A 230,686-nucleotide genomic window follows, 5' to 3' on the forward strand; every position below is an offset into this window, starting at 1 on the left:
TGCGGCAAATCACGGGTGAGCAGCGAGCGATTCTGCACATGAAAGAAGTCGAAGGCCTTGGATACTCAGCGATCGCAGGCGTCCTGGGCATACCCGAAGGTACCGTTGGTTCACGCTTAAACAAGGCTAGAAACGAATTGAGGACTTCTCTGATCCACTTGGGCTGGGAGGCATAAGAATGAATTGCGATATTGTTGCAGAACACTTGTCTGCGTACATCGACCAAGAGCTCGACGCCGCGGCTTGTCTCCAACTGGAGGAGCATGTTGAACAATGCGATGCATGCCGTGGGCTGATATCTGAATACCGCTCGATGGGCGTATTGATGCGACGTTCGGAGCGAATAGTCGATACGGAAGCAGTATGGGAACAAGTTTCTCGCAAACTTGAAACTCCTGTTGTGACACTTGCTTCAACAGAATCCCAATGGAGGGCTTGGACCAAGCGTTATGGCACTTCTATTTTGGCTGCGGCTGCTGGTGTTCTTCTCCTGGTTTCGGCACTGCGCTACGCTGCGCCCGATAATCACGACGCCGCTAATGCGTTGCACGATCATGCTGCCATGGCCGTTGATTTTGCTGAGGTATTCCGCTCAGCCAGAACGGAACCTCAGATCGCCTTGTCCAAACTGAGCGAGAAGTACGACGGCCGTGAACTAGGCACCGAAGAAGCTACGAAATATCTTGGCTATCAGCCGGCGTTATTCAAAGGTGTTCCCGAAGGGTTCACTCGTGTGTCAACACACGTTTTGAACATGCCATGCTGCAAATGCTCGGCAACCATTTGTGAGCGAAGCGACGGCACATCGCTAATCGTCTTTGAACACAGAGATGAGCAACCTATCTGGTTTGGCGACTCCCCGTCAATTGAGACGCAGTGCGCGGGCATGCCTTGCAAGATTATTGAGTCAGCTGGGCAACTAGCCGTTAGCTGGAGAAACCAAGATCGGCAAATGACGATCGTCGGCGCAGATGATCTGACTGAAGTGAATCACTGGGTAGCGTCTCTGAAGTTGTAAGCACCACCTAGACTAATTCGACATCCCTTTCCAACTCCCTTGTTCCATAAAGGACTAAACCATGATCAAGAATAGTATTCTCGCTCTCCTTTTCGTTTTCACTGCGGCAGCGTCAAGTTATTCGCAAACAGCAAAAGACGAAACGTCTGAGCAACGTCGCGAGCGTCTGCGGATAGCTGTGCAAGCGATATGTCCAGTGTCGGGCGAGTCACTCACTGACCATGCCAAGCCGGTTAAGATGACGAACCCAGAAACCAAAGAGGTGCTTTATGTCTGTTGTGAAGCATGTCTAGAGTCGAAGCCGGACGCCAAGCACATTGAAAAGATCCGAACCAACTTCGCCAAAGCCCAAGGACACTGCTTGGTGATGACGGACAATGAAATCTCTTCCGATTCGAAGCACGGTATTGTCGATGGGCACTTTGTATACGTCTGTTGCCCGCCATGTGTAAAGAAGATGAAGGCCGAACCAGACAAGTTCTTGTCCAAGCTTGATGACCTTTACGAAGCGTCGCTCAAGAAGTAACCGTTCGATTCTACTGTTTCAACTGAAGGTGTTTAGAAATGAAAAGATGGAACTTGTGTTGTTTGTTTATTCTTCCCTTAGCGTTGACCACTCTGGTCTTCCTTAGTGGCTGCAATCCGTCGCAATCGGACAAGACCGCAGATCAGACTGCACCACGCGCTGAGGGTGAAAAGGCTGGCGCTGCAAGCGATGAGAGATCTGCAACGAACTCAGTTGCCGGCGACGTTGACAGTGAACATGGTCATATCCCGGGTGCTCACGGCGGCATCATGATTTCACTGGGGAGAGACAGTTATCACGTGGAAGCGGTCATCGATTCAGCAGGTGCTGTTCGGCTTTACACGCTTGGCAAGGATGAGAGTCGAGTTATCGACGTGGAAAGCCAGACGTTGAAAGGGTTTGTCAAAGCTGAAGGGGACGCGGATTCCAAACCAATCTCATTTGAGGCATCTCCACAGGACGGCGACAGCCCTGGGAAGACTTCGCTTTTCATGGGGAAACTTCCACAGGAACTGGTGGGGCGCAAGCTGGATGTAACCATTCCAAACATTCGAATCGATGGCGAGCGATTTCGTCTGGGTTTTGTCTCTGGACAGGAGAGCCATGATGAATCGTCCGACATGCCGGCTAAGGTCGCTAACGAAGCAGAACGAGAATTGTATTTAACAGCGGGCGGTCGGTACACCGCTGCGGACATCGAAGCCAATGGCAATATGACCGCCTCGCAAAAGTTCAAAGGGCTAAAGTCGGAGCATGACATGAAGCCAAAAGTTGGCGACATGCTGTGTCCTATTTCAGGAACAAAAGCGAATTCCAAATTCACGTGGATTATCGATGGTAAGCCTTACGAGTTCTGCTGCCCTCCGTGCGTCGACGAATTTTTGGCTTCCGCGAAAGAGTCAACGGACCCGCTGCCTGACCCAGATAGTTTCATCAAGAAGTAGGTTATGATTCTTCCATCGCAAGCTCGTTTCATCGCAGTATTAATGCTTGCCCTGACTACGTCGCTGGCTAGCGGCCACGAAGGACATCAACCGCTTCCCACCAAGGGTGTCCAAGTTGATACACAGAATGGTCAACTGACCTTGTCAGCGCAAGCGCGGGATGCCATTGGACTTCAATCAGAAGAGCTTGTGGTAGGCACCGTTGCTTCCACCTTGACGGTCTATGCGGAGGCCGTTACGCCGTGGCAAGCAAAGGCGTTCGGCTCGGCGCAGATTTCTGGTCGCATCGCCAAACTACTATCGCGTCCTGGGGACTTTGTGAAAAAGGACCAGATCATTGCGGAGTTGAGTAGTCGCGAATTGGAACTGCTCAAACTGGATTATCAGCAGGCAGTTAATGACCTAAGCCTTAACCAGCGTCTGCTTGACATGACAAGACCATCTGCGTTGGCCGGAGCTGTGCCGATGCAACGATTGCTGGAAATCGAAAACGCAGTTGAGCAGAGCCAGAACCGCGTGGAAGTCGCCCGAATTCGCGCCCGTACTCTTGGCGTTTCTTCCGAAGCCTTTCAAAACAGCGCATCTGGCTCGTTGAACTATCCCATTCGGTCGCCTATCGCTGGCCAGATCCTTCACTCGGACCTTGCAGAGGGCAAGTACGTGGAGGCGTTGGAACACCTATTTGAAGTTGTCAATACCGATGGAGTTTGGGTTCGGCTTCAACTCTTGGAAAAGGATATTTTTAAGGCCAAAGTAGGCAACCGAGTGAGGGTCGAGTTCCCTGCGCCGTCGATCTCGGTAGAAGGCGTTATCGATCGAATGGATGCTGGTTTAGATCCCCAGACTCAAGTCAGTTCAGCGTGGATGACACTTGCAAACCAAACGATCATTCCTGGACTTGTTGGTCGGGGCACGATTTATACATCAGAGCAAGACGAGAAACTCACCGTTCCGCAGCGGGCAGTGTACAGCGACGGGCTGCAGAATTATGTATTTGTTGAAGAGGCATCGACTCGGACGTCCGCAGAGTACCGGAAGAAGACCATCCAGTTAGGTAAGCGTACTCTGGGAGCGCATAAGCAAATTGAGCCGATGGTCGAAGTGCTCCAAGGCGACATTTATCCTGGTGACCGAGTGGTAGTAAAGGGAGGTCACGAGTTATCGAGTTTGTTCTTTCTTGGCGTTCTAAAGCTCTCTAGCAGTGACCAGCAACGTTTAGGGATACGGACCGAGCCAGCGAGTCACCGCGAAGTTGCTTCGACTACGCAGCTCACTGCGTCCGTGACGTTGCCCCCCGAGAACCGAAGCGTACTTTCCTCTCAATTAGACGGAACGGTCTATTCACACAAACTGAATCCGGGGCGATACGTCGAGGCCGGTGAAATATTAATGGAGATCGCGTCGCCTGAATTTCACAAGCTCCAGCTCGATCTGATCAGTACGTCGCTCGCCGCCGAACTCTCGCTTCGTCGCGCTGATCGTCTTGACGGCGTCAAAGGCGATGCGGTTTCACTACGCATCGTTTTGGAAACGCGCTCAGAGGCGGACCAGTTAAAGGCGCGTGCCGAAAGCCTAAGGCGGCAGCTTTCTACGTTGGGATTACTTGAAAGCGAAATAGAATCAATCGTTAAAGAACGACAAATCCTCGACTATCTTCCACTTCGCTCCAACATTGCGGGACGCATTACCTCGTCCGTCGTCACGTTAGGCGAAACAGTTGTCGCGAGCCAGCCTCTTGTCGAAATTCACAATCTCGAATCCGTATGGATTGAAGCGCATGTACGATCGCACGAGACCCATTCTCTAAATGGAGAAGTAAATGGCATCGCAACGATACTTGCCAATCCTGACATTAGCTTTCCAGTCGTCGTTTCACGAATCGGTCCAACAGTAAACGAGTCGACCCGCACACAGAGGATATGGCTTACTCCAATTGCAACCTCGAGTAGCCCGCAACTTCGCTCAGGCGCATTGATTACGGTCGTCTTGCCAATAGGAAGTCCAACATCGACTCTAGCGATCCCTTCTTCCGCAATCCTTCGCGAGGGGATGCACTATTTCAGCTTTGTTCAAAAGGACGATGGATACGTCGATCGACGCCGACTAAAGATTGGTCGCTCTGATGGTGCGTACACGGAGATTGTTGACGGTATCGAAGCGGGTGAGTTGGTCGTAACCGCTGGTGGTCGTGAGTTACAGACGGCCTTTGCATCATTGAGGTAGCATCCTTGCTCGACAGCATCATTCGTTTCTCATTACATAACCGGGCCATCGTTGCGATTGCATCACTGCTCGTAATGCTGGTCGGAGCATCGTTGCTTCGAACCATGCCTGTCGATGTGTTTCCTGACCTTAATCGTCCCACGGTGACGATTATGACCGAAGCACCGGGCCTGGCTCCGGAAGAAGTCGAAGTGCTCGTGACGCGACCGATCGAACTACTCTTAAACGGAGCTACCGGAGTCAAACGCGTTCGATCGTCATCGGCCATTGGTCTTTCGATCATTTGGGTTGAGTTTGACTGGGGAACCGACATCTTCATTGATCGACAGATCGTGAATGAGAAGTTGCAGCTAGCTCAATCAAAACTGCCGGCGGGTACCAACCCGACGCTCGCTCCTATTTCATCCATCATGGGTGAAATCATGTTGCTCGCGCTTCGTAGCGATATTGAACCGAGCTCGAAGTTAGAGGCGGACGCGAAAGCGATGGAGCTGCGCACGCTGGGCGAGTTCACGGTGCGCAATCGACTCCTTGCCGTTGAAGGCGTATCGCAGGTTTCCGTGATGGGCGGAATTCTTAAGCAGTATCAAGTCCTCACCTCCCCGTCGAGGCTGGCGGCTCGCAATGTAACCCTTGCACAGCTAACGGACGCCACCGCAAAAGCCAATGTGCTTGCGGGTGGTGGTGTGATGGATCGCGGCGAGAAAGAATCGCTACTTCGTATCCAAGGCCAGTCGCTAACTCTCGATGAGGTCGCCGCGACTCCGATCCTTTGGCGTGAGCAAGTACCCATACGAATCGGCGATGTGGCCGATGTCAAACTGGGCGGACCGATTAAGCGCGGCGACGCTTCTGCGGTCGTGAAGATTGAGCCAGATGTGAATTTCGCCGTCGATCGAGCTGCGGAGTATGCGCAGATGAAGGATGAAGCACATCTTTCATCTAGCGACCACGTTCTCCCCGGGCAACTACATACCGGACCCTACCGCGAGCTGAGAGGCGGTATGGCGGTAATGCTTACCGTGCAAAAGCAGCCCGACGCGGACACGATTAAGCTTGACCGAAGAATAAACGATGTGTTGGCTTCGGTTCAGCGTGAGTTGCCAGCGGATGTAAAGATTGAATCCGAAATTTTTCGCCAGAGCCACTTCATTGAAGCGGCGGTTGACAACGTCAGTGAAGCAGTACGCGACGGCGCTATCTGGGTAATCGTGATTCTGTTTCTTTTGATGGGCAACTTTCGTACAAGCATCAGCTCATTGTCATCCATGCCGCTGTCAATATTGCTTACCGTCATCGTCTTTTACCTGTTCGGTATCACCATAAACACGATGACACTGGGCGGGATCGCGGTTGCCATCGGCGACTTGGTCGACGATTCGATCGTTGACGTTGAAAACATTTATCGTCGACTTCGCGAAAACAAACAGTTGCCAACTGAGGCTCAGAAGCCGGCCCTGGATGTTATCTTCTCAGCATCGAGCGAGATTCGGAACTCGATTGTCTACGCAACTCTCATCGTCGTGTTGGTTGTGTTGCCGCTATTCATGATGTCCGGAATCGAGGGGCGATTGTTCGCACCGCTGGGTATTGCCTACATCGTCGCATTGCTGTGTTCGTTGGTGGTCGCCTTATCCTTTACACCTGTACTGGCCAGTGTATTGCTGCCTCGCGCGCCATTCTTAGCCGACAGACGCGAACCTTTAATCATGCGTTGGTTGAAGCGCTGGGACGAACGATTGCTGCGATGGACGCTTGGTCGTCCAAGGACCGTCCTCGCTGGGGTGAGCGTATTAGTGCTGCTCAGTTGCAGCACCCTTCCTTGGATGGGCGGTGAGTTCTTGCCTCCATTCAATGAAGGAACAGCGACAATCAATTTACGACTTGAACCAGGAACTTCCCTAGGCGAGAGCCAGAGAATTGCTGGCCGCGTTGAAGATATCCTACTTGAAGTGCCAGAGGTTCTATCGGTTGCCCGCCGCACCGGACGCGCCGAACTGGATGAGCATGCAGAAGGTGTGAACAACACGGAATTCGAAGTGCGATTCGCTCAACATAAGATTGAGAAATTGGGATGGCACAATGCTGTACTACGAGCAATTCCGATCGCGCATCTTTGGAGCTTTGAATACCAGGGGCGAGCGCAGGAGTCGGTGATTGCGGACCTGCGCGATCGGATTTCAAGCATTCCGGGTGCGGCCGTCAACATCGGCCAGCCGATCTCCCATCGTTTAGATCACATGATGTCCGGCATTCGGGCTCAGATCGCAGTAAAGGTGTTTGGCAATGATCTGCGTGAGCTTCGCACAGCGGCATACGATATCCAGGCTCGGATGCAAGAGATTGACGGGGTCGTCGACCTCCAGATTGAGCCACAGATTGAGATTTCGCAACTGCAGATGCGAGTCAAGCGTGACGAGGCCTCACGATACGGTCTTACACCGGGTGACGTGGCGGAAGTGTTGGAGACGGCCTTCAAGGGCAGAATTGTTTCTCAGGTCATCGAAGAGGATAAGTACTTCGGCTTAGTGGTCTGGTATGACGAGGAGGCGCGCAGAGACCCAAACGTCATAGAAGAAACCATTCTTGAGACACCTTCGGGAGCGAAGGTCGCACTTTCACAAGTTGCCGAAATCTTGGATACGACCGGCCCTAATGTGCTCAATCGTGAACACGTTCAACGCCGAGTTGCCGTTTTCTGCAATGTCCAGGGGCGAGACTTGGCAAGTGTCGTACGCGATATCAAACTAGCACTCCAGCCGGTTGAGCAGTCTCTTCATGAGCTGCCAGGTGAGTATTATCTCGACTACAGTGGACAATTTGAAGCACAGCAGCAAGCCACATACAGATTATGGGGATTTGCGTTGCTGAGTATCGTCGGCGTCTACCTGCTGCTGATGAAAGCCCTCGGCTCGCAGCGTTCTGCACTCCAGGTGATTGTAAACGTGCCATTGGCAGCGCTAGGCGCGATCGTTGCGCTCCTGATTGTGAATAGACCTGAAGCTTCTGAGTTTGTGGGCCAAGCTTGGTATCTCTGGCCAGGTATTTGGATTCAGGCGACCCACTTATCTTTGGCGCACTGGGTTGGATTCATCACGCTCATAGGCATTGTTAGTCGCAACGGCATTATGATGATCTCGCATTATCAACACTTGATGGAAGTTGATGGAATGCCATTTGGAAAGGAAATGATCATTCGCGGCAGCCTTGAACGCCTCGCGCCCGTAATGATGACAGCCATGACCAGCTTTGTAGGACTGCTTCCTTTGTTGTTTGGGTACGGCGAACCTGGCAAGGAGATCCTTTATCCGCTTTCCATTGTGTTGTTTGGCGGCATGATTGCATCAACCGTTCTAGACCAAATCGTTACTCCTGCACTTTTTTACCTTTTTGGCTCTGGGCTACCCATGTCGGACCAAGCGAGTTCACCGAATGTTTAAGACTACTTTGGCAGCTTTTCTGATATTGCTTCCCGCGTTCGTCTCTGCTTCCGAACCCTTCACCATCATCTCGGGGAGCGGCGAGAAATCACCGAAACAACCGCAAGCTAGTGTTGATTCGCTGGGTGTCGCCCATGTTACATTCGGCGTTGGAGACGACGTTTATTACTGCCGAGTTGGAGCTGATGAAAAGCCCTCACCACTCGTTGCCTTTCAGGTACCTAACATGTCGCTTGGAATGCGAAGAGGTCCTCGGATTGCTCATGCCGGCGATGCTATTGTCATCACTGCGATTGGAGGTCCGCAGGGCAAAGGTGCTGATGGAGACGTTTTGGCGTACCGCTCACTGGACAGCGGAAAGAGCTGGCTTGGCCCAGTGAAGGTCAACGACATTGAGGCCTCGGCGCGGGAGGGCCTGCACGCAATGACCGCCAGTGACGATGGAACATTGTGGTGCGTTTGGCTTGACCTTCGTGCGAAGCGGACTCAGCTCTTCGCATCTAAATCGATCGATCAAGGGGCCAGTTGGAGCAAGAATCAGTTGGTCTACCAATCTCCCGATGGAAGTATTTGTGAGTGCTGCCATCCATCGGTTGTAGCGGACGAGAGTTCAGTACACGTTCTCTTTCGCAATTCGCTTAAAGGAAAGCGCGACATGTATCTCGCATCTTCAGAAGATCGCGGAGACACCTTCGGTTCCGTAGTGCGCCTTGGTGAAAGTAGTTGGCAACTCAATGCTTGCCCAATGGATGGAGGCATGTTGGCGATGGATAAGAACAATAAAATTACTACAGTGTGGCGACGTGACCGCACGCTTTTACTTGCGAGTCCGAGAAGTGGTCTAGAAACTATTCTCGGCACAGGTGAACAACCGTGGGTCGCGAGCGATGGTGACAGTCTTTTTGAAGTGTGGACCAGCAAGCGTGACGGCGACCTTTTGATGAGGAGCACTGGCAGCACCCGCAGCGAACAAATGGCGACAAATGCCAGCTTTCCGATTGTCGTGGCAAGCAACGCGTCAGAGGCAGTATACGTCTTATGGGAGCAGCGATCTGGTGACACCACCACGCTTCTAGGCCGGAAGATCCAGTAGGTGAGACTTCAGTCTCGCCATGGGAACCTAGCCTTTTGCGAAGAGGACTGTTAATGATATTGCTTGACTTCATTAATTTTTTTGTGCCTATTCTGCTTCGCATTTCAGCACCAAGTTGCGAATATTCTCCCGGGGTAATGAGACGCGCATCGGCTGTTTTGCATAGATAGATCTGGGAGGGACGCTATTTCGGCTCCCTCCAAGGTCTTTCCGTGGAGCACAATCATCGACGCTTACTCTCTCGAATCTCGTCCCTACGAGGACGATCTGCCGTGCGATGCTGCATCAGTTCGTCGCCGGTCCATTGCCGTGATCCTTCTCCGAGGCATTCGTCGTTTCATCGCCGCCGATCGCGAATTGAATGACGATCAGAGCCCGATTTCAGCGCAGTTCGAACCTGTTTTGGGCATTCTCGAAGACTCTTTACCCGAGCCGCTTGATTTCGTTTCCGACACACCCCTCTCTGTGTCCGACGTCTCCGAAACACCGGGTTTTGGAGGCGATCGAAACATTCAAGAAGGAGGTAAATCGTGAGCAACGAAGCGAGAAACCGGGACATCGCGGCTCTGCTGGCCAGAGGTGTCATTCGGGTCAAGAAGCAACCACTAGTGGCGAAGGCGATCAGGTCGCAAATGCCAGCGAAGCATGACGTCAACAACATATCGCGAAATTCAGTAAACAACGATTCGCAGGTTTCACAGAGCCAATCGAGAGACGGAGGTGATCAATGAGCCCACACGTCACCATCGAGATCGCAGAGTTGCAGAACAAAACGGTCAATCAACTGGTCCAACGCTACGAGCAGGTTTTCAACGAAGAATGCCGGAGCCGTAACAAGCAGTACCTGATCCGGCGCATCGCTTGGCGACTGCAAGCCAACGAGGAAGGTGGGCTCTCTCGAGCAGCTCTCAAGAAAGCGGCAGAGCTGGCTGAGGATGCGGAGACGCGAGTGACTGCGCCGCGCAAAACCACCTCCGAAGGCGTGAAGTTGGTCGTGCCAGAACCGACTGCGTTTGTGGACTGGGACCCGCGATTGCCACCACCGGGCAACATCATCGAGCGGCAATACAAAGGCAAGATGATTCGGGTGATCGTCCTACAAGACGGTTTTGAATACGAAGGCCAACGCTACAAATCGCTGACGGCGATCGCGAAAGAAGTCAGTGGTTCTCACTGCAACGGATTTTTGTTCTTTCGACTTGGGAGGAAAGCATGAGTACCAAACCAACACCACGTCCCAGAACGATCCGCTGTGCGATCTACACTCGCAAGTCGACTGAAGAAGGACTCGATCAACAGTACAATTCGCTCGATTCGCAACGCGACGCTGGTGAGGCCTACATTCGAAGCCAAGCCAATGAGGGTTGGGAGCTCGTACCCGATCGCTACGACGACGGAGGCTTCTCCGGTGGCAACATCGAGCGCCCGGCGCTGAAGCGGTTGATGGAAGACATCCAAGCCGGCAAGATCGATTGCGTGGTCGTCTACAAGGTCGATCGACTCAGCCGCTCGCTTCTCGACTTTGCCCGCGTAATGGAGACGTTCGACAAGTTCAGTGTCTCCTTCGTATCGGTAACTCAGCACTTCAACACCACGCATTCGATGGGTCGGCTAACGCTGAACATCCTGCTTTCGTTCGCGCAATTCGAACGCGAGATTATCGGCGAACGCATCCGCGACAAGCTAGCCGCCCAATGCCGGCGCGGACAATGGACTGGTGGTTATCCGGTTCTGGGCTACGACGTCGATCGGAGCGAACGAACACCGAAGCTGGTAATAAATCCTGAGGAAGCCACCAAGGTCCGTCGTATCTTCTCGCTCTACCTCGAAATGAAGAACCTTCTCCCGGTGGTAAACGAACTCGACGAACGTGGTTGGACCAACAAGCTTTGGCACTCAAAGAAAGGACTGCCAAAGGGTGGCCGTGCCTTCGACAAGAGCAGTCTGCATGCGCTTCTGACCAACCCCATCTACTGCGGAAAGATCAAGCACAAGACCGATCTTTACCAGGGACAACACCAAGCAATCGTCGATCAGGAAATCTTCGATCGCGTTCAAGCACAGTTGCGTGAGAATGGCTTCAACCGTGGCAATCGCCTACCAAGCAAACATGGTGGCCTGCTGAAGGGACTGATCCGCTGTCCCAACTGTGATGTTGCGATGGTTCACAACATGACGAAGCGAAACTCGATCGTCTACCGCTATTACACATGCGTCCGAGCGATCAAACGCGGTCGACAATCGTGCAAGCATCCGTCGCTGCCAGCGGGTGAAATCGAAGCTGCGGTCGTTGATCAAGTTCGAGACATTTCCCGAGACGCGGGGCTCCGAGACGAGATTATTCGCCAAGCGATGGTGGCTACACAGCAAGGCAGAAAAGAAATTGAGGCACACCAGATTCAGCTTGGACGGCAGCTCGCGCGGGATCACGGCGAGATCAGGCAACTCGCGCTCGACGAACGACCCGGCGGCCAGGTATCGCATCGCATTGCCGACATTCAAGAGCGAATCGAGAAGGCTGAGCTTGAACTTGCCAAAGTGAATCGACAACTCGTCGACTTGGAAAAGCATGAAATGTCCACTCAGGAAATCGAAGATGCCCTAATTGACTTCGATCGCGTCTGGGACGCACTGACGACTCGCGAGCAATCCCAACTGTTAGCGCTGCTTGTCTCGACGGTCGAGTTCGATCAAAGCGATTGCACGATCGCGATTACATTCCACGCCAGCGGCATCGAGACGCTGGAACAACAATCACAGGAGGTTTGATGGTCACCGTAAAACGCAAACTCAACGTCAGCATCGCTTCGCGAGGCCGCATCGCGATTCGTCCACATGATCCCAACGCGGAAACACCACGACCAAGGCCATCGAGCAAGTTACCTCGTATCACCAGGCTGATGGCCCTGGCTATCCGGTTCAATGAGATGATTCGAACTGGGGAGGCATCGGACATGATCGAGCTAGCTCGGCTTGGACACGTTACCCAGCCGCGTATGAGCCAGATAATGGCCCTCAACCAGCTCGCCCCCGACATCCAGGAAGCCCTACTCAACCTGCCGGCCACCAAAGGCAAGCCCGAGATCCATGAGAAGCGACTGCGTCCGATCGCTGCCATGCTCCGCTGGGAAGACCAACGGGGGGCGTGGAAGCGAATTTGCGACGAAGTTGGGCTCGCAATGGACGCTCTGGCAGAGTCTGCGGATCGATTCTGAAAAATTCTTTAGTCGGTTTTTTCCGGTAAAAAATGCACTTTTCCCAAATTTCGCATCCGGCTGTGACCAAACGTGTCACAGGGGTGCAGTTCAATACTCCCATTACATTAACTAAAGCTAGCAATTTGGAGACGCTGGTCTTTTCGAGCCCCAAGGATGCGTTTCAACATGAGTGGAAGAGTGATCGCCTATGCCTACTTACAACCCCAAGCAACTCGGTGAACCAGAGGTCGTCCGAGAAATCAACCCGACTGTTCTTTGTGCTTTCCTGAAGCCGTTCGAGGGTTACCTTCGAACGCGTGGACTCGAAGTTAAAGAGCCAAGCCGTATCGACAATACCGCCATCGAGAAGCTGGTGGACATCTTGATCAACCCAACGATGAAGACGCCGCAGCGACTGCTCCACGCTGTCTTCTATGTGGAGGAAATGTCTACGCCGCTGGCTGCTGACTCGTTGCTCAAGCTCGCGCTACAAGCGGGCATGCCGTTCGATGAAAACGGCAACCACACACTGGCCGATGTCGTCATGCAGGTCTGGTTGTTCGACTCGAAGATGGTCGAAGCGCAGCATGCATGGCAAACCTGGAAAACGCCAAGACGCATGGAGTGCTTTCAGCCAGTCCAGTCGACGGGAATAGCTCCGATCACGATCACGGAAGATCGATTGAACCTAGCCATCAAGGATGCCGGCAATTGGTTTGCCAAGAACAATCGCGGCCGAAAATTGTTCATGACTCCGCGTATCGTCAACAACGAGATTCAGATCAGCATTCGGCGCGGCGATCCGTTCAGACGCAAGCCAACGATTGATGATGACGGCATGGATACGCTTACTTTTCGCGAGGCTCGTAAGGACTCGATGATCTACGACCTGAGCGAAGAAGTGCTGATGCTCAGTTCGAGCTTGAAGAGCACCTACCCAGTGTACTGTCGCATCTTCGGTAATCTGCTATTCGACGATCCGCAGTACTTTGGAATCTTCTCTCGTTATACGCTCGCGCCGCTTATGGAACTCGGCGAGGACGCCTTATCACCTGGCGAGATCGATGCCATCGAAGAGATCGTCTTGCTCAACTATCGCGTTCTACTGGGTGGACCGTTCAATCGCTACATAATTCATGGTGCCGACGACTTCTTCGCAGATCTCAAGTGGCGTGGCGGGACGTTTCAAGCCGAGGGTCCGTTGGATCGTGCTACCTTTCGGATCAAGTATCGTCACGTCAAAGCACGTCGGACGTTGTCGTTGTATACCGGAAATTCTTCGGCATACACACGCGATGAAAACGCACGCCACGTGGAGCAGTGGCTGCAGTTGCGGAGGTTTGTCATGAAGACGGGTGCAAGGGCAGCTAAAGGAGTGAACACGGATGACCAAGCTGTGGCGAACTATTGAGGAATCGCCATTGCTCATGGAGGTCAAGGATGTTTGGCGTGAGCGGCTCGGGAAGGAGTTCGAGCCGCTAAGCCGCTTTCTCGAGGCCACGAACATCGTTGCATCGCGATTGCCAGGTCTTACGCCGTGGTCGACTTTCAAGGTCATTGAAAGCGATGAGCAGTTCGTGGCGTTCTGTGATAGCACCGGCGATTCCAAAGTTGTCTCGCGCACCGATGTGATTTGTCATCAGCTCAATACGAGGCAACTCGCAGCGGAGTTGAATGCTGCGCTGAGTCTCGGCCGAAAGCCGGAATGGCTGGACACGAGCCGTCGTGTTTGGTTCCTCGGTAACTTGTCACTGGAGCTTCAATCGCGACCTATTTACTTATCGCTTCATGTTGCCAGCGAACTAACCAACGAAGCTCTGCACACCGTCGCTGCCCACGCGAGGTCAACGTTTCTATTGTTGGATCTCAACAGCAAACGACGTGACCAGAAGTTCGAAACCAGTGCCAAGATCGTCGATTGCAAACCAGTAGAGATCGCACAACTCATCAGTGTGACCGCAGATGGTCGCCTGCTGGCCAAGTCGAAATCGCGAGAACTCATCGCATCGATACTTGGTGTGACGCTCGAAAGCCGGCTGTCGGGCTACGTCTTCCAGCGCAAAGGCAAACACCGGATGCTCGCGTTCAACAGCGAGATCGAGATCACGGCAGAAACGAACGGCACTTGGTACATAGAGCAACTGCTCGCCAAGCCGAACAATGCATTTCGTTGTACGCACCTTGAAGCGTTGCAGGCGGGCTTGGCCGAGGAGACTTCCACCGGTTCAATCGGCGAAGTGGTCGACATGGAGACTCTCAAAGGCTACCGCGATCGCTTGCGGGAGATCGACGAGGAGCTTGAGGAAGCGACAAGTTTCAACGATCCGGCGCGGCAGGAGAAGCTTGGCGATGAACGCCAGGCCATTCTAGATCAGATCAAGTCGGCTCAAGGTCTCGGTGGGCGCGTTCGCCAGAACTTCGACGCCGAGCGTTCGCGAAAGACCGTTTGCAAAGCGATCTCACGAGCCATCGAAGCGATTGAGAAGGTGCATCCGGAACTGGGACTTCATCTCCACAAGTCCATCAATCTAGGACTCGAGGTCAGCTACAGCCCCGACGTCGTCATCGACTGGTTGTTCTGAGAACCGGTCGCTCTCTACTCTGCAGCCCCCACCACTGGGCGGCTTTCTGCTGCGCTGGCACCGGCCGCTTCCGTGCCACAAATTTCTGATCGTCCAAAACCCCAGAAAACGCCGGGTTTTCTTCCCTTTGCAAGTTGCGACACGTTCTGTCGCGTTGCGACACGAGTTGTCGCGGCTCGTCCTCGGTTGAGAGGACGTGAATCGCCCGACTGACCGTTACCTGCGTTTTCCGTGAGTCGGTCTCCGGCGCATTTCTGGTAATGGTCTGAGCGGCTGTGGTCATGCCATTCCTCCAACCGGAGGAAGAAAATTGACTGCGTCTGAATATCAAAGCCAGATGGTCCCCTTCGCGATGGAACTGGCAAATCGCATCTCACTGCGTCTCGAGCATCATAACTCGCTCAACTCATTCGAGATCGAGGACATCGAACAAGAGCTCCTCACTTACGTTCTCGAACGCGCCTCACAATTCGATCCGGCCAAAGGAAGCGTCGAAGCCTTTGTGACGCAAATGATGCGGACGGCCGCCGCTCGTCTCATCCGTGGATCGAATCGGCGACGCAGCAACCCGCCGCCGGGGCGCGTCGTCGACTCGCTGTCAAAGATGGTCGAAGGCCCCGATCGAAAGTCCGAGGAACTGAACCGTGGACTCTCTTCCGCTGATGGCACACGCCGTCGCCAGACTGAACCACGCGACCCATTTCGTGACGTCGAGTTGGCCGATGCCGTTGACCATCAGATCAACACTCTGCCTCGCCGCTACCGTCGCATCGCGCGGCTTTTGCGAACTCACAACCAAAACGAGATCGCAAACAAACTCGGTTTATCGAAACGAAAAGTTTCGCAGGTTTTAGCAGGGATTCGTGAGCATTTTGCGAGTGTCGACTGGAGTGAATCCGGATTTTTTTGGGACGTCGTTTCTCCGAATTGCATAGCTAGTTCTGGAGAGGACAACGTTTTTCAAACCAACCAAGAATCCAACATGGAGAAATCAGCATGAGTGCACCCGCCATGAATATCGAACAGCGCGTCACCGTCTCGCTTGCCTTGCAGCGATACCTGCGAGCCGTCGAACGCTTCGAAGCCGCTTCCAACGAGTTCAACGATTCCTGCCAAACGATTCGTGAGGCACTTCCTCGTGAGAGCCGATTCGTCGCCAACATTTCGCACCAGCACTATCTGGTGACCAGCGATCGCGAAGGCAACTTCGAGGTCGAGTCAGTCGACACGGTTTGATTCGCAACCGGGCACCCACCCCTCTTCTACCTCCTCGCTGAAAGATCCGCAGGCGATGTCAACACGACCTTTACCTCATGAACCCGGTGATCGGAAGTGCCTGAAGTGCAACGAAACGTTTCGTTCCAAGAGTGCAGCTAATCGCATTTGCAAAAAGTGCTCGCAGATCAATGCGTCGCTGAAGGTGAGTGAAGCACAGCTCGCTCGAGAACGAGGTGCGAAACGCCTCAACGGCAATCTGATCGAAGAACAAGACACCTCCGAGATGAACTTCTCGTAAGCCGCAACAAAACCAAGAAAACGCACCCAATTTCAGTTCGAAAGTCTTATGTCTCAAGCAACCCTAACCTCTGAAACGAGCGACAAGAACGTGCTGACCTACTCGGCACTCAACACGTTCCGTAATTGTCCTCGCAAATACAAACATCGTTACGTCGATAACCTGCGTCCACGGATGAAGGTTGAATCCCTGTCGTTCGGCAGCGTCATCCACAGTGCCATCGAGATTTGGTATCGCTCGGTTGACGATGCCAATCGCCTGTGGATTGTGCTGGATTTCATCGATCGAAGCTTCCCGGAACGAGCGACCGACGAGAACCAGCAAGCCAGCTGGCACCTGGCTCGTGCCATCATGACTGGTTACGCGTCGCGCTATGCCACCGAGGACTTCACGATCATTGAGATCGAGAAATCATTCACTGGAAACATTCGCAATCCAGACACGGGTCGCTGTAGTCAAACGTTTGTGATGGCCGGCAAAGCCGATGCGATCGTACAGCGATCCGATGGCATGTATCTGCTTGAGCATAAGACCGCCGCTTCGATCGATTCCAACTATCTCGACAAGCTGTGGACCGACACGCAGATCGCGTTGTACTGCTACTACCTGCGTGAACTGGGCTATCCGATCGTCGGCGTGATTTACAACGTGCTGCTCAAGAGCCGCCTCAAGCAAAGCAAAGGCGAGACGCAGGAAGAGTACGAAGCACGCCACGCGGAATTGGCCGCAAAAAACAAGAGTGGCAAGTCAACGGCCAAACGTCAGTTGCCTGAAACCAATGAAGAGTTTCAAGGCCGGCTTGCAGCCTGGTACGCCAAGCCCGAAGCGTTCCATCGCGAGTTCATTTATCTCTCCGAAGACCGTCTTGCCATGCTGCAAGACGAAGTCTGGGAGATCACCCAGCAGTACCTCGACGCACGACGTCGCGGCAAATGGCTGCTCAACACATCGAGTTGCTTCTCCTATCAGCGACCGTGTGAGTATCTGCCTTACTGCCAATCCGGCTTCAATCCAAACGTGGTGGACAACCTCTACGAGATCACTCCACCACATGAGGAACTCAATTCAATCGATTCTGACGCACCCGTTTTTTGAAAGGACTGACAACTAATGTCAATTGCATTACCAACCGAGGCATCCAAGCCCGTGACCGAACTCGGCAAACAAACGATCCTGCTCTACGGCAGCCCCAAACTTGGGAAGAGCTCCTTTGCGAGTAAGGCTCCAGGTTCGCTCTTCTTTGAGTGTGAACCTGGGCTCAATCACTTGGAAGTTTTCAAAGTGCCGACCTATTCGTGGGAGGCATTCCTCGAGGCTTGCAAGCTTGTCGCCAAGGGAGATCACAACTTCAAAACAATTGTGATCGATACCGTCGACAACGCTTTCAAAATGTGCTCGGACTATGTCTGTTCCAAGCATGGGATCGAGTACGAAGGCGACATGGGCCACGGCAAGGGCTGGGCTCTGGTCAAGAACGAGTGGCATCGTGTGCTCACGCGACTGGCCAGCCTTCCATACGGCTTGATCCTCATCTCGCATGCGGTCGACAAGACGATCGAAACGCGAACCGGCGAGTACACCAAGACGCAGCCAAGCCTTCCCGATCGCGCTCGCAACGTGGTCTTGGGTCTGGTTGACATCATTCTCTATGGCGATTCGATCGCCAAGAAGGACGCGGCAGGCAACGTCACCATCGAACGCGTTGTGCGCACCAAACCGCATCCAACCTACGAGGCTGGCGATCGCACTGGTCGTCTGCCTGAGCTGCTCCCTCTCGATTACGAGCAGTTCATGAAAGCTTTCAATTCTCCCGCTCGCGGCTCGGAAACCGGCACCAGCAGCGCAGCGAAGAGTTCCACGCCGGCAAGCACCCTTTCAGGAAAGGCTAAATAGTCATGAGTGATTACGAATCATTCGAACCTATCGATTCGCAAGTCGACCTCACCTCGTTTGATGACGAGTTCGAGACGGCAGACGCGCCGAGTTATGACGAGGTCCCCGACGGCAAGTACCAAGTGAAGATCCAGACCGCGAAGCTTGAATCGAGTCAGAAGGGTGACCCGATGATCAAGTTCGATCTGGTGGTCATCTCTGGTTCGCAGGCTGGTCGGCACATCTTCAAGAACTCGGTGATCACCCAAGCGTCGTTGCCTTATGTCAAAGGCGATCTAAAGACGCTCGGGTTGGAGCTGGCCAAGTTCAGTGAGTTGGCAGGTCGGCTCGAGGAGCTGCTCGACAAGACGCTCGAAGTCACCAAGCGTACGCGAGGCGAGTACACGAACGTGTATTTCAATCGTCGGCTGAATATCGCCGCCGCTCCGAGTGTTGGAGTGGCGGACGAGGACTTGCCGTTCTAAGTCGCTGGTCGGCTACCAGCGTTAGTCGTTCCCTGTGAACGGGTGCGGCCGAGGCGGGATGGCGTGACTTGGAAGCAGTTCCTTGCGATGTGGTTCTTTTGCCGGGTCCACATCGCGTTTCCTTGTCCAGACTCCCCGTGCCTGCCTCGGCTCTTTCTATTTCATCACTCGGATTGGATTGTCAGGAAAACATGGATTTCCGAATCGTTATCGACTCGCGAGAGCAGGAGCCTTACACGTTCGCCTGTGAGGTAGTGAAAGCCAAGCTTGATGCCGGTGATTACTCGGTGGTTGGCTGCGAACATCGAGTGGCCGTTGAGCGCAAGAGCCTGCGAGATTTCGTCGGCACTGTCATTCACGATTTTGATCGCTTCGCTCGCGAGCTTCAAAAACTATCCGCGATGGAAGCGGCATGCATTGTGGTTGAGGCCGATCTGACTGCGGTGCTCTGTGGCCTGCACCACGACGCACTCAGGGAGGTCGCGCCACAGTCATTACTTGGTTCGTCCACCTACATTGGCATCAAGTATCGGGTGCCCGTTTATTGGTGCGGCTCGCGACCAGCGGCCGTTCGATTTACCGATGCCTACCTGCGATCGTTCGTTCGTGTGATCTCCAGCTCAGGAGATCTACACCATGAGTAATCGCATCAGTGGCACGGTCGATCGAGTTTTCTTCACCAGCGCCAAGTTCTCCGCCGGCGCACTTGTTCGCGACGACGGCGATCGTGTGCGTTTTCGTGGGCCATTCTGCGTGAGTGAAGGCGAACTGGTCACGCTGACGGGACAGTGGAAAAGCGATCCCAAGTATGGACCGCAGTTCGACGCCAAGAGCGTGAGCTACGATCTGCCGGAAACGCCTGAAGGTCTGGTGCAATACCTGGCCAAGCATCCGGCCTTCACCGGGATCGGCGAAACCACGGCGCGGAAGATCGTCTCGTACGTCGCCAGCGCAGAGCATCTCGATCGCGTGATTCGCCAGGACGTCGAGGAACTACATCGCGCTTTGCGGATTCCAAAACGAACGCTTAATTCTCTACGCGAGGCATGGATCGCCAATAGCGCCGAGAACGAGGTCCGATCGTACTTGGCCAGCTTCGGCCTGTCCCATCATCAGATGGAAACATTGCTCGAGGAATTTGGATCCTCGGTGGTTGGCGTTCTGCGGGCGAATCCGTACCTCATCATCCGTTACATCAAGGGCTACGGCTTCAAGCGGGTCGACAAGATCGCGCGTTCAATGGGCATTCCCAAAGAGCACCCGGGCCGGCTCGAAGCCGCACTGTGTTACTTGGTTCGCGAAGAGGCGTCCGATGGTCATACATGGATCGCACACGACGAGTTGATTCGCAAAGCGATCGATCTGCTGTTGCTGGATTCGCTCGATAGTAGCTCGATTATCGAGGCTGCCTATCAAAGGGTCTTAGACCAAGGGCAGTTGGTCGTCGATGGCGATGCAGTCGCACTTCCGCACTATGCAGATGCCGAACGCTACATCTTTGAATGCTTCCAAGAGCACGGGATTCTCAAGAGTCCCTTGGGGATTGAGCCTGGCAACACCGTCGGCCTAAAGCGAGCTCAGTTCGCTGCGTATGAAGCGGCGCTGAATCACGCGATTGTGGTGATCTCCGGAGGAGCAGGCACCGGCAAGACCCACACCCTGGCGAGATTGGCTCAGACGTTCGACGAAGCTGGCTTGAAGGTCGCCCTTTGTTCGCCAACCGGGAAAGCAGCAAAGCGAATCGAGGAGTCGTTAGCCTCACAGGGCGTGAAGCTGTCCGCGAAAACCATTCACCGGCTGCTCGAATCGAATGGTGTCGCGTTTCAGCGTGAAAGTCTATCCGCGCCATCGCTAGACCGTGAAGGCAAGGTCCGCGACCCTTCCTATGACATCGTCATCGTCGATGAAGTATCGATGGTCGATGCACCGCTCATGGAAGAGCTGCTACGTCGCATCGATTTCGATAAAACTCGATTGATCCTCGTCGGCGATCATAACCAGCTTCCGCCCGTCGGCGCTGGTAACGTCCTTCGTGATTGTATTGAACACAAGCTGGTTCCAACGTTCATTCTGGATGAGGTTGTACGTCAGGCTGGCGTTCTCAAGACCAACAGTACGGCGATTCTTTCGCAGCGTCTGATGCCAACCGCTGTAGGAGACCCTGCCTGGAGCGTCATCGATTCACTCCAAGATCCAACGCAGATTCAGGTCTACCTGCGCGATCTAGTCCTGAGTCGCATTCCTGATCGGCTCGGTCTCGATCCCGTCAATGACGTTCAAATCATTACGCCAACGCATCTGGGCCAACTCGGCACCAAGGCCATCAACGAAATGATGCAGTATCTGCTGCACGGCGCGGTGGATCGCAAGTTTGCAGTGGGCGACAAGGTCATTCAGACAACGAATGACTACGGCTTGGGAATCATGAATGGCACTATCGGTGTCATTTCCGAAGTCGAAACGAGTGGCGGAATCAGTTACATCGTCGACTTCGATGGCGATGGACACCGGCATATTCAAGATGAACAGTTACTGAATCTTCAGCTTGCTTACGCGCTCACGGCTCATAAAGCACAAGGGAGCGAGTTCCCTTGCGTGGTTGTCCTTTGCCACAAATCCCATTTCTTTGCGGATCGTAACTGGCTCTATACCGCGGTTACTCGCGCCTCGAAGTATTGCATCGTGGTCGGCGATCGCTGGGGGCTTCGTAGTGCACTGAAAAAGAACCGAGTCAATCTACGCCGGACGTTCTTGGATCGCTGGGCGAAAGCGGATCTCGCATCGTGGGAGGTCGAACATTGAGTTCAGCTCCTCAACCACCACTTGAAGCCATCCATCAAAACTGTCCGAGTTGCATTCGCGATCGCAATCAGTGGGTTGCCTGGAAATACGTCGAGCGTGGAGGCAAGCCGACCAAAGCTCCCATCAATCCACACAATGGGTCGCTGGCGTCATCGACTGACGCCTCTACCTGGGGAACCTTTGCTGAGGCGATTGAAGCTTGCCGGCGCAATAGTGCGTTAGCTGGCGTCGGGTTCGTATTCACCGCCGATGATCCGTACTGCGGCGTCGATCTTGATGACTCGGTCGTCGAATCGACCGGGCAATTGAAGCCATGGGCTCAGCAGATCGTTGATCGCCTTGATAGCTACACCGAGATAAGTCCTTCAGGCTCGGGACTGAAGGTCTTCATCAAGGCCAACAAGCCAGGCTCGCGTTGTCGTAAGGCCTACGAAGATGGCGAAGTGGAGATCTACGATCGCGACCGCTTCTTCACCGTTACCGGCAGTCGCTTGCCGACCATTCCCAGTGAAATCAACCTTCGACAGGAATCGCTCGATCTTGTTTACGCACAAGTGTTCGGGAATGACGAACCAGGTGGGAGCGCTACTCCAACTGCCAGCCGAGGTCCGCAGCCAAGCGATAGCGGTTTCGTTTCGCTAAGTGACGACGAGATCATTGATCTCGCATGCAAGAAGCCTCGAACAGGCGATAAGTTTCGATCGCTTTGGGATGGTCATTGGAACGACCATTACAACTCGGCCAGCGAAGCTGATTCGTCGGTCGTTTTTTCGCTTGCGTATTACACCAAGGATGCACAGCAGATCGATCGCATCTTTCGGCGTTCGCAGTTGATGCGAGATAAGTGGGATCAACTGCATGGCGGTGAAACGTACGGCGCAACCACGATTGCAAAAGCGCTCAGCAAGGTCACCAAGCAATACACACCCAAGGCAAAGCGGACGCCCTCTCGCCGGCCGCAGCCACCGCAACCAGCCAACTCCGGCTTGCCGTCAATCATTATTGACGATCGGCAGCTCAGCGATCTCACGGCACAAGCATTGGCCGCTGTCAAACGTGCAAACTCTCCTCCGTCTACATTCGTGCGTTCTGGATGTCTGGTTCGCGTTGTTCATGACGAACAAGACATACCTAAGATTGAACCACTTGATGTTGCTCGCGTTCGCTGTCGTCTCACCGAGGTCGCCAATTTCTTCACGTTGCGTAAGTCGGATGGTGGCTACATCCAAGTGGGCACCAATCCGCCGAAGACGCTCGCCGAGAATATCCTGGCTCAAGAGGATTGGGAGCTGCCACCTTTAGCTGGCGTGGTTCGCGCTCCGATCCTTCGAGGCGATGGCACGATCTGTACAACTCCGGGTTACGATCCCACATCAAGGTTGATGTATTGTCCTGATCCGTCGCTAAATCTAAGACCCGTCCCCGAATATCCGTGCGGAGAAGAGGTCCGCGCGTGCGTGGATATTCTTCTTCAGGTCATCGACGAGTTCCCGTTTGTCGATGATGCAAGCCGCGCAAATGCACTGGCGATCTTGTTCTCAATCCTCATGCGTCCAGTCATCAAGGGGCATGTGCCACTTGCGATCGTGGACGCACCTATGCAAGGGACGGGTAAGTCGTTGCTGATTACCGCGCTGGCGAAGATTGCTGTCGGCAACGTTTCATCCGAGTCGATTCCCACCAAACAGAATGAGGACGAGTGGCGGAAGAAAATTACATCGATATTGATGACCTCCGCATCGTTCGTGTTACTCGATAACATTCCGGACAACACTACGATCGATTCGCCGATGTTGGCTGCGACGCTGACATCGCGTGAGATATCCGATCGCCTACTCGGTGGCAATCGGATCGTAACGCTGTTGTCGCGGGTTGTGTGGGCTGCCAGCGGGAATAACCTTCGCGTCACTGGTGACCTTCCACGACGAAGCTACAGCATCCGCCTCGATGCCAATGCGGAACGGCCATGGGAACGCACTGGCTTTCGCATTCGCGACCTAGAACAGCATATCGATGAGAACCGCGGCAACTTGCTTGCTGCAGCGCTAACGATCATCAGAGCCTGGTACACCAATGGGAAACCGACGATCCCGATTCCTTCGCTCGGTAGCTTTCAAGAGTGGGCTGACACGATCGGTAGCGTTCTGGCGTTCGCTGGCATCCCTGGCTTTCTGACCAACCTTGAGCAGACGCAAGTCGTGCAAGACGAATCGGCTCAGGAATGGACCGCATTCTTCGATGCGTGGTGGGAGAGATTTGGAGACCGATTGCAAACGGCAGACGACATCTGTCGCGTTGTCGTTCCACCTAAAGACTCGCCGGTCGAGTACATCGACGATCCGCTTGTGAGAGCTCTCCCAGAGCCTCTGTCGGCGAATCGAGATCGTGGCGAAGGTTCGTTCAAGCGTTCGCTGGGACGTCATCTATCCAAGCTTCGTGGGCGTGTTTTCAACGGCCGCAAACTGAAAGACGCGGGCGTCAACGCGAAGACCCATGTGCGACTCTGGCAGCTAGTCAACATGAGCGCACCACCAACGACTCTTTTCGACATGGAGGGTGGCGATGATTCTGCAAACGTTTAGCGGCGAGGTTAGCGAGGTTAGCGAGGACATTTTTCAGGTCTGCAATCGTCGTGATGTGTTGAATTACGACACTTGGAGCGGTGCGCTCAGTGCGTTTTGTGTTCGCAATTTGTCTGCGCGCAAGTGTGGTTCGAGCACCTTCCGTGAGCCTCGTAATCTATTCGAAATCCGTTCTAAGTCTTGTGTTTATGGATGCTTAGATGTGTTTCGCAGATGGTTGCCATTGGCGAGGTTAGCGAGGTTAAGCGAGGTTATGGTTTTGGGCATAACCTCGCCCTACAAACCCCTGAAAACATTAGTGTTTTTAGCAAAAGCGAGGTTAGCGAGGTTATTTCCTCCTATGCTCACATGTACGCACGCGTGCGTGCGCATGCGCGTGATAAAAAATCACGCATATAGAAACGGGCTGAAAATAACCTCGCCTAACCTCGCTAACCTCGCCAGCGGGTTTTCGAGCGACTGCGCGCGACTCTCGCCAGCCATCAACCTTCCCGCGACGTTGCCCCACGTCGCGAGTTCTCTACCACGCTGCCCAACGAGCCGCACTTCGCGCCCAACGCGTCAGTGGGCCAACGCGGGCCCCACGGCGCGTCTGCCAGAGTGGCACTCGAACGTTGGGAGCCATCAAAAAACTTTAGGTACTCCCAGCCCAACACCGCAAACATTGGGTCGTGGGAACAGCCTCGCTAGTAGGCACAGTTTCTATGTTTTGTCCGAGTGTAGGAAAGGGAACATGATTTCAAATGAAAAACAAGGATTGGGACGCCTGTTTGGAGAAAGCGATTTCTCATGCAATATCGCGATCGAAGCAGAGGCAGAATCTTGCAGATCCCATGCACCGAGTCCTGACTTGTTGCATTACAGCGCAAGTGATCCGTTGCGATCGATTCCAGAATCGCAAGCCACGGAACACGAAGGTCCTTCAACCTGCACCGTCCAATTGGGATTCCGCTTTGAAGAAAGAGTTGAATCGAGTGATCCTTCTGGAACGCAATCGATTGAAGAAAGACAGCTTGGAGTATGCGTTGAGGCTTCGCTTGACATCCTGGAAAGCAAGGGCCCAGCACTTCCAGCTAGTCTCATCTTCCGACCCTCCAGTCTAGTCCAACTATTGAATTCCACCGGGCTCGGGGAAGTTATCAGCGAACGCCAGCTGTACCGACAACGAAAGCGTGCGCCAAAGATCAATTCAGGTACCAAGCGTATCGACTTGTTGGCTTATTGTGCCTGGCTGCATCTGCAACGTCACAAACCAAAGGCCCAGGTTCGAAGACGTCGAGTTGGCAACCTTGAAGTCATCACCCTTGGTGAGCTTCGTCGAATCCTGAAAGCTCAGAATCATCGTTGCGCTCTAACCAACGAAATACTAACTGCAGAAAACCTATCACTCGATCATATCGTGCCGCTTGCTGCTGGTGGCGACTTCTCTGCATCGAATTGCCAACTCGTTACTGCGGAAGTCAATCGCGCTAAGAACACCATGCTTATGAGCGACTTCATCGAACTTTGCAAAAAGGTAGCTCTACACGCCGAGAGACAAAACGTTCCCAAAAACTCTACCAAAGGAGACCCAAAACATGAGTGACGTAAAGCCTGCTCGCGATCGTTGGAATGATGCAATCGTCCCAGCGGCGCGAGGACTGGAAAGCTTCTTCTGGAAGCTCGCTTGGTTCGTCGTATTTCTGGCACTGCTGTTCGGAGGCGAGTGCCGTCGGATGCTCTTACCAGAAAGGATGCCCAATGATCATGTCCGTCCAGCAGACATCGAGTCGTCGGATCTGCTTGATCTGCGAACGCCGGCCGCGAGCCGGCAATGACGACATCTGCGATGAGTGCACGTCGCTACTCATTCGCGAACACCAGAACCACCGGCGGGAGTATCTGCAGTGGTCAAAGAAGCCGGCGGATCGTCGGCGTCGAATCTACGGTCCACGCGAAGGCGATGAGGCCACACCGTTTCAAGAAAATCTTATTCGAGCCATGGAGGAACGTTCATGCTAACGATTGAACTACGAAGTATCGGAGACATCCGTCCTTACCCCAACAACCCGCGAACGAATGACAACGCAGTCGATGCAGTTGCAGCGTCGATTCGTGAATACGGGTGGCGACAACCCATTGTTGTTGATTCCGATGGAGTCATCATCTGCGGTCACACGCGTTACAAAGCCGCGCAGAAGCTTGGCTTGGATCAAGTGCCAGTGCATGTCGCGACCGATCTATCGCCGGAGAAGATCCGCGCGTATCGCATCGCCGACAACCAGTCGGCAGACCTGGCAGATTGGAATTACGATCTCTTGCCGATCGAGCTGAAGGAGCTGGGCGAGGGCGGATACGACCTCGGTCTACTCGGCTTTGATGCGGACGAACTCGCAAAGCTGCTCGACACCGGCGTCAACGAAGGGCTCACCGATCCAGACGACGTGCCGGAGCCGCCAGACGAAGCGGTTACCCAACCAGGCGATCTTTGGATCCTCGGTAACCATCGGTTGCTCTGTGGGGACTCATCCTCGTTGGCAGACCTGGATCGTCTGCTGGGGGGCGCTGTGATCCATTTGTGCAACACAGATCCGCCTTACAACGTCAAAGTGGAGCCTCGATCGAATAACGCGATCGCTGCGGGTTTGTCTTCGTTCTCGAACGATGCGGCATCGGGCCGGCTGAAGCAAGGACAAGGAAACGCCGCTTCGTTTGGTGTCGATCACGAAACGGGTAAACCCAAACACGCAGCGACTCACAAGAAGCTTCGTCCAAAGGATCGGCCGCTCGCGAATGACTTTGTTAGCGATGAGGCATTCGACAAACTGCTCGATGATTGGTTCGGAAACATCGCTCGTGTGTTGCTTCCGGGGCGTTGCTTCTACATCTGGGGTGGCTACGCAAACTGCGGCAACTATCCACCGGTACTGAAGAAGCATGGGCTGTACTTCTCGCAATCAATCATCTGGGATAAGCAGCATCCCGTTTTGACGCGCAAAGATTTTATGGGTGCGCATGAGTGGGCGTTCTATGGCTGGAAGGAAGGTGCCGGCCATAAGTTCTATGGACCGAAGAACATCACGGACCTTTGGCATGTCAAGAAGATCCCTCCGCAACAGCTTGAACACTTAACGGGCAAGCCGGCCGAACTCGCTGTCCGCGCGATGCAGTATTCCTCGGTTCAAGGCGAGAACGTTCTCGACCTGTTTGGTGGCAGTGGCTCAACGCTGATCGGCGCTGAGCAATGCGGTCGTAACGCGTTCTTGATGGAACTCGACACGCTCTATTGCGATGTCATCGTCGATCGCTTCCAGCGTTTCACAGGTATCCCTGCCGTCTTGGAACGAACGGGCGAATCTCCAATCCCCATGAAGGCGCGAGAGGAGAACATGCGATGACGCAGCGGTCACCAGCCAGAGGTTCAATCACGCCGTTCGGCTATCGACGGATCACGTGCAAGGATCGGAAGCAGAGATTTGAACACGTGATCGTCTGGGAGTCGCATCACGGGCCTATCCCAGAAGGCATGGAGCTACACCATCGCAACGGTGACAAGCTCGATAACCGACTTGAGAACCTCATGCTGGTGACTCGCTTGGAGCACAAGCGGATTCACAGCGGTTGCATCCGAGTTGGCAGCCGCTGGTTGAAACGCTGTCGGCGCTGCCAATGGTATCGGCCCGTCGACACGGAGTTCTACGAATACAAGGGACGCAATGGCGTGATGGGGGCGTGCAGACGCTGTCTCTCGGACCTCGCCGTTATCGCGAAACGCAATCGGAAACTTCGTGCAAAACAACACTCATCGAATCAGTAAAAGCCCATCAAAGCCTATGACAATGCCAAGCGTCGTCCTCGAAAATGTAAACATACTCGGTGCCGCAGTTCCTCGCGAACTCGTGGAGAGCTGCACGCGTCGGCATGACAACCGTGCGATTACCGTCGGTGAATCGTTCGGGCGTTCCGTCGTTAGCGAGCGATCGAATATCGCCGCCTGCGACCAGCGTTCGTGCCGACTCAATCGATGTGTAATGTTCTTTGAGGACTCTTCCGGCGTGGTCTTGGTAGCCATCGAAGTGAAGATAGATCGCTGCGTAACGACCATCTTCTTGCTTGCAGGCAATCGTTGCTCTTGTGGACATAGGTTGATTTCCTTACTTCGATGGTTCGTGGTGGTTGGGTTCGACGATGGCGACACAATCGTCGGGCATCGTCAACATGAGCGAGCGGCCGTTGTCCCAGTCGACATCGACCTGTGTCCAATCGTGATGCTCGTAAACTTCAACAATGGTCCCGAGCGATCCAACGGCGATCGGGTCTGGATCTTGCGGCATCGACACCAAACGGATGCGATCGCCTTTCTTCAATCGTGTTTGCATGGTTATTGGTTCCTTGTCTCATTTGGTGGTTGCGTTGATTTTGTCGAGCAGCTCGCCGGCTTGAGCCAGGCGTGCGTTGACCTGGGCCATCGTGTGAACGTTCCGCCATCGCAGCTTTGGGTCATCGGGTTGTTGCAAAGCGTCGAGCGATTGACGCAGTCGATCGAGGTAGTCGCGGGCAACGAGGTGAAGGTTCTCGTAGGGAGCTGCCGGCTCAAGGGTTGGTTTGGCCATGGTTGGTTCCTGGTTGTTGGAGAAACGAAAGACGATCCTCAACAGTCAGCCAGGAAAGACGAAAAACATCAAGCCAACATGCGAGCATGTTTTGCGAGATTCTTCCAAACATGTGGCTGCGCCGGCGAACCGCGGTTACGCGACGTGTCGCGTTGTGTTGAATGCTGGGCTTATGTTCGCATCAACGAGAAAACGCCCACACGGTGTAAACGTGGGGCGATTGGTGGGAAGCGTTCCGTGCTTCGGGCTTGTCTACAAGTCGTGCGGTACCAAGATGGCAGCGCCGTGGCCGGAGACGGCAATCGAGTCTCCGCTGGTGGTTCGGGCGAACAGCGTGGGACCTTGGCGGATCACATCCACCACTCTGCCTACGTCGAGCTTGCGATTGTTAATCGTTCGCAGGTCGTAGGTGATTCCTGGCTCTGGCGTTGCGATCTCGCCATCGGCCAGGTCATCCACCGTTCGCAAATCGTAAAGGTGTTTCACCGGCTGGGTCTCCTAGCCTCGAACGGTGAAGCGTCCGCGTTCGGTCTTCACGAACTTACTATCGTCGCCCTTGGCCAAGTCACGAAGGATCGCGCTGTACAAGGTCGCGTGGGGAGTCTTGCCACCGGGGCTGGTCCAATAGCCCTTGGCTTCCATCGCGGTGATCAGCTCTTGAGCGTTCATCGGTTCGCTCGATTCGCTGAGAACCTTCAATGCAGCAGCGACGCAGCTCAATCGCTTCTCGCCGGCGTCGGCGTTCTCGGTGGATGCAGCCTTTGCCTTGCGCGGTTTCTTGAGAACCGCAACCGCTGTGGACGATTCGCCTCCGATCGTTTCGACGGTGGCTGGTTCGTTCTCAACCACCGTTACGTTACCTTCGGTGGTGACCTTCGCGCGTCCGCGCTTCGCACCAACTTCTCCCTGCAGTCGTTGGGCGCTCTTGATCAAGATCTTTTTGCCGGTCGCGAGGTTGGTCGCGTCCCAGCCGCCCCGAGGCTTCTCGGCATCGATCCGAATCTCGCATCGATTACCCGAAACGTTCGCGTAGTACTTGCCGCCGATTTTTACTTCTGCCTTCTTCATCTTGGTATCTCCAAATCTGTGTTCGTGGTTGGCTGCCATCGTCAGGCCGATCGAACCACCGATCGACTACGCGCGTCCGTGCTGCGTTTCGGCTTAGTGACCAAAGACCAAGTCCGACAATCCCTCGCAGAGAAAGTCGACTATCACCTGCACCTCTGTATTGCCCGCCGGCACATCCAACCCGCGATCGAAGTTGAACATCACTTTGCGGTCGGCCAGGCGTTGAACCCAAAGCTTCGAAATCTTGCTTTGGTTCAATTCGTACGATTCGTGTTCGGCGTGTTCGGCGAAGACCAAAGCATCGAAGCGGTATTCGTCGTTGATCTTGCCTTGCACCCAAGACCCGCCAGCACCGCGGTTGCGATTGCTGATCTTGGTGATCGTCAGGTCGAGGTCGTGTTGGGTCATCTGCTGGTCTCCGTTGTTTGGTTGGTGAATCGTTTTTGCGTTAACACACATGAGCCATGCGGTTTGAACCGCATCAAGCCGGATTCAAAAGGAATTCGAATTCTTTTCTTCGGTGGATACTTGCGTGCGGAAATGTTGTGCGAGCTTTGCGGCTGTGGCTTGCACATCAGCCAACTCGTCGAAGAACCGTTTCCTGGTCGTTGGGTCTGCAGCGGCGAGGATCGGCATCTCCTCGATCGCTGCGTACAGGTCGCTGATCGTCTCGAGCGCTCGTCGGTGCGCGCCGAGGAATTGGGCCGAGGTCAGGCGTGGTCGGTTGGTCATGGTTGGCATCGTGTTGCTCTCCGTTTGTTTGTGGTGGATGTGTCGTATGCGATGACACACATGAGCCATGCGGTTCAAACCGCATCAAGCCGAAGGGGAAAAGATTCTGAAGGTTTTCCAGAACCTTTCCCCTGGCGCATCGGCGTGTTGCGATCAGCTATCGCGACATGTTTCCCAAGCCCGCTTGCTGCCGTAGCAGATCTGGCCGCCTTCGACGATGTAGACCGTGTGGTCGTCGGCGACGTCTTGGTCATCGTCGTCGGCGTCCGCATCCTCATCGTCCGCTTCGTTCATGTCGCGTCCGCTGGTCACGCCGCAGATGCGGTTCTCGAAAGGCCAGTTCTGCTGGGTCATCAGCCGCACTTCGGCGTCGCCTCCGAACTCTTCGCGGTAGTCGTTGAGGATTTCGATCAGGGTGTCGAGTTGCATGTTTGGTTCTCCGTTTGGGTGAATGAAAATTGGTTATGCGATAACACACATGAGCCATGCGGTTCGGATAACCTCAAGCCGTCCTTTCAATGTTTTCAGCAGGTTTTTTCAGCATTCTTTGGAAGGCAAACATTCGTCGATCGCTTCGGGCAACATACTGCCGGAAAGGACCTCGATAGCTTCTTCAAACATGCGGAGTTCTGCTTCGAGGGCGAGGGCCGAATCACCGCTCGCTACGACGAACGCGCCGGCCAAGTTGTCGGCAAGTCGCTTCAACCGTGTGACCACTTCGCGATAGTCGTCGCAGATGTCCAGCGCGGTAGCGCGAGGCATTTGTTTGAAGGCGGTTCTGATAGCAGTGTGTCTGGCGTTGGTTCGGGACATCGGTTTGTTCTCCTTTTGCGTGGTGAAAGCGGTTGGTCGCTGGGCGATGACACACATGAGCCATGCGGTTCGAACGGCATCAAGCCGATTCCAGCAGCTTTTCCCCATGATCTTCCATGTTTCTCGGGAGGCCTTACGGGCCCCGATGTTGGCCCGTGTTGCGATGTTTTGACTGTTGGGTCCTTGGTCGAAGGTGTTCACAAGAACGCGACTGTGGGCGAGTGTCGCGACCAAGCGGAAGAACGCCGCGCTTCCGTTCGCGGCGTCCGTGGCATTCCGCTGGTCTGTGGTTTAGAGGATCTTTCCGAGGCGGCTGTTCTTCATCGCGTCCAGGGCTTGGACCGCGTTGAAGTGTTCGGTGAGAAGCGGGCCGGCGCTGGGCGTTTGTTGTGCGTCGGCGATCTCGAGGGCTTCCGACAAGGTCATCAAACCCTCGATCGCCTTGTAGTAGGCTTCGCGGATCTCTTGGGCTTGGTGGGCGTCCATCGTTTTGAAGATCTGGCGAAGGGTTGCGTCCGTAGCTGCGTGTGGGTTGTTTGCGTTCGTCATGTTTGTGTCTCCGTTTCGGAAAAAGGTTTGAATCGTTTACGCGATGACACACATGAGCCATGCGGTTTCGATAACCTCAAGCCGAGCATGCGAGAATTCGGGAAAGATTCTGCAGCTTTCTTTTCCGCGTATTGGCTGTCGCGGAAGTTCGCGCATTTGGAGGGCGCATATGTTGGCCCTCTATTAACTATCTATGCAAAAGAGGTGGAACGAGGTCCCAAAGAATCTCGCGAGAACTTCGCCGGCAGCGCTGGGCCGCCGGCGAATCCGCGGCGCTCGCTAGTCCTTTCTCAAGAAGAATTCGAGCATGGTCCGTTGTTGGTAGAGGAACTCGAGTTGGGCCTTCGCCTCTCGCGCGTTTCGCAGATCGCTTTCGGCGAAATCCACCCAGCCGGTCGTGCATGGTTTGTTCTCCATCATCGCCTCCATGTCTCGGACAGCGCGTTCGGCTCGCCTGAGCATGGTCTGTGCGTGTTCGTAGAGGCGGCGCTGCGCGTCGGGGATCATCCATCCGAGGCGTCGCAGTTCGTCCTTGATCGCTTGTTCGGCGCTAGTGGTGGTTGTGTCGTTCATCTGTGTTTCTCCGTTTCGGAAAGGGAATGGAATCGTTTACGTGATGACACACATGAGCCATGCGGTTTGAATAACCTCAAGCCGATTCCAGCAGCTTTTCTGCATGTTTTTCCATGTTTCTGGGAACGCCCCACGGTTCGCAACGTTCGCCCGTGTCGCGTCGTTCTGGATGTTGGTTACATGGTCGAAGATGCTCGTAAGAACGCGACAGTGCGCAACTGTCGCGACCAAACGGACGAACGCCACGATTCCGTTCGCGGCGTTCTATGTGGTTGTGGTTTAGGCCGCGCGGTCGTATTTGCGGGCGAGCTCGAGGAGTTTGGTTTTGATCTTCTTCCATTCCGGTTTGGTTTCGCTGGCGATCTCTCCGTAGACCTTGTCGCGAAGGGCACCCTTGTACCAACCCTTGGTCCATCCGAGTCGGTAGAACAATCGGTTGATTTCGGTTTCGCCCAGGCCGGCACCGGGTCGGTCCCAGCAGCTCTTGGTGCCTTCCTTTTTGATGTAGTCCCATTCGCTGCAGCGTTTGGTATTGAGGGCGAGTTCAACCAAACCCAAAACCATCATCAGGTATCCGACCACCTTGGTCTTGTTGAGCGTTCCGCCGAAGGCCCGAAATTCGATTCGGTTCTTGCCGCGGGTCAGGTGGGTGAGGTTCAGCAGGTGGTAGCGATCCGATTCGCATCGGCTCTTGGCGTTGTCTTTGTTGCCGTATTGTTTGATCCGCTTGGCGTACATCATCTGTTCGCGTTTGCGGGTTCCGGTCGAGGCGTAGATCGCTCGTTCGTGGTTGCCGACCAAGGAAATCAATCTTGCCAAGGCGGCTGCGTCGCCATTCCAGCTAACCGTTATGTGCAGGCCGCAGCTGGAATTCACTCGGCCCCCGCGAGCGTTGATCTGGTCGATCGCGTCTTCGACCTGTCGTACGCCTTCAACCCCTTTGAGTATCGGGCTGACAAACTCGCATCCTTTGCGGCTGGCGTTCTCGGGTCGGATGCTGCCGTCGCGTTCTGCTTTCCATCCGGTTGGCAGCCAGGGTACTTGGTATCCGTTGTGGTAGGGTCCGATCGGTGTGTTGTCGGTACCGGGGAGGGTGGTTTCGAATTCGATTCCGAAGGCGATTTCGTTTGCGTTCATCGTTGCGTTCCTTTGTGGTTCGAGGTGTGTTTTGCGTCGCGTTTTCTGCGTCGCGATGACACACATGAGCCATGCGTTTCGAGGAACCTCAAGCGAAGTCTTGTATGTTTTTCCCAGTAATTTCCATGTTTTTTGAGAGGCTACCGGTGCCCCAACATTACGCCACCGTCGCGTCCAAACATGCTCCGCATAACCAGGCGAACATGCGGCCAAAACGCGACCGTGCGCAAACGGTGGCCCCACGTTTCGAGATGCCAAGTCACGGAGGAATGCGATGAGTGAAGGAACGGGCCAGGTCGATCCGACGAGGCTTCCGATCGAGCGAGCGGCGAAGCTTCTTTCGGCCGCATACCGAGAGCGGATCGATCCAGAGAAGATCCGCCTCGACATACAAAGCGGTGCGCCGGTGAACGCCGATGGCACGATCAACCTCGTGTACTACAGCGCGTGGCAAGCAAAGGAGATGGGACGTGGCGAGTGATCCGAGGAAACTAAAACCCAGTGAGCTATGCCGACTGCTGAACTCGACGCCGCTGGGCGAGGTGATCAGCGAGCGGCAGTTGTATCGGCACCGTCAACGCGCCGGCGCACGCATCGGTGACAACAAGACCGTCGATCTACTTCAATATTGCGCGTGGATGCATCTCGTACGTCATACGCCTCGTACGACGAGCGGTGTCGATCCGTACGATGCGATGAAAGAACGGGCGCGTGCTCGTAACGCCGCGCTTGCACTTGTAGGTCGTGACATTGGTGAACTGCCGGAGGTCGATAACGCAGATCGCAAAGATCGCGCATCTCGCGACTTCCGATACTTTTGTGAAACGTATTTCCCGTTAACGTTTCATCTCGCTTGGTCGCCGGACCATATCAAGGTCATCAACAAGATCGAGCAAGCGGTTGTGCATGGCGGTTTGTTTGCGCTCGCGATGGCGCGAGGCAGCGGTAAGAGTTCGATTGCTGAAGTCGCATGTATCTGGGCAGTGCTTTATGGGCATCGCAACTTCGTATGTCTGATCGGCAGCGATGAAGGGCATGCGTGTGATATGCTCGACTCAATCAAAACCGAACTCGATAGCAACGAACTGCTCTTAGCCGACTTCCCCGAGGTCTGCTTCCCGATCCAAGCCCTCGATGGGATTTCCAATCGAGCCAATGGTCAACTTTACAAAGGCAAACGCACGCAGATCGGATGGACCGCAAAAGAAGTCGTACTGCCAACGATCGAAGGCAGCAGCGCCAGCGGAGCGATTATCAAGGTCGCCGGCCTTACTGGTCGCATCCGAGGTATGAAGTTTAAACGTCCCGATGGCAGAACAGTACGTCCGAGTCTCGTGGTACTCGATGATCCGCAAACGGATGAGAGCGCTCGTTCGCTCTCGCAATGCGCGAATCGCGAAAGCATCCTCGCCGGCGCAGTCCTTGGCTTGGCTGGGCCGGGCAAGAAGATCTCGGGCATCATGCCCTGTACCGTGATTCGTCCGGGTGATATGGCCGACAATATCCTCGATCGCAACCGGCATCCGGAATGGAATGGCGAGCGGACAAAGATGGTTTACGCGTTCCCTAAGAACGAAACGTTATGGGAACGCTACGCCGAAATCCGCGCCGAAGGTATGCGTGGCGGTGATGGTGGTGAAGCGGCCACTGAGTTCTATCGTCAGAACCAAGCCGCGATGGACGAGGGTGCCGTTATCGCATGGCAAGAGCGATTCAACTACGACGAACTCTCTGCAATCCAACACGCGATGAATCTCAAATTGCAAGACGAAACAGCATTCTTCGCTGAGTACCAGAACCAACCTCTGCCAGCGGAGACTGTTGTTGACGGAATACTTAAACCAGAAGAGGTCGCGAGCAAAACCAACCGAATGGATCGCGGCTTGGTCTCGATCGGTGCAAACCATCTCACCGCATTCATCGACGTCCAGCAAAAGCTCCTGTTCTATGTGGTCACCGCTTGGGAGGACGACTTCACCGGTTATGTGATCGACTATGGTTGCTACCCTGACCAACAGCGTCCGTACTTCACGCTGCGCGAGGCTCGCCAGACGCTGAGCTCCGAAGCGACTGGAACCGGACTCGAGGGATCGATCTACGCCGGCCTCGAATCGCTGACGTCGAAGCTACTCGATCGCGAGTGGCAACGAGACGATGGTGCAGCGATGCGCATTGGACGCTGTCTGATCGATGCTAACTGGGGGCAATCGACGGATGTGGTCTACCAGTTCTGCCGGCAGTCCACGCACTCCGCTGTGATCATCCCCAGTCACGGTCGCTTCGTCGGCGCTTCGAGTTTGCCATTCAGCGAGTACCGACGCCGGCCAGGTGATCGCGTAGGGCTCAACTGGCGTATCCCCAACGTCGCCGGTAAGCGGGCCATCCGCCACGTAGTCTACGACACGAACTGGTGGAAGTCGTTCATCAACGCTCGACTTCGTGTTTCCATGGGCGATCGCGGCTGCCTCTCGCTGTTCGGTACCAACGCCGAAACCCACCGCATGCTCGCCGAGCATTTGACCTCGGAGTATTTCGTCAAGACGGAAGCCCGCGGCCGGAGCGTCGACGAGTGGAAGCAGCGACCCGAGCAACCGGACAACCACTGGTTCGACTGTCTCGTCGGTTCCGCTGTCGCGGCCTCGATGCAGGGAGCAATTTTATTTGGAACGGAGTCAACACGCGAAATATCCCCAAAACGCTTGAGTTTTAAGGACATCCAACAGAACCGACGCAAATAATTTTGGGACGTCGTTCGGACAAATTGCATAGTTAGTACTGGAAGAGGCTATCGAGTTTCTTTTTCACTCGAAGAGGGTTTCCAGTATGTCAGACAACTTGCAAGAAACGATTCGCGAGAGTGCCAAGGCACCCGCTAAGGCGTCAGGAGATGCCGGTAGCGTCGAGCAGCATAAGCTCACCGAGCAGATCGCTGCGGACAAGTATCTGGCATCCAAGGCAGCCGCCTCTCAACCGAAGCGTGGTCTTCGTTTCAACAAGCTCGTGCCACCGGGTGCGGACTAATCGGTTCGCAACTGATCGAGCTTGTTTCTATAGGCAGGGGTGTCGGGTTTAACAGTAGGGATTGAGTCACGGATGTTTAAGTTGTTGTCAGGGATTCTGAGCAAGAACGGTGATCGCAAAGATCGATCGCTCGTCCGTGGACGCTCGGCCCGACACCCCTGGTCGTTGGTGAGATTGCTGGGGCGCTACGACGCTGCGACCACCACGGTCGACAACGTTCGCCACTGGGCGGCCGCTGATGGACTATCGGCCAGCGCGGCCAATAGCCCCGAAGTGCGGCGCACGCTACGCAACCGTTCGCGTTACGAGATCGCTAACAATTCCTATGCTCGGGGGATCTCGCTGACTCTAGCCAACGACTGTGTTGGTACCGGACCTCGATTGCAGATGCTGACAGGCGATGCGTTCGCCAACCGATTTGTTGAGCAGGAGTTCTTTGCTTGGGCAGATGCAATTGGCCTGGCAGAAAAGCTACGCACGATGCGGCTCGCCCGCGTTTCTGACGGTGAATCGTTTGGTTTGCTAACCAGTAACCCAAGAATCGATTCGCCCGTTCAACTCGATTTGAAGCTCGTCGAAGCCGAACAGGTTACGTCACCCATCTTAGCTTTCGACAGTTATCGTTACCTCGATGGCATTCGCTTTGATGAGCACGGTAATCCGATCTCATACGATGTTCTTCGAGAGCATCCAGGTGATGACGCGTTCTCTTTGACCGAGAACTATGACACCATAGATGCCAGTTCGATCCTTCACTATTTCCGAAGCGATCGCCCAGGGCAGATTCGTGGTATTCCCGACATCACGCCGGCACTGCCGCTATTTGCACAACTGCGACGATTCACTTTGGCTGTTTTAGCGGCTGCGGAAACGGCAGCTGACTTCGCTGGGATTCTCTACACCGATGCGCCGGCGGGAGGCGAAGCCGATGCGGCTGAACCGTTCGAGCCAATCGAACTGGAGAAGCGAGCGCTCCTAACGATGCCAGGCGGTTGGAAGATGGCTCAGATGCACGCTGAGCAACCAGCAACGACCTACGCCGAGTTCAAACGCGAAATTCTCAACGAAATCGCACGTTGTTTGAACATGCCCTTTAATGTCGCTGCTGGTAATTCGTCGGGTTACAACTACGCCTCCGGGCGACTCGATCACCAAACCTACTTCAAGTCGATCCGTGTCGAGCAGTCCCAAATGGCTCGCACCATTCTGGATCGCATTCTGTACGCATGGCTGCGCGAAGCGATTCTCATCGAAGGCTATCTGCCCAACTCGCTTCGCACTCTCGACTCGACGTTCGAGCATCAATGGTTTTGGGACGGACATGAGCATGTCGACCCAGCCAAAGAAGCCAATGCCCAGAAAATCCGCCTCGCCAATCATACGACAACTCTGGCCCATGAATACGCGCGGCAGGGGCGTGATTGGGAGGCGGAACTTAAACAACGCGCGAAAGAGATCTCGCTCATGCGTGAGCTGGGACTCTCGACCGATTCAACTTCACTTTCTCCAGGAGATGTAACGGATGACGAAGACATTGCAGTCGAACAAGCAGAGTGAGGTAGACGCAGAGTCGGTACCAAGCTCGCTGCGAATCGTTTGTGACGATGCCAGTTCAATCAATTTACAAGCCGCTGAGGCTGCCGAAGAAGGCAAGCCGGCGCTGCGAAAGTTCTCAATGGTCGCTTACACCGGTGGCGCGATGCGTCTTGGTGGCTGGCCTTACCCTGTGGTTGTGGACCTAGCAGGCATGCGAGTGACTCGCAAGTCGCGCCCAATCCTCAAGGACCATGATCGTGCCAGTATCGTTGGTCATACCGATGACATCATGGTCGGCGATTCGCGGCTCGAAGTTGCTGGTGTGATCTCGGGCGTGGGCAACACCGCTCAGGAAGTTATCGCTACCAGCGAGAACGGCTTCCCTTGGCAGGCGTCGCTCGGAGCGAACGCCGACAAGGTTGTATTCATTCCTGAGGGCAAGACTGCAACCGCCAACAGTCGCGAGTTCAAAGGCCCTGTGTACATCGCTCGCAAGTCAACGCTCGGCGAAGTGTCGTTTGTGGCGCTAGGTGCCGACGATGACACCGAGGCTCGGATCGCAGCTGGCCAAGCCGGCGATGACGAGGACCTCGACAACGATGAGCCGGATGACGAGACCACCGAGACCGACGATTCGGAACTCGATCCAGTTAACGCAAGTCTTGAACTGTCTGCAAAGCCCAAGCGGACGACAACCAGTGGAGTCGTTTCCAAGATGCGTATCGAAGCTGCTGCTGAATCCAAACGTATCGCCGGCATTCGCAAAGTGTGTGCTGGCAAGCATCCAGAGATCGAAGCTCGCGCCATTGAAGAAGGCTGGAGCGTTACCAAAACGGAGTTGGCAGTGCTGCGAATCGAACGACCCAAGGCCCCTGACCAACAGGCAAGCCAACCGATGTACCGGCGCGAAGTCCTCGAGGCAGCTTGTTGTCTATCGGTAGGGCTCGACGAAACGAAGCTACTCAAGGCCTACGGAGAGCGAACGCTCAACGCTGCCGATCCGCTTCGCCACATTGGCTTGCGTGAGCTCGTCGCCGAGTGCGCACGGCTCGAAGGGTTCGATGTTCCGCGCGTCTTCGGCGATGGAACGGCCACGATTCGCGCCGGCTTTTCGACGATGTCGCTTCCTGGCATCCTCGAGAATGTCATGAACAAGACGCTCCTGTCTGCCTATGAATCGACTCCGATCGCAGCGTTTGACCTGTGTAGTATCGGTACTGTGAGCGACTTCAAGGAGATCGCTCGCTATCGATTGCTTGGTACCGGCGGGTTTGAAAAAGTTGCGCCGGATGGTGAGCTCAAGCATGGCAAGCTTTCCGACCAAAAGTACAGCAACAAGGCTGATACTTATGGCCAGATCCTTGCGTTGACGCGCCACGACATCATCAATGATGACCTCAACGCGTTCATGGACATCCCGCGCCAAATGGGTCGCAGCGGAGCCGAGTCGATCGACGACCTGTTCTTTACGTTGCTCCTCAAGAACACCGGGTTCTTCTCCTCGGCTAACGCCAACTTGCTGCAAGGCCCCGAAACCAAGTTCGGCCCCGAGTCGTTGACGATTGCCAAGACAACCTTCCGCAAACAGAAGGCTGGACCGAGCAACAAAGCCAAGGACCAAAAGCCGATTAACATTCGGCCCGAATTCCTGGTGGTCCCGGTTGAACTGGAAACCGACGCCGAACTGCTGATGGGCTCTGCGCAATTGATGATCGATGCGCAAGGAACGCCGACAAAAATTCCGGTCGACAACCCTCACCGCAACAAGTATCGCGTCATTTCAACGCCGCATTTGTCGGACAGCTACTACCAGGGAGCCAGCGGCTCGGCCTGGTATCTGTTCGCCAATCCGAATGTGCTGCCCGCGTTTGAGATCGTGTTCCTCAATGGTCGGCGCACGCCGGTCATCGAACGCGTTGAAATGCCTGCCAACACGCTTGGCATGGGCTTCCGTTCTTACATCGACTTCGGTGTGAACTCGCAAGACCCACGCGCCGCTGTGAAGGTCACTGGCGAGTAAGCCTCGTCTCCTGACCGCTCTGAAACCAACCATTCTTTGTCCTCAAGGATTCCATAATCCATGCAAGCTCAATTCGTTCATGACGGTAAGGCCGTCGATTTCACTCCGACCGTAGATGTCGCGGTTGGATCAATCGTGATCCAAGGCGACCTAGTAGGCATTACCAAACGCGACATCAAGGCCGGCTCGCTAGGCTCGATCGCTGTGGAAGGCGTCTTTGACATTCCCAAAGACCCTGCCTTGGCTGTCGAGTTCGAAGCGGGCACCAAGGTCTACGTCGACGAAGACGGAACCGTAGTCGCTGACGATGTTGGCACCACTTATCTCGGCAAAGTCGTTAATGACGCTGCCGCCACTGATTCCTTCGTCCGCGTTCGCCTGAGCCAGTGATGAGACGCCGTGAGCAACAACGCACAAATCATAAATGCAGGAGCCATCTTCGTCGCGGATGGTAACACCTTGCCGATCGTCCCCGAGTCCGACGTGGCCGCTGGCTCAGTGGTTGTCGTCGACCGGCTCGTGGGCATCGCCAAGTTTGGGATTAGTGCGGGCTCACGTGGCAGCATCACGATGCGGGGCGTCTTCGATGTAGTGAAAGATCCAACCACCAACATTCCCGCTGGCACGATCCTTTACTGGTCGGAGATCAGTTGGCATGTGGTCAAGAACGCTTACGCCCACCCCATGATGGGCAAAGCGATCGAATCTGCGCCAGCAGGAACTCGCTGTGTCCGCTTAAGACTGAGTCAATAGCGGCTCAGAACTAACCGTCGCCAAGAAAGTTCATTTCGCGAGCTGAAAATGATTCTTAAGCCATTGATTCCAGCCTTTGTATTGTTGTTGCTCGTACTGGCAGGTTGCGACCCAGGCGTCGTCAACGTTCGTGCATTGCCAACGCCTGAACCGGAGCAACCACCAGCGAACCTGCCAGTGCAATTGCATCAGCGCAATTGGACAGGATCACTTGGTCAGGGAAGCTGCGTTCACGCCTCGCTCGTCAACCATCTCCGTTGGCTCAATAGATTCGAGCTTGGCGAACGCTGGCGAGCGACCTATGCCGATGGCGAGTGGGACTCGCGACTGCGTGATCGCTTGGATGCGGCCGGCATCGACTACAGCTACACGCTCAAGGCTGATCCTCGGTTTCTAGATTGGGCCAGTGCAACCAGGCGAGGTGCGATCCTCTGGTGGAAGCCGGCCCACTGCTGCACGTTCGTCGGTTGGATCGAGCGTGATGGGAAGCAATACGCAGCGATTCTCGACAACAACTATCCAGGGCGCTTCGAACTCACGCCTCGTGAACAGTTCATTCGCTTATGGGCAGGCTACGGAGGCTTTGCCCTGACCGTTCTCAACGATCCCAGTAGTTCACTGCCTTACCAAAGTTATGAGGTCCTGTAATCACCATGATCAACGATACGATTCGAATTCGCTTAAGTCTGGGGCTGATCGTGGTGGCAATCGTCCACGCGATTCTCCTCGGTGTTGTATTCACGGCTTTGCATAACAAGCCGGCACAGCCTCAGCCCGAGCAGAGCTGGACGGTACCCAACTATCGACCCACCGCGCCGAGCGTAGGCACGATCGAGAAGTTGCAAGAGCCGCAGTCGGTGAATTTGCAGGCCCAGGGTGAGATCAAGCAACAGATCCGCAACTGTCCGCCGAATTGCCTACCACAACGCGTCTATCCCGCGCCGGTGGTAGTTCAGCCCACAATTGTGCAACCGACCGTTGTAACGCCAACCGTGATGCCCACAGTGGCCCAACCGGTCCCCGTTACGCCGAACTTCGTGGATATTCCAAAGCCCGCTCAAGAACCGTTGGTCGTAACTCCCGTTTCGAATCCCGCGGCTCCTCCACCGAAGAAGAGTTACCAGATCGCGCTGTTCGTTAACACCGATGCGACAAGTCAGCGACTGCAGGAATGGTTCACGCAGAACAAGCAACTAGCTGCGCTCAAGGAAAGCTGCGAATTCCAGGTCTACACGGCAACCAATGCGATCTACAAGACTCGCTATGCCGACATTGTGCCCGCGGAACAGTTCCCTGTGGTTCTCTTTCAAGACGCAACCGGCGGGCACATCCACGCCGCTGGTCGTTCGATGATTCCGAGCACGCCGGACGAGCTCTACTCGGATTTGCGTCATGGATACACGCTCTACAAGCAGGCCAAGGAGGCACAGAAAACCGGCGCAGTAAAAACCAAAGGTTACTCCTGGGACGATGCGATCACACCGACGCTATATCTGTCGGCCGAGGACTGTCCCGATGGCTATTGCCCAACGCCACCCTCTGAAGACCGTCGGCCTCTGGACCGAGTACGCGATCTGTTTGATGGAGCGAAAGACACTCGCAACGCACTGCTTTGGCTCTCGGCCGGCGAGATCGCCACGGTCGCACTTATCGGAATCGCGGCCGTGCTGCTCGTGTTCATTCTGATCAAACGCGGCATTAGCTGAGCGTTGCATTAACCCAATCCACTCTCCTAGATGAGGTTCAACCAAATAATGTTATTAGCCATCGCCATCATTGTGGTCGTCGTCCTGCTGGCAGTTGCCCTGATTCCTGTGAAGAAACGGGAACCAGAGCAACTCAAGCAAGCGTCGTCCGTTGCTTTCTTAACTCCAGAACCAGCCCAGCCGGTTCGTCAAACAACGCTTCGTCAGCAACAGCTTGACGAAGAGGCCAATGCGGTTGCTTCCGAGTACCAGCGCCGCGCCGATGCGGTTTGGCTCGATGAAGTTCGAACGAAGGCTTCGAAGCTGCTTGGCAACACGAAGGCAAAAGCCGAGTCATGACAGACATGCTTCATAAAGGCCAGGAGTGGCTTGCTTCCAAACTCACGCAGCACGCATCTCGCCAGGTCGTATACCGCCGGGGAGAGCTCGGAGCCACGCTCCAAGCCACGATCGGCAAGTCAATGTACGACCAGGACGATGGCGAGGGCATTGTGACACGTAGCCAGGTCCGCGATTTCCTGATCGATACGCAATCTCTGCTCCAGTCGATCATCGGAACGTTGCCACGCCGCGGGGACACGATCGTTGAGATCGATGGCAACCACACCTTTATCTTTGAAGTGATGGCCCTTGGTGGCGACCCACCTTGGCGCTACAGCGACCCATTCCGTTTGAAACTCCGCATCCACACCAAACAGATCGAATCCCATCCCTCATGACGACCGTTCTACAAGTTGCCGACAGCGTCACCGCCCAGCTCAATGCCGCCGAGTTCGATTTCGAGTTCGTGGCCGAGCGTTTGTACGTTCCCAACTTCGACCTCGAAGACATGAAGGAACTGCGTGTCAGCGTTGTGCCTCGCGACGTCGAGCTTTTGCCTCATGACCGAGCACACAATCGATACCACTGCCGTGTGGATGTCGCTGTGCAGAAGAAGTTTTCGAAGGGAACCAATCAGGAGATCGACCCGCTAGTGGACCTGGTGGAAAAGATCGCCGACGAGTTTCGACTCAAGCGACTTGCCTCGTTTCAAGCGGCTCGCTGTGTGAAGGCCGAACATGCCGTGCTGTACTCCAGTGAACATTGGGAGCAGCTGCGTCAGTTTACAAGCTTGTTGACCCTAACCTTTGAACTGGCGCGATGATCAGGCTCACCGTTCGAACTCAATTCGATAAGCGAACGCTGAAGAAGAAGGTGGAAACTGCCACCTTTACATCGATCAGCGAGGCCGGCGGTACCATCCGTAAAACAGCAAGTCGGAGCATTCGTAAGCGTAAGAATCCGTCCAAGCCTGGAAGCCCACCGAACACCCAGACGGGCATGCTCAGGCGAGTGATTCGCTACGAAGTAACCAATAACAAGACCGAAGTCATCATCGGGCCTGTGAATGAGATCGCGGGCCGCCTTTGGAACCTCCATGAATTCGGAGGCGTGGCAACCAAACGTCGCAAGCTGAAGCCACATCGCTTTCGAGTTGGCGAGCATGGTCCGATCCGAATCAAGCAGCACGGAAACAAAACGAAGTTTGCGCGGATCGAATTGCGAACCGCAGCACAAGCCAATCGAGCGACTCGCTTGGTTGCTGAAGAGAACGAGCGCCGCAGTGACAACAAACCTCGTCATTACCCCAAGCGCCCCTTCATGAAGCCGGCACTGGATGCCAACCGGAGTCGGCTCCCCATGTTTTGGGCCAACTCAGTTCAGTAAACGTTCGCCATAAGGAATCATTCACGATGCCAGAAGTAAGACTTGGTCTCGAAGCCGTCCTCACCATCGACGGAGCCGAGATCACCAATGTCAAGGATCTGACGGTCAGCCTTGAAAAGGCCGAAGCCGATGCCAGTACTCGTGCCAACAACGGCTGGCGCGCAACGGTCGGAACGCTGAAGGATGCGTCCATCGAGTTCACAGTGCTGAACAAAGATGGTGATAGCGCGTTCGGCTTGCTTCAAGGCTTGTGGAGCAGCGGTGATCCATGTGATGTCGGCATCAGCGACGCTGGTGGAACGCTCACGCTGACTTGCGAAGTGATGACGTTCAATGTCAACCAGAACTTGGAGGAGGTCATTTCCGCTGATGTGACTCTCAAACCAACGCAATCGACTGGCGGTGGTGGCATGAATGTTGGACCGGGCTTGGCTGGTCCTTGATCGCTGTCGTTGTCGTTGGTTTAGAGGATTCATAACACTCAGGGAGGCATCATGCAGAAGTTCGTTGACCGCGCCGGTCGCATTTGGATTGTGGATATCGATAACACGACGCTGCGCCGCGTGAAGACTCTCACCGGCGTGCATCTGCTGGAAGCGATTGACGGTGATTTGATCACACGACTCTCGACCGATCCGTTGCTCTTGGGCGATGTACTGTTTGCGATCTGTAAACCACAAGCAGATCAGCAGCAGATTACCGACGAGGCCTTTGGTGAAGGTCTAGCTGGTAACTCGATCGATGATGCAACCGGTGCACTCCTCGAAGCGCTGATCAATTACTTCCCGGAGTCGCGACGCCGTCTTCTGCGGAAGGCGGCCGAGAAACAGAAGCTGATCGAGACTCGGGGGATCAGTGCAATCGAGAAGCGACTGGACGATCCGAACTTGGTCGACAAGCTCGTCGAAGATCTCGAACGCAAGCTCGCTGTGCCGACATTGAGCGACTCATCGTCCGACTCGCCGGCATCGTCGGAGTCGATCCAGGTCCCTTAACCCTTCGCCAACTTGTGCTGATGGCTGAGGCCAAACGCCAACACGATTGGAATGTCGCCAGCACGATCATGGCACTGATGGCCGAGATGAACCGCGATCGCAAGAGACGTCGCAAGCCATTTAGGCCCGATGACTTCAATCCCTACGCAGACCAGAAACCGATCGTTGCTCGCGGAACCGTTGAGCAAGCGGCCGCAATGCTCGGTGCGAGTTTTCAACCCAAAGTATCAGAGTCGCCATGTCTCAAGTCAAAGCCGGAGGAGCCTACGTCGAGCTGACCGCGAGGAGTGCGCAGTTCCTCAAGGGGCTCGAGGCTGCGCAGAAGCGGCTGAAATCATTCGGCGCTTCCACGCGAATGATCGGCACCAAGCTGATGGGACTTGGTGTCGCCGCCGCCGCTCCCGTGGCTGGGAGTGTCGCCGTATATGCAAACTTCGATGATGCCATTCGCGCCGCAGGTGCGGTGGCCGGCGCGACCGGAGCGGCTTTCGATTCCTTGCGTGAGAAAGCCAAGCTTCTCGGTGCAACCACAAGTTTTTCTGCCAGCGAAGTCGCCTCGCTGATGACCGAGCTTGGACGAGCCGGTTTCTCACCGAAGCAGATCGAAGAGATGACTGGCGCGGTGATGAATCTTGCACGCGCCACCGGTACCGATGCAACCCTCAGCTCCGGGATCATGGCCGCCACGATTCGACAGTTTTCAATGGCAGCCACCGATGCGGTCCGCGTCGCTGACGGATTGACGGCCGCTGCGAACAAGTCGTTCAACTCCGTGGAATCGTTGGGCGAAGCATTATCGTATGCAGGTCCTGTGGCGGCCGATGCCAACATGAGTCTCGAAGAGACGCTCGCCATTCTCGGCACGCTTGGCAATCTTGGGATTCAAGGTAGCGAGGCGGGAACCGCACTGCGTCGCTTGCTCACGCTCAGCGCCTCGGAATCCGAGAAGTTTCAAAAGGTCTTTGGCGTTGCTACGAAAGACGCACAAGGCAACGCTCGCAAGCTCGTCGACGTGCTTGGGGAGGTTGCTGCTGCGACAGCCAACATGGGCTCTGGCGATCGCGCGGCCGCGTTCAACGAAGTCTTTGGATTGTTGGGCATCACGAGCGCATCGGCGATCGGCAAGTCGGTCACCGATACTAGGCAATTACTCGGCGAGATTCAGAAAGCCCGTGGAATCTCCGCCAAGACCGCTGCCGACATGGACTCGGGAATCGGCGGTGCCTTCCGAATTCTCAAAAGCTCGATCGAGGGCGTGGCCATTGCGATCGGCGAGTCTCTCGATCTCTCCGTGACCAAGATGATGAATGCGATCTCACGGGCATTGTCTGGACTCACCGAATGGATCGGCAAGAACCAGGAAGTGGTCAAGAAGGTCGCCCTCATCGTTGCTGGCGTGGTTGGTGTCGGCGCAGCATTCATCGGCATCGGTAGCGCCGCGGGTGTCGCTGCATTCGCAGTCGGTGGTCTTGCTTCGATGTTCTCGCTGGTGGGAACCGCGATCGGTGTTCTGGTGACCATGATCGGCGCTCTGTTCACGCCTCTTGGGCTGGTGGTCGCTGCCGTCGCAGCACTGGGTGCTTACTTCATCTATTCCACTGGAATTGCCGGCCAGGCGATCGAGTACTTGAAAGGTGTCTTCGAAACACTGAAGGCCGACACGATCAAGGCATTCGGTGCGATCGCCAGTGCGCTGGCGGCCGGCGATATCACCGCAGCCGCAAATGTGCTGTGGACCTACCTCAAACTGCAGTGGATCAAAGGCACAACCTATCTCAAAGGCGTCTGGGCCGACTTTACTAATTATCTCTCGGATGTTTGGGGTGACACGGCTTATGCGATCGGCGATGTACTGATCAGTGCGTTATCAGGCCTCGCCAGCGTATGGAATGCAACGCTGGGTTTCATGGCCGATGGCTGGACGATCCTTACCACCTCAGTGCAGAAGGGGTGGAACTCCACGATCGGCTTCCTCAAGAAGGGATTCATTCGGCTGCGCGAGTTGGTCGACATTGCCGGCGATGTTTCGGTGCAAATCGGTGGCGTGCTCATCAATGCTCTGGCAGGCGTGGAAACCGCCTGGGTCGAAACCATCGACTATCTCGCTGACACCTGGTCTGTGTTTGTCGCCCAAGTCAAGTCGATGTGGAACTCGACAGTAGGCTTTCTGCGCAAGGCTTGGATCAAACTGAAGTCACTGTTCGATGACGATGTGAATGTCGAAGTCGAAATGGCCAAGATCGACAAGGAGATCCGTACAGCGGACGAAGCTGAAGAAGCCAAGAAGCAGCAAGCCATCGGCGATCGTATGAAGCGGCGCGACGCTCGTAAACAGCAGATCGAAGCTAATCGCGTTCAGATGCAAGAAGGCATCAAGCAGCAACTCGAGGAACGTCGCAAGGCCCGGGCTGGTCGCGACATTGATGCCGAGATGGCGGTCATCGATCAAGAGACCGAAGCCAAGAACCAGGTGGTCGATGCTTCGCGCGATGATCAGTTCAAACAGAACGAAGCCGCGGGACAGTCGCGACAAAAGACGATTGACGACACCACCGCTGGCGTCCAAAAGACTCTCGATCAAATGCGTGAGGAGGCACGCGTCGCTCGTGAAGCTGGCCGTCAGTCGCCCGAGGATCGTACCAAGGAACGAGACGATCAGGTTGCCGCCGCCCAAGCTGAGTTCGACGCTGCTGTGGAAGCAGCCAATGCCGCAAAACCGCAAGAGCCCGAAGCTGCCAAAGAACCAGACGCCGGCACTCCAATTCCACCCATGCCCGCGCCACCGGTGCCTGGTGATCTGAAAGTGCCGAAGGTTGAGATCGATGGCATCAAAGATCCCAAGCTTAAGCCGCCCAAGAAGAAGGACCTTAAGCTTGGGCTCGATCGCTCGGCCAAGGATTCGCTGGATCAATTCTCCAGCGGTCCCGAAACAGCGACCGAGAAGACCGAAGCGGCCGGTAACTTCGATAGCCGTGGTCTGGGACTTGGTAGCGGCGCATCGCTGATTCCAACTTTACAGGTCGCTGACAAACCTGACGTGGCTGAAGATGTTGACGCGGGCGATCTTGACGTTGATCCGCAGGCAGACGCTCAGCCCGAGAACATGGAGGTGCCTGATGTCCTGGTTCCGACAAAGGAGACGCCAACAACGCAGTCTCAAGACATGTCGGACGAAGAACTCGACGAGTTGGCCGATGCGCTGTTTCCTGAGGAGACTGAGCCTTCGCTCAACCTCGAATCGCTCATTGCATCCTTTGCTGCGGTGCGAGTTCGACTCGAGGAGTTCGACGCGGCTCTATCGCAAAGCGTCGCGCGACTGCAGATGCCACAGGTCACTGGCGAAGGCCTGTCGGATGATGTCAAGCGAGCCATCATTCAAACCGCTGAGAACACCGCTCAGCTAGCCGAACGCGCCCACACGGGAGGCTTCGTGTTCAGCTAATGGGATTCTCACACGGTGGATACAATTTTGAATTGGCAGCGCTGTCCAAGAAGGCAACGCGTGGCAAGGCGACGTCGGATACGTTCGTCTATGTGGCGACCAATGGTGGCTCAGTCGATCCGGCAGTCGCTGCGAGTGCGGCGCTGGCCCACTATCGAGCCACCCAGCGAGACCTGATCCCCTATCTACAGATTGATGGCGAGTACATCAACGACAAGCACGCGCTCGTCACGGCGTCAATCAATCGAACCAAGCTTGATCCTGTCTCGTTCAATACGACCGGCGCGTCAACGCATCTCAATCAATCGCTCTTCACTCGTGGAATCTATGCTGCCCCTGGCAAGATCGCTCCCAACTATCGCGGTGCAATTGGCGTGAGCGACTCGGGCGTTGCCGGCGTCGATGTGACCGTTCCCGCTTTCGAGTTCTCTGTCCGCAAGAAGTTTGAATTCGTCTCGACAGCTTATCTGCTCGCCATGGTCGCGATGACTGGCCGCGTCAATTCAAGTCCCTGGTCGATCTTCGCTCCTGGCGAAGCCTTGTTCCTGGGTGGCGAAGGCGGCGAAGATGAACAGAACTGGGTCGATGTGACTTATCACTTCGCGGCGCGTCCCAACGAGATCAACCTCACGGTTGGCAACATCTCTGGCGTCGCGAAGCGAGGCTGGGATTACCTCTGGGTCAAGCACGGCGAAGAGGTGGTTGGTGATCGCGTCTTGCAAGTTCCCGAAGCGGCCTACGTCGAGCAGGTTTACCCCGAAGCGAACTTTAACGCATTGGGGATCGAGTAATGGCGAGGCGCGTTCGACCAGGCGAAAAGCTGAATATCACGGCAGCGGAATACAACCGTCTGCTGGCGGCCGCCGATACAGTTGCCCGTGACCGACTTGCCGGTGGCGCAGGAAACCGCACCCACGTTCGCGACGCTGCCACCGCTCGCGTTCACTATCAAAGTGCGACCACTGTGCCCATCGGTGGAATCGTCGGTTTTAACGCCCCACTGGGCGACCCAGACGTCGACAATACAGCACTCGCTCGTTTCGTACGTGATGCGACGATCCAGTCGGTTCGTCCCATCGTCGACGAGCATATGGGACGATTCGGTGTAGCTATCGAGCCGATCGCCGAGGACAAAGTCGGTCGCGTGGTATTCTCGGGCGTCGTCGCCGCCCGTGTGAATGTTCAAGAGACCTGGCATCAATATGCTGATGTAGCCGACTCGGGAGGTACGACACTCCAGTCAAAACCCAACGGCTCCGCCCAGATCCTATGGCGACGTGATGCGAATCAGACCGGCGTCCAGTGGGCTGTCGTTCGGGTCGGAAAGCCAGCCGATCCTGCGTTCCTTGTGAAGGTTCCCAGCGGTGGTATCCCTGGTCGATCCGGTTTAGCGACGGGTTCTGCCAACTGCGATCTCTTTCAGCTCGATGATTCTGGCACCATTGAGCCGGTCTTGAAACCGAATGGACAAGGCGTTCGCATCATCGCACGCAATGCGAGTGCCCAGCGTATTCGAGGTCCGGTTTCCAACTACGAAGGTGATCAGTATCTCAGCGTCACCTACGATGGCAATCGTTCCTGGATCATCGACCCGCCCAAGCAGACCTTGCTTTGCAAGCCCGTCTCGAGGCTCAAGGCCAAGAGCTGGGGCATGGCTCGTGAACTGCGATATGCCAACGGAGTCTGGTCACCAATCGGCGTGAAGGTCGCGGTCTACAACGTCTGTGACTATGCGCTTCTGACAAGCCAACAGATCGTCTGCCATTTCCACGAGGACACCAGCGCTTACCTAACCATCGGATGCCGCTGCTGCGAGGGAAGTAGTAGTTCAAGTTCCAGCAGTAGCTCGTCTAGCTCTTCGAGTTCATCCTCATCGTCATCGTCGAGCAGCTCCAGCAGCAGCTCCGGCAGTAGTTCATCGAGCCCATCCTCGTCGAGCAGTTCAAGCGTCTCATCAAGTTCATCCAGTTCCATCAGCTCATCGAGTAGCCAATCCTCAATGAGCTCATCGTCGAGCGAGCATTCAAGTTCGTCGCAATCCTACTCGGCACCGTCGGTCTCAAGTTCTGGATCGAGTTCGTCTAGTCTTTCGAGTTCATCCGGCTCGAGTTCGTCGCATTCAAGCTCAAGTCAATCGTCGAGCTCTGGATCATCGGCATCAAGCGGTTCTTCTAGCGACTCAAGCCAATCGATTTCACTGAGTGAGCCCTCTTACTCAAGCAGTCACTCTTCGAGCGGATCAAGCTCTGATTCGAGTCATTCGAGCCAGTCCAGCGGCTCCAGTGGTTCGAGCTCGAGTGAATCCGAGTCGAGTCAGTCCGAATCAAGTGAATCAGAATCCAGCCAGTCTGAATCGAGCGACTCAGATTCATCACGAACAAGCGAATCGTATTCGAGCGACGCCAGTTACAGCCAATCGTACAGCGCAAGCTACTCAGGATCATCCAGTGGTAGCGATTCCAGCAAGAGCGAATCGAGCGGAAGCGACAGCAGTCATTCCGATAGTTTGGAAAGTGAATCGGTTAGCTCGGAAAGCGAGAGCCAGTCGGAAAGTCAATCGGATTCCAACGAAACAAGCAGCGAAAGCAGATCGGTACCAAGTTACTCGCGGCCTAGCTACTCGGAGCCCAGTTACTCCAGTGGCAGCGGGTCTGCCTCGGCGAGTCAATCCAGCCAAAGCGAGAGTGAATCGCAAAGCCAGTCGGAAAGCGAATCAGGTAGCGAATCGCGATCAACGAGCGAGCCATCAAGCAGCGATGGTTCAGAAAGCCGATCCAGCAGCGATCGACCAAGTTACAGCGAAAGTGAAAGCTATAGCGTCCCATGGTCGACCAGCCACTCCACCAGCGGATCTGGCAGCTATTCGCAGAGCGGCTCTGGCAGCGGATCAACGAGCGGTTCTGGCAGTGACTCATCGCCATCGACAAGCGATTCGCATGATCCATCGACAAGTGACTCACACGATCCATCTACCAGCGAGTCGGATCGTCCGAGCGTAAGTCACTCCGATAGCGAACCGCCAAGCGAACCTCCCACTTCCGATAGCAGCACGAGCGAGCCCTGCAATACGACATGGATCTGGTCTTGTGGATGGCAGCTCCTTGAAAGTGATTGTCCGGAAGTCGGCGATCCACCGAGTGGCTCTGGTGGCTACGACGGTGAAGTGGTGGAGGTGGCAGCATGATCCATTGTCCCAATCTGACCAACGACAACCGATGCCAGGTCGCGAGTCACCTAGCCGACTGCGCCGTCATGGCATCATCCAGCGGTTGCCAAGCATGCAGCGAGTGTTCGAACCCACAAGCGGTCAACCTGGTGACGATCGGCATGGCCATCGTCAACCGACGTCGCCGCAATCACAACGTCGACGAACTCAAGACGCTGTTGAAAAGTTACCTACCCAATCAAGAAGAACCCACGACGCTGCGGATCGCGGCCTATAGGCCTGGCCCGGGTAACGAACTTCGCAAGATGCTCGCCTGGTTCGCAAGACCAAGCGACACGTGCAAGTGCGAGACCCGCGCCGAGACGATGAACGATTGGGGCGTAGAAGGATGCCGTACCAATCTCGACACCATTATCGAATGGCTTTTGGAAGAAGCCCAACTCAGAGGATTACCCCATGGAAAGTTTACTAGAACCATCGCCAAGTCACTCGTGCTCACTGCCATCCGCCGGTTTGAACGTAAGTTCCCAGACGGTGCACCCGAGCCCAACGAAGACGATTTCGATGCCGACGAAGAAGATCGTTGAACGTTGCTTCCTCATGAATCTCGACAGACGCGACGATCGTCTGCGCGAGTGGATGCAGCAACTACCCCAGCCATGGCCATTCCCAGATGTGGAGCGATTTGCAGCAATCGATGGTCGCAAGCTTTCGACGCCCGAGCAGTGGCGCGCCGGCAATGGTGCCTGGGGCTGCTACCGTTCGCACTTGCTGATCCTGGAGAAATGTTTGCTGGAAGGGATCGACTCGTATGTGGTCTTTGAAGATGACGCAGGCTTCGTTCCCGATTTTGTGGAACATCTCGAGGCGTACGTTCGTGAGTTACCCGAAGACTGGGGACTAGCTTACCTCGGAGGTCAGCACCTCTACGCCGCTAAGCATCCGCCGAAGAAGATCAGCGACCACGTTTACCGACCTTACAACGTCAATCGCACCCATGCATTTATGGTGCGTGGTCGCGCAACGATGAAGGCACTCTATCGTCACCTCAATTGGAATGACTGGCATCTGAAGCATCACATCGATCATCACCTGGGGCGATTGACTCAGCGGCGATACGAAGCCCTGGTACAAGGAAAGAATGTCGAGAAAGAATCGATTCCGGTTTACACACCCGATCGCTGGCTTGTCGGCCAGTTACCGACGAAATCGAACATCTGCGGTCGCAAGTGGACTCAGACCAGGTTCTTCAACGATGCCAAGAATGCCGACCACAGCGACGCACCGTTTTTCGCCGTCCTCGGGCCCCATCGCAGTGGCACCAGCTGCGTGGCAATGGTCATGCATCATTTGGGCGTTCACATGGGCAACGAACTCGGAGGCTACGAGGCAACTGGGGGAGGCGAAGCGATCGGGCTTGCGAACCTCTGTGAAAAGGCGATGCGATTCCCAGCGATCGATCCCAAGATCCCAGACGGTCAGCTCGCCAAGCAACTCAAGGCCTGGATCGTAACTCGCAAAGCAGAAGCCATTCGCGACCGAACCGTGGCAGGCGGCAAGTATCCGCATCTCTGCCGATTCGCAAGCCACCTCTACGAAGCTCTCGGTAACTCGCTGCGCATTATCGCTGTTGATCGCCCAATCGAAGCGTCGATTCGCTCGCTTCAAGATCGCAGCAAGCGACACCCAGGCCAATGGTTCGCGGCGGGCGATGACGCATGCGACAAACTCCAGCGTTCGCTGCTCGAGCATCGCGAGGCATTCATTCAAACACATCCTGATGTCCCCGTGCATCGGATCAACTTCGCCAAGCTGACAGAAGATCCCGAAACCGCAATCAACGAACTGATTGCATTCCTCGGCATCGAGCCGACCACGGAGGAGATCGATTCAGCGATTGCCCATGTGAACCCGCAGTTGAGGAAGTTTGGATGACACCAGTAGAAGACGTCCTCGCCAAGTTTCGACATCGCTACATCATCATCGGCTCTGGCGCACTGCGGTTGCATGGGGTCGATTGGGAAGAAGGCGATCTCGACATCTGGCTCGATCCCAATCTCTCCGATGACGAGTGGCAAGCCGCGGTCGATGCGGCGGCTGGATCGCTTCGAAAGCCGTGGAAGCGAGGCGACCCTGACGGAGCCGGAGGCTTACGCGCATCAACTCGTATCGCCTGTTCGCCACCGCTGGACGTGATGCGTGAAGTCATGGGCTGTACCGCTGACGATTTCGAGAAGGCCTTCGACAACTCGCTGATCTCGTTTTATGGAAACGTCGCTCCACTGAACTCGATCTTGCATATCAAACGCAGCGCGAAGCGTCTCAAGGACTATCGCCATGCCATCAAACTTGCTCGCAAACTCCTTAACGCGTGGTGAAACATGGAAGCAACAGTACCCATTCAGGACATTACCTTTTGCATTAAGACCATTCATCGGCCTTGGGCCTGCCATCGACTCGTCCAGTCGCTTCGAAAGGAGTTCGGCGAGCCGAAGATTGTGGTCGTCGATGATGGACTGCCCGAACATTGGTTCTCGCGCAAGTACCCCGAGTCCGCCAAGCACTGCAAAGTGATCGATCTCGAGCAGCATGATGTCGGCGTCGGAATCGGGCGCAACACGGCAATCGATGCGGCAGATACTGAGTTCATTTTCTTACTCGATGATGACCAGATCGTAACGCCCGATCTACACCTCGATCGAGTCTACCAGCGGTTCATTGAGTACGAGCTCGACATTCTGGCTGTCCGTCAGGGCGCTGGTGGCCGGCCCATGCTCTTCAGTCCGCTGATGAATGGCAGCCGGATCTGGATGCATCGAGGCGAACACAAACGTATCGGTGAGACCAGTTGGTGCGACATGGTCAGCAACGCTTTCCTGGCGCGACGCGACACGATCGGCCGCGTTCGCTGGGATGACGAGATCAAAACGTACGAGCACTGGGAGTTCTTCTACCGAGCGTCCCATATTGAACATCTGCAAATCGCCGTGGCTCTCGACTGCTCCGTAGTCCACGACCACGTGGCAGCCAAGCCTTACGGAGCTCTGCGAGCCCGACCCAAGTTCCGCCGATTGGGGCTTCGTAAACACGGCTTTGATTCACTGCGTTATCCAGGAGGAGGTATCGTCCATGCGTGATCGTGTCACATTCTGCATCAAGACCATCCATCGTCCTCAATGCTGCGCCACATTAGTCCGTAGCATTTACGAGCACTGTGGCGATGAGCGTCCGCTGATCTACGTCCTCGATGACGGAAAGCCAGAGCTGCGTTTCTCTCAAGTCTGTCCTGATGAAGCAGCGATAGTCGATAGACTCATTGAGACCGAATATGACATCGGATTGTCGGCTGGTCGCAATCGTCTCGTTGAAGCCGCGCAAACTCGGATGGTGATCTTCTCCGATGACGATCACGTCGTTGGTCCGCAGACGCGACTGAATGATCTCGTGCGCAAGTTTGAATCGAGTCGCCTCGACTTACTAGCAACGCTCAGCAAACAACCGCATCGCGCCCATCCCGACGGCGCGCCGCGTCTGCTGAAGTCAGCCGGTGGCATTCTTCACATTCCACGCGGTGAATATCGACGCATCGGCGACATCGCCGAGTGCGCATTCGTTTGTAATTGCTTTGTAGCCTATCGCGACATTCTGCAGGCGATTCGCTGGGATGAAGACCTGAAGGTCGACGAGCACTGGGACTTCTTCTGGCGAGCCAAGGTAGCCGGCGTGAAGGTCGGTGTGGCGATGGACCATGTATTCCCGCACATCCACGTCGATCCGCCCGCCTACAAGCGACATCGCCCCGTCTTCCTGAAACAAGCCTTGCGTAAGCACAACCTGCGCAAAGTTCTTTGGCGTTGATTCCTGTTTCTTCTGTTTCCAACTCTCAAAGGAGTAAAGATGACCACAATTAGTCACGGACCATTTGGCCCCAACGGAGAGCGACCACCAGGTTGGCCTCCACCGCCGTTTGATCCACCGGGCGAACCGCTGCCCTACGTTCCACCGCCAGATCCGCCTGGCCCAACCTCCGAGCCACGCCCTGATTGGTGGCCGGAGGACTGGCCTTGGCCGCCAGTGCCCGAACCTCCGATCGAAGTGTTGGTGCCGCCACCGCTGCCCAACATCATCTGGCCGCGGCTACCTCCACATCATCCGTACCATCTGCCACCTGGCTACCACTGGCCCGACAACTTGCCACCAGGGCATCCAGGCCACGATGTGAAACCACCGAAGCCACCAGGCGGAAGTGGTGATGCTGGCAGTGAAGGCTCGGGCGATGAAGCTGGTTCTGGTGATTCGGAAGGATGTTGATGATCGAGCTACCCAACCTCGAGTTCCATGCAGCACATGCGTGCAATCTCTATTGTGCGCAGTGCTCGCATTATTCGAACTTCCACGCCGGCGGAATCGTCAGTCTCGATGAAGCACGCTCGAACTTCGACGCGTGGAGGGGAAGACTTGCGCCCAAGCGATTCGCCATCCTTGGCGGCGAACCAACTCTCAACCCAGAGTTGATTCCCATCATCGAGCTTGCACGAAAATCGTTCCCAAACGCCGAAGGACTTTTCGTAACAAACGGATTCTTCCTGGATCGTCATCCCGACCTGCCCCGCGTTCTGATTGACAACCGCTTTCGCATGGATGTTTCGCAGCATGGACGTGCGCCGCAGTACATGAGGCGATTTCGCGTCGTCTGCCAGCAGATCCGCGAGTGGCGCGCCAGCTATCCTGATCTGCAAATCAACATCCGCAAATCCCATCGTGGCTGGCGTCAGCAGTACCGCATGGTGGATGGCAAGCCGGTGCCGTTCGGCAGCGACCCGAGAGCCGCCTGGAAAATCTGCCTCCAGCGCACCTGCACCCAGCTCTATAAATCCTGCTTATGGAAATGTCCCGCACTCGCGTACCACGCCATCATGTCTCGCAAGCTAAGGCTCGACGAAGAGCCCGCCTGGCAACTCTTCAGTGACTACCGAGCCTGCCCGCCAACAGCAACGGACCTCCAGGTCCGTGACTTCCTCGCGACCATGGAAATTCCACAGTGCTCGCTTTGTCCAGCCAAAAAGGCGACGTTCCAGCATGGAGATCCAACAACGATCCCTGCTCCTTAACTCCCTGCCCGTCGCGGGACGTCATAATTGAGACCAATTTGCGAACTCTTCCGGCTGGTGTTGCAGAATCGTGGGGATAATCGCGTGATTTGATGGACAAATTGCCGTTTACGGTCTAGGGTTAACAGGATAGGATGTGATGAATGAACCGATTTGTAGCGATTTTGCTGATTCCATTTTTTCTTGTGGGCCATGCTCTTGCCCACTCGCATGGGACCGCTGCGCATCCATCGGCGAACCACGGTAGGGCTCACATTCACGTCGCAAGTGCTCCTCATCACGGGCACCACAGTCATGAATCCGATGATCATCACCAGGGAAGTGACCACGAGAGCGATGAGCAGAAGTCGGCGCCAGTTACGCCTGTAGAGCACGATTCAGACGCCATTTACGTTGCATCAGCCGATGATGCTTACACCTCGACTGATCGTGTCTCCATCGAGTTAGGGTCGTCTGTTTACGTTGATGCACCGCTTTGCATTCTCAATGAATCTCGTCCACCGGCGGTCCACCCTTGCTTACTCACCGCGAGTACTTCTGGGCTACCGCTCTATCTGCTTCATGCTGCGCTAAGGCTTTGATGGGACCCGCCTGAGAGCTCTTTGCTTTCAGCCGATGCGTTTCTTTCCCCAAGCCGTTACCTGCTGCCTAGATCCATCAAGTTTTAACTTGACCAAGTGCAGCTTCATTTCATGAAGATCCGCAAATCATGTGTTCCCATTGTGTATTCGCACGCCTGTGCGTTTTCGCAGCCTTCTTGTTGCTGCCGCTGGTAGGTTGCGCTCCTCGCGAATCTACCACCAGTCCTAAGGCTCAATCTGAACAGACGAGCCCGGAAAAGCCGGAGCTTCAAATCCTTGAGCTTGGGGAGAAGGCCAGAAAAAATCTCAATCTCGTTGTTAAAGCTGTACGGCCCACTGATTATTGGCGAACGATTTCAATCCCAGGTGTCGTCGCCGATCGTCCGGGCATTTCCGATCGAGGCGTGACTTCGCCGGCTGTGGGTGTCGTATCGGAGATCCATGTATTTCCAGGAGATACCGTTCGCCCAGGCCAACGATTGGTCACCGTGCGACTGTTTAGCGAATACCTGCAAGCAACCCAAACACAGCTCTTTAAGGCTTCACACGAGTCGATCTTGGTTCAGAATCAAATCGATCGTCTAGGAGATGCAGCCGCCTCTGGTGCCGTCTCCGGTTCGCGATTGGTCGAACTCAGAAATGAACAGCAACGACAGCAAGCAATGATCCAAGCTGCGAAACAAGAGCTACTCAATCGCGGTTTGACAGTAACGCAAATCGATTCGATTTCTGCCGGCACCTTTGTATCAACCATCGACGTTGTCGCACCTCCTCCGCGAGCCGAGTTGGCTATGCTTCAAGGCTTGGTGAAGGACCCGATCCAGACAGTCAGCTACTCGGACGGAGCTGACGTCACTTACGAAGTTCAGTCGCTGGCCGCTGAGCTTGGACAAACGGTTCAAGCTGGCGAACTGATTGTAAATCTGGCCAATCACCAAGCACTGTACATCATTGGCCACGCTTTCAAACGGGAAGCTGGACTGATCGAACAGGCTACCCAGAGCAGCACACCCGTACAAATCCAGTTTGCGGAAGATTCAGCCGAATTATGGCCTTCGCTTGATCAGCAGTTTCAGATACGGCATTTATCCAACACGATTGATCTTGAAACTCGCACGTTTGACTTTTTCGTGCCAATCCAAAATCAGTCACGCACTTATGAGAAGAACGGTAGCACGTTTCTGGTTTGGCGATTTCGCCCAGGACAACGCACTCGAATCGAAGTGCCGGTAGAGAGATTTGAGAAAGTCTATGTCCTGCCCTCCGAAGCTCTCGTACGTGAAGGCCCTGAAGCATATGTCTATCAGCAAAACGGCGACCTCTTTAATCAACTCTCTGTGTATGTCGTCTATGAAGATCGATTGAACGTCGTTCTTGCTAACGACGGCAGCATCTCTCCGGGATTCTTCTTGGCTCAAAACTCGGCCGCATCGCTGCGACGAGTACTCAAAGCTCAATCGGCAAGCGGACAGCAACCAGGTCTTCACGTTCATGCGGACGGAACCGTCCACGCAGCTCATTAAGGAGAATGACTATGATCGAGCAATTGCAAATAATTGCATATAAGCTGTCTCGCAGATTCTTCACCGTAAATGTCTCTCGTTTTATGACGGTGAACATTGGGCGCATTATCCAACACCAGACAACGCACGAGCTTTCAATCTTCGATTCCACTGAGGCACTTACTGAGCGGTTTCCAAGTATTCTCGATACTCACCCCGAATGGTGTTCTCGTCTAAAACTGGGCAATGTCAAACTTTGCTGCGCAATCGAAAACGGCAAAATCGTTGGACGACTCTGGTCGATCGCGAACCGCGTTCCACCAGAACTTAATCATGATGGCCCCGATGCGACAAGGTTACCACTCGAATTGCCTGATGACATGGTGTTCATCTTTGATGTTTGTGTTGATCCTGACCATCGCGGGAAACGCATCTATCCTGCGATGTTTTATCATGCAAGTAATCATCTTTTTGAAACAGATGCGATTCGCCAATTCCTAATCACTGTGGACTTCGCTAATCGTCCGGCTAAACGGGCGGCGGATCGCAAGGGGTTTAAGGAAGTCGGACGTTCGTCCTTGATACGCTTGGGGCAATTCTCGCTTGCTCGCTATCCAGACGCAAAACTGTCGCCTGTCAAGATTGGCAGGTATTTCGGTGACCTCAATTTGAACCGCCCACAGTTAGTCTGTGAGTCTAGCGATTCTTCCCCGGTGAGTCAGTTCGATTCACAAGAACACACTTCTTCTGAACGACTTAACGGTGCGTAGCAAATGTTAGATCACATAATCAGATTGTCGCTCCGTTATCGTGCGTTGGTGATTATCACCAGCCTGGTGGTGCTCGTGTACGGTTCGTACCTCACAACCACGTTATCGATCGATGTGTTTCCAGATTTAGACCGACCACGCGTGATCATCATCACCGAAGCGCCGGGGCTGGCCACTGAAGAAGTTGAAACGCTCGTTACTCAGCCTATTGAGATTGCGCTGATGGGGGCCAGTGGAGTCCAGGCCGTGCGTAGCCAAACCACTGCGGGTCTCAATGTTGTCTACATCGAGTTCGACTGGTCCACCGATATTCGCGCCGCTCGCCAGACGGTCAGCGAACGGTTAACGACGCTCGAGGGCATTTTGCCGGATGGCGTCTTGCCTCAAATGACTCCACCTTCTTCGATCATGGGACAGATCGTGGTTGCCGGCATCTACAGGCAAACCGGGCCCAATGGCGGACGCTTAGCATCACTGGGACAGACGAAGCTCATGGCAGAGATTCTCTCGAGTGATGACAAGCCATCGCTGAAGCTTTGGCGTGCTACTGAACGTCGCAAAACTGAAATGTGGGAGGCAGTGCCGTTTGAAATAGTAGAACCCTTGCAGCTTTACGGTGAAAATTCGGCCGAGCGATATAAGGCTACTGTCAAACTGGATTCTGGCGTGCACGAGATTCAATTTGAGTCGGAGGCTAAGCAGCTTATGGAGTTGCGAACTATCGCAGATTGGGTAATCAGGCCGCGTCTTCTGAAGGTTAACGGAGTCGCGGAAGTCTTCATGCAAGGAGGAGATCGCAAGCAGTACCAAGTCCTCCTCGATCCAACAGCGCTTCTCGAATATGACGTGACCGTACAGGACGTCGAGCGAGCGCTCAGTGAAAGCAATATCAACACCAGCGGTGGTTTTGCCATCAAAGGCGAATCGGAACGTCCTATTCGAGTTCTCGGAAGGCTCGGCACCGGCGGTCGTAGCGTGATTGATGAGCTGCTCAAGGTACCCGTTGCCAAGTCATCCAAGCGAAGCATTCTTCTTGAACAAGTGGCATCGGTCGTAGAAGGTCCGGAGTTGAAGCGAGGGGACGGCAGCGTCAACGGCCAAAGCGGCATTGTCTTTACCGTGGTGAAGCAGCCTCATATTGATACTCGCAAGTTGACCGATAACGCGGCGGCTGCTTTTGCCGAAGTAGAGGCTTCGTTACCGGCCGATATCATCATCAACTCAGAACTCTTTCGACTAAAGAACTTCATCGATCGCGGTGTATTTAACGTTGCCGAAGCACTGGCCATCGGTGCAGTACTCGTGGTCATCGTGCTGTTCTTGTTCTTGCTTAATTTTCGGACAACATTCATTACGCTCACCGCGATTCCCATGTCGCTGGTGATGACCACGCTTGTCTTTCGCTTCATTGGTTGGATCAGCGGTAGCGAACTCTCAATCAACGTGATGACACTTGGCGGAATCGCCGTCGCGATGGGCGAACTCGTCGATGACGCGATTGTGGATGTCGAGAACATTTTCCGCAGGTTGAAAGAAAACAACCGACTCGCTCAACCTCTACCCGCCATCGATGTCGTTTATCACGCGAGCAAAGAGATTCGCAGCTCGATTCTCTTTGGCACGATCGTGGTGATCCTCGTTTTCCTACCTCTGTTCGCACTTTCGGGCGTTGAAGGCAGGTTGTTCACACCGCTGGGCTTCGCCTACATCGTCTCGATCTTGTCCTCATTCGCGGTTTCGCTAACGGTGACACCAGTACTTTCGTACTACTTGCTTCCGTCGTCGAAAGCGACTCATCTAGAGCAGGACGGCCCTGTATTGCGAGCGCTCAAGTGGATGGTAAGTCCGCTGATACGGATCAGCATGAGAATTCCAAGTTTACTTCTAATCGCCACCTGGGTCATCGTCGCCGTGGCTGGGTGGCAACTCGCACAGCTTGGACGGAATTTCCTCCCTGCTTTCGACGAAGGGAGTGTTCAAGTGAACGTAACACTTCCCCCGGGCTCATCGCTGCAAGCATCGAACCAGGTGTCAACGAGTATCGATGGCGTTTTCAAGTCGATGCAAAAAAGCAAAGCGAATCCAGATGGAGCGATCTTGAACTTCGTGCGCCGGACAGGACGCGCTCAGATGGATGAGCACGCTTCGCCGGTGAACTTCGGCGAGTACATCCTCAGCATGAACCCGGAGGCCGACCACAACCGCGATGTGATGATCGCTCAATTGCGCGAACGAATTAGCAAAGAGGTGCCAGGGGTCGATATCGAAGTAGAACAGCCTCTGGCTCACTTGATCAGTCATATGGTGTCAGGCGTCTATGCACAAATCGCGATCAAGATCCACGGTGATGATCTCGATACGCTTTTGACGTTAGCGGATCAGGTTAAGTCTTCGATTGCTGAGATTCCTGGATTGACTCCACCGATTGTCGAGCCCGTGCAAATGACGCCCGAGCTGCATATCCAGCTTCGAGGCGATGAGCTCGCCATGCATGGACTCACGCGGCAATATGTGGCCACAGTCCTTCAGACGGCGCTGCAAGGTCAAGTCGTCTCTGAGGTGCTTGAGGGACAACGACGCTTTGACCTCCTAGTACGACTCGAAGAAGCCTATCGTGCTGACTATGCGAACTTAGGCCTGCTTCGCATTGATCTCCCGCATCAAGACGGACAACCAGAACGTGGCCAAATTGAACTTCGAGATGTCGCGACAATCTACGAAGGTGTGGGACCCAACTCGGTCAATCGCGAGAACGCGCGCCGGCGGATCGTCATCCGCTGCAACACCGAGGGCCGCGACTTAGCCAGTGCCGTCGCCGAGATCCAGCAACGTGTCAATGCGGATGTGGCGATGCCAGTTGGCTACTATGTCGAGTATGGTGGGCAGTTTGAGAGTCAGCAAAACGCGACGCAGCTAATCATCATCTTGGCAGGCCTTTCGGTGGTTGGCATGTTTGGTGTGCTGATGATTCTATTCCCCTCAGTGCGGATCGTCCTGCAGATTCTGAATGCTCTGCCGACAGCGTTCATAGGAGGTGTATTTGCGTTAGTGATCACCGAGCAAACGCTAACCGTCGCGAGCCTCGTCGGCTTCATATCACTCGGTGGCATTGCCGTACGCAATGGGATTCTACTTGTGACACATTACTTTCACTTGATGAAGGAAGAAGGTGAAGAGTTCTCGCAGTCGATGATTGTGCGAGGCAGCTTAGAACGCTTGGCACCTGTTCTGATGACAGCCCTGACTGCCGGGATCGGATTGATTCCGCTGGTGATCGGCGGTCAAGAGCCTGGCCGCGAAATTCTGTATCCCGTCGCCACGGTGATCCTTGGCGGTTTGTTGACTTCAACGTTTTGTGAATTCCTGATTCACCCTGGTTTGTTTTGGAAATTCAGCGGTCAGGACGCCAAGCGATTGGTGGACGCTGATAAGTCACCTTCAATTTGAGGAAGTTTTTGATGAAGCGTTTTGGTATCTCATTTGTATTGGTAGCGATCTTCGGTTTTGTTGGGTGCAGCAACCCAACCGAACAAACCGCAACGACCTCAACCGAGGCCGCAGACGATCATGGTCACGACCATGGTGCCGAAGGCCACGATCATGGTTCAGAGGGGCATGGGCACGGCGTCGGCCCACACGAAGGTACTGTCGCCGACTGGGGAGGAGGTAAGTATCACGTTGAGTTCACGGTGGACCACGATAAACAACAAGCGACGGTTTATGTTTTCGGCAGCGATGAAAAGACTCCTGCGCCGATCGACGCTGCATCCATTGAATTGAGTATCAGCTCGCCCGAGATGCAGGTCACACTGCAAGCATCACCGCAGGATAGCGATCCCTCAGGTAAAGCTTCGCGATTCATTGGCACGCACGAGAAACTAGGTGTTGTCCAAGAGTACGCCGGGACGATGACGGGCGTTGTCGATGGCACGCCCTATTCAGGCGACTTCAAGGAAGAAGCCCACGGCGACCATGCACACTAAGGTGAGTGATCACTGAGCTAGTCGATTGGTGGGCTACTCCCTCCAGGCGGCGAGGCGTCCGAGGAATGCCAATTTAGTCCGGTATCCTCGGAGGCCATTTTTGATGTTTCCGGCTGCCTGTATCTCGTCAAGAGACTAATGAAAAACAATGGAATCAGAAAGATGTTCAACAAGTTGAAACACCGCTGGCATCTCCTGCCCATCAACAGGCAGCTGATCGCACTCGTCGCCGCAATCTTACTCGGTTTCGTTGTAGCGTTACTGACGGTCGATCACGCAATGCGCACAGACCGTTTCCTGACCGAAAAACAGTCAGTACTTTCAAATGAGGCCAGAACACTCTATGAAGGATTGCGAGTTGTCGAACATCATGGTGACACTGCAATTCAAGCCTTCGTTGATAATGTAGGCGAAGGAATGAACGCGAGCGAATCAGCCCGACATCACGTTGAAGTGAATTGGAACCGAAAGTACTATGCTTCACGCGCGCAGAACTTTTTTGCCGATTCAGTGAACGGGATTGCTCTCCCGGCATCGGACTCAGTTGCTGGCGATTCAATTGCAGAAGCCAAAGATATCATCGGCACTTTCAAAGGGCCTTCCGGCTCGGTGCAGGTTTTAGAGCACCGCGACTCTGTTTTTATGGCTTCACAGTACTCATTGCTCTCCCAAACTCTGGGCCTGCTTACCCTGGGCGTGATCGCTGCATTTGCAACCAGTATTGTGCTCCGCCAGCTAGTCACGAAACCAATCCAACGCCTCGTTTCAACATTGCAATGCGTTGCAACGGGTGATTTGAGCGTCATCGCGCAGACAAGAAGTTGCCAAGAGTTGAGATACCTTGCACAACAGATCAACTGTATGACTCGATCGCTCGAACATGCTCAACGTGACCACCGTCTCCACATGGAGAAGGCACGCCAGATTCAACAAAACCTCCGACCGTCGCTTACAAAACTGGCAGGGGTTGATATCGCTGAGCTTTTTGAGCCTGCTGATGATGTCGGGGGAGACTATTATGACGTCATTCATCTATCTGGTAATCGGATTTTGCTGTGCGTTGCGGATGTTGCGGGGCATGGCGTTCCGGCGGCGATGGCTGCAACGCTCCTGAAAGCCTTCGTCTCGGAAGCTGCCAAGCAGTCGGTCAGTCCAGCCACGATTCTGACCAAAATTAATCAGCTTTACTGCGAATGCGTCATGATGGGGCACTTCGCCACCATGTCGCTCGTGGTGATTGACAACTCCAGTCGAAGTTTGACGTACGCGAGCGCTGGGCACGAGTATCCCATTCTGCAAATGGAGTCGAACAAAATAGTGCGATTGGAGGCTGGCGATTTACCACTCGGTGTCGACGAGGCCACAGTTTACAGTGAAGAAACAATCGAGGTCCGCGGCGATGTGAGGATTGTGATTGTTAGCGATGGCGTTTCGGAATCATTTAACCCATCTGATGAGCAGTTTGGAACGGATCGCATTGAAAAAATCATGTCAGAGCACAGGGAGTTCAGTGCTGTCGAAATGGCCCAAGAACTGAGGGCATCGCTTGAATCGTTCCGAGCTGGTTGTAAGCCGTTTGACGATACAACGTTACTCGTCGCCCAGTTCATTGATTCATATTGGGTGCATGACTATGGCGATTCGATCAGGGAAAATGAACGCACGGAACGAGAGCTCTCGCGTCGTAAAACGCAGTCCGCGATGAGTTAACCCAGATGAAAGCACTAACCCGTTCTTAACTAGGTTCTGTGACAATGCTTTACGCGGTCAAGATTTTCATTTCGGCAGCGGTGATCGTTCTGGTTTCAGAAATTGCGGGTCGGTCACCGCGTCTGGGTGGATTGGTACTTTCGCTCCCCATTGTGAGCATCCTTGCTTTTATGCTGACTTGGTATGCGCAAAGAGATATGGCAGTCATCACGGGACTAGCACGAAAAACACTCATCCTGGTCCCACTTGGCTTGCCATTCTTCGTTCCATTTGCTTTTGCAAATAAAACTGGTTTGACATTCTGGCCATCATTTATTCTTGGTGTTCTGATGGCGGGTGCAACAATCGGCGTCTATTTCCTGCTCGACGGTCGCAACGCAAAGGTGGCTCCCTGAGATGTAGTCGTTGCGAGCTTCCCCCGAAGGTAATGGATGCGAGACTATTTGGAATGCACAAAAACTGGGTTAAAGAGATCGCAGGAAAATTATTCATTCTGCCCACGGAATGGGCTCATTGTCACGATTAATCCGATGAAACCACCCCAAGGAAGCGGCAGGTGTTTCACAAACGGAATGGGCCACAATGTCGTTTGCCAGCTGATCTTTAGCACGCGATCCGTCAACGTTGAGCGAACCAGATTTGACAGTTCGTGTGGAGAGTAGAGCTTGGCCGAAGTCCATGGCGCTCGACCAGATCGAATGCGGCGAAAGCCCAACAGGCTATGCCGATTGATTACCCCCAGCAGCAACCCGAACTTAGCGACGCGTGCTGCTTCTGCAATTGCCAGCATAGGAGCGTCAATAAATTCCAGGGTGGTAATCAACGCCGCGACGTCAAAAACGCGATCTTTGAAAGGAAGCGAAGTCGCGTCGCCAGCAACGTACTCGACTCCGTTGAGGGCTTTTGCCTGTTCGAGCATGGCTGCGGAACTATCCAATCCGGTCACCTGATAACCAAGTTCCCTCATCCAGCGGGTGAAGTGTCCAGAACCACAACCGATCTCCAAGACCGATTTCGTACCATTGATGCTCTGTAGCTGCTTGCCTAGCAGAGCTTTTTCCAATTCGCTAGCGTGCCGGCCCTCACCTGCGTACCAGCCCTCGTAGCGAGCTGCCAAATCGGGATCGTCGAATGGGTTTGTACTCATGCGTTTTCGCCCGTTCCTAGCCATGCCAACTATCAGCGACGAACTCTAACGCTTGGAACCAACGCGTGCAGGTCGGCTACTCCAGTGTCAGTGACAGAAGTGCCCAGAAGCGATAGGAATCTAAGCTCACGCAGATCACCGAACTTCTGCATCGAAGCATCCGTCACTTTCGTGCGATTGAGGTAAAGCCATTCCAGCCGAGTTAGCAAAGCCAAAGTTGCAGTACCACCATCACTTACGTCTGTATCATTGAGCAAAAGAATGGTCAGGTTCTTTAAGCCAAGAAGATGCTTAAGCGACTCGTCTGCGATTCTGGTGCCGTTGAGCGACAGAGACTTCAGCGCCGGCAAGGACTTCAAGACGGCCAATCCATCACCATTGATCTTCGAGCCTTCCAGCGACAGATACTGCAACTGCGTTAAACCTGATAGCCGCTTCAACGAACTATCATCGATATCGCAGTTGCGAAGGTAAATTCGACGAACGCCAGAAGGGAAATCAAGCTGCTCGAAGTCCTGTCGGGTTCCGTCGTTGAGCGTGATCGACCGTGAGCTAACCGCGGCGTCTTCGTCCTTGCTGAAGTCCTGCTCTTGAGCGTTGGCAACCATCCAGCCATGGCTAGGACCTACCATGAGAATTAGAAGCCAAAGAAGATGGAGAGTCCTATTCATCGCCACGCGTTCTCCTAAAATACCAAGACTTTATCGGCCCAGTCGGTAAGCACCGTCAACTCATCGAGACTGCTTCGATGGCACCCTTCCGCAAGTTCTTCAGGCGTAATCCCGCGCGCGTCCATGCAAGAACCACAGACGCTGACTTGCCCCTGGTGCCGAACAACTTTCTCAAGCATATGTTCGATGTTGTAAAATCCTTGCGGAACCTTCTGCCCGCGTTTTGCGCAAGTCACAGCATCTCCCAGTAAGAATATTCTCACTTCAAACTCTGCGGGCCGCGTGATCGCCGTGTGCGTCGCCAAGCCACCAGCTAGGCGAAGAGCGTTAAAGGAGCGTTCGTTCCCATATGCAGCTTCATTCAGAATGAACAGATATTTCGACATACGTATTCCCTTTTGATCATCAAGTTGAATTAACGGTTAATCGTGTACATAAATCCGAAACTACCGTATCGATTTCTTTTTTGGAGCTCGATCGGCCGAGGCTGAAACGCACCGCACCCAAACACCTTTCCAAGTTCAGCCCCATGGCGGTCAGGACTGGGCTCAGATGCTGTTTGCCGGCGTGGCAAGCGGAACCCGTGGATGCTGCCAAGAACGGCAAATGTGTTAGCAGGTCGTACCCAGCCATTCCGTCGAAGCTGACGTTGAGCGTATTGGGCAGCCGTTTGATGGGGTGGCCGTTCAAATGAACTCGCTCACCGACTTCATCCTGTAAAAGCTTCCAAAAGTAATCACGCAGGCTTTCGATGCGACCGTCATCGATCCAATCTGCTGCCTCTTGGCAAGCGGCTCCGAGGGCAGCGATCTCGAGGATGTTTTCAGTTCCCGCGCGTCGGCCGCCTTCGTGCCCCGCGCCATGCATAAAAGGGGCTAATTCAATTCCTTCACGAACGTATAACGCGCCAATGCCTTGTGGTGCATAGAGCTTGTGCCCGGCGATCGACAGCATGTCAACGCCCATCGATTCAACGTCCACAGGTATCTTGCCGACCGCTTGGGCGGCATCGGTGTGGATCAGAATGCCGTGAGTCCGTGCAATGGCAGCGATCTCTTCAATCGGCTGGATTGTTCCGACTTCATTGTTCGCCAGCATAACCGAGATGAGCACCGTCTCATGCTCAATAGCTCGTCGAACATCGTCGGGATCAACCAGGCCATGCTCATCAACAGGCACTCGAGTGACGCGAGCCCCCAGAGTTTCGAGAAACCGCAATGGCTCAGTGACTGCCGGATGCTCGACCGAACTGATAATGAAATGCGGCTGCTTCAATCGTTGGTGGTTTGCGTAGAACACACCCTTGATTGCCTGGTTGTTGGACTCGGTACCGCCCGATGTGAAGATGATCTCGGTGGGATCGCAACCAATAAGCGAAGCGATGCGAATCCTCGATAGCTCGACGATCTCGGCAGCGGGCGCACCTGCCCAGTGACGGCTGGACGGGTTACCGAGATCGAGCTGAAGCAGTCTCACCAACTCGGCTTTGACCACCTGTGAGAGTGGAGTGGTCGCGTTGTAGTCCAGATAGATTGGCTGGTTCATCCGCGCGCTCTCACAGTACGTTTGCTCGCTTGCTTCGGCTTCTTCGGCATCGCGGCTTGCTTGGCCTCGAGGTTGGCCTTCTCGGCTTTGATTTGCTCCGTCGATTTCGACACGGGGACTTCGTTACGTGCGAGTTCCTCGAGCAATAGTCCAGTCAACTTTGGTCTGGCGAGATAGTAGCAACGCGTCTGGGCGTCTTGAGCAAAGTCGACCAACTGCGTGTGCCTCAGCAACGCCAAATGTTGGGATAGGTTCGCTTGACGAACGGGGAGCAAGTCCTCCAGGTCTGTGACGCACTTGGGACCGCCAGAAAGCTCTTGCAAAATGGCCAGGCGCGTGGGGTGCGCAAAGGCTCGCAGCAGTACAGTGGCTGATTTGGTGTCGATCTCCGTCAAGATCTTTCTCCGGGTTGTTGTATTCGCATATCCGAATACAATCTTACTGCCTCTGAAGACTCACACAAGCAGGGATTTTTATGGACAAGATAGCGCACTGGGAAAACGTCTACCAAACGAAGAGCTCGACCGAAGTCAGTTGGTACGAGCCTGACCCGAAACAATCGCTGGACTTGATCCTCGAGGCTACTGGCGAAAAGCGTGGCCGAATCATCGATGTGGGTGGCGGGCAATCGTTTCTCGTCGATCGTCTGCTCGACTCGGGATTCAAGCAAGTGGCTGTGCTGGACATTTCCAGGGCCGCCATCGAAGCGACCAAAGCTCGACTAGGCGCACGAGCGTCGCAAGTGGATTGGATGGTTGCCGACATAACCCAAGCGGAGTCACTGGGCGAGTTCGACATCTGGCACGACCGGGCGGTGTTTCATTTCATCACGGATGCCGGAGATCGGAAGCACTATCTCGATTTGCTCAAGCGAACGTTGCCTATTGGCGGCCAATTTGTCGTGGGGACCTTTGCTATCGGTGGGCCGGAAAAATGCAGTGGACTCCCGATCCAACAATACGATGAGAAGACGATGGAAAATGCACTAGGACCATCGTTCGAAACGGTGAAAAGTGGCCGCTACGAGCACACAACACCCTCTGGCAAACGACAGTTGTTTTACTTTGGCACATATCGACGTCTGGCGTAGACATGCAAAGCTCCATCATTTTCTGTTCGCTTGATGATAAAAGCTTGCATCAGGATCGCGAAGATTGTTAAAGTAATCAACTAGTTTATCGTCCCTAAGCTATGACGACTTACTCTTTGTAGGCCAATAATCGCAATGCGTTGAATACTACAATGAGTGTGCTTCCCTCATGCAAAGCGACAGCGGGGCCAATGTTTAGTCCTAAGATCGTGGCCGGGACTAAGAACGCGACCATGCCAAGACTCATCCAGAGATTTTGGCGAATGATGCGTCTCGTTGCCCGACTGAGACCAATTGCAAGTGGAAGGTGATCAAGGTTGTCTGCCATCAAAGCGACATCGGCTGTTTCCAAAGCAACATCGCTACCAGCGGCTCCCATCGCAATGCCCACAGAAGCGGAGGCCATCGCAGGAGCGTCATTGACTCCGTCACCAACCATGGCGACGCCTCCTTCACTCTGCAGTTTCTTGATCTCAGCGACCTTGTCTTCCGGCATTAGGTCACCGCGGGCTTCATCGAGTCCGACTTCTTTGGCAACCGCGTCGGCAACTTTCTGATTGTCGCCAGAAATCATGATCATGCGCTTGATCCCGAGTTCACGCAGTCGCGAGATCGTTCGCTTGGAAGCTTCGCGTGGGGTATCCATCAAGCCAATCACACCCAGAAAGCGTTCCGCTCGACGGACGATCATTGTCGTGCGACCATTTTGCTCGAGTGATTCAACGATCGCTCGGACAGCATCAGGCAGCGGCGGCCCTTGGACTTCTGCAAACAGATCATCTTTGCCAACGTGAACGAGGTCGCCCTCGACCAACGCTTGAATTCCACGGCCGGTGATACTCTTTAAATCGGTGGCAGATGGGATTTCGCCGCGACTTCCATTACCACCTTCACCCAACTTCTTCTTTCCGTCACGCACAATCGCTCGTGCGAGCGGGTGCTTGCTGAGGGTCTCAACGGCAATGACGATCCGTAGCAGTTCAGTTTCATCGACGCCTTCAATGGTGCGAACGTCGGTGACTTTGGGTTCGCCTTCGGTGAGCGTCCCTGTTTTATCAAATGCGATCGAATCGAGACTTCCGAGACTTTCCAAAGGTCCACCGCCTTTGATCAGGATCCCACCACGTGCCGCGCGCGCGACACCGCTAAGAACTGCACTCGGTGTGGAAATCGCCAAAGCGCATGGACTGGCTGCGACCAACACGGCCATCGCTCGATAGAACGACTTGTTAAACGCCTCGTCCATCACAAGTGGCGCAAACAGCAATAGAACCACACCGCCAATGACCGAAGGCACAAAGTAACGCTCGAACTTCTTCGTGAATTTCTGCGTCGGTGAAACTCGCGTCTCTGCTTCGCTGACCATCGTCACAATGCGAGCCAAAGTATTTTGCGAAGCCAGTTTAGTGACATGGATTTCAAGTGATCCAGATTGATTGATTGTGCCTGCGAAGACGCGATGCTCGGCTGGCAACGTTTCAGGATCGGCGGCTGCAATGCCTACATCGGCAACCGGACGCTTGTCACTCGGAACGCTCTCGCCGGTAATTGGAGCTTGGTTGACGCTGGAGGAACCTGCTATGACAAAACCATCGGCTGGTACACGCTCATCTGGCTTGATCACGACAACGTTTCCAACGACCAACTCTTCGACAGGAACATCCGACTCAAGTCCGTCACGGCGAACTCGAGCCGTGCGTGGAGCCAATTGACCAAGCGCCTCGATCGCCTTTTTAGCTCGGCCCATCGCATAGCCTTCAAGCGAATGGCCGATGCTGAACAAAAACAGCAATAGAGATCCTTCAGCCCACGCTCCAAGAGTCGCTGCGCCTCCAGCGGCCACGATCATTAGAAAGTCGATTTCGAACTTGCCCGAGCGAAGCTTCTCAATCGCTTCGGTGATGGTGTAATAGCCACCAAAGATGTAAGCGGCCAAGTAGCAACCTAGCGATATCCACGCATTCAATTCGGCGAAGGTTTCGACTAGCCATCCAACAAGCAAGAATACACCGCAGAGAATTGCGAAGATCAATTCAGATTTCGCCCCGAAGATGCCACCGTGCGCGTGATCGCCATTCGCGAGTTTGTGACCAGCGTGCCCGTGGTCCTCTTCAGGACCTTCTTCACCATGCAAATGTCCGGCGTGCCCATCGGAGGCTTCTGAAACGCCCCGAGTCCATTTTTTTAACGCATCCGCAATTGCTTTATCGTTCGTCAACTGGCGATCGTACTCGACGCGGACTGCACCTTCAGGAGAAACAGCCGCTTCGATCACGCCCGCGATTCGCTGGAGTCGTGATTCAATCGCACTAGCACGTCGTGCATGCATTGCCGTTGCTTGACTAAGCCAATGCCCATATCGATTGTTGATCTCGACACCCGCACGTTTCGCAAGTTCACGCACCTCGCCAAGCGATACGAATTCGGAATTAAAGTGAATGCAAATCCTCTCTGGATGGCCCTCTTCCGATCCTGAAATATGCGCCGAATTAACTCCTGCCTTTGATTCCAACAGCACTATCAGTCGTCTAAAGCAAGCGTCATTCGGCTCATTAACATTCGGCAACAATTGCCGAAGCTCAATTGTAGTTTTACTCATGTTCTACGTCTGCCTTAGAGCGTCGACGATCGGAACGGTGGCAGCCTGAACCGCCGGCGCGATTCCGGCCGCGATTCCTACAAAAAGGGACACAATCATTCCAGAAATTGCTAAACCAACTGAAGGGCGAAACGCAATCGTGGCACCTTCGGCTCCAATCGCGAATCCACCGATGGCCAAGGCCATAAGAGCCAGAGTCGTGCCAAGAAGACCGCCGAACAGACAGAGGATTGTGCTTTCGGCCAACACCAATCGCATCGCTCGCATTGGACGCACGCCGATTGTTTGCAAGACAGCGTATTCCTTGATTCGATCTTGCACACTCATTACTGTCGTTGTCGCGACGAGCGAAAGGACCAATCCAACGCAGGCGTATCCCAGCCAATGGGCGAATCCAATGAGATCGACGAGATCGGAAAGGGTGCTCGCTTGAAAGGCTCCCTTGCGACGAGTCTTGGTAGCGACAGCCCCGGCTCTCAGCGTTGCATCAATCTCCGTAGCAACGCGGTCCGGGTCAGCGTCGTCGGTCAATAGGACCTCGTGCTGCGTCACCAATCCAGTGGCGTCAAGTCCGCGTGTGTATTGTAGGAAGGCAAGACTCGTGTAGATCAAGTTTTCCTCGGAGGGTACCTTCGATTCAAAAATGCCAGCCACTTTCACGGAGATGTCGCCAATCGAAAACTGATCTCCGGTTTTGAGCCCGCGTCGGCTGGCGACGTTACGGCCGACGATGGCAGCGTCTCGTTGTGAAGCGAATTGCTGCCAGTTGCCACCGGTCAGCTGGATGGGGCGAGATTTTTGAATTTGAGCAGGGTCGGCTCCGTTGAAGACGACAATGTCCAAACTGGCGCGACAGTTGTTCGTCCAGACCTGGATCGGCATGACGTCCCGAACACCCGGAACTTGCCTAATCTTGCGTGAGTAGTCCTCGGGTAAACGGCTGGTCGTAGGACAAAACCGGTTTTCTTGGAAAACGATTAAGGTACGATCCGCATCGCTTCCAGTTGTTAATCGGTTCAATCCTTCCTGGACCGAGCCAACGAAGCAGAAAACAAACATCGCAACAGCCGCACCGGTTACGGTAAGCAGAGTTCGAGTTCGATGACGCCAGAGAGTTTTTAGGACGTAGGTGGTCATGTATGAATCGTTTCCAAAAACTTGCCTCGATCAAGCACCAACTGGCGCGAGGCAGTGCTCGCCACATTGCTGTCGTGCGTGACCATCAACATCGTGATATTGAGTTCTTTGTTTAATCGCTGAAGCAAGACCTGGACCTGCTCGCTGGTTTCAGCATCGAGGCTTCCAGTTGGCTCATCCGCGACAACAACTTTGGGATGGGCTACGATGGCTCGCGCGATGCCCACCCGTTGCTCTTGACCGCCGGACAATTGTCGCGGGTAGTGATCGGATCGGTCACTTAATCCAACCGCCTCTAACGCTAACTCGACTCGCTGCCGTCGCTGCGTTGCTGATAGCTTCAGAAGTAGAGTCGGTAGTTCTATGTTTTCATAAGCAGTAAGAACTGGTATCAAATTGTGTGTTTGAAAAATGTAGCCAAGATTTGCCGCTCGCCAGTCTGCCAGTCTGCTGCGCGAGAGCTTGGTCAGTTCAGTTCCGTCGACGGTGATCGTTCCTGAATCAGGGCGATCGATCCCACTAACAAGATTCAGCAACGTACTCTTGCCCGTGCCACTGGGTCCCATCAACGACACGAACTCTCCTGCGTGGATGTCCAAATCAATAATATCGAGCGGCGTGATTGTCTCATCACCTTTGCGGAAGCTCTTGGAAACACCACGTAGTTCTACTAAGGCCATTTAATTCAATCCTAGCGTTTGATCATCGCCGGTTACATGAACCGGACTACCTTGTTTCAATCCTTCGATACCACCAACGATTAATTTATCTGTCGCATATAACCCTGACTTGATCTCCAATAGCCCGCCGGTTGTCGAGCTTCCAACTTCGACGCTTCGTCGTTGCGCCACATCGTTCGTATCCACGATCCAAACAAATGCACCGGAGTCACCAGATTGGACGAGTTGGCTTGGAGCAAACATTCGTTCCGTTTCGGTGGCCTCTTGCGATCGTTTTTCGACGATAGGAGCTAGAAAGGTTGCTGTGACTAGCATCTCAGGCCCGACTGCCTGTGGCGGGTCAATCAGTTCGACCTTCACTTCCAAGGTATTCTTTTGAATATTGGCTGAGCTTGTCATTTGTAAAACCCGGCCATGAATCACCGCTTTGGTCGACGCCGTTTCGATCTCGACGAGTTGGCCACGTGTCACCAAGGGAACATCTTCTAATCGGACGTCGGCTCGTACTTGAAGCCGATTGGGATCGTACATCTCGATCACAGTGCTCGAACTTTGGCCGGCGTTTGATTCCAGTCCCATCACACGAGTGCCTGGAGCCGCGATCAGACGTAGCACACGACCATCCATCGGTGCACGTATTATATTGCGTTCGAGCGTCAATTCAGCTTGGCGGACTTGCAACTTTGCCTCTTCACGCATCGCAACCGCTGACTGTAGCTTTGCTTTGGCCTCCTCGACTTGTCGCGTTTCTTCGACCAACAATTCGATTTGACTTTCGAACGCTTCAACCTTGTCGGTCAACGCAGCGACCTCACGTTCCAGGTTCGGTTTTCGATTGCGCAATTCTTGCAATTCAGCATGAGCGCTCGCGTGCTCGCTTACGGCTTGGGCGACGACTCGGCCAGAGATCGCTTCCCCGGCCGTGCGTTTTCCTTCCATGCTGCTGCGAGCGTAGTCAACCTTGGCTTCAGTAGCCGTGAGCAGAAACGGTAACTTTGCAAGTTCTGTTTGAGCTTTCGCCAAAGTGCTTTGTGCGTCCGCGAGTTGGACTTGAAGGTGCACCGGCTTCGCGACACGAATCTTGGCGGCGTCGAGTTCGGCGTTCGCGCGGTTGACTTCGCCTTCACGGATCGCGAGCGTGTTCTTAGCGGCCTCGACCATCAATTCGGCGTCGATTGATATCAACCGAGCAATCGCTTCTCCCTTTTTAATCTGCTGTCCTTCGACCACTAACAGCGCCTCGATCACGCCCGGTGCCAGCGCTGCGACACTGATGGCAGTCGGGCGTGGTTCGACCCAGCCCGGGGACTGGAAAAGCGTCGTCCCGGCCTGTTGTAACTCAGACCGCTTCACAATGACCGGAATCACAGTGACTGGTGTTGACGGCAACAATCGTCGACCCGCCGCCACACCCAACAAGGCAACGAAACCCAACAAGATGCCGATCGGCAGAACATACCGGGTCATCCACCGCTTGCCGCGTGGCTTCGTTCGCGTCGTCTCGCCCCGTGGCGAGCGATCGAGTGCAAGTTGGCTCAGGTCGAGTTTGGGTTGGCTAGGATCGAGCGAAGCATTCATTTTCAGTCCTGCTTCACAAAAACTTTGGTGGCCACAACCGTCAAGTTGCCTTGGTCATCACGTTTCGCCTTGCCCTGGACGACTACCGTTGAAAGTTCTTTGACATTCAGCATTTCTTTTGCGTTCCCGGCCACTGGCTTTCCGGCTTCATCCACAACCTTAATCGTGGCGATGTTGTCCTTCACCGCCGCCGTTTCGCAGCAGTAGTCCCACGGAGTGGGGCAACCCTCGTCGGCGGCACAGTAAGGCACTTTCGCATCGACAATCGTGAATGCAGCGAGACCGTCTACAAATGGCTTGCTCGAACCACCTATCAAGCCTACCAATGTGACCTCTTGGCCATCTTCGATTTTTTCGCGAGCTTCGCCGACTGGCATCGCTCCGGCAGGCTCGGTATTCGCGACATACTGCGAGTTCGATTTTGTATCGACCTCGTTGTTTACGGTCGCCACTTCCGACGGTCCACAGCCAACTGCAAGCAATGACAAACTCAACATTCCCAAACTGAAAAGCATTTTCATTTCAAATCTCCCAAAGGTTCAATCAAACAGCCTTCAAACTCGTTGCGACTTCAGCTCGCAACGCTTTTAGCGCCGGGGGCAACGCGCCCAAGACACCTAACAACAATCCAACGCCACAACCGATCAAGATTGCAACGCTGTCGATGCGTAATGTGAACGCCCCCATTGTGAACCGTATCGCCATGCCGTTGAGCATCGTCAACGCGATGACACCCGACAGCAATGATCCTGCGGCTGCCAACAAAGCGCCTTCTTGAACCAAACTGATCAAGATTGCGCGACGGCGGTACCCGATCGCCTGCAACGTCGCTATTTCCCGAATCCGGCCGGCAACGGCTCCATACATCATGTTCAATCCCGCGAAAATTCCCGCACCAGACACCAAGACGACTACGAACCACGCCAAAAGTCGCACTGGCTTGTAGTGTTGCTGAAGCGAAGCGTAGTAATCCGTTTCACGGATCGCCCGTAGTTCCAGGTCGGTGCGTTCTTTGCAAAACAATTCAACTTCTGCCGCAGAACTGCCCGGTGACAGCAGCATTGCAACCAAACTCAGGTCTTGCCGTTTTGTCGTCGTTTGAAAGTCGGTCAGTTTGCACCAAATTTCAGACTCATACGCGGCACCGCCCGCAGCAAACCGCCCACTAATCTTCCAGCTTTGTCCTTCAAAATCGACGCTTTTGCCAACCGTCATGGCGATGTCGGAACTGCCCAGTTTTGCGGCGGCCAACCGTCCAACGATGACCTCGCCATTCCCTGGCCAATCGCCTTCGACCAATTTGACGGATCGACGCACCAGAGGCGCTGCCAAGCTCACTCCGCGTACAAGCCCCAAACCAGCCTCGCCCTCTTCGGTCTTCACCCGCGTTCCTAAATACAACTCTGGCGAAACATGCAGCATGCCGTATCGCTTCACCGCCGAATCCAAACTCGCTGCCAACAGCGAGGGTGTTCGCGCTGCAATCGACGAATTTTCGATGTTCTCTTCCGAGTTGACGGAATAAACGAGCACGACGTTCTCATCACCGCTGACAGCGAGTGACTGTTCCAGTCCCCGAATGAATCCCACGACGACGAACACCAACATCACGACCGTTGCCAAGGCAACGAGCGTCAATGCCGTCCGCACCGGCCGTCGGGCCAGATTGCGAACACCGTATTCCCAGGGGAGAAGCATTGAGTGAATCTTATGTAAGAATGTCGGAATGAGGAGGAAGGAGACGGGTTCCAGACTCCCGACTCCCCCCTCTCACCGTTTCGTATTGAAGTTCTAAGCCCTCGGCTTGGAAATAAACGTGCCGTCAGGAGTGACCATCTTCGTCGGCGTTTTGCCGATGCTCTCCATGATTTCCCAAATCCCCTTAGGACTGAGCCGAACGCGGTCTTTGGGAATCAACGTGACGGATTGCTGTTCGAGGCTGCACGTGACTCTTGCAATGCCTTCGACACCGTCAAATCGCTTCGTAATCTTTTTTACGCAGCCACCGCACATCTCACCGACCGTCATCACAATGTTCATCTTGTCTGCATCGGCCGCCTGCACGGGTGCCGCGGTCAACAAGGAGAAGGCGAACAACATGACACCGGTGACGAAACTAGTTCTTCGGGACAAACTCAACATGCCATAGACTCCATTTGGAAAGGCATCAACAAACAACATCACTCCACCGCGCACGACCACCGCGCGCAGCATCAAAAAATGCAAAACCACTAACTAGAAAGGCAAAGAATCAAGAACATGAAACTAACGAGGCGGACAAAGATTGCCCGTCGGAGCTTCGATTGCCTGCTGGCTCAGATCAGCCAAGATTGGTGCGCAACGCACCTATCGCGACCACATAGAAGTTGCCCCGCGGGAGCAAACGAGCGTCGCGTCGATAAGTCGTAACGTCCAACGACCGGATGCGTCGCGAAAAGAATGGGCTGCACCCAAACGAGGAAATCAGCTTCAGGAAGTCCAACAGCGGTTTCAATGACCGCACCTTTGCAGATGCAATTCTGACAGTTGCAGTCATCCCCGCACGGTTCCGGCGTTTCCGAAACCGGAGCCTCATCGCCATGTGAACAACAAGAACACGCCGCGGGCGCGCATTCCGTCCCCACCGCTGCAGTCGTTTCACACGAAAGGCAGCGCACCGGACACGCCAATAAATTGACGATCAAGAGCAAGATGAGAATTGGAGATTTCATGGCTTTATTGTACTCAAAATTGTGCAATTCTGCAAGTCAAGCTACTTGTCGCAAGATCCCTCGAAGACAATTCATCGCTAGTGGGCATGGTCATGCTCATGAGTGATGGTACCCCGATAAGATTTGCCGCTGATGGTAATCGCCAGCTTGGGAGCAGCCGCTTCATCGTCCAAATGACTGGCCAACTCAGGATCGTTGGCGACAAATCGCGATGATTTACCACTAGGATCACTCTCTTGGGGCGCGGCAGCAAGCTTAAACTGTTCTGGCTTGCCGTCATGCAAGACGTTGATTACGACCTCGCTGACATCGACAGGAACAGGGTTTTTTGCAACGCTGTCCAGAACATAGATCGTGACGGATTTGTCGTCATGGACGAGCTCGGCGTGAAACTCTTCCTTGCCCAATTCAATCAGCGACCCATGATGGGGACCTTCGCTTGGATGCTCATGAATCTCCACTGTCGGCGGAGGAGGCATATCCATGCTAATGGAAGCCTCCGGTTCATTCGATAACTGTGTTGTAGAATCAACTTTATTGCAGCCTACAGCCGACGCGATGGTTAACATGCCAAAGTAAAAAAGTTTGTTGTTCATTTTTTTGTATCCGATACCTTTAGTTCTTGGTTGGGATAGGTGGAATGAATCAATGCTTATGTGGGGCAACTTCGAAACCGTTCTTCTTTAGCCAAGCACCAAGTTCGTCAGCGGTCTTGTGATCTGCGACATGAACATCGCGCCATATGGGAGCACGAAATTTGATGTCGGAATGTCCTGCGTGTGCAGACTCGACCACTTCACATCCAAGCTTGCTCAGCAAGTCGACGAATTTCTGATCATCCGCCGCGCCTTTGCCGTGGATAGATTTCCAACTGACCAATCGGAACTCAACGGTTTCTTTGCCTTCCGCATAAGCCGGGTCTGGATGAGCATGGGAAACGTCGAAGCCAGAGCCTTTCAGCCACCCGCTCCATTGGTCGGCTAGTTGGTGCGTTTCGACTGCCATTGATTTCCACTGAACGCAACGATACGTCAGGTCAATGTGGCCAGCGTGTTGGCCTTGTTTGACTTCGCAACCAAGCTTCTTCACCATGTCCGCGTGCTGCTTGGCTTTTGCCGCATCATCAAAATGCATTGTCTTCCACTGAGGCAATTGAAACGCAATCGTCTCTTTGCCGTGGGCATGTTCATGATCAGGCCCTGCATGGTCGTGGCCTTCATGCCCCGGCTGAACTTGCTTTGTTTGGCTAGCAGGCTGGGCTTGAGTTTGTGCCAGCGCGATATTGGTAGTCATGCAAAGGGCGACAACCGACATCGAACTAACAATCCTAATACGAAAGAAACTCTTCATCTCTGAAATCCTTTTGAGAAAACTGAACTTGCCAGGCTGAAACATTCAGCTGGCATGGTTGGTATCCGCTTCTGATTCTTCATTCAATTCAATCCGCTGTTTTGAACCTTGGACGACCCGCTCAGCCGACCGCATTCCAAACAACCAAAACAATGCTGGATGAACAAAGAAGTCCAGCATGGTTGAACTCACTACGCCTCCCAAAATGACAGTTGCCACTGGGTAGAGGATTTCTTTCCCTGCCTCACCCGCCGCGAGTACCAGCGGCACAAGTGCAATGCCGGCCGTCAGGGCTGTCATAAGTACTGGAGCAAGACGCTCAAGACCGGCGCGCACGATCATCGACTTCGTAAAGCTCTCACCTTCGAATTCGACGAGATGCAAATAGTGTTGAAGCAACAACACGCCATTGCGTGAGGCAATGCCTGCCAAGGAAATGAACCCGACCATGGCCGCAATCGTGACCGTTTGACCTGTCCCTACCAACGCTGCGACCGAGCCGATGAAAGCCATCGGAAGTGCGGCCATGACTTGCAGAGCCAAATTGATTGAGCGAAACAGCGTGTAGAGCACAAGGAACACTCCCAGCAATGCGATCGTAAAAAGTATCGCGATCATCCGGCTGGCTGATTGCTGGCTTTGGAACTGCCCCTCGTAGGTCGGGTAATAGCCAGGTGGAAGCGACGCGATGATAGGCTGAATCGCTTTTTGAATATCCTTCACGACATCAACAACACCCCGGTCTTGGACATTGCACTGGATCACCACGCGTCGCCGAACATTCTCTCGATTAACAGCGTTGGGTCCGCCTGATTCATAGATCTTGGCAATGCTCCCCAGTGGAACCGTGCCCCCTTCGGGCAAGTGGATGGCAAGTCGCTTGAGCCCACCGATGTCTTCGCGATACTCATCTTTCATGCGCACGACCAAGTCAAAGGTACGCATGCCATCAATGACCTCGGAGACGACCGCACCATTCATTGCAGTTTGCACGTAGTTATTGACCTCTTCGGCACTGAGTCCGTATTGGGTCAACGCAGCACGGTCCATCTCGATTCGAAGCTGTGGAATGATGACTTGCGGTTCAATCAGCAAGTCGGTAACACCTGCGACGGTCTGCATCTCCGCTTTGACTGCCTCTGCTTTCTGTCGCAGCAGATCCAGGTCATCACCGTAGATTTTGATGCCGACTTGGGCTTTGACACCGGACAGCATGTGAGAGATTAAGTGTGCAATCGGTTGTTCAACGGCCGTGACGATGCCCGGGATGTTCTCCATGGCTGTGCGAATTTCATTGAGCTGCTCTTCGCGTGATCGCGGCGATGCAGGGTCAAGCTCAATGAGGAATTCACTCATATTGACCCCTTCCGCATGCTCATCAAGCTCCGCACGACCCGTTCGACGAACAAAGCGTTGGACGTCATCGATCTCCTTTAACGACTTCTCGACCGTTCGCGAGATATCGTTGGATGCCGCCAGTGAAGTTCCTGGAGGCAAAACGACGTTGAGCTGAATCGTGCCTTCGTTGAAAGGTGGTAAAAAGTCTCGCTCAAGTCGCGACAAGAACAGCCCGGCGATGGCAACCAGAAGTAAAGTCGCTCCCAAATTGAAGTAGGGAAACGCCAGGCTGAAGCGAATGATCCGCTCGCCCAGCCACTTGAATCCACGCAGCACAAATCCATCGGATTCATGCTCTTTGCTTTTGCTAAAGCCCAGCAGCCAATAAGACAGAACCGGTGTGACCGTCAGCGACACGATCAACGACGACAGAATTGAGACGATGTATGCGACACCGAGCGGGGCAAACAGTTTGCCTTCCATTCCCGAAAGTGCGAACAGTGGCAAGAACACCAAGATCACGATCATTGTGCTGAAGACAATCGAACGACGTACTTCAGCGCTAGCCCGAAAGACGACCAGCAGTGGGTTTACTTTATTGCCAGCGAGTCGATTCTCTTTCAATCGGCGAAAGATGTTTTCGACGTCTACAATCGCATCGTCCACGAGTTCGCCCATGGCAACGGCGATTCCGCCGAGCGTCATGGTGTTGATCGACAGTCCAAAAACAGCGAAGACAATAGCCGTCATGAACAGTGACAGGGGTATGGCTGTGAGTGTGATGAAGGTCGTGCGGATATTCATCAAGAATAGAAATAAGATGATCACGACTAGAATCACGCCGTCGCGTAGCGCTTCCTCGACGTTTTTGATAGCGCGTTCGATGAACGATTTTTGTGAGTATGTCGGTTCAATACGGACACCCGCTGGCAATGACGGCCGGATCTCTTCGATCGCTCGCAGCACATCGTCTGTCACGCGGCGAGTATCCGCGCCCGGCTGCTTATTGACGGTAAGTACAACGGCAGGACCACCGGAGAAATCCGTATTGGGCTTTCCGTCTATTGAATCGCGTCGGACAAATGCTGAGCTGTCACCGCGCTTGATCTGAGCCCCTTCGTGAACTTGAGCAACTTGTGAAAGTAGGACGGGTCGTCCGTCGCGGATCGTGACCGGAAGCGTCTCGAGATCCGTAATAGAACTGATCCGACCCAATGATCGCACCAGCAGCTCGCTTGGACCTTGTCGATCGAGGTAGCCGCCCGTTCCGTTTACATTGCTTTTGGTGACCGCTTGTTCTACTTGCTCCAACGTTACACCAAAGCGTGTCATCGCATCGGGATCGACCAGTACTTGGAATTGTTTTCGCTCGCCGCCCATCGTGAAAACTTGAGAGACACCTGGGATGGTGAGTATTCGTTGCCGCACGACCCAGTCAGCCGCTGTGCGGAGTTCCATTGGATTCACCTTGCCGTCATCGCTCCACATGCCGAGCATGAGAATCTGTCCCATGATGGACGAGATGGGAGCCAGTTGAGGTTGAATCCCTTTGGGCAGACGGTCTTGAACCATCTGCATTCGCTCAGCCACGATTTGACGGTCAGTGTAAATGTCCGTGCCATAGGCGAACTCGACGTAAACGACGGAGATGCCGACACCTGATGAGCTACGGACCGCTTCAACCCCATTGGCACCATTCATGGTGGTTTCAATTGGGAAAGTAATCAGCGATTCAACTTCCTCAGGAGCCATCCCCAGCGCTTCGGTCATGATGACAACGCGAGGACGATTGAGGTCAGGAAATACATCAATCGGCATGCGCATGGTTTGCCATGCGCCAAACGCTACTAGGAATATTGATACAGCGATGACCAGTAAGCGCTGCTGGAGCGCGAACCGAATAACGGCATTTAACATGTGCGGGTGCTCCGTGCTTAGTGGTTGTGGCCTGCATGCGGGTCTGCACCAGCACCGGATTTGTTCTTGATAGCCATCTGCATTTGGTGAGCAGACCGCAGGGCGACAACATCGCCAGGAAAGATTGCCCCATCGTTTTCAATGACGACGTAGCGTTGATCGCGGTGTTTCACATGCACGGCGACGCGGTCAAAGTGATCGCCGTTCTGCTGAAATACAAACCAGTCGGCTCCATCCTTGACCGCCGCATCGACCGGTAAAACAATCTCGTTCTCCCAGGCTTCGACGGGCACTCGCAATTCGAGCCTTTGTCCAACGCGATACTTCCACGTAACAAAACGTTGCCCTTCTGCGGTCTTTTCATCGCGAAGGATGGAGTTGGGGAGATTGACAAAGAACGACAGCGTTCGTGATTGCGGGTCAACAGCGCTGGCAACGAAAACCACCTTCAATTCCGGCACTGTTTCTTGGCCTGCCACGGCGGGCACAATTGCTTCGATGGGCCAACCATTTGCGGCCACCGCTGCAATCGCGGGTGCATCTTGCTCGAACGCTTTGCCTTCGATGTAGAGAGTCGAGTAATCGGATAGTGTGCAGAGCATTTGGCCGGCTTGTACGCCTTGGCCCTTCGCTGCACTTAATTGATCAATGGTCATTGGAATGGGTTGTTCGACAGGAACGCCGTTCTGTTGCACCATCCCATTGAAGGAAACAGGCCCACTGAAAGAAGCCGCCCTGAAACGCCTGTCGCTCAATCGCAAATCGTTCTCGTCATGCGAGTGGGTTTCAATTCCCGGGGCAACAATCGTTAAGTCGCGAAGCAAGCGTCGTTCGCTAATGATCGTGTCAATTTGATCGTCGCTGAGTCCATGAAGTTTAAGAGCAGCACGTTGAGATGCGATGGAACTTTCCAGCTTCTGCAACGCGTATTGACGCTCCAACAGAAGCTTACTGGCCACGGCCCCAGACCGAGTTACCTCTTCAAGCCTCGCGACTTCCCGCTGCTCAATTTCCCGATCTGATAGATTCTTAAGCAATTGGGTTTGCGTATCGACTAGATCCTCATAGGTCAGTCGAACTTCAAAGAGTAAGTCCCCTTGGACCACAGCCTCCCCGCTGACCGCGTGAACATGCTGAACAATACCAATCATTGGCGAAGACACCTGGATATTGGTCCTACCGGGCTTCGCAACAATGATCGATGGAATGGTTACTGTGCGATAAAAATTCGACAGCTTGATGGGCTGAAGGAAGTCGGCCGTTAGCCCAAGATTTTTGAGCGATTGGGGTGATAACTCAAGCGACGCCATCTCGTCGTGCCCAGCATGATCGTGTCCATCGTCTTCCTGAGCGTGGTCATCCTCGCCATGGGCATCTGCGGCTTCGCTATTTGCGCTACTAGACGCTTCACGCCTCGCAGCAACCGTGCTTCCAATCCAACCATCCAGCATCGGCCACCAGGTCGGATATGTGAAAGCGCCAGCAGCAAGCATCAGCAATCCGAAGGTCCATCGTGACCATGGACTACCCAAGACATCTCTAAATGATACTTTCTTCATGACATACTCGAGTGACTCGAACTCCGTTATTGATTGAATGTGAGCGCGCAGTGATCCATGCGCGCCAAACCGGGCACACGAGCGCACGACCAAAGGGTGACTTACGTGAGGACCCAAGGCCGCTGCGAATCTAATATGGAGACGCGCAAGTCCATGAAGTTGGATGCAGAATGGTTGATCTGCGCCGAACTAAGGATGAGCGTGAAAGAAAGCAATCCCGTTACTCAAGTGACTGAGTGGGGACGCGCAGAGGCTATCAGATGAGCCAAACTTGCAAAATCGCTCGATTGCATGACGATCGTGGAAATCGATCGCGGTAGGGATCTCGGCTGGTATGGCATTGACGATTAAGAGACTTGAATCCCTCAAGACTTCCGCACCACAGTACCAAACCATCACTTACGGCGTTCAGTGAGCCGCCAGCCTCTTGGCTTACTCCAAAGACACAATTTGAATCGTCGCAATGACGATGGTGTCCATGATTGACCGGTTGGGACTCAGAACATGAAGCAAACGAATCAGTGCCATCGTGAGCGGTTTTGTCACCCTCGAGCTCATCGTGACCGCCGTGATGCTCGTGCCCACCTTCACAATCGCCGTGCGCCACACTATCGCAGCATGCGTTTGCTAGCGTTCCAGTTTGTTCACGCATACAGTCCCCGTGTGACAAACAACATCCCAGCACTGCGTGAGCAGTGAAGGTGACGAGCGTCAAAATACGGAGGGCTGAAAGCATGAAAGCCTGGAATTTCAGGGCGAAGTGTGAGTTTTTCATTTCTGGCGAATCGTCTTATTGTACGGGGGTAGTCGCTTTGCAGCTAGTTCGATCTCCGAAGTTTCAGTCATTCGATCGGTATTTAACGACTATTGCTGGTCTAGGCTCAACGCTCGAAGGGAGTCATCCCCGCTGTTGTTGATCACGGAGTTCAGCGCCCCACTCAACATGTAACCATCGATCTGAGCCTGAGCGGTTGCCAACTGTGCGCGTGCAGCGATAAATGCGAGGTTCGTATCGAAGTAGGTGCGACGAGTGACCAGAAGTTGGATGAAATCTTGTTCGCCGGCTTGGTACGCCTCCTCTGCGAGATTCAGTGTCTCCTGTGCGGCGGGCAGCAATTCCGAGGTGTACATTTTCACCGCTTCCTCGGCGCGACCGTACTCACCCGAAGCGACCGCCAAACGAGCTCGAATGGCATGGTCGATGCGCTGTGCTTCCTGAACGGCGCGGCAATACTCGGCTCGAGCGGCTGCGATGTTGCCCTGATTCTTGTTAAAGACCGGGATTGGAGCTCCTACTTGGATGTTCATCATTCCCGAATCGGTACTGTTGTCGACTCCGGCCCCAAGCTGGACTGCGAGATTAGGAAGTGTCTGAGACTCGTGTCTTCGAACAGCGGCACTCGCTTGGCGGATGCGTGCTTGAGCGGCGGCATACTCAGGGCTCATTGTGACCAAGCCTTCCTCGATAAATTTCCAATCTTGCGACACAGGTAGATCTGGTAGCTCTCCGGTAACGCTTTGAAGTTGCATGCTAGGTACACCTGCAATCGCTGCGATCTCTCGCAATCGTGCATCAAGAGTCACCGCAAGCTGTCTGCGATCGAGCTCGAGCTGCTTAAGCTGTACTTGCGTTTGCAGTAAATCGATTCTCGATCCTTCTCCGGCCTTCATTCGCTTTTCAGCAGCTGTCACACCTTGCCGAAGCAGAATTGAAAATTGATCGATAGAAGCAAGTTGTTGTTGAATTCGGAGGCAGTCAAAAAATCCGGTTTTGATATCCGTAGCGACTCGCAGCTTTTGTGTTTCAAGCTCTTGGAGTTGTGCTCGAACGGCTTCGTTGAGGACAGCGCGATTAAGTTGTAACTTGTCTCCCGTGATGATCTGCTGCTCGACAAACAACAGGTGCTGGTCTGTGCCAGCATCGGCCAATTGTTGCCCTTGATAGCCGACAAGCGGATTCGCGTAGAGTCCCACTTGCGTGCGATACCCGGCGGCGATCTGAGTGGTTGCGGCGAGTTCTTTGATGGCAGGGTTGTTTGCGAACGCAAGCGAAAGGAGTTCCTCAAGCGTTGCACCATCGGCAATGGCTTCAGTTGAGTTGACAGGGTCAACCACGATCACGTCTACGGATGCAGGTTCGACAACGCCAGAGGGCTGGTAATCTTGGTGTGCATAGGCCGCTTGTGACACCGTTTGGTCTCGAAGTGCCTGGTCGTGATTGGATTGCGAATTGGCATCAGTTGTGGCGCTAGTGATTGCACCACTTGGCGTATCGACCGAACTGTGCTGAAGACTCGATGGAGAAGAAATCGAAGTATTCTCACTTGATCGAATGTGCTGCTCCAGTCCGCTACAGCCAACGGACATACAAATTCCTGAGCACACAATCCATTGTTGTATATTGAATTTCATGGAAATCCCTCCCGAGGCGGATTTGATTTAGTGAGTGGTCGCTGGCGTTGGTGACAAACAATGTTGAACGCCAACATTGATCCGAGATAAAAAGAATGGGCAAAAGTTAGCGCCCGCTTCGGATCAAATGCGCAGCACGTTTGGCAGAGAGGACGACCAGCTCGAAGTCATGACCTTTGGACATTGAACATCGCAAAGCGAACGCTGCCGATACTCAATTCCGAGCCACTTTGTGTTGACGGATGCGGTGTCAACTATGTGTCGCGACACGCTGGTGAGCAGAACATTAATGTCTAGCCCCCAAACGCAGCATGGGCAGTCCTTGTGTGAATGTTGGTCGCCATCCGAGTGCTGGCAATGAGACTCAGAGCACGGGGAATCGCACGAGCCGTCATCATGAGAATGCCCCGAATGCGAGTCAATTTCAACAAATTCAAAGGCGTCATGCAGCAAGCAATGCGTGCAAACCAACGACGAAGGAGGGAGCAGGGTGGTCAGAAGTGCAGCCACAACCACGACGCATTGTGCCAATCGTGCTAGTAGGATGCAAAACATTGAAAGTTCCTGGCCAAGAAGCGATGGTAAGGCCAAATCGGCTGACCTATCAATCTTGCGATCGGACATCGGGGTAGCGCGGCTTTAGCGTAAAGACCGAATTCAGCGATTATGCGGATTCAGTCCGCTGCGGGCGTTCGTTCCCTTTCCGTTCATAATCGGAATTGGTGTTGCACGCCCCATCGACCGCTGATAGCAATAAAGAGTGTTAACTCTCGGTTCGTACCTCTTCGTGAAGAAACAGACCGAACGGGCCTCGAACTTCGCAAGCTCGCTGGTCAATTCCGCATGTGCATCCAGCGTCGTCTTAGTAGGCGATGCCTGTATCGCGTCTGTTGCATCCACAAACTCAGGTACCATTTCGCGACGAACCTCGTATTTTTAAAGGATTTAACTTCGTGGTCATCATCAAGTTTCATCCTCTGGCATTGCGGTATGGCTGTGTTTGGTCGGCCGAGTTTTCAAGCCACCATGCAATGCCATTTGTGTGAGCTCGCAAAATTTCTTCGCGTCGCATTGCGCGAGCAAACGAAACACCTCAGGTTGCTCTCGTATTCGTTCTGCTAGTGATTCCGGTATTCGACCGGCCAGTAGCAAAAGCTCGTCTTCATCTGATTCCAGAACCGTAGCCAAGCGATGGACCAGTGATTCTGAAGCGGTGCCGTCGAAATCTAGGCGACCGCGTTCGACTTTGCTCAGATACGAAAAGCCGACGCCGACTAACGGAGCCAGTTGGCGGAGGGAATAGCCTTTTGCTTTGCGGAGTTCACGAATTCGGTCGCCGAACTTGTCCATCTTCAATCCCTGCTTGTTCCAGTGAGGCTAGCATTGTAGGATTGTAGCAGCTTGCAGGCAACATGTGGCCATGCCAGGAGGACATTTCTCACAGTCACCCAATTGATGGAGCGAACGGTTGAACGCGGTCGAGATCGAAGAAGCAGTCAGTAAGCTGGTCGAAGAGTCGTTTAACGCGGCTGAGTTCGCGTACGCATTCTTGGAGGCGTTCGGCAACAAGACTGCGACTCTTCAGCGGCTGCGCAGCGTCGGCAAGAATTCGACGAACAAGACGGATGTGGCGGGCGAAGGAATTCAAGCCGTACTTCAGCGGAACAACATTCACATTGCCACGCTAGATCCATCTTCGTCTCCCCTCGCCCCTGAGGAACGAAGGGGAGAGGGGTCGGGGGTGAGGGGCAATTCAGACGCAGTTGCAGGCCTTCTGAAACGCCTCGTGGATAGTCCTGCATCAAGCAAACACAAAGCGAAGTTCGCGCTGGCAACGGATGGCAACACGGTTCACGCGGAGTGCCTAAATTCGGAAGAGCCGCCGTTGGTGTGCGAGTTCAAGGAACTGGCTGACCACTTTGGTTACTTCCTGGAGCTTGCTGGGATCTCGACCGTTCGGCAGATCCGTGAGAATGCCTTCGATATCAAGGCGACTGGGCGACTGAATCGCTTGTACGTCGAATTGCTGCGCAGCAATCCGGACTGGGACGGGGACGAGCGGCGGGAAGAGCTCAACCATTTCTTCGCGAGATTGATCTTCTGCTTCTTCGCGGAAGATACGGGGATCTTCAACGGTAACGCGCTCTTCACCGAGACTGTTCGTCAGATGAGCGATCCGAGCGGCGAGAACACGGACTTTGTTCTTTCCGAGATCTTCCGCGCTATGGATGTGCCAATGAAGGCACGCGACGCGGCCAAGCTACGTCCATGGGCGGGCCAGTTCCCGTATGTCAACGGAGGATTGTTTGGAAATGCAAACAAAGAATCTGGCTCCCCTCGTCCCGCTTCGGGGAGAGGGGCTGGGGGTGAGGGGCGAGGCACGGTTCCAAAGTTCACGCAGATCGCACGGTCTTACCTGTTGCACATTGGCTCGCTCGATTGGACACAGATCAATCCCGACATCTTCGGTTCGATGATCCAGGCTGTTGCTGACGACGAGGAGCGTGGCGCATTGGGCATGCACTACACGAGTGTGCCGAACATTTTAAAGGTGCTGAATCCGCTGTTCCTTGATGACTTGCATGCGCAGTTAAGGGAGGCAGGCACGAATCCGCGTAAGCTGCTCAATCTTCGCAAGCGATTGGCTCGCATTCGCGTCTTCGATCCGGCTTGCGGTAGCGGCAACTTCTTGGTCATCGCGTACAAAGAGATGCGCAAGATTGAAGCCGAGATCAATATTCTGCGTGGCGAGCCGGATCGTCCCTCGGAGATTCCGCTCACCAACTTTCGCGGAATCGAGCTGCGACACTTCGCAGTTGAAATTGCTCGCTTGGCACTGATCATCGCCGAGTACCAATGCGACGAACTGTATCGAGGTCAACGCCTAGCGCTTGCAGAATTCCTACCGCTCAACAAAGAGAACTGGATCACCCACGGTAATGCACTCCGTTTGGATTGGTTGAAGGTTTGTCCGCCGACAGGAACAGGCGGCGTCAAGCTAGTTGAGGATGACTTGTTTCAGACGCCGCTCGACCAAATCGAAATCGATTTTCAAAACGAAGGGGGAGAAATTTACATATGTGGCAATCCACCATATAAGGGCAGGAATAAGAAAGGAGATAACGAGAAAGAGGAGACAAAAGACGTCTTCTCAGGGTGCGCTGGCACTTACGCAGCTCTAGATTATGTTGCCAACTGGATCTTTAAAGCAAGTCAGTATTGCCGAGTGACAAAAGCTAGTGCCGGGCTTGTAGCGACAAACTCTGTTTGCCAGGGCGAGCAAGTCGCACTTCTTTGGCCATTAGTATTCAAGCAAGGCATAGTTATCTCATATGCCCACACGTCGTTTCAATGGTCTAATCTAGCAAGTGACAAGGCTGGCGTTACCGTAGTTATCATAGGTCTTGCGTTGAACGGAAGTTTTGATCGCATTCTATTTGCGGATGACGGCATGAGATCCGTCTCTTCCATTGGGCCTTATCTGGTCCCAAATGCAGATGTAATAGTTGAAAAATCACCACGTCCGATTGCTTCTATAGGACGGATGCACCTCGGAAATATGCCGAAGGATGGTGGCAATCTGATAATGAGCCGAGACGCAGCTGAAACACTTTCAAAGGAACACCATGTAAGCCGGCGTTACTTGCGAAAGTTTTTTGGATCACACGAACTTATTCACTCTCATCCGCGGGCCTGTCTTTGGATTGACGATAGTGAACTGAACGAAGCAAAGCAGAATCCAGCGATCATGGTCATACTAGATCGCGTGGCCCGCTTTCGGTCGAGCAGTACGGCAGCATCGACTCGGCAGCATGCCAAAACCCCGCATCGGTTTGTGCAGATGCCGGCCGCCAAAGGCGAGCGAACGATCGTTATACCTCGCGTCTCTTCGCACAACAGACGTTATTTGCCGGTTGATTATCTCGAATCCGGTCCGGTCATCGGCGACAAATGTTACGCGATGTACGATGAACCCCTTTGGAATTTCGCTTTAGTTGCATCTTCGATGCACCTTGTTTGGATCGCAACGGTATGTTCCCGACTGCGAACTGACTTCTCGTATGGAAATAAGTTAGGCTGGAACACTTTTCCGGTACCTGAATTAACCGACGAGGACAAGTCAGCCCTCAATCGCTCAGCTGAAGATATTCTCCTAGTTCGTGAGACCCATTGGCCACTAACGATCGCCGACCTTTACGCCCCGGATGCGATGCCGGACGATCTTCGATCCGCTCACGATCAAAATGATGAAACGCTCGAGCGCATCTACATCGGCCGCCGATTCAAAAATGACACCGAACGGCTTGAAACGCTCTTCCAGCTCTACACGGAAATGACCGGAAAGGAGAAAGGCAAGAAATGAGCGAGCTGATTCTGTTCACCTCGGAGGATGGTGCGACGCAGATGCATCTGCGAGTCGAGCAAGGCACCATCTGGTTGACCCAACTAGAGATCGCCGATCTTTTTCAAACCACCAAGCAAAATGTATCTTTGCACGCCAAGAACATCCTGGAAGAGGGGGAGTTGCGGGAGGTTTCAGTTGTCAAGGAATCCTTGACAACTGCCGCAGACGGCAAGAAATACTCGACAAAACTCTACAATTTGGACCTGATCCTGGCGATTGGCTATCGCGTTCGCTCCCCGCGTGGTACTCAGTTTCGCCAGTGGGCCACGACGCACCTGCGGGAATTCCTGGTCAAGGGATTCGTGATGGATGACCAGCGACTGAAGGACCCGAAGGGCTGGGATTACTTTGACGAGCTGCTGGCACGCATTCGCGAGATTCGAGCCTCCGAGAAGCGTTTCTACCAAAAGGTCCGGGAGCTGTTTGCGCTCAGTAGCGACTACTCCGCCGACGATTCCTCCACACAGCTTTTCTTCGCCGAAGCGCAGAACAAACTGCACTTCGCAGCGACCGGACAGACAGCGGCTGAAATCATCGTCAGCCGCGCCAATCCAAATGAGGCGAACATGTCGCTGACGAATTGGAGTGGCAGCCGAGTTCGCAAGCATGATGTGATCATTGCGAAGAACTATTTGACTGAAGACGAGATCGACACGCTGAATCGCTTGGTCGTCATCTTCCTCGAGCAGGCCGAACTACGGGTCAAGCAGCGCAAGGACTTGACGCTTGAGTTTTGGCGCAAAAACGTGGACGACTTACTTCGCTTTAATGACAAGCCTGTGCTTGATGGCCCTGGGAAAGTCAGCCGCGAGGATATGACTCGGATTGCATACGAACGCTACGAAGCATTCGATGCTCAGCGTCGAATCACCGAGGCCGCGGCAGCCGACGCTGAAGATCTCCGCGAGATTGAAAATATCGAACAAGAGCTGAAACGAAATAAAAAGAACGATCGAGAGAGTTCCTGATGAACCAGCCCAAACCCAAAACAATGCCTGGCGTAAGTGTGAGCTACGCCGGAAATGGCAAGTCGATCATATCGAACGCGATGGGCATGCGTGCCATGCAGCAGCGAGTGTGGCAGTTTCGTGGCGAGCAGTATTTGCTGCTGAAGTCGCCGCCAGCGTCAGGCAAGAGTCGAGCGCTCATGTTCGTGGCTCTCGACAAGTTGCACCGCCAAAACCTGAAGCAGGTGATCGTGGTCGTACCTGAAAAGTCGATTGGTGCGAGCTTTGGCAACACTCAGCTCGCCAAGGATGGTTTCTTCACCGACTGGACTGTCGCTCCACAATGGAACCTTTGCAACGCGCCTGGTACCGACGGTGGGAAGGTTGAAGCTCTGGGGCGTTTTCTGGCTTCTGAGGATCGCTTGTTGGTGTGTACTCATGCCACCTTCCGATTTGCTTTCGAGCGGTTTGGTGTTGAAGCCTTTGATGATCGCCTGATTGCCGTCGACGAGTTCCATCACGTATCGGTGAGTGACGACAATCGGCTCGGTGAGTTCGTGCGACAATTGATCGAACGCGACAAGACCCACTTGATCGCCATGACGGGCAGCTACTTTCGTGGCGACGCTGCAGCCGTGCTGATGCCTGAAGATGAACGCCGCTTCGTAACAGTGACGTACACCTACTACGAACAGCTCAGCGGATACAAGCACCTTAAGCAATTGGATATCGGGTACTACTTCTACTCTGGTAGTTACCTGGACGACTTGCCAAAGGTTCTCGACGAGAATGAGAAGACGATCATCCATATCCCGAACGTCAACAGCCGCGAAAGTACGCAAGACAAGCACAAGGAAGTTGAGCACATCCTGGAGACCTTAGGTGAATGGCTCGGGACTGATGATGCCACCGGGTTCCAGCTTGTGAAAACTTCGACGGGGCGAGTTCTCCGAATCGCGGATTTGGTCGATGACGAACCGATCAAACGCGAGAAGGTGGCGGCCGCACTACGCGATCCAGTAGGCCGCGAAACTCGAGATCATGTCGACATCATTATCGCTCTGGGGATGGCTAAAGAGGGTTTCGATTGGATTTGGTGCGAACATGCTCTGACCATCGGTTACCGCAGTAGCTTGACTGAAATCGTGCAAATCATCGGTCGAGCGACACGTGATGCTGTTGGCAAGACGAGAGCCAGGTTTACCAACTTGATTGCCGAACCTGACGCGGGTGAACAAGCTGTTACCGAAGCAGTCAACGATACGCTCAAGGCGATCGCCGCCAGCTTGCTGATGGAACAAGTGCTTGCACCCCGATTTGAGTTCCGTCCAAAGACGCCAGCAAACGGTCCGAACGGCCCCAACACCCCCAGCGGTCCTCAACCTGGATTGGACTACGGAGCTGACGGGTACGATGCTGGCGGCTGCAATGTTGGCGTGGACCCGGCAACTGGCGGTGTTCAGATCGAGATCAATGGGCTTGTTGAACCCGAGAGTGACGAAGCCACTAGAATCTGTCGCGAGGACCTCAACGAGGTTTTGGCTTCCTTTGTTCAGGACACTCGCACGGTCCAGGATGGCTTGTTCAACGATGAACTTCCACCACAGGAAACAACGCAGCAGCGAATGGGGAAGATCATTCGCGACAAATACCCAGACTTGTCAGAGCAAGATCAAGAGGCGATCCGACAGCGAGCGGTTGCTGCTCTCAATCTGATTCAGATGGGTGGCAAGAAAGCGAGCGGAAGCGGCGCGACATCGAACACGGCGCTGATCGATGGAATTCGCCGCTATGTAACCGATGTGCGAGATTTAAACGTCGATTTAATCGATTCGATCAATCCCTTCGGCGAGGCGTACAACATTCTCGCCAAGACGATGAACGAAGAGCGACTTCGCCAAGTCCAGTCAGCGATCGCTGGCCGGCGAGTTCAGCTGACACCCGAAGAGGCTCGCGATCTGGCGAAGCGGGCCTTGAAGTTCAAGAACGAACGCGGTCGACTGCCTTCGATCACCAGCCAAGATGCGTGGGAGCGACGCATGGCAGAGGGCATCGCATTCCTGGCGCGAATGAAACAGGAGAAGGCAAGTGGCTAAAAAGAAGACGAAGGAAGCAGCATTTACGGATGACGATGATGCGCTTTTGGCTGAGCTTGGTGTTGAGACCGAAATCAAGCAGGATCAGACCTACACAGCCAAGCAAGAGCGGATCATCGCAGGGTTCGAAGACATTCAGCGGTTCTTTCGAGAGCACGAACGGCTTCCTCAGCACGGTGAAGGCCGAGATATATTCGAACGCTTATACGCAGTTCGGCTAGACCGAATTCGCGGCAATGCCGAGTGCTTGGACCTTCTGAGGCCCATGGATGCTGACGGATTACTGACAGATCGCGTCAGTGAGCCATCCGAAGAGTACGAGCTGGACAGCGACGACGAACTCTTGGAAGCACTTGGCGTTAGCCCCGAAGACAATGATATCACGACGATGAAACACGTTCGTTCGGCTGCCGAGCGGAATGCCGAGCGAAATGTTCCAGAAGAGGTTGCCCAGCGCAAGCCGTGCGAAGACTTTGACGCTTTTCGGCTGGACTTCGAAGCCGTTCAGGCAGATCTTGAAACCGGCCGTCAATCGACCGAGTTGTTCAAGACCAGCAGTCGATCTCAAATACGCAAGGGCGACTGGTTTATCGTCGATGGCCAGAAGGCGCTGGTTGCAGAAACAGGCGAATGGTTCACTCCTGAGCACGGCGAACGAGATCGACGCCTGCGAGTCATCTTCGACAATGGTACCGAGTCAGACTTATTACTTCGTTCATTGCGACGAGCGTTGAACAAAGACGAAAACAGCCGGCGAATCGTACCGCAACAACCCGAGACCGAAGAAGACTTTAGCGACCTAGGCCCACTCTTCTCCAATGTCATGGAAGATGGCGACTGCGAGTCTGGTGCGATCTACGTGGCACGAAGTCTCTCCGATAATCCGTTTGTGCAAGAGAACTGCGAACTGCTCCATAAGATCGGACTCACCACCGGCGATCCCGAGAAGCGAGTGTCCAACGCCAGAAAGGAAACGACGTATCTCTTCGCCGCGGTAGAGTTGGTAGCGGTTTATCGGTTAGCGAACATCAACTGCAAAGCGTTCGAATCGCTGCTCCACAAGTTCCTCGCACGCGCTCGTATTGACCTAGCGTTGGCCGATCGATTCGGCGGCAAAGTGCAGCCAAGGGAATGGTTCCTCGTTCCACTGCCGGTGATCGAAGAAGTTGTCGAGCGGATCAAGGATGGCTCGATCAGTAACTATGTGTTTGATGTCGAAACAGCCAGCATGAAGCGACGGGGAAAGTAGATGCAGAACGGTACCTTCAGATAATCGAATAACCCCGAGGCTCTCTGACGACTCTCCGACGCCCTCGGGCCAGGTTATTCGCCAGAACCGCCAAAGAGCCATAACCCAGCCGAGTGACAAAAGGCGAGTTTCGCGAGGTGTCGGTTCCACTCAACTCTACCAACCCCGTCAAACTTTGTTTGACCACCGGGTTAAGTACTTAAGCCGGCGATGGTGTAATGCACTTTCGCCGGCTTTTTTTGTTTTTCCGCCAGGTATTTACAAGGGCAATCGCACTTTGCCCTTACCTCAGGCAGATCTCTGGAGCTCCAAGTAGAGACTCTCTATCCGACAGCCCCGGCCACCTCGGAGAGAGCCCGATCCCCCCCAATCTCACGCTCTCAAGTCTCTCTGACCTTCAGCTTATGTGATTTTTCCGCTCCGAGAGACTCCCTAAATTGGCTCCTAAAAAACCACTTTTGCCATCGGAAAATGCAATTGCTGTCCCAAGTCGATCACTGGTTCGCGGATGATCTGGAGATTTGGTTTGGTCCGGTTCGGTAGGTTGCATGCATCGGAAGTGGTCCGTCAGGTTATCTGCTACGGAGATTCGCTAGTTCGTTGTTTCGAGACCGGGATTTCCGTCATCCGTTTGAGTCTCATTTGGCTTAAACTCGGCAACAGCTTCTGGTTTGATCTCGATCGTCACTTGGCCGGTGCTGTGAGTGTATACAACCCTCAGAATGGTCTGCGGTAATCGCTTTTGGCGTTGACGCTCATTCAATTGGCACCATTTTTCGCGCATCGCAATCGGAATTTCGGATTTCGGGTCATCCCTATTTACGATAGCACTAGCGATAAACTGTTCTAGCCAATACGCCCCCACATTGACTCCCGGACAGCGCGGCTTACCACCGCTATCGGAACGACAACGATAGTAGATGTAACGAATCGGACCGTGGTGCGAGATACTGGTACTCATCGGTCGATTGCACTGACCACAGATGAGCTTGCCAGAAAGGTATGAGGAAACACGGGAACTTGGATCAGTCTTCTTGCGCGGTTTGGTTGCGATTCTCCTTCTACTAGCCAACATGTTTTGGACTTCATTGAACACCGGGACGCTTATGATCGCTTGATGTGCTCCCGGCAAAGTAGAACTGCCATTGCGAATCTCACCGATGTAGACTCGATTGTTGAGAAGCTTCAGGATTCGCCGAGCCGTCCATTTTCCTGTCTCACCTTTCTGATCTGGCCAGCATTGCAAGTTAGCCAATCCGGCTAAGTCGCTAGGGCGACTTCCGCCTGCGGCCAACGCGAAGAAATCGTGTACCCTGCGAGCTTGCTCTTCGTCTACAACTAACTGTTTGGTCGCAGGATCTGTTCGATAACCAAACGGAACGCGACCCGCGACGCGTTTCCCATCACGTTTGTAAGCAGCCCGCATGTCCGCCATTCGCTCTTTCGTCAGGTCAAGCTGAAACTCATTGGCAGCCGCTATGATGTTGGCCATCAACCGCCCCGTAGCGCTGTCGTTGAAGCTTGAATCATTCACTACGGCTAGCGACACACTATGCCTTTCGAAAAGATTCAGCAGGTGTTGGAAGTGAGCCATCCTTCTGGTAAGTCTATCAAGGCTGTAGACAACCAATCGTCGGACTTCTCCCATTTCTATGGCAGCTATCAATTGAGACAACTGCGGGCGATCGAGGGTTTCGCTGGAGTACCCCTCATCGGAATAAACCTGAGTAATATTCCAGTTTCTGCTGGCAGCGAGTTCCCGACACATGTCGATCTGGCTTTCGCAAGAACTATAAACAATACCTCGCACGCGTGACTGACGCGCGTAAATCGCCGCCGCGAGCTTATGAACCGAGCATTCTGTCTCAGACGCATCGCTGTTTTCGTTGGAGTCTCGCTCTTCCACAAGTGCTTACCAATTGGATCAATTCTCGAAGAAATCGAACAAAGGCAAACATTATAGCCATAAAGCAGGTTTAGAACTTGCGTGGTAGCAGGTGACCGAGTGATTAAAAATGATGGGAGGACCATGGGCCTCCCGAAGCCCATCTTGACGTGAAGTTTTGCTTACAAGAAACAGCATGGACTAACGGCAACAGAAAATCCTGAATCTCACGTACCATATCTGAAAATGAATCGGGTGCACCGGTCAGCTTTGACTTGCGAACAAACGCAGTCCACTGAGTTTGCTTAATCGAGTCTTCAAGGAACTGAGGCGAGAAAACGAACGGTTCGGAATTGATTATCGTGCCTCGATTCGCAAATGTCCTTTCAATTGCAAGGCGGAGAATCTCGCCATCAAACTCAAATTGACGTAATAGTATATGGATGTCGTAGAAGTCCTTCATGCGACTATTGAGTTGCCCTAGCTTGATCATGGCCTCAAACTTTTCAGCGATTACCGTCTCTTTGGGATAGCCTTTCATGCGTGGCGTTTGAAAATCGAGCATGGTCGGATAATCAATCATGGTCGCGGTCGGGTAGATTACATCGCCAAAACCGATATCGATTTGCATGGGCAAACGCGCATTCTGAATCATGGCCACAAAAGTTACTCGGACTCCTGAGTACTCGGCATTCTCTTTGATGATCGCCCCGTGAACCGAGTCGCTGAGAAACTCAACGCCATCGGATTCGACGGTTTGTCGGCATACTTCTTTGATCATGTCCGACATCGCATCCACGGAATTCTCGGCGCGAGCCAGCAGATCGATGTCGCGAGTCGCTCTCGACTGAGGCGTTCCCCAGACCGTAAACATCAACGCGCCCTTCAGAACAAACCGATCTGCGTATTCGGACTGCGAAAGCCGAAATAGAAATCGCTCCATGACGAAATACTGCATCAACTCTTGAAGGGGGCGACCAGACCGTTTCGCGAGATTCTCTAGTTGCCCACGTACCGAAGCCGGTATGTCGCGAGTCATAGAAGCGCCTCCAGATAGGGACGCATCGTTTTGGCAACTCTTAGCTTTGTCGCATACTCCATGATCAGATCGACTTTCACATTACCTTGCGCCATGTAGAGCTTGAGAGCTTCGATCGCGACATCGAGCCCTACTTCATTGCGCCGGCTAAAGCAATCTGCGAGAGTCTTCTCACGAGAGTACACGGATACCGTTTTGCCATCGACCGCGTGTTTCTCAATTCCCGTTCTAAATGCCACATCGGTCAGACGCGAGACGCGAATGGGCGGAAAATCCAGTCTTGGCGGTTCGCTGTTTCGCGGAATCGCGATCCAAACTTCATGTGGAATCTGGGTAGTCAGTTCATGGTAGGAAAGCGCAGAAACAAGATAGATCACCGCATGCGGAATTTTGGCCGCCACTGTCACCAAGTCCGATTGGCTTGGCGGAGCCATTTCAGCTAACCGATAGAGACCTCGGGCCATTTGTACTACGAGCCCAGAATCTCGCATCGAGTAGAGAGTGTTTCTAGTGATACCGCCTCGCAGGACATCGGACATTCGCATGATCCCGCCATGCACTCGAAATAGATCGACAGCTCGCGCAGAAGCAGTAATTGGAGCAGGGTGAAGCACGGTACAAAAAACCTCCCGAAGTTAAACTGTGGAGGTTATTTGTACCACGCCGCAGAAAGAAGTCAAGTTTTTGCCGACTCGGGGCGACGACCTCTAATGTGCATTAAAGCGACACAAGGGCGGTTTCTACGCCATTGGTCATAACCTCGCGGTAAGTAATGAGTCAGCCCGAATTTCAACTCTACCAACCCCGTCAAACTTTGTTTGACCACCGGGTTAAGTACTTAAGCCGGCGATGGTGTAATGCACTTTCGCCGGCTTTTTTTGTTTTTCCGCCAGGCTTTTACAAGGGCAATCGCACTTTGCCCTTACCTCAGGCAGATCTCTGGGCTTCCAAGTAGAGACTCTCTATCCGACAGCCCCGGCCACCTCGGAGAGAGCCCGATACCCCCCAATCTCACGCTCTCAAGTCTCTCTGACCTTCAGCTTATGTGATTTTTCCGCTCCGAGAGACTCCCTAAAGACCGCCCCAAAACGGCCGTTTAAGCCTACAAAAAATCATTCTGTGGGACGTCGTTCAGACAAATTGCATAGATATCTCAGGGAAGCGGTTTGGTCCGGTTCGGTAGGTTGAATGCGATTAAACAAGCCTAAGGAGGTTATATGTCTGAAATGGTCTCGCCGGCGGAGCAGGTAACGCGGGTGGCAACACTTTTGGGACGAGCGGTGCTGCGATGGAAACGCGAAAAAAAACAATCGGCAGAAATCTCGGAAATCGGCTCAGACTCTCTACCCGAAGGCCTTGAGTTTAGTCCGGTTTCCTCGCTCTCTGTGACTGGTCAAAACAACGAGGCAACGGGCCTCGAAGAGACCAGTTCCAAGTCCAAGACGAATTCCAACAACCATGTGCGAGGAGCAACAAACAAAGATCGCAGCCTTGATCGTCGAAGCGATCTGGCGACACGCGAACAAGCTGGTCGAGCAACAGACGGTCACATCGAAAGAGCCGACCACGCCACCAACCGCCACAACGATGCAGAGCGACAAGGAGACCGACGATGAGTCCTGATACGAAAGTAAAGCTGGCCCAGTTGTCCGAACTAACCATCGGCCAACTCGCCGCCAAATACGAAAAGCTGTTCGGCGAGAAGTGCCGCTCTAGGAACCGAAGCTATGTCTATCGCCGAGTCGCTTGGAAGATGCAGGCTGATGATGAAGGCGGATTGAGCGAACGCGCCATTCTGCGTGCCACGGTCATTGCCGGCGAATCGCTGCTTCGGGTCACACCCCCCAAAGCCCGCAAATCCAAGAAAGAAGTCCCAGCCTCCATTCCGGCGAATTGGGACCCACGCATCCCACCTCCAGGCCAAGTGATCGAGCGTCACTACAAAGGCAAACTGCTGATCGTGATGGTTATGACCGACGGCTTCGAGTTCGAGGGCGGACGCTACAAGTCGCTGACCGCAGTTGCACGTGCCATCACCGGATCGCACTGCAATGGTTTCCATTTCTTCAAGCTAGGACAATCCAAATGAATCGCAAGAAACCTGAGGAAGATCGAAGCCGCATCCGTTGTGCGATCTACACTCGCAAATCCACTGAGGAGCGATTGGATCTTGAATTCAACTCACTTGATGCCCAGCGAGACGCAGCGGAGTCATTTATTGCAAGCCAGAAGTCCGAAGGCTGGATCTGTTTGCCCAAACGTTATGACGATGGAGGATATTCTGGTGGCAACCTCGATCGCCCTGCATACAACGAGTTGATGAAGGATATCGAGGCTGGAGAAGTTGACTGTGTCGTTGTTTACAAGGTCGACCGACTGAGCCGTTCGCTATTCGACTTCGCCCAAACCATGAAAGCATTTGATGCCGCCGGAGTTTCCTTTGTCTCTGTAACTCAACAGTTCAATACGACCAATTCGATGGGGCGACTGACACTGAACATTCTGCTGTCCTTTGCACAGTTCGAGCGTGAGATCATCAGTGAACGCATCAGCGACAAAATCGCGGCCCAGCGACAAAAGGGTTTATGGTGCGGTGGACAGCAAGTGCTCGGCTACGACGTCGATCGCTCTTCGACGAGCCCCAAACTGGTCGTCAACGCACAAGAAGCAGAGATGGTTCGCGAGATCTTTGATTCCTATCTAAAACTGCGGTCGCTTTTACCAGTGGTCCAGAAGCTAGATCAGCTTGGCTGGGCCAACAAAACCTGGCTGACTCGCAAAGGCCGTTACAAAGGTGGTCGACCTTTTGACAAGTGTTCGCTGCACGCGTTGCTAACCAACATCATTTACGCCGGCAAGATCAGGCACAAGGACAAGATTTACGATGGCCAGCACGAGCCGATTATCAGTCAGAGCGTATTTGATAAAGTGCAAACAATGTTGAAAGAGCATGGACGTGGCAACGGCAATCGTTTGGTCAATCGCCACAACGCACTGTTGAAAGGGCTTCTTCATTGTCCCTCCTGTGGATACGCCATGGTGCATTGCCCCACCAAGAAGAAAAGCAAAGTCTATCGCTATTATGTTTGCCAAACCGCCATCAAACGCGGGCACAGCCAGTGTCGCACCGGCTCGATCCCCGCGCCGGCGATCGAAACAGCGGTTGTCGAATCGTTGAGATGCATCGTTGACGACGAGGGAGTGCGACGAGCCGTTTTTGAACAATCGGAGCAATTGCTACAGCAGCATCAGCAACGGCATGACTTGCAGTTACGCCAGCTATCAAGCCAACGCTCGCGCGACGAGGCGGAGCTCAAACGTATGGCCTCGAATGGTGAGACGAGTGATCTAAACGACGCCAGACGCCAAGATCTGAAGACGCGGCTTGCTAAGACCCAGGCCCGCATTGTCGAGGTTGAAAAAGACCTTGAGCAATTAAAGCAATGTCGCTTCGATCGAAGTGAAGTCGAGGAAGCGGTAAGTGACTTCGATCGACTCTGGGCCATCCTTCGCCCGAAAGAGCGAGTACAACTTTTGGAGTTACTGATCTCGCGCGTTCAATACGATCGATTCGAGGGAGCCTTATCGATCTCGTATCACCCAACCGCAATCGCTGCACTGATCCAGAATGACGAAGAGGCCGCTTGATGAATACGATAAAGAAGAAGCTTGTTCTCAACTGCACCATACGGGAGGAACGTCAACAGTGCGATGAACCAGAACTGGCTGGCCCTTTGCCACGGATCACACGCCTGATGGCTCTCGCTATTCGCTGTGACGAACTGCTACGCACCGGCAAAGTTCGCGACCTCGAGCACCTCGCCACCATCGGCAACGTCAGCCAACCCCGCATTTCGCAAATCCTCAGCCTGACGATGCTCGCCCCCGATATCCAAGAGACTCTCCTATTCCTGTCCCGTCTTTCCAAAGGCAAAGCTGAGATACACGAGAAGCGACTGCGTCCGATCGCAGCGATGCTCCGCTGGGAAGACCAACGGAAGGCGTGGAGGCGAATTTGCGACGAGGTTGGCCTTAAGAGGGATGCTCGGGCAGAGTCTACCAATCAAATCTAGGATAATTCTTATCCCAGTTTTTATGGCAAAAATCTCACTTTTCCAAAAATCTGCATCTGGCTGTGACCAGAGTTGTCATAGGGGGGCAATTCAATAATTCCAATACATTAATCAAAGCTAGCAAGCTGGAGACGCTGGTCTTTTCGAGCCCCAAGGATGCGTTTCATCAAGAGTGGAAATAAGCCATCTTGAATCAGATTATCGATTCCCAATCGCTTGTTCAATCTCAGCCGGAGTTGGCTCGGGACCGGCTTTGGTTTTGGTCATGAAGTCCATGACTCTCGCATGAAGTTTTTCGCGATCGATGTTGCTCAATCGGTCTCCCATCATCGCGAGAGTTTCAGCTTGTGCGACAGTCGCTGCAAGCGTTGCGTTGATGTAGCTGTTCAGTGATACACCCTGTTGGCTGGCCAGTTGTTGGGCCTTTGCTTTCAGGTCATCACGCATACGCAATGAGAGTGTTGCCATGATTACGTTTCCAATTCGAATAGCGTGGCGAGGTCATTGGGTGTCATTACTTCCCACCCATACTTTTTTAGGTCTGGTTTTGCAAAATGCCGAACGTTGTAGGTCACAATGATTGCGGAAGCAGCAATGGCGGCTTCGATGAATTTATTGTCGGCTTCGTCCATCAAGTTTGGACGCCAACTGAACCGAAGTTGAGTTTGGTGAGAGAGCGAAATGAGCTCAAGCACCAAATCAGAACTCTGTTTCGGGCTCAGTCCAGTTAGCTGCCGCACCGACGGCCGCAACAATACATCCTCGTACTCTGCCACGATTCCCTCAGTCAGCATGATTGGAATTTGGCCCCGCAGCACTCCCATCAAGACTCGATAGGCGGCGCTGCGTTCATGGCGACAGGCGCCAGCGACCAACACGTTCGTATCAAGTACAAGAGGAGGGCAGTTTTTTTCCAAGGCATTTTCCGATGAGCGAAGCAAAGTGATACCACATTGTGCTACATCTAGACCGAGTTGTCAACGTTGTTTTCTCCTAGCCAAGTACGCGAAACAGGATGTGAAACGAAAGAGTCTTCCGATCAAGTCAAGAAAAATTCCTATCCCGGTTTTTCCTGCAAAACTTTCACCTTTCCCGAAATTCGCATCCGGCTGTGACCAAACGTGTCAAGGAGGTAGCGTTCAATACTTCCACTACATTACCTAAAGCTAGCAATTTGGAGACGCTGGTCTTTAACGAGTCCCAAGGATGCGTTTCATCATGAGTGGAAGAGTGATCGCCTATGCCTACTTACAACCCAAAGAAACTCGGTGAACCAGAGGTCATCCGAGAAATCAACCCGACTGTTCTTTGTACTTTCCTGAAGCCGTTTGAGGGTTACCTTCGGACGCGTGGACTCGAGGTTAGAGAACCAAGCCGTATCGACAATGCCACCATCGAGAAACTGGTGGACATTCTCATCAACCCGACGATGAAGACACCGCAAGCACTGCTCAACGCCGTCTTTTACGTCGAGGAGATGTCGTCGCCTTTGGCTGCTGACTCATTGCTCAAGCTCGCGCGGCAAGCTGGCATGCCGTTCGATGAAAACGGCAAACACTCGCTGGCCGATGTTGTCATGCAGGTCTGGTTGTTTGACTCGAAGATGGTCGAAGCTCAGCACGCATGGCAGACCTGGAAAACGCCCAGACTCATGGAATGCTTTCAGCCTGTCCAGTCGGCGGGAATAGCTCCGATCACGATCACGGAAGATCGACTGAACCAAGCCATCAAGGATGCCGGCGATTGGTTTGCCAAACACAATCGCGGTCGCAAGCTGTTTATGACTCCTCGCGTCGTGGACAACGAAATTCAGATCAGCATTCAGCGCGGCGATCCGTTCCGTCGCAAGCCCACGATCGATGAAGATGGCATGGATACGGTCACCTTTCGCGAGGCTCGGAAGGACACGATGATCTATGACCTGAGCGAAGAAGTGCTGATGCTCAATTCGAGCTTGAAGAGCACATACCCTGTTTACTGTCGCATCTTCGGTAATCTGTTATTCGACGATCCGCAATACTTCGGTATCTACTCGCGTTATACACTCGCACCGCTGTCGGAACTTGGTGAGGATGCTTTGTCACCAGGCGAAATCGATGCCATCGAAGAGATTGTCTTGCTCAACTACCGAGTCCGGCTGGGGGGACCATTCAATCGTTATATCATCCACGGAGCGGATGACTTTTTTGCAGACTTAAAATGGCGTGGAGGAACGTTTCATGCAGAGGGGCCACTAGATCGTGCCAACTTTCGGATCAAGTATCGACACGTCAAGGCACGACGCGCTCTGACGTTGTATACAGGAAGTGAAGCATCGTATACACGCGATGAACATTCTCGTCACATTGAGGACTGGCTGTTGCTACGACGGTTTGTCATGAAGACTGGTGCAAGGGCGGCAAAAGGATCGAACAAGTATGAGCCAACTGTGGCGAGTTATTGAGGAATCGCCATTGCTCATGGAGGTCAAGGATGTTTGGCGTGAGCGGCTCGAAACGGAATTCGAGCCGTTAAGCCGCTTTCTCGAGGGGACGAACATCGTTGCGTCACGATTGCCAGGTCGCACGCCATGGTCATCGTTCAAGGTTGTTGAGAGCGATGACCACTTCGTGGCTTTCTGTGAAAGCACTGGCGATTCCAGAGTCGTCCCACGCACCGATGTGATTTGCCATCAGCTCAATACGAGGCAACTCGCAGCGGAGTTGAATGCTGCGCTGAGTCTCGGCCGAAAGCCCGAATGGCTGGACAGGAGACGACGAGTTTGGTTCCTGGGAAATTTACCGCTGGAGCTTCAGTCGAGGCCGGTCTACATGTCGCTGTACATTGGAAGCGACTTGATCACCGAAGCACTACACGTCGCATCTGGCCACGCGAGATCGACGTTTCTATTGTTGGATCTCAACAGCAAACGACGTGACCAGAAGTTCGAAACGAGTGCGAAGATCCTCGACTGCAAACCAGTCGAGATCGAACAACTCATCAACGTGACCGGAGATGGACGTCTGTTGGCCAAGGCGAAGTCACGAGAGCTCATCGCATCGATACTGGGTGTGACGCTTGAAAGCCGCTTGTCGGGCCACGTCTTCCAGCGCAAAGGCAAACACCGGATGCTCGCGTTCAACAGCGAGGTCGAGATCACAGCGGAAACGAACGGCACTTGGTACATCGAGCAACTGCTCGCCAAGCCGAACATTGCATTTCGTTGTACGCACCTTGAAGCGTTGCAGGCGGGCTTGGCCGAGGAGACTTCCACCGGTTCACTCGGCGAAGTGGTCGACATGGAGACTCTCAAAGGCTATCGCGATCGCTTGCAGGAGATCGACGAAGAGTTTGAGGAAGCAACCAGCTTCAACGATCCGGCGCGACAGGAGAAGCTTGGCGATGAACGCCAGGCCATTCTGGATCAGATCAAATCGGCCCAAGGCCTCGGTGGACGGGTTCGCCAGAAGTTCGACGCCGAGCGTTCCCGGAAGACGGTCTGCAAAGCGATCTCACGAGCCATCGAAGCGATTGAGAAGGTGCATCCCGAACTGGGACTGCATCTCCACAAGTCCATCAATCTCGGCCTCGAGGTAAGCTACAGCCCTGATGTCGTCATCGACTGGTTGTTCTGAGAGATCCTTCCATCCGCGAGTTCGGCCGGAGTGTTTTTTGCTGTGTTTTCGAGATTAACCGTCAAAAACGGCTAAACTCTTCAGCTCAATCCACTTTTTCTCAATTGACCATATACCGTATCCGATATACACTTAAGGAGGTCGATATGCCGCGAAAAGCTAAGACGTAACCTCAGGAGCCTAGTAAACCCGAGCGTAAACCGCTGGTTTGGTTGAGCGGTGAGGTAAAGACACCACCCTTTACTTCTGAAGGTCGAATGGAGGCGGGTGAGTTGTTGCGAGCGTTACAAGAAGGACAAGCCTTAAGCATGCCTCATGCGGAGCCGCTACCAACGGTCGGTCCGAGATGCGGTGCTTTGCGAGTTCGTGATGCTGGTCAAAACTGGCGGATCATGTATCGGATCGATGCAGATGCGGTCGTGATTTTGGAAGTCTACGGGAAGAAGACGCGAAAGATCCCTGACGAAGTGAATGATCGGTGTAAAGACCGACTGAAGAAGTACGATGCGATAACAAAGTCAGCAAAAGCCAAGTGAGGTATTGTGATGGAAACCAACAAACGAAAAGCACTAGTCGCCGCAGGTTGGGCTGTTGGGGATGCCGCTGACTTCTTGGAGATGAGTGAAGCAGAGCGACAGCTTCTTGATGCTCGTACTCAAATGGCTGCAGCAGTCCGTGAAGCTCGTGTGATATCGAATCTTTCGCAAAAGGAACTCGGGAAACGGCTTAAAACTAGTCAGCCAAGAATCGCCAAGATTGAACGAGCCGCGCCTGATGTATCGTTGGATCAACTCATCCGTGCCTTCGTTGCAGCTGGCGGAAGATTGGACGTTCAATCTAAGTCAGATAGTCAGAAATCTGCAAAGAGGAAGTCCAAGACTGCGGGTAAGGTCGCAAAACGATTCATTTTAGAAGCCTCTGCTTCCAAGTGAAAATAATGTTCAAGGCTTTATGCCTGGCTGCAAACCGAGAGCGGTTAATATCCCATTTGTAGTTCTTGAGCTTCATCAGCCAGTTCCTGAAGCGCATCTTTGCTACAACTTTCCTGCCTTTTCTTATACTCGAGCAAATCAATAAGTTTGATAAGTCGACTCTGACCAACTTTGCGATGGCAGATGTCACCCGAGTCGAGCACTTGATCCAAATAGGATTTCGAAACATTCAGTATGTCTGCTGCTTCTTGATTCGTTAGCTCCTCGTCCATCGGTATCAACTTAAACGGCTTCCCTTCTGACATCACCGAGAGGACTTTGGTCAGCACGGCGACCACGGCATGCGGAATATCTACAGCCTCAACGTTGCCCTCACGCTGCAACATAAATTGCGAATCTGGCAAGATTCCACGGGCAAGTGCTCGGTTGAAAGCCCTTGCCTTTTCGGCATCTTTTTCAGATGGAACGAAAGTCTCGTCGACAAATTCCACGTCAATCTCCTTGATGTTCAATCGGTCTGATCCGTAACGCCAGGGCCTAAAGACCGGTCTTGTTTCTGATCGAACTCGGCGCGTGCTTCGGCAGCAGTTAGGCGGACAATCTTACCGTCTCGCCAAATCACGATCTCGGTCCCGGTCCGCTCAGCAACTTCGATCGCCTGTCGACCTGCATCGCGACATGCGGCGGCGACTCTCTCATCCATAGACATCGATAAGCGATCTGGATTGGCTCTACTCATTATCCCAGCTTCTCGTTCGGTTCATTAGCCGCGCGCGGAAGCATCCGCGTCATCGCCCCCCCTGGTACGGGTTGTCTTCGATTCTACCTTCTTTCGTTTGACCTTAGAAGAAACGCCTATCGAATCATCCAGGGGTTCGGGCGACGCCAGGATTTATCAAAAAACATGGCAATTTCCTCACTTTCCAACTTGCGACACGTTCTGTCGCGTTGCGACACGACTTGTCGCGGCTCGTCCTCGGTTGAGAGGACGTGAATCGCCCGACTGACCGTTACCTGCGTTTTCCGCGAGTCGGTCTCCGGCGCATTTCTGGTATCGGTCTGAGCGGCTGTGGTCATGCCATTCCTCCAACCGGAGGAAGAAAATTGACTGCGTCTGAATACCAAAGCCGGATGGTCCCCTTCGCGATGGAATTGGCAAATCGCATCTCGCTGCGTCTCGAACATCACAACTCGCTGACGTCGTTTGAGATCGAGGACATCGAACAAGAGCTCCTCACCTACGTTCTCGAACGAGCCTCGCAATTCGATCCGGCCAAAGGAAGCATCGAAGCTTTCGTAACACAAATGATGCGGACGGCCGCCGCTAGTCTCATCCGTGGATCGAATCGGCGACGCAGCAACCCACCGCCAGGGCGCGTCGTCGACTCGCTTTCGAAGATGGTCGAAGGGCCCGATCGCAAGTCCGAGGAACTGAACCGTGGACTCTCTTCCGCCGATGGCACACGCCGTCGCCAGACCGAGCCACGCGACCCTCTTCGTGACGTCGAGTTGGCTGATGCCGTTGATCATCAAATCAACACTCTACCCCGCCACTACCGTCGCATCGCGCGGCTTTTGCGAACTCACAACCAAAACGAGATCGCAAACAAACTCGGTTTATCGAAACGAAAAGTTTCGCAGGTTTTAGCAGGGATTCGCGAGCATTTTGCGAGTGTCGACTGGAGTGAATCCGGATTTTTTTGGGACGTCGTTTCTCCGAATTGCATAGCTAGTTCTGGAGAGGACAACGCTTTTCAAACCAGCCAAGAATCCGAGATGGAGAAATCAGCATGAGCGCACCCGCCATGAATATCGAACAGCGCGTCACCGTCTCGCTCGCTTTGCAGCGATACCTGCGAGCGGTCGAACGCTTCGAAGCCGCTTCCAACGAGTTCAACTAATCCTGCCAGACGATTCGCCAAGCTCTGCCTCGTGAAAGCCGCTTCGTCGCGAACATCTCGCACCAGCACTTTCTGGTGACCAGCGATCAAGAAGGCAACTTCGAGGTCGAGGAAATCGAAACGGTTTGATTCCCCATCTCTCTTCAACCTCTTGGCCTCACCTCCTTGAAAGATCCACCGACCATGTCAAAGCGACCTCTACCCCACGAACCTGGCGATCGGGCGTGCCTGAAATGCAGCGAAACCTTTCGTTCGAAAAGTGCTGCCAACCGAATCTGCAAGAAGTGCTCGCGAATCAATGCATCTCTGAATGTCAGCGAGGCGCAGCTTGCTCGGGAACGAGGTGCAAAACGCCTCAATGGCCTTCTGATCGAAGAACAAGAGATCTACGAAATGAGATTCTTCTAGATACCAACTTATTCAGTAAAAACCTTCAAGACTAGTAACTCCGAGCACCCATGTCACAAGTCATAACCCCAATCGAAGCGAACGATAAGACGCTGCTGACCTATTCAGCACTCAACACGTTTCGTAATTGCCCTCGCAAGTACAAGAACCGTTATCTCGATAATCTCCGGCCGCGTGAGCGAGTGGAGGCGTTGTCGTTCGGTAGCGTGATCCATACAGCCATCGAGCTTTGGTACAGGTCGACGGATGCCGATTCGCGGCTACGCGATGTCCTCGCATCGATCGACGAAGCTTACGAAAACCGCAACACCGATCCCCATCAGATGGCTCAATGGCACCTTGCCACCGCGATGATTCGTGGGTACGCCGATCGTTATTCAACCGAAGAATTCGAAGTTATCGAAGTGGAAAAGGAATTCGTCGGCGAGATCCGCAATCCCGACACTGGTCGTCAGAGCCAGACGTTCCGTATTGCTGGCAAGGTCGACGGCATCGTTCGCTGCCACGACGGTCTGTATTTGCTTGAGCACAAAACGGCATCAAACGTTGATGCGAGCTATCTCGACAAACTGTGGACCGACACGCAAATTGCCTTGTATTGCTACTACCTGCGGGAGTTGGGCTATCCGATTATTGGGGTGATCTACAACGTACTGCTCAAGAGTCGGCTCAAACAAGGCAAAGGCGAGACTCAGGAAGAATACGAGATCCGCAAAGCCGAGCTAGCTGCCAAGAACAAGAGTGGCAAATCAACGGCCAAGCGCCAGCTGCCTGAAACGGACGATGAGTTCCAAGCACGCCTCGTCGAGTGGTACTCGCGTCCCGAAGCGTTTCATCGGGAGTTCATTTATCTCTCCGAAGATCGACTTGCCATGCTGCAAGACGAAGTCTGGGAGATCACCCAGCAATACCTCGATGCCCGCCGGCGCGGCAAGTGGCTGCTCAACACTTCGAACTGTTTCTCATACCAGCGGCCTTGTGAGTACTTGGCTTATTGCCAGTCGGGATTCAATCCAAACGTTGCTAACAATTTGTATGAGATAGCTCTTCCTAACGAAGAGCTATCCCGTGTTGATTCTGAAGCACCCCAATTCTGATTTGAAAGGAATGATAAACAATGACAATTGCATTACCTACTGAAGCAACCAAGCCTGTGACCGAGCTCGACAAGCAAACCATTTTGCTCTACTCAGTTCCAAAGTTAGGAAAGAGCACAATGGCCTCGAAATTTCCGTCGGCGATCTTTTTCGAGTGCGAACCAGGTCTAAATCATTTAGAAGTTTTTAAAGTTCCAACGTACAAGTGGGACGACTTCCTCGAAGCCTGCAAGCTAGTGGCTAAGGGTGACCACAAGTTCAAAACGATCGTGATCGACACCGTCGATAATGCGTTCAAGATGTGTTCCGACTACGTCTGTGCCAAGCACGGCATCGAGTACGAAGGGGACATGGGACACGGCAAAGGCTGGGCTCTGGTCAAGAACGAATGGCATCGTGTGCTGACTCGGTTGGCCAGTTTGCCATACGGTTTGATCCTCATCTCGCATGCCGTCGACAAAACGATTGAAACGCGCACCGGCGAGTACACCAAAACCACTCCGAGCTTGCCAGATCGTGCTCGCAACGTTGTGTTGGGCCTGGTCGACATCATCCTTTATGGCGACTCGGTCTCACGTAAAGACGCCGCCGGCAACATCGTAGTCGATCGCGTGCTCCGAACTAAGCCTCATCCTACTTACGAGGCTGGCGATCGGACCGGTCGGTTGCCTGAGATGCTGCCGCTCGATTATGCCGCATTTCATTCGGCGTTTACCGGAACCACTTCGAATTCAACCGCACAGAGCCCTGCGCCTGGAAAAGGCCCTGTTGCTTCTTCTTCTACTCCGGGCAGCACCCCAGCAAGAAAGGCTGTTAAGCAATGAGCGATTACGAAGAATACGAAGACGCCAACCAATTCGTGGATCTGTCGTCGTTTGATGAAGAGTTCGCAACAGCGGAAGCACCAGAATATGACGAGGTCCCGGATGGCAAGTATCAAGTACGCATTGAGTCGGTAAAACTCGAGAGCAGTCAGAAGGGCGACCCGATGATCAAGTTCGATTTGCAAGTGATGTCGGGTTCACAAGCCGGCCGTCACATCTTCAAGAATTCAGTCATCACGCAGGCGTCGATCCCTTACGTGAAGGGAGATTTGAAAACGTTGGGCTTGGAACTCTCCAAGTTCAGTGAACTATCCGGGCGACTTGAGGAACTGCTCGATGTGACCTTGGAAGTCACGAAGCGGACTCGCGGTGATTACACCAACGTCTACTTCAATCGACGCATTCGTCTCGCGACCACTTCGAGCGGTGAGATCCCATCAGAGGACATGCCGTTCTGATCCCAGGTGGCTTGATTTCGCACGGGTGCGGCTGGGACGGGACAAGCGAATGAGTCGGTGTAAATCGGCCGTTCGCTCCGTCCCGGCTTTTTCTATTTCAGTACAAGGAAGCAAGGATGGTTACCGAGCTCGAACTTCCGTTTCCGCCAAGCATCAATCACTACTTCAGCTATTACCAAGGACGTCCGGTGCTGTCGAAGGATGCGCGAACCTATCGCCACCAGGTTCGACGAATCGCGATTGCAAAAGGCATCAAGCCCTTGATGGGACCAATAGCGATACGCATTGATATTTGGCCGCCAGACAATCGCCGGCGCGACTGTGACAATTCACAAAAATCAATCTTGGATGCGTTGCAGCATGCCGGCGTGTTCTGGGACGATTCGCAGGTGGTTTGGCTGCTTTCGATCAAGCATGAATCGCAGCCGAGCGGAACGATCAAGGTTCAGCTCGTCGATGCGGAGTCGCAGACGCTTTCTCCGGCCATGGAGCTCACATAGCCATGTCGCAAGTCACTCGTTTCCATCGTTTGATTTTCAAATATCGACCCATTCGAGAAAGAGGTGACACAGCTTGAGTCACCCAGCGATCACCTTATTAACGACTCTGTTCGAGCCATCGGACCTAATCCTTTTTCGTCCCGTGGAAACATGGACGGAAGGGGGACGAAAGCGGAGCCGTGTCGATTATGGCAACGTGTGCTACCGGCCAGCCAAGGCAACGACACTTGAGCAAACGTTGACTCGGCTGGAAACAAGTTCCGAGTCGGAGCGTACGAACCTGTTTTTCAGCGTCTGTCCACGAGTTGGTAATAAAGGACGATTCGACCTAGCTTGGCAGATTCGAGTTATTCGCTGCCTCTGGGCTGATCTCGATGGATGCGATGTTGCTCAGGCTGTACAACGTTGTGCTTCACAATCGATCCCCACGCCGACAGCGATCGTAAATAGCGGCAACGGTGTGCATCTGTATTGGCTTTTGGATCGTCCCCTTCTGATCGACGATGTTGGCGATCCACCCCCAGTCGAAACGGAATGGTCCATTGGAAGCGACGGACGTAAGAAACCAAGGCGATATATCCTTGATGGCAAGGATCGCGTTTTCTTGGATCGACGCCATCATTTGACCAAAACAAGCCCTAAGGCTCTGCAAGCCCAGGATCTACTGACAGGCATCGCAGCGGCGATCAACGCCGATCATACTACCGACCTCACTAGGTTGCTCCGGCTGCCAGGCACCTTGAATCGAAAAGATCAACGCAACGGTCGCGAACCGATAAAAGCAGAACTAGTTGAATGCGACGGCAACCGTCGGTATCCAATCGATGCGTTTCTGAAGTTTGCCAAATTGTGTGATGCCACGAAACGTCAGCGGCAGATTGAGGCGATGCCATTGCCGGCCGTTCGCAAGCTATCGGCTGGTAAGTCCGACAAACTCTCAGAACTCATTGCTGCCTGTATGATCGCTCCGGACGGTTCTCGATCGGAGGCTGACTTCGCGGTTTGCTGCTTTGCGATTCGTAATGGAATTGCCAAGGATGAAGTTTGGACACGGCTACAATCGGTCGGCAAGTTCGCCGAGCAAGGTCGCCGCTACTTTGATTTAACCTGGGAAAGTGGTGAGTACGATGTGCGCACCACTTTGTGCGATCGCTTACAGAGGCGTGTTCCCAAGGAAAGTCCAACTATTGCTGAGTCGCCTGGCGACCAAATTGCTGATGAACCCGAAGAAAGAAAAATTATTACGATCGACTCGCGATCAACTCCTGTCGCCTCGACCATGGACCATATCACCGAGCGATTACTTGCCACAGGCTCTTGCTTCAATCGGGTGGAGCAATTGGTTGTGGTGCGAGAGCAATCGATTTCGCCAGTGCTCTCTTCTGCAGAATTAACAGGGCTGCTCAATCAGTACGTTGAGTTCTACTTCGTTAACGACGATGGAGGCGAGTACAAGCCTCTGCCAACATCTTATGCGAACACATGGCTTAATAATGTCGGTCAGCGCGAACGTTTGCCCGCTATTCGATTGTTTAGCCACAACCCGATCTACACGGAAGACTGGCGGCTGGTCAGTCCCGGTTTCGATCCCCAGTCTGGCTTCTACTATGCAGGTCCACATATTGAACCGGTCGAAGGAACTAAACATCTCGACGCGTTGCTGCGCGACTTCTGTTGGCGTAAACCGGTCGATCGTACCAATTACATTGGCATCCTCCTAACAGGTCTGCTGGTCTCACGTTTCATCGGCTCCAAGCCAGCGGCTCTGTTTAACGGGAATCAGCCCGAGCTAGGGAAATCGGTGCTTGCACAGATTTTGGCTATTCTCCGTGATGGCCATCATGTCGAAACCGCTTCCTACAATGCAAATGACGAGGAATTCGAGAAGCGTCTGGGAACCATCGTAAGGCGTGGCGTCACGACCATCATCATAGACAACGCCAAGGCTCGTGGCCGCAATCCCAAGATCGATTCAGCCTGCCTCGAGCGCTCAATTACCGATCCGATTCTGTCGTTTCGTCTACTTGGCTTTTCCCAAGAGATCCGCGCTGAGAATTCGCATCTGTTTTGCATCACGGCCAACTCGCCTGATGTAAGTCGCGACCTTATCACACGCTGCGTGGTGATCAATCTGGAATACGAGGGAGATCCACAGAAGCGTTCCTTTTCAATGGACGATCCGGAGGCGTACGTTCAAACGCATCGGCTTCAGTTGCTCGGCGAACTCGTGAACATGGTCGAACGCTGGAAGGCCAGCGGTATGCCTCTGGCCAAGGTTCAAACGCGTTTCAACAAGAAGGGGTGGGGCAACATCATTGGCGGCATTCTGGAAGCCAACGGTGAACCGGACTTCATGATCAATGCAGACGATGCAGCCAGTGAGATGGACGAGACTCGACGGCAATTCGAAGAGCTCATCGCTTTGCTTGCAGAGCATCCACAAGGACTATGGTCCGCGTCTGAGTTAACAGACCTTGCCAATAGAAACTTTTTGCTGCAAGCAGAACTCGGCGATGGTACAGCCCGTTCGCAAACAACACGTATGGGCAAGCTCTGCGGTCGTTTTGTCGATGAGAGAATCAAGATATCTGAGGACAAGTACGGTAGGTTTAGGCGAAGCTACGACGGCCAGTATACCAAGTATCAGGTCTTCAAAGAGTCGGCCCAAGACGGCTTCGCAATACGGCCGGACATCAAGAGTGGGCTTTCAACCAACGTCCGTGGACAGGAGCTGTTTTTGTCATGATCGGGGGCATTTATTCATTGTTTTTACCATTTACAACGGCAACTGAGATCGCAGCGATCAGGGCCTCCGGACGTTCAGGTTTTTTTCCGGACTTAAAGAATCGGAAACGTCCTACTTCCACACCCAGCAAATCCATTCGTCAGTTAGTACGTTCCGAACGTTCCGGACATTTACTCCGAGTTAACTGTTGGGAAGGAATGAGACATGAAATTTACACGTATGTAATCGGTATAGGGAAACGTACGGGACGTCCTAACGTCCGGAAAGCCAGCGAGCCATCTGTTTTCTCTACTTCACAATCGAAAGGCAACCTCGGTATGCATCATGCATTTGCGTCTCGCCCCACCTCCTACAACGGCGTCCAGTTCCGTTCCCGCTTAGAAGCACAATGGGCATGCTTCTTTGATCAAGCGAAATGGAAGTGGGACTATGAGCCAATGGACCTCGTTGGCTGGACGCCAACCTTCCGTGTCGAGTTTCCATGCGGTCATTCCGAGTGCTCTGACACCCATGTGCTTTTGATCGATGTGCAGCCGTTCGATCACATCGCGTCGTTTGCTGGCCGTCGTTGTATGGACTTCGCATTCGGCGCGAGCTGCAAGCCAAACGGCGAAGAGGAAACGATTCCTGCTGATGCATCAGCGGCATTCGGTATCAATCCCGACGTGACCTACTGGCAGATGGGTCACGGCGCGGGCGGTGGCGTTGAGAACGTTCGCAACTGGACGCCAACGGATGCCCACGAACTCTGGAAGGCAGCAGGCAACATAATTCGAGGTTGCTCATGAGTAACCAATCGAGAACGCAAGTCATCGCACACGTTCGCGTGTGTCGCAATCGTTGCACCTCATTCGAATGCAACGCCCAGCCAGCACGAGAACGCGTCAGTGAGCCAACAGTGGCCCCCAAAACGCGTCTGCCACAGTGGCACTCGCTACCAAACATGCTTAGGTACTTCCGGCCCGAGACCACCAATCTTGGGCCGCGGGAACAGCCGCGCTAGATAGCTCAGTTTGTTTTTGTCCGGATTTTATTTTGAAAGGAGTTTCGATGAATGAATTTAACAGCTCAATGGAAGATTGCCCTGAGCGATGCTTTGGCAGGTGCGAAAACGAAAGCAGCACAGTCTCGGAAAAGGAACGATCCCTGGAGGCAAACGCTACTCTGTCTATGCACAGCACAGCGAATACGGTCTCAGCGTCGTTTGAAATGCGCGTATTCGAGCAAGTCAAACAGCTCGAAATGTCTGACTTGGAAGGAAGCTCTAATCAAGGCGAGAGTAGACCAGCGAACGAGGGTTCTGAGTTCGCTCAACCGAGGGACCTGGGAGTACGCGCTGAGCATCAGAGTATCGGGGATTCGACTCAGGGACATTTAGATTTCGGCCAGATTGTACTTCGGCCATCACAGCTCAAGCGGCTGATCAACGATGCAGGCCTCGGAAATGTTCTTAACGAACGGCAATTGCTCCGGTATCGCAAAGAAACACCACAGATCGAATCTGAGAATGGTGGAATCAATTTGATTCGCTTTGTTGCTGCACTATGTCGGCGGCGTACCAAGGGTGCACTGGCATCACATCAATCCAAGCTCTCGCTCCCAGACCTATACGCGCTTCTCGAGGAACAGAACTATCGGTGCGCATTAACGGGTGACGTGCTAAGTCCAGATGATGTTGCGATCGATCACATCGTCCCAATCTCCAGTGGTGGAGACTTCAGCATTGAAAACTCGCAATTGGTTTCAAAAGCAGCCAATCGAGCAAAACACACCTTGTCACAAGCCGCTTTTATTTCGCTTTGCAAGCAGGTTGCGGATAAGCAACGAATGTCACACGCAAACGAGCACTAGCAGTGCGATTCCACAAACCACTTTAACTAGTACATCAAATTAACCCCAAAAGGATTGCTTTATGACCACAACAGCTTTGCAGATCGAAATGTGGACGCTCGATCGCGTTCGACCCTATGAAAACAACCCTCGTAACAACGAAAAGGCGGTTGATGCCGTCGCAGCATCGATCAAGGAGTTTGGTTTCTCGCAGCCGATCGTTGTCGACAGCGACAGCGTCATCATCGTCGGCCATACACGCTTGAAGGCGGCGCAGAAGCTTGGGCTAGACCGTGTTCCCGTCGTCGTTGCTGCGCACCTGACGCCTGATCAAGTTCGCGCGTATCGGATCGCTGACAACAAGACCGCTGAGATTGCGGAATGGAATTACGATCTCTTGCCGATAGAACTATCGGCATTGCAAGAAGCGAACTACGACCTCGGTCTCCTCGGATTTAATGCTGAGGAACTCGCCAAGCTGATGGACACTGGCGTCAACGAAGGATTGACCGATCCGGACGAGATCCCCGAGCCACCAGACGAAGCGGTTACGCAACCAGGCGATCTTTGGATCCTCGGAAATCATCGGTTGCTCTGTGGTGATTCGTCGAATCCAGAACATCTCGATCGACTGTTGGCCGGCAAGCCTATTCATCTTGTTAACACAGATCCCCCGTACAACGTTAAAGTGGAGCCGCGATCCAATAACGCAATTGCTGCTGGTTTGTCATCTTTCACGAACGACGGAGCCGCTTCGAGACTCAAGGGTGGTCAGGGTAACGCCGCTTCGTTTGGTGTCGATCACGAGACCGGCAAACCAAAACATGCGGCTACACATAAAAAGCTTCGTGCCAAAGATCGGCCCTTGGCAAACGATTTCGTTAGTGATGAAGCTTTCGATCAACTGCTTGAAGACTGGTTCGGAAACATTGCCCGAGTTTTACTTCCCGGTCGTTGCTTTTACATCTGGGGCGGCTACGCTAATTGCGGAAACTATCCGCCAGTGCTGAAAAAGCACGGCCTCTACTTTTCGCAGTCCATCATCTGGGACAAACAGCATCCAGTCCTAACACGCAAGGACTTTATGGGCGCGCATGAATGGGCGTTCTACGGTTGGAAGGAAGGTGCAGGGCACAAATACTACGGGCCCAAGAATGCGACGGACCTATGGCAGGTGAAGAAGGTCAACCCGCAGTCAATGATCCACTTGACCGAGAAGCCTGTAGAACTCGCCGTGCGCGCGATGCAGTATTCATCGGTGCAAGGCGAGAATGTCCTGGATCTCTTCGGTGGCTCTGGTTCAACGTTGATCGGAGCCGAGCAATGCGGTCGCAATGCGTTCTTGATGGAACTCGACACGCTCTATTGCGATGTCATCGTCGATCGCTTCCAGCGTTTCACTGGTAAGCCAGCTGTCCTTGAACGAACGGGAGGGTCACCTATTCCGATGAAAGCGACAGTTTCACAGTAGATTAAAGACGTTTTAGAAAGCAGACCCCCGTCTCACGTCCCATTCGTGACCGCTAGTTGAATCTCCATGTTGCAGCAGTACGCAAAACGAAACATGCTCGGCAGCAGCGAGTTCCAACGCATGCTGCCACTTCGCAAGATCGGATTGCAACGGTTTTTCGATAGCATCTGGAATACTCGATTGTTTCAAAACAGATTGGATGGCACATATGGATTTCAATCCAATCGTTGGGTCATGCCAAACAACCTCATCGCCCAGAAGGTCGTCACCAAAGCCAAACGAGGAGATCGGTTTTACATTTTGCTCCTTCGCAATGAGATCCAGTTGCTCGAGATAGCGGACCATCGTATGACCAGCGAGAAATGTATCAATACCACCAATGCGTCGCTGAAAATACGGAATGACCTGAACATAATGTTTGGTGTCATAAACCGACGCGACAGGAACGAACAAGCCGAAGAAAAGGAAAACTGCTCCCAAAACAGCTGCAGCAAGTGGGGGAAAATATCCGAATACCGCCCCGGTTATTCCGCACAAGAAAAGGCAACCCGTTACTCCAGCGGCGACTATGGAATACATCCTTGCAGAGCAAAGTCGCTCATAATGAAGACTCGGGTATCCATTCTGGTCCCAATCAATATCCATCATCACGCCGCAGGTTGGTTATTTTGGAAACTTAGCCCACTTCATTGTAACTCGAACTGTCATCGAATTTCCCCCGGTACTTTACAATTTGTAGCACTCCCATATAGCAATTTCAAACGTGTAGATGTACTCCGCACCGCAGTTCCCAGCGAATTCATGCAGGGCGGCACGCGTTGGCATGACAACCGCTCTGTTGCCATCGGTGAATCGCTCGGGCGTTCCGTCGTTAGCGAGCGATCGAATATCGCCGCCTGCGATCAGCATTCGTGCCGACTCGATCGATGTGTAATGTTCTTTGAGGACCCTGCCGGCGTAGTCTTGGTAGCCATCGAAGTGAAGGTAGATGGCTGCGTAGCGGCCATCTTCTTGCTTGCAGGCAATCGTTGCTCTTGTGGACATAGGTTGGTTTCCTTACTTCGATGGTTCGCGGTGGTTGGGTTCGACGATGGCGACACTATCGTCGGGCATCGTCAACATGAGCGAGCGGCCGTTGTCCCAGTCGACATCGACCTGCGCCCAATCGCGGTGGTCGTGAACTTCGACAACGGTCCCGAGCGAACCCACGGGGATTGGGTCTGGATCTTGCGGCATCGATACCAAGCGGATGCGATCGCCTTTCTTCAATCGTGTGTGCATGGTCATTGGCTCCTTGTTTCATTTGGTGGTTGCGTTGAGTTTGTCGAGCAGTTCGCCGGCTTGAGCCAGGCGTGCGTTGACCTGTGCCATCGTGTGAACGTTCCGCCAGCGGAGTGCTTGGTCATCTGGTGGTTGCAATGTGTCAAGCGATTGACGCAGTCGATCGAGGTAGTCTCGAGCAACGAGGTGAAGGTTCTCGTAGGGAGCTGCCGGCTCAAGGGCTGGTTTGGCCATAGTTGGTTCCTGGTTGTTGGAAAAACGAAATACGATCCCCAACAGTCAGCCAGCAAGTCGCAAAAACATCAAGCCAACATGCGAGCATGTTTTGCGAAATTTGTAGAAACATGTGGCTGCGCCGGCGAACCGCGGTTTCGCGACGTGTCGCGTTGTGTTGCCTGCTGGGCTTATGTTCGCATCAACGAGAAAACGCCCACACGGTGTAAACGTGGGGCGATTGGTGGGAAGCGTTCCGTGCTTCGTGCTCGTCTACAAATCGTGCGGTACCAAGATGGCAGCGCCGTGGCCGGAAACTGCGATCGAGTCTCCGTTGGTCGTTCGGGCGAACAGCGTCGGGCCTTGGCGGATCACATCCACAACGCTGCCGACGTCGAGCTTGTGATTGTTGATCGTTCGCAGGTCGTAGGTGATGCCTGGCTCGGGCATTGCGATCTCACCGTCGGCCAGGTCATCCACCGTTCGCAAATCGTAAAAGTGTTTCACCGGTTCGCTCTCCTAGCCTCGAACCGTGAAACGTCCGCGTTCGGTCTTCACGAACTTGCTATCGTCCCCCTTGGCCAAGTCGCGAAGGATCGCGCTGTACAAGGTCGCGTGGGGTGTCTTGCCACCGGGGCTCGTCCAATAGCCTTTGGTTTCCATCGCGGTGATCAACTCTTGGGCGTTCATAGGTTCGCTCGATTCGCTAAGAACCTTCAAGGCCGCGGCGACACAGCTCAATCGCTTCTCGCCGGCGTCGGCGGTCTCGGTGGTCGCCGCCTTTGCCTTGCGTGGTTTCTTGAGAACCGCAACCGCTGTGGACGTTTCGCCTCCGATCGTTTCGACGGTGGCTGGTTCGTTCTCAACCACCGTGACATTACCTTCGGTGGTAACCTTTGCGCGTCCACGCCCCGCACCGACTTCACCCTGCAAGCGCTGTGCGCTCTTGATGAGAATCTTCTTGCCTGTCGCAAGGTTCGTCGCATCCCAGCCACCCCGTGGCTTCTCGGCATCGATGCGAACCTCGCATCGCTTACCCGAAACGTTTGCGTAGTAGCTGCTTCCGATCTTTACATCTGCCTTCTTCATCTTGGTATCTCTCCATTCGTGTTTGTGGTTGGCTGCCATCGTCAGGTCGATCGAACCACCGATCGACTACGCAGGTTCGTCCTGCGTTTCGGCTTACCCGCCAAAGACCAGGTCCGACAATCCTTCGCAAAGAAAGTCGACTACCACCTGGATCTCTGTATTGGCCGCTGGCACATCCAAGCCGCGGTCAAAGTTGAACATGGTTTTTTTGTCGGCCAGGCGTTGAATCCAGAGCTTCGAGATCTTGCTGCGGTTCAGTTCGAAAGACTCTTGTTCGGCGTGGTCGGCGAACACCAAAACTTCGAAGCGGTATTCGTCGTTGATCTTGCCTCGTACCCAAGATCCGCCCGCGTTGCGGTTGCGGTTGCTAATCTTGGTGATCGTCAGGTCGAGGTCGTAGGTATTCATCTTGCTGCGTCCTTTGAAGGGGTGTGGGGGAATCGTTGTGGCGTCCATCACATGAAGCCATGCGGAATGCCATCAAGCAAGCCGAAGATGAAAGGATTCTGGAATCTTTTCATCCCGGCCGATCCATGCTGCGTCTCAACAACTGCGATAGTTCTCCCAAGCCCGCTTGCTGCCGTAGCAGATCTGCCCGCCTTCGACGATGTAGACCGTGTGGTCGTCGGCAACATCTTGGGCGTCGTCGTCTTCATCCTCATCGTTGGACGCGTCGTTCATGTCGCGGCCGCTTGTCACGCCGCAGATGCGGTTCTCGAAGGGCCAGTTCTGCTGGGTCATCAGCCGCACTTCGGCGTCGCCTCCGAACTCTTCGCGGTAGTCGTTGAGGATTTCGATCAAGGTGTCGAGGTTCATGTTTGGTTCTCCGTTTGGGTGAATGGAAATTGGTTAGGCGATAACACACATGAGCCATGCGGTTCGCATAACATCAAGCCGTGCTTTCCATGTTTTCATCAGGTTTTTCTATCATTTGCTGGAAGGAAAAAATTCGTCGATCGCATCGGGCAACATGCTGCCGGAAACGACATCGATCGCTTCTTCAAACATGCGGAGTTCTGCTTCAAGGGCTCGAGCCGAATCTCCGCTCGCCACCACGAACGTGCCGGCCAGGTTGTCAACCAATCGCTTCAACCGCGCGACCACCTCGCTGTAGTCCTCGCAGATATCAAGGGCGGTTGCGCGAGGCATTTGCTTGAAGGCGGTTCTGATGGCGGATTGTCGGTCGTCGTTGCTGGGCATCGGTTGGTTCTCCTCATGCGTTGTGGAAACGGTCTGCATCTGGGCGATAACACACATGAGCCATGCGGTTCAAACGGCAGCAAGCCAGTTCTTGCAGCTTTTTCCCATGTTCTTCCATGTTTCCCGGGAGGCCTGACAGTGCCCGACGTTGGCACCTGCCGCGTTGATTTTCAAGTGGGGGACTTGGTCGCCCATGGAAGAAAGAACGCGACCGTTCGCAAGTGTGGCGACCAAACAGAAGAACGCCGCGCCTCCGTGCGCGGCGTCCAAGGCGTTCTCGTATTTTGTGGTTTAGAGGATCTTGCCAAGCCGGCTGTTCTTCATCGCGTCCAAGGCTTGGACCGCGTGGAAGTGTTCGGTGAGAAGTGGGCCGGCGCTTGGGGTTTGTTGTGCGTCGGCGATCTCGAGGGTTTCCGCCAAGGTCATCAAACCCTCGATCGCTTTGTAGTAGGCTTCGCGGATCTCTTGGGCTTGGTGGGCGTCCATCGCCTTGAAGATTTGGCGAAGGGTGGCATCGGTGGCTGCGTGTGGGTTGTTTGTGTTGTTCATCTGTGTTTCTCCGTTTCGGAAAGGAAAGCGATTCGTTTTTATCTAGACACCATGAAGCCATGCGGTTTGCACGAACTCAAGTCGATTCGATCAGCTTTCTTTCCTGTTTTTGCGGTTATCTTTGCCTGCCACACGGTGCCCGACGTTAGCGAGTGTCGCATCCGATCCGATGTTGGGTATTTGGTCGGTCGTTGCGAAAAGAACGCGACGTTGTGCGAGTGTGGCGACCAAACGGACAAACGCCGCGCTTCCGTACGCGGCGTTGCTGTTTCTTGCGTCCTAGATCGCTTGGTCGTATTTACGGGCGAGGTCCAGAAGTTTGGTTTTGATCGCCTTCCAGTCGGGTTTGGTTTCGCCGGCGATCTCTCCGTAGACCTTGTCGCGAAGGGCCCCCTTGTACCAACCCTTGGTCCATCCGAGTCGGTAGAACAATCGGTTGAGTTCGGTTTCTCCCAGGCCGGCACCAGGTCGGTCCCAGCAGCTTTTAGTACCTTCCTTCTTGATGTAGTCCCAGTCGCTGCATCGTTTGCTGTTCAGAGAAAGTTCTACCAAACCCAAAACCATCATCAGGTATCCGATCACCTTGGTCTTGTTGAGCGTTCCGGCGAAGGCCCGAAATTCGATCCGGTTCTTGCCCCGTTTGAGGTGGGTCAGGTTCAGCAGGTGGTATCGATCCGCTTCGCATTGGTTTTTCGCAAGGTCTTTATCACCGTATTGTTTGATTCGCTTAGCGTACATCATCTGTTCGCGTTTTCGTGTTCCGGTCGAGGCGTAAATGGCTCGTTCGTGGTTACCAACCAGGGAGATCAATCGTGCCAGGGCAGCCGCGTCACCGTTGAAGGTTACGGTTATGTGCAGTCCGCAGCTCGCATTAACTCGTCCGCCTCGTGCGTTGATCTGGTCGATCGCGTCTTCGACCTGGCGTACACCATCAACCCCTTTGAGGATCGGGCTGACAAACTCGCATCCTTTACGGCTTGGGTTCTCGGGTCGGATGCTCCCGTCCCGTTCTGCTTTCCATCCGGTTGGCAACCAAGGTACTTGGTATCCGTTGTGGTAAGGCCCGATCGGTGTGTTGTCGGTTCCAGGGAGGGTGGTTTCGAATTCGATTCCGAAGGCGATTTCGTTTGCGTTCATGTTTTTGGCTCCTGTGCAACTTGTGGTTTATTTGCGAGGCGGAATTCGCTTCGCGTGTCACACATTTGGCAGCCTGCGGGGAAAGCTCAAGCAAAGTCTTGCATGTTTTTCCCAGTAATTTTCATGTTTCTCGAGAGGCAACCGGTGCCCCGACATTACGCCACAGTGGCGTCCAAACATGCTCCGCATAACCAGGCGAACATGCGACCAAAACGCGACCGTGCGCAAACGGTGGCCCCACGTTGCGAGTCGCCAATCCAGGGAGGAATACGATGAGTGAAGGAAATAACCAGGTCGATCCGACGAGGCTTTCGGTGGAACAAGCGGCGAAGCTCCTTTCGGCCGCCTACCGAGAACGGATCGATCCCGAGAAGATTCGACTCGATCTACAAAACGGTGCGCCGGTGAACGTTGATGGAACGATCAACCTCGTGCACTACAGCAGTTGGCAAGCCAAGGAGATGGGACGTGGCGAGTGATCCAAGAAAACTAAAGCCAAGCGAGCTATGCCGACTGCTCAACTCGACGCCGCTAGGCGAGGTGATCAGTGAACGGCAACTCTATCGGCACCGTCAACGCGCCGGCGCACGTATTGGCGACAACAAGACCGTCGATTTGCTGCGCTATTGCGCCTGGATGCATGTCGTACGTCATGCGCCTCGTACGACGAGCGGTGTCGATCCGTATGATGCAATGAAGGAACGAGCAAGGGCCCGTAACGCAGCCCTTGCACTGGCCGGTCGCGACATCGGTGAACTACCAGAGGTCGATAATCCAGACCGTAAAGATCGTGCTTCGCGGGACTTTCGATACTTTTGTGAAACCTACTTTCCTCTGACGTTTCATCTGGCATGGTCGCCGGACCATATCAAGGTCATCAACAAAATCGAGCAAGCCGTTGTCCATGGGGGATTGTTTGCACTGGCCATGGCCCGTGGTAGCGGCAAGAGTTCAATCGCGGAAGTCGCTTGTATTTGGGCAGTGCTCTACGGGCATCGCAACTTCGTTTGTTTGATCGGCAGCGACGAGGGCCATGCGTGCGATATGCTGGAATCGATCAAGACCGAACTCGATAGCAACGAGCTCCTTTTGGCCGATTTTCCTGAGGTCTGCTTCCCGATTCAAGCCCTCGATGGGATTTCCAATCGAGCCAACGGCCAGCTCTATAAAGGGAAGCGAACACAGATCGGTTGGACTGCGAAAGAGGTGGTACTGCCGACGATCGAGAATAGTCCTGCCAGCGGCGCGATCATCAAGGTCGCTGGTCTGACGGGTCGCATCCGCGGGATGAAGTTTAAACGTCCTGATGGGAGAACTGTTCGGCCGAGTCTCGTTGTACTCGATGACCCGCAAACGGACGAGAGCGCTCGATCGCTTTCGCAATGCGCGAACCGTGAAAGTATCCTCGCCGGTGCAGTCCTTGGCTTGGCCGGGCCGGGCAAGAAGATCTCGGGTATCATGCCTTGCACCGTGATTCGCCCAGGGGATATGGCCGACAATATCCTGGATCGCAATCGCCATCCGGAATGGAATGGCGAGCGCACCAAGATGGTCTATTCATTCCCCAAGAACGAAACGCTATGGGAGCGTTACGCCGAGATCCGCGCCGAAGGGATGCGTGGCGGTGATGGAGGTGAAGCGGCTACGGAGTTTTATCGGCAGAACCAAGCGGCGATGGATGAGGGTGCCGTGATCGCTTGGCAGGAGCGATTCAACTACGACGAGCTCTCGGCGATCCAACACGCGATGAATCTTAAACTCCAAGACGAAGCCGCGTTCTTCGCCGAGTACCAAAATCAACCACTGCCGGCGGAGACGGTTGTCGACGGGATGCTCAAACCAGAAGAGGTCGCGAGCAAGATCAACCGCATCGATCGGGGCTTGGTCTCGATCGGCGCGAACCATCTCACCGCCTTCATTGACGTTCAGCAAAAATTGCTCTTCTACGTGGTCACCGCATGGGAGGATGACTTCACGGGTTACGTGATCGACTACGGCTGTTACCCCGACCAGCAACGTCCGTACTTCACGCTGCGCGAGGCTCGCCAGACACTAAGCTCCGAAGCCATCGGAACCGGACTCGAGGGCTCCATTTACGCAGGCCTCGAATCGCTGACGTCGAAGCTACTCGATCGGGAATGGCAACGAGACGATGGCGCAGCGATGCGGATCGGTCGCTGTTTGATCGACGCCAACTGGGGGCAGTCGACCGATGTGGTGTACCAGTTCTGTCGACAGTCCAAGCACGCCGCTGTGATCATCCCTAGCCACGGTCGGTTCGTCGGTGCGTCGAGCTTGCCATTCAGCGAGTATCGACGCCGGCCAGGTGATCGAGTGGGGCTCAATTGGCGAATCCCCAACGTCCATGGCAAGCGAGCCATCCGTCACGTGGTCTACGATACCAACTGGTGGAAGTCGTTTATCAACGCTCGGCTTCGCGTTTCAATGGGCGACCGCGGTTGCCTCTCGCTCTTCGGAACCAACGCCGAAACGCATCGAATGCTTTCGGAACATCTGACCTCTGAGTACTTCATCAAGACTGAGGCTCGTGGCCGGAGCGTTGATGAGTGGAAGCAGCGACCCGAACAGCCCGACAACCACTGGTTCGATTGTTTGGTCGGTTCAGCGGTCGCGGCATCCATGCAAGGCGTTGTGCTTTTCGGTACTGATCGAGACGTCCCAGAGAAGCGAAATCGCCTGAGCTTCAAGGAAATGCAGGGACGAAGACGAGGATGATGTTGTTTTGAGCCTTGGCAGCCGAATAGATTCAAATCGACTTGTACGAAAATAAGCCGTACAATTGAGCGAATCAAGGAGCAAACAATGTCAACTAGAAATAGCACCTCCAAGTCAGCTCGAATCGAAACGCGAGTGTCTCAAGAGCAGAAAGATCTAATCGAGCGGGCTGCCGTTCTCAGTGGTCGGACCGTGTCTGAATTTGTGCTTGCTCATGTCGAAATCGCTGCCAAGAAGGTGATCGGCGAGCATGAGAACCTGCACTTAGACCAAGCGCAAAGCAGGATTCTTTTCGATGCGTTATTGGCACCCAAGAAGCCAAACAAGAAATTGAAGCTTGCAGTGGAGGACTATCGCAAGCGGGTCGAAAGCAGATGAAGGAAACGCCGACTATGATCACGCTATGTTTTAACTTTCACAATCTGCCAATCGTGTGGAAAGTGCGCGAACAAATCCAATAAACTCATCCCCTTCTTCAAGCCGCTTCAACGGTAAGTCTTTCGAAAACCCCGAACCAACATGCGCGCCAACGAGTGCGCCTGTCATCGCGGCGATCGTATCGGTATCTCCGCCCTGCCAAATCGCTGTGGATATTGCGATTTGATAGTCGCACGGATAAAGGGCGAAGCAAGCTAACGCCGTGACCACTGACTCATGCGCCTCGATTCCATTTCCGAACTGTTCGATGTCTTCGTCTGCCTTCACTACTCGCAACCGCTCCAATCTGTTCTGGAACACGACTGTAGAGCATAACGGCAGCAGTTCCTCAGCTAATATCAATGGATTGATCGGTGATTTCGAAGCAGCAATCGATGTAGCAACTGCGATGAGCTGTGCTCCCTCAATTCCGAGTTCATGCCGATGAGTTGGCCAAGCACTATTCTTGGCTTCTTGCCAGATTCTTGTGACATCGCCAACGAAACGCAGACCGATCGGCGCGCTTCGCATCGCAGCGCCGTTTCCGAGCGATCCCCCCGGGAATAAATGCTCGGCCATAAACTCATATTCAGCGTTGTCGCGAAAAGCCTCAATCAACACTCGTGCGCCACGCCCGTATCCTCGCCATGATTCATAGACATCCACAAATCGTCGCATCAAATCATTGCTAACAATCGTTGGGTTATCGGCAAGGTGCTCAGCAATCGCAAGTGTCATCTGTCCGTCGTCTGTGTATTGGAGCTCTTGTCGATTCAAAGCGTTCTCAAACGCAGCGAATTTATCTTTGAACTTCGATCGAAGTTGATCCTGTTGCATACCTTCGAATCGTGATCCGACAGCATCAGCGAAAATCAGTCCGATTAAACTACCGAAAATTCTGTCTAGCGAAGAAGGCATTGCGCGATCTCAAAATTTTTTTGTAAGCAAGCCATTCGGGATGGATTATCAGCTTTCAAGGCCGATATGCTCATGTTTTGGCTGGTAATTTGCGTACATAGAGGAAAACCAAACTCTTTCCCTAGAGCGTACAAGTCTACCAAAACAGAGAAATTTTGGGACGTCGTTCGGACAAATTGCATAGTTAGTACTGGAAGAGGCTACTCGAGTTTCTTTTTCACTCGAAGAGGGTTTCCAGTATGTCAGACAACTTGCAACAGACGATTCGCGAAAGTGCCAAGGCACCCGCTAAGGCATCGGGAGATGCCGGTAGCGTCGAGCAACACAAGCTCACCGAGCAGATCGCTGCGGACAAGTATCTGGCCTCCAAGGCGGCCGCCTCGCAACCGAAGCGTGGTCTTCGTTTCAACAAGCTCGTACCACCAGGGGCGACTTAACGGTTCGCAACTGTTTTGAGCTTGTTTCGATAGGCAGGGGTGTTGGGTTTTACAGCAGGGATTGAGTCAAGGATGTTGAAGTTGCTGTCAGGGATTTTGAGCAGGAGGAGCTATCACCAAGATCGATCGCTCGTCCGTGGACGCTCGGCCCGACACCCCTTTTCGCTAGCGAGATTGCTGGGACGCTATGATGCGGCGACCACCACGGTCGACAACGTTCGCCACTGGGCGGCCGCTGACGGTTTATCCGCCAGCGCGGCCAATAGCCCCGAGGTGCGCCGCACGCTACGCAATCGCTCGCGATACGAAGTCGCCAACAACTCCTATGCTCGTGGCATTTCGTTAACTCTTGCGAACGATTGTATCGGGACCGGTCCGCGTTTGCAGATGTTGACCAACGACGATCGAGCCAATGATTTCGTCGAGCATGAGTTTTTGAACTGGGCAAGCGAAATCAATCTTGCCGAAAAGCTGCGCACCATGCGACTCGCTCGCGTATCAGATGGTGAGTCGTTTGGACTGTTAACCAACAATCCAAGAATCGCCTCGCCGGTGCAACTGGATCTCAAACTGGTCGAAGCCGAACAGGTCACATCGCCTACTCTTAGTCCGGATGGTAATCGCTATCTCGATGGCATTCGATTCGATGAGTATGGCAATCCGATCTCGTATGATGTACTTCGGGAACATCCAGGCGATGATTCGTTCCTGTTCACGAAGAACTATAACACGATCAATGCCAATTCCGTCCTCCATTTCTTCCGAAGCGATCGACCTGGCCAGATCCGTGGCATTCCCGATATCACGCCTGCGCTTCCACTCTTCGCGCAACTCCGACGATTCACGCTTGCTGTATTAGCAGCAGCCGAAACGGCGGCAGACTTCGCTGGGATTCTCTATACCGACGCACCAGCCGGTGGTGAAGCCGATGCGGCTGAACCGTTCGAGCCGATCGAACTGGAGAAGCGATCTCTGCTGACCATGCCTGGCGGTTGGAAGATGGCTCAAATGCACGCGGAGCAACCTGCCACGACTTACGCGGAGTTCAAACGCGAGATTCTGAACGAAATCGCTCGTTGCTTGAACATGCCTTTCAACGTGGCTGCCGGCAATTCCTCGGGCTACAACTACGCCTCCGGGCGACTGGATCACCAAACCTACTTCAAGTCGATCCGTGTCGAGCAATCCCAAATGGCTCGCACCGTTCTGGATCGCATTCTGGTCGCATGGCTGCGTGAAGCGATTCTCATCGAAGGCTATCTACCGAACTCGCTTCGCACTCTCGACGCATCGTTCGAGCATCAATGGTTCTGGGACGGACATGAACATGTCGACCCAGCCAAAGAAGCCAATGCCCAGAAAATCCGCCTCGCCAATCATACGACAACTCTGGCCCATGAATACGCAAGGCAGGGGCGTGATTGGGAGGCGGAACTTAAACAACGTGCGAAAGAGGTCTCGCTCATGCGTGAGCTGGGACTTTCCATCGATTCAACTTCACTTTCTCCAGGAGAGGTAACGAATGACGAAGACGCAAACAGTCCTTAGTCGGGAGTCTTTAGTCAGTAGCGAAGAGGATTCCCTCCAGACTCAAGACTCTGGACTCATGTCTCAAAAGGTACCCAGTTCGCTGCGTATCGTTTGTGACGATGCCAGCTCGATCCATTTACAAGCAGCCGAAGCAACCGAAGAAGGCAAGCTGGCACTGCGCAAATTCTCCATGGTGGCATACACCGGCGGCGCGATGCGTCTCGGCGGCTGGCCTTATCCTGTGGTTGTTGATCTATCCGGCATGCGAGTCACTCGCAAGGCCCGTCCAATTCTCAAGGATCACGATCGAGGCAGCATTGTCGGTCATACCGATGACATCACGGTGAGTGATTCACGGCTTGAAGTGGCTGGTGTGATCTCGGGCGTTGGCTCCACCGCTCAAGAAGTCATCGCCACCAGCGAGAACGGCTTCCCTTGGCAAGCCTCGCTTGGTGCCAGTGCAGACAAGGTTGTCTTTATCCCCGAAGGTAAGACTGCCATGGCCAATAGTCGCGAATTCAAAGGCCCTGTCTACATCGCTCGCAAGTCAACGCTCGGCGAGGTCTCGTTTGTGGCCCTCGGTGCCGACGATGATACCGAGGCTCGTATTGCTGCCGGCCATGCCGACGACGATCTCGAAGAATCGGAAGACGACAGTACCGAGACCGACGATTCGGAACTCGAACCCGTCAATGCAAGCTTGGAGTTGGCTAGCAAGCCCAAGCGTCCTGTCACCAGTGGAGTTGTTTCTAAGATGCGTATCGAAGCCGCCGCCGAATCCAAACGTATCGCAGGTATTCGCAAGGTGTGTGCTGGCAAGCACACTGAGGTCGAAGCTCGTGCGATCGAAGAGGGGTGGAGTGTCACCAAAACGGAGTTGGCTGTACTCCGCATCGAACGGCCCAAAGTTCCCGATCAACAAGCGAGTCAATCTATGTACCGTCGTGAAGTCCTCGAAGCCGCTTGCTGTCTTTCGGTCGGACTCAATGAGACGCAATTATTGAAGCAATATGGGGAACGTACCCTCCATGCTGCCGATCCGATTCGTAACATTGGTCTCCGCGAACTGGTCGCCGAATGTGCGCGGCTCGAAGGACACGATATTCCTCGCGTTTTCGGGGATGGTGTGGCTACGATTCGTGCTGGTTTTTCCACAATGTCCCTTCCCGGCATTATGGAAAACGTGATGAACAAGACCATGCTAGCTGCTTACGAGAATACGCCCATTGCGGCGTTTGATCTCTGTAGCATCAGTACCGTGAGCGATTTCAAAGAGATCTCGCGATACCGGTTGCTCGGTACTGGTGGCTTTGAAAAGGTTGCTCCGGACGGCGAACTGAAGCATGGAAAGCTCTCCGAGCAGAAGTACTCCAACAAAGCCGACACCTATGGCCAGATCCTGACGCTGACTCGGCACGACATCATCAACGACGATCTCAACGCGTTCATGGACATCCCTCGCCAAATGGGACGCAGTGGAGCGGAGTCGATCGATGATTTGTTCTTCACGTTACTTCTTGGGAACGTGGGAGGATTCTTCAGTACCAACAATACCAACCTCCTTACTGGAGCAGATACCGCTTTCGGTGCCAATAGCTTGACCCGAGCCAAAACGACCTTCCGCAAACAAAAAGCAGGTCCAGGTTCGAAGCCCAAAGATCAAAAGCCGATCAACATTCGGCCCGAGTTCCTGGTCGTGCCTGTGGAGATCGAAACGGATGCGGAACTCCTGATGGGTTCGGCTCAGTTGATGATCGATGCCTCGGGGCAACCAACCAAGATTCCGGTCGACAACCCGCATCGAAACAAGTATCGGGTCATCAGCATGCCTCATCTGTCGGATACTTACTACGCCGGCGCAAGCCCGAAAGCGTGGTATCTGTTCGCCAACCCGAACGTCTTGCCTGCTTTCGAATTGGTATTCCTCAATGGTCGTCGCACCCCTGTGATTGAACGTGTGGAAATGCCACCCAACACACTGGGCATGGGTTTCCGCTCCTACATCGACTTCGGTGTGAACTCCCAGGATCCTCGCGCAGCTGTGAAGGTCGCGGGTGAGTGATCTTCTTAGATCAATCGGATCTATCTGATCCGACCGATCTGTCCTAACAAACTAAAGACTCCAGACTCAGGAATCCAGATTCACTATGCAAGCGCAGTTCATTCAAAACGGTGCCAACGTTGATTACATCCCCGCGGCCAATACTCCCGCAGGGACCGTGGTCATCCAAGGGGATCTCGTAGGCATCACCAAGAAGGATATCAAAGCCAACGAGCTCGGAGCTCTCGCGGTCGAAGGTCTATTTGATATCCCCAAAGATGCAGCGACCGCGATTAACGCAGGAACCAAAGTTTACTGGAAAGCAGACGACCAGATCGTGGTGACCGCTGCGTCGGGAAACAAGCTGGTCGGCAAAACCATCGCTCTGGCCCCGACTGGGGCATCGACCGCTCGCGTTCTCCTCACCCATTCGTAACACGTGAATCTGCTTCAACCCCATTTGCGATCATGAAGTCCTTCCGATCAAGCATGCTGGTTCTGTTGGCTCTCTTGGCAGCCGTTGGTTGTGAACCCCAACAGGTTCGCGTTCGTCCATTGGCTGCGCCTCCGGCAGAACAACCAGCCGCGAATCTGCCCGTTGCGCTCCATCAACGTAACTGGACGGGGCGGTTGAACCAAGGCAGTTGTGTTCATGCGTCTTTGGTCAACCACTTGCGTTGGCTCAATCAGCATGAACTAGGGGAACGCTGGCGCGCGACCTATTCGGACGGCGAGTGGGACTCACGTCTGCGTGATCGCTTGGATACCGCAGGTATCGACTACAGCTACACGCTCAAAGCCGACCCCCGGTTCCTCGATTGGGCCAGCGCGTCGCGGCGGGGGGCGATCCTGTGGTGGAAGCCTGCTCACTGTTGCACCTTTGTGGGGTGGGTTCAGCGAGATGGCAAGCAATACGCAGCCATTCTCGACAACAACTACCCTGGTCGCTTCGAACTAACCCCTCGCGACCAATTCATTCGTTTATGGGCCGGTTATGGCGGATTCGCGTTGACTGTGCTCAACGATCCCGCCACTTCTCTCACGTTTCGCAGTTACGAGGTGTATTAATCGATGAACGACACGATCCGCATTCGCTTGAGTCTCGGCTTGTTAATGGTGGCTGTGATTCACGCTATTCTGTTGGGAGTGGTTTTTACAGCCCTACACCAGCAAGCGTTACCAAAATTACCACAGCCACGTTTCAGCGATACGTTGAATCCGACACCGACACCCCAAGTCGGCCCGATCGAGAAACTGCCGGAGCCTCAAACGGTAAATCTTCGTGCTCAGGGGGAGATGAAGCAAGGCATCCTGGGGAATCGACTGGGCCGCCTTTTACCAGTCCGTCAGCCAAGCGTTTATGAAGTTCCCAAAACTGTGACGCGTGCCTCGACTTGTACCACGAACGGAAACTGCCCGCCAACAGCCAATAAAACGGATCCTCCGTCGCAGCCAGCATCGGAACCGACATCCCATCAAAAACAGCAGACGGCTGTCGATATTCAGAGCGCACTTCCTGGAACGCTTTTCGACGAGCGCGAGCGTACACCTGCTCCGATCGTGGCTCCCATGAAGCCGCGCGAAAGCAAAGGTTATCAGTTGGCGCTTTTCGTAAGTTCGGACTCCCAAAGTCGCCAATTGGTCCAGTGGTTCGAAAAGAACTTGCCATTAACCCAACTGCGAGAACGATGCGAATTCCAGGTTTATACGCCCGAGAATCCACTCTACCGAGAACGCTTTGCCACTCTAGTTCCCAGGGATCAGTTTCCCGTCGTGTTATTGCAAGATTCCCAAGGTGGTCACATCCACGCTGCTGGTCGGGCCATGATTCCTTCGACTCCCGAGGAACTCTACTCGGATCTGAAGTATGGATACGAACTCTACGAGCAAGCCCTTCAAGCGGAAAAAACGGGAGCCATTCGATCCATGGGATATTCGTGGGATGACGCGATTACTCCAACCATGTCCTTGTTTTCTCAAGATTGCCCCGATGGATATTGCCCGATCGATATTGCGGATCGATGGCGTCCCGGTTCACGTGTGCGAGACAAATTGTTCGACGAGGTTCGCGATAGCCGCGGCGCCATTCTGTGGGCCTCGGCAAGTGAACTCGCCACGATCGCTTTGATTGTCATTGCGGTCATCCTGTTAGGCTTCATTCTGATCAAACGAGGAGTGTAAACGTGACAACTTTGTTGATTGCAGTCGCTGTGGTCCTGGTCTTACTAGCCATTGCCGTCTATCCCAGGAAACAAACCAACGGAGCGCAAGCAGGTTCACCACCTCCCTCTTGGGATACATCAGGCCTTAGGGTGCGCCAAGTGAACGAAGAGGCCCATGCGATTGCCGAGGAGTTTCGGCAACGTGCGGAGGATGCTTGGCGGGCGGACCTTCGTGAAAAAGCCTCCAAACTACTAACGGACAGCAAATGAGTGACTTGCTTCACCAAGGTCAGGAGTGGCTTTCCTCCCAATTGACAGAACACGCTTCTCGAGAGGTGGTGTACCGTCGTGGGGAGTTGGGAGTCCTCTTGCGAGCCACCATCGGAAAATCGATGTACGACCAGGATGACGGTCAAGGCATTGTCACCCGCAGTCAGGTGCGCGATTTTCTCATCGATACTCGCGATCTCATCACCTCCATCATTGGCTCATTGCCACAACGTGGAGATACGATTGTCGAAATTGATAGTGACCACACCTTCATTTTTGAAGTCATGGCCTTGGGAGGCGAGCCCCCCTGGCGTTACAGCGATCCATTCCGTCTCAAACTCCGCATCCATACCAAGCAAGTCGAATCTCATTCAACATGACCACTATTCTGCAGATTGCTGATAGCGTAACGACCCAGCTGAACGCTGCCGAGTTGGGATTGGAGTTTGAAGCAGAACGCTTGTACGTTCCCAACAGGGACATCGAGGAGATGAAGCCCTTGCGTGTGAGCGTAGTTCCTCGCGATGTGGAGTTGCTACCTCATGATCGCGCACGGAATCGTTGCCTCTACCGAATCGATGTGGCTATTCAAAAAAAGTTTACACAAGGAACGAACCAAGAGATCGATCCACTTCTCAGCTTTGTGGAACAGATCGCTGATGAGTTCCGCCTCAAACGTCTCCTGTCGTTTCAAGCAGCACGCTGTATCAAGGTGGAACACACTGTTCTCTACTCAAGTGAACATTGGGAGCAATTGCGTCTTTTCACCAGTCTCCTCACCCTGACCTTTGAGCTTGCGAAATGATCCAGGTGCGCGTGCAAATGCAATTCGATTCCCAAGGGGTACAGCGCAAGGTCCAGTCTGCCACGTTTCGGTCCTTGGGGCACGCCGGGGCTGCGATTCGTCTCACGGCTCGTCGTAGTATCCGAAGACGAAAAAATCCATCGCTTGCTGGTTCTCCCCCCCACACCCAGACCGGGCATTTGAAACGTGTTATTCGTTTCGAGGTCTCGCGCGACAAAACGGAGGTTGCGATCGGTCCTGTGAATGAATATGCGGGCAAGATTTGGAACCTGCATGAATTCGGTGGCAGGGCCAAGAGCCGTCGCCTCCTGAAATCCCATGAATTCTCCGTGGGGGAATACGGGCCGATCCGAATCAAGCATCGGGGTTTCAACACCAAATTCGCTCGTATTCGATTGAGTTCGGCTGCCCAAGCGACTCGAGCCACGCGGCTGATCGAAGAAGAGAACAATCGACGTCGAGCCCAAGTCAGAAACTATCCCAAACGCCCGTTCATGAAGCCCGCTTTAGAGGCGAATCGTTCAAGACTACCCCAGTTCTGGGCCAACTCGGTTAACTAAAGGAGATGGAAAGCAAATGGCAGAAGTTGTACTCGGTCTCGATGCCGTTCTGAAAATCGATGGCGATGAGATCAAAAACTGCAAAGATCTCACAGTCTCCCTGGAAAAGGCTGAAGCCGACGCGAGCACTCGCGACAGCAACGGTTGGCGAGCCACCGTGGGAACGCTCAAGGATGCGTCCATCGAGTTTACCGTGCTCAATAAGGTGGGGGATGATACGTTTTCCATGATTCAGGATCTGTTCATGTCGGGGGATCCTTGCGACGTAGAAATCAGTGATGCCGGTGGCACACTCCTGCTAACCTGCGAAGTCATGCAGTTCAACGTCAATCAGAACCTTGAGGAGGTCATTGCTGCGGATGTGACTCTCAAGCCGACCCAGTCGACCTCTGGTAGTGGAATGAATGTCGGGGCTGGCAGTGGTTCTGGGGGCGGTACCGGAGGAGGTAACTAATTCATGAAGAAATTTATAGACGCGCAAGGGCGATACTGGGTCGTCGATATCAATGTGGCCACGATCAAACGAGTGAAAGCACTCGTGGGGGTCAATCTGCTTACCGTAGTGGAGGGCGAGTTGGTCGAACGATTGAGCTCCGATCCCATCTTGTTGTGCGATGTTCTGTATGGTGTTTGTAAACCTCAGGCAGACCGAGAGGGAATCTCTGATGAAGATTTCGGGACGGGATTGGCGGGAGATGCCATTGCTGACGCAACGACCTGTCTTATCGAAGCCTTGGTGGAATTCTTCCCGGAGCCACGACGCCGTCTGCTTCAGAGAGCGGCGGCGAAGTTTCACACCGTGCAGACCAAAGCATTTCAGATGATCGAGACGAAACTCGAAAACTCGGCGATCGAGACCAACCTGCTGCGACAACTCGAGAACGAGTTACAGCAAGCGTTACCGAGCAACTTATCTTCCGAATAGCTGGTGTCTTGGGTGTGGATCCTATGCCACTGACTTTACGCGAACTGGTGTGGATGGTTCGTGGAAAGCGGGAGCATGATTGGGGGTTAGCGAGCCACGTCATGGCTTTGTTAGCAGAAATCAATCGCGATCGTAAAAAGCGCCGGAGACCCTTTCGCGCGGAGGACTTTAATCCGACGCTTGCGGTTCGGGCAAAGCCTATTCCGTGTTCTGTTTCTCAACTGGCCAAGATTCTCAACGTTCCTCTTCAATCATGACGCAGACTAACGCTCAGAAAATTCGAGGTGGGAAACCGATGCGGGGACTGGCAGAGTTCCCGACGGAGTCGATGCCCCTGTGGATTGATGCAAACGGGCAGCTCAGTGCTGCGGAGATCAATCCTCCACCTCCGGACTTAGAGAACTACGTTCCCAAGTCGCGCGAGCTCAGTATCAATGGTGTCGCTTTTGATCTGAGCGAAGATCGTGAATGGGACCTAGAGGTTGAAGGACCTCCAGGTCCCCAAGGCGAACCAGGTATTCAAGGTGAACCAGGGCCACAGGGTCCTCAAGGTGAACAGGGACCGCCAGGTGAACAAGGCATTCAAGGCGAAACTGGTCCAGCAGGTCCCAAAGGCGACCAGGGAGATCCAGGAGAAATCGGTCCTATTGGCCCACAGGGTGATAAAGGTGATCCCGGTGAACCAGGACCGCAGGGCGAGCAGGGTATTCCTGGCGAGCCTGGCGCGAAGGGTGACACTGGTGATAAAGGCGATCCGGGTACGAGCGTAACACTCAAAGGAAGTGTTGCAGTGGTTGCCGATCTGAGCGATATCATAGATCCCGATTTGGGAGACTTGTATGTTGTCGTTGCGGATGGCGATGGTTATGTTTTCAACGGAGCCTCCTGGGATAATGTTGGCCCCATCCGTGGTCCTAAGGGTGAGCCTGGTGAACAAGGTACCCAAGGAGATCCCGGTCCAAAAGGAGACCAGGGAGACCAAGGAGATCCTGGTGATGTTGGTCCTATTGGTCCTATCGGTCCACAGGGAGAAGCCGGTCCGAAGGGCGATACCGGCGAGCAAGGTAGCCAGGGCGAGCCTGGCCCAAAGGGCGATACCGGTGATGTCGGACCGCAGGGTATTCCAGGCGAGCCTGGACCGAAAGGTGATCCCGGAGAGCAAGGTCCGCAGGGCGATACCGGTGATATCGGTCCGCAGGGTGAGCCTGGGCCCGCAGGACCGAAGGGAGATCCAGGAGAGGTAGGTCCGCAGGGAGAACAGGGCATACAGGGACCGATCGGCCCGAAAGGTGACCAGGGAGGCATCGGTGCAACTGGCAGTCCTGGAGAACAGGGGCTTCAAGGAATTCCTGGTGAGCCCGGCCCGAAGGGAGACAAAGGAGATACCGGCGAGCCAGGACCGCAGGGTATTCCAGGTGAGCCTGGCCCGAAAGGCGATACAGGTGATATCGGACCGCAGGGAGATCCTGGAGCGCAAGGCCCCCAGGGCTTACAAGGTGAACCAGGACTTCAGGGTGAGCCAGGCATCCAGGGGCCAAAGGGTGATACCGGTGAGCAGGGTCCATCAGGCCCTAAGGGCGATCCGGGTGAGACTGGACCGCAGGGTCCTCAAGGCGACACCGGTGCAACAGGTAGTCAGGGCGAACAAGGCCCACCGGGAGAACCTGGACCGAAAGGTGATCCGGGCGAGATTGGTCCTACCGGTCCTATTGGTCCACAAGGCATTCCCGGCGATACTGGTCCACAGGGTGCGATTGGCCCGCAGGGCGCAATCGGTCCGCAAGGCCCGCAAGGGATTCAGGGAGAGACCGGACCGAAAGGAGATAAAGGTGATAAAGGGGACACCGGAGATCAGGGGCCTGAAGGTCCGCAGGGACCACAGGGCATTCAGGGCCCGCAAGGCGTACCTGGAGAGAAGGGGGATCCTGGCGATGTCGGACCTAGTGGCGCTGATGGCGATGGTATCGCGTACTTTGGCCAAGTCACTTTGGGAAGTGGCGCGGCTGCGCCTCCCAACTTTGGTGTCTTTGTTGCCCTCTCGGGTACGCCGACTCTCCAAACTGGAGCTAATGGATTTTCTGCAGGTGCATCCGGTCTATCCATCAGAAATACCAGCGGCGACACACTGCTGGTGCAAGCTCATGCGTCGATTGAGCTCACCCAAGAAACCAATCGAATCCTCAGAGTCAGCTTCTTCAAAAACAGTTCCCCCATCACTACTTCCGAGCAAGGATCGCCTACAACACCCGATGCGAATCTTGTACAGTTAACGACCGAGACGTTGGTAGAACTCGAGCCAGAAGATGTCCTTTCCTTACGAGTGACCTCGCTCAACTCCACCGAAGTAATTACCGCCCAATCGGGCAGTCTCATTGTGGGGACGGTCGGTCGTCAAGGAACTCCTGGCCCTAAGGGAGATAAAGGAGACAAGGGAGATCCGGGCGATAGCAGCGGAGGCACTCCGGGTGGTACCAATACTCAAGTTCAGTTTAACAATAATGGCAGCTTTGGTGGGACTGCTGGTCTTGTTTTCAATCCTACGACTATCAGTGTTGGTATCAACCTCAGTACCCCTACCTCGCGACTCGACATTGTAGGGCAGGATGGTTTGCGGATCACGGGCTTTCAGCCCTTTCTCACGCTGCGAGATGCCAATAGCACGAACAAAGGGACGCGTCTTCAGACAGCTGCTGGTCATACGATTTTCTCTAATGATTCCAATGGTGGCGGAACTTTTACCGAGCGGCTTCGCATCTCCGATGTAGGTTTTGTGGGGGTAGGGCTCAATGCGCCTGAATTTCCCTTGCATGTAAGACGAACTGGTGGCGGAGGACCGGTCGCTCAGTTTGAGCAAACAGGCAATAGTAATGCAACGCTCCTCGTGCACCATGTTACGGCTGGCACTTCGGAACGACCTGCCCTCGGCCTTGTCAAAGGTGGCGTCACCTGTCTATTAATCTCGTGTGACGGTCTGACACCTGGCCCCGTTTATTATGAGGCGATTGGTGTAAATGGTTCACACATTTTCTTCACCAATGCCGTTCAACGGCTTCGCATCGATAACAACGGAATCCAATCGTTCGGTCGTATTACGGGCGGATATTCCAATCGAGGCACCAATGTGGTGAACATGGCCTTCGAACAGTTCTTTGTTTCGCAAGTGGCAATCAGTGCTAACACAAACCTAACGACCGCCGTTCCTCCCGCGGGAACAATATGTATCTTAATTATCGTTTCCAATGGAGCCAATTCCAGGACGGTAACGTTTGGGGCTGGGTTTGCGGCAACGGGGACTCTTGCTACCGGCACCACGAGCGATCGGCGCTTCGTCATCACGTGGGTTTCGGACGGTGCGAGATTGCTGGAAACGCAAAGAGTGGGGCCTATCGCATTTTGATCACTCTCACTCTCCACAGACCTGATTACTCAGGAGAAAACCTCACGCTCCAAGTCTGGACTCTGGCTGGCGATTTGGTCAACACCGGAGGTACTCCCCTTATGGAATTACCCATTGCGTCCGGGCGATTCGAAGCCAACGTGGCCGAACCGCTGCCGGATGAGGAATATCGCTGCGATATCCTGCTCGATGGACAAGTCGAATTCTTCGGCAGGTTGTACCCACGGTTCAGTAGGGAAATCGGAGACAACTTGTCTCTTACCTCGGGGCCCGATGTCCAGCGCGTCGAATTTCAATTTGTCGTTAACGAAGCACCCATTTCGGGTGTTACTATCCGAATCGCGGGTCGCACTCTGTTCAGCGATACCAACGGTGTCGCTCGCGTATGGCTGACTCCGGGTCTATACACCGCTCGCTTTATCCCGCCAACAGGCTTTGAGACGATTTCCGAGATCGACATCCCTGTGGACACCGAAGACGTTCAGCTCGAGCTCGAGCTCACTCCTATCTCGATCGACCTGCTGCCAACTCCCGAAACATGCGTGGTGACGATCTATGTAGCCGATCAGTTCGGAACTCCCCTCGCTAATGTTCCGCTTCTGGCCAAACTCCCCAAGGGCTACGCAGTCGTCCAAGATACCCTCAATATCAACACGATTACGGCCAGCACCACCGATTCGAACGGATTGGCTACGTTGCTCTTACTACGGAACCAGCTGTATGACTTGCAAGTACGCCGACCAAGCGAGGGGATGGTCACGATCCGTATCTCTGTGCCCAATGCTCCAACCGCATCCCTCAGTCAAGTCGTGGAGGTATGAGCTATGTCCCAAGTCAAAGCAGGTGCCGCTTATGTGGAACTATCGACGCGCAACGCACAACTCCTAAAAGGTCTCAAGCAAGCTCAGAAACAATTGCAAAGCTTTGGCCAAGCGACTCGTTTACTGGGAACACGACTTATGGGGCTGGGGTCGGCTGCTGCGGCTCCCATGGCAGGTAGTATGGCGGTCTTTGCTTCTTTCGATGATGCCATTCGTGGTGTTCGAGCGATCACCCAAGCAACCGAAGCCGACTTTGAAGCCTTGCGCAACAAGGCGAAGCAACTCGGAGCCACGACGAGCTACTCGGCAACCGAAGTGGCCGAACTCATGGCAGAGTTGGGCCGGGCTGGTTTTCGGCCTGATCAAATCCTTACTATGACAGGTGCCGTGATGGATTTGGCGCGTGCCACAGGCACCGATGCCACCCGCGCCTCGGGAATCATGGCTGCCAGCATTCGCCAATTTGGCTTAGCAGGTGAAGATGCGACTCGGGTGGCGGATGCTCTGACCGCGGCTGCTAACAAATCGTTCAATACGGTGGAATCCCTTGGTGAAGCCCTCAAGTATGCCGCTCCGATCGCAGCCGATGCTAACATGAGTCTCGAAGAAACACTCGCCATCCTGGGTTCCTTGGGAAATATGGGAATCCAGGGAAGTGACGCGGGGTCTTCCCTGCGACGGCTTCTTACGCTCAGTACTGCTGAAGCCGAACGCTTTCAAAAGGAGTTTGGTGTCGCGACCACAGACGCGGTTGGAAACGTTCGCCCACTGGTGGATATTTTGGGGGATGTGGCCAAAGCAACCAACCAACTCCCCAGTGGCGAACGTGGGGCCAAATTCGCCCGCGTGTTTGGCATGCTCGGGATCACTTCCGCCAGTGCCATTGGTAAGTCCGTAGCCGATACACGTGTTCTCTACGAGGAACTGAAAAACGCAGGAGGAACCGCTTCGAGAACCGCCAAAGAAATGGAATCCGGGATCGGAGGTTCGTTTCGAATCCTCAAAAGCTCTCTCGAGGGGGTGGCGATCGCTATCGGAGAGTCGCTCAGCGGCTCCTTGCAGCGCATGACCGACGCGGTTTCGGGAACCCTCTCGGGATTGATCGCTTGGATCGAGAAGAACCAGCAGGTCGTGAAAACGGCCGCCAAGGTAACTCTAGCTATCTTGGCCATTGGGGCAACGCTGGTGGGTGTGGGCTTAATGTTTTCGATCTTGGGTTCCGTCATCGGCGGATTTCTGACCACCATCGGATTCGTATCCGGAATCCTGACCTCTTTGGGAATACTTATGGCGGCATTGGTGTCTCCGATCGGTCTGGTTTCCTTGGCGGTTCTGGGGCTTGGTGGCTATTTACTTTACGCATCTGGAATCGGTGCTCAAGCTCTCGCTTGGCTCGCCCAGCGATTCGAAACACTGCGCTCCGATGTCTCCACTGCCATGGGAGCGATCGGCAAGGCCTTGACGGCGGGGGATCTCGCAGCGGCAGCCAAGATCCTTTGGCTCACACTCAAGCTCGAATGGATGCGAGGTATTCAAGCCCTCACCGGTTATTGGGTAGCATTCCAAGATTCTATGCTCTCGGTCACCGACGCTTTGACTTATGGTATGGCCCAAGGCATGAGTGATGGTTGGGCGGGTATCGAGGTGGCTTGGGTCGAAACGATTGGATTCCTAGCGGACGCTTGGTCTTTGTTCACAGGCACTCTGACTAAGACCTGGCACTCGACCGTCGGCTTTATCAAGAAAGCGTGGACGCGCCTCAAGGGACTCTTTGATTCCGACATCGATGTCAACGCCGAAGTGCAACGGATCGATCAAGAAACCAGCTCCCTCAACGCCAATGCCGACCAAGACATGCTTAGCGCGATTGGTCAACGGGACCAAGATCGAAAGAATCGACGCTCACAAATCGAATCCGAAAGGCAAGGCCGAGCCGATGCCTTGGAGCAAGCCAAACAGGCAGAGGCCGCCAATCGGCAACAACAAGGGCAATCGGCCATCGATGCAGCAGCGCAAGAGCTCGAACTCGCCAAGAGGGAATGGCGGCAAGCGATCGAGGATCTCAATACCGAGGAATCGAAAGAGCCCCCGACCTCTCCACTCGTTCCCTCAATCGCAGCACTAAAACAAACCCTGGCTGCATCAGGAGACGTGGTGAGTGGGGAAAAGCAAGCCGCAGAGGCCAAATCGACTTTCAACGCCTTCGCGATCCGAGGGCTTGGAGCGGACCGATTGTCCGATCGCCAGCTTCAAGCCGCAGAGCAAACCGCTGCCAATACTCGAAAACTCATCCAAGTCGTCGAAGACTCCCGTTTGTCATACAGCTAACCCGTTGCGCAGAAACCCCTCTAGCCACAAATCACTATGCCAGCCTGGATTGCCGAACGTTATGACTCACGCCCCTCCAGCGAAGGGGAGGACAATCGAACCGATCTCATCTTTGTCGTTCGAGGAACCGATGACGAAGCCGAGGTGCGTTCGCTCGTCAAACTCAATGCTCCTCCCATGTATGCCGATTTGAGCCTAGTTCAAATTGATACCGAACCGATGGGAGGCGATCTGTGGTACGCCACCGCACGCTACCAACTCATTGAGTTTCCGAGCGACTATGAGTTCGATACGTCGGGTGGAACGCAGCGCATTTCGACAAGCTTGGCGACCTTGCAGCGTTTATCGGTTCCGGGATACCAAGCCCCCAACTATCAGGGCGCTATCGGAGTTACCGAGGACCGAGTCGAAGGAGTGGATATTACGGTCCCCGTTTTTAATTTCTCCGAGACTAAATATCTGGATACGTTGACCGTAACCCCCGAGTTTAAATATAACCTGTTTCTGCTAACAGGTAAGGTTAACAATGCCACCTTCAAAGGATACGCCAAGGGAGAACTCCTGTTTCTGGGAGCCACCGGAAGCAAGCGTGGCCGCGAGCGCTGGGCCATCACCTATAAATTTGCAGCCAGCCCCAATGTGGTCGACCAACCGATCGGCGATGGTGGGTTAGTGATCAGCAAGGAAGGCTGGCAATACTTGTGGGTGCGCTTCGTTGACGACGAAGATCCGACGGCCAAAGCCCTGATCAAGCGCCCCGTGGCGGCGTATGTTGAACAAGTCTATCCGTACGGTGACTTCAGTGCGCTCGGTATTGGAGCCTAATCGATGGGAGGACCATTTCAAAAGGTACAACCAAGAGATCCATTAAAGATTCCAGCGGAGGCATGGAACGCCTTGATGGATCTCTCCCAATTCCAACGGAACCAGCGCCACAACCAACTATCGGAATCGGAGGGGACGTCGCGTCAAACCACCCTTGCCAAGATCCGTAACCAAACCGGTGTTGCCCTCGAACGATTCTCGATTGTGGCGCTCGGCACTCCCATGATTACTGCCGACGACAATCTCGGCGAGTTCCAACGCCAATCCAACTTTCAAGGGCTCCTTCCTGCCGCCAGCACGGGGCCGCGGTTCGGTGTACTGCTCGAGCCCCTGCCACCCAACAGGATCGGAACCGCTGCCGTGAGTGGCTGCGTGATCGCGCGCGTTGCGGTTGGCACGCATGTCTATGCGGCGGTGGAAACAGTACCCGGTGAACCTGGTTTTCTACGCAATGTTCCCCACGGCCCTGCTTCGATTCTTTGGATGGAATCAACTGGTACGGTCCGCTGGGCCGTGATTCGGTTCGACCACACGAACTATGAAGAGGTTGTTTTTATCACTAGTAACATTCCCGACACAAATGGTTACTACCCAGGCGTGGTGCAACGGTTTGACGTCGTATCGCAAACCTGGAACACGGTCTTTCCTTGCAAAGTGGTGGATGCCAATCGATGACTCTCTCCACGCGTCGTTATATCGCCACCGCCGTTCCCGGCAATGTCAATGGACTCCCTGTTTATGCCGCAATTTGTAATCAAAAGCGCTCTGGCCAAAACACGAAACGGCAACTCGGCCACTTTCTAGGCATGCTCGAGGGGAGCCCTTTGTATGCGATCTCAAGCTGCGAATTTCCCCAAATGGGGCGTTACCTCATGCGGTATGTGGGAGGAACCGATCTGCCGATCTACGCCTTGGTCTGTTGTGAGCAATCCTCCAGTGGAACCTCCGGCTCATCTGGCTCGAGTGGTTCATCTGGCTCATCTGGACCGAGCGGTAGCAGTGGCTCGAGTGGCTCATCGGGAAGCTCGGGACCAAGCGGATCCTCGGGGCCGAGTGGCAGCAGCGGCAGCGTTGGCTCGAGTGGCAGCAGCGGCTCATCGGGCAGCTCGGGGCCAAGCGGATCCTCAGGAACAAGCGGCAGCAGCGGTTCCAGTGGCAGCGCCTCAGGAAGCCAGTCCGGTTCTTCGGGCTCGTCCGGATTCTGTCCTGATTTGTGGATCGCGGTCTTTTTCGAAGGGCCGTCGGGAGGGCTTTGCACGGAGCCACCTGGAGCGGTTCAAGTTGGTGCCATCAGGAACGAATGCATTGCGATGTACGGCGAATACACCTTCTGGGCCTTGTGCTCGAAAGAGCGACCTGCGGACTGTTACTTTCCCAATGTCATCTTTAGCTATTTGAAATGGTATCAAGGGGCAGATCCCAGGCAACTCGCCGTGGACTTGGGAATTCCACCCCAATGCTATCAAGAGATGAATGCGATCCCCAATTGCTGTAACGAAGATCCCCCTTTGGAGCTAGGTGAATAATGGCCAGTTGCACGGAAGCCAATCCCGAGATGACTCCCGACGAGATGGTGGAACTCATCGCGCATTGTCCTCCTGGGCCTTGGCCCAACGGATGGGGCACATGGGATAACACCATCCAAGCCCATCAGCGAATGGTTGACCAGTTCCTCGACCAACTTAAGCCCAGTCGTGCTACTTACACTCAAGAGCGAGGTATTGTCATCGCCGGGGGAGGTCTCAAATACTTTCCAAGCGTGTGGGTGAATGTGAATCTGCTGCGTCATTTTGGCTGCACGCTTCCGATTCAGCTTTGGTACCTCGGCGACGCCGAAATGGATCCTTACATGAAACGGTTGCTCGAACCACTTGGTGTCGCATGCATTGATGCCCGCGAGATCGAGAAAGAGCACCCTTGCCGGATCCTCTGTGGTTGGGAACTGAAACTCTTTGCAACACTTTACTCGCCGTTTGCCCAAGTGCTCTTCTTGGACGCCGACAATGGGGTGGTGTGCGATCCCACATATCTGTTCGACTGCGGGGAGTACCAACGCCATGGTGCGGTTTTCTGGCCCGACTACGCATGCTGGACCCTCAAGCCCGGAGTGTGGAGCATATTCGGGATGGATGATATGGCAGAACCCGAAGTGGCTGAGCACGAACGTGCCTTCGAATCAGGACAATACCTCATCGACAAACGTCGCTGTGATCGCGAATTGCGATTATCTCTGTTCTATGCCGAACACTCAGATTTCACCTTCCAGCATGTCTATGGGGACAAGGAATGTTTCCATCTGGGGTGGCGACGATTAGGTTCGGAATACGCGATGCCTTCGGCCGGTCCTGGCTGGAATGTTCACACCATCGTGCAATACGACTTCCGTGGTCAGATGGTTTTTCAACATCGCTGCCAGGACAAATGGCGCTTCGGGGGGAATCGGTTCGTGGACTCACTAGCTAACGAACAGCTTTGCTTCGACTTCGTTCAGGACTTAGCCTCCCAATGGAGCGGTGTCCTCTGGAGAAACGAACAGCCGACTCCTAGCGAACAAACTTACATCGATGCCCTTCAGGGCAAGCGAGCCATTTACAAGCGGGTCGGCTACGACGAGCGTGTTTTACGATTTGAGGGAGATCGAATGATCGGCGAGGGGGCAGCCGAGTGCGAACGCTGCTGGCATGTCAACCAGCTAGGTGACGATGTTGTGCTGACGCTATCTCGGCTGGATCGACCCACGTGCCATCTACGAAGACGCGATGAGAAAACCTGGACGGGGCAATGGCTCGAGTATGAGCGGATGCCCATCGAACTGATTTTTCTGGATTCTTAACTTTCGGGAGGTACCCGCTATGTCGTTCCCAGCTTGTTACCAAGTCTACGGTCGTGACTTCTACATTGAACCAGCGAGCGCTCAGTTTGCCAATGCGGTCTTCCAAGATGAATACCAAGTTGATGTGTTGCGAGCTCACCAAGTGCGAACCATAGTGGACATCGGTGCCCATGTGGGCAGTTTTACCGTCTTGTGCCATCATTACTGGCCCGATGCTCGGATCTTAGCGGTCGAGCCTCATCCGGAAAGCTTCGAGCTCTTGGCGCGTAACACGGCTCACATCCCGAAAGAAAAGCTGACACTGATTCATGCCGCGGTCTCTCGGGAGAGCGGCCGTTGTATTTTATCGTCACCCGTCTCGCACAGTCGCGTAAGTGAATACGTTCCCCAAGTGTGGGAATCTCTCGAACCGAGACCTGCGGATTTCGGTCTACAGGTCGATGCAATCACCCCGAAAGATCTGTGGAAGCAGCTCGTCGAGGTTGGCATGGATGAGGTGGATTTACTCAAGCTCGATTGTGAGGGGGCCGAGTACTTGATCATCTCGGAACTCTCGGCCTTGGGGCTCATGGAACGCATCGGCTGGATTCGCGGCGAGTGGCACAGTCGCAAAGACAATCTTATGCTTGCCGGCTTTCTGGCTCAGACACACGTCTTCCATATTGATCCGAATCCACCGCATTCCGTAGGAATGTTTGTAGCGCATCGGATTATGGCGGCAAGTATTCAGCCCGATAGTTGACCAGATTTACGCTTATGGTTCCACAAACTTCGTTCTAAGTGCACGGAATCCGATCGTATTCTGGATACTTTTGGCGACCTCATGTGTTTAATCCATTGACGATATTCGTCTGCGATTATTTTCGCGAACTAGAAAATTCAGCGAACCAATGCAGGACAAGAGCGTCTATATCTGCAGCACGCGACGAATGGGGTCGCGGAACAAGGAATCTGAAGAGCAATCAATCACTGGATACGAGATCATGACTTCAATACGGCCCAGTTACTTAAGGTCAAAACTGACCGAACGATTTAATGGATATGAGGGTTGTATCGTGTCGCAAGACGCGAATACGCTCCGCTCTGCCCATTATTTCGGGCATCCACAGCGGAGGTAACACTGGGTTGGTCTTGATGGGCCAGTACTAACGAAGCAACGTTGGCGAACCCGGTGTGACCCCAAAGTGACACCGGGTTTTTTCGTGCCTATTTCCAGTGTTTTACATACAGATGGACTGGTAGCTGAGACGGTATAGCGCTGGCCTGAAGAGCTGGAGAGGAGGGTTCGAGCACCTCCCAGTCCACTGAATGCGTTGCTTGCAAAAAACACTTTGAGAATAACTGCGCTAGAGGTGCGCACCTACATAACCAATATGGCTCGTTCAACTTCTGGTGAGGTTGCTGGTCTTTCAAGCCAGCTAGGTCGGGTTCGAATCCCACACGAGTCACTGACATAACTAATGGGCTTGCCGACGGGTCGGCGCTTTGACTTGCAATCAAGGCTTCAGGGTTCAACTCCCTGCAGGTCCACTGACAAAAAGATTCGGGCAGAGGTGCAGATGGGAGCACGCCTGCTTTGGGAGCAGGAGGATCTCGGTTCGACCCCGAGGTGCCCGACTTTACGAGATGGTAGTCGAGGGCTGGTTGCCCATACCCGGCTGATAACCGAGTCTCGCTGAGTTCGATTCTCAGGTCTACCACTGAAAAACCAACAACCAAGGGATACACGATGCAATCACTTAGTCGCTTGAAACGCATAGCCATAACCATTCATGAGGTTGTGGTGTAGCGGTAGCACAGCGGACTTTTAATCCGCAAAGCGTGGGTTCGAATCCCACCGGCCTCACTCATCACGGCGTGTAGCTCAGTGGTGAGAGCGGCGTCCTTATAAGACGTGAGTCGAAGGTTCGATTCCTTCCACGCCGACTCGGAAGACAAAACACAAATGGGATTGTGGCAGACAAGGTAATGCACCGGACTCTTAATCCGGTCGATGTGGGTTCGATACCCACCGATCCCACTGAATAAATAAGCACTGATGGTCTAGTGGAATGACACCGCTTTCGTAAAGCGGCTGCGTGAGTTCGATCCTCACTCGGTGCTCTTGATCTTTGACAATTTGGTTGAGCCAATAAAAGGCGTCCATGGTGTAGTGGTAACCCATCTCCTTGCCAAGGAGGAATTGCGAGTTCGATTCTCGCTGGACGCTTTGAGAGACTAAAGGTTTAAGGCTAAAGACTTCAGGAAGAGCGGAGGGAACGAATTAGTCCCGATAGAACACGTGTAAGTTCGTCTGCGCAACTGGCCAAGGCTTCATTCGATTCCGTGTTGAGGAAACCCAACCGGTACGCAAGGGATAGTTGGTATTTGGCCTCGGATGCAGAGCCGTATGCAATGTCGAGGAACTTCAGGTAGTCAGATTGTGTCGGTCGAGCGCAGCCTTCAACGATGTTTGAAGGTACCGAGACGGCCGCACGGCGAACTTGAGAGGTCAATCCAAATTGTTCTTCACGAGGAAATGTTGCGGTGTGTTTGTAAACCAGCAACGCAAACTGGTCTGCCAACTCAAAAGCTCGAAGCTTCGTGTGATCTCGCATTTTGTTTTCCTTAAGTCTTAAGCCTAAAGCCTTAAGTCTACACTCCGGTGGGTCCTGTGTTGGTACGGGAAGGCGACTGTTAATCGCCCAGACGCAGGTTCGATTCCTGCTGCCGGAGCTTTTATGTGGAAGGGCAAGCCGATTGGCGACGGCACTCCGTTCGAAGCGGAGCGAGCGTTAATGCCTTGCGAGTTCAACTCTCGCTCCTTCCGCCTATCTTCAGACTTAAGGCTTAAGACTTAAGGCGTAAGGTTAGCAACCTTTAGTCTTTAGCCTAAAGCCTTTAGCCTCCATTCGGGTGTCGGCTAACGGTAAGCCAGCTGCCTTTGAAGCAGCGGTATGAAGGTTCAACTCCTTCCGCCCGGGCTTGGAAAAGATTTGAGCGATAAGGGGTAAGGTGTAAGCAAGAACGCGATCCTGCTTAAACCTTAAAGCTTATTCCTTACCACTTGCTTTATTCCGGAGTAGCAACTGTTGGTCGTTGCGTCTGGCTCTGAACCAGAAGCTCGCAGGTTCGATTCCTGCCTCCGGTGCTGACATTTCATATGGTGGTCGTCCTGTATTGGTTCAGGAACTTGGCTGTGAACTAAGTCTATATCGGTTCAATTCCGTTCGATCACCCTTCAACATTGAAGCCCTTGAATCCATCTGGTGGTGGAACTTGACTGTCGATCAAGTCGTGGCGAGTTCGATCCTCGTCAAGGGCGCTTTTTCGTATGGAAGACATCCGGCCGGACCCAAGGCCCGCCGCCGACCAGGTGGGAGGACAAAGGCAAGGGCCGCGGGAGCGACTAATTCGCTTGAAAACGGCTGGCGCTAATCACGCTTCGGGGTTCGAGTCCCTGGTCTTCCGCTTTGTTTGAAATACATAGTCCTGTGGCCTAGCGGCGAAGGCAACTGTCCTACAAACAGTCGATCGACGGTTCGAATCCGTCCAGGACTACTCTGGAAGTGTGAATGATGAAGTGAGAAGTTTGAAATTTCACACTTCGAACTTCTCACTTCAAACTTCTTTCGGTGTGGTACGCCAACGGCTGAGCGGCTTGTCTTAGGAACAAGTGTTTGTGGGTTCGAATCCCTCCTGCACCACTGATCAGGTTTCAGACTTCAGGTATCAGTCTTCAGTTTATGTCCTTGAGGTGTAAGGGATAGCATTCAACCCTGCGAAGGTTGCGGACCAGGTTCAACTCCTGGCAAGGATACTTCTTCTTCCTGAAGTCTGATTCCTGAAACCTGACACCTGATGTTATGGCTTGCGAGTGTGATGGATTCGCACGACGGTCTTCGAAACCGTTAGACAAGGTTCGATTCCTTGGCGAGCTACTTGGAAGGCATTGAGATGTGAGCCATAAGGCGTAAGTCCATTACCAATCACTTGTTCCTTATACCTTAATTCGCAAAGCTTTGATTTGGGTCGATTGGACTTGGGAGTCCAAGCTGTCTGTAAAACAGTCGCTCCTTGATGAGCAATGGAGGTTCGATTCCTTCTCGGCCCACTGCAGGCTAGTTGGGACTGAGCTGACTTTCATAAGGTCGGTAACCCGGTTCGATTCCGGGGCTTGCAACTTGCGGGTGAGCCAGCGCTCAGCTGAGCCTCATAAGCTCGGACGGCCAGGTGCGACTCCTGGACCCGCCATTTATTGTCGACTTTCGCTCCGCGAAAGAATTGATTCTTCATGCTACTTTCGCGGAGCGAAAGGCAACTATGGTTGAGTACGCAAACGGGAAAAGCGATTTGGTCGAGAGCCAAATGATCTTGCAGGTTCGACTCCTGTCTCAACCACCTTGTTTGATGATCGCGTGGTCCAGCGGCTAAGACACCTGCATGACACGCAGGAAATCGAAGGTTCGATCCCTTCCGCGATCACTAGTGGTAATGGTTTGTAAGTGTTCCGGGAGCACGCGTTCTTGGTAAGAACGAAGATCGAGTTCGATTCTCGAACGAACCTCTCAAGAAGGCTTAAGGTGTAAGGCTTAAGGCTAAAGTGTTTGACGCGATCCTTTAGTCTTAAGTCTTTAGCCTCACTACGGAAGGTAGCCAGATACGGTTTGCTGGGCTGCACTGCTAACGCAGTTCTCGTCAAGAGATGAGGGTTCGACTCCCTTGCCTTCCGCTTCGTTGGCTCAACCAATTGTCGAAGACGATATGGCTCGATGGTGAAGCGGATATCACCTCTCGCTTCTAACGAGAAGTTCCAGGTTCGATTCCTGGTCGAGCTACTGACGATCGACTGCCGAGTTGGAGTACATGCTTCAGGAGCCGGATGTCGTGGGTTCGAATCCCACCGGCGCGACTTTGATTTAGATCATTGCGCCGTAGTTCAGTGGTAGAACGCCGTAAACCCTCTGACACATAACTTCGTTGATCGTTTTAAAACAACACTTGACTGCCGGTTCGGAGTACATGGCTGATAATCGAAAGGTTTAGTGGGTTCGAATCCCGCCCGGCCCGCTCGTATCGATCAAGACACGGGCCGGATCTCTGGCCACACCCTCGTCAAGTGACTTTTGAAAATCACAGAACTGTAGCGAACATCGCTGCACCTATGACTGTCGTTTCACCAACCAATAACAACCTTTACGAAATCTCGAAGGGACACGGAATGGACTAAGCATGAGCACTATCGCAGTAACTCTCGACAACTACATGACGCCTATTGGCCTGAGCCCAACGCTTCAGCGTCCAACGTTGGTTCTGAACCGTAACTGGCAGCCAATCAACGTGGCGACGGTTGCGCGTGCTCTGATCATGCTGTGGAACGACTCAGCCAAGATCGTTGATACGGTTGATTACCAACTGTATGACTGGAGCGACTGGAGCCAAATGGTTCCGGATCGAGATGAGCCGTTCATCCAGTCGGTACGCCAGCGCATCCGTATTCCAGAGGTCGTAGCATTGACTAAGTTCGATGCGATGCCCACGCAGACGGTTACCTTTAGCCGCAGAAACGTATTCAAGCGTGACAAGATGACCTGCCAATACTGTGGAAAGCAGCCTGGCAGCGAAGAACTTACGATTGACCACGTTGTTCCGCGTGCTCAAGGTGGACAGTCGACTTGGACGAACTGTGTACTGGCTTGTGTCGACTGCAATTCGAAGAAAGCTGACCGAACTCCAACGCAGGCGCGAATGAACCTCCGCAAGGAGCCTGTGCGTCCAGCCTGGAAGCCGATCTATGCCGATCGAATGAATCGCGTGAAGAGCTGGTCCAAGTTTATCAGCGAAGCCTACTGGATAGTAGAGCTCGAAGATTAAAAACCGCAGAAGCTCAGTTCGCTGGGCTTCTGCCATACAGGAATGTTCGCCTGGGAGCGGACTCGGTCTCCAAAGCCGATGGACAGTGTTCGAATCACTGCGTTCCTGCTTGCAAAGTAGTAAGGGGCAAGCGGTAAGGTTTAAGCAAAACCAGCGAACCTTCCGTCTTCCACTTACTCCTTATACCTTACAGCTCAAAGCTTGCTCGCCGATGTGGCTCGACTTAGAAAGGCACCTGTCTTGTAAACAGGTCCATGCTGGTGCGAATCCAGTCATCGGCTCTGACAACTGAACTGCCTGTTCGGATTACATACACCAACAACGAAAGTATCTGAACAATCTTCTTCGTTCAGCTGTCTCTATTCGGATTGCAGCCCGCTGCGATCCGCTCGTTTTCTAACCCACTCACCACCAAGGAGCTTTATCATGCGCGACCAAACTTTCGAAGATTCCTGCTTTCGAACCCATGAGTAAACGTCGAAGGGGCTTCCCCTCGGAAACCAACGTCAAACGCGGCGTCCGCATCGTTCACGGTGACAAGTTGCTTGAGGAAAAACTCGGGCGAAACGATCCGTGCCCGTGTGGCAGTGGAAAAGTATTCAAACGTTGCTGCCTCCATTCAGGCTGCTTTTGATGGCGTGAACCGCGACGAATACTTTTAGAGAAAAGTATTGAGGGAGAAAAAGTGCGACTGCCGGAACGGACTACAGGTAGAGCGCGTCGAGAGACGAGGCCACAGGTTCAAATCCTGTCCGCATCCCAAATAGGCTGCAGGTAGCTCAGTAACAATGTCTGCACCAATACTTCGTCGCAATTTACAAACGAATCGACTGCCAAATCGGATTACATGGGTCGTGAGTTCGAATCTCATCAGCGTCTGCAAAGACGGTGTAGCTCAGTGGGGAGAGCAATGTCTAGAACGGTCTGATTTTCACTTCGTCAGTCAATTTCCGCGAACATCTCGCATCGAAGCGAGTCATTAAGCACAACAAAACAAATGCATGAGCAAGGGGAAGCGGAGTAAGCAATGGGCTCACCTCTGCTTTGCGATTCTCGTTCGACTGCCAGTTGGGATTACATCGTCTGCTAAACGATGGCGAGAGCCATATTCTCAACAACCCTTCGTCGAACAGTTTTTAGTTTAGGAGATCACTCCCATGGCCAACAAGTCTCTATTCGCAAGTCTTACCAACCGATTGCCACGCGCTAACGCCGTCAACGAAGCGGGTGGCAGCGCGTACAAGCTCGAGCCGAAGCACGCCCTGGCTCAAGTTGCCGCTACGGGTACGTTCGGTAATGCGTTCTACAGCACGGCTGAGACGCAGCTCGACGAAGTCCTGAAGTTGATCGATGAAGTCGACGACAACCAGTACTTGGCGAAGCTGGCTCTGTACGCACGTGAGAAGGCGTTCATGAAGGACATGCCGGCTGCATTGCTGGTTGCGTTGTCTGTTCGTGATACCGAACTGATGCACCGAGTATTCGATCGCGTGGTCGACAACGGTCGCGTTCTTCGAACAGTGTTCCAGATGATTCGGTCTGGGCAATTCAAGAACAAGGCTGGCCACGGCCGCGTTGGTTTGTCGAGCTCTGTGCAGCGAGCCTTCCAGCGTTGGTTGAACACGGCTTCGGTCGGAAAGCTGCTGAGCGCATCGATCGGTAACGATCCGAGCTTGCGGGACATCCTGCGAATGGCTCGCCCGACGCCGAAGGATAACGCTCGACGAGCGATGTTCGGTTGGTTGACTGATAAGAGCATCGACAAGTGGGCACCGGCAACGGAAGCCGACTTGCCGGTCGAAGTTCAGTCGCTGATCGCGTACCGTAACTCGGAGAGCGAAGACGCACAAGCTTTGATCGCTGGTGGACTCGATAACGTCCGATGGGACTTGTTGTCCGATGCTGCCAAGGGACCAAAGGTTTGGGCTGCACTGGCTCGCAAGATGGGTCCGCAGGCGCTGCGCATGAACCTCAATACGTTGCTGCGACACGGGGTTTTTGGGGATTCGAATTCAGCGATTGGTGTTGCTCTGCGTGAAGCCGGCATCACGATACCAGAGACAGGTGAGGATTTTGTGGACCTGGTTGCAGCTCGACTTGCTGACGAGTCGGAGATCCGCCGCTCGAAACAGTTCCCGTACCAGTACTTTGCTGCGTACTTGAACGCGGACTTGGAAGTTCCGCAGAAGATCCGCACGGCCCTGCATAAGGCAGCCGAGATCGCCTGTGGAAACGTACCGGAGTTGCCGGGACCGGTGGTTATTGGTCTGGATACGTCTGGATCGATGAGCTGTGCGGTCATGGGGAACCGCGGACGAGGTGCGACTTCGAAGATGCGATGCATCGACGTGGCAGCACTGTTCGCCGCAGCGATCCTGCGACGCAACCCGGACAGCGTTGTGATTCCGTTCGATACATCGGCTTACGATGCCAAGATTGATCCGAACGATTCGATCTTGAGCATTGCCGAGCGATTGGCAAAGTACGGAGGTGGTGGAACAAATTGCTCCCTGCCGCTGGTAGCTGCCAACCAGAAGTACGCGAAGCGCAAGTTCGCTGGCATCGTTCTCGTTAGCGATAACGAGAGCTGGGTTGGAACAGGACGGTACGGTTCGACCGGTGTGATGACCGCTTGGGAAGCCTTCGTTGCCAACCAGCGCAAGCTGGCAGGTAAGGATGCTGCTCCGAAGCTAGTCAACATCGATCTGCAACCGTACCAGACGGTTCAGGCTTGTGAGCGAGCTGACATCATGAACATCGGAGGCTTCAGTGACGCCGTGTTCAACGTGATCAGTGCGTTCCTCGCCGACAACAACCAGCGATTCGTCGCTGAAGTCGAAGCGATGGAACTCTAAAGCGTCGCTGACCGCTCCGCCGGTCAGACCTATCAAGATCGTTTGGCCCTTGGTCCAACCGCTGCATATTTGAAACCAAACACCCGCAGGTCTAATCGGCCCCGCGGGTGTTTTTCGTTGTGCGCATCGTGAGAAGTAATTGAGTTTCCGTTTAGCTAGAGGTTAGGTTATTATGGAAAGATACATTTCAGGAAAGGACTGATCGCGTGCCTGTATTGCCCATCAACGTCAAGGATCTTCTACACCGACGAACCATCGAGGGTGAGCGAGTCGAATTCAAAGCCGGGTGGAATCCTGTCGCGATCGTGCGCACCCTATGCGCATTTGCCAATGATTTCGAGAACCTTGGTGGCGGTTATGTTGTAATTGGGCAAGATTGCGATGCGGATGGTAATCCCATCTTTCCTCCCTGCGGTTTAGATCGAGGTGAGCTAGATAAGATTCAGCGTGAAATGCAGCGACTCGGTAATCTCTTTCAGCCTAGCTACTTTCCACACTTAGGAATTGTTGAGTACGAGGGCAAGACGCTACTGATCCTCTGGGCACCCGGCGGTCCCAATCGCCCCTATAAAGCTCCTGCCGATGTCACTTCTAAGCATAAGGAGTATCGCTACTTCATTCGTCGTTACGCCAGTACTATCACCGTGGCCGAGAACAGCGACGAGATGCGCGAACTGCTCAGCCTTACTGCCACCGTCCCCTTCGATGATCGATATTGTCCGCGGGCGGAACTGACCGACCTGAAACTCCCGTTGATCGAATCATTCCTCAAGGAGATCGGCAGTGAACTGGCCGCCTCGGCGGCCGAGATACCGTTCGTTGACCTGTGCCGCCAGATGAACTTGATCGAAGGAGGCAGCGAATATCTAAAGCCTCGGAACGTGGGCTTGCTATTCTTCAGCCCTGATCCACACAAGTTCTTCCCGGGTGCTACGATTGATGTCGTGATATTTCCTGATGGGGCTGGGGGAGACGAGATCATCGAAAAGACCTTTCGTGGGCCTATCCACGAGCAAATTCGTTCTGCCCTCCGTTATATCGACAACGAAGTTCTAGTTGAGAAAGTTCGTAAGGTCCCTGATCGTGCCGAAGCCGATCGATTTTGGAATTATCCGCGAGTCGCTATAGAAGAAGCCCTAGTCAACGCCGTGTACCATCGCGGTTATGATGCACCCGAACCCATCGAGGTGCGTGTGAACCCCGAATCGATTGAGATGGTCAGCTATCCAGGGCCTGAACCCTCCATACGCAACGAGCAACTACAATCCGGACGGGTTGTCCCCAGACGCTACCGAAATCGCCGCATCGGCGAACTGCTCAAGGAACTCGAATTGACCGAACGCCGAGGAACCGGCTTCCCCAAGATCGAGCGGGCCATGCAGCGAAACGGATCGCCACCCGCTGTCTTTTCCACCGACGAAGGTCGCACCCATTTTCTGGTTACCCTACCGATCCATCCTGAAATGCGGGGAGTGATTAGGAAGGCAGGTGCCGTTTCAAAAGCATCAACGCATACAGTCTGGATCGACGAACAGGCCCAAAAAGTGGGACATGAAATTTCGGATCGCCAGCGAGCGTTAATGCGGATTTTATTGGATCACAGGCAACTCTCTCTCGGAGATATCCTCGAGCGTCTGTCCGGAACTCACGCGCCGAGGACTATCCAAAGGGAATTGCAGCGACTTCGGGACGCCGGGCTTGTCGAGTCAACTGGAGTAGGAAAGGGAGCAAAATGGTCGATTTGCAGACGCTGAATACCTAAGTGCTACGCCACATATGCGCCACATATGCGCCACATATGCGCCCATCCGCAGTGTTTTTGGGCTATTTTGTCAGGCAATCCCGGAAAACTACATCATTGAAACTGTTACCCCGCAACCCGGACAGCGTTGTGATTCCGTTCGATACATCGGCTTACGACGCCAAGATCGATCCGAACGATTCGATCTTGAGCATTGCCGAGCGATTGGCAAAGTACGGAGGTGGTGGAACAAATTGCTCCCTGCCGCTGGTAGCTGCCAACCAGAAGTACGCGAAGCGCAAGTTCGCCGGCATTGTTCTCGTTAGCGATAACGAGAGTTGGGTCGGAACAGGACGGCACGGTTCGACCGGTGTGATGACCGCTTGGGAAGCCTTCGTTGCCAACCAGCGCAAGCTGGCAGGTAAGGATGCTGCTCCGAAGTTGGTCAACATCGATCTGCAACCGTACCAGACGGTTCAGGCTTGTGAGCGATCTGACATTATGAACATCGGTGGCTTCAGTGACGCCGTGTTCAACGTGATCAGTGCGTTCCTCGCCGACAACAACCAGCGATTCGTCGCTGAAGTCGAAGCGATGGAACTCTAAAGCGTCGCTGACCGCTCCGCCGGTCAGACCTATCAAGATCGTTTGGCCCTTGGTCCAACCGCTGCATATTTGAAACCAAACACCCGCAGGTCTAATCGGCCCCCGCGGGTGTTTTTCGTTGTGCGCATCGTGAGAAGTAATTGAGTTTCCGTTTAGCTATACGCCACATACACGCCATTTATACGCCGATCCGCAGGTGTTTTTGTTTTGATCAAATATTGAGTTGGTTGTACAACATGATTAACGTTTCTGTTTCCAAGAGAGAGCACCATGCGAGATCATCCGGATAGAATAACAATCGACAAATGCATAGATGGTTGGTTATACCGAATCTATTCGCGAAACTTGAATTTGGGCGTCTACCGAGAGCACGACAAGGGCTTCGTTGGGATACGACAGAAGTTTGGACATCGATTCCTATTTGCGGAATATCATTGGGATACTGGCGAACCATTCGGAACAGCAAATCCTCTCGAGGCAATCTGTGAGTGTCCCATCAAAGACTTGCGTGAATATCTAACCAGCGATCCAACGAATAAGACACTTGAGAACAACCAAGTCTTGTTCGATTGGATCGAGCAAAAGGGACGCGAGCTGGGCATCACTCCCGAAAGTTGTTAGCAAAGCCAAAGACTAAATTGAATGTTTTCTTTGATGATGAACGAGTAACCACCCGTGTTTCGAGCTTTCGATGCACGGGTTCGTTTTTTGGGTAAACTAGTCCACTTCATGTGAAGGAGAAGCGATGGATCAAGAACGAGCGAGCAAACTCTCCAAACCAACTTTCTCAAGCGAACTGTTCGCCCAGTGGCAGCATGCTTGCCGCGGTCAATATGCGGCCGAGGACATGTCGAATCCCGTATGGGAGTGGCTGTTCCGAGGGCGAGTGGATCCTTATCACGCTAATCGTCTTTTCAAGACGGGGGAGGACTTTCCTAGCCAACCACGATGGGCTGGCTGTCGCATGGGCCAGTCCCAAACGCAGCTTTCGGATGGCCGAACGATCTGGATTGCCGGCGAGCATGAAGATTACTACGATCCGGACTTTTACATATACAACGATGTCATCATCGAGCATCCTGACGGACGCGTTGAGATTCGAGGCTATCCTGCCGAAGTTTTCCCACCCACCGACTTTCATACAGCCACTGCGATGGAAGGCGAACGTTCCATTCTTATCGTTGGCAGCATAGGTTACTCAAAATCACGGGATAAGCTCCGCACCCCGGTGTATCGACTGAGCACAACGGATTATCAGATCACTCCAGTGGAAACGACCGGCACTCCTCCGGGTTGGATCCACAAGCACACAGCGGAGCGAAGCGTTGATGGCAAGCGACTCGTGATTCGTGGCGGCAAGATCTTGCGCGGTAATGGATTCCTCGAGAGCATTGACGACTGGTCACTGTGCCTTGAGCAATTCGTGTGGACACGTTTAACCGATCGCCGTTGGCCTACGTTTCAAGTGCGTCGGGAGGACGGTAAGCGACTGCATCTTTATGAATACAGTTGCCATGCTTTCGAATTAGAGCATCCCCAGTTTAGAACCGATTCCGCTAAGCGGATTGAGCAAGAGATCGGAGCGGCCCCGGCACTGGACGTTTACAAGTCACTTTTTGTGCCAGCCATAGAGCATACAGTGCAGTCTGCCCGAGACGACTCAGAAGACGACTCAGAAGACGACTCAGAAGACAACGATTGGCGCACGACTCGCGTGATAATCGACGGCGTCCTCGTCCGTTTTTTTGACGATTCGGATAACATCACCATTGTAGCCGAAGGCGTTTTGGAGCCGACCAAGCTAACATCGCTGATCGAGGAACTGGTCAGCAAACTCGCATTGGTCGAAAACTGCAAGTGCACCCATTCCCGCATCCGCTGATTCGGACGTGCGTAGCACAGTTGACCTTGGGCTCTACCGGAAAACGTCATTTGCACCAGAGTGAATTAATTTGCATCCTCAAAGACGGTCGATCCATTAATGCAAACATCTTTTATGCATGAATGTGACGCTATCTTTCTGCACGTTGATACTAAGAATCCGTATTCCACAGCAGTTGCTGAGATGTATGCCGTAAAGGGTTTGTATTCAGGTAGATGTCCCTCAACGAATACGGAGAGTTCCCCCGTACTTAGCATGAGATCGAGCTCCTTAGTGCCATAGATCGGACACGCAAGTCGAGCTTCAAGCGAAAGGGCAAGAAACTCGCGAGCAAAGACTTTGACCGCATCCGAATCAGGCGAAGGTACGAAATGAAAGTCCACAATATAAAACTTGTCAGCCTCAAGTCTTTGATTCCTACGCGTTGCACGCAAGGATTCAAGTGCAGACCTTAAAGGATCACGGTTCGCCATAGGTTTGTCGATTAACGTTGTCAGGTTCCTGCCATTCGAAAAGGTAGCCTGTCTTACCTTCGCTGACATGAATGGTATCCCGCTGAGGTTTTGGTCGGCGATCCCCTTTGGTTTCTGTGAATTGTGTGTGCCGGGTCAAACCTAGGAGTGACTCAATACTACCTGCGACACGCATGATTTGGTACAGTTCTAACTGTTCCGTGGTCGTCTCTGAGGTAACAAATTGAGAAAGATATGTGTGCGACTTGGGCGTGACGCCACTGCGGCGACAAACAATATACGCCACCGATTCCGCCTCAAGTTCACGCTGTTCATGTGAAATTGTTGTGCGATCAGGTGCATGCAGCTTGGGATCTTGTCCGAGATGTCCCAGCAGCAAATGGGCAAGCTCGTGAACCAATGTTACGAAACGCGTAGGGGTGTCGTGGTTCTCATTGATGCTGATTCGATACTGACTTGGTATATCTTTCCCATCCCCACTCGACACCAGAACGATTTCACCAGCAAAGCCATCTCCAGCGTCCATCCATTTCCAGGCGATATGGCGACGTTCTAATATCCGCTGAAATCTCTTGATATCTTGATCGACGATTGTACCGTTAGCATAGAAGGCAATGGCATCCTCTGGTAAAGGCTTCCCCTCGGTATCTTGAACATCGTAGACCATAGCGACTGGTCCAAAGGGCCAGAGGATAATAAGGGGTCGAGCATTCTCTTTGATTTGTCGTTCGAACAGATTCTCCCAGTCCAATGCGGAAGCAACGAACGTGACGCCTGGTTTCTGGATCTTCAGCAGCATAGCGTTAAAGGGAGCGACATTACGGAGCTTAATCGCAAAGTCCAGTAGATCCTTGAAGTCTTGGCTACATCTGTAAAGTTTGGAATCCGCGAGAAGCTGATCAACCAGGGAAAACGCGGACGGCATCTTTTTTCGTTCGCCAGCATCGAAAAGCGGAGCTTGGTGGAAAGACATAAAAAACCTCTCGGGACCTAGGTCGAATAAAGCCCTGTAACATCGTCCCTGACACCAACCCAACACTTCGAGACAGCGACGTTTTCGCTGTAGTTCTCTATTCTGATTCCTTGTTGGCCTCCATCCCAATAGATAGTCCGTCATTTTAGCGGAAACTCATAGATTTTTGTGAGTATTAACCAGCCTCCTCTGGCGACAAATCCATGCTGCCCCCGTTTGTTTTTAGGATTCTCCGTCAGGCCATTCGCAACAACAGGCATTAACTGGATATGAGCGTCACGTAATTACGATCAACCAATTCCAATGCAAGCTCGCAGTCAGGTCTGGTAACTGTGGCTGCCTTTTGACAATCACATGTCCCTTGCTATTCTACTCGCCCCTCAGATATCGACGCCTGGTCAGGTAACTCCCTACTCTTTGAAGTACCTTTCTGGGTTCAGCTAGTTAGACTTTTATGTTCCGCATGACGATTAGGACGGACCGCAGCAAAATTTACGAACCGCAACACAGCGGTTGCATTTTTTGGTAACCTTTGCGTAATTATTCCGGGATGGTCCATCGTTTTGAGGGCGTACAGCCAAATGACATCGCTACGCACAGAGTTTGTACTGGTAAAAAAAGCGGCCGAACTGCTGGGCGTATGTCCCAACACCGTACGGTCCTGGGGGGCCGAAGGCAAGCTTACCGAACATAGGCATCCAATCAACGGCTATCGAATGTACAAGCGGGAGGACATCGATCGACTTCTGGAGCAGTTGCGAACGCCCGTTAAGCTTCATCACCCTAAGTAGCTTAGAGTCAGCCTGTATTTCAACTGAATAGCGCGCGAGATTTATCAATGGACGTATTCAACCTTCGACAAACCGTTATCCACGACTACGCAGAGTATGTGCGCAGCTTCGTACAGATTCGCCATCCGGACATCAAGAGCTTCGTGGATCAAGGTCTGTCCGATCAGGCGCTCTGGCCTCAGCCACTAATTCAGATGAATCCCAGCTTCGCTTCCGGTGGAGCAGTTGACGATCTGGTGAACAAAGGCGAGTTACACGAAGTCTGTCGCCAGATATTCCGCATCAAAACCGCAGACGACTTGTCGGGTAAGCCAATGTTGCTCCACAGGCATCAATACGATGCAATCCAGTGTGCTAGTCAGAAAGACAACTATGTACTAACCACGGGTACTGGCTCGGGTAAGAGTCTCTCCTACATTGTTCCGATTGTGGACCACGTCTTGCGTAATGGTAGTCGACGTGGAATTCAGGCCATCGTCGTCTATCCCATGAATGCCTTGTGCAATAGTCAGTACGGAGAGTTAGAAAAGTTTCTTAAACTCGGGTTTGCCGACGGCAAAGAGCCTGTTCGCTTTGGTAAGTACACTGGACAGGAATCGATAGAGGTCAGGGATGAAATGTGCCATAACCCTCCTGATATTTTGCTGACCAACTATGTGATGCTCGAGCTTCTTTTAACACGCCCCTACGAACGCAATCTTATCACGGGCGCGAGGAACCTCGCATTCCTAGTCCTGGACGAGCTTCATACCTACAGAGGACGTCAGGGAAGCGACGTGGCCATGCTGGTACGCCGAGTCAGAGAAGCGAGTCGATCGACCAAACTCCTTTGTGTAGGTACTTCCGCGACCATGGCAAGCGGCGGAACCTTTCAACAGCAACACGCTACCATTGCGGGTGTCGCATCTAAACTTTTCGGCTCACAAGTTAAGCCCGAGAACATTATTGGTGAGACCTTAACCCGCGCAACGCCAGAACTCGACTTCAGCAATTCTGTCAACAAAATCGGTCTCAAAAGCGACATTACCCGTGAGGAGATTCCAAACAACTACGCGAGTTTTACCGCAACAGTCATGGCAAGCTGGCTAGAAAGCACTTTTGGTGTTAAATACGATGCCGATTCTCAACGACTCGTGAGAGCGGTACCGCGAAACATTGAGGGCGAAGGAGGAGTCGCTCGCGAACTGCAAGCATTAACAGATTCGGATGAAGCTTATTGCAAGGCCGCAATCGAACGCTGGCTGCTGGCCGGCTATGCCTGCGAAGCAAATCCTGCTACCAAACAAAAACCATTCGCCTTTCGGTTGCATCAGTTCATCAGCCGTGGCGATACGGTTTACGCCTCTCTGGAAGACTTTCCAAATAAGCACTTGTCGATGTCAGGACAACTCTATGTCCCAGGCAGTGACAAATCCAAGATACTTTTGCCACTGTGCTTCTGCCGCGAATGTGGTGCTGAATATTATTCCGTTTGGAAGATGCCGGGGAGTGCAGGACAAACCTATCTAACGCCCCGCGACATGACTTTTCAGGGAGAAGAGCCGGAAGATGGCGAGGCTGGATTCCTTTATCGAGACCCATCCAATCCGTTCCCCGACATCAACGATCCTGAATTGACCTCGCGCGTTCCCGACGATTGGTTGGAAGATAATCGTGGACAACAGAGGGTACGTTCTAGCTTCAGAGAATATCTCCCACGACCAGTACCAATAAATCCAGATGGTTACGTATCGACTGAGGGAGTTCGCTATGAATTCATTCCAGCTCCTTTCCGTTTCTGCCTGAACTGCGGCGTGACCTACCGCGTGCGGAGAGGCTCACGCGATTTTGCCCAATTGGCCACGCTTGCAAGTGGCGGGCGAAGCACCGCAACGACAATTCTAAGCATCTCCAACGTTCGGTTCTTACAGAAAGAGGAGTCCATTCAGGATATCGCCAAGAAATTATTGAGCTTTACCGACAATCGGCAGGACGCGTCACTTCAGGCGGGTCACTTCAATGATTTCGTAGAAGTGAGTCTTATTCGCTCTGGACTCTACAAAGCGATTGAGAATGCTGGTCCTGAGGGAATCTACCACGACGAACTTACACAAAAGGTTTTCCGGTCACTTGCATTCCCCATTGAATTATACGCTCGCGAACCTGGTGTTCAGTTTGCACAGCAACAGGACACCGATCGAGCATTCAGGAATGTTCTTGGTTACCGGATCTATCGCGACCAACGAAGAGGCTGGCGGCTTACATCACCAAATCTTGAACAGTGCGGCTTGCTCAAGATTGAATATCCGTCTTTGGATCAGTTAGCGGCCGAAGAGTCATTTTGGAATGGAACGCACCTGGCACTCACTAGCGCATCTCCTCAAACTCGATTTTCCATATCTAAAGTATTGCTCGATTACATGCGTCGTGAACTCGCAATAAACGTCGATTTCTTGACGTCAGAATTCTTTGAGCGTGTACAGCAGCAAAGCTCGCAGAGTCTCCGAGAGCCCTGGGCTATTGACGAAAATGAGCGAATGGAAACCGCCTCGGTTCTCTTTCCTCGTAGCCGTAGCCCTCACGATCGCATGTACTACAGCTACCTGTCCGGGCGAAGCGGCTTCGGAATGTTTCTAGGGCGATCGTCAACCTTCCCTGAATATGACAGGACTGTGAATCCACTCAAATTAACTGACAAAGAATCAATAATTCGCGACTTGCTTCGAGTTCTAGCCAGAGCTGGTTTCGTCTCGGAGGTGGTTCCTCCCAGCAATGATGACGAAATTCCTGGTTATCAAATCGCTGCGTCCTCAATGAAATGGACAGTCTCTGACGGAGCGATTGCCTTTCATGATCCTATTCGAGTTCCGAATCCCCCACGGGATGGGGCTCGAACAAACAAGTTTTTTGTTGACTTCTACAAGACCGTTGCGAACGATCTACGTGGCCTGGAAGCCCGCGAGCACACGGCTCAGGTCCCTTATGAACTCCGTGAGCAGCGTGAGAAGGACTTTGGGAATGCCCGTCTCAAAGTGCTCTATTGCTCTCCGACGATGGAACTCGGTGTCGACATCAGACAGTTGAATGTCGTGAATATGCGAAATGTTCCGCCGACTCCTGCTAATTACGCTCAGCGAAGCGGACGCGCCGGCAGAAGTGGACAACCAGCATTAGTCCTAACGTACTGCACGAGCGGTAGCTCTCACGACCAGTACTTCTTCCGACAGCCCAAACGCATGGTAGTAGGCTCCGTCAGCCCACCTCAACTCGATCTCGCCAATGAAGACCTAATCCGGGCGCACGTTCAGGCCATTTGGCTTGCAGAGACTAACGAGTCTTTAGGGAATTCGTTAACCGACATTCTCGATGTTGAGGGTGTTAAACCTACTCTCGAGTTATTGCCAAGCAAAAGGGCCGGCCTCAGCAAAGCAGACGCTAGAACCCGTGCTCTTAACGCTGCAAGGGCGGTGCTCGAAACCATTCGTTCCGAGCTTACCAAAGATAAAGCACCGTGGTTCGCCGAAAATTGGCTCGAAATTGTCATAAACCAGACATTGCTCACATTCGAGCAAGCTTGTGGACGGTGGAAAGATCTTTTCTGGGCCGCTAAAAAGCAGCAGGAGTACCATAACGCGATCATCAATGATGTGGCTCGCCGTGCCCAACATGACGAATCGAAGCGACTTAGACGCGAAGCAGAATCACAAATCGAATTGCTGACTGATTCGCGGAATGTTGCTCAGTCCGATTTTTACAGCTACCGCTATTTTGCGAGCGAAGGCTTTTTACCTGGCTACAATTTCCCGCGATTGCCTCTTTCCGCATTTATCGGAGCAAGACGTAGGGGGCGTGGACAGGACGAATACCTCTCTCGCCCAAGGTTTCTGGCGATTTCGGAGTTTGGTCCCCGAAGCATCATCTATCACGAGGGCTCGCGATACATCGTTAATCGCGTGATCCTACCAGTCGGCGATGGAGATAACGCTGTTACAACGTCAGCCCTTATTTGTGTCGATTGTGGCTACATGCATGAAGGCCAGTCAGCAACTCAGGGGCCAGACCTGTGCGATAATTGCAATGGAGCACGGCTCTCTCCAATTGGATCGATGCTGAGATTACAGAACGTAGCAACGAAACGACGCGATCGCATCAGCAGCGATGAGGAGGAACGCCTACGTTTGGGTTATGAGCTCGCAACAGGGCTTAGATATAAGGAAGTCGGCGGACGTAGAATATGCCAGGTTGCTCAGGTGCAAGTGGATGGAGATACGCAATTCACTTTGTGCTACGGCGATGCAGCCACTATTTGGCGGATCAATCTCGGATGGCGAAGACGTGCAAACAGGGAACAGCGTGGTTTCATCCTGGACGTCGAACGCGGTTACTGGCAGAGCAGAAACCAACTAGAAGAGGATGACGATCCCGATGATCCAATGAGTCCACGCACCCAGCGTGTGGTGCCGTTTGTCGAAGACAGACGCAATTGTATGGTAATCGAACCTCGAATTGACTTAGACGAGATTCAATTAGCATCTTTTCAAGCGATCATCAAGAAATCCATTCAGGGTCTCTACCAACTGGAAGATAACGAACTCGCGAGTGAACCCCTCCCTTCCAGCGAAAATCGCCAACGCATTCTGCTGTATGAGTCCGCCGAAGGTGGAGCAGGAGTTCTTCGAAGACTGCTGGAGAATGACAAGTCATTTGCCGATCTAGCCACCGAAGCACTTCGTTTGTGCCACTACGATCCTGACGATGGCACCGACCGCAAACGTGCCGAGGGTGCAGCGGAAGACTGCGAGGCGGCGTGCTACGATTGCCTCTTGTCATACTCAAATCAGCGAGAGCACAGTTTGCTCGCGAGAGACTCCATTCGCGACTTGCTTCTTGAGCTGAAACGAAGCGTCGTTCAATCATCACCGACAGAAGACAGCTTCGCTGTTCATTTGGACAAGCTAAAAGCAAAGTGCGATTCGAAGCTTGAAAAAAATTGGCTCGATTTCCTGGTTGCCAATGGTCTGAACTTACCAACGAGTGCGCAGAGGTATTTTGAGCCAGCGCAGACGCGGCCGGATTTTCAGTTTGAGCATCACAAAGTCATGGTATATGTAGATGGGCCGGTTCACGATTTCCCTGATCGGCAACTACGTGATAGTGAAAAGACCACTCTGCTGGATGACATGGACTACACCGTCCTTCGATTCCATCATCAGGATGATTGGCTGTCGGTAACAGCCAAGTTCCCCCACGTTTTTGGCACTGGAAAGTCGATCGCAAAAGCAACAGAGATCGTCACTCCCGCCAATGGTGCCGTTGAGGCCCTTGATCTCGATCTTTTCTCCGATGAGTGGCGAGGGGTCCTTGGCACTCTAGCTCAGCGTGCCGACCTTGCTATCGAACCTGGTTCCGATGTGCAGAAAGAAGGTCGAGTGATCGGCGCATACGTCGCGTCAATTGAGAGAAACGGGAAGACCATCTATGTCGTCGATGCATCAGACGCATCGAATAGTAACGTGTCTACCCAACTTCAGTCTGAGAGCCTGTCCGCGCTAGCTATCGATCCAGCCGACTCCGACGCAGTAAAACGGATTCTCGCCGCGTTGGAGGTCACATGAGTACAGTTGCTGTATCTGACACATTTCAGAAAGCGATCGAAAGATTCTCCTCAAAGGATCAAAGCAAGATTCTCAAGTTCTTGTTCAAATTCCTTGAGAATCCAGCCAGCCCAGGCCTGAATTTGGAGTCGGTCAATCATGCAGTTGATCCGGGCATGAAGTCCGCCCGAATCGATCGAGGCATTCGAGCAATCGTTCACCAAGCCGGCAAAGACTTTACGCTTCTCCACGTAGACTCACACGATGACGCCTATAAATGGGCTGCCAAGCGTCGAATCGAAAATCATCCCGTCACCGGTGCATTGCAATTGGTGGAGGCTGCCGAGTCCGTTGAGCCAGCGATACAAGCTGTGGCTACCGTCTCTCCAGCGGAGACAACGCAAGCGCCGAAGCGAATTTTCGCAAGTTTCGATGACGCCTACTTACTTAGCCTCGGAGTACCGCAAGACTGGCTTCTTCCGATCCGCCAGATCGAGAACGACGATCAATTACTTTTAGCAGCAAGTCGACTACCGGGCGAAGTTGGTGACTCACTTTTGGCTCTCGCTTCAGGTGAAATCGTTACGCCTCCTGCGCCCAGCTCTCCGCCAACGAACGAGACTAGCAAACGAACCACCAGGTCAAGTGTTGCAACATCGCGTTTTTGGGTTGTCGAGAGTGCCGCTGAGTTAATGGAGATTCTCTCTAAACCAATCGAAGACTGGATTCGATTCCTTCATCCAACGCAGCGAAAACTGGTCCAAGCGAAGTTTGCTGGGCCTTCAAAAGTCTCTGGCGCAGCCGGAACAGGTAAGACGGTTGTAGGACTGCATCGAGCGCATCGTTTGGCTGGCGAAGGCAAACGTGTGCTGATGACTTCCTATGTAAAAACACTCTGCCAGAACAATGCTCGCCACCTCGCAATCCTCCAATCCGGCTCGGTAAGCACCGACGCCAAAGAAGCCTATGTAGCTGGACTCGCAAGAGTTCAGGTTCAAGGTCTGAAGTCTTGCGACTCCAGCTACAACCATAGGCCACTTCCCACTCCCCACTCCCATTTCCCCATCACATGCAATACCGTCCATGCCGAGGCACTCCACTTAGCGAAAAAGATAGACCCTAGAATCAAGCCCATATCACCCGACAAAATTGCTCCCCTCATATCTCGTTTCCACTCGCGCGGAGACGCAGGAATATCAATCGGCTTCTTGGAAACAGAGTGGCATGGAGTGATTGAACCACAGGGAATCTTTTCCTGGGAAGAATATCGTGGAGCGACACGGTATGGACGCGGAAAACCCTTAACCGTCAAACAACGAAAATCTTGCTGGCAAGTTTTTGAAGCTGTTCGTGATGCAATGGCCAGTGCTGGTCAAGTCACATGGGCAGGCATCTGCAAAGTTGCTCGCGAAGGTCTCGACTCAGGCAAGATCGATAGTCCCTACGATGCTGTAATCGTTGATGAAGTTCAAGATCTTCAAGTCCAAGAGATCCTATTCCTAAAAGCGTTAGCCAAAGACAACGTGGGCGAGCTAATGCTACTTGGCGATGCCGGCCAGCGAATCTATCCCGGTGGCTTCAGCTTGAAGAAACTTGGCATCAACACCGTTGGCCGATCCCATATTCTTCGCATTAACTACCGCACGACCGAACAGATTCGAAAGTTCTCGGATGCGATCCTTCCAGACTCCTCCGAGGACTTCAATGAGGGAGCAGAGAAACGCAACTCGGTAAGCCTATTACACGGACCTACGCCAGAGCTTCGGGCGTTCGATGGCGCAGACACTCAAGTCCAATTCGTAGTCGAACAAATAAGAAGCCTCGCAGCCGAGAAGATCGCACCACACGAAATCGCGATCTTTGCACGCACCTCTAACCATCTGAAGCCCTACGAATCGGCGCTACAAGCAGCAGGGATCTCGACCGTCCCGCTGGATTCAGATGATACGGATGAATCGATCGACGGCGTCAACCTCGGAACAATGCACCGTGCAAAAGGTCTCGAGTTCAAAGTCGTCTTTGTCGTTGATGCCAGCGATACCGTCATTCCCAACCAATTCGTGATGGGAAAGATGCGCGATCAAGGCGATTATGACGACGCATTCCAGCGCGAACGCCAACTGCTCTATGTCGCCATGACTCGCGCTCGAGACGAGTTGTTTATAACTTACGTTGGCAAGCCATCGCAGTTTCTGGCGAAGCACGATTCAACGTAGCTGGACTCGCAAGAGTTCAGGCCTATTCACCTACCCGATTACACCACAATCACTGACGTCTTGGGACTTCAGCTACAAGATCAAATGAAATCAACATACACACCAGGAACACTAGTAAGATCGCGAAGCCGTGAGTGGGTCGTCCTACCCGAATCAGAGGACGACTTTTTGATCGTTCGTCCGCTCGGGGGCACCGACAACGAAATCGCTGGGATCGATACGCGTCTCGAAGCAGTCGAACCTGCTACGTTCGCTTTGCCTGATCCCACCCAGCTAGGCGACCATCGATCGTGTCGCATCCTTCGCGATGCGATCCGGTTGGGCTTTCGCTCCTCAGCCGGCCCATTCCGGTCGCTAGGGAAAATCGCTGTACAGCCACGCGCCTATCAGTACGTCCCACTGTTAATGGCCCTACGTCAAGAGACTGTTCGACTGCTGATCGCCGATGACGTCGGTATCGGCAAGACGGTCGAAGCACTCATGATTGCCAAGGAACTCCTCGAGCGCGGCGAAGTCCACCGCATGGCCGTTCTTTGCCCGCCACACCTGGCGGAGCAGTGGAAGACAGAGCTGTTCGAAAAATTTCATATCAATGCCGAGCTAATTTTGGCAAGTACCGCCCGTCGGCTCGACAAATACTGTGGCAATCGGTCGGTCTTCGATGTCTTCCCATTCGTCGTGGTCTCGCTCGACTATATCAAATCCGAAAATCGTCGCGACGAGTTCATTCGATCCTGTCCAGAACTTGTGATCGTCGACGAAGCACACACTTGCACCGCACTAGGTGTGCAAGGTAACAAGGGAACTAGACAGCAACGCCACGAAGTCATTCGCAAACTCGCGGCCAATCCGGATCGACACATGCTGTTCGTTACTGCCACACCGCACTCAGGTAACGAGCAAGGCTTCCGTTCACTTCTTCAGTTGTTGAACGCCGACTTCGAGCATCTACCAGACGATCTATCCGGGGATGCCAACCGCAAGAATCGTGAAACCCTTGCCAAGCACTTTGTTCAGCGGCGTCGTAAAGACATCGAGACATACTTGGCCAATGATGCGGCTTTCCCAACGAGGATGGAGAAGGAAGAAACCTATAAACTTGAAAAGTCCGAGTATCGACAGCTTTTCGAACGCTTGCTTGATTACGCACGTGGCGTCGTCAAAGGCTCGGAAGGCATGTCCCGCGTACGCCAACGAGTTCGCTGGTGGGCGGCTTTGGCGCTACTTCGTGCATTGGCCAGCAGCCCTGCAGCAGCCGCTGCCACACTCCGCAGCAAACTGCAATCGATCACGGCCGACACACCCGAGGAAGTCGATCTAGTCTCTCGACCGCTGGTCCTCGACGAAGACACGGACGAAGCCATGGATTCCCCGGACGTTACAGCCGGAGCGGATATCTCTGATCTACAGGCAACCGAATCAGAGCAGGACTACGAACGCCGTCGGCTTCTCGATATGGCTAATGCGGCTGACAAGCTGCAAGGTGATGGAGATCCCAAACTCAAAAAGATCGTGCCCATCATCAAAGATCTTTTGAATGAGAGCCATCGGCCGATTCTCTTCTGTCGCTTTATCGCGACAGCAGAGTACTTGGCGGACCAGCTCCGAACTCGTCTTCCCAAGGACACGACCGTAATTTCCGTTACTGGTTTGATTCCGCCGGATGAACGTGAGAAGCGTATCGCCGAAGGCAATGATGCACCCAAGGCCGTTCTCGTCTGCACTGATTGCTTGAGCGAGGGGATCAACCTTCAACACCAATTCTCAGCGGTCATACATTACGACCTCTCGTGGAACCCGACTCGGCATGAACAGCGCGAAGGTCGTGTTGACAGATTCGGTCAGCCGAAGTCTGAAGTCAAAGTGCTCACCTACTATGGTACCGACAATCAGATCGATGGAGTCGTACTAAAGGTGCTGATCAACAAGCACAAAAAGATCCGGGCTGCGACAGGCGTGTCGGTGCCAGTCCCTGCCACCAGCAACACGGTGTTGGAAGCTCTTTACGAAGGTCTCCTACTGCGAGATCGCAATCCAGAGCAGCTACTCCTCGAGTTCGAAGAAGATCAAAACGAAAAGGCTGCCGACTTCAACGCGGAATGGCAAAACGCAGCAGACCGTGAAAAGAAGAGTCGTTCTCTCTTCGCGCAGCATTCCATCAAACCCGATGAAGTCGCCAGTGAAGTATCGGCAGCATTGGAAGCCATCGGCTCGAATTCCGACTTGCAGAACTTCGTATCTGAATCGGTTCGATCTCTCGGCGGAACCTGTACTGAGCAAAATCAACGCTTCAGTATTGACCTAACCGAGACGCCTCGGCCGATTCGTGAGAGTATCAGTAGCTGGAGTCACAAGACTTCAGCCAACACGAATTTCCGAATCAATGCTCGATTCCACCCTGTAGTCAACACAGACGAAGAGTATCTCTCTCGGACACATCCTGTAGTCGAATCACTCACTAGTTACGTCATGGACTCTGCCCTTGATTCGACTGCGGGAATGCAATCCGTGGCTCGCCGCTGTGGAGCGATCCGAACTAATGCGGTCACAGTTCGCACGACGTTGCTTCTCCTCCGGCTCCGATACCACATCCTCGTCTACAGCAGTAGCTGGACTCTCAAGAGTTCAGACCTCGACGAACCAACCCCACTTCTGGCTGAAGACAGCCTAGTAGTCGGCTTTGAAAGTGCTCCGTCCAACGCTCGCTGGTTGCCTGTAGAGCAAGCTGAAAAGTTGCTCACGGCCCCTCCGATCAGCAACATCACACCAGACATAGCACGCGAGTCTCTTGAGAAAATCTTGCGAGAGTTCGATGTCTTGCAGCCGCAACTGAACGCGATCGCAGAGACACATGGCAAGCGACTCCTCGACTCACACCAACGAGTCCGAACCGCCAGCAAACGCCGTCACATTCGCTACGCCATTGAACCTCAACTGCCACCCGATGTGTTAGGCGTTTATTTATACTTGCCCCATTCCCAGTAGCTGGAGTCGCAAGACTTCAGCCCCCAAACCAATATCCAAAAATCAACATATCATCCCCTGATCTCTTGCGAGGCCAGCTACATGACAACACTTAACAATCGAAATGCTTATCTCAAGCGACTGCCTCGCTCCGAATACCAAGGCGAGGCGGTCGTCCATTGGTCATTGACCATTGAAGGCCGAAGAGCAGGCTGGCTTACGCCAATCTTCTTCTATAAGTACCGCGAGCTCCTAGCCCATACGACTTTTCGCTATGGCTTCAGTTGTCCGATATTCTGTTGCATGCCCGACCATGTGCATATGCTTTGGATGGGCCTTATTCCCTCATGCGATCAATTGACCGCCATAAAATTCTTTCGAACCCGTGTTAATGAAGTGCTCCGAAAGATTGGGTACGAACTGCAACTACAAGGATTTGACCACGTACTCAAGGATCATGAGTTAGAGGAAACCGCCTTCGAAGGGGTATTTGAGTACATAGCACGAAACCCCGAAAGAAAGCAATTAGTACAGGAGGATCATTACGCAAAGTACCCATATACAAGCTGCATTGTCCCAGGCTATCCAGAGCTCACACTTTTCTCGCCAGACTTTTGGGATCGCCTAGATCGAATTCACTCTCGACTAAGGGCGACGCAAATGTTTCGCCTCCAAGGCAATAATCAAATAGTTGGCACCAAGGAAGACGAATTATCGCCATCGATAAAACCAAAATAGTGATAATGATCAAAAGAGTAGAAACCCTCTGAACTCTTGCGAGTCCAGCTACTTTACCCCGTAGCTGAAGTCACAAGAATTCAGCAGCCTGAAAAAACAATCACGCAACCCAGCTAACGATACATAGTCCGATATGCAAAATCCCTTCAGCTCCATCACGACCGCTGGCCTCCTCTTGCCACTCGACCTACTAACTCGAGTTGGCAGTATGGACCGTGCACTTCCCGGCATGACTCCGGCGGACTATCACGTTGCGGGATCAGTTCGTCTCAATGAAGCAGCAACCGCTGCCTACAGCCGTGCTTTGGCCTATTGGAAATCATTCCGCAAGAAGTTCGACGCTTTACCTGCGTCCGATACCGGCACGACGCTCACACGCGATGAGTGGCTATTGCCGCTGTTTGATTGCCTAGGCTATGGGCGGCTACAGAACAAACGCGCCATCACGATCGATAACAAAGACTATCCCATCAGCCATGGATGGGAAGACCATGTTCCCATCCACTTACTTTCTGCCAGGCTTCCGCTCGACAAGCGAACGCAGAATGTTTCTGGCGCAGCCACACGCAGTCCCTACAGCTTGGTTCAGGAACTACTCAATCGCAGCTCGAAACACCGCTGGGGCTTTGTCTCGAATGGTCTGAAACTCTATGTCCTCCGAGATAACGCCTCGCTCACGCGGTCTGCAAACGTCGAGTTCGATCTGGAATCGATGATGGACGGGGAATACCACGCCGACTTCACGGTTCTCTTTTTGATCTGCCATCAATCGCGATTGGAAATTCGGCCAACACCGATCGTCGACAACAAGAGTTCAATCAAAAAGGCAGCGAAGCCTGCCAAGGCAAAAAAGAGTGCATCCAAGGTCGCCGAGAAACCATCTCCATACAAAGTAGCTGGAGTCGCAAGACTTCAGTTTGACTCAGAAGATATCGATGACGAATCTGAACTCTTGCGAGTCCAGCTACCCGACGACGAGTTAGACGGCGACGAAGAAGCCATCGAAATCGAAGAACCGACGCGTCTTGGCCCTGAGAACTGTTGGCTAGAGGCTTGGACCAAACTAGCCGGTGAACAAGGAACAAGAGCCAAAGAGAGGCTACGCGATGGAGTCCAACTCGCTATCCAAACCTTCGGTGCTGGCTTTTATACCTGCTCATGCAATGTTGTACTCCACGAGCGACTTCGATCTGGTGAACTATCGACGCAGGATTACTATCGCCAGCTGCTGCGTCTTGTCTATCGCCTGCTGATGCTAATGGTCGCCGAGGACAAGCGTACCGAGTCAGGGCAGAATCTCCTTCATCCCATCGATACCCCAGCCCACATTCGCGATCGCTACAACCAGTTCTACAGCGTCGGTCGGATTCGCAAGCTCGCCAATGAACGTCGTGGCACGCCGCACCGCGACCTCTACGAAAGCCTGAAGACAACGTTCCTGAAACTGCGCGACGGCTATGCTCCGCTCGGGATTCCAGGAATCGGTTCGTTCCTGTTCTCTGACACCGCGACGCCCGATCTCGATAGCGCTCAGATCACGAACGAAGCCCTTCTCGATGCCTTTCGAAATCTCTGCTTTACCGAGGACGCAACGGGCCGAGGAGGCAGTATTCGTCGCGCAGTTGACTTCGGCAATCTTGGTTCAGAAGAACTCGGCTCGATCTATGAATCACTCCTCGAACTCCATCCCGAGATCGACAGCCAAGATGGACCGTTTGTGCTTCGTACCGCTGCCGGCAATGAGCGTAAAACCAGCGGTAGCTACTACACCCCAACATCGTTGATCAACTGCTTGCTCGATTCAGCGCTCGATCCCGTAGTTAACCAAGCCATCGATGTCCCCGATCGCGAAGAAGCCAAACGCAGACTTCTCGATTTAAAGGTATGTGATCCAGCTTGCGGCTCTGGTCACTTTTTGATTGCCGCAGCCAACCGCATGGCCTTGCATTTGGCTCGGCTTGAAACACAAGACACCGAGCCAACCACCCTGCAGATCCAGCATGCCAAGCGTCAAATAATTGGTCGATGCATATATGGCGTCGACATCAACGAGATGGCCGTCGAGCTTTGCAAGGTCAGTCTCTGGATGGAGGCACTCGAACCCGGTAAGCCATTCTCGTTCCTTGAAAACCACATCAAGTGCGGCAACAGTCTTCTTGGTGCAACCCCTCGACTGCTACTTCAGGGAATTCCAGATGACGCGTTTAATCCCATTGAAGGCGATAACAAAGAAATTTGCTCGCAGCTCAAAAAGCAAAATAAACGAGAGCGAATAGATCACAAGTCGGGACAACGATCGCTTTTTGAGCCCTTCTACAAACTTGGGAATATGGCTGATCGATTCGCAAAGCTGTCAGCGGCAGAGGATGATTCACTTGATGCCATCGCAGACAAACAGAAACTTTATGAGGAGCTGGTGAAGGGGACTCCCTACTTGAATGCTCGGTTCTGGGCAGACACATGGTGCTCTGCATTTGTATGGAAAAAAGATGACACGGATCCCGGTCGGCTTTGTCCCACAGAACGCAAATTTCGTGAAATTGAGAGAAGTCCGCATGCTGCATCGCAAATGATTCGAGACGAAATCAAGAGGATAGCCGAACAGTATCAATTCTTTCATTGGCATTTAGTGTTCCCGGATGTTTTTGTGTTGCCAGAAGCCGAAACTACAGCGGAAAACGAACAGGCGGGTTGGAACGGCGGCTTCGATGTAGTTCTTGGGAATCCACCTTGGGATCGGTTGAAGCTCGACACAACTGAATGGTTTGCATTTCGCCACAGAGATATTGCTCAAGAAAGCGATAGCGACAAACGCAGATTTTTAATCGAAGAATTAGCAAAAACAGACACAAGTCTTAATGAAGAATTTCGATCCGCGTTAATCCAATTCGAAGCGACAAGCAAGATGCTCCGAAGCTCTGGCTTTCTGCTTTACGGTACCGGTGGTGAAGCGGATCTCAGCACTGCATTTGCAGACTTAGATACTATACTTATTAACAAGCATGGAAGAGTTGGAGTGATAACGTCAGGAACGACGATTACTGGAAAATCGGCTATACCGCTCGTTGATTTTTGGACAGGATCCAAGCGATTAAAGCAAGCATGGGAGTTTACAAACGGGTGCATTCCCAATTTGCGTCACATTTTTCCCTGTGATTTCTTGATTTTTGGATCATCTTGCTTGTTCGCTTCAACTTTTAAATTCATTGGATTTGGTATCCATCGCCAGTCGTGATGGTTGGTTTTCCGATTCATATTTCGCATTGCAGCAACACTCTCATCCCAACGTTCGCTTGTCACTTGGCATCGAAGCTGAAGCATCGTTTCCGCATTGTCGGCTCGCCAGAACATTCCGTTACCCTTCATCCGATTATTGACAACCCGGCGAATACTGCTCTCAATCGAGCCACTGCCTAGGGGAATTCCAATCTTGCGAAAGTAAACATAACTTAATCGGCCCGCTTCGCCATGCTTTCGAAGGTATTCGATCTCCGTCGCGATCGATGATGGCCACTTTTTGTCTTCCGCCAAATCGCTCAGGTCATCGACTACCTGCTGCCATTGCCCATTGCGAAGCATCGTGCGCATCACTCGGTATAGTGGCATGCGTTCCGCTTCATTAAGCCCAAGACAAGCCAGCGCAAGAGAAATGTGGTGAACTCCATGACAACAGTCAAGCACTTGGTGAATCTTCACTTCTGCCGGGATACCTGCTTTGGATACGATCGCATCAATCCGCTCCCAAATCCACGTTGCGCCATCGGAAACGAATGTAATGCTCAGTGCCTGGGCGGCCCCCATGCGATGAAGGTGCATCGCAACAAGCTCAGCTATCGCATCGGGACCCTCAAACGTTCCGTCGATCGTTGCTTGCGAGTGTTTCTCCATACGACCGTTTTCGTCATGGACAAAGATCGTACAAAGCTTCGGTTCTCGCCACTGTGGAGCATAACTTGACTTCGAAACGGGCTTGGATCTGGCTGCTGCGTCTTGCTGCAATAATCCATCAGAGTCGGGGTTATCCTGAATGCGTACCGCATTCTTCAACGCTTCACGCAGACGTGTTCGCCCCCCATCGATTTGAACGCTCACTCGCTTTCCAGCCAAAGAATCCCCCCGAGTCATTTTGCCCATTCGCCAGTCAAGGATTCGTTGCTTTCGCAATTGAAGCAAGTTTTCTCCGCATTGATTGGTAATTCGACGAACCGTTTTGGTATCCAGTTTCAAACCATTTCTAGCAAGTTCGTTGACTGCGAACTTAAAGGAAGGGCTTAAAGCGGCTTGTCGGGCTACGGTGCTCTGAACCGCTGGCGTAACACCTTTACCGAATCCAAACTGTGCCAACTCGATATAAAGACCAGACACTTCTGGGTTAGTCCTTCGGAAGACTCCCTTTTTGGGTTCACAATACAACGAACTGATCCACATGAAGAAACCACCGAGCAGCCGAATTCGAATGTTCCGATTGCGTCCTCGTGCTAAAGGATAGTCGAACCCTCGCCTTGTCTCTTCGCTCTTTCGTTCCAGATCTTTTGATAGGAGGACGACAGCTATTAGACCAGAGGTCACCATGCCAGCGCCGTACAAGAAAGCTTCTTGGATCTCTCGCTCAACAGCTTCCAAGGAGTCAGGGGACTGCATCAACTGGTTCTCCCATCCTCCCAACTTCGAATACAGTTGGCCGGTAAACTTTCCAACCATTTGCCCAACTGACTCAATAAGTTCGCCGTCTTTGCTACCCATTCGCGATGTCCCCATTGCATTCGCCTCCATGCGATCATAAGTTCTAAAACTATGAGGATACCGACAAACTGCTAAGGCAAAAACCACTGTGATTTGCTAGCAAATGCTTACGCAGAATGGGAATGCACCCTTTACAAACACGAAAAAGCTCTTTCCAATCGATAGTCGTCAAAGGTATGCGCTGCTAACGATCACAGCAAAAGGCGATAGTCAATTTGCGGCAGTCGCCTTCGACTTAACGAAGGTTTCTGAGATTCCTTCATCCTCGGACGCCTTGGTCTATACGGACGAAGAAATAAAGCTACTAAGTCCCAATACAGCTCAATTCCCAAAAATCCAAGATCGGCTCACAAAGGAGCTCCTTGTAAAAATAACACGAAGCGGAGTTCCCCTACTTGCGGCTGAAATAGATGCTTTTGGCTTTTCTACTGCATTTATTTATGAAGAAAATAAGTCGCGAAGATTTTTCTGCGACGAACCGTCAGATTCACTTGTTTCCGTCTTAGAGGGCAAATCGTTTCACCAATTCGACCACAGGTTCGCAAACTATGACGGTTACACGAAAGAGGATCGATTGAATAGGGCTCCGCGGGAGGTAACTTTTCAGCAAAAAGCTGACGCCAACTACACTGCGTGCATAGGGGCTCGATTATATGCGGATAAGCTCGAGACAGCGAATCGCTGGGATAGTAAGTTTCTTAGGAGTTTTGGTTTCGCAGCTAGAGAAGTTTCGAATAGTACTAATGAGAGAACCGTCATCTGTGCAATCTTACCCAAATTCGGCGTATTACACTCTGCATGGATTTTTGACTTTAAATCACTAACGATTGAGCATGCTTGCTGGCTGTTTGGAAACTTCAATGCATTCGTTTTCGATTACACAGCGCGTCAAAAGGTCACGACATCTCATCTAAGTAAATATGTCTGGACACAACTTCCAGTCATAAATCCGTTGAACGTCACTGCAAGAGATGTTTCATGGCATTATGTACGCGTTATCGAATTGACTTTCACTTCTGCAGACCTTAATGGCTTCGCACTCGACTGTGGGTATGACGGACCTCCGTTTATTTGGAATGAGTTCCGGAGACTACATATTCGTTGTGAACTCGACGCAGCCTACTTTCACATGTACTTGGGGCCCAAGAGTAACTGGGGAAAAGCGGATAGAAGAGACGGGTGTGTTACTGACAATGGTTTTCTTCTCGAAATGCTCAAGACACCTCGTGATGCAGTCATCTACATCATGGACAAATTCCCCATTGTGAGTCGCAATGAAGAAGCCAAGTACGGCGAGTACCGCACCAAGCGAGTTATCCTCGAAATTTACGACCAGATGACCGAGATCATCGAAGCCAACGAAGCCATCCGCGCTGCCAACCCCGGCATGTCCGAAGAAGAACTCCGCCCTCTCCTCCGCAGCTACCAATCACCCCTCAATCCTCCCCCCGGCCCGCCCACCGACGCCAACGGCAACTTCATCCCCTACGCCGACTGGACCGAAGAGATCCACCGTCAATACGCCGGCGTCATCCACATCGATTCCGTATCGCCAAGCCAGCGTGACAAGGATAGATCCAGAGAACGGCAACGCTTGGAGCAAGGCCAGGGAATTCTATACCTACGGTTAATCCTCAAGGAACGTAATTTTCCTGTCCAGTTCGAGGTGCTTGCTTCCGATCTCTGCTTCGCCCTCAACTCTGGCTTGCGTCGCAGATTTCTTTTGGACGAGCCAGTTCCGGAGAACGAGCGATCCAGCGCAAGTACCACATCGACGCTCCCAAATCTGCTTGCGCAGGTAGAAGCCCTTCATGCAAACGGTGTTGTGACCATTGAACCCAACCGTGGTCGACGAATGGTCGGTTTGGCTGACTTCAGCGGATTGGATTCTGACCTTTCAAAGGCTATGGCAGCGCATGTGAAGGAGGCAATCGAAGCGACTACGAAGCTCATAGGCAAGCGCGAAGACGACGCATTCAGCGCTGATGCGTTCGATAAACTCCACCCCTTCATCAAAGAGGATGAGCTTGAAAACCTTACCACTCTTTGATGAGAGCCGTGAATCCGCTGGTTGGATTCCAGCGAGACCGACGCCACTTTTTTGGCTCAAAGAAGTTCGACTCTTACATTCGCTAGGCGAGGATGCGGAGCTTATCCGTGATCCCATCGAGTTCCGTCGTGGATTGAATATCATCGCCACTACGGAAAACACGGGAACATTCGAAGGAGGAATCGGGCACAACGTTGGCAAAAGCACCCTGATGCGTTTAATTCGGTATTGCCTGGGTGAGGTAAGTTTTGCCGAGAAAGTGGTTCGGCAAGCAATCTGCGATTTCTTTCCAAATGGCTACATCGTTGCAACTTTCGAAATCGGCACAGACACTTGGTTCGTTGCGCGTCCGATTGGACTCTACACGTCTCAGTCACAATCTTTTGCCTCCAAGATCAGCATCGAGTCGCTGGCGGATAAAGAACTGCGCGAGCCTTATGCCAATTTCCTCCAGACGATGGAAAGCATAGTTATCGCTCCCTTGCCTCAGACGAAGTTACCGATGAGTAAACGTGAGCTTCGATGGGTAGATGTGATCGGATGGTTGGCACCAGATCAAAAGTGCGCTCATAAGTCCCACGTAAACTGGCGTCCCGGAGGTGCTGAGCCGTTTCAGCGCGGTCTGTCCATCGAAGACAACCATATCCTCGTTAGAACGGTGATGGACCTGCTGAATGCGGAAGACTCTGGATTGATCGAATCCCACAAGACGCTTTTGAGTGACCGCGGAAAGCTTGTACGACGGATCGACCTGAAACGTGCTGTCCAAGCGGAGAGCCTGCAGGAACTCTTAGGCTTACTACCAGAGGGTCTTCGAGAGTTCGAGGGAGAGTTGCTCGCGGCCCAGGCGATCACCTACGCGAGCACGAGAAGAGTGAAGGCCGAAACACGCCTGGCGAACGAGATGAGTGTTGACTCTCTTCAAGATTGGCGTAAGTCCAATGACGAATTACAGCAGGAAATTGGCCGACTACGCGCGAAAATCGGTCATGAAGAGACTGACATCAAAGAGGCCGAGACGTTTTTAAAGTCCGTTGATGACGGTTCCTACAAGAAGCAGTTGCTCGCCAACGCGGACATGGGTGTGTTTTGCCACCTTTTCAATACCAAGTCGGAAGCAACCTCGAAGGGTTGTCCAGGAAGCGTGGCACGGATTCCTCCAAAATACGATCCAGACTTGGAGCGAATGAAAGCCGAAAGGCAGTCGATCATCGATGCTTGTCAATCACGGCTTATTAGCCTTCGAAAGGAGTTGGAACAGAAAGAGAGCCTGGTAGAGACATCAGAGGCAGAATATAAGGAGGCGCAAGCAGCCGCTGAAGCAGTTCGGCAGCCGTTGCGTGATACCATCAACGAGATGCGCATTCTTGAGATAACGGCAAAACGATATCAACGTGTCTGTGAGGAGCTGGGTCAGCTAGTGAATTCCCAAGATGCATTCCCTGCATCGATTAGAGCATCGCTCGAGCAGCGTCGTAAAGCAGATCAGCGCTACAAGAAGAATCGCAAGACGATAACCGACTGCTTTATCGAGGCATTGTTCCGAACTACCGGCTCGCGATTCGAAGCCTCCATCGAAATCAACGCCAACGGCATTCATCCGCGATTGGGCGCGGGCTTCCAATCCTCGGGGGAAGCGATGGGTACATCGACCATTTTAGCGTTCGACCTGGCCTGCATGATGGCAAGCATGAGGTCCATTGGCAATCATCCGCGCTTTCTTCTCGACGACAGCCCACGCGACGCAGACATTGAACCCCAATTGTACCAGCGCTTTCTCCAGTCCATCGCGGATCTGGAGCAATTGACTCCAGATTCCGAAGCCGCCTTCCAATACATCCTCACAACCACGACGCGCCCCGAGGGGGCACTCGCCGAAGAGCCGTACCTTCGCCTTACGCTCGACCGAATTAAGCCTGAAAACATGCTTTTCGGTGTCAGGTTTTAGTGGAAAAGACATCTCTTAAAGCAAATCAGTCTTCATCCGGCGCGAATTGCTGGTGACATTGTTCAATGGTTTGGCCGTTGATAATGCCATCGCTTGCATTGATTACTTTGTCGCTCGTATCTGCATTGATGTAGTCGAGGACCACGCTAAAGCTGTCTCCTGTTAAAACGGTAAACGACCTTTGAAGAATCATGCTCTTGAGAACGTCAAGAACGCTCGTATTGATAGCGTACTCTAATGGGGTTTTTCCTTGATTTGCCCCCTTTTGTAAGATAACTCGGCTTGCTATCAGCTTTGGTAGCAGATCAAGCGCAGAATTCCGAACGGCTTCATACCCTCTTCTCTGCACGGGTGATTGGTTCATTAGGTCACTATGCTTAAGAAAGCTATGTCCGCTCACATCCTTTGCCCAGCGACAACCACGAATCATCTTACTGATGATCGCTAGAAACGCCGCTTCACGCGTACCAAGCATCCACTCTTGACGAGGGATGAGGTTCGCGTCGGTGGAATGGAGCCAGTCGACCAGCTGATCAATCGTTTCAATTCCCCTCGGCGCTTCTACGATGCCACAGCTCAGCTTGTGGACTTGATTTCTCGTTACTCCATGCAGCATCGGCAGCTTTACTATGGTTGTTACGCTTAGCTCTCCACGCTGATCTTTGGCTTGTAATTGTCGAACGAACTTTTCATCTGGTCGACTAGATGCCTCAAGAGCTTGAATCCAGTTCCAGTCGACATTGGCCGTGGCGGCCTTCAGTCTTGCAAGCAGCTCGTCGCGTCGTGGGTCATTTGGTAATGCCCCGATAATGATAATCGTTTGCATGATTAGAGTCTCCGGTACAGGCGACGTCTAATCACGTGGCTTAAAGTGCTTCAGAACAACCCGTAACGGAAGCATAATGTTGTCTAACTCATCGAGCGACAAGTCGGCAACACATCGAAGCACGGCAGACCGGATTTCTGCTTCTGGCTTATTGGCTGGGGTGGCTGTAGTTCGCGCTGAATACCGGGAGATTACCGGAGAAAGAAAATCATTTGCATCAACCCCATTCCTGGCAGCCCATTCGCGAATAACGTCGGCAACTTTGGCAGCTCGAAAGTCTTTCCACTTGTGCTGCAAGTTGGTGTCCTGCGACTGCATCCAAACAGAGAACTCTCTGAGCACTCCATCGGTTTGCGTCAAAGCTGGCTCAAGGGATAAACCTTCGGCATGTGCGAATTGATCTATCCAATTTCGATGGTCGGTATTCGACGGTGTTGCCACACGAATTTGCGAGTCTCGGAGAGTTGCATCATCTGCAAGTAATCGAAATTTCATAAGCTGTTTGTCAAATACTGCAATCGAGCGATCATGCAGCATAGCGAAAACAGGCCAAGCGTCTTCACGAACATAGGTGCCCTTAGTGACTGAAGGGCAACCTTGCGTTTTGGGTAGATCGAACTCGAAGGAAGGAGGAGCGACCTCAAGGTGCTTGACTCGGCGATTTCTCTTAAGTTGTTGCGACTCAACGAGTTCATGGATCGGTTCAGAGAGCTTCACATATCCCACATCGGTGTAGGAGGCTTGTAGTGAAGTACGAAGCCTCTCGGCCAACACAGCTCCCGTAATGGGCTTATTTGTTTCGCTGTAGAGCTGCTCAACTATCCGCACAATTGCCGACTTGTAATCGTCCTTAGACAGGGTCATGGATAAAGCCTTCAAAGAAAGAAACGAAAAAGAGGCTTGTAACCAAGCCTCTTGTATCAACTAAATCGTTTCCTAGCTTTACCCTTGAGCCGCACTCAAGTGCGCCATTTGAAGGGTGTAGGTACCGTTCAAAGGTCTGATGCACTGTCAGCTTCAAGAGGGCCTGTACGCCGAAGTACTCGTGTCAGGTAAATGAAGTATCGGCCAGAATCACTCGATTGTCAAGAGGAAGGCGACGAAAAGCGACATTTCGGCTACAATTCTCTACGTTGACGCGGTGCAAACACGCAAGAATTCCGCACCAGATAGCGGGTAATCAGCTCGCTCTCGATCAAGAATACCGAAAACGACAGAAGCCGTAAGTCTCTTGCGTGCAGTTGGTTACGACCAATCCGTTGGTTTTTGTCATGAATTCGAACTTGACACGTCATTTTTAGGTCATATTATTGTCATGACGAGACCGATACTCCCAGAAAGCGGTTGGCAGATACGGATCTGTCGCCCTGCTTTTCAGGACTTCCAGCGAATTTGGCGGCGGTACTACGCCCGGTCAGTGCTAATTCGACACCTGCTAAAACTTCGGTGGTGGGATCTCGAAGATCCGTTATTGATCGATTTGCGATGGAATTTTGTTCGTGATTCAAATCTGGTGGAGATGTTGGTTGAGGACGAAGGCGAGCTGTATCCCGGCATGCGTGTCCTCTTCTATGACCATTCGCCGAACCCGAACGAACCGACAGTTTGGGTGCTCGGTGGGCTAAGGGTAGACGAAGAATTTGGCGATTTACAACGAACGATCTATTCCGCTCGGAGCTTGATCGTTCAAGAGCGAGCGGATTGAGGTGATGAAATGTCAACGACTGAATTGAATGAGTTTCCAAGCGATGCGTTCCGCGCACTTCTGGCGATCAGCCCGGAACAGCGTGAGTTGATTAAGCGATTCATTGAATGTCGCGATGAGGTCCAGTCGGTTGTGCGATCCATGTTTGCCGTCCTTGAGTATGAACACTCAACGGTTGAGGATAAGCAGCGGGCACTGTCAACCATTGCGGATGCGCTCTTTCTGAATCCTGAGAATGGACACGGTAGCTACGGCATGGACCTAACGCGAATTGAAAGGGATACCGCGAAGGGACATCCTGTTGAATCGCGTAGGCCAATCGTTTCGAACCGTCTGGATCAACTGGATGCCCAGGAGGCATCGTTTGCAGACCGTTTGAGCAAATTGTTGATTGAAAAAAACATTACCCAAGAGGAGTTGGCCGATCGTATTGGTTGTACACAGTCGGCTATTTCAAAGATGTTGACGCGGAATGCTCGCCCACGGCGAACGACAATTTTCAAACTATCAGAAGCTCTTAAGGTAGAACCTACTGAACTCTGGCCTCAATTGGAAGTTGCTGCGATCCTTGATTCGGTTGCAGATGCATTTGCAGATGCAGAACTGACTCCAGAACAAGCAAAATCCTTGGAGGCTGCTAGCCTACGTTCGCCAGCAAAAGTCAAGACAAGAGAACTCCCGTCAAGGAAGAGGACCTAACCGTTGGCCGAACCGGAGAATCAATCGCTGTACGCAGATGAGTTTTCTGCTGCAGACCAGCCCTATTTGGCTGGTCTGCGATGCGGAGATGAAGCTTGGTCGATGGCAGCTACCGAATGGATCACCAGTTCTGAGGTCTTGGACTCAATCGAAAACTTCAAGACAAAAGTCTGGGTTTATCGAAACTCAGAAGAGGACGGCTCGATTGTAGGCTTCTCTTCATTAGCAACCACTGGCTGGCAAAAGTGGCCACCACCGGATGGTAAGCGCTCTCGATTGCTTTACATTCCCCAGCTAGGCTTGGATCAACGCTACCGCAGGTTTCCACCTGATCCTGATTGGCGATACTCGAACCAAATCATGGAGCACTTGATTGGGGAAGCGAAAAAGTATTCGCTGCAAATACGAGTCGATAAGCCGCCGAGCAAACATGTCGACCTGCTTACTCTCAAGGTACATCGCCAAAACATTGCAGCCCAAAAGCTATACACTCGTTACAGTTTTGACCTGCTGGATGGCTTCGAAGACAAAGAGCATCTTATGATGTTTCACAAACTAGATCTCGAAGGTTAGCTCAATAATCTGTTGCAAGAGCGTTCGGTGATCGAAACGACGGGATATGATTACCGAGCATGGCACAGCTTTCATCCTACCTTGGTTGGATTGATTTTTCTGAAGAGGATCAGAAGCGGGCGCAAGACTATCTGCGCTCACTGAGCGAAGGCACGCTTGATGAATTAGGGTTCGGCATCATCAGAGATGCGTTCGCCGATCTTTTCTTTCCGGCAACCTCTACGATCATGACCAGGGCACGGTACTTCATCTTTGTTCCGTCAATCTATCTCGCGGCCCTCGAGCAGGGCGACTCTGGGGCTGGTGCAAGGCGCAAGTGCGATCGCATGGAGCTGGCGTTGCGCAAACAACTGATCGCTAACAAAGCCATCGAGAACTTCCGCAAAGAAGAGGTGAAGCGATACCCAGCTTCGATCTACTGGGCTGCTCTACGCCGCTTAGGAATCGTTAACTCGGAAATCGGGTCGCAAGCGTCATACTTTGATGCAACCACGGACGCGATTCGAAGCACCAGTTCGGTCAAGGACGACGATCACAATGCAATTGAGCCTGAGAGCGATACCGAATTGTGGGATGCAGAAATCGTTCGTTTGTTCGAAAACAACTTGATTCCAAAACCCGATAACGCTGGGCAGTTCTCTTCGGACATTGATTTCAGAATTACCAAGGTGGAATCAAATTACTTGCGTAAACGGTTTCTCGATGCCGAGAGAGGATCTGTCGTTGCGAACGTGTTTCGCAACGACTCATTCCAGCCAGCTGATTACCCTTGGCAGTGGGATTACCCTGAGTCGCTGAAGACAGAGGTCTATCAGGCTGAGCACTTCAGCATGCTCGCCAAAATCGCCACGCTTCTTTACTACCGGTTGCTTGACACAAAGCGCAAAGACGAAAGTCGCCCTGGATGCGGTGTCGATCTCGATCAAACCATACACGATTGGTGGAGGCTCTGCCGTGATCGAATTCATGAATGGGACATCGACCAATTTCTGATTTGGATCGTGCAACAGAAGCTCGCTCGCGGTAGCGATCGAACCTTTATTCTGGAACTGCATGGAAAGATTCGAGAACTTTCGTCGAGCGAAGCTTTGGTAGCAGCAACCGCAGACTTAATTGTCGCTCGGGAAAAAGACAAACGCCCCAACAAACGCCGGCTCATTCCTGGGCGATTCCAAAATGAGTGGAAGCTGCCAACCCAACGCCCCGGGTTCTTCAATGATCCCAAGCACCTGCCGTACCTGCTTGACTTCAGATCGGGAATCGCATCGCAGATCATCGCTGACATCTTTGAAGGATTGAGGCGATGAAGAATCCTTTCCATCACAAGAATCGTCACAGCGTCGTCGACATGTTCCGTCCACCGTCAGGGTACCGGCTGGAACAGGCCGTAGGAACGACCTACAGCGTTGACTTTGTGACACTGACCTCGGTCTTGATGGCCTTTGCAGACGCCGAGAGCGACGAAGAGAACGGCTCCAGTATCCCAGAGCAACTCTTCGCATTCACGCGTCTTTCCGAACGGCTGAAGCTCTTTGTCAATCGCGGCTGTATTTTGCTCAGCGGCGTCCGTGAATCGAGTCGTATCTGTGCCATCTACGATAGCCTGATCGAAGAAGTGTCGCTTCCTGAAGGTAGCTTTCATCCAAAACTTTGGTTCTTGAGTTACAAGCCGAAGCAGACTCCGGAAAATGCGGGGGCCAAGCCAATTCACCGACTGCTCGTCGGAAGCCGAAATCTAACGCTGTCGAACTGCTGGGAACTCGCAGTCAAACTGGACGGACAATCGGCAACAGGATTACGGAGAGATTCCGTCGGCGGTGTGCTTGCGCGATATCTAAAAAGCATCCAGCAGTTTACGGCGTGCCAGTCAAGTGTTCTCGACACCGCCATTGCAAATCTTCCATCGATTGAGTTCTCGTTGCCAGCCGGAGTTACTGAATGTGGTCTTGCGATCCAGTGGCCGGGAGAGAGGGAGCTTGTGAATAGCTTACCAGCAGTTGGAAAGGAGGCGGTCATCGTCTCTCCTTTTCTCGGCAAGACCTTTGTAGAACGAGTGACGAAGGGCTTCGAGAAAGTGACGTTGATCTCAGCGCGCCGGGAGATTGAGCTGAAGCTTGACGAGAACATCGTCACTAGCCTGCAACCAAATTTGTTCTACGTCAACGACGACGCTTCAGCTGAAGTTACGACACGGTTGAGCCTGCACGCGAAACTCTACTTTTTTGAGACGCCTGACAGCCAACAAATGCTAATTGGATCAGCCAATGCTTCACGAAATGCTTGGCAGGGAATCAACTCGGAGGCGATGCTCTCGTTTCCAATGGGCATCAATAAATCCAGCTTCCTCGAAGACTTCATACACAAATCAAAATCCGAGCTGCATCCCTGGATCGAAAGGTACCTGCCGGACGACTGGAAGAACCGGGAGCCAGAGACGGAAGCAGAAGAGATCGATAATCTGCTAAGCGAGGCCCAAGACATTCTGTCGCGCTTCGCCTTCGAGCTTGTCTATGACGCCGGGGCTTCGCAGCTTTGCTTGAAGGCGTTGGACAAGAGTCAGAAAGTCAGTTTCGATGACCTGGTCGGCCGAGAAATCGAAATCGGAGCAGTGCCAATATCCATGCTACAAACCGATCACGAACGGCAATGGATCGACCATTCGCTCGGTTACGCTTTCGCCGGCGGTATCACATACGAGGCAACAATCGGACGGTTGACGCAATTTGTCTGCTTTCGCATCAGGCATACAGCGTCGCAAGCTTCTCGAATGGTTGTCCTAAAATGCTCGAAGGATAACTTCGCTGACTACATGGCTGAGCGAAATAAAGAGTTGCTCCGCAGCGAACTGTCCGCAAAGCAGTTTGCACTGTTCCTTTCTTCGCTGTTATTCGGCAAGGCCAATCCGGCTGGTAAACGGATGAGGGAAATTGTTAAATTTAAAAAGCATGGTGTTTCGAGTGGTGCAGGCTCATACTTCGATGTACTGATCGAAGACGTCATGCTTGCTTGCACGGAGGATGAAACGCGTATCGCGGATATCAGTCGTTTGCTTGAGACATTCGACGGCACTGATCCCGATGGCAACGAATTTGTGGATGCAGATTTCCGTACTTTTTGGGCAGAGTTCCAACGAGCCTTTCAGACTGGGCGAAAGGGGCACTGATGGCCGAATTACGAGAGTTTCAGAAAGCAGCCGTTGACCGCATTGTTGATATGCTGAACTCGAACAACTCTGGACGCTATCTGCTGGCGGACGAAGTTGGCTTGGGAAAGACACTTATTGCACAAGGCGTCGTGCAGCGTCTATCGGAGCGTCGGAAGCGTTTCACCGTCGTTTATCTCTGCTCAAACCTCGAAATCGCTGCACAGAACGCTGAAAAGCTTGCGCCGAGCGACTCCCAAGCCAGAGCCCTCAAGGATAGATTGACCCTGATGACGTTGGGGATCAACAAGGATAGCCATGCGGCGTTGCGAATCTATTCTTTCACCCCAGGGACGTCGCTTGAGCTGGGACGCTCGACTGGTATCAAGCGAGAACGCCGATTGTTGCTGTATCTAGTCAGTCAGGGGCTTGGCAAAACACTGACGAAGAAGTGGCGTGAGTTCTTCAAATGCGGCCCAACAATATCTGATTGGGAAGAATCCACCACTCTCCCCAAACTGAAGGCTGAATTCGAATCAAGCGTACATGGGAAATTCCTGGCCCGCTGGACGAGCTTGGTGGGGCAAAGCAAGGTCGATCGCTTTGTAGATGACAAGACCTCGAATCGTTTTCGCACGGTTCGAGTGCTGGATGAATGTATCGATGAGTACAGTCAGTATGACGCGCCGTGGATAACCAAGAATCGGAACGCCATTGTCGGCGCGCTGCGGAAATCGCTCGCGCTCGCGTCTCTTGACTATCTTGCCCCTGATCTCGTGATCATGGATGAATTCCAACGATTCAAGCAGGTACTTAAGCAATCTCGGCACTCGGACTCGCTCGAGTCAAAGCTGCTGTCCAACTCCAAATGCAAGGTTCTCATACTGTCCGCGACGCCATACAAAATGTACACGCTGCAGCACGAGACCGAAGACCATCACAAGGATTTCTTAGACACGTTTGCATTTCTGAATAGCTGTGAATTGGCCGATCCAAAGGTCACAGATTTGAAGACGTCTCTCGATGATTTCAGGACTGGCCTGGAAGAGATCAAGCCCACGGATGAAGTAGACCAAGAACTACTCGAAAAGAAATGCAAGATTGAAACCGTACTTCAGCAGGTGATGTGCCGTACAGAACGCAATCGGTACATCAATGATTCCTGCAAGGGCATTACGGAGTTACCAGCCGATGGCGAGAACACCAGAGGAATGCTCCCCAAGTACGACGAGTTGCGGCAGTACGTCGAACTCAGTCAATTCTTGCTCCAAGACCCAAAGCGAGCTCGTGAGCACGGTCGAAAGGTGCTGGACTACTGGAAGTCGGGGCCATCGCTGCTGTCTTTCATGGACGGTCACTATGCTCTCATCAAGACGCTTCGGGACAACCAAGAGGAGATACCCAAACACTTGCTCCTCAACGTTGGGAAGGAACTTAAGCAATCCCACAAGTACAACCAGAAGTTCCGATTGTTCTTCGAGGACGTCTTCCGAGATCCGCCCGCAACCAGCGACAGCTCGGCGAAAGAAGATTGGCCATTTTTGTGGATAAAGCCGTTTTGCACTTACTACCAAGACACTTTCTACGAAGGCAGGCCATTGCCTCAGAAGTTTCTTGTTTTCTCCCACTGGCATTTCGTTCCCAAGACAGTCGCATTCTTGACCAGTTCCGAACTTGAACGCCGCCTGCAGTTCCGCAAGCATGACTTCAAAAGTTCGCCTCTAACGTTCAAGAAAGGCTTAATGTCAGTCTTCAATGTGGCCATACCTAGCTTGGCTTTAGCTTCGCTTATCGATCCAGTGCAGATAGCAGCAGGATTTGATTCTACGCCCGACCAACGGCAGGTGGAGCGAGTTGCTAGGCAGCGACTGCTCGCCGCCATTCAGAAGCCCGACAGCGGTATCACATATTCACGCGAAGGAGTCTCGTCAAATCTATGGCATGTCGTTGCAAGGCTTGAAGGCACATGGTGCGACCAACAGGGAATTGAAGTTGGAGATCAGCTCCACACTGTAATCTCGAATAAGCAACTTGGCGGCAAAAGTACGGATAGTGCAAGCCAGAAGTGGCTCTGGACGTTCCAGCGAAGGTATGCAGCGTGGCTTTCGGATTCCTACTCGGATACGAACAAGACGCCGATTAACGTCAATGAGCGGACGCTTCGCAAGCTGGTTCATGTGGCACTCTATTCTCCTGCAGTGTGCGTGCTCCGCTCACTTCTGCATTCTGCTGATTCGATAGTTTCAACGAAGCGCGGAACGGACGAGCGTGAGAACCTTGTAGACCTGTTAGAGTACGTTGCAAGAATCGGATGCGGTCAACTTCGAAACTACTTCAACCGGCCGCTGGTTCAAGCAATTATTGGGCGAAGCAGCAAAGGCAGTCGATATACCGACAAGGTTCTCGACTATTGCGGTCGAGCCCATTTGCAGGCAGTAATCGACGAATACGTTTACCTCCAGATCGGCAACATCAATGGCGATGAGACAAAGTCCACTGCCGAGAAGTTGGTTGATCAAATCGGCGTCGTGTTCTCGATGCACGCGGGCTCGCCTCGTGTGAACAATCGAGTCAACAACAAGCTAAAGACCGATGCCACAACGACGGGCTCTGCGCACTTTGCTTTAGCGTTTGGGGATGACTCCCAAGTTGAATCTGAGACTGTCGGTGATTTCGAATCGCGAAAGTCTGACGTCAGAACTGCTTTCAACTCTCCATTCTGGCCATTCGTCCTAGCGACCACTTCCGTTGGGCAAGAAGGCCTCGACTTTCATCTGTATTGCAAAGATATCGTTCATTGGAATCTGCCGTCGAATCCAGTGGACCTCGAGCAACGCGAAGGGCGTCTCAATCGATACAATTGCTATTCGATCCGAGAGATGATCTCACGCGACTTCCCGCTGACCAGTACAGTTCGATTCAACCAACTCAAGACGAACCCTACCCCGGCAGAGAAGGGAAAAGACAGTACGCGAGGATTACCTTGGCAGTGGATCTTTGATTCGATCGAAGCTCAACCACTGAGCGATCAGTCATTCAAACAAGGTCTCTATCCGCATTGGATTTACGTTCCAAGAGAGGGCAAGCTAGAAATTCTACGCCGTCATCTCTTGTTCTATAGCAACAGCAAGGACTCGCTCAAATACAAACGACTGAAACGAGATCTCGCACTTTATCGACTCGTGTTTGGCCAACCGCGTCAGGAAGACATCGTTCGAAAAATCCGTGAGCGACTTGGCGACGAAGTTGATGGAAAGCTGCTCCATGAATACCTTCCGATCTACATGATTAACCTGTCACCATTTACTCGAGAGTACACCTGGGAAGCAGCAAAGACTCAGGCCAGGCGTTTACTTTCTAAACCAAAAGATATTGAGGCGTTAGTGCTTTTGGTTAGGTTGATGCAAGAAAGGTACGCGCAGTACCTGGGATGTACCCAAACCGATATTGATACTTTGGTCGCATGGGTTTCCTCCCACGCCGCCGAACAGAGTACCACCGAGAAGACAACCGATAGCGTGGCCGCACTTTACTACTTAGCCAACCCATACGACGGCACCTTCGACTTTTTCCGTGGAGTCGGCTTAACCGACGATTTAGGCGTGATTCGTGACGTGATCACAAAGCACTTCGCGACATAAACGTTTCAGCTTACAATGCCAGGTGTTTGCCGCATCAATTCGGATAATCGCAAAGAGACACCAACAACTATGACCGGACGATCGATACGAATTTACCTAGTTGATGGGGATGCGTCAGGTTTGCTAACGGCCGAGGTCATGAATTGGTCGGGCAAGTTTGTAGTTGCGCCTCGAACGATGCTGAAGGAGCTTGCTACACGCGAAGAAGTCTCGCGTACTGGCGTTTATGTCCTTGCCGGCCCTGATCCAGAGAACCCTACGCAGGACATGATCTACATCGGCGAGGGAGATAACGTATTCAAGCGAATCACCGCTCACGACAAGGACCCCGACAAGGATTTCTGGACTCGGTGTGTTGCCGTAATCAGCAAGGACTTAAACCTAACGAAAGGCCACGTTCGATTTCTGGAAAGTCGACTAATCGAAAAAGGACATGCGTCTGGAAGAGCACGACTTTGTAACGGGACCGCACCACCATTGCCCCCGATGCCAGAACCTGACGTTGCTGATATGGAAGGCTTCCTCGCCCATATCGAACTAGTGCTGCCAGTTCTTGGATTTGACTTTCTTAAACCTCGGCCGAACTTGCGTCCGAACGGCAACGCGGATGCCGTCAACACTTCACCTGTATTCGAATTGACCTCAGGTGAGGCGAAAGCAAAAGCGCAAGAGATCGATGGAGAGTTTGTGGTCTTGAAAGGATCGACAGCACTTGCAACGCCAAAGGATAGCTGGACAAGCTACCGTGGCCTTCGCGATCGACTAATTGAAGACCAGAAACTTGTCGCCTTTCCCGATCGCGATCTTTACCTGTTTGCTGAAGATGTCCCCCTAAAGAGTCCAAGCGCCGGCGCGGCAATCGTGAATGCAGGCAACATCAACGGTCGGACTGCTTGGAAGGTTTCAACGACCAAGCAAACTTACGCGGACTGGCATCAATCGCAACTGCCGGAACAGGAACAATCAGATGGATAATAGTGCGGGTTGTTACGACATCATCGGAGATATCCATGGTCATGCATCTGAACTCCGAGCATTGCTTGATAAGATGGGTTACAGTCGCCACGGTCGGGGCTATCGGCATCCAGATCGAAAGGCTATCTTCGTTGGCGATTTTGTAGATCGAGGGCCCGCAATCGAAGAAGTCCTCGAAATCGTTCGTTCCATGGTGGATGCGGATGATGCCTCAGCAGTGATGGGTAACCATGAATACAACGCGATTGCTTTTCATACTCTGATGCCAGGAAAGCAGAACGCGTGGTTTCGACCTCACACAGACAAGAATCTGATACAGCATCAAGAAACCTTGAAGCAGCTTTCTACGTCAAAACTTGAGGACGCGGTTGCTTGGTTTAAGACACTGCCTGTCGCGATCGATCTCGGCGATATACGTGTTGCCCACGCTTCTTGGCAGTCCAGCGATATTGACCATATCAACCATGCCATAAAATCGATGAGTAATTTCACTCCTGAGTTTCTTTTTTTGTCGGAGGATGCCAAGAGCGATTTGAATGCCTCAATCGAGAATGTTCTGAAAGGACCGGAACTGCTACTACCGCCCGGATACTCCATCATTGACAAAGCTGGACATGAACGGAATTCAGTCCGCATCAAATGGTACGAATGCGGCATAGGACGAACCTATCGTGAGTACCACTTAGGTAGCGACACGGTTCCCGATGTTGAAATCGAAACTTGCGATCAAATCAAGTTCGAAACCTATGCTAGAGATGCCACTCCAGTGTTTGTCGGCCACTATTGGCTAACTGGCAGGCCGGCGCCATTGGCACCAAATGTTGCCTGCACAGACTTCAGCGTTGCTAAGGGTGGTAAATTGGTTGCCTATCGATGGGATGGAGAATCGATTCTTGATAAGGAAAAGTTCGAATGGGTTGAGGCGCAATGAAGGTTTATCTAGACGATGAAAGAGCGACGCCTGTTGGCTGGACGCGTGTATACTGGCCCAGCGAAGCTATTGAGCTTTTGCAGACAGGCGACGTTAGCGAACTCAGCTTGGACCACGATCTAGGGGATGACGAGCGTGGTACTGGGTACGACGTTGTGCTTTGGATCGAAGAGCAAGTCGCCTTGCACGGGTTCGTACCGCCGAAGATAACGGTCCATTCCGCCAACGTTTCTGCCCGTGCCAAGATGGAAGCAGGAATCCGGGCCATCATGGCACGAGCCAATCCCCAACCGTGACCGCCACAAAACCTTCAAGCATTTTTCAGGCAACTCGATTGAACGAAGATACGAACGATCGCTACGACCTTATGTAATACGCGCTAACACATCAATGCATCGAAGACCGGAAACAAATCGGTTTACTTGACGTTACTCGGTGGTGGAGTGTTTGGCAGCGAACAAGTGTGGATCATCGACGCTATCCGTCGTGCAGTGGATCTGTGTCGCCGATTCTAGCTTGATGTGAAGATCGTGAGCTCTCGCCGCGGCAACCCAGCGATTCGAAGTCAACCAAGGACCTGAGTCGGAGGATCTTTTCAGGTTCCGATTGAGCTCGGCATTCGTAATGGACGCGGTGGTCAAAGACGTTGGGCGGTGTCGCGATTTGAGGTCCGGTCGGACCAAAGTCCAAACCTTGGGGATGTTGTACGACTGGCTACGACATACGGGCCTGGGTGACCGCCACAGTGAATCGGTCTACTTTAAACGGATCGCCTCATCCTGGCTAAACTTCAGCACGTCGGCGATCGTCCTTAATCACTCTGCATCATGATAGTAATCGACCACGTATGTGATCTTAATTCGCTCTCTATCGACGTAGAACTTGCTCAGCATGTTCCTCTAGTAATCCGCTTTGATCTTCCCTGCATCACTAACATGCACGATAGAAACGCAGCGCTAAGCATTACAACCGTTAATACAAATAAAACAGAGCCCTCCGAGAAACAGCTTCAGTAGGACTAAGACTAAACCGACATCCGAACATGTGCTCGAAGACTACGTCGTGGCTGAGTTGGTTCAGGCTCGCTACCTCCAACTCGAAATTTCGGCGTGCGCAAGTTGAGCCGCCTCGAAGTGGGAACGCTATTGATTTTTATCAATGCAGATCAGTAGCGGAAATGGTCTATCACTCAACTCAACTGTCACCGCATAAAAATAGGATAAACAGCCATTCCCTCATGCGATTTTTGTAGAGTTTGCAATAAACTGGGAACTTGGCAACCAAGGCATCATTATTCAATGTATAGAATTACGTGCTTTTCAACTTATTCGGACGAAAAGCCGTGATGTGTATTAGCGGATTTTATTCTGGCAGTTGACAACTCCAACCTTCATGAGGTCTTTATGATTCGAAGTAGTGACTATTACGTAGACGATATCAGTTTCTCGACCGTTAGTTATGGTGCAGAAGCGGAACAACATTTTAACTCGTTGTCGATTAGTAAGTCGATTGAGAGTACTTGCGAATACACCGGCGGTGGCAAGCTGACCTTGCGAGTTGGCCGCTCAGGCGAAGGGACATTCTTGTACGTCTGCGACTCAAATGGTGATCACTGCCTTTTTGTAGACGAGAATGAGCAGGTGCTCGCTTCCCTGGCGTGCAAGTTCCTCGAATACCGTCAAAGCTTTGTAAACAGCGACCCTCACTCGTCGGACTACTTCACCCCGGCGGTAGATGCTTGGGAGTTCGCAGAGAAGATCGAGGAAGAATTCGGAATCGAAGTCCAGGTCTGATCATCGACACATGGGTAAAACGTACACAGATAAGTAATTTCGAATTGATAACACGCCGTAATTCTCCTTGCCCATGTGGCTTTGGAAAGAAACTCAAGAATTACTGAAGGTGCAGCAAGCGAAAGGATGGCGGCGAGGATTAAACGCTGCCAGCTTAATGCTGCAGCAGCTGATGAGGCGCGCTTCCTTATTCTGACTCTAGAGAACGGCTAACGGCTGCGGACAATTCGCCAGAAATCGGCTTGGCCGTCGATGCTTGGCTTTCCGAGCGAGCAACTTCAATATCAGTTCATCCGTCAGGTGCAAAGTTTCTAGTACCACCGACATGGTATCGATAAGTCTGAGACGCTATTGTAGGTCATCACGCGCAGAACTTACGCTCGCGATACCACGCGAGATGCTGGGGATCGGGCCACAGATTTGGGTTGGATGGCAAAGCGATTTGCGAGCCATGAAAGTTTCGCAATGACTTCTGGTCACGAGCTTCTTCGTCGAAGACCGAATGAGCAATGAGGAATTACAAAGGAAGTTTCCAAACTCTGCGAAAACACTCAAAGCATACCTAAATCAACCACGTCCACAAATTCACCAATGATCCGAACATCCTCGACATTCTCTGGGGTGACGACAATTGGTGTGTACAAAGGGTTCAATGGTACAAGCTCAATCGACTGATTCTCCCAGCCCTCGTCAGTGACTCGCTTGCTAGAGCGGTACTTCTTCACGGTGTATCGACCACCATCCTCAGCATCAATAAATGTATTCACTTGAACCAATAGGAGCCTATTTTGCTTGGAACCAAGAGGGCATGATCGAAATAGACACCACGAGCCGTCCGGAATTCGAGGTTCCATCGATCTCCCCGAAACCTTTGCGACAAACATGTCTTTGGTAAGTTTCTTGTTTTTGATTTGTATCCACCCGATTATCTCCGGGCGTACTTCGTCGCCCCAGCCTCCCGCTGCTGCGACAAGATTGTGAACTGGAACGTGTGTTTTGTACTTGGACGCTGGGGAAACAGAATGCTCAATGAAAGGGAGTGAATCGTCGTTCTCGAAAACTTTGCTTCTCTCCATAACTGGAGCAAGAGAACGAAGTGGGCTTGCATACCACTGTCCATCCCGAGATTCAAAGGTAACTTTGAAATCAGTCCCTGGTAAACCTGCATTCTCGCCGAACCAATCCATTAGTAAATTGTGCAATTCGTTTCCCTTCACACCAGCAGGATTTGCGACATTACAAGCTACTTTCGCAAACTTGAACTCCCAGTCACTTTGATTCGGAAGTCTCACTTTTATCAATCCTGTAGGTCTGCCAGGCACCTTGGTTGTATCAGGTAGGAAGAGAATTGCACGACCTCCCGAATGCGAAACCTTGGCATCGAAACATAGTTCTGCAGATGGTGCATGATCTAATCGATGCGATTTCGAATAGGCAGAGAGACGCCAATCCACTAGTTCTTCTGTCATTGATTCCAGAGTCGTACGAAGATCTAATGGGCAGTCGGGTCTAAATCGGAATTTATCCTTGCTCAGTTCGAACCAACGCTCGCCATTTTGAACATCGAGCCAGCGGTCAATTGACCATTCCGTCCACCACTTTGCCCATTGATCATCTGAAGCCTTCTGATGATCGAGTGAATGCTTACCCTCGAGGAGATCTTTACGGAGCACGGGATGCTGCAGCATAGATCGGCGACATAACTTTGAAAAAGTTTTCACGTTAATCGGCTCAAATAGGCAGCCATAATCAAGCAACACTCGAAGCACAACCATCTTATATGACTTGTTAAGGCTAGTTGTTTCAACCGTTACCAGCCATGCCTTGAATTTTTCGAGAACCTTGGATTCCGCTTCGCTCATGTCACCTTCGGATTCTACAAACTCAAACCAACTTCCAGCCGCCTTGCTTACTGTTTTGGGAAGAATGCTGTGAGCAAATAGTTCTGAGGCGAGAGGCCGTCTACCAAGCTCGTCACGGAGCGCTCGGTATGTTTCTATGCCAGCTCGCGTGCCTACTGGGACGAATTGCGCGATAATATCCCTCGCTTCAAGGCTCACATCGAGTAGGCAGCCAGCTGGAAGTTCTGGAGTTTCTCCCTGCAGCCATTTGTGCAAGTCGCTCCATCCTGCATCTTTACCACCAAGGGAAAGTAGGTGCAGCATGCGCTGGGCAAAAATGCGGTGGTTACCAACGAAGTCAATCACCAGCAAGCGAGTCTTGCCAACAGATGCACGCAGTCCGCGACCGAGTTGCTGAAGGAAAATCACTTTGGATTCCGTAGGACGTAGCATTACAACGCGATCGACAGCAGGGATATCAAGGCCCTCGTTGAACATGTCTACGACACAGAGTGTCGCAAGCTTTCCTGTGCGGAGTGCGTCAAGTGACTCAATCTGACTGTCGCCACCTTCGCCTGAGAATACTGCGGCAGACGAGACTCCATTAGCACGAAGCCAATCTCGAGTAAAAAGTGCATGTCGGCGCGAACAACAGAAAACGATCGTCCGATCTCCTTGATACTCTTGCAACGCTTTCCCGAGGCGTTGCATCCGTTCGCTTTGTGAAACTTGTTTCTCCAATTCATCGAGATCAAATCTGCCGTTGCGCCACGGAATCTGCTGGAAATCAACAGTATCACGAATTCCCACATAATGGAAAGGAACGAGCGATTCTTCTGCGATACCATCGCCAATGGTGGCGTGATATGCGAGGTTGTCATCAAAGATGGTAGCTACGTCGACGCCGTCACCACGCTCTGGCGTTGCAGTAAGCCCAAGTACGAAGGTAGCATTGAGCTGAGCCATCACGCGTCGGTAGGTCGGGGCATGTGCATGGTGAACTTCATCGATGATGACGTAATCAAAATGCTCGCTGGCCAAACGTGAGAGTCCTTCAGGTCTAGCTAACTTTTGCACCGAAGCAATCACCAGCGACGCGTTCAAGTCACTTCGCTGACCGATATACCATGAGGTCGTTCCATCTCCGAACGCATCATCAAGAATAGTTGATAACGCAGACTCGGCCTGAACCAAGATATGAGAACGGTGCGCTATTACCAGGACGCGGGGCCTACGCTTAAGTTGTCCCCCAACCTGTCTGGCATCAAATGCTGCCAACCAAGTCTTGCCCATGCCAGTGGCAACGGCAACGAGGGCTCTGTGATAGCCGGCATTACGAAACTCTTGTAACGATTTCAGAGCTAGTATTTGCCAGGGTCTGGGCTCGGGTATAAATCGTATATCTTGTCTCTCTGGCTCAAAATGTCGCTCCCGATACTCCATCGCTTTAGAGGCATAAGCGGTGGCAATTTCCAGCGTTAATGGAGTCGCAATACTCCAAAGTAGATTGAACTCCGACTCAAATGCATCGTGGGCGGGAAGATTCTTGGATGTACTTGAAAGTAAATTCCACTCGACGCCAGTAACCAAAGCCGGTCTAGAAAGGTTGCTACTACCAACAGCGATAAAGCTCTGTTTGCTATCGATGATGCGCCACGATTTCGGATGGAATGATTGTGGTTGGCTTGGTAGTTTGTCCATTTCAACTAATCGAACGATGAGGTTTCCCTTGAATTCCTCTTCATTGTTTACAATGTCCTGCCAGTCACACAATCGCTTCAGAGCGGCTGGATCGCTGATAGACAGATAGTCACTTACCATGATCCGGACAGTGGATGGAACCTGTAGTAGTTGGAACAAGCGATTCTCAATCACGTCTAGTCCGGAGTTTTGAACGAAAGACGCAAGTATGTCGACTAGCCTCGCACCGATTAATCGACTCGAAAGCTGGTCCCAAAGACCTGTTTGTGGATGTCCTGTTACCAGTTGAAGATCCTTAGAAGCATTGGATGCTGCGATCGGATTCGCTGAGGGGGCAAGATAGTTTCCCTTGCTCGGGATCACATGGCGAACGCCACCTCGAGGATCAGGCATATCTCCGATGTAACGCGGAATCACGTGGACGTGTATGTGCATAACCGTTTGCCCAGCTGCTTCGCCCGCGTTGAATCCAACATTGTATCCTGCTGGTCTTGGCTGAAGAGTTGAGTCTAGATATTGCTTCACATCGTTTACCAGCGACATGAGAGCCTTCTGTTCATCAGGCGAAGCATCAAACCAAGTCGGCACCAACCGCTTAGTGATGACGAGAACGTGACCGGGGCTAACGGGAAACCCGTCGTAGATGGCGAAAGCAAGTTGATTGGAAAGCAGCCATTTCTCAGGTGGAATATTTAAAAATGGCGAATGGGACATGACTCGCTAGGGTAATCCATTTCATGAAAAGTGATCGGACCTCAACCAAGTTTATCGCCAATTAATTCTCATGTAAGCATCAAAATGCGACTTATCCACTCGAAGGTTGACAGGAATAGGAATAGCTAGGAAATCATTGTGAACTACACGGATACTTGAGTCGGAGATTGGCTTGCTCAGTGACAAATCATCGAGCGTATCTAGTAATAGACGGCTACGATGTCCCAGGGCTCTCGTCGTTGCCCAGCCAAAGATTGACAGCCCAGGTTTCGTAGTTCGTCCATCCGTTGTACGAAGCGTCGGATTCTGTCACAATGGAGTTTTCCTATGCGCGGGGGTGCTCGAGTACGCTTGAAAACGGCGTCGAAGGTGCGCTTTCGACCAGTCACTCGATTTCTCGGAAAATCCAAGTAAATGCGTTCAGATCCACGGCCAAACAAAGCTCTAATTCCGATCGATAGCTTCGATTCGAATCTGCTTCCGCCTGGCAAACGAGACTCTCGCTCACCCGATTACGGGCTGTGGATACAAGAGCACCTGACCACAGAATTTGCCGATTTTGGCATTGAAACCCGAATCATCGTAGGACCAGAACTGATCGAGGTCGAGTGGTCCGCAGACGGGAACGAAAACCTCGCCGAACGTGCCGTTAAATTGCTGAATAACGGCGACTATGAAGGAGGGATCCGACTGTTCCGAGCAATACAAGCTATCGACCCAGAGAACGAGGTGATGCTCTTTAACCTCGGGATGGCGTTGAGTGACAAAAAGGAACTCACAGAAGCTATCGATCTTCTGACCAAGTTGGTCGAATTGGATCCGAAATCCGCCAACGGTTTCATTTCACTCGGAGTCGCTCTCTTAAGAGCTGGTCGCACGGAGGATGCTTTAGCAAGGCTTCGTAAGGCATGCGAGCTGGAGCCCGAAAACCCGTATGCACATCGCAATCTAGGTGGGGCACTTGCGAAAACCGGAAGAACAAATGAAGCCATCCCCTGTTTTCAAAGGCTCACACAACTGGTGCCCAGTGAACCGGTTGGATGGTACGGCCTGGGCGAAGCTTTTATGGCGGAGGGGCAATCGGCAGAAGCAGACGCCGCATTTCGTCAGGTCATAGAGTTGACTCCGAATTCGCAGATCGGTGATGCCGCACGAAGCGCCCTCACTAAGTTAGCAGAATCGACGCTACGACAAAACGAGGTGCTTGGAGAACGCCGAGATGCGGTCTTTTACTGCCTAGGTGCTTTGCAAAGCTTCGCCAAGATGAAAGATGACCAGATCAAGCAGATTATGCTTGAGATTGCGACGAAAGGTGAACAAGGGCTGGATATCAACAATCCCGAGGTTCGTTATACGTTCCGCTCCATCGATGGCGATTTTTCAGGGCTCAAAGCCGTATGCTACATGTACGTTGCCATGCAACGTTATCTACCAGGAGTCAACGCAGGAATCGACTTTTCTAAAGAATATGCAAAAGCGTTGGCCATGTTCAAAGGCCAAGATTAATTGCTCGTTGAAGAAGCAGGGCATAACAACATGGCGTCGAACAGTAAAATCCAAAAAGCATGGGCTGAACCCTCGGATGATCTTTCTTTTATGATTCGTTTTCACCTCTTAGCTGATTGAACTCGTTGCCATGCCTACGCGTATTCCTTCTTCGGTGCAACAGAAATTGGGGTTCTATGTCTATCTCTACATAGATCCTCGAGATGAATCGGTGTTTTACGTTGGCAAAGGAAAAGGAGAACGAGCACTTGCCCATTTGAAGGATTCGAATCCCTATCGCCTAAGCAAAGTTGTTGGCTTTCCGAGGTTATGTGATTTCGATTGGAGACGCATTGACGGAATTCGTCGCAACATGTTTCCTGGCAACAACTTACGCAAGTCTTCGCGAAACAGCCGCTATCTCCGGAGCGGTTTGAAGAGAGTTCGGTTTGCTCACCGTCTCTGTTTGCCAGCTCTTGTGGAGGATACTCTGCGAAACTGACCGCCGAATGCTATGGCGATTAGCGAGAGGTATTGAACAAAGTACCGATGCTCACCAACCCCAACGGGGCTCGACATCAAAGCTCAGGGTCACGAAGCGCGCCCCTGGGAAAACTTAAGAAACGAAAACGATCCCATGTCGTAGTAGGATCATGTAAACTGTGGTATCTGGCGCCGTCCCAAGATGACCCATCATGACTTCCTCCCCCCTCTTGCAAACCCGAGCTATTACCAAGGTCTACCCAATGGGAGAGGTGTCCGTCTATGCGCTGAGAGGTGTAGATATCGATCTATATCCCGGCGAGTTCGTCGTGATTCTGGGGGCGTCCGGAAGTGGCAAATCAACTTTGCTGAATATCTTAGGAGGCTTGGATCTACCGAGCCAAGGGCATGTTCGATTTCGCGATTGGGATCTATCTCATGCGGATGAATCAGAGCGAACGAAGTACCGGCGGGACCACGTCGGCTTTGTCTTTCAATTTTACAATTTGATCGCTGGCCTGACTGCCATGGAAAACGTTGCTATCGTCACGGAGCTTGCTCCGGAACCCATGGAACCACTGGAAGCATTACAGCTCGTTCAATTAGGTGATCGTGCTCATCACTATCCCTCGCAAATGTCTGGGGGCGAACAGCAGCGAGTCGCAATTGCGCGCGCGATCGGCAAACGTCCATCCATATTGCTGTGCGATGAGCCGACCGGTGCGCTTGACTTGAAAACTGGGATCGTTGTACTCAACGCAATTGCAGAAGTAAATCGTCAGCTCGGTACACTTACCGTCGTCATAACGCATAACGCGACCATCGCCAATATGGCGGACCGCGTCATCTACATGGTCGATGGGCAGATCAGCCAAATCGTCGCCAATTCGAACAAGCTATCCGCCGACCAATTGGAGTGGTGAGATGAAGCCTCGCGTTCGTCCTTTGGATCGGATGTTGTTGAGCGATTTGACCAAGCTATGGCGGCAGTGGTTAGCCATCAGCTTGCTTTTGGCCTGCGGCATTGCGTTGTTTGTTATGTCCACCAGCACGGCTCATTCCTTGCAAACGAGTCGCCAGATTTATTACAAAGAGTATCGATTCGCCGATCTGTTCGCTTGGTTTGTTCGCGCACCGGAAGGTATTGTAGAGCGTATTGCCGCCGTTCCAGGGGTAGACCGAGCGGAGGGGCGTATCGTCCAACCGGCTCTGCTAGATATTCCGGGCATGATTGAGCCGGCTTCATGCCGTTTGGTTTCCATCGAACGAGAATCGGGAAATCGTCTCAATGATTTGGCGTTATCCAGAGGGCGTTTCCCCTCGGCCCGCGAACGGAACGAGATCGTCATCAGTGAACCGTTTGCCGAAGCACATCAGCTGAATCCTGGTGATACCTTGGTCGCTAATATCGGAGGCAAACGGGAGCGTTTATCGATAGTGGGGATCGGCTTGTCGCCAGAGTATATCTACGCTGTTCAACCAGGCATGCTCTTAACCGACAACAGACGCTTTGGGGTGTTTTGGATGCATCGCCAGCAAATGGAAGCAGCGTTCAATATGGATGGGGCGATCAATCAAATATCTGTGACCCTTTTCGCAGATGCTTCACCTCGCATAGTGATGGAGGAAATGGAACGGCTGTTGCGACGCTATGGTTGCCGCGGTGTCGACACTCGTAGCGAGCAAGAGTCAGACCAGCGTGTCTCGGATGAATTGCATCAGATGGCGAGCATGTCGCTGATCACACCCTCCATTTTTCTGGCGGTGACGGCTTTTCTTTTCCACATCATTTTGACCCGCTTAGTGAAACAGCAAACAGATCAAATTGCAATGCTGCGAGCCTTTGGATACCGTGAAATTGACATCGTTAGACACTATCTGAAACTCATCGCTTTGCCGCTCGGAGTGGGAATTTTTGTCGGTATAGCGATAGGGGTTCGGTTATCTTGGTGGACCATCGATCTTTATCTCCAGTTCTTCCGATTTCCGGAGCCCCAATATCTGATTGCCTATCCGCAATTGATTGTTGCCGTGATCATTGCGGGTTCGACTGCAATCCTTGGAGGTTTTTCTGCATTGCGTCATGCGGTACGACTGCAACCTGCAACCGCTATGCGTCCAGAATCACCGATGCGCATCGGAACGCATTGGTTTGACAGCCATCGACTAGGCCGTTACTTGCCGATTCTCGTTCGCTTGATCTTGCGTCGATTGAGCTCCAAGCCGACGACTACAGGGTTTTCGCTGTTGGGAATAGCCTTTGGGATCGCCATCCTGGTCGTTGGTTCCTTTTTGGAGGGGACAATCGACTTCGTGATGGACACACAGTTTGGTCGTTCGCAACGGCAGGACATTATGATTTCTTTTCGCGATCCACTAGCTAAAGAGTCCATGCTAGATGCAAAGCACATAACGGGTGTGATCCACGTCGAGCCTTTTCGATCGGTACCTGTTCGGATGCGGAATGGATCTCGCGAGCATCGCTTGGCGATCCTCGGACTGGAGCCCGACTCGGAACTGTTTCGGGTACTAGATGCCGAACGACAACCGATCACGGTTGGCATAAGTGGCGGTCTCACCATCACGCAAAATCTGGCAGACAAGCTGCAAGTCCGACTTGGAGACGAGGTCGAGATTGAGATCAGCGAGACCGATTTTCGCATTCGAGTCGTTCCTATCACAGCGGTCTTTCCCAACTTCACCGACCCGGCCGCTTATATGGCTCGATTGGATCTCCATCGACTTCTGCAGGAGGGAGAGCGAATCTCAGGTGTGTTTCTTCAGATCGATCGAAATCGCACAAGCGAGATGTACAAAGAGATTAAAGAGACACCTGAGATCGCTAGCGTTCTGGACAATCGAGCATCGAAGGAGAATTTCCAAGAACTCATCGACAGCACGACTCGTGTCATGCGTTTGATCAATGCCTTGTTTGGATGTTTGATTGCTTGTGGTGTGATGTACAATTCGGCGTTGATCAATCTTTTGGATAGCCAGCGGGACCTGGCGACATTGCGAGTGCTCGGGTTCTCAAAGCGAGAGGTCGCGATGGTGCTGGTAGGTGAGTTGGCCTTGCTGACAATGTTGGCTATTCCGATCGGATTGCCGATAGGTACTCTGTTAAGTTACATCGTCACTTTATCGCTGGATACGGAAACGCATCGCTTTCCACTCATCATTTCTCGACGCACCTATATGGATGCCACATTGATTCTCAGTGGTGCAGCGATGCTAGCATCTATAGTCGTGTATCGCATGAGTTTAAAGATCGATTTATTGGCAGTCCTCAAGGAAAAGATTTCATGAAATCGTTTCGCAAACAGATCGCTTGGTTTCTCGGTGGGTGCGGACTGATCGCTCTATTGGTGTTTGGATATTGGCCATCAGCGGTTTCCGTAGAAGTCGCTGGGGTATCGCGAGGCTCAGTACAGGTTACGGTGGATGGCATCGGTGAGACACGCATTCGGGAGAAATACGTCATCACAGCCCCGGTCACAGGTAAGCAGTTGCGTGTCATTCTGCGTGCAGGCGACACGGTCGCGCGAGGTGAAACGGAGTTGTTGCGATTTCTTCCGGTAGACCCCGCTCTCTTGGACGTTCGTGTGGTTGCAGAGTCCGAAGCTCGCGTGAAAGCATCGGAAGCAGCCGTCAACGAAGCGAACGCGGCACTTGCTATTGCCGAGGCAGACAAGGAACTAGCGAAGCAGCGATACGACCGAGTGCTCAGTTTGATAGAAACAAAATCGATTTCCGATGCAGAGTTTGAAGAGGCCTTGCATGGATTTCAAATGGCTCAAGCCGCAGTGCGGACCGCCGAGTACCGGGTTAAGGCTCGCACGTATGAAAACCAGATGGCGAGGGCAGCCCTACTGACCGTATCCGACTTTAGTCAGAATCAAGCCGAGTCGGTGCTGCGAGTTATCTCACCGATTGACGGACGAGTCTTGCGAGTTATGCAAATCGACTCCGGTGTCATAACAGCGGGGACTCCTATTTTAGAAATCGGAGACCCGAGAGACCTGGAGCTCGAAATCGAGGTGCTTTCCCAGCATGCCGTAGGAATTATCCCCGGTTCCAGGGTAATGATTGACTACTGGGGCGGAGAAACGATTTTGAAGGGTACGGTACGATTAGTCGAGCCCGCAGCATTTCTTAAGGTTTCTGCGTTAGGGGTCGAAGAAAAACGAGTCAGGGTGATCGCCGATTTTGAGGATCCATGGGACGAGTGGAAATCCCTTGGTGACGGGTATCGAATTGAAGCTCGCATCGTGACCCGTTTCTCCAGCCCATCGTCTTTGAAAGTTCCCACGGGAGCATTGTTTCGACTCCGGAATCAATGGCATCTTTTTCGAGTTCGAAATCAGCGGGCGGAACTCGTGGCGGTCGAAGTCGGATACAACAATGGCAGGGAAGCAGAGATCGTATCCGGTGTGACCGAGGGAGATGCCGTGATACTTCATCCCCCAGATAACGTGCTAGACGGTGTTAAGGTTCTTGCCAGCGGTTCTCCCGTACGCTGAGGGCACCGTTTCAACGAGAGCAGATTACGCGATAGGTAAACAGCATCACTCAAAGAATGGGATTTCTAGTCTGGCTGCCATACGACGAGGTCGGATCATGCCGCTTTGCATCGTGGCAGATTCGGCGGCATCCCGGCGATCGGAACATTCCGGGTGAGTATCGGTGTGTTGGATGATGCCGAGATTCTTCAGCGCATGAGCTGTGCTGTGTTTGTATGCTGCGACGCTGCCTTGGAAGTCAAATCGAAAAACCTGATCTTCAAACGACTGTAGAGCTTCAAACAATTTGTAAACCCTGGTATCAAATCGACCGGCTGAGGTGGGGAACTTCTTTTCTGCCACGCTGTTGTCCAGCCACATATCCTTTGCAGCACACACCAGAGGCGCGCAGCTGCTGGCAGCTCCGATGAGCAGCGGCATGCCGATCTTGATGGCTGTTGCGATGCCGAAGTCGTCTCCACTGTGAGGGGAAAAGCTGAGCGAGAGATCGCGGCACATCGCGGCCCAATATAGGAAGTGCGGCTCGTCGAGGGTGCTGACTTTGCCACCTATAAACTTAGGATGACTCGCTAGTTGCCAGAGCAGCCAAGGCTCAAAGGGAGTAGCCCAGGAAACGAAAGAGGGCTCCAAGGCATGAACAATACCAGGTCGCTCCAGCCATTCCGCGATCTCAAAATATCCATCTCGCCGTCTTTGCGGATCGAGCGTATTGAGCCAACGGGAGGTCATGATCATGATTTCGCAGTGGTCGTGTTCTTGTGCGAGATCCAGGAGAGGTCTATAGCGATCGGCTCGAAAATGCGAATCCGCTTCCCCGCCGCGTGCCGTGACTCCGACGATGAACTTGGTGGTTGGGAATTCAGCCCGAAACCTTTGTAGCACTTCAGCGTAGAGGTCATTGCTTAGCTGAAAAATGTATCCGGTGTCTGCATTCAGAACAGGGACCAATTCAACACCGTAGTGCTGGGCCGAATGAAGCATCCAGTGGATGCTGGCTAGAAAGCCATCCCAGTCGGGCTCCTCCTCTCGGAAGGGAAGCAGGGCAGCAGCACAAAGCCTGGGACGTGACTGATGGTCGATAAGGTCTTCCTCGGCCGTCCACGCCCACTTTGTCTCCGTCCAAGTCGTCTCAGGCCTTAGTTCCTCAGGTCGCGAGATCAGTTCATGCGAGGGTTGTTGAGTTTTCATGGTTGGCCTAGGTTGGGGTAGGCTTGGAGGCCTGGGATTTTAGTTTGCGTTTCTTACGTTTGGCTGCAATCGGTTGCCAGAAAAGCCACACCCCGGATAGCAGCATAAGCAACAGCCCGACGGCCGCCGGGAGAAACAGCCCCAGCTTGGTGTAGTCGCCAAGAAAATACGAACCGTCGTGGAGTGATTCGATCCAATCCGATCGGCGAATGGCGACTTGCAGAATTTCCCCGGAAATCGAATCGAGTTGCATTTCCCAGTCCCCCCGAAGCAGCAGCTTTGTGATCCCCTTTGAGGGTCGAACATCGATGCGTTGAACGTCTTTCCACTGGAACTCCTCAAAGCCTTGGTGAGACTGTACCCGCTGGAGCATTTCTTCAAAGGGGATCGCGGGTACCTTGCCCGTTCCCTTCTTTTCCGGAGGTTGCACCCAAGCCCACTGCTTTTTGACCTGGAGCATCAGCCCCGTTGATACCACGATCAGTAAGGGAAGAGCAACGAGGAGGGTCAACCAATAGTGAATTCGGCGGTTAAGTAGATGGGGTTTCATAGCATGAAAGCGGGCCACGGGGAAAACGTTTGCTTACCAGGCTCCACTTTAGCATGGCTCAGCAGGCATTCCTACTTGATAACTTCGCCCCAGAGCGACGCGCTTCGGGCGAGCTAGTTAGCACAGTTCGCACAATCGCTACATCGGATGCGACTATTTGTCAGATCTAAAAACAGGCAACAGAAACAAGGGATTTCGGTATCAATTATGCCGAAACGAGCGGCTTCAGGGCGTTAACTTGCGTTACATGCCTTTCGCTACGTTAAGGTACTCTGTAAACTCGTGCAAAAATTGCAAACGCTGGGTAAAACCTCTGCAATAAATACCCTTTTGCAGAACAAAGAGGATAGGAGTTTCGGCTCGTGTCCGCGAACAAGAGCAACTTGGCAGGGGCTCGACAGCCAAGATGTCTCTGGGATTGTAAGATTTTTTGAAGCAGTCGTTTGCATTTTTTTGCGGCATGTTACGGAAATAAGGTCGCTACACTGTTCCGCTTTGCTGAAGTCACCACGTTGGGGGGCATCAAAAGAGTGGATGCGGCCCAATGTTTCCTATGCGTGCTTGACGAGTCGAACCGTTGGATACCACTGTCCCGTTAACTACTCATGACAACCCAAAGATTCCTGTTTCCTCGATGGACCAATAAGTTCCTGGCGTTGGTCGGCGTGTTGATCGCTGGCGGCGGGGCTTATGCTGGTGTGTTGTTCCTTGGGGCGACCAGTCCGGTTACGCTCAACACGAAATACCGACCGGAGCAGCCTGTGCCATTTAGTCACGCGCTCCATGCTGGCCAGCTGAAAATGGACTGCCGGTACTGCCACAACTCGGTAGATAAGTCAGCTCACTCGTCGATTCCCCCAACCCAAACGTGTATCAATTGCCACAGTCCCAAGACGGCTGCTGGCGAAGCCCCGACCCTTTCGGCGGTCCATGCCGAGAGCAGAAAGCTTCGTCCAGTTCATGAAAGCTGGCGGACGGGTGAGTCGATCGACTGGGTGCGGATACACCGCTTGCCGGATTATGTCTACTTTAATCATGCGATTCATATCGCCCGTGGTGTTTCTTGTGTGACTTGCCACGGTCGCGTTGACAAGATGGATGTCGTGTATCAAGCCGAAGACCAATCGATGACTTGGTGCATCAATTGTCACCGCAATCCCGCCCCTCATATTCGACCTGTGGAAGAGGTAACGAATCTGGGATGGAGTCTAGACTCCGAAGAAGAGCAGCTTGCATTGGGCAAGAAGCTTGTTGAAGAAAACAACATCAACCCTCAAACCAACTGCGCAGTGTGTCACCGATGAGCCTCACCGGTAAAGAGCATCAGCAACGATATTTTCGTAGCGTCGACGAGCTGCAGCAAACTCCTGAGTTTCAGCAGTTCTTAACTCGCGAGTTTCCGCAAGCGGCTTCGGAGTTCCCAGAAGGAGTTTCGCGGCGTCGATGGATTCAAATGATGGGAGCGTCGCTGGCGCTCGGCGGCGTAGCGGGCTGTCGGTATCAGCGCGAGGAAATAGGAGCCTTCGTAATTCGCCCCGAGGGTCGCGTTCCGGGGCTTCCAGAGTTCTTCGCAACCAACTTCGAATGGGCTGGCAGCGTAGTCAATGCTTTGATGACGAACATTGAGGGGCGTCCGATTAAGGTCGACGGCAACCCAGACCACCCAGCTTACGCGAACTCGCAGCCTACAGATTTCACCGAGAACAAAAAGCTGCGTTCGGCTGGAACGACTGCAATAACTCAGGCTTCGATCCTGTCGTTGTACGACCAGGATCGAGTAGCGCATCCGCTGTTGCGAGAGAGTGCGAAATCGGCTCCCAGGAAGTTCAATGGCGAAGAGTCGGCAAATAAGTCGGCTGCATGGGACGCCCTCACGGAATTTGTTAACGGCCAACGAACAGCACTGACTGCGTCTCAGGGTGAGGGGTTAGCGATCCTGTTCGAACCAACCCAAAGTCCATCTTTGCGTCGAGCGTTGGCCGACGTAAAGGCTATGTACCCTAAAGCCACAATGGTGAAATACGAGTCGGTATACACCGGCAAAGTAGCTAAGGCTCTCGACGCGGTCGGTGCTTCAGGCGGGTCAGTCAGCCTAGACATTGATCGAGCCAAAGTGATTGTCAGTTTGGATGCCGACTTGCTAGGTTCGGATGCCAACGGCGTGCACCACGCGCGGCAATTTGCTAATCATCGCAATCCAGAAGGCGAGTGGGTCAACCGTTTGTACGTTCTCGAGTCGCAGTACTCGGTTACGGGCTCGGCGGCTGATTTCCGGCTGGCTTTGCAGTCAAGACAAATGGGTGTTTTCCTGAAGAAGCTCGAGGCGGCGATCGACGCGGGAACCATCGTTGAAGACAAAGCCGAGGAAACTCTGTACAACAAGCTAGATGATGCTAGCAAGGTGACACGAGTGATTGAATGTATCGCTAGCGATCTTCTCAAGCACAAGGGAGAGGCGATCCTCGCGGTAGGTTCCCACCTGGATTTGAACGTTCAGTTGGCTGCTTTGCGTATCAACCAAAAGCTCGGCAATCTTGGCAAGACCGTCAAGATTTACAATGCTCCTGACGAAATGGGAGAGGTATCCACTCTTAAGTTGGACGAGTTCGTGGCTCAAGCGAGTTCGTTTAGTACGGTTTGGATTCTCGCCAACAACCCTGTTTTCTCTGTTGCAGGTGACGTTGCTTTGTCCAGTGCGATCGAGAAGATCAAGGACTCGGTCTACTGGGGGAATCACGACGACGAGACGGCTGAGGTCTGTCGCTGGACGGTACCGGCTGCCCATCCGTTCGAGGTTTGGGGGGACGTCCGGAACGTGGATGGAACGTATGGGGTTGGACAACCACTGATCGATCCGTTGCTCGACAGCAAGTCCGCTATTGAGTTCCTCGCGATGTTGAGCGGGATACCGTTCTCGTCCGGCATGGAATATGTCATGGACACCGCCAAGGCGGTAGCGGGTGGCACGCTAAGCGAGAGACTCTGGAAAGAGACTTTGCACAGCGGTTACCTCGCGGGAAGCGCTTTGACGCCGTTTTCGGGTGAACTATCCTTTGCGGCAACTGCGGATGCCGACTCCGTTTCGGTTTCGGCAAATGAATTGCCGGATGGTGAGGTTTCACTAGGACTCGATAAAAAACAGTTAGAGGTCGTGATTCGTCCTAGCGAGACGGTCTACGACGGGCGGTTGGCAAACAACGGTTGGTTGCAAGAGTGCCCGCAGCCGATCACGAAGTTAACTTGGGACAACGCCGCCATTTGCAGTATCAGCACTGCTCGAGAACTTGGCCTTAAGCAAGGGGAACTGGCGAACTTGCGAGTTGGCGATGCGAGTGTTGTATTGCCCGTATTCGTGGTTCCTGGACACGCCGAAGGTTCTTTCACCGTCAATCTGGGCTATGGCCGTGCTAAAGGCAAGGCTGGGGTGAACGGTAGTGAGGTTGGGACCAATATCGCCTCCTTCCGCCGCTGGAACCAGGCAGCGATTTACACGAGTGTCGAGGCCAAGAATACGACGACTCCGTATCCCCTGGCCACCACGCAAGATCACTTCGCGATTGAAGATGAACTCGGCATGCGTGAGGGTGCCAGACGAGCTCCTGCTTTGGTTCGAGAAGGAACGCTCGACGAATATAAAGAGGATGCTAAATTCGCGTATCATACGGTTGAGCATCACCTACCCATGAAATCTTTGTGGGAGGAGCCCGCAGTAGATATAAATTACAAGTGGGGGATGGCGATTGATCTGAACAAGTGCACGGGTTGCAATGCTTGTGTGATTGCTTGTCAATCCGAAAATAACGTACCGATCGTCGGAAAAGAGCAGGTTCGCAAGGGCCGGGAGATGCACTGGTTGCGGCTCGACCGTTATTTCGTTTGCGACGAAGCTGCGACGAAGGAAAAGGGATCATTCCGGGATCCTGTGGATCCAACCATTGTGACGCAGCCGATGATGTGCTCCCACTGTGAAACTGCTCCTTGCGAGCAAGTTTGCCCGGTAGCGGCTACGGTGCACACTGAGGAAGGCATCAATGCCATGGCTTACAACCGCTGCATCGGTACACGATACTGCGGTAACAACTGCCCGACGAAAGTGCGACGGTTTAATTACTTTAGCTATGTCGAGCAATACGGTTACAACTACGGTTGGACCGATAACCGAGAAAAAGCTTCGGCCAAGCTACAATCGTTGGTTCTCAACCCTGAGGTCACTGTACGTGGACGTGGTGTAATGGAGAAGTGCACGTACTGCATCCAAAGGGTTCAGAACGGCAAGATCACGGCAAAGACCAAGGGAGACGGCAGGGTGCATGATGGTGACGTTATCACCGCTTGCCAACAAGCGTGTCCATCTCATGCAATAACGTTCGGCGATCTTCACGATAAGACGAGTCGAGTTTACAAGTCGCATCATGATCCACGTTCTTATGCGGTTCTCGAGGAACTGAACATCAAGCCACGAACTTTGTATCTCGCGAAGGTTCGAAACGTACCGAAGCGTTTACAGACAGCTACCCAAGTAAATCCGAGCCGACCTGGTAGAGATCACCACGGTCACTCGGACGACCACTCACACGAATCAGGTGACCATGGCCACCACAGCTAACATCGCATCGTATAATCCCCGCGAAATCGACAACACCGAGGATGTTCCTGGGCAACGTGCGCCGCTGATCACCGGTAATCAGACATACAGTTCTGTTACTGAGATGGTCTGCAATGTTGCGGAGGCACCGCAACCGTTGTTGTGGTATATCCTGTTCGGTTTCTCCGCCGTGACCGCAACCATGTTTCTAGGCTTAATCGGATTCCTCCTCTACATGGGGGTTGGTATCTGGGGGAACATGAATCCAGTCTTCTGGGCGTGGCCGATCGTTAACTTCGTTTTCTGGGTTGGGATTGGACACGCGGGTACGCTGATTTCCGCGATTTTGTTCTTGTTCCGGCAGAACTGGCGAACGAGTATCAACCGTGCTGCTGAAGCAATGACTATCTTCGCGGTGGTTTGTGCAGGGATTTATCCAGGGATTCACGTTGGACGTGCGTGGTTAGCGTTTTGGTTATTGCCGTATCCAAGTTTGAACCTCTGGATGTGGCCTCAATTCCGGAGTCCACTTCTTTGGGACGTTTTCGCCGTCGGAACGTATGCTTCGACTTCGTTGGTGTTCTGGTACATGGGTATGATTCCTGACTTGGCGACCTATCGCGACCGATCGAAGACGAAGATGATGCGTCTTGTCTATTCGCTCCTCTGCCTGGGTTGGACCGGATCATCTCGGCATTGGCTTCGCTATGAAAAAGCCTATACCTTGTTGGCAGCACTTGCGGCTCCGTTGGTTTTGTCCGTGCACACGGTTGTTAGTTTTGACTTCGCGGTTTCGCAGGTCATCGGTTGGCACACGACCATCTTCCCACCGTACTTCGTTGCAGGTGCTATTTTCTCCGGTTTCGCGATGGTGGTTACGCTGCTCGTCCCGATGAGGAAGATTTACAAGCTGGAAAACTTGATTACCCTCCGGCACTTGGACAACATGAACAAAATCATCCTGGCGACTGGTTCGCTGGTTGGTTTAGCCTACGGCACCGAGTTCTTTATCGCTTGGTATAGCAAGAATCCATACGAAGGCTTTGTGTTCATTAACCGTGCGTTCGGTCCCTATTGGTGGGCCTACTGGATCATGGTTTCGTGTAACGTGATTTCCCCGCAACTGTTTTGGTTCAAGAAGCTGCGTACATCGCCGTTCTGGATGGTTGTGATTTGTATATTCGTCAATATTGGTATGTGGTTTGAGCGGTTTGTTATTACGGTTACCTCACTCAGTCGTGACTACTTGCCAAGCTCGTGGGGTTACTTCAGTCCCACGATCTTTGACGGCTTGATGTTCTTCGGCAGCTTCGGCGTGTTCATGTCGTTGTTCCTGTTGTTCTGCCGTTACTTGCCGACAATAGCCATGTCGGAAGTGAAGGGGGTTATGTCCGCAGACGTTCACGCTCGTCATGCACAAGACGAACTGCTAGGGGTTCACACTTCTGGCCACGGTCAGCACCACTAAGAGTTCGATTAATTTACTAAAGCCATAAGAAACTTTCTTATTCACAATAACAGTTCCTACCATGAGTGATCACAAGCCGAAAATTCCGATTGGGACGAAAGCCCCCAAGGCGTATGGCTGGATGGCTGAGTATTCCGACGAGCATCAGCTCTTGGAAGCAGCTCGCAAGGTGCGAGACTCTGGCTATACGGCAACCGATGCGTTTACTCCGTTCCCGGTCCACGGAATCGATCACGCGCTGGGAATCAAGCCTACGGTTTTGCCATTTATCGTATTGTGCTGTGGTGCGACAGGGCTTTGCCTCGCGTTGCTAATGCAGTGGTGGATGAACGCAATTGATTATCCGTACATAATCTCTGGCAAGCCGTTAGGAATTACGCCTGCGTCGATTCCGGTTACGTTCGAAATGACGATTTTGTTTTCGGCTTTCTCGAGCTTCCTGGGAATGATTGCTCTAAATAGTTTACCTCGTTTCAGCAATCCAGTTTTTACGAACCCAAGATTTGATCGCGCCACGGACGACAAATTTTTCTTGTACGTGAGTGCATCTGACAAATACTACAACCGAGAATCGGTTAAAGAGTTGCTCGGCGGTACGTCCCCCGACGCGTTGGACGAAGTCATGGATGACGAATCGCCTGCCGAATTGCCAAAAGCAGTCTGGTTGGGCGCTTTGCTCTTGGTTTTAACTGGTTTGATCCCTTTGATGATCGTATTTAACATCAGGGAAAGCTTCAGTGATAAGCCTCGATTCCACGTCTTCTTGGACATGGACTTTCAACCGAAGAAAAAGGCCCAGCAGCAGACGACAATATTCGCGGATGGTAGGACGATGCGTCCGCAAGTCGTTGGGACGGTCGGACGCGGACAACTCGAAGAGCAAGATGCGTTCTATCTCGGTTACGACCCAGATACGCTTGCTGCCACTCCTAAGTCTGTCGCAACCCGTCTTGTCTCCTTGCAGGATGGCGATGCGGGGTCACAAGAGGGTGCCACGACTCAAGAAGCGCTTCCAGCAGGTGATGCTCCAGCAAACGATTCTTCGATGGCTGCGCAGCCACCTGCTGTAGACGCTCCTGAGAAGCCATGGATTGCTGATCTGCCGATCGAGATCACCGAGGCCAACATGAAGCTGGGTGAGCAAAAGTTCCAGATCTATTGTGCTACATGTCATGGTTATGCCGGCTTCGGCGATGGATTGGTGCACAAGCGTGCTGATGCTCTAGCGCAGGGGACTTGGTTGCCACCGACTTCGATGCACATCGACAGAGTCAAGGAGCAGCCTGTAGGCAAGATCTTCAACACAATTTCCAAAGGTCAGGGCAAAATGGCAGGTTATGCCAATGCCATCACGCCAAAGGAACGTTGGGCGATCGTGTTGTACATTCGAGCATTGCAACGATCGCAAGATGCTAAGCTTGACGACATTCCAGTTGACAAGCGATCCAGTTTGGACGAGGCGGGAAGCAATTAGGGTTCGCAGAACACCTTCGTGAGACAAAGATCAAGAAAATCAAATCATGGGCATAAAGTACGATAAAGAAACGATTGAGCTTCCTGCGGCTTGGAAGATATACCCTCTGCCACTCATAGCAGCGGGGTTAATCCTTCTGGTGATTTCTTACATGGTAGGCTTGATGGTCGGTGGTGGGCCGAGCGATCCAGAGCGAGGGATGCAGTTCGCAACCCATTCGTACCTCGCCAACTTTATGTTTTTGTTTTCGTTCTCACTCGGTGCACTATTTTTCATCATGGTGCAGTTCCTGACGCGAGCGGGATGGAGTACGGCTGTCCGTCGCGTGGCTGAGATCAAGATGGCAATACTACCTTACTCAGCCTTGCTCTTCCTTCCTATCCTTGGGTTGGTATTGATGGGTAGCCATTCGCTTTACGAATGGAATCAAGAACCAGAGAAAATCCACAATTCCCTCATTCGTGGCAAAGTTGAGGATGGCTATCTGCAGAGCAACTACTTCACGCTGCGAAGCGCTGTCTACATTGGGTTGCTGACTTGGATGTCGCTTTGGTTTTTCTCGAAAAGCCGAGCGCAGGATGAGACTGGCGATCCAGAGCTTTCTTTAGTGCGTCAGAAGTGGTCTGGGCCGTTTATAATGATTTACGCCTTGGCCGTGAGCTTCTTGGCATTCGACTGGGTCATGAGCGTTGATGCCGCGTGGTTCAGCACCATCTTTGGCGTGTATGTTTTTGCTGCGAGTATGCTGGGTTTTTTCTCCATGATGGTCATTGTCAACATGCTTCTGGAGCGAGCGGGCAAGCTCAAGGGTCTGATCAATGTCGAGCACTATCACGATTTGGCGAAATTCATGTTTGGGTTCGTCATGTTTTGGTCCTACATAGCGTTCTCGCAGCTCATCCTGATTTGGTACGGAAATATTCCAGAGGAAACAGAGTGGTACCGATTCCGGCTAAATGACGGATGGCAATACTACTCCTACTCTTTGATTTTTGTCCACTTTGCTATACCGTTTCTCGGCTTGTTGAGTCGGCACGTTAGACGTCACCGAGCAGGCTTGGTGTTCTGGGCCTGCTGGCTGATCGCTGTGCACTGGATGGATATGACCTACCTAGTCATGCCTAACGTGAAGGGCAGCTTTGCGTTGGTCCCCATGCTAGGACACTTGGTGGGAGGCATCGGGGCACTCGCCTTGTTTGCAGGGTTCTTCTTGCTGAAAGCTTCGAACGTTCCGTTGGTGGCAGTCCGGGATCCGCGGATGCCCGAGTCATTGACCTATTCGAATCCGATTCTCTAGGAGTTTGTAGCAAAAAATGGCTCGTTACGACGATTTAAACACAAAGATGATTGGATATGCAACGGTGTTGAGCATCGTTGTTCTTGTACTTGTTCTGCAAGGTCTTCAAGGGCTCACTTCGAGTTTGGTTAATTCAGAGGACGAACGGAAGATGCAGTCTGATGATTATCCATTGGCTGCTGTGAAGCGTGAACAAATGGCGTCCCTTAACGGTTACAAGAGAGTGCAGGTGCCAGATGACTCCTCCGAGGATCCGAATGCGACCAAGGAGATGTTTCGCATCCCATTGTCTGAGGCGAAGAAACTGGTTCTTCAGGATCTCGGAAATTAATCCCCATTAGATTTCGCAACAAAGTGAATCCATGTTCCAGAACACGCGAATAACCTTTAGCAATGCGGGGCTTTGCTTCGTTGTTTGGTTATTCGTTTCGGTAACAGGATTTGCGGAAGTGTTCGGAAACGACCAAATCCCCGAGAGGCGGATTGGTGTCGGCGTCGAAGAGAAGTTAGACACCAACATCCCACTGGATGTTATGTTTACCGACGATCAAGGGCGTTTGGTGGATTTCGCCAAGCTCTTGGAGCAGGGCAAACCAATTGTCCTCACACTAAACTACAGCAACTGTCCGGGTTTGTGTGTCGCCCAGTTGAATGGTTTGGTCACGGGGATGAATAAGGTGAAAAGCCTTGCTCTGGGCAAGGATTTTTACATGGTTTCTCTCAGCATCGATCCACGAGATGGGGTGAAGAAGGCCGCTGACACAAAGGCTAGGTACGCGGTGGATTTAGAGCAGCCTCATTCTCCAGATGGTTGGAGGTTTCTAACTGGTTCTGAGAGAGATATCGTCACGATTGCAGAGGCGGTCGGGTTCAAGTACACGTACGATGCCAAACACGACCAGTACAATCACGCAGCGGCGGCGATTTTCATTTCTCCGAAGGGGAGAATCACCAGATACCTGTACGAAGTAGGATTCGTCGGGGAAACCCTGAAGATGGCGTTGGTTGAGGCAGGTGAAGGGCGGATTGGCAGCACGCTGGACGCATTTGTACTTTGGTGCTCCCACTATGACGCGAGTGAGAATCGTTATTCGGCGAGTGCTAGGAAATTGTTGTCGGTCTTTGCTGGAATTTTCCTGACGATGGGGCTCACGGCGATGGTGCCGTTTTGGCTTACAGGTCGCAAGGAACGCGCCCTGGCGCGAGAAAAACCAACGCAACCCGAGACAATTAGTCACACATCCTTCGGTTAGATTTTAGGTACACTTACGGAAATAGCGTTAAGAGAACGTAACTCCTGACAAGCAAAATCATGAACATGTCAATTTTGGCTGATATCGCAGATGGTTTTTGGTTCCCGAAGGCCGCATCCAGTTTCGCCGAGCGGGTCGATTTCCTGTACTACGCTATTCTTTGGATCTGCATCATTTTTTTCATACCGATCGTGTATGCGATGGTGTACTTCGCCATTAAGTATCGCGATCGTCCTGGGTACAAGGGAAGCCCGGAGGCCTTGCACAATAACACCCTCGAGGTGACCTGGACCGTTGTTCCGACCTTGATCGTGGTTTGGATTTTCTGGGAGGGGGCTGCCGGATATTTGGAAATGTCTCGAGTTCCAAACGACACGCTGGACATCAACGTGACGGCGAGAAAGTGGAGTTGGAGTTTCAAATATAAGGAAAACGGGGGCGAGAGCACCGATCTTTATTTGCCGGTCAACACTAATATCAAGTTGGTGATGCAGTCCCGAGACGTTTTGCATAGCTTTTTCGTCCCCGCATTCCGAGCAAAAAGGGACGTTGTGCCCGGACGATACACCTACATGTGGTTCCGACCGACGGTGGAAGGTGTGTACGACCTATTTTGCACGGAATATTGTGGGGATGCCCATAGTAACATGATCACGAAAGTTCATGTGCTGTCTGAGGATGAATACAAACTGCAATTAGCCGAGCTAATTAAAGAGCCAGAGGACATTGTCGAGCGAGGAAAATGGTTGTATCAACGCAAGGCTTGCATGTCGTGTCACTATGCGGGCGATATTGGTGCAAAAGGGCCTGGACCAAGCTACAACGGAACGTGGGGGAAGACATTTAGGCTGTCGGATGGTCGCGAGATCCTCTTTGATGAGCAATATGTTTTGAACTCGATTCGCAATCCCGCCAGTGAAAAGCGAGCAGGCTACGAGAACGCATCTGCCATGCCAGCTTACAGCCGTGCAGATTTGTCCGACGAGCACGTGGAAGCCATTACGGCCTTCATCGAATCGTTGAAGGACGAGAAGCCGTAGTAAATAATTTAATAAGTAACAAAATATTTGAGGAATTCTTTCTTCAGTCGAGGAATTAGAACATGAGTGCCGTTACCAGTCCCGTAATCGCGCCGGTAAGGACCGATGAGAAGGTTGAGCATCACTACCTCAACCATTCGTCTGGTTTTTTAAGCTGGGCGCTGACGCTAGATCACAAGCGAATTGGCTTGATGTATCTGGCAGGAATTTTGTTTGCCTTTTTCCTAGGTGGAGTGTTTGCCTTGGCAATCCGCTTCCACTTGTGGAATCCAAACCAGGATCCTGATTTAGCTTGGTTGTCAAATCAGACTTACAACCGAGTGTTCACCCTTCACGGGGCGATCATGGTATTCCTATTCATCATCCCTAGCATCCCTGCTGCGTTGGGCAATTTTCTTTTGCCGATCATGCTCGGCACAAAAGACGTCGCGTTTCCGCGATTGAATTTGGCGAGTTTTTACCTCTGGATAATCGGGTTCTTATTCTTCACATTTACGTTGTTTACCTCCGGTATTGACACGGGTTGGACGTTTTACACTCCGTATAGTATCGAGACGACATCTCAGGTAACGCCTGCGACGTTGGGTGTTTTCATTCTTGGGTTTAGCTCTATTTTCACGGGTCTAAATTTCATCGTTACCATCAACACCATGCGACCACCCGGAATGTCGTGGTTTAAGATGCCGTTATTCCTTTGGGCGGTATATGCGACATCCATCATTCAGGTTTTAGCAACACCGGTTCTTGGTATCACAGTTCTACTGCTTGCGATGGAGCGAATTATTGGGATCGGTATATTCGATCCAGCGTTGAATGGTGACCCGGTTACGTTCCAGCACTTCTTCTGGTTTTACTCACACCCAGCTGTTTACATCATGATTTTGCCAGCGATGGGGATCATCAGCGAGTTGATGAGCGTTCACAGTCACAAGGGAATTTTCGGCTACCGCATGATTGCGTACAGCTCGATTGCGATTGCTTTGTTCGGCTTTTTGGTGTGGGGACACCACATGTTCACAGCGGGAATGTCGGACATCACGACGATCATCTTCAGTGCATTGACGTTTACGGTGTCGATCCCGTCGGCCATTAAGGTGTTCAACTGGGTTGGTACGATGTATCAGGGAACTGTTTCGTTAAACACCCCCATGGTTTATGCACTGTCATTCCTGTTCTTATTCACCATTGGTGGTCTGACAGGTTTGTTCTTGGGTGCTTTGTCGACAGACATGCACTTGCACGACACTTATTTCGTAGTAGCACACTTTCACTATGTGATGATGGGCGGTACGTTGGTCGCGTTTGTTGGTGGTCTGTTTCACTGGTGGCCGAAGATGACCGGGAAGATGTTTAACGATGCTGCTGGTATTTTGTCGGGCGTAATCGTTTTTGTTGGGTTCAACCTGACGTTCTTGCCTCAATTCGTTCTTGGCACGAGAGGGATGCCTCGACGCTACGCATCGTACGTGGAGGAATTCCAAGACTTGCATCGTCTGTCCACGATTGGAGCGGCTATGCTTGGCTTTGGATTGCTGGTTGCTGGCCTAGTCTTACTTCACTCGATCTTTTATGGAAAGAAAGCGCCGAAGAATCCTTGGGGTGGTGCGACGTTGGAGTGGGAATGCTCCTCACCTCCACCGCACGACAACTTCAGTTCGCCACCACCGGTGGATGATCCTTACGATTTCCGTGGTATAGAATACGACGGCAAGTCTGGCGGTTACGTCAAGAAATAAGTATCTTTACAACACAATTTCGCCGCTCCAAAACGGGGCGGCTTTCCCTCATTTACCAGCTCTGAAATGTCAACAGAAGCCGTAGCACAAAACGAAAACCACGATCACGGGCACCACGAGCACCCCTCTTGGTTGGCTCATCACTTCGACGATGCTCAGCAACAGTTTGATGCTGGCAAGTTTGGGATGTGGATGTTCTTGGTCACTGAGGTTCTTTTCTTCTCGGGCATGTTTTGTGCCTACGTGCTCTTTCGGAACCGAAATCCTGAGGTTTTTGAGTATTGCAGCTCTTTTTTGAATACCAAGCTGGGAGCGATCAACACGGGCGTTTTGTTGTTTAGTTCGTTGACGATGGCTTGGGCGGTGAGGGCAGCACAGCTAAAGCAACATACCCTGTTGGTAGGCATGCTGGGTGCGACACTCGGTTGTGCGGCGATATTCCTTGGTGTTAAGGCGGTAGAGTACACTCACAAGTGGGAGCTTGGTCTGCTTCCTGGGAGGATGTACGTGGCTCAAATGGAAAATCCGGTGCATGGCGATCATCATTACCTCACGTATGTGATGATTTTGCCCTTGATCCTGACGATCATTGCTGGTTTGTACTACATCTATTCTGTTGTAATTTCGAGCCGATTCCACCGACAGGTTTCCGGACCGGTGCTGGTTTCAGGCCTATGTTTCTTTGCTGGCATAGGTCTCGGTAATATTTTGGAGAGTGGGGATCATGGCGACCATGGCAGCCACGTAACCAAAGCGGAGCATTCTCAGGTAGAAGGTCATCATGGCGAGGCTGATCACACGGAAAGCACCAGCAACTCCGAGGCGCGATTCACTTTAGTTTCGGATACTTCTAGGGTCTTAAACCCCGACGTTTATGTGCCAGCACTAGAGCAGCAGATTCCGGATAGCCAAGTAAACAATCAAGGTATGGCTGGTTTGTTTTTCAGTATTTACTACTGTATGACAGGAGTTCACGCAGTCCACATTCTCGGTGGAATGGCGGTAATCATTTGGTTGATCGTCAAAGCAGCGCGGCATGAGTTCCATTCCCAGTACTTCGGACCGGTCGACAACGTCGGTTTGTATTGGCACTTGGTGGACTTTATCTGGATCTATTTGTTCCCATTGCTTTACCTGATCGGTTAAGCAAGCCAATGTCATCACCAATCGCAACACTCACAATCTAAGACAAAGATGGCTAATTCGCATACTTCAACGACAGATGCCCAGGGAGTGGCAAGTGACGGACATGGACATGGTCATGGACACGCGGAGGGGGAGTTCGCACACCCAGCGCCGGTGTCTATGCTCTTGTCAGTTTTTGCCGCTTTGCTTGTATTAACGTTTCTGACTGTGTTTCAGGCTCGGTTCAAGCTGGGGGATATGGAAATTGTTCTGACGTTGTTTATCGCTACAGTGAAGGCAGGTTTAGTTATTGCTTTCTTTATGCACCTTCTGTGGGATAAGCCTCTCAATGCTATCGTTATCCTCAGCAGCTTGATCTTCGTTTCGTTATTCCTAGGGTTTTGTTTGATGGATGCCAGGGGCTACCGCGACAACCTCATTATGGATCCCAATGGAAATTTGCTAGAAAATTCAAAGCCTGCTGCACGGCAAGTTAGCACCAGCAAATAGGTTGTAACCTCGCGGGGATAGCGTTGCGTTTCGAGCACATAAGGCATAAGCCCCCGCTAGAGCTTCTAAATCCACGGGGCATAGTCTTGGTTCTTGCCCCGATGCGGAGCAATGTCAATCTGAGCCGTATTGTGCGTTTAGCTGGTTGCTTCGGAATTACTCGAGTTATTCAGTGCGGGCAGGGGCGTGTAGACCGAGAGATAGCACGGGATGCAGCGAATGTCGTTGAAGTGATCCAGCGCAGAACTCTGCCCCCTGTTCTGGAGCAATTGGGAGCTGAGGGGTATCAACGCGTAGGCTTGGAACAGACAACGAACTCAGAGTCTCTTTATACCTTTCAGTTCGTCGAAAAAACCGCCCTGGTTATTGGTAGCGAGCGGGAAGGTTTATCACAAGAAGAATTGAATCTCCTCGACCGAGTGGTAGAGATACCCGTATATGGGCAGCCCCATTCCTACAACGTCGCAACAGCTGCGACGATGGCGGTTTACGAGTATTGCAAGCAAAACAGTATTCTCAAGTAATCGGCGGCTCTTTCCCCCTGTTTCGTAGGGTTGTGGCCTGTGAAGTCGGTTAGCTGTCAATGGAACTATGGTTAAATTTTAACGCGCAGATCATCTTTTTTGCTTGAAGCGACTTTCCTCTAAATACCGATCATAGGGACTGAGGCATCCTGCGCGAATGGTTGCCATTGATTCCAATTGAGGTACGAGACGTGAAAAAGAGACTTTTCTTTGGCTTTCCTGCAAGCACTTTAGCTCTCCTTGCTTCTGCACCTATCGTCGCGCAAGCTCAGATGCCTGCCCAACCGAATGGGTTGCCGTTACCATCGACGACACAGCCAGTCGGCACACCGGCTGGGAGCATGGAAGCCGCCCTACAAATCTACGACTTGCCTTTGGAGGTTGTTGGCAGTGTGGCAGCCCAATTGCAGCTCCACTATGGCAATGACAAACGCATTCGCATCACAACGGAACCGGGCACTGGTCGATTGATGGTGCTGGCTCCACAGCTCATCCAAGATGGAATCAGAAATTACGTCGACGCAGTTCGAGTGAAGACGGGAACGATCACGGTCGATGCGCGCGGCCAAGTCATTCCATCCGCTATTCAAAAAGCGGATTACACATTGCGGAATCTTACGGCCAAGCAGTTGGAGGATACCGTTGCTCGATTGGTTGGAAAGAACGTGACGACGGTCGAGGTAGCGCGTGGCACCGTTAGTTTGCGGACATCATCCGCCACCGGTTCGCAAGAGTTGATGCAGATCGATCGCAATACCAACACAGTACAAATGTCAGGGACACCCGCGAGCGTTCTAGGCTGGACTGAGGTTGTCACGGCTCTGGACCAGGGTCAGGCTGATAAGCAGCGTCCCACGAAAGTGATTCCGATGGGGCCAGCCTCACCCGATCGAATCGAGAAAGCGGTTCGACTGGTCCGAAACGCTTCGTTCCAGCAAGAAATCGGTCAACAAGACCCGGTGCTCGATCCTGACGATCAGGCCACTGCCGTGGTTTCCCAAGACGATCCGACCACCGGAAGCGGATTGATTGGCGAAGTGGACATCTCCTTCATCAATGATCTGGGACTTGTGGTGATCAAGGGGCGGAGCAAGGACGTTGAGCGAGTTAGAGAGGTTATCGAGAAGATCAAGGCTCAAAGCCAAGAGACCAAGCCAGACATTGTCTTGCGAGACCTGACTCATGTGAATAGCCAAGCGATCGAAGTCATCATTCGAGACATCAACACCAACGTGTTTGCTCCACGTCAGGGCCAAGTCAGCATCACCGCTCTCGTCCAGCCCAATGCCTTGCTATTGATTGGTCGAGAGGATGCGATGAAGAGTCTTATGGAGCTAATCGACAAGCTCGATCAGCCTCTGGAAGCGAACAGTCAGCCCAAAGTGTTCAAGCTATTGCATACTTCGGCTTTGGATGCTGAAGAGCTTATCCGCAACTTCTTCTCGGACAGTGCCACAGGGGGCGCTGCTCAAACGGATCGAGTTGGGCTGAGCACTCGAGTCAAGGTAGTCTCGGACTATCGAACCAATGCTTTGGTCGTTCAGGCGTCACCGCGAGACATGATTGAGGTTACCAATCTGATCAAGGATATCGATGTCGATACGGCGCCTGCTGAGAGTCAGATCCGAGTTTTTCCGATCAAGAACACCGTTGCTTCCGAGTTGCAACCGATCTTAGCAGCAGCCATTGGCGGACAAACGGCTGGAGGACAACCTGGCCAAGGACAGCAGGGGCAGCAAGGGCAGCAAGGACAGGGAGCGACTACCGTTAACTCTCAAGCCCGTACTCCCGGTGGAGTAATCACTTGGCGACGCGATAAGGATGGTAGAGAGATCGATTCTGGAATCCTTTCAGGCGTGGTCATCACCTCCAGTCCAACCATTAACGCGTTGGTGGTAAGAGCACCGTCGAGGAGCATGGACTTGATTGCCGCCCTGATCGAACAGCTCGACGCGTTGCCTGGCGCCGAAGCCAAGATCAAGGTCTTTCCGGTTATCAATGGGGATGCTACGAGCTTGGCACTCACGTTGCAACAAGTGTTTGGGCTACCTGCTACTGCAGGCACAGCTACAACAAATGCTCTAGCGATTGGTCTGCAGAACTTGGCTGCTCTAACCAGTGGCGGTGAAGGTTCGATTGTTCCGCTCCGCATCACGACCGACGCGAGAACCAATTCGATTATCGCATCGGGTTCAGAATCGGACCTAGGTGTGATCGAAGCCGTCCTTTATCGATTGGATGATTCGGGTGGACAGCAACGATCCAATCAGGTTGTATGGTTGCGAAACAGTGCTGCCAACGATGTTGCAACCGCGATTAACAATTTGCTCAACGTTCAGCGACAAACGATCACCCAATTGCTTCAACAAGGGCAGCAGATCAGCGTCTTCGAACGAGCGGATCGTGAAATATTTCTGGTTGCCGAGCCAGCAACGAACATGCTTATCATCAGTGCCACGCCTCGCTATATGCCGCAGATCATAGAGATCATCGATCGGCTTGATCGACAGCCGCCGATGATTGCGGTAGAGATACTGATAGCTGAGGTTCAACTCGATGATACCTTCGAGTTTGGAAATGAGTTCGGTATACAAGATTCCCTGCTCTTTAGACGTGGCAGTGCCTCTCGCGGCACATTGGGTAGCCCAGCGTTTAACGTACCTGGTACTCCTCCAGTAGGAACAGCGGGAGGAAGTCTAGCCGGCCAAGGGTTGACTGGATTCGGATTGGGTCGGACTAGTTCAACGCTAGGTTATGGCGGTTTAGTCTTGGCAGCTGGTAATGAGTCCATCAACCTATTGTTCCGAGCACTTCAAGATGCGAACAGACTGCAAATCTTGTCACGCCCAAATCTCCTCACCATTGATAACAATATCTCTGTGGTTCAGGTGGGCCAGATTGTTCCTCGGGTCAATGGCGTTAATGCTACGGCTTTCGGACAGCAAATCATTACCGAGGATAAAGACGTCGGCTTGATCATGCAAATTCAACCTCGAACAAACCAAGATGGCTTAATCAACATGGTTGTCGCAGTCGAGCGATCCTCAGTCGAGCCAGATGAGACCGGTATCCCCGTAGGATTTGGTCCTAACGGTGAAACCATTCGTTCACCACTCATCAGCCGAACTTTGGCACAAACGCGAGTTACTGCCTACGATGGCCAAACGGTTGTTTTGGGTGGATTGATTCAGAAAATCCGAACGAGTCGTTCCCGTAGAGTTCCATGGCTGTCGAGCATACCGATCGCTGGTAATCTGTTTAAATACGAGACCGAGGGTGCCGTCCGATCGGAATTGTTAGTGGTAATGACGCCACGTGTGGTCAACGCGAACGACGCAGGGAAACTGGAACTGCTTAAGCAAGTAGAATCGTCCCGAATGAGCTGGTGCATGGCAGACATACTCAACATTCATGGTGATGTTGGACTGTCTCCTGGGAACGGACTTTGGGGCCCAGCAGCGTCGCCTGTGATATTCCCTGACCTGCAACCAACGGTCGAGGGAGAGTTCTTTGGAGGCGAAGTCATCATTTCGCAACCAGAATCGATGGAGGGCTATGTTCCTCAAGAAGCTCCTGTACAGATTAACTCTACACAACGAGCTCCTCAAAACAGGAATGGTAGCGGACGTCCGTCACAAGTGGAATCGGCTGCTCCTTACCTCGGTCAGGTTAATACCAGCGGCCAATTTAATTCCAGCGGTCAGTCCAATACCAACGGTCAGACAGTGCAGCCAGCAGGTTATCAGCCGCCGGCTCGACGCTAGTCAATCAGTCTATCTACTAAACGATCGACTGACCGACGTCAATCGATCGCAAACCTCGAATTCTTTCTCCACTGTCAATTAAGCCTTCACTACCGAAGCGGTCTGAATTATGAAACGTGTTATAACCTCGGTTGCACTGCTCACGGTCGCCATGAGTTTGGGCTGTGCCTCCCTTACTTCCAACACGGAAACCAAGGGCAAGAAGAAAGACAAGAGTTGGTTCTCGTTTTCAAAGAAAGAATACCAAGTTCCTCAGTCGATGACCGTAACATGGGCCTACGACGTCTACACGATTCCAGGCAAAATACCAACGCGGGGGTTTGGCGGGAGGATGTACTTCTATAACGAAAAGTCACAAGCTATTCCCGTGGATGGCGAGTTAATGGTCTACGGATTCGATGATACCTACGGCGATGCAGATTTCCGAAACCTTAGCACCGCCGCGAAACGCTTTAAGTTCACATCGGAGCAGCTTACGAATCACTTTGATGAGGGCCAATTGGGAGCCTCATATAGTGTTTGGATTCCCTGGGATGCTGCTCCTGGAGACCAAAAAAAGATCATGCTGATACCGACCTTCGTCGCTAAAGATGGACGCATTGTCCGCGGCTCTCCCGCGACGCTGCTGCTACCCGGCAGATCGCCAGATCCCACAGAAACGCAAACGACTACGATACTTCAGGTCAGCGGCAGCGGGACTCAAGCGGCAACACAGGCTGTCGCGACCAGTCAAACCAATCCGGAGTCATCGCATCCGAACATTACCACCATTAACGTACCTCGACGCGTATCGTCGCAGCTTGCACAACCCGTTACACCGGAGCTCTTGGAGACCTTTGAACGGTTGCAAGAAGAGCATCGTCGTGAACTGGAGAAACGCACATTGGAAATCCCAGCGAATTCGATGAGTCAAACAACCCACTTGTCTCCGCCACCATCGAGCCTTCAGGTTCCTCTGCAGGTCCGCCCCATGATTGACCCCGTGCCTAGCAGTGTCAATCTGGGCCTCTCGCCGTACAGCACCTCGTTGAATCCGACGCTCTCTGGCAAATCTGGAGAAACCCAGTCAAATTCGCCTACTTTGCCTCAACCTCAATTTCATTCACAACCGAATCCACACCCGGCTCCAGCAGCAACATTCGCTCCGCCAGTTTCTTATCAGCAGTTGTTGCAACAACGCCAGTAAGCCGGACGATTCCCGATTCGGCAGCGATGGTGACACCTTGCAGTTTACTTGGGAACGGATAATTGCGGAGACGATTCGAATACGTGGTAGCCACTTCTGAAACGCGTGCATCACTCAATTCAACATCAGGTATGACAATGGCACGAATCTGGTTCTGGGGGCGAGTATTGCCCCCCAACTGATTTCGGTTGCGATTGTTTAGACCTCCGAGAGCACCTAGCCCTCCAAGACCGCCGAGTCCCCCGCCTAGCCCTCCGCCGAGGCCACCCATACCTCCGCCCAGGCCACCACCTCCTGTAGTCGTTCCACCAAAGGCACTAGCTCCGAACGCGCTACCACCGCCGGTTCCTCCAGTCACGCCACCCGCCGCTCCATCCAAGCCAACGCGACTACCCCCGAACACGCTTCCGGCCCGCACATTGCTGTAGTCAACTAGGGCCACCCCGGTCACCCCCGGCCCTCCAAAGGCACCTGGAGCTGCTGCCTGGCGGTTTCCCGCAGCACCGCCAACACCGCCTCCTCCTAAGCCACCGCCCCCTGCGCCACCTCCAATTCCAACTCCTCCTACACCGCCGCCACCCAATCCACCCAATCCACCCAAGCCGCCCTGAGCACCTCCACCGAACTGGCCGAACGAATTCGCCCCTAAGCAGGTGAGTGAAAGAAGAGTGGATAAACCAAGTACGTGGGATCGCTTCATGGGAGCGGCTCCTGATTGATAGATGACCAAATAAACTGTCTGTACCATTATTCCCATAGAGTCTGATCAAATGCAATGCAAGCATTTTGATTTCCTTAGGGATTTTGTCGCATACCTTCGGTATCGAACTTCAAAACTGGTAACTCGATTTACTTCCCAAATGTACAGCATGGCAGGGTCGTTCCTTTCGAACCAGATGATCCGCTTGTAACGACCAGTTAGAATTTGGGCTTAAAGCCGGATCACGTGTCTGTTGACGAGCGCAGGGCGTTGCCCAAAGTTTAACCGCATGCCCAACGGGCTGCGGTGGGCGTTCTAACCCAGATCTCGACGGAGTGCTCAAGTGACTATTCGCTGAGAGGGTTGTTAGTGGCTGCCCCTGGAGGCCTTAACGCAGGGCGTTGCCCATGCGGTTAAACGA

219 protein-coding genes, 21 tRNA genes, 2 other RNA genes and 1 pseudogene (1 of these 243 running past the window's edge) are annotated in these 230,686 nt (G+C 52.9%); 173 read left to right on the forward strand and 70 right to left on the reverse strand.

What is annotated here, in order from left to right; translation table 11 throughout:
* The 13 genes from SH449x_RS12865 to SH449x_RS12925 all read left to right on the forward strand — a co-directional run.
* Positions 1-176 carry the 3' end of an RNA polymerase sigma factor gene (locus SH449x_RS12865; protein ID WP_482381731.1) on the forward strand. Its footprint begins 433 nt before the window's first position, so only the last 176 of its 609 coding nucleotides appear in the window; its start codon lies off the left edge, out of view; its stop codon occupies positions 174-176.
* Between the two features lie 2 nt (positions 177-178).
* Positions 179-1,018 carry an anti-sigma factor family protein gene (locus tag SH449x_RS12870; RefSeq protein ID WP_482381732.1) on the forward strand — a complete coding sequence of 280 codons (840 nt, stop codon included), beginning with the start codon at positions 179-181 and terminating at the stop codon, positions 1,016-1,018.
* A 61-nt stretch (positions 1,019-1,079) separates the two neighbouring features.
* Positions 1,080-1,544, forward strand: a complete 465-nt coding sequence (locus SH449x_RS12875; protein WP_482381733.1) for a hypothetical protein — start codon at positions 1,080-1,082, stop codon at positions 1,542-1,544.
* A gap of 38 nt (positions 1,545-1,582) precedes the next feature.
* Positions 1,583-2,488, forward strand: a complete 906-nt coding sequence (locus tag SH449x_RS12880; protein WP_482381734.1) for a hypothetical protein — start codon at positions 1,583-1,585, stop codon at positions 2,486-2,488.
* A 3-nt stretch (positions 2,489-2,491) separates the two neighbouring features.
* On the forward strand, positions 2,492-4,711 hold the full coding sequence (locus SH449x_RS12885; protein WP_482381735.1) for an efflux RND transporter periplasmic adaptor subunit: 2,220 nt from the start codon (positions 2,492-2,494) through the stop codon (positions 4,709-4,711).
* Between the two features lie 5 nt (positions 4,712-4,716).
* Positions 4,717-8,151, forward strand: coding sequence for an efflux RND transporter permease subunit (locus SH449x_RS12890; RefSeq protein WP_482381736.1), 3,435 nt, complete (start codon positions 4,717-4,719; stop codon positions 8,149-8,151).
* Positions 8,144-9,244, forward strand: a complete 1,101-nt coding sequence (locus SH449x_RS12895) for a sialidase family protein (protein ID WP_482381737.1) — start codon at positions 8,144-8,146, stop codon at positions 9,242-9,244. Before SH449x_RS12890 ends, SH449x_RS12895 begins: the two co-directional genes overlap by 8 nt.
* Positions 9,245-9,774: 530 nt before the next feature.
* Positions 9,775-9,975, forward strand: coding sequence for a hypothetical protein (locus SH449x_RS12900; protein ID WP_482381738.1), 201 nt, complete (start codon positions 9,775-9,777; stop codon positions 9,973-9,975).
* A complete protein-coding gene (locus tag SH449x_RS12905) occupies positions 9,972-10,460 on the forward strand; it encodes a DUF2924 domain-containing protein (protein ID WP_482381739.1) in 489 nt (162 codons plus the stop codon). Before SH449x_RS12900 ends, SH449x_RS12905 begins: the two co-directional genes overlap by 4 nt.
* A complete protein-coding gene (locus SH449x_RS12910; protein ID WP_482381740.1) occupies positions 10,457-12,013 on the forward strand; it encodes a recombinase family protein in 1,557 nt (518 codons plus the stop codon). The genes SH449x_RS12905 and SH449x_RS12910 overlap by 4 nt, the downstream gene beginning before the upstream one ends.
* Positions 12,013-12,459, forward strand: a complete 447-nt coding sequence (locus tag SH449x_RS12915) for a hypothetical protein (protein ID WP_482381741.1) — start codon at positions 12,013-12,015, stop codon at positions 12,457-12,459. Before SH449x_RS12910 ends, SH449x_RS12915 begins: the two co-directional genes overlap by 1 nt.
* A gap of 190 nt (positions 12,460-12,649) precedes the next feature.
* Positions 12,650-13,852 (forward strand): hypothetical protein, encoded by a 1,203-nt coding sequence (locus tag SH449x_RS12920; protein WP_482381742.1) that lies wholly within the window; start codon positions 12,650-12,652, stop codon positions 13,850-13,852.
* The gene (locus SH449x_RS12925) at positions 13,827-15,023 is read left to right on the forward strand and encodes a hypothetical protein (protein WP_482381743.1); all 1,197 of its coding nucleotides are present in this window, start codon (positions 13,827-13,829) and stop codon (positions 15,021-15,023) included. The genes SH449x_RS12920 and SH449x_RS12925 overlap by 26 nt, the downstream gene beginning before the upstream one ends.
* Here the strand turns inward: SH449x_RS12925 and SH449x_RS12930 are convergent.
* On the reverse strand, positions 15,004-15,306 hold the full coding sequence (locus SH449x_RS12930) for a hypothetical protein (RefSeq protein ID WP_482381744.1): 303 nt from the start codon (positions 15,304-15,306) through the stop codon (positions 15,004-15,006). The two genes, SH449x_RS12925 and SH449x_RS12930, sit on opposite strands and share 20 nt — an antisense overlap.
* A gap of 27 nt (positions 15,307-15,333) precedes the next feature.
* Here SH449x_RS12930 and SH449x_RS12935 point away from each other — a divergent pair, with 27 nt between their 5' ends.
* The 13 genes from SH449x_RS12935 to SH449x_RS12995 all read left to right on the forward strand — a co-directional run bounded on the left by SH449x_RS12935 (position 15,334) and on the right by SH449x_RS12995 (position 28,076).
* Positions 15,334-16,023 (forward strand): sigma-70 family RNA polymerase sigma factor, encoded by a 690-nt coding sequence (locus SH449x_RS12935; RefSeq protein WP_482381745.1) that lies wholly within the window; start codon positions 15,334-15,336, stop codon positions 16,021-16,023.
* Positions 16,020-16,259: a hypothetical protein gene (locus tag SH449x_RS12940; protein WP_479358127.1), complete on the forward strand. Its 240-nt coding sequence runs from the start codon at positions 16,020-16,022 to the stop codon at positions 16,257-16,259. Before SH449x_RS12935 ends, SH449x_RS12940 begins: the two co-directional genes overlap by 4 nt.
* Positions 16,260-16,314: 55 nt before the next feature.
* The gene (locus SH449x_RS12945) at positions 16,315-16,539 is read left to right on the forward strand and encodes a hypothetical protein (RefSeq protein ID WP_482381746.1); all 225 of its coding nucleotides are present in this window, start codon (positions 16,315-16,317) and stop codon (positions 16,537-16,539) included.
* Positions 16,540-16,587: 48 nt separating this feature from the next.
* Positions 16,588-17,634 carry a PD-(D/E)XK nuclease family protein gene (locus SH449x_RS12950; RefSeq protein WP_482381747.1) on the forward strand — a complete coding sequence of 349 codons (1,047 nt, stop codon included), beginning with the start codon at positions 16,588-16,590 and terminating at the stop codon, positions 17,632-17,634.
* A 15-nt stretch (positions 17,635-17,649) separates the two neighbouring features.
* On the forward strand, positions 17,650-18,432 hold the full coding sequence (locus SH449x_RS12955; RefSeq protein ID WP_482381748.1) for an ATP-binding protein: 783 nt from the start codon (positions 17,650-17,652) through the stop codon (positions 18,430-18,432).
* A gap of 2 nt (positions 18,433-18,434) precedes the next feature.
* Positions 18,435-18,896, forward strand: a complete 462-nt coding sequence (locus SH449x_RS12960; protein WP_482381749.1) for a DUF669 domain-containing protein — start codon at positions 18,435-18,437, stop codon at positions 18,894-18,896.
* A gap of 191 nt (positions 18,897-19,087) precedes the next feature.
* A complete protein-coding gene (locus SH449x_RS12965; RefSeq protein WP_482381750.1) occupies positions 19,088-19,540 on the forward strand; it encodes an ERCC4 domain-containing protein in 453 nt (150 codons plus the stop codon).
* The gene (gene recD2 / locus SH449x_RS12970; RefSeq protein ID WP_482381751.1) at positions 19,533-21,698 is read left to right on the forward strand and encodes an SF1B family DNA helicase RecD2; all 2,166 of its coding nucleotides are present in this window, start codon (positions 19,533-19,535) and stop codon (positions 21,696-21,698) included. The genes SH449x_RS12965 and recD2 overlap by 8 nt, the downstream gene beginning before the upstream one ends.
* Positions 21,695-24,280 carry a phage NrS-1 polymerase family protein gene (locus tag SH449x_RS12975; protein WP_482381752.1) on the forward strand — a complete coding sequence of 862 codons (2,586 nt, stop codon included), beginning with the start codon at positions 21,695-21,697 and terminating at the stop codon, positions 24,278-24,280. Before recD2 ends, SH449x_RS12975 begins: the two co-directional genes overlap by 4 nt.
* A 733-nt stretch (positions 24,281-25,013) precedes the next feature.
* Positions 25,014-25,865 carry an HNH endonuclease signature motif containing protein gene (locus SH449x_RS12980; RefSeq protein ID WP_482381753.1) on the forward strand — a complete coding sequence of 284 codons (852 nt, stop codon included), beginning with the start codon at positions 25,014-25,016 and terminating at the stop codon, positions 25,863-25,865.
* Positions 25,858-26,097 (forward strand): hypothetical protein, encoded by a 240-nt coding sequence (locus tag SH449x_RS12985; protein WP_482381754.1) that lies wholly within the window; start codon positions 25,858-25,860, stop codon positions 26,095-26,097. Before SH449x_RS12980 ends, SH449x_RS12985 begins: the two co-directional genes overlap by 8 nt.
* A gap of 177 nt (positions 26,098-26,274) precedes the next feature.
* Positions 26,275-27,657 carry a DNA modification methylase gene (locus SH449x_RS12990; RefSeq protein WP_482381755.1) on the forward strand — a complete coding sequence of 461 codons (1,383 nt, stop codon included), beginning with the start codon at positions 26,275-26,277 and terminating at the stop codon, positions 27,655-27,657.
* Entirely contained in the window at positions 27,654-28,076 is a 423-nt protein-coding gene (locus tag SH449x_RS12995; protein WP_482381756.1) for an HNH endonuclease signature motif containing protein, read from the forward strand. Before SH449x_RS12990 ends, SH449x_RS12995 begins: the two co-directional genes overlap by 4 nt.
* A gap of 7 nt (positions 28,077-28,083) precedes the next feature.
* Here the strand turns inward: SH449x_RS12995 and SH449x_RS13000 are convergent, their stop codons facing one another.
* The 13 genes from SH449x_RS13000 to SH449x_RS13060 all read right to left on the reverse strand — a co-directional run bounded on the left by SH449x_RS13000 (position 28,084) and on the right by SH449x_RS13060 (position 33,744).
* Complete coding sequence (locus SH449x_RS13000) at positions 28,084-28,401, reverse strand: hypothetical protein (RefSeq protein WP_482381757.1); 318 nt, start codon at positions 28,399-28,401, stop codon at positions 28,084-28,086.
* Between the two features lie 12 nt (positions 28,402-28,413).
* Positions 28,414-28,638, reverse strand: coding sequence for a DUF4314 domain-containing protein (locus SH449x_RS13005; protein WP_482381758.1), 225 nt, complete (start codon positions 28,636-28,638; stop codon positions 28,414-28,416).
* Between the two features lie 18 nt (positions 28,639-28,656).
* Positions 28,657-28,872 (reverse strand): hypothetical protein, encoded by a 216-nt coding sequence (locus SH449x_RS13010; protein WP_482381759.1) that lies wholly within the window; start codon positions 28,870-28,872, stop codon positions 28,657-28,659.
* 252 nt (positions 28,873-29,124) lie between these two features.
* Positions 29,125-29,358, reverse strand: coding sequence for a hypothetical protein (locus tag SH449x_RS13015; protein WP_482381760.1), 234 nt, complete (start codon positions 29,356-29,358; stop codon positions 29,125-29,127).
* A 12-nt stretch (positions 29,359-29,370) separates the two neighbouring features.
* A complete protein-coding gene (locus SH449x_RS13020; protein WP_482381761.1) occupies positions 29,371-29,940 on the reverse strand; it encodes a winged helix-turn-helix domain-containing protein in 570 nt (189 codons plus the stop codon).
* Between the two features lie 26 nt (positions 29,941-29,966).
* Positions 29,967-30,034: hammerhead ribozyme type II (locus SH449x_RS13025), an RNA gene on the reverse strand.
* Positions 30,034-30,348 carry a DUF7678 domain-containing protein gene (locus tag SH449x_RS13030; RefSeq protein WP_482381762.1) on the reverse strand — a complete coding sequence of 105 codons (315 nt, stop codon included), beginning with the start codon at positions 30,346-30,348 and terminating at the stop codon, positions 30,034-30,036. The genes SH449x_RS13025 and SH449x_RS13030 overlap by 1 nt, the downstream gene beginning before the upstream one ends.
* Before the next feature lie 84 nt (positions 30,349-30,432).
* Complete coding sequence (locus SH449x_RS13035) at positions 30,433-30,681, reverse strand: hypothetical protein (protein ID WP_482381763.1); 249 nt, start codon at positions 30,679-30,681, stop codon at positions 30,433-30,435.
* A 144-nt stretch (positions 30,682-30,825) separates the two neighbouring features.
* Entirely contained in the window at positions 30,826-31,101 is a 276-nt protein-coding gene (locus SH449x_RS13040) for a hypothetical protein (RefSeq protein WP_482381764.1), read from the reverse strand.
* Positions 31,102-31,209: 108 nt separating this feature from the next.
* Entirely contained in the window at positions 31,210-31,593 is a 384-nt protein-coding gene (locus tag SH449x_RS13045; RefSeq protein WP_482381765.1) for a hypothetical protein, read from the reverse strand.
* 183 nt (positions 31,594-31,776) lie between these two features.
* Positions 31,777-32,034 (reverse strand): hypothetical protein, encoded by a 258-nt coding sequence (locus SH449x_RS13050; RefSeq protein WP_479358147.1) that lies wholly within the window; start codon positions 32,032-32,034, stop codon positions 31,777-31,779.
* 279 nt (positions 32,035-32,313) lie between these two features.
* A complete protein-coding gene (locus SH449x_RS13055) occupies positions 32,314-32,607 on the reverse strand; it encodes a hypothetical protein (protein WP_482381766.1) in 294 nt (97 codons plus the stop codon).
* Between the two features lie 279 nt (positions 32,608-32,886).
* A complete protein-coding gene (locus tag SH449x_RS13060) occupies positions 32,887-33,744 on the reverse strand; it encodes an amidoligase family protein (RefSeq protein WP_482381767.1) in 858 nt (285 codons plus the stop codon).
* A gap of 274 nt (positions 33,745-34,018) precedes the next feature.
* Here SH449x_RS13060 and SH449x_RS13065 point away from each other — a divergent pair, with 274 nt between their 5' ends.
* The 18 genes from SH449x_RS13065 (at position 34,019) to SH449x_RS13150 (ending at position 49,715) form a co-directional block, all read left to right on the forward strand.
* A complete protein-coding gene (locus SH449x_RS13065) occupies positions 34,019-34,225 on the forward strand; it encodes a hypothetical protein (RefSeq protein ID WP_482381768.1) in 207 nt (68 codons plus the stop codon).
* The gene (locus tag SH449x_RS13070) at positions 34,215-36,482 is read left to right on the forward strand and encodes a terminase gpA endonuclease subunit (RefSeq protein WP_482381769.1); all 2,268 of its coding nucleotides are present in this window, start codon (positions 34,215-34,217) and stop codon (positions 36,480-36,482) included. The genes SH449x_RS13065 and SH449x_RS13070 overlap by 11 nt, the downstream gene beginning before the upstream one ends.
* Positions 36,483-36,567: 85 nt before the next feature.
* The gene (locus SH449x_RS13075; protein ID WP_479357489.1) at positions 36,568-36,765 is read left to right on the forward strand and encodes a hypothetical protein; all 198 of its coding nucleotides are present in this window, start codon (positions 36,568-36,570) and stop codon (positions 36,763-36,765) included.
* A gap of 72 nt (positions 36,766-36,837) precedes the next feature.
* Positions 36,838-38,322, forward strand: coding sequence for a phage portal protein (locus SH449x_RS13080; protein ID WP_482381770.1), 1,485 nt, complete (start codon positions 36,838-36,840; stop codon positions 38,320-38,322).
* On the forward strand, positions 38,288-40,321 hold the full coding sequence (locus SH449x_RS13085; RefSeq protein ID WP_482381771.1) for a phage major capsid protein: 2,034 nt from the start codon (positions 38,288-38,290) through the stop codon (positions 40,319-40,321). Before SH449x_RS13080 ends, SH449x_RS13085 begins: the two co-directional genes overlap by 35 nt.
* A gap of 60 nt (positions 40,322-40,381) precedes the next feature.
* A complete protein-coding gene (locus SH449x_RS13090; protein ID WP_482381772.1) occupies positions 40,382-40,711 on the forward strand; it encodes a DUF2190 family protein in 330 nt (109 codons plus the stop codon).
* A 9-nt stretch (positions 40,712-40,720) separates the two neighbouring features.
* Complete coding sequence (locus tag SH449x_RS13095; protein WP_482381773.1) at positions 40,721-41,074, forward strand: DUF2190 family protein; 354 nt, start codon at positions 40,721-40,723, stop codon at positions 41,072-41,074.
* 48 nt (positions 41,075-41,122) lie between these two features.
* The gene (locus SH449x_RS13100) at positions 41,123-41,722 is read left to right on the forward strand and encodes a hypothetical protein (protein WP_482381774.1); all 600 of its coding nucleotides are present in this window, start codon (positions 41,123-41,125) and stop codon (positions 41,720-41,722) included.
* Positions 41,723-41,727: 5 nt separating this feature from the next.
* On the forward strand, positions 41,728-42,780 hold the full coding sequence (locus SH449x_RS13105; protein WP_482381775.1) for a hypothetical protein: 1,053 nt from the start codon (positions 41,728-41,730) through the stop codon (positions 42,778-42,780).
* A 48-nt stretch (positions 42,781-42,828) separates the two neighbouring features.
* Positions 42,829-43,119 (forward strand): hypothetical protein, encoded by a 291-nt coding sequence (locus tag SH449x_RS13110; protein ID WP_482381776.1) that lies wholly within the window; start codon positions 42,829-42,831, stop codon positions 43,117-43,119.
* The gene (locus SH449x_RS13115) at positions 43,116-43,499 is read left to right on the forward strand and encodes a hypothetical protein (RefSeq protein ID WP_482381777.1); all 384 of its coding nucleotides are present in this window, start codon (positions 43,116-43,118) and stop codon (positions 43,497-43,499) included. Before SH449x_RS13110 ends, SH449x_RS13115 begins: the two co-directional genes overlap by 4 nt.
* Positions 43,496-43,924: a hypothetical protein gene (locus SH449x_RS13120; protein WP_482381778.1), complete on the forward strand. Its 429-nt coding sequence runs from the start codon at positions 43,496-43,498 to the stop codon at positions 43,922-43,924. The genes SH449x_RS13115 and SH449x_RS13120 overlap by 4 nt, the downstream gene beginning before the upstream one ends.
* A complete protein-coding gene (locus SH449x_RS13125) occupies positions 43,921-44,487 on the forward strand; it encodes a hypothetical protein (protein ID WP_482381779.1) in 567 nt (188 codons plus the stop codon). The genes SH449x_RS13120 and SH449x_RS13125 overlap by 4 nt, the downstream gene beginning before the upstream one ends.
* Before the next feature lie 26 nt (positions 44,488-44,513).
* Positions 44,514-44,930 (forward strand): hypothetical protein, encoded by a 417-nt coding sequence (locus tag SH449x_RS13130; RefSeq protein ID WP_482381780.1) that lies wholly within the window; start codon positions 44,514-44,516, stop codon positions 44,928-44,930.
* 51 nt (positions 44,931-44,981) lie between these two features.
* On the forward strand, positions 44,982-45,482 hold the full coding sequence (locus SH449x_RS13135) for a hypothetical protein (protein WP_482381781.1): 501 nt from the start codon (positions 44,982-44,984) through the stop codon (positions 45,480-45,482).
* Between the two features lie 20 nt (positions 45,483-45,502).
* Positions 45,503-45,760: a hypothetical protein gene (locus SH449x_RS13140; RefSeq protein ID WP_482381782.1), complete on the forward strand. Its 258-nt coding sequence runs from the start codon at positions 45,503-45,505 to the stop codon at positions 45,758-45,760.
* Entirely contained in the window at positions 45,721-48,924 is a 3,204-nt protein-coding gene (locus SH449x_RS13145; protein ID WP_482381783.1) for a phage tail tape measure protein, read from the forward strand. The genes SH449x_RS13140 and SH449x_RS13145 overlap by 40 nt, the downstream gene beginning before the upstream one ends.
* The gene (locus SH449x_RS13150; RefSeq protein ID WP_482381784.1) at positions 48,924-49,715 is read left to right on the forward strand and encodes a hypothetical protein; all 792 of its coding nucleotides are present in this window, start codon (positions 48,924-48,926) and stop codon (positions 49,713-49,715) included. The genes SH449x_RS13145 and SH449x_RS13150 overlap by 1 nt, the downstream gene beginning before the upstream one ends.
* Here SH449x_RS13150 and SH449x_RS13155 read toward each other — a convergent pair.
* The gene (locus SH449x_RS13155; RefSeq protein ID WP_482381785.1) at positions 49,676-50,122 is read right to left on the reverse strand and encodes a hypothetical protein; all 447 of its coding nucleotides are present in this window, start codon (positions 50,120-50,122) and stop codon (positions 49,676-49,678) included. The two genes, SH449x_RS13150 and SH449x_RS13155, sit on opposite strands and share 40 nt — an antisense overlap.
* A 587-nt stretch (positions 50,123-50,709) precedes the next feature.
* A complete protein-coding gene (locus tag SH449x_RS13160; protein WP_482381786.1) occupies positions 50,710-50,898 on the reverse strand; it encodes a hypothetical protein in 189 nt (62 codons plus the stop codon).
* A 227-nt stretch (positions 50,899-51,125) separates the two neighbouring features.
* On the opposite strand from SH449x_RS13160, the gene SH449x_RS13165 reads away from it, so the two are divergent.
* From SH449x_RS13165 to SH449x_RS13235, 15 genes are all read left to right on the forward strand, one after another.
* Positions 51,126-51,923, forward strand: coding sequence for a hypothetical protein (locus SH449x_RS13165; protein ID WP_482381787.1), 798 nt, complete (start codon positions 51,126-51,128; stop codon positions 51,921-51,923).
* Between the two features lie 181 nt (positions 51,924-52,104).
* Positions 52,105-52,677 carry a hypothetical protein gene (locus SH449x_RS13170; protein WP_482381788.1) on the forward strand — a complete coding sequence of 191 codons (573 nt, stop codon included), beginning with the start codon at positions 52,105-52,107 and terminating at the stop codon, positions 52,675-52,677.
* Entirely contained in the window at positions 52,655-54,025 is a 1,371-nt protein-coding gene (locus SH449x_RS13175) for a glycosyltransferase family 25 protein (protein WP_482381789.1), read from the forward strand. The genes SH449x_RS13170 and SH449x_RS13175 overlap by 23 nt, the downstream gene beginning before the upstream one ends.
* Positions 54,022-54,468, forward strand: a complete 447-nt coding sequence (locus SH449x_RS13180) for a hypothetical protein (RefSeq protein ID WP_482381790.1) — start codon at positions 54,022-54,024, stop codon at positions 54,466-54,468. The genes SH449x_RS13175 and SH449x_RS13180 overlap by 4 nt, the downstream gene beginning before the upstream one ends.
* A gap of 3 nt (positions 54,469-54,471) precedes the next feature.
* Positions 54,472-55,227, forward strand: coding sequence for a glycosyltransferase family 2 protein (locus tag SH449x_RS13185; protein WP_482381791.1), 756 nt, complete (start codon positions 54,472-54,474; stop codon positions 55,225-55,227).
* The gene (locus tag SH449x_RS13190) at positions 55,220-55,948 is read left to right on the forward strand and encodes a glycosyltransferase family 2 protein (protein ID WP_482381792.1); all 729 of its coding nucleotides are present in this window, start codon (positions 55,220-55,222) and stop codon (positions 55,946-55,948) included. The genes SH449x_RS13185 and SH449x_RS13190 overlap by 8 nt, the downstream gene beginning before the upstream one ends.
* 39 nt (positions 55,949-55,987) lie before the next feature.
* Positions 55,988-56,401 (forward strand): hypothetical protein, encoded by a 414-nt coding sequence (locus SH449x_RS13195; protein WP_482381793.1) that lies wholly within the window; start codon positions 55,988-55,990, stop codon positions 56,399-56,401.
* A complete protein-coding gene (locus SH449x_RS13200; RefSeq protein ID WP_482381794.1) occupies positions 56,395-57,201 on the forward strand; it encodes a radical SAM protein in 807 nt (268 codons plus the stop codon). The genes SH449x_RS13195 and SH449x_RS13200 overlap by 7 nt, the downstream gene beginning before the upstream one ends.
* Positions 57,202-57,344: 143 nt before the next feature.
* The gene (locus SH449x_RS13205) at positions 57,345-57,782 is read left to right on the forward strand and encodes a hypothetical protein (protein ID WP_482381795.1); all 438 of its coding nucleotides are present in this window, start codon (positions 57,345-57,347) and stop codon (positions 57,780-57,782) included.
* A gap of 128 nt (positions 57,783-57,910) precedes the next feature.
* Positions 57,911-59,305 carry an efflux RND transporter periplasmic adaptor subunit gene (locus SH449x_RS13210; protein ID WP_482381796.1) on the forward strand — a complete coding sequence of 465 codons (1,395 nt, stop codon included), beginning with the start codon at positions 57,911-57,913 and terminating at the stop codon, positions 59,303-59,305.
* Positions 59,306-59,316: 11 nt separating this feature from the next.
* Entirely contained in the window at positions 59,317-60,054 is a 738-nt protein-coding gene (locus SH449x_RS13215; RefSeq protein WP_482381797.1) for a GNAT family N-acetyltransferase, read from the forward strand.
* Between the two features lie 3 nt (positions 60,055-60,057).
* On the forward strand, positions 60,058-63,501 hold the full coding sequence (locus tag SH449x_RS13220; protein WP_482381798.1) for an efflux RND transporter permease subunit: 3,444 nt from the start codon (positions 60,058-60,060) through the stop codon (positions 63,499-63,501).
* Positions 63,502-63,512: 11 nt separating this feature from the next.
* Entirely contained in the window at positions 63,513-64,037 is a 525-nt protein-coding gene (locus tag SH449x_RS13225) for a hypothetical protein (RefSeq protein ID WP_482381799.1), read from the forward strand.
* 162 nt (positions 64,038-64,199) lie between these two features.
* Positions 64,200-65,747 carry a PP2C family protein-serine/threonine phosphatase gene (locus SH449x_RS13230; RefSeq protein ID WP_482381800.1) on the forward strand — a complete coding sequence of 516 codons (1,548 nt, stop codon included), beginning with the start codon at positions 64,200-64,202 and terminating at the stop codon, positions 65,745-65,747.
* A gap of 44 nt (positions 65,748-65,791) precedes the next feature.
* Entirely contained in the window at positions 65,792-66,142 is a 351-nt protein-coding gene (locus SH449x_RS13235; RefSeq protein ID WP_482376557.1) for a DUF3147 family protein, read from the forward strand.
* 89 nt (positions 66,143-66,231) lie between these two features.
* Here the strand turns inward: SH449x_RS13235 and SH449x_RS13240 are convergent, their stop codons facing one another.
* From SH449x_RS13240 to SH449x_RS13260, 5 genes are read right to left on the reverse strand one after another with little or no spacing between them, the layout of a single operon-like run.
* Positions 66,232-66,894, reverse strand: coding sequence for a class I SAM-dependent methyltransferase (locus SH449x_RS13240; RefSeq protein WP_482376558.1), 663 nt, complete (start codon positions 66,892-66,894; stop codon positions 66,232-66,234).
* Positions 66,895-66,926: 32 nt separating this feature from the next.
* On the reverse strand, positions 66,927-67,565 hold the full coding sequence (locus tag SH449x_RS13245) for a hypothetical protein (protein ID WP_482376559.1): 639 nt from the start codon (positions 67,563-67,565) through the stop codon (positions 66,927-66,929).
* Positions 67,566-67,579: 14 nt separating this feature from the next.
* Positions 67,580-67,951 carry a DsrE/DsrF/TusD sulfur relay family protein gene (locus SH449x_RS13250; RefSeq protein ID WP_482376560.1) on the reverse strand — a complete coding sequence of 124 codons (372 nt, stop codon included), beginning with the start codon at positions 67,949-67,951 and terminating at the stop codon, positions 67,580-67,582.
* A gap of 19 nt (positions 67,952-67,970) precedes the next feature.
* Positions 67,971-69,110 carry a cysteine desulfurase family protein gene (locus SH449x_RS13255; protein ID WP_482376561.1) on the reverse strand — a complete coding sequence of 380 codons (1,140 nt, stop codon included), beginning with the start codon at positions 69,108-69,110 and terminating at the stop codon, positions 67,971-67,973.
* Positions 69,107-69,505, reverse strand: a complete 399-nt coding sequence (locus SH449x_RS13260; protein ID WP_482376562.1) for an ArsR/SmtB family transcription factor — start codon at positions 69,503-69,505, stop codon at positions 69,107-69,109. The genes SH449x_RS13255 and SH449x_RS13260 overlap by 4 nt, the downstream gene beginning before the upstream one ends.
* 80 nt (positions 69,506-69,585) lie before the next feature.
* Here SH449x_RS13260 and SH449x_RS13265 point away from each other — a divergent pair, with 80 nt between their 5' ends.
* Positions 69,586-70,200, forward strand: coding sequence for a class I SAM-dependent methyltransferase (locus SH449x_RS13265; RefSeq protein WP_482376563.1), 615 nt, complete (start codon positions 69,586-69,588; stop codon positions 70,198-70,200).
* 109 nt (positions 70,201-70,309) lie between these two features.
* Here the strand turns inward: SH449x_RS13265 and SH449x_RS13270 are convergent, their stop codons facing one another.
* The 15 genes from SH449x_RS13270 to SH449x_RS13340 all read right to left on the reverse strand — a co-directional run bounded on the left by SH449x_RS13270 (position 70,310) and on the right by SH449x_RS13340 (position 88,831).
* Positions 70,310-72,799, reverse strand: a complete 2,490-nt coding sequence (locus tag SH449x_RS13270) for a heavy metal translocating P-type ATPase (protein ID WP_482376564.1) — start codon at positions 72,797-72,799, stop codon at positions 70,310-70,312.
* A 3-nt stretch (positions 72,800-72,802) separates the two neighbouring features.
* Positions 72,803-73,936, reverse strand: coding sequence for an ABC transporter permease (locus tag SH449x_RS13275; protein WP_482376565.1), 1,134 nt, complete (start codon positions 73,934-73,936; stop codon positions 72,803-72,805).
* On the reverse strand, positions 73,933-74,616 hold the full coding sequence (locus SH449x_RS13280; RefSeq protein ID WP_482376566.1) for an ABC transporter ATP-binding protein: 684 nt from the start codon (positions 74,614-74,616) through the stop codon (positions 73,933-73,935). Before SH449x_RS13280 ends, SH449x_RS13275 begins: the two co-directional genes overlap by 4 nt.
* On the reverse strand, positions 74,617-76,194 hold the full coding sequence (locus SH449x_RS13285; RefSeq protein WP_482376567.1) for an efflux RND transporter periplasmic adaptor subunit: 1,578 nt from the start codon (positions 76,192-76,194) through the stop codon (positions 74,617-74,619).
* 2 nt (positions 76,195-76,196) lie between these two features.
* On the reverse strand, positions 76,197-76,715 hold the full coding sequence (locus SH449x_RS13290; protein ID WP_482376568.1) for a hypothetical protein: 519 nt from the start codon (positions 76,713-76,715) through the stop codon (positions 76,197-76,199).
* A gap of 22 nt (positions 76,716-76,737) precedes the next feature.
* Entirely contained in the window at positions 76,738-77,892 is a 1,155-nt protein-coding gene (locus SH449x_RS13295) for an ABC transporter permease (protein ID WP_482376569.1), read from the reverse strand.
* 93 nt (positions 77,893-77,985) lie between these two features.
* On the reverse strand, positions 77,986-78,408 hold the full coding sequence (locus SH449x_RS13300) for a heavy-metal-associated domain-containing protein (RefSeq protein ID WP_482376570.1): 423 nt from the start codon (positions 78,406-78,408) through the stop codon (positions 77,986-77,988).
* Between the two features lie 574 nt (positions 78,409-78,982).
* Complete coding sequence (locus SH449x_RS13305) at positions 78,983-79,501, reverse strand: hypothetical protein (RefSeq protein WP_482376571.1); 519 nt, start codon at positions 79,499-79,501, stop codon at positions 78,983-78,985.
* A gap of 49 nt (positions 79,502-79,550) precedes the next feature.
* A complete protein-coding gene (locus SH449x_RS13310) occupies positions 79,551-80,255 on the reverse strand; it encodes a hypothetical protein (RefSeq protein WP_482376572.1) in 705 nt (234 codons plus the stop codon).
* A 45-nt stretch (positions 80,256-80,300) separates the two neighbouring features.
* Complete coding sequence (locus tag SH449x_RS13315) at positions 80,301-83,510, reverse strand: efflux RND transporter permease subunit (RefSeq protein ID WP_482376573.1); 3,210 nt, start codon at positions 83,508-83,510, stop codon at positions 80,301-80,303.
* A gap of 17 nt (positions 83,511-83,527) precedes the next feature.
* Positions 83,528-85,069 (reverse strand): efflux RND transporter periplasmic adaptor subunit, encoded by a 1,542-nt coding sequence (locus tag SH449x_RS13320; RefSeq protein WP_482376574.1) that lies wholly within the window; start codon positions 85,067-85,069, stop codon positions 83,528-83,530.
* Between the two features lie 256 nt (positions 85,070-85,325).
* Positions 85,326-85,721 carry a hypothetical protein gene (locus SH449x_RS13325; RefSeq protein WP_482376575.1) on the reverse strand — a complete coding sequence of 132 codons (396 nt, stop codon included), beginning with the start codon at positions 85,719-85,721 and terminating at the stop codon, positions 85,326-85,328.
* A gap of 212 nt (positions 85,722-85,933) precedes the next feature.
* The gene (locus SH449x_RS13330) at positions 85,934-87,481 is read right to left on the reverse strand and encodes a TolC family protein (RefSeq protein WP_482376576.1); all 1,548 of its coding nucleotides are present in this window, start codon (positions 87,479-87,481) and stop codon (positions 85,934-85,936) included.
* A 657-nt stretch (positions 87,482-88,138) separates the two neighbouring features.
* Complete coding sequence (locus SH449x_RS13335; RefSeq protein WP_482376577.1) at positions 88,139-88,396, reverse strand: hypothetical protein; 258 nt, start codon at positions 88,394-88,396, stop codon at positions 88,139-88,141.
* Between the two features lie 48 nt (positions 88,397-88,444).
* Positions 88,445-88,831, reverse strand: a complete 387-nt coding sequence (locus tag SH449x_RS13340; protein WP_482376578.1) for a helix-turn-helix domain-containing protein — start codon at positions 88,829-88,831, stop codon at positions 88,445-88,447.
* A gap of 118 nt (positions 88,832-88,949) precedes the next feature.
* Between SH449x_RS13340 and SH449x_RS13345 the strand changes: the two genes are divergently transcribed.
* The 4 genes from SH449x_RS13345 to SH449x_RS13360 are packed head-to-tail and all read left to right on the forward strand — an operon-like array spanning position 88,950 to position 96,178.
* The gene (locus SH449x_RS13345) at positions 88,950-91,844 is read left to right on the forward strand and encodes a class I SAM-dependent DNA methyltransferase (RefSeq protein ID WP_482376579.1); all 2,895 of its coding nucleotides are present in this window, start codon (positions 88,950-88,952) and stop codon (positions 91,842-91,844) included.
* Positions 91,841-92,854, forward strand: coding sequence for a virulence RhuM family protein (locus SH449x_RS13350; protein WP_482376580.1), 1,014 nt, complete (start codon positions 91,841-91,843; stop codon positions 92,852-92,854). The genes SH449x_RS13345 and SH449x_RS13350 overlap by 4 nt, the downstream gene beginning before the upstream one ends.
* Entirely contained in the window at positions 92,854-94,929 is a 2,076-nt protein-coding gene (locus SH449x_RS13355) for a pseudomurein-binding repeat-containing protein (RefSeq protein ID WP_482376581.1), read from the forward strand. Before SH449x_RS13350 ends, SH449x_RS13355 begins: the two co-directional genes overlap by 1 nt.
* On the forward strand, positions 94,922-96,178 hold the full coding sequence (locus SH449x_RS13360; RefSeq protein ID WP_482376582.1) for a GIY-YIG nuclease family protein: 1,257 nt from the start codon (positions 94,922-94,924) through the stop codon (positions 96,176-96,178). The genes SH449x_RS13355 and SH449x_RS13360 overlap by 8 nt, the downstream gene beginning before the upstream one ends.
* A gap of 592 nt (positions 96,179-96,770) precedes the next feature.
* Here the strand turns inward: SH449x_RS13360 and SH449x_RS13365 are convergent.
* The 3 genes from SH449x_RS13365 to SH449x_RS13375 form a co-directional block, all read right to left on the reverse strand.
* The gene (locus tag SH449x_RS13365; protein WP_482376583.1) at positions 96,771-98,084 is read right to left on the reverse strand and encodes a recombinase family protein; all 1,314 of its coding nucleotides are present in this window, start codon (positions 98,082-98,084) and stop codon (positions 96,771-96,773) included.
* Between the two features lie 103 nt (positions 98,085-98,187).
* Positions 98,188-99,102, reverse strand: coding sequence for a nucleotidyl transferase AbiEii/AbiGii toxin family protein (locus tag SH449x_RS13370; protein WP_482376584.1), 915 nt, complete (start codon positions 99,100-99,102; stop codon positions 98,188-98,190).
* Positions 99,099-99,716 carry a type IV toxin-antitoxin system AbiEi family antitoxin domain-containing protein gene (locus SH449x_RS13375; RefSeq protein WP_482376585.1) on the reverse strand — a complete coding sequence of 206 codons (618 nt, stop codon included), beginning with the start codon at positions 99,714-99,716 and terminating at the stop codon, positions 99,099-99,101. The genes SH449x_RS13370 and SH449x_RS13375 overlap by 4 nt, the downstream gene beginning before the upstream one ends.
* A gap of 603 nt (positions 99,717-100,319) precedes the next feature.
* Here SH449x_RS13375 and SH449x_RS13380 point away from each other — a divergent pair.
* The 4 genes from SH449x_RS13380 to SH449x_RS13395 are packed head-to-tail and all read left to right on the forward strand — an operon-like array spanning position 100,320 to position 103,175.
* Positions 100,320-100,718 (forward strand): hypothetical protein, encoded by a 399-nt coding sequence (locus tag SH449x_RS13380; protein WP_482376586.1) that lies wholly within the window; start codon positions 100,320-100,322, stop codon positions 100,716-100,718.
* Positions 100,715-101,191 (forward strand): DUF2924 domain-containing protein, encoded by a 477-nt coding sequence (locus SH449x_RS13385; RefSeq protein WP_482376587.1) that lies wholly within the window; start codon positions 100,715-100,717, stop codon positions 101,189-101,191. The genes SH449x_RS13380 and SH449x_RS13385 overlap by 4 nt, the downstream gene beginning before the upstream one ends.
* Positions 101,188-102,750 carry a recombinase family protein gene (locus SH449x_RS13390; protein WP_482376588.1) on the forward strand — a complete coding sequence of 521 codons (1,563 nt, stop codon included), beginning with the start codon at positions 101,188-101,190 and terminating at the stop codon, positions 102,748-102,750. Before SH449x_RS13385 ends, SH449x_RS13390 begins: the two co-directional genes overlap by 4 nt.
* Complete coding sequence (locus SH449x_RS13395) at positions 102,750-103,175, forward strand: hypothetical protein (protein ID WP_482376589.1); 426 nt, start codon at positions 102,750-102,752, stop codon at positions 103,173-103,175. Before SH449x_RS13390 ends, SH449x_RS13395 begins: the two co-directional genes overlap by 1 nt.
* A gap of 198 nt (positions 103,176-103,373) precedes the next feature.
* On the opposite strand, the gene SH449x_RS13400 is transcribed toward SH449x_RS13395, so the two are convergent.
* Both SH449x_RS13400 and SH449x_RS13405 read right to left on the reverse strand, forming a co-directional pair.
* Positions 103,374-103,643 carry a toxin-antitoxin system HicB family antitoxin gene (locus SH449x_RS13400; protein ID WP_482376590.1) on the reverse strand — a complete coding sequence of 90 codons (270 nt, stop codon included), beginning with the start codon at positions 103,641-103,643 and terminating at the stop codon, positions 103,374-103,376.
* Between the two features lie 2 nt (positions 103,644-103,645).
* A complete protein-coding gene (locus tag SH449x_RS13405) occupies positions 103,646-104,092 on the reverse strand; it encodes a putative toxin-antitoxin system toxin component, PIN family (RefSeq protein ID WP_482376591.1) in 447 nt (148 codons plus the stop codon).
* Between the two features lie 323 nt (positions 104,093-104,415).
* Between SH449x_RS13405 and SH449x_RS13410 the strand changes: the two genes are divergently transcribed.
* From SH449x_RS13410 to SH449x_RS13425, 4 genes are all read left to right on the forward strand, one after another.
* Complete coding sequence (locus SH449x_RS13410; RefSeq protein WP_482376592.1) at positions 104,416-105,618, forward strand: hypothetical protein; 1,203 nt, start codon at positions 104,416-104,418, stop codon at positions 105,616-105,618.
* Positions 105,593-106,789, forward strand: a complete 1,197-nt coding sequence (locus SH449x_RS13415; protein ID WP_482376593.1) for a hypothetical protein — start codon at positions 105,593-105,595, stop codon at positions 106,787-106,789. The genes SH449x_RS13410 and SH449x_RS13415 overlap by 26 nt, the downstream gene beginning before the upstream one ends.
* 257 nt (positions 106,790-107,046) lie before the next feature.
* Complete coding sequence (locus tag SH449x_RS13420; RefSeq protein ID WP_482376594.1) at positions 107,047-107,325, forward strand: type II toxin-antitoxin system RelE/ParE family toxin; 279 nt, start codon at positions 107,047-107,049, stop codon at positions 107,323-107,325.
* A gap of 9 nt (positions 107,326-107,334) precedes the next feature.
* Positions 107,335-107,721 (forward strand): XRE family transcriptional regulator, encoded by a 387-nt coding sequence (locus SH449x_RS13425; RefSeq protein WP_482376595.1) that lies wholly within the window; start codon positions 107,335-107,337, stop codon positions 107,719-107,721.
* Between the two features lie 44 nt (positions 107,722-107,765).
* Here the strand turns inward: SH449x_RS13425 and SH449x_RS13430 are convergent, their stop codons facing one another.
* The 3 genes from SH449x_RS13430 to SH449x_RS13440 form a co-directional block, all read right to left on the reverse strand.
* Positions 107,766-108,212 carry a helix-turn-helix domain-containing protein gene (locus tag SH449x_RS13430; protein WP_482376596.1) on the reverse strand — a complete coding sequence of 149 codons (447 nt, stop codon included), beginning with the start codon at positions 108,210-108,212 and terminating at the stop codon, positions 107,766-107,768.
* A gap of 17 nt (positions 108,213-108,229) precedes the next feature.
* Positions 108,230-108,460: a hypothetical protein gene (locus SH449x_RS13435; protein WP_482376597.1), complete on the reverse strand. Its 231-nt coding sequence runs from the start codon at positions 108,458-108,460 to the stop codon at positions 108,230-108,232.
* 116 nt (positions 108,461-108,576) lie between these two features.
* Positions 108,577-108,798, reverse strand: coding sequence for a hypothetical protein (locus tag SH449x_RS13440; protein ID WP_482376598.1), 222 nt, complete (start codon positions 108,796-108,798; stop codon positions 108,577-108,579).
* A gap of 27 nt (positions 108,799-108,825) precedes the next feature.
* Between SH449x_RS13440 and SH449x_RS13445 the strand changes: the two genes are divergently transcribed.
* The 11 genes from SH449x_RS13445 (at position 108,826) to SH449x_RS13495 (ending at position 118,956) form a co-directional block, all read left to right on the forward strand.
* Positions 108,826-109,515 (forward strand): sigma-70 family RNA polymerase sigma factor, encoded by a 690-nt coding sequence (locus SH449x_RS13445; protein ID WP_482376599.1) that lies wholly within the window; start codon positions 108,826-108,828, stop codon positions 109,513-109,515.
* 290 nt (positions 109,516-109,805) lie between these two features.
* Positions 109,806-110,030, forward strand: a complete 225-nt coding sequence (locus tag SH449x_RS13450) for a hypothetical protein (RefSeq protein ID WP_482376600.1) — start codon at positions 109,806-109,808, stop codon at positions 110,028-110,030.
* A 50-nt stretch (positions 110,031-110,080) separates the two neighbouring features.
* Entirely contained in the window at positions 110,081-111,127 is a 1,047-nt protein-coding gene (locus SH449x_RS13455; protein ID WP_482376601.1) for a PD-(D/E)XK nuclease family protein, read from the forward strand.
* A gap of 20 nt (positions 111,128-111,147) precedes the next feature.
* The gene (locus tag SH449x_RS13460) at positions 111,148-111,951 is read left to right on the forward strand and encodes an ATP-binding protein (RefSeq protein ID WP_482376602.1); all 804 of its coding nucleotides are present in this window, start codon (positions 111,148-111,150) and stop codon (positions 111,949-111,951) included.
* The gene (locus SH449x_RS13465) at positions 111,948-112,409 is read left to right on the forward strand and encodes a DUF669 domain-containing protein (RefSeq protein WP_482376603.1); all 462 of its coding nucleotides are present in this window, start codon (positions 111,948-111,950) and stop codon (positions 112,407-112,409) included. Before SH449x_RS13460 ends, SH449x_RS13465 begins: the two co-directional genes overlap by 4 nt.
* Before the next feature lie 116 nt (positions 112,410-112,525).
* Positions 112,526-112,909: a RusA family crossover junction endodeoxyribonuclease gene (locus SH449x_RS13470; protein WP_482376604.1), complete on the forward strand. Its 384-nt coding sequence runs from the start codon at positions 112,526-112,528 to the stop codon at positions 112,907-112,909.
* A 73-nt stretch (positions 112,910-112,982) separates the two neighbouring features.
* Positions 112,983-115,655, forward strand: a complete 2,673-nt coding sequence (locus SH449x_RS13475) for a hypothetical protein (protein WP_482376605.1) — start codon at positions 112,983-112,985, stop codon at positions 115,653-115,655.
* A 197-nt stretch (positions 115,656-115,852) separates the two neighbouring features.
* Positions 115,853-116,443, forward strand: coding sequence for a hypothetical protein (locus tag SH449x_RS13480; protein WP_482376606.1), 591 nt, complete (start codon positions 115,853-115,855; stop codon positions 116,441-116,443).
* Complete coding sequence (locus SH449x_RS13485; protein ID WP_482376607.1) at positions 116,440-116,658, forward strand: hypothetical protein; 219 nt, start codon at positions 116,440-116,442, stop codon at positions 116,656-116,658. Before SH449x_RS13480 ends, SH449x_RS13485 begins: the two co-directional genes overlap by 4 nt.
* Positions 116,659-116,705: 47 nt before the next feature.
* The gene (locus tag SH449x_RS13490) at positions 116,706-117,506 is read left to right on the forward strand and encodes an HNH endonuclease domain-containing protein (protein ID WP_482376608.1); all 801 of its coding nucleotides are present in this window, start codon (positions 116,706-116,708) and stop codon (positions 117,504-117,506) included.
* 61 nt (positions 117,507-117,567) lie between these two features.
* Positions 117,568-118,956: a DNA modification methylase gene (locus SH449x_RS13495; protein WP_482376609.1), complete on the forward strand. Its 1,389-nt coding sequence runs from the start codon at positions 117,568-117,570 to the stop codon at positions 118,954-118,956.
* Between the two features lie 12 nt (positions 118,957-118,968).
* Here the strand turns inward: SH449x_RS13495 and SH449x_RS13500 are convergent, their stop codons facing one another.
* From SH449x_RS13500 to SH449x_RS13560, 13 genes are all read right to left on the reverse strand, one after another.
* Positions 118,969-119,604, reverse strand: coding sequence for a hypothetical protein (locus SH449x_RS13500; protein ID WP_482376610.1), 636 nt, complete (start codon positions 119,602-119,604; stop codon positions 118,969-118,971).
* 78 nt (positions 119,605-119,682) lie between these two features.
* Complete coding sequence (locus tag SH449x_RS13505; protein ID WP_482376611.1) at positions 119,683-120,000, reverse strand: hypothetical protein; 318 nt, start codon at positions 119,998-120,000, stop codon at positions 119,683-119,685.
* A 12-nt stretch (positions 120,001-120,012) separates the two neighbouring features.
* On the reverse strand, positions 120,013-120,237 hold the full coding sequence (locus SH449x_RS13510; protein ID WP_482376612.1) for a DUF4314 domain-containing protein: 225 nt from the start codon (positions 120,235-120,237) through the stop codon (positions 120,013-120,015).
* 18 nt (positions 120,238-120,255) lie between these two features.
* A complete protein-coding gene (locus SH449x_RS13515; RefSeq protein ID WP_482376613.1) occupies positions 120,256-120,471 on the reverse strand; it encodes a hypothetical protein in 216 nt (71 codons plus the stop codon).
* 252 nt (positions 120,472-120,723) lie between these two features.
* Positions 120,724-120,957 carry a hypothetical protein gene (locus SH449x_RS13520; protein ID WP_482376614.1) on the reverse strand — a complete coding sequence of 78 codons (234 nt, stop codon included), beginning with the start codon at positions 120,955-120,957 and terminating at the stop codon, positions 120,724-120,726.
* 12 nt (positions 120,958-120,969) lie between these two features.
* On the reverse strand, positions 120,970-121,539 hold the full coding sequence (locus SH449x_RS13525) for a winged helix-turn-helix domain-containing protein (protein WP_482376615.1): 570 nt from the start codon (positions 121,537-121,539) through the stop codon (positions 120,970-120,972).
* 26 nt (positions 121,540-121,565) lie between these two features.
* Positions 121,566-121,633, reverse strand: an RNA gene (locus tag SH449x_RS13530) — hammerhead ribozyme type II.
* Positions 121,633-121,995, reverse strand: coding sequence for a DUF7678 domain-containing protein (locus tag SH449x_RS13535; protein ID WP_482376616.1), 363 nt, complete (start codon positions 121,993-121,995; stop codon positions 121,633-121,635). Before SH449x_RS13535 ends, SH449x_RS13530 begins: the two co-directional genes overlap by 1 nt.
* Positions 121,996-122,082: 87 nt before the next feature.
* Positions 122,083-122,355: a hypothetical protein gene (locus tag SH449x_RS13540; RefSeq protein WP_482376617.1), complete on the reverse strand. Its 273-nt coding sequence runs from the start codon at positions 122,353-122,355 to the stop codon at positions 122,083-122,085.
* A gap of 111 nt (positions 122,356-122,466) precedes the next feature.
* The gene (locus SH449x_RS13545; protein ID WP_482376618.1) at positions 122,467-122,796 is read right to left on the reverse strand and encodes a hypothetical protein; all 330 of its coding nucleotides are present in this window, start codon (positions 122,794-122,796) and stop codon (positions 122,467-122,469) included.
* A 12-nt stretch (positions 122,797-122,808) separates the two neighbouring features.
* Positions 122,809-123,009 (reverse strand): hypothetical protein, encoded by a 201-nt coding sequence (locus tag SH449x_RS13550; RefSeq protein WP_482376619.1) that lies wholly within the window; start codon positions 123,007-123,009, stop codon positions 122,809-122,811.
* A 21-nt stretch (positions 123,010-123,030) separates the two neighbouring features.
* Complete coding sequence (locus tag SH449x_RS13555) at positions 123,031-123,288, reverse strand: hypothetical protein (RefSeq protein WP_482376620.1); 258 nt, start codon at positions 123,286-123,288, stop codon at positions 123,031-123,033.
* A gap of 279 nt (positions 123,289-123,567) precedes the next feature.
* Positions 123,568-124,425 (reverse strand): amidoligase family protein, encoded by an 858-nt coding sequence (locus tag SH449x_RS13560; protein WP_482376621.1) that lies wholly within the window; start codon positions 124,423-124,425, stop codon positions 123,568-123,570.
* Between the two features lie 272 nt (positions 124,426-124,697).
* Here SH449x_RS13560 and SH449x_RS13565 point away from each other — a divergent pair, with 272 nt between their 5' ends.
* From SH449x_RS13565 to SH449x_RS13575, 3 genes are all read left to right on the forward strand, one after another.
* Complete coding sequence (locus tag SH449x_RS13565) at positions 124,698-124,904, forward strand: hypothetical protein (protein ID WP_482376622.1); 207 nt, start codon at positions 124,698-124,700, stop codon at positions 124,902-124,904.
* Positions 124,894-127,161, forward strand: a complete 2,268-nt coding sequence (locus tag SH449x_RS13570) for a terminase gpA endonuclease subunit (RefSeq protein ID WP_482376623.1) — start codon at positions 124,894-124,896, stop codon at positions 127,159-127,161. Before SH449x_RS13565 ends, SH449x_RS13570 begins: the two co-directional genes overlap by 11 nt.
* 87 nt (positions 127,162-127,248) lie before the next feature.
* A complete protein-coding gene (locus SH449x_RS13575; RefSeq protein WP_482376624.1) occupies positions 127,249-127,539 on the forward strand; it encodes a type II toxin-antitoxin system TacA family antitoxin in 291 nt (96 codons plus the stop codon).
* Positions 127,540-127,569: 30 nt separating this feature from the next.
* Here the strand turns inward: SH449x_RS13575 and SH449x_RS13580 are convergent, their stop codons facing one another.
* Positions 127,570-128,496, reverse strand: a complete 927-nt coding sequence (locus SH449x_RS13580; protein WP_482376625.1) for an ADP-ribosylglycohydrolase family protein — start codon at positions 128,494-128,496, stop codon at positions 127,570-127,572.
* Positions 128,497-128,735: 239 nt separating this feature from the next.
* Between SH449x_RS13580 and SH449x_RS13585 the strand changes: the two genes are divergently transcribed.
* The 18 genes from SH449x_RS13585 (at position 128,736) to SH449x_RS13670 (ending at position 145,272) form a co-directional block, all read left to right on the forward strand.
* Positions 128,736-128,933 (forward strand): hypothetical protein, encoded by a 198-nt coding sequence (locus SH449x_RS13585; RefSeq protein WP_482376626.1) that lies wholly within the window; start codon positions 128,736-128,738, stop codon positions 128,931-128,933.
* 72 nt (positions 128,934-129,005) lie between these two features.
* A complete protein-coding gene (locus SH449x_RS13590) occupies positions 129,006-130,481 on the forward strand; it encodes a phage portal protein (RefSeq protein WP_482376627.1) in 1,476 nt (491 codons plus the stop codon).
* Positions 130,456-132,525 carry a phage major capsid protein gene (locus tag SH449x_RS13595; RefSeq protein ID WP_482376628.1) on the forward strand — a complete coding sequence of 690 codons (2,070 nt, stop codon included), beginning with the start codon at positions 130,456-130,458 and terminating at the stop codon, positions 132,523-132,525. The genes SH449x_RS13590 and SH449x_RS13595 overlap by 26 nt, the downstream gene beginning before the upstream one ends.
* An 85-nt stretch (positions 132,526-132,610) precedes the next feature.
* Positions 132,611-132,940: a DUF2190 family protein gene (locus tag SH449x_RS13600; RefSeq protein ID WP_482376629.1), complete on the forward strand. Its 330-nt coding sequence runs from the start codon at positions 132,611-132,613 to the stop codon at positions 132,938-132,940.
* A 32-nt stretch (positions 132,941-132,972) separates the two neighbouring features.
* Positions 132,973-133,572: a hypothetical protein gene (locus SH449x_RS13605; RefSeq protein ID WP_482376630.1), complete on the forward strand. Its 600-nt coding sequence runs from the start codon at positions 132,973-132,975 to the stop codon at positions 133,570-133,572.
* Between the two features lie 3 nt (positions 133,573-133,575).
* Entirely contained in the window at positions 133,576-134,685 is a 1,110-nt protein-coding gene (locus SH449x_RS13610; protein WP_482376631.1) for a hypothetical protein, read from the forward strand.
* 2 nt (positions 134,686-134,687) lie between these two features.
* Entirely contained in the window at positions 134,688-134,936 is a 249-nt protein-coding gene (locus SH449x_RS13615) for a hypothetical protein (RefSeq protein ID WP_482376632.1), read from the forward strand.
* Entirely contained in the window at positions 134,933-135,316 is a 384-nt protein-coding gene (locus SH449x_RS13620) for a hypothetical protein (RefSeq protein ID WP_482376633.1), read from the forward strand. Before SH449x_RS13615 ends, SH449x_RS13620 begins: the two co-directional genes overlap by 4 nt.
* Positions 135,313-135,741, forward strand: coding sequence for a hypothetical protein (locus SH449x_RS13625; protein ID WP_482376634.1), 429 nt, complete (start codon positions 135,313-135,315; stop codon positions 135,739-135,741). Before SH449x_RS13620 ends, SH449x_RS13625 begins: the two co-directional genes overlap by 4 nt.
* 17 nt (positions 135,742-135,758) lie before the next feature.
* On the forward strand, positions 135,759-136,301 hold the full coding sequence (locus tag SH449x_RS13630) for a hypothetical protein (RefSeq protein ID WP_482376635.1): 543 nt from the start codon (positions 135,759-135,761) through the stop codon (positions 136,299-136,301).
* A 16-nt stretch (positions 136,302-136,317) separates the two neighbouring features.
* The gene (locus tag SH449x_RS13635; RefSeq protein WP_482376636.1) at positions 136,318-136,755 is read left to right on the forward strand and encodes a phage tail tube protein; all 438 of its coding nucleotides are present in this window, start codon (positions 136,318-136,320) and stop codon (positions 136,753-136,755) included.
* 3 nt (positions 136,756-136,758) lie between these two features.
* Positions 136,759-137,226, forward strand: coding sequence for a hypothetical protein (locus SH449x_RS13640; protein WP_482376637.1), 468 nt, complete (start codon positions 136,759-136,761; stop codon positions 137,224-137,226).
* 23 nt (positions 137,227-137,249) lie between these two features.
* Positions 137,250-137,483: a hypothetical protein gene (locus tag SH449x_RS13645; RefSeq protein WP_482376638.1), complete on the forward strand. Its 234-nt coding sequence runs from the start codon at positions 137,250-137,252 to the stop codon at positions 137,481-137,483.
* The gene (locus SH449x_RS13650) at positions 137,480-140,623 is read left to right on the forward strand and encodes a hypothetical protein (RefSeq protein ID WP_482376639.1); all 3,144 of its coding nucleotides are present in this window, start codon (positions 137,480-137,482) and stop codon (positions 140,621-140,623) included. Before SH449x_RS13645 ends, SH449x_RS13650 begins: the two co-directional genes overlap by 4 nt.
* Positions 140,624-140,724: 101 nt before the next feature.
* The gene (locus tag SH449x_RS13655) at positions 140,725-141,444 is read left to right on the forward strand and encodes a hypothetical protein (RefSeq protein ID WP_482376640.1); all 720 of its coding nucleotides are present in this window, start codon (positions 140,725-140,727) and stop codon (positions 141,442-141,444) included.
* Positions 141,445-141,447: 3 nt separating this feature from the next.
* A complete protein-coding gene (locus SH449x_RS13660) occupies positions 141,448-143,772 on the forward strand; it encodes a phage tail tape measure protein (protein WP_482376641.1) in 2,325 nt (774 codons plus the stop codon).
* Positions 143,773-143,808: 36 nt separating this feature from the next.
* Entirely contained in the window at positions 143,809-144,597 is a 789-nt protein-coding gene (locus SH449x_RS13665) for a hypothetical protein (protein ID WP_482376642.1), read from the forward strand.
* Positions 144,598-144,600: 3 nt separating this feature from the next.
* On the forward strand, positions 144,601-145,272 hold the full coding sequence (locus SH449x_RS13670) for a hypothetical protein (protein WP_482376643.1): 672 nt from the start codon (positions 144,601-144,603) through the stop codon (positions 145,270-145,272).
* A gap of 229 nt (positions 145,273-145,501) precedes the next feature.
* Here SH449x_RS13670 and SH449x_RS13675 read toward each other — a convergent pair whose 3' ends face one another.
* Complete coding sequence (locus SH449x_RS13675) at positions 145,502-145,855, reverse strand: hypothetical protein (protein WP_482376644.1); 354 nt, start codon at positions 145,853-145,855, stop codon at positions 145,502-145,504.
* A gap of 52 nt (positions 145,856-145,907) precedes the next feature.
* Here SH449x_RS13675 and SH449x_RS13680 point away from each other — a divergent pair, with 52 nt between their 5' ends.
* The 11 genes from SH449x_RS13680 (at position 145,908) to SH449x_RS13730 (ending at position 149,639) form a co-directional block, all read left to right on the forward strand.
* On the forward strand, positions 145,908-146,123 hold the full coding sequence (locus SH449x_RS13680) for a hypothetical protein (RefSeq protein ID WP_482376645.1): 216 nt from the start codon (positions 145,908-145,910) through the stop codon (positions 146,121-146,123).
* Positions 146,123-147,430 (forward strand): alpha-mannosyltransferase, encoded by a 1,308-nt coding sequence (locus SH449x_RS13685; RefSeq protein WP_482376646.1) that lies wholly within the window; start codon positions 146,123-146,125, stop codon positions 147,428-147,430. Before SH449x_RS13680 ends, SH449x_RS13685 begins: the two co-directional genes overlap by 1 nt.
* 19 nt (positions 147,431-147,449) lie before the next feature.
* Positions 147,450-148,172, forward strand: coding sequence for an FkbM family methyltransferase (locus SH449x_RS13690; RefSeq protein WP_482376647.1), 723 nt, complete (start codon positions 147,450-147,452; stop codon positions 148,170-148,172).
* 490 nt (positions 148,173-148,662) lie between these two features.
* Positions 148,663-148,734, forward strand: a tRNA-Phe gene (locus SH449x_RS13695).
* Positions 148,735-148,805: 71 nt separating this feature from the next.
* Positions 148,806-148,878, forward strand: a tRNA-Glu gene (locus SH449x_RS13700).
* Positions 148,879-148,974: 96 nt separating this feature from the next.
* A tRNA-Pro gene (locus tag SH449x_RS13705) sits at positions 148,975-149,047 on the forward strand.
* A 157-nt stretch (positions 149,048-149,204) separates the two neighbouring features.
* Positions 149,205-149,276 (forward strand) — tRNA-Lys (locus tag SH449x_RS13710).
* Between the two features lie 7 nt (positions 149,277-149,283).
* Positions 149,284-149,356, forward strand: a tRNA-Ile gene (locus tag SH449x_RS13715).
* Positions 149,357-149,377: 21 nt separating this feature from the next.
* Positions 149,378-149,450, forward strand: a tRNA-Lys gene (locus tag SH449x_RS13720).
* A gap of 12 nt (positions 149,451-149,462) precedes the next feature.
* Positions 149,463-149,533 (forward strand) — tRNA-Thr (locus SH449x_RS13725).
* A 35-nt stretch (positions 149,534-149,568) separates the two neighbouring features.
* Positions 149,569-149,639: transfer RNA gene (locus SH449x_RS13730), tRNA-Gly, on the forward strand.
* A 31-nt stretch (positions 149,640-149,670) separates the two neighbouring features.
* Here the strand turns inward: SH449x_RS13730 and SH449x_RS13735 are convergent.
* The gene (locus SH449x_RS13735) at positions 149,671-150,027 is read right to left on the reverse strand and encodes a four helix bundle protein (RefSeq protein ID WP_482376648.1); all 357 of its coding nucleotides are present in this window, start codon (positions 150,025-150,027) and stop codon (positions 149,671-149,673) included.
* 43 nt (positions 150,028-150,070) lie between these two features.
* Between SH449x_RS13735 and SH449x_RS13740 the strand changes: the two genes are divergently transcribed.
* The 21 genes and pseudogenes from SH449x_RS13740 (at position 150,071) to SH449x_RS13840 (ending at position 160,367) form a co-directional block, all read left to right on the forward strand.
* A tRNA-Asn gene (locus SH449x_RS13740) sits at positions 150,071-150,145 on the forward strand.
* 9 nt (positions 150,146-150,154) lie between these two features.
* Positions 150,155-150,239 (forward strand) — tRNA-Ser (locus tag SH449x_RS13745).
* A gap of 82 nt (positions 150,240-150,321) precedes the next feature.
* A tRNA-Gln gene (locus tag SH449x_RS13750) sits at positions 150,322-150,393 on the forward strand.
* Positions 150,394-150,486: 93 nt separating this feature from the next.
* Positions 150,487-150,560: transfer RNA gene (locus SH449x_RS13755), tRNA-Gln, on the forward strand.
* 101 nt (positions 150,561-150,661) lie between these two features.
* A tRNA-Asp gene (locus tag SH449x_RS13760) sits at positions 150,662-150,734 on the forward strand.
* Between the two features lie 163 nt (positions 150,735-150,897).
* A tRNA-Val gene (locus tag SH449x_RS13765) sits at positions 150,898-150,970 on the forward strand.
* A gap of 73 nt (positions 150,971-151,043) precedes the next feature.
* A tRNA-Leu gene (locus SH449x_RS13770) sits at positions 151,044-151,116 on the forward strand.
* A 322-nt stretch (positions 151,117-151,438) separates the two neighbouring features.
* A tRNA-Tyr gene (locus SH449x_RS13775) sits at positions 151,439-151,523 on the forward strand.
* 211 nt (positions 151,524-151,734) lie between these two features.
* Positions 151,735-151,810, forward strand: a tRNA-Leu gene (locus SH449x_RS13780).
* Between the two features lie 11 nt (positions 151,811-151,821).
* A tRNA-Val gene (locus SH449x_RS13785) sits at positions 151,822-151,894 on the forward strand.
* 162 nt (positions 151,895-152,056) lie between these two features.
* Positions 152,057-152,141 (forward strand) — tRNA-Ser (locus SH449x_RS13790).
* A gap of 34 nt (positions 152,142-152,175) precedes the next feature.
* Positions 152,176-152,247: transfer RNA gene (locus SH449x_RS13795), tRNA-Arg, on the forward strand.
* A 394-nt stretch (positions 152,248-152,641) separates the two neighbouring features.
* Complete coding sequence (locus SH449x_RS13800; RefSeq protein WP_482376649.1) at positions 152,642-153,283, forward strand: HNH endonuclease; 642 nt, start codon at positions 152,642-152,644, stop codon at positions 153,281-153,283.
* A gap of 207 nt (positions 153,284-153,490) precedes the next feature.
* Positions 153,491-153,564, forward strand: a tRNA-Thr gene (locus tag SH449x_RS13805).
* A gap of 266 nt (positions 153,565-153,830) precedes the next feature.
* Positions 153,831-153,917, forward strand: a pseudogene (locus SH449x_RS13810) (SEC-C metal-binding domain-containing protein); the annotation flags it as partial.
* A 154-nt stretch (positions 153,918-154,071) separates the two neighbouring features.
* Entirely contained in the window at positions 154,072-154,266 is a 195-nt protein-coding gene (locus SH449x_RS13815; protein WP_482376650.1) for a hypothetical protein, read from the forward strand.
* A 174-nt stretch (positions 154,267-154,440) separates the two neighbouring features.
* Complete coding sequence (locus SH449x_RS13820) at positions 154,441-156,138, forward strand: TROVE domain-containing protein (protein ID WP_482376651.1); 1,698 nt, start codon at positions 154,441-154,443, stop codon at positions 156,136-156,138.
* Between the two features lie 206 nt (positions 156,139-156,344).
* Positions 156,345-157,892 carry an RNA-binding domain-containing protein gene (locus SH449x_RS13825; RefSeq protein WP_482376652.1) on the forward strand — a complete coding sequence of 516 codons (1,548 nt, stop codon included), beginning with the start codon at positions 156,345-156,347 and terminating at the stop codon, positions 157,890-157,892.
* Positions 157,893-157,996: 104 nt separating this feature from the next.
* The gene (locus SH449x_RS13830; protein ID WP_482376653.1) at positions 157,997-158,485 is read left to right on the forward strand and encodes a hypothetical protein; all 489 of its coding nucleotides are present in this window, start codon (positions 157,997-157,999) and stop codon (positions 158,483-158,485) included.
* Between the two features lie 270 nt (positions 158,486-158,755).
* Positions 158,756-159,106: a hypothetical protein gene (locus SH449x_RS13835; protein ID WP_482376654.1), complete on the forward strand. Its 351-nt coding sequence runs from the start codon at positions 158,756-158,758 to the stop codon at positions 159,104-159,106.
* Between the two features lie 124 nt (positions 159,107-159,230).
* Complete coding sequence (locus SH449x_RS13840) at positions 159,231-160,367, forward strand: hypothetical protein (protein WP_482376655.1); 1,137 nt, start codon at positions 159,231-159,233, stop codon at positions 160,365-160,367.
* A gap of 65 nt (positions 160,368-160,432) precedes the next feature.
* Here SH449x_RS13840 and SH449x_RS13845 read toward each other — a convergent pair whose 3' ends face one another.
* Positions 160,433-160,840, reverse strand: coding sequence for a hypothetical protein (locus SH449x_RS13845; protein ID WP_482376656.1), 408 nt, complete (start codon positions 160,838-160,840; stop codon positions 160,433-160,435).
* Positions 160,827-161,813 (reverse strand): ImmA/IrrE family metallo-endopeptidase, encoded by a 987-nt coding sequence (locus SH449x_RS13850; protein ID WP_482376657.1) that lies wholly within the window; start codon positions 161,811-161,813, stop codon positions 160,827-160,829. The genes SH449x_RS13845 and SH449x_RS13850 overlap by 14 nt, the downstream gene beginning before the upstream one ends.
* Positions 161,814-162,394: 581 nt before the next feature.
* Here SH449x_RS13850 and SH449x_RS13855 point away from each other — a divergent pair.
* The 6 genes from SH449x_RS13855 to SH449x_RS13880 all read left to right on the forward strand — a co-directional run bounded on the left by SH449x_RS13855 (position 162,395) and on the right by SH449x_RS13880 (position 177,330).
* On the forward strand, positions 162,395-162,604 hold the full coding sequence (locus SH449x_RS13855; RefSeq protein WP_482376658.1) for a helix-turn-helix domain-containing protein: 210 nt from the start codon (positions 162,395-162,397) through the stop codon (positions 162,602-162,604).
* A gap of 47 nt (positions 162,605-162,651) precedes the next feature.
* Positions 162,652-168,198, forward strand: coding sequence for a DEAD/DEAH box helicase (locus tag SH449x_RS13860; protein ID WP_482376659.1), 5,547 nt, complete (start codon positions 162,652-162,654; stop codon positions 168,196-168,198).
* The gene (locus tag SH449x_RS13865; RefSeq protein ID WP_482376660.1) at positions 168,195-170,393 is read left to right on the forward strand and encodes a 3'-5' exonuclease; all 2,199 of its coding nucleotides are present in this window, start codon (positions 168,195-168,197) and stop codon (positions 170,391-170,393) included. Before SH449x_RS13860 ends, SH449x_RS13865 begins: the two co-directional genes overlap by 4 nt.
* 84 nt (positions 170,394-170,477) lie before the next feature.
* Complete coding sequence (locus tag SH449x_RS13870; RefSeq protein ID WP_482376661.1) at positions 170,478-173,378, forward strand: helicase-related protein; 2,901 nt, start codon at positions 170,478-170,480, stop codon at positions 173,376-173,378.
* An 81-nt stretch (positions 173,379-173,459) separates the two neighbouring features.
* Positions 173,460-174,095 carry a transposase gene (locus SH449x_RS13875; protein ID WP_482376662.1) on the forward strand — a complete coding sequence of 212 codons (636 nt, stop codon included), beginning with the start codon at positions 173,460-173,462 and terminating at the stop codon, positions 174,093-174,095.
* Positions 174,096-174,228: 133 nt separating this feature from the next.
* The gene (locus SH449x_RS13880) at positions 174,229-177,330 is read left to right on the forward strand and encodes an Eco57I restriction-modification methylase domain-containing protein (RefSeq protein ID WP_482376663.1); all 3,102 of its coding nucleotides are present in this window, start codon (positions 174,229-174,231) and stop codon (positions 177,328-177,330) included.
* Here SH449x_RS13880 and SH449x_RS13885 read toward each other — a convergent pair.
* Positions 177,234-178,868 carry a hypothetical protein gene (locus tag SH449x_RS13885; protein WP_482376664.1) on the reverse strand — a complete coding sequence of 545 codons (1,635 nt, stop codon included), beginning with the start codon at positions 178,866-178,868 and terminating at the stop codon, positions 177,234-177,236. The two genes, SH449x_RS13880 and SH449x_RS13885, sit on opposite strands and share 97 nt — an antisense overlap.
* Positions 178,869-178,941: 73 nt before the next feature.
* On the opposite strand from SH449x_RS13885, the gene SH449x_RS13890 reads away from it, so the two are divergent.
* Together SH449x_RS13890 and SH449x_RS13895 are read left to right on the forward strand one after the other, a co-directional pair.
* A complete protein-coding gene (locus SH449x_RS13890; RefSeq protein WP_482376665.1) occupies positions 178,942-180,888 on the forward strand; it encodes a hypothetical protein in 1,947 nt (648 codons plus the stop codon).
* A complete protein-coding gene (locus SH449x_RS13895; protein ID WP_482376666.1) occupies positions 180,866-182,836 on the forward strand; it encodes a hypothetical protein in 1,971 nt (656 codons plus the stop codon). Before SH449x_RS13890 ends, SH449x_RS13895 begins: the two co-directional genes overlap by 23 nt.
* A 25-nt stretch (positions 182,837-182,861) precedes the next feature.
* On the opposite strand, the gene SH449x_RS13900 is transcribed toward SH449x_RS13895, so the two are convergent.
* Both SH449x_RS13900 and SH449x_RS13905 read right to left on the reverse strand, forming a co-directional pair.
* Entirely contained in the window at positions 182,862-183,662 is an 801-nt protein-coding gene (locus SH449x_RS13900; protein ID WP_482376667.1) for a hypothetical protein, read from the reverse strand.
* Positions 183,663-183,689: 27 nt separating this feature from the next.
* Positions 183,690-184,526, reverse strand: coding sequence for a hypothetical protein (locus SH449x_RS13905; RefSeq protein WP_482376668.1), 837 nt, complete (start codon positions 184,524-184,526; stop codon positions 183,690-183,692).
* A gap of 451 nt (positions 184,527-184,977) precedes the next feature.
* Here SH449x_RS13905 and SH449x_RS13910 point away from each other — a divergent pair, with 451 nt between their 5' ends.
* The 10 genes from SH449x_RS13910 (at position 184,978) to SH449x_RS13955 (ending at position 197,121) form a co-directional block, all read left to right on the forward strand.
* Entirely contained in the window at positions 184,978-185,367 is a 390-nt protein-coding gene (locus SH449x_RS13910; RefSeq protein WP_482376669.1) for a hypothetical protein, read from the forward strand.
* Positions 185,368-185,376: 9 nt separating this feature from the next.
* The gene (locus SH449x_RS13915; RefSeq protein WP_482376670.1) at positions 185,377-186,066 is read left to right on the forward strand and encodes a helix-turn-helix domain-containing protein; all 690 of its coding nucleotides are present in this window, start codon (positions 185,377-185,379) and stop codon (positions 186,064-186,066) included.
* 3 nt (positions 186,067-186,069) lie between these two features.
* A complete protein-coding gene (locus SH449x_RS13920; RefSeq protein WP_482376671.1) occupies positions 186,070-186,639 on the forward strand; it encodes an N-acetyltransferase in 570 nt (189 codons plus the stop codon).
* A 59-nt stretch (positions 186,640-186,698) separates the two neighbouring features.
* Entirely contained in the window at positions 186,699-187,946 is a 1,248-nt protein-coding gene (locus tag SH449x_RS13925; RefSeq protein WP_482376672.1) for a DUF6361 family protein, read from the forward strand.
* Complete coding sequence (locus SH449x_RS13930; RefSeq protein WP_482376673.1) at positions 187,943-189,802, forward strand: phospholipase D family protein; 1,860 nt, start codon at positions 187,943-187,945, stop codon at positions 189,800-189,802. Before SH449x_RS13925 ends, SH449x_RS13930 begins: the two co-directional genes overlap by 4 nt.
* Positions 189,802-193,422 (forward strand): DEAD/DEAH box helicase family protein, encoded by a 3,621-nt coding sequence (locus tag SH449x_RS13935; RefSeq protein ID WP_482376674.1) that lies wholly within the window; start codon positions 189,802-189,804, stop codon positions 193,420-193,422. Before SH449x_RS13930 ends, SH449x_RS13935 begins: the two co-directional genes overlap by 1 nt.
* 69 nt (positions 193,423-193,491) lie before the next feature.
* Entirely contained in the window at positions 193,492-194,397 is a 906-nt protein-coding gene (locus SH449x_RS13940; protein ID WP_482376675.1) for a GIY-YIG nuclease family protein, read from the forward strand.
* Positions 194,390-195,328, forward strand: a complete 939-nt coding sequence (locus tag SH449x_RS13945) for a metallophosphoesterase (protein ID WP_482376676.1) — start codon at positions 194,390-194,392, stop codon at positions 195,326-195,328. Before SH449x_RS13940 ends, SH449x_RS13945 begins: the two co-directional genes overlap by 8 nt.
* A complete protein-coding gene (locus tag SH449x_RS13950; protein ID WP_482376677.1) occupies positions 195,325-195,624 on the forward strand; it encodes a cyclic-phosphate processing receiver domain-containing protein in 300 nt (99 codons plus the stop codon). The genes SH449x_RS13945 and SH449x_RS13950 overlap by 4 nt, the downstream gene beginning before the upstream one ends.
* A gap of 1,107 nt (positions 195,625-196,731) precedes the next feature.
* Positions 196,732-197,121 (forward strand): hypothetical protein, encoded by a 390-nt coding sequence (locus SH449x_RS13955; protein WP_482376678.1) that lies wholly within the window; start codon positions 196,732-196,734, stop codon positions 197,119-197,121.
* Positions 197,122-197,672: 551 nt separating this feature from the next.
* On the opposite strand, the gene SH449x_RS13960 is transcribed toward SH449x_RS13955, so the two are convergent.
* Both SH449x_RS13960 and SH449x_RS13965 read right to left on the reverse strand, forming a co-directional pair.
* A complete protein-coding gene (locus SH449x_RS13960; protein WP_482376679.1) occupies positions 197,673-201,377 on the reverse strand; it encodes a DEAD/DEAH box helicase family protein in 3,705 nt (1,234 codons plus the stop codon).
* A 214-nt stretch (positions 201,378-201,591) separates the two neighbouring features.
* The gene (locus SH449x_RS13965; protein WP_482376680.1) at positions 201,592-201,690 is read right to left on the reverse strand and encodes a DUF7249 family protein; all 99 of its coding nucleotides are present in this window, start codon (positions 201,688-201,690) and stop codon (positions 201,592-201,594) included.
* A gap of 101 nt (positions 201,691-201,791) precedes the next feature.
* Here SH449x_RS13965 and SH449x_RS13970 point away from each other — a divergent pair, with 101 nt between their 5' ends.
* The 5 genes from SH449x_RS13970 to SH449x_RS13990 all read left to right on the forward strand — a co-directional run bounded on the left by SH449x_RS13970 (position 201,792) and on the right by SH449x_RS13990 (position 207,865).
* Entirely contained in the window at positions 201,792-202,883 is a 1,092-nt protein-coding gene (locus SH449x_RS13970) for a tetratricopeptide repeat protein (RefSeq protein ID WP_482376681.1), read from the forward strand.
* 130 nt (positions 202,884-203,013) lie between these two features.
* Positions 203,014-203,364: a hypothetical protein gene (locus SH449x_RS13975; protein WP_482376682.1), complete on the forward strand. Its 351-nt coding sequence runs from the start codon at positions 203,014-203,016 to the stop codon at positions 203,362-203,364.
* A gap of 193 nt (positions 203,365-203,557) precedes the next feature.
* Positions 203,558-204,268: an ABC transporter ATP-binding protein gene (locus tag SH449x_RS13980; protein ID WP_482376683.1), complete on the forward strand. Its 711-nt coding sequence runs from the start codon at positions 203,558-203,560 to the stop codon at positions 204,266-204,268.
* A 1-nt stretch (position 204,269) separates the two neighbouring features.
* Entirely contained in the window at positions 204,270-206,651 is a 2,382-nt protein-coding gene (locus SH449x_RS13985) for an FtsX-like permease family protein (RefSeq protein WP_482376684.1), read from the forward strand.
* Positions 206,648-207,865: an efflux RND transporter periplasmic adaptor subunit gene (locus SH449x_RS13990; protein WP_482376685.1), complete on the forward strand. Its 1,218-nt coding sequence runs from the start codon at positions 206,648-206,650 to the stop codon at positions 207,863-207,865. The genes SH449x_RS13985 and SH449x_RS13990 overlap by 4 nt, the downstream gene beginning before the upstream one ends.
* A gap of 45 nt (positions 207,866-207,910) precedes the next feature.
* On the opposite strand, the gene SH449x_RS13995 is transcribed toward SH449x_RS13990, so the two are convergent.
* Together SH449x_RS13995 and SH449x_RS14000 are read right to left on the reverse strand one after the other, a co-directional pair.
* Complete coding sequence (locus tag SH449x_RS13995) at positions 207,911-209,053, reverse strand: hypothetical protein (protein ID WP_482376686.1); 1,143 nt, start codon at positions 209,051-209,053, stop codon at positions 207,911-207,913.
* Between the two features lie 7 nt (positions 209,054-209,060).
* Positions 209,061-209,603 carry a PepSY domain-containing protein gene (locus tag SH449x_RS14000; protein ID WP_482376687.1) on the reverse strand — a complete coding sequence of 181 codons (543 nt, stop codon included), beginning with the start codon at positions 209,601-209,603 and terminating at the stop codon, positions 209,061-209,063.
* Between the two features lie 605 nt (positions 209,604-210,208).
* On the opposite strand from SH449x_RS14000, the gene SH449x_RS14005 reads away from it, so the two are divergent.
* From SH449x_RS14005 to SH449x_RS14070, 14 genes are all read left to right on the forward strand, one after another.
* Positions 210,209-210,907, forward strand: a complete 699-nt coding sequence (locus tag SH449x_RS14005) for a cytochrome c3 family protein (protein ID WP_482376688.1) — start codon at positions 210,209-210,211, stop codon at positions 210,905-210,907.
* Entirely contained in the window at positions 210,904-214,209 is a 3,306-nt protein-coding gene (locus SH449x_RS14010; RefSeq protein ID WP_482376689.1) for a TAT-variant-translocated molybdopterin oxidoreductase, read from the forward strand. Before SH449x_RS14005 ends, SH449x_RS14010 begins: the two co-directional genes overlap by 4 nt.
* Positions 214,193-215,656 carry an NrfD/PsrC family molybdoenzyme membrane anchor subunit gene (nrfD, locus tag SH449x_RS14015; protein WP_482376690.1) on the forward strand — a complete coding sequence of 488 codons (1,464 nt, stop codon included), beginning with the start codon at positions 214,193-214,195 and terminating at the stop codon, positions 215,654-215,656. Before SH449x_RS14010 ends, nrfD begins: the two co-directional genes overlap by 17 nt.
* Positions 215,657-215,717: 61 nt before the next feature.
* The gene (locus tag SH449x_RS14020) at positions 215,718-217,130 is read left to right on the forward strand and encodes a quinol:electron acceptor oxidoreductase subunit ActD (protein WP_482376691.1); all 1,413 of its coding nucleotides are present in this window, start codon (positions 215,718-215,720) and stop codon (positions 217,128-217,130) included.
* 46 nt (positions 217,131-217,176) lie between these two features.
* Entirely contained in the window at positions 217,177-218,427 is a 1,251-nt protein-coding gene (locus tag SH449x_RS14025) for a quinol:cytochrome C oxidoreductase (protein WP_482376692.1), read from the forward strand.
* A gap of 16 nt (positions 218,428-218,443) precedes the next feature.
* Positions 218,444-218,758, forward strand: a complete 315-nt coding sequence (locus tag SH449x_RS14030; protein WP_482376693.1) for a hypothetical protein — start codon at positions 218,444-218,446, stop codon at positions 218,756-218,758.
* Between the two features lie 31 nt (positions 218,759-218,789).
* Complete coding sequence (locus SH449x_RS14035; protein ID WP_482376694.1) at positions 218,790-219,680, forward strand: SCO family protein; 891 nt, start codon at positions 218,790-218,792, stop codon at positions 219,678-219,680.
* Positions 219,681-219,739: 59 nt separating this feature from the next.
* Positions 219,740-220,720 (forward strand): cytochrome c oxidase subunit II, encoded by a 981-nt coding sequence (gene coxB, locus SH449x_RS14040; RefSeq protein WP_482376695.1) that lies wholly within the window; start codon positions 219,740-219,742, stop codon positions 220,718-220,720.
* Between the two features lie 62 nt (positions 220,721-220,782).
* The gene (locus SH449x_RS14045) at positions 220,783-222,456 is read left to right on the forward strand and encodes a cytochrome c oxidase subunit I (protein ID WP_482376696.1); all 1,674 of its coding nucleotides are present in this window, start codon (positions 220,783-220,785) and stop codon (positions 222,454-222,456) included.
* A 66-nt stretch (positions 222,457-222,522) separates the two neighbouring features.
* Complete coding sequence (locus tag SH449x_RS14050) at positions 222,523-223,602, forward strand: cytochrome c oxidase subunit 3 (RefSeq protein WP_482376697.1); 1,080 nt, start codon at positions 222,523-222,525, stop codon at positions 223,600-223,602.
* A gap of 48 nt (positions 223,603-223,650) precedes the next feature.
* Positions 223,651-224,091 carry a cytochrome C oxidase subunit IV family protein gene (locus tag SH449x_RS14055; protein WP_482376698.1) on the forward strand — a complete coding sequence of 147 codons (441 nt, stop codon included), beginning with the start codon at positions 223,651-223,653 and terminating at the stop codon, positions 224,089-224,091.
* 23 nt (positions 224,092-224,114) lie between these two features.
* A complete protein-coding gene (locus tag SH449x_RS14060) occupies positions 224,115-224,615 on the forward strand; it encodes a TrmH family RNA methyltransferase (protein WP_482376699.1) in 501 nt (166 codons plus the stop codon).
* A 191-nt stretch (positions 224,616-224,806) separates the two neighbouring features.
* Positions 224,807-228,379: a secretin N-terminal domain-containing protein gene (locus tag SH449x_RS14065; protein WP_482376700.1), complete on the forward strand. Its 3,573-nt coding sequence runs from the start codon at positions 224,807-224,809 to the stop codon at positions 228,377-228,379.
* A 109-nt stretch (positions 228,380-228,488) separates the two neighbouring features.
* Positions 228,489-229,565 (forward strand): hypothetical protein, encoded by a 1,077-nt coding sequence (locus SH449x_RS14070; RefSeq protein ID WP_482376701.1) that lies wholly within the window; start codon positions 228,489-228,491, stop codon positions 229,563-229,565.
* On the opposite strand, the gene SH449x_RS14075 is transcribed toward SH449x_RS14070, so the two are convergent.
* Complete coding sequence (locus SH449x_RS14075; RefSeq protein ID WP_482376702.1) at positions 229,456-230,265, reverse strand: BON domain-containing protein; 810 nt, start codon at positions 230,263-230,265, stop codon at positions 229,456-229,458. The two genes, SH449x_RS14070 and SH449x_RS14075, sit on opposite strands and share 110 nt — an antisense overlap.
* Positions 230,266-230,686: the final 421 nt, after the last annotated feature.

It is taken from the genome of Brakhagea baltica, from assembly GCF_052161605.1.
Lineage (GTDB): Bacteria > Planctomycetota > Planctomycetia > Pirellulales > Pirellulaceae > JBKCUI01.

What these genes read in the sequence shown, in the direction of transcription:
- SH449x_RS13100 (WP_482381774.1), top strand. Translation starts at nt 41,123, where the DNA reads ATGATTCTTAAGCCATTGATTCCAGCCTTTGTATTGTTGTTGCTCGTA.
- SH449x_RS13155 (WP_482381785.1), bottom strand. Translation starts at nt 50,122, where the DNA reads ATGCCAGGTCTCTTGAACATTCACACGGGCGGCGACGACGCCCGAGAA.
- SH449x_RS13200 (WP_482381794.1), top strand. Translation starts at nt 56,395, where the DNA reads ATGTTGATGATCGAGCTACCCAACCTCGAGTTCCATGCAGCACATGCG.
- nrfD (WP_482376690.1), top strand. Translation starts at nt 214,193, where the DNA reads ATGGCCACCACAGCTAACATCGCATCGTATAATCCCCGCGAAATCGAC.
- SH449x_RS13800 (WP_482376649.1), top strand. Translation starts at nt 152,642, where the DNA reads ATGAGCACTATCGCAGTAACTCTCGACAACTACATGACGCCTATTGGC.
- SH449x_RS13235 (WP_482376557.1), top strand. Translation starts at nt 65,792, where the DNA reads ATGCTTTACGCGGTCAAGATTTTCATTTCGGCAGCGGTGATCGTTCTG.
- SH449x_RS13650 (WP_482376639.1), top strand. Translation starts at nt 137,480, where the DNA reads ATGACGCAGACTAACGCTCAGAAAATTCGAGGTGGGAAACCGATGCGG.
- SH449x_RS13150 (WP_482381784.1), top strand. Translation starts at nt 48,924, where the DNA reads ATGGGATTCTCACACGGTGGATACAATTTTGAATTGGCAGCGCTGTCC.
- SH449x_RS13625 (WP_482376634.1), top strand. Translation starts at nt 135,313, where the DNA reads ATGACCACTATTCTGCAGATTGCTGATAGCGTAACGACCCAGCTGAAC.
- SH449x_RS13515 (WP_482376613.1), bottom strand. Translation starts at nt 120,471, where the DNA reads ATGGCCAAACCAGCCCTTGAGCCGGCAGCTCCCTACGAGAACCTTCAC.
- SH449x_RS13635 (WP_482376636.1), top strand. Translation starts at nt 136,318, where the DNA reads ATGGCAGAAGTTGTACTCGGTCTCGATGCCGTTCTGAAAATCGATGGC.
- SH449x_RS13630 (WP_482376635.1), top strand. Translation starts at nt 135,759, where the DNA reads ATGCAATTCGATTCCCAAGGGGTACAGCGCAAGGTCCAGTCTGCCACG.
- SH449x_RS13440 (WP_482376598.1), bottom strand. Translation starts at nt 108,798, where the DNA reads ATGACCACAGCCGCTCAGACCGATACCAGAAATGCGCCGGAGACCGAC.
- SH449x_RS13880 (WP_482376663.1), top strand. Translation starts at nt 174,229, where the DNA reads ATGCAAAATCCCTTCAGCTCCATCACGACCGCTGGCCTCCTCTTGCCA.
- SH449x_RS13840 (WP_482376655.1), top strand. Translation starts at nt 159,231, where the DNA reads ATGGATCAAGAACGAGCGAGCAAACTCTCCAAACCAACTTTCTCAAGC.
- SH449x_RS13930 (WP_482376673.1), top strand. Translation starts at nt 187,943, where the DNA reads ATGAAGAATCCTTTCCATCACAAGAATCGTCACAGCGTCGTCGACATG.
- SH449x_RS13535 (WP_482376616.1), bottom strand. Translation starts at nt 121,995, where the DNA reads ATGGACGCCACAACGATTCCCCCACACCCCTTCAAAGGACGCAGCAAG.
- SH449x_RS13595 (WP_482376628.1), top strand. Translation starts at nt 130,456, where the DNA reads ATGACGAAGACGCAAACAGTCCTTAGTCGGGAGTCTTTAGTCAGTAGC.
- SH449x_RS12995 (WP_482381756.1), top strand. Translation starts at nt 27,654, where the DNA reads ATGACGCAGCGGTCACCAGCCAGAGGTTCAATCACGCCGTTCGGCTAT.
- SH449x_RS13230 (WP_482381800.1), top strand. Translation starts at nt 64,200, where the DNA reads ATGTTCAACAAGTTGAAACACCGCTGGCATCTCCTGCCCATCAACAGG.
- SH449x_RS13065 (WP_482381768.1), top strand. Translation starts at nt 34,019, where the DNA reads ATGAGTGAAGGAACGGGCCAGGTCGATCCGACGAGGCTTCCGATCGAG.
- SH449x_RS13835 (WP_482376654.1), top strand. Translation starts at nt 158,756, where the DNA reads ATGCGAGATCATCCGGATAGAATAACAATCGACAAATGCATAGATGGT.
- SH449x_RS13735 (WP_482376648.1), bottom strand. Translation starts at nt 150,027, where the DNA reads ATGCGAGATCACACGAAGCTTCGAGCTTTTGAGTTGGCAGACCAGTTT.
- SH449x_RS13820 (WP_482376651.1), top strand. Translation starts at nt 154,441, where the DNA reads ATGGCCAACAAGTCTCTATTCGCAAGTCTTACCAACCGATTGCCACGC.
- SH449x_RS13995 (WP_482376686.1), bottom strand. Translation starts at nt 209,053, where the DNA reads ATGAAAACTCAACAACCCTCGCATGAACTGATCTCGCGACCTGAGGAA.
- SH449x_RS13060 (WP_482381767.1), bottom strand. Translation starts at nt 33,744, where the DNA reads ATGAACGCAAACGAAATCGCCTTCGGAATCGAATTCGAAACCACCCTC.
- SH449x_RS13315 (WP_482376573.1), bottom strand. Translation starts at nt 83,510, where the DNA reads ATGTTAAATGCCGTTATTCGGTTCGCGCTCCAGCAGCGCTTACTGGTC.
- SH449x_RS13850 (WP_482376657.1), bottom strand. Translation starts at nt 161,813, where the DNA reads ATGTCTTTCCACCAAGCTCCGCTTTTCGATGCTGGCGAACGAAAAAAG.
- SH449x_RS13620 (WP_482376633.1), top strand. Translation starts at nt 134,933, where the DNA reads ATGAGTGACTTGCTTCACCAAGGTCAGGAGTGGCTTTCCTCCCAATTG.
- SH449x_RS13295 (WP_482376569.1), bottom strand. Translation starts at nt 77,892, where the DNA reads ATGCTTCTCCCCTGGGAATACGGTGTTCGCAATCTGGCCCGACGGCCG.
- SH449x_RS13045 (WP_482381765.1), bottom strand. Translation starts at nt 31,593, where the DNA reads ATGGGGAAAAGCTGCTGGAATCGGCTTGATGCCGTTCGAACCGCATGG.
- SH449x_RS13580 (WP_482376625.1), bottom strand. Translation starts at nt 128,496, where the DNA reads ATGCCTTCTTCGCTAGACAGAATTTTCGGTAGTTTAATCGGACTGATT.
- SH449x_RS13310 (WP_482376572.1), bottom strand. Translation starts at nt 80,255, where the DNA reads ATGAAGAGTTTCTTTCGTATTAGGATTGTTAGTTCGATGTCGGTTGTC.
- SH449x_RS13280 (WP_482376566.1), bottom strand. Translation starts at nt 74,616, where the DNA reads ATGGCCTTAGTAGAACTACGTGGTGTTTCCAAGAGCTTCCGCAAAGGT.
- SH449x_RS13975 (WP_482376682.1), top strand. Translation starts at nt 203,014, where the DNA reads ATGCCTACGCGTATTCCTTCTTCGGTGCAACAGAAATTGGGGTTCTAT.
- SH449x_RS13425 (WP_482376595.1), top strand. Translation starts at nt 107,335, where the DNA reads ATGGAAACCAACAAACGAAAAGCACTAGTCGCCGCAGGTTGGGCTGTT.
- SH449x_RS12925 (WP_482381743.1), top strand. Translation starts at nt 13,827, where the DNA reads ATGACCAAGCTGTGGCGAACTATTGAGGAATCGCCATTGCTCATGGAG.
- SH449x_RS13670 (WP_482376643.1), top strand. Translation starts at nt 144,601, where the DNA reads ATGGGAGGACCATTTCAAAAGGTACAACCAAGAGATCCATTAAAGATT.
- SH449x_RS13420 (WP_482376594.1), top strand. Translation starts at nt 107,047, where the DNA reads ATGGAGGCGGGTGAGTTGTTGCGAGCGTTACAAGAAGGACAAGCCTTA.
- SH449x_RS13485 (WP_482376607.1), top strand. Translation starts at nt 116,440, where the DNA reads ATGAGTAACCAATCGAGAACGCAAGTCATCGCACACGTTCGCGTGTGT.
- SH449x_RS13465 (WP_482376603.1), top strand. Translation starts at nt 111,948, where the DNA reads ATGAGCGATTACGAAGAATACGAAGACGCCAACCAATTCGTGGATCTG.
- SH449x_RS13245 (WP_482376559.1), bottom strand. Translation starts at nt 67,565, where the DNA reads ATGAATAGGACTCTCCATCTTCTTTGGCTTCTAATTCTCATGGTAGGT.
- SH449x_RS13265 (WP_482376563.1), top strand. Translation starts at nt 69,586, where the DNA reads ATGGACAAGATAGCGCACTGGGAAAACGTCTACCAAACGAAGAGCTCG.
- SH449x_RS12915 (WP_482381741.1), top strand. Translation starts at nt 12,013, where the DNA reads ATGGTCACCGTAAAACGCAAACTCAACGTCAGCATCGCTTCGCGAGGC.
- SH449x_RS13130 (WP_482381780.1), top strand. Translation starts at nt 44,514, where the DNA reads ATGCCAGAAGTAAGACTTGGTCTCGAAGCCGTCCTCACCATCGACGGA.
- SH449x_RS13255 (WP_482376561.1), bottom strand. Translation starts at nt 69,110, where the DNA reads ATGAACCAGCCAATCTATCTGGACTACAACGCGACCACTCCACTCTCA.
- SH449x_RS14000 (WP_482376687.1), bottom strand. Translation starts at nt 209,603, where the DNA reads ATGAAACCCCATCTACTTAACCGCCGAATTCACTATTGGTTGACCCTC.
- SH449x_RS13285 (WP_482376567.1), bottom strand. Translation starts at nt 76,194, where the DNA reads ATGAATGCTTCGCTCGATCCTAGCCAACCCAAACTCGACCTGAGCCAA.
- SH449x_RS13320 (WP_482376574.1), bottom strand. Translation starts at nt 85,069, where the DNA reads ATGAAGAAAGTATCATTTAGAGATGTCTTGGGTAGTCCATGGTCACGA.
- SH449x_RS13435 (WP_482376597.1), bottom strand. Translation starts at nt 108,460, where the DNA reads ATGAGTAGAGCCAATCCAGATCGCTTATCGATGTCTATGGATGAGAGA.
- SH449x_RS13680 (WP_482376645.1), top strand. Translation starts at nt 145,908, where the DNA reads ATGTACGGCGAATACACCTTCTGGGCCTTGTGCTCGAAAGAGCGACCT.
- SH449x_RS13325 (WP_482376575.1), bottom strand. Translation starts at nt 85,721, where the DNA reads ATGCGTGAACAAACTGGAACGCTAGCAAACGCATGCTGCGATAGTGTG.
- SH449x_RS13305 (WP_482376571.1), bottom strand. Translation starts at nt 79,501, where the DNA reads ATGAACAACAAACTTTTTTACTTTGGCATGTTAACCATCGCGTCGGCT.
- SH449x_RS13085 (WP_482381771.1), top strand. Translation starts at nt 38,288, where the DNA reads ATGACGAAGACATTGCAGTCGAACAAGCAGAGTGAGGTAGACGCAGAG.
- SH449x_RS13935 (WP_482376674.1), top strand. Translation starts at nt 189,802, where the DNA reads ATGGCCGAATTACGAGAGTTTCAGAAAGCAGCCGTTGACCGCATTGTT.
- SH449x_RS12870 (WP_482381732.1), top strand. Translation starts at nt 179, where the DNA reads ATGAATTGCGATATTGTTGCAGAACACTTGTCTGCGTACATCGACCAA.
- SH449x_RS13685 (WP_482376646.1), top strand. Translation starts at nt 146,123, where the DNA reads ATGGCCAGTTGCACGGAAGCCAATCCCGAGATGACTCCCGACGAGATG.
- SH449x_RS13585 (WP_482376626.1), top strand. Translation starts at nt 128,736, where the DNA reads ATGTCAGACAACTTGCAACAGACGATTCGCGAAAGTGCCAAGGCACCC.
- SH449x_RS12950 (WP_482381747.1), top strand. Translation starts at nt 16,588, where the DNA reads ATGTCTCAAGCAACCCTAACCTCTGAAACGAGCGACAAGAACGTGCTG.
- SH449x_RS13945 (WP_482376676.1), top strand. Translation starts at nt 194,390, where the DNA reads ATGGATAATAGTGCGGGTTGTTACGACATCATCGGAGATATCCATGGT.
- SH449x_RS14035 (WP_482376694.1), top strand. Translation starts at nt 218,790, where the DNA reads ATGTTCCAGAACACGCGAATAACCTTTAGCAATGCGGGGCTTTGCTTC.
- SH449x_RS13115 (WP_482381777.1), top strand. Translation starts at nt 43,116, where the DNA reads ATGACAGACATGCTTCATAAAGGCCAGGAGTGGCTTGCTTCCAAACTC.
- SH449x_RS13190 (WP_482381792.1), top strand. Translation starts at nt 55,220, where the DNA reads ATGCGTGATCGTGTCACATTCTGCATCAAGACCATCCATCGTCCTCAA.
- SH449x_RS13980 (WP_482376683.1), top strand. Translation starts at nt 203,558, where the DNA reads ATGACTTCCTCCCCCCTCTTGCAAACCCGAGCTATTACCAAGGTCTAC.
- SH449x_RS13655 (WP_482376640.1), top strand. Translation starts at nt 140,725, where the DNA reads ATGGAATTACCCATTGCGTCCGGGCGATTCGAAGCCAACGTGGCCGAA.
- SH449x_RS13505 (WP_482376611.1), bottom strand. Translation starts at nt 120,000, where the DNA reads ATGTCCACAAGAGCAACGATTGCCTGCAAGCAAGAAGATGGCCGCTAC.
- SH449x_RS13090 (WP_482381772.1), top strand. Translation starts at nt 40,382, where the DNA reads ATGCAAGCTCAATTCGTTCATGACGGTAAGGCCGTCGATTTCACTCCG.
- SH449x_RS13145 (WP_482381783.1), top strand. Translation starts at nt 45,721, where the DNA reads ATGTCTCAAGTCAAAGCCGGAGGAGCCTACGTCGAGCTGACCGCGAGG.
- SH449x_RS13390 (WP_482376588.1), top strand. Translation starts at nt 101,188, where the DNA reads ATGAATCGCAAGAAACCTGAGGAAGATCGAAGCCGCATCCGTTGTGCG.
- SH449x_RS13185 (WP_482381791.1), top strand. Translation starts at nt 54,472, where the DNA reads ATGGAAGCAACAGTACCCATTCAGGACATTACCTTTTGCATTAAGACC.
- SH449x_RS13955 (WP_482376678.1), top strand. Translation starts at nt 196,732, where the DNA reads ATGATTCGAAGTAGTGACTATTACGTAGACGATATCAGTTTCTCGACC.
- SH449x_RS13690 (WP_482376647.1), top strand. Translation starts at nt 147,450, where the DNA reads ATGTCGTTCCCAGCTTGTTACCAAGTCTACGGTCGTGACTTCTACATT.
- SH449x_RS13195 (WP_482381793.1), top strand. Translation starts at nt 55,988, where the DNA reads ATGACCACAATTAGTCACGGACCATTTGGCCCCAACGGAGAGCGACCA.
- SH449x_RS13545 (WP_482376618.1), bottom strand. Translation starts at nt 122,796, where the DNA reads ATGTGTGTTATCGCCCAGATGCAGACCGTTTCCACAACGCATGAGGAG.
- SH449x_RS13540 (WP_482376617.1), bottom strand. Translation starts at nt 122,355, where the DNA reads ATGAACCTCGACACCTTGATCGAAATCCTCAACGACTACCGCGAAGAG.
- SH449x_RS13590 (WP_482376627.1), top strand. Translation starts at nt 129,006, where the DNA reads ATGTTGAAGTTGCTGTCAGGGATTTTGAGCAGGAGGAGCTATCACCAA.
- SH449x_RS13140 (WP_482381782.1), top strand. Translation starts at nt 45,503, where the DNA reads ATGGCTGAGGCCAAACGCCAACACGATTGGAATGTCGCCAGCACGATC.
- SH449x_RS13055 (WP_482381766.1), bottom strand. Translation starts at nt 32,607, where the DNA reads ATGAACGACACAACCACCACTAGCGCCGAACAAGCGATCAAGGACGAA.
- SH449x_RS12895 (WP_482381737.1), top strand. Translation starts at nt 8,144, where the DNA reads ATGTTTAAGACTACTTTGGCAGCTTTTCTGATATTGCTTCCCGCGTTC.
- SH449x_RS13035 (WP_482381763.1), bottom strand. Translation starts at nt 30,681, where the DNA reads ATGCCAACCATGACCAACCGACCACGCCTGACCTCGGCCCAATTCCTC.
- SH449x_RS13985 (WP_482376684.1), top strand. Translation starts at nt 204,270, where the DNA reads ATGAAGCCTCGCGTTCGTCCTTTGGATCGGATGTTGTTGAGCGATTTG.
- SH449x_RS13110 (WP_482381776.1), top strand. Translation starts at nt 42,829, where the DNA reads ATGTTATTAGCCATCGCCATCATTGTGGTCGTCGTCCTGCTGGCAGTT.
- SH449x_RS13865 (WP_482376660.1), top strand. Translation starts at nt 168,195, where the DNA reads ATGAGTACAGTTGCTGTATCTGACACATTTCAGAAAGCGATCGAAAGA.
- SH449x_RS13915 (WP_482376670.1), top strand. Translation starts at nt 185,377, where the DNA reads ATGTCAACGACTGAATTGAATGAGTTTCCAAGCGATGCGTTCCGCGCA.
- SH449x_RS13355 (WP_482376581.1), top strand. Translation starts at nt 92,854, where the DNA reads ATGAACCAGCCCAAACCCAAAACAATGCCTGGCGTAAGTGTGAGCTAC.
- SH449x_RS12885 (WP_482381735.1), top strand. Translation starts at nt 2,492, where the DNA reads ATGATTCTTCCATCGCAAGCTCGTTTCATCGCAGTATTAATGCTTGCC.
- SH449x_RS12930 (WP_482381744.1), bottom strand. Translation starts at nt 15,306, where the DNA reads ATGACCACAGCCGCTCAGACCATTACCAGAAATGCGCCGGAGACCGAC.
- SH449x_RS13250 (WP_482376560.1), bottom strand. Translation starts at nt 67,951, where the DNA reads ATGTCGAAATATCTGTTCATTCTGAATGAAGCTGCATATGGGAACGAA.
- SH449x_RS13565 (WP_482376622.1), top strand. Translation starts at nt 124,698, where the DNA reads ATGAGTGAAGGAAATAACCAGGTCGATCCGACGAGGCTTTCGGTGGAA.
- SH449x_RS13500 (WP_482376610.1), bottom strand. Translation starts at nt 119,604, where the DNA reads ATGATGGATATTGATTGGGACCAGAATGGATACCCGAGTCTTCATTAT.
- SH449x_RS12910 (WP_482381740.1), top strand. Translation starts at nt 10,457, where the DNA reads ATGAGTACCAAACCAACACCACGTCCCAGAACGATCCGCTGTGCGATC.
- SH449x_RS13970 (WP_482376681.1), top strand. Translation starts at nt 201,792, where the DNA reads ATGCGTTCAGATCCACGGCCAAACAAAGCTCTAATTCCGATCGATAGC.
- SH449x_RS13525 (WP_482376615.1), bottom strand. Translation starts at nt 121,539, where the DNA reads ATGAAGAAGGCAGATGTAAAGATCGGAAGCAGCTACTACGCAAACGTT.
- SH449x_RS13205 (WP_482381795.1), top strand. Translation starts at nt 57,345, where the DNA reads ATGAACCGATTTGTAGCGATTTTGCTGATTCCATTTTTTCTTGTGGGC.
- SH449x_RS13290 (WP_482376568.1), bottom strand. Translation starts at nt 76,715, where the DNA reads ATGAAAATGCTTTTCAGTTTGGGAATGTTGAGTTTGTCATTGCTTGCA.
- SH449x_RS13660 (WP_482376641.1), top strand. Translation starts at nt 141,448, where the DNA reads ATGTCCCAAGTCAAAGCAGGTGCCGCTTATGTGGAACTATCGACGCGC.
- SH449x_RS12980 (WP_482381753.1), top strand. Translation starts at nt 25,014, where the DNA reads ATGATTTCAAATGAAAAACAAGGATTGGGACGCCTGTTTGGAGAAAGC.
- SH449x_RS12985 (WP_482381754.1), top strand. Translation starts at nt 25,858, where the DNA reads ATGAGTGACGTAAAGCCTGCTCGCGATCGTTGGAATGATGCAATCGTC.
- SH449x_RS14055 (WP_482376698.1), top strand. Translation starts at nt 223,651, where the DNA reads ATGGCTAATTCGCATACTTCAACGACAGATGCCCAGGGAGTGGCAAGT.
- SH449x_RS13600 (WP_482376629.1), top strand. Translation starts at nt 132,611, where the DNA reads ATGCAAGCGCAGTTCATTCAAAACGGTGCCAACGTTGATTACATCCCC.
- SH449x_RS13395 (WP_482376589.1), top strand. Translation starts at nt 102,750, where the DNA reads ATGAATACGATAAAGAAGAAGCTTGTTCTCAACTGCACCATACGGGAG.
- SH449x_RS13240 (WP_482376558.1), bottom strand. Translation starts at nt 66,894, where the DNA reads ATGAGTACAAACCCATTCGACGATCCCGATTTGGCAGCTCGCTACGAG.
- SH449x_RS14025 (WP_482376692.1), top strand. Translation starts at nt 217,177, where the DNA reads ATGGGCATAAAGTACGATAAAGAAACGATTGAGCTTCCTGCGGCTTGG.
- SH449x_RS13125 (WP_482381779.1), top strand. Translation starts at nt 43,921, where the DNA reads ATGATCAGGCTCACCGTTCGAACTCAATTCGATAAGCGAACGCTGAAG.
- SH449x_RS12920 (WP_482381742.1), top strand. Translation starts at nt 12,650, where the DNA reads ATGCCTACTTACAACCCCAAGCAACTCGGTGAACCAGAGGTCGTCCGA.
- SH449x_RS13370 (WP_482376584.1), bottom strand. Translation starts at nt 99,102, where the DNA reads ATGACTCGCGACATACCGGCTTCGGTACGTGGGCAACTAGAGAATCTC.
- SH449x_RS13870 (WP_482376661.1), top strand. Translation starts at nt 170,478, where the DNA reads ATGAAATCAACATACACACCAGGAACACTAGTAAGATCGCGAAGCCGT.
- SH449x_RS13020 (WP_482381761.1), bottom strand. Translation starts at nt 29,940, where the DNA reads ATGAAGAAGGCAGAAGTAAAAATCGGCGGCAAGTACTACGCGAACGTT.
- SH449x_RS13105 (WP_482381775.1), top strand. Translation starts at nt 41,728, where the DNA reads ATGATCAACGATACGATTCGAATTCGCTTAAGTCTGGGGCTGATCGTG.
- SH449x_RS13170 (WP_482381788.1), top strand. Translation starts at nt 52,105, where the DNA reads ATGATCCATTGTCCCAATCTGACCAACGACAACCGATGCCAGGTCGCG.
- SH449x_RS13925 (WP_482376672.1), top strand. Translation starts at nt 186,699, where the DNA reads ATGGCACAGCTTTCATCCTACCTTGGTTGGATTGATTTTTCTGAAGAG.
- SH449x_RS13450 (WP_482376600.1), top strand. Translation starts at nt 109,806, where the DNA reads ATGTCAAAGCGACCTCTACCCCACGAACCTGGCGATCGGGCGTGCCTG.
- SH449x_RS13665 (WP_482376642.1), top strand. Translation starts at nt 143,809, where the DNA reads ATGCCAGCCTGGATTGCCGAACGTTATGACTCACGCCCCTCCAGCGAA.
- SH449x_RS13385 (WP_482376587.1), top strand. Translation starts at nt 100,715, where the DNA reads ATGAGTCCTGATACGAAAGTAAAGCTGGCCCAGTTGTCCGAACTAACC.
- SH449x_RS12875 (WP_482381733.1), top strand. Translation starts at nt 1,080, where the DNA reads ATGATCAAGAATAGTATTCTCGCTCTCCTTTTCGTTTTCACTGCGGCA.
- SH449x_RS13220 (WP_482381798.1), top strand. Translation starts at nt 60,058, where the DNA reads ATGTTAGATCACATAATCAGATTGTCGCTCCGTTATCGTGCGTTGGTG.
- SH449x_RS13960 (WP_482376679.1), bottom strand. Translation starts at nt 201,377, where the DNA reads ATGTCCCATTCGCCATTTTTAAATATTCCACCTGAGAAATGGCTGCTT.
- SH449x_RS13990 (WP_482376685.1), top strand. Translation starts at nt 206,648, where the DNA reads ATGAAATCGTTTCGCAAACAGATCGCTTGGTTTCTCGGTGGGTGCGGA.
- SH449x_RS13160 (WP_482381786.1), bottom strand. Translation starts at nt 50,898, where the DNA reads ATGGAACTGGATGAACTTGATGAGACGCTTGAACTGCTCGACGAGGAT.
- SH449x_RS13030 (WP_482381762.1), bottom strand. Translation starts at nt 30,348, where the DNA reads ATGACCCAACACGACCTCGACCTGACGATCACCAAGATCAGCAATCGC.
- SH449x_RS14050 (WP_482376697.1), top strand. Translation starts at nt 222,523, where the DNA reads ATGTCAACAGAAGCCGTAGCACAAAACGAAAACCACGATCACGGGCAC.
- SH449x_RS13575 (WP_482376624.1), top strand. Translation starts at nt 127,249, where the DNA reads ATGTCAACTAGAAATAGCACCTCCAAGTCAGCTCGAATCGAAACGCGA.
- SH449x_RS12880 (WP_482381734.1), top strand. Translation starts at nt 1,583, where the DNA reads ATGAAAAGATGGAACTTGTGTTGTTTGTTTATTCTTCCCTTAGCGTTG.
- SH449x_RS13460 (WP_482376602.1), top strand. Translation starts at nt 111,148, where the DNA reads ATGACAATTGCATTACCTACTGAAGCAACCAAGCCTGTGACCGAGCTC.
- SH449x_RS13335 (WP_482376577.1), bottom strand. Translation starts at nt 88,396, where the DNA reads ATGGTACCTGAGTTTGTGGATGCAACAGACGCGATACAGGCATCGCCT.
- SH449x_RS13175 (WP_482381789.1), top strand. Translation starts at nt 52,655, where the DNA reads ATGCCGACGAAGAAGATCGTTGAACGTTGCTTCCTCATGAATCTCGAC.
- SH449x_RS12955 (WP_482381748.1), top strand. Translation starts at nt 17,650, where the DNA reads ATGTCAATTGCATTACCAACCGAGGCATCCAAGCCCGTGACCGAACTC.
- SH449x_RS13040 (WP_482381764.1), bottom strand. Translation starts at nt 31,101, where the DNA reads ATGCAACTCGACACCCTGATCGAAATCCTCAACGACTACCGCGAAGAG.
- SH449x_RS12945 (WP_482381746.1), top strand. Translation starts at nt 16,315, where the DNA reads ATGTCAACACGACCTTTACCTCATGAACCCGGTGATCGGAAGTGCCTG.
- SH449x_RS12990 (WP_482381755.1), top strand. Translation starts at nt 26,275, where the DNA reads ATGCTAACGATTGAACTACGAAGTATCGGAGACATCCGTCCTTACCCC.
- SH449x_RS13080 (WP_482381770.1), top strand. Translation starts at nt 36,838, where the DNA reads ATGTTTAAGTTGTTGTCAGGGATTCTGAGCAAGAACGGTGATCGCAAA.
- SH449x_RS13470 (WP_482376604.1), top strand. Translation starts at nt 112,526, where the DNA reads ATGGTTACCGAGCTCGAACTTCCGTTTCCGCCAAGCATCAATCACTAC.
- SH449x_RS13400 (WP_482376590.1), bottom strand. Translation starts at nt 103,643, where the DNA reads ATGGCAACACTCTCATTGCGTATGCGTGATGACCTGAAAGCAAAGGCC.
- SH449x_RS14075 (WP_482376702.1), bottom strand. Translation starts at nt 230,265, where the DNA reads ATGAAGCGATCCCACGTACTTGGTTTATCCACTCTTCTTTCACTCACC.
- SH449x_RS13610 (WP_482376631.1), top strand. Translation starts at nt 133,576, where the DNA reads ATGAACGACACGATCCGCATTCGCTTGAGTCTCGGCTTGTTAATGGTG.
- SH449x_RS13270 (WP_482376564.1), bottom strand. Translation starts at nt 72,799, where the DNA reads ATGAGTAAAACTACAATTGAGCTTCGGCAATTGTTGCCGAATGTTAAT.
- SH449x_RS13380 (WP_482376586.1), top strand. Translation starts at nt 100,320, where the DNA reads ATGTCTGAAATGGTCTCGCCGGCGGAGCAGGTAACGCGGGTGGCAACA.
- SH449x_RS13330 (WP_482376576.1), bottom strand. Translation starts at nt 87,481, where the DNA reads ATGAAATTCAATATACAACAATGGATTGTGTGCTCAGGAATTTGTATG.
- SH449x_RS13555 (WP_482376620.1), bottom strand. Translation starts at nt 123,288, where the DNA reads ATGAACAACACAAACAACCCACACGCAGCCACCGATGCCACCCTTCGC.
- coxB (WP_482376695.1), top strand. Translation starts at nt 219,740, where the DNA reads ATGAACATGTCAATTTTGGCTGATATCGCAGATGGTTTTTGGTTCCCG.
- SH449x_RS14045 (WP_482376696.1), top strand. Translation starts at nt 220,783, where the DNA reads ATGAGTGCCGTTACCAGTCCCGTAATCGCGCCGGTAAGGACCGATGAG.
- SH449x_RS13845 (WP_482376656.1), bottom strand. Translation starts at nt 160,840, where the DNA reads ATGGCGAACCGTGATCCTTTAAGGTCTGCACTTGAATCCTTGCGTGCA.
- SH449x_RS13415 (WP_482376593.1), top strand. Translation starts at nt 105,593, where the DNA reads ATGAGCCAACTGTGGCGAGTTATTGAGGAATCGCCATTGCTCATGGAG.
- SH449x_RS13410 (WP_482376592.1), top strand. Translation starts at nt 104,416, where the DNA reads ATGCCTACTTACAACCCAAAGAAACTCGGTGAACCAGAGGTCATCCGA.
- SH449x_RS13135 (WP_482381781.1), top strand. Translation starts at nt 44,982, where the DNA reads ATGCAGAAGTTCGTTGACCGCGCCGGTCGCATTTGGATTGTGGATATC.
- SH449x_RS13350 (WP_482376580.1), top strand. Translation starts at nt 91,841, where the DNA reads ATGAGCGAGCTGATTCTGTTCACCTCGGAGGATGGTGCGACGCAGATG.
- SH449x_RS13340 (WP_482376578.1), bottom strand. Translation starts at nt 88,831, where the DNA reads ATGGACAAGTTCGGCGACCGAATTCGTGAACTCCGCAAAGCAAAAGGC.
- SH449x_RS13005 (WP_482381758.1), bottom strand. Translation starts at nt 28,638, where the DNA reads ATGCAAACACGATTGAAGAAAGGCGATCGCATCCGTTTGGTGTCGATG.
- SH449x_RS13480 (WP_482376606.1), top strand. Translation starts at nt 115,853, where the DNA reads ATGAGACATGAAATTTACACGTATGTAATCGGTATAGGGAAACGTACG.
- SH449x_RS13495 (WP_482376609.1), top strand. Translation starts at nt 117,568, where the DNA reads ATGACCACAACAGCTTTGCAGATCGAAATGTGGACGCTCGATCGCGTT.
- SH449x_RS13645 (WP_482376638.1), top strand. Translation starts at nt 137,250, where the DNA reads ATGCCACTGACTTTACGCGAACTGGTGTGGATGGTTCGTGGAAAGCGG.
- SH449x_RS13940 (WP_482376675.1), top strand. Translation starts at nt 193,492, where the DNA reads ATGACCGGACGATCGATACGAATTTACCTAGTTGATGGGGATGCGTCA.
- SH449x_RS13075 (WP_479357489.1), top strand. Translation starts at nt 36,568, where the DNA reads ATGTCAGACAACTTGCAAGAAACGATTCGCGAGAGTGCCAAGGCACCC.
- SH449x_RS13010 (WP_482381759.1), bottom strand. Translation starts at nt 28,872, where the DNA reads ATGGCCAAACCAACCCTTGAGCCGGCAGCTCCCTACGAGAACCTTCAC.
- SH449x_RS13120 (WP_482381778.1), top strand. Translation starts at nt 43,496, where the DNA reads ATGACGACCGTTCTACAAGTTGCCGACAGCGTCACCGCCCAGCTCAAT.
- SH449x_RS13900 (WP_482376667.1), bottom strand. Translation starts at nt 183,662, where the DNA reads ATGCAAACGATTATCATTATCGGGGCATTACCAAATGACCCACGACGC.
- SH449x_RS13560 (WP_482376621.1), bottom strand. Translation starts at nt 124,425, where the DNA reads ATGAACGCAAACGAAATCGCCTTCGGAATCGAATTCGAAACCACCCTC.
- SH449x_RS13300 (WP_482376570.1), bottom strand. Translation starts at nt 78,408, where the DNA reads ATGCTGCGCGCGGTGGTCGTGCGCGGTGGAGTGATGTTGTTTGTTGAT.
- SH449x_RS13605 (WP_482376630.1), top strand. Translation starts at nt 132,973, where the DNA reads ATGAAGTCCTTCCGATCAAGCATGCTGGTTCTGTTGGCTCTCTTGGCA.
- SH449x_RS14005 (WP_482376688.1), top strand. Translation starts at nt 210,209, where the DNA reads ATGACAACCCAAAGATTCCTGTTTCCTCGATGGACCAATAAGTTCCTG.
- SH449x_RS13215 (WP_482381797.1), top strand. Translation starts at nt 59,317, where the DNA reads ATGATCGAGCAATTGCAAATAATTGCATATAAGCTGTCTCGCAGATTC.
- SH449x_RS13210 (WP_482381796.1), top strand. Translation starts at nt 57,911, where the DNA reads ATGTGTTCCCATTGTGTATTCGCACGCCTGTGCGTTTTCGCAGCCTTC.
- SH449x_RS14010 (WP_482376689.1), top strand. Translation starts at nt 210,904, where the DNA reads ATGAGCCTCACCGGTAAAGAGCATCAGCAACGATATTTTCGTAGCGTC.
- recD2 (WP_482381751.1), top strand. Translation starts at nt 19,533, where the DNA reads ATGAGTAATCGCATCAGTGGCACGGTCGATCGAGTTTTCTTCACCAGC.
- SH449x_RS13885 (WP_482376664.1), bottom strand. Translation starts at nt 178,868, where the DNA reads ATGGAGGCGAATGCAATGGGGACATCGCGAATGGGTAGCAAAGACGGC.
- SH449x_RS13950 (WP_482376677.1), top strand. Translation starts at nt 195,325, where the DNA reads ATGAAGGTTTATCTAGACGATGAAAGAGCGACGCCTGTTGGCTGGACG.
- SH449x_RS13275 (WP_482376565.1), bottom strand. Translation starts at nt 73,936, where the DNA reads ATGACCACCTACGTCCTAAAAACTCTCTGGCGTCATCGAACTCGAACT.
- SH449x_RS13815 (WP_482376650.1), top strand. Translation starts at nt 154,072, where the DNA reads ATGTCTGCACCAATACTTCGTCGCAATTTACAAACGAATCGACTGCCA.
- SH449x_RS14030 (WP_482376693.1), top strand. Translation starts at nt 218,444, where the DNA reads ATGGCTCGTTACGACGATTTAAACACAAAGATGATTGGATATGCAACG.
- SH449x_RS13050 (WP_479358147.1), bottom strand. Translation starts at nt 32,034, where the DNA reads ATGACGAACGCAAACAACCCACACGCAGCTACGGACGCAACCCTTCGC.
- SH449x_RS13860 (WP_482376659.1), top strand. Translation starts at nt 162,652, where the DNA reads ATGGACGTATTCAACCTTCGACAAACCGTTATCCACGACTACGCAGAG.
- SH449x_RS13855 (WP_482376658.1), top strand. Translation starts at nt 162,395, where the DNA reads ATGACATCGCTACGCACAGAGTTTGTACTGGTAAAAAAAGCGGCCGAA.
- SH449x_RS13490 (WP_482376608.1), top strand. Translation starts at nt 116,706, where the DNA reads ATGAATGAATTTAACAGCTCAATGGAAGATTGCCCTGAGCGATGCTTT.
- SH449x_RS13180 (WP_482381790.1), top strand. Translation starts at nt 54,022, where the DNA reads ATGACACCAGTAGAAGACGTCCTCGCCAAGTTTCGACATCGCTACATC.
- SH449x_RS12905 (WP_482381739.1), top strand. Translation starts at nt 9,972, where the DNA reads ATGAGCCCACACGTCACCATCGAGATCGCAGAGTTGCAGAACAAAACG.
- SH449x_RS13510 (WP_482376612.1), bottom strand. Translation starts at nt 120,237, where the DNA reads ATGCACACACGATTGAAGAAAGGCGATCGCATCCGCTTGGTATCGATG.
- SH449x_RS12960 (WP_482381749.1), top strand. Translation starts at nt 18,435, where the DNA reads ATGAGTGATTACGAATCATTCGAACCTATCGATTCGCAAGTCGACCTC.
- SH449x_RS13640 (WP_482376637.1), top strand. Translation starts at nt 136,759, where the DNA reads ATGAAGAAATTTATAGACGCGCAAGGGCGATACTGGGTCGTCGATATC.
- SH449x_RS13910 (WP_482376669.1), top strand. Translation starts at nt 184,978, where the DNA reads ATGACGAGACCGATACTCCCAGAAAGCGGTTGGCAGATACGGATCTGT.
- SH449x_RS12965 (WP_482381750.1), top strand. Translation starts at nt 19,088, where the DNA reads ATGGATTTCCGAATCGTTATCGACTCGCGAGAGCAGGAGCCTTACACG.
- SH449x_RS13455 (WP_482376601.1), top strand. Translation starts at nt 110,081, where the DNA reads ATGTCACAAGTCATAACCCCAATCGAAGCGAACGATAAGACGCTGCTG.
- SH449x_RS13905 (WP_482376668.1), bottom strand. Translation starts at nt 184,526, where the DNA reads ATGACCCTGTCTAAGGACGATTACAAGTCGGCAATTGTGCGGATAGTT.
- SH449x_RS13000 (WP_482381757.1), bottom strand. Translation starts at nt 28,401, where the DNA reads ATGTCCACAAGAGCAACGATTGCCTGCAAGCAAGAAGATGGTCGTTAC.
- SH449x_RS13225 (WP_482381799.1), top strand. Translation starts at nt 63,513, where the DNA reads ATGAAGCGTTTTGGTATCTCATTTGTATTGGTAGCGATCTTCGGTTTT.
- SH449x_RS14070 (WP_482376701.1), top strand. Translation starts at nt 228,489, where the DNA reads ATGAAACGTGTTATAACCTCGGTTGCACTGCTCACGGTCGCCATGAGT.
- SH449x_RS13875 (WP_482376662.1), top strand. Translation starts at nt 173,460, where the DNA reads ATGACAACACTTAACAATCGAAATGCTTATCTCAAGCGACTGCCTCGC.
- SH449x_RS14020 (WP_482376691.1), top strand. Translation starts at nt 215,718, where the DNA reads ATGAGTGATCACAAGCCGAAAATTCCGATTGGGACGAAAGCCCCCAAG.
- SH449x_RS12940 (WP_479358127.1), top strand. Translation starts at nt 16,020, where the DNA reads ATGAGTGCACCCGCCATGAATATCGAACAGCGCGTCACCGTCTCGCTT.
- SH449x_RS13890 (WP_482376665.1), top strand. Translation starts at nt 178,942, where the DNA reads ATGCTTACGCAGAATGGGAATGCACCCTTTACAAACACGAAAAAGCTC.